Origin of the sequence: Streptomyces sp. NPDC051218, from assembly GCF_044455475.1 — a bacterium.
In the GTDB taxonomy this organism is placed as follows: Bacteria; Actinomycetota; Actinomycetes; order Streptomycetales; family Streptomycetaceae; genus Streptomyces.
This window is the reverse complement of record NZ_JBITEU010000001.1, coordinates 1-224,350: the sequence shown is the minus strand read 5'-3', so window position 1 is coordinate 224,350 and position 224,350 is coordinate 1. Positions and strand designations below refer to the sequence as shown.

The following is a 224,350-nucleotide window of genomic DNA, read 5'->3' as shown; positions in this document are numbered from 1 at the left end:
CCCGTCCTGCACCTGCCCGGATCACGGGCGCCCCTGCAAGCACGCGGCGGCCCTCACCTACCAGACGGCCCGACTGCTGGACGCCGACCCCTTCGTGCTCCTCCTCCTGAGAGGCGGAGACGAACAGGCGCTCCTGGACGAACTGGCCCAGCGCAACGCGCACCAGGCGGCGCGCGAACAATCCGCGACGGCCGAGCAGAACGCGACCGGCGGCATCTCCCTCCCCGGAACCCTGGCCCGGGACATCCTGGCGACGGACTACCGGCCCCCACTCCCGGCCCCGCTACCACCCCCGCCCCACCTGGGCGAACCCCCACTCCTCCCCTCGCTCCCCGGCGCCCCCAGCCCCACATCCCTGGAGTTCCTGGCCACGGACGCGGCATCGCGGGCCCACGCACATCTGACCACCGGCGCGGACCCGTTCCCCGCGGCCGACCCCTGGCACGACGCGGTACGCCTGGCTGCCTCCCACCCCGGCCTGACGGGCCGCCGCACGTTCAGCCGCCAATTCACCGAACTGGCAAGGGCGGTGAACCACACCCCAGCAGACCTCGCCCGAGCCGCGGCGGCCTGGCGCCAAGGCGGCGAGGACGGCCTGTCGGTCCTGGAATCCCCGTGGGACCCCCCGGCGGGTCCCTTCGACCGAGCAAGGGGCGCACTGATCGCGGCGGACCTCCCCCGCATGACGATCCGCAGAAACCAACTCACGGACGCAAAGGGCACATTGCAACTCCGCTTCGGCCAAGACGCCCGCTGGTACCCCTACCGGAGCGAGCCGGGCAGGGACGACTGGTGGCCGGAGGGAGAGGCGGACGCGGATCCGGTGGGAGCGCTGAGCGCGGCGATCGGCCCGTAAGAGGCATGCAAATGCGCCGGACGGGCGGCCGCCACCTCACGCGCGCAGGTGAGCCAGCAGGGCGTCGGGCGTGGGGTAGGGCCGTTCCGCGGGAAGCAAAGCCCCCGCCGATTCCAGGTCCTGGGCGCGTACCCGCTCGTGAAGGGCGCGGGCACGTTCGGTGACGTCCGTGATCGAGACCGTCCACTCGTCCGCGTAACGGCGCGCCGCGTCTCCCGCCAGGCCCAGCTGGAGGGAGCGGTGCGGCAGCGGATTGAGCTGAAGATCGCGCTCCGGGTCCCACTGGACCCGGGTCGGCGAACGCCTCAACTCCCGCTTCCAGGCGGCCTGGTCGGGGTGGACGTCGCGCGCGTAATGCGAAAGGCAAGCGTGACGAAGAGCCCACTCGAAGCCCTCGCGGGTGATCTCCACCGCGAGGACGGTCCCCTGGCCTTCCTTCGTGCCCCAGCCGCAGCGATACATCATCCACAGGAAGGACGGCTTGATCCATGTCATGCGGTCGCGTTTCCAGGCGGCGGGAAAGCGGCCGGTGCGGGCCGCGGGCTCACCGATCTCGGAGGCGTACGCCTGGTAGACGGTGACCGTCGATTCCGTGTGCAGGGCGCGGATCTGGTGGGTGGGCGGTGCGGCAATGGCGGTGGCGGAGTCGTCGGCGGTGGTGCGGTTCATGGGGCAAGCCTGCGGTCCTTGGGCCTCCGCCCGCCAGCGAATTGTCGGGCGGGGTGGGCCGGCCGTGCAGCTTCTACGACGCGATCGGTTACGAGGAGCAGACGGGCACGGAAGCGGGCATCGACGTCTCCTGGCACGAGCCCAGGAAGCGGCCGGTACCGTCCGCGTTGTAGCCGAACTCCGTGCCTCACCCTCGGCTCGGCAGACCGCGGATTTCGTCACCCAGTTCCGGCACGGAAATCTCATGGCCCCGGCTGAAGCTCTTGACCGTCGCGTGGCTTTCCCGCTTCTTCGGGACGCGCGAGGCGTAGCAAATCTCCATCTGCCTGCATTGCGGGCAGAACGTATAGGTGACGAAGGGGGAGAGTGGCACCGGCCCTTCCGGCGTGAGCACGTAGAAGGCCTCGCTGGCCACGGGCTCGTCCCACTCGTACGTCTGGCGTTCGAATTCTGGGTGATCGCCCGTGGCGTTCCGCGCCACGACCTGGAAGGTGCGCGCTCTCTGCCGGTAGTCGCACGACGCGATGCGGAGCCAGCGCAATTCCTCCAGGAACTCGGCTGTGGAGAGGGCGTGTTCGAGAAAATCTTTGCACTCTGCCACGCGCAGGGCGGACTCGGGCTGACTGAGTGGCTTGTCACCATGAGCGGTGCGATTGCGTTCGTTCTTCAGGGACTTGAGATCGTCGAGCATGCCGGCCACACCTGAGGAGAATTCCGCGGAGAGCAGTCGAGGATGCTCCGTAGTGACGTAGTGGACCCGGTCGAGGCCGACCGCCCAGGTACCGAACATGGCTCCGGACCTGAGGTAGGCCCTCCTCAGCTCGGACAGGACATCGAGCCCTGAGTCCGTCCCCGGCTTGTGCAGCAGCGCTGCCGCCGTGACGCAAACGGTGAGGGCAAGGCTTTCGGCGGCATCGAGCATCGCTTCGTACTGGTCTCGAGGGGTGTCCGCCTGCTGAAACGCGCGGACGGCACGGGCGACCGGGTGCGGCAAGGTCTGACGCGCGTGTGTCAGCACCCGTGACGCGTCCACAGGGTCCATGCCGGTCCTCCGGGGCGTTGATGCCGGTGCCGTTTCTGGTGTGGGTGTGGGTGTGGGTGTGGGTTTCGGTGCCGGTGCCGGTGCCGGTGCCGGTGCGGGGGTGGACGGGTGGGTCTCTGCGCGGACCTTGACGTCCACCAGCTGCGCGGGACGCGGCATTTCCTGAACCGGCGGTGGCGAGGCCGGCGGCAGAGACTCGAACGGGAACGAGGGGTCTGGATGTCCGTCAGCGAACCCATTGACGGGAGGACTGTTGTGCGTGCGCCATCTTCTGCGTCTGATCAAAAGACGAACCCACGCCGGTAACACGCCGAACAGCACAGTGAACGTGATGGTTGCGAGCAAGGTGTCCAGCCATGCGGGCATGCCTCGCGGATCATCGCTCGTCCCGATGGCGAATGCCGTCATCACCACCATGAAGGCGGTCGTCCAGGCCGCCCAGTCCCGGTAAAGCGGCGCGTCGTAAAGCCTGAACACCGTGTTGCGTCGCCTCACGGGTGGCATGGGGGGAGGTGATGGTGGTGGCATGCTTCCGGCGCCGCTGCTCATGTAAGCATGGTGCCCGGGGATATGACGGGCAACTAGGCTCTGGCGCGGACCAGTTGAGATCCTTTGACGGTCTGCCGTCATCCGTGTGGACAATCGGATGACGTTCGGTGCGCGCCATCCGGATATCCCCCTAGCCGGGCGTCCCCCCCGTCCAGTGTCCGCGAACCATCACATCGATGAAACGCGCCCGTTGCATTTTCTCCGGAATCAACTTTTACGGTTGATCGCAAGCCAAGGCCAACGTCGTCCGGTGGCGCCCCTCGATGCCCGCCCCCCGATGACGACAGGAGCCCGGTGATCCCGCGAGTAGCCTCCCCGCGCGTAGCCCTCCCGCGTGTGACTTCCCTTCCGCCCTGGCTCGGTCATGCCCTGCGTACGCAGCGTGGGCCCGTGCCGTGGCATGCCGTTCTGCGGGGTGCGTTGGCCGCGGGGCCGTTGCTGGGGGTGGGTGTGGTCTCCGGGCGGGTTTCCGTGGGGGTGGTCGCCGCGCTCGGGGCGATGCTGGCCGGGATCAACGACCGGCCCGGGAGTCGGCGCGCAGCCGTGCGGCGGCTGGGGGTGCCGGCGCTCGCGGGGGCCGGTGGGCTCGTCTTCGGGGCTTACGTCGGGGCACGGGGTGGCGGGTCGTACCTGCCGCTGCCGCTGCTGTTCGCCGTCCTCGGGCTTCTCGCCGGGGCCTTCAGCGCCGTCGGGCCCGTCGCATCGGCCAGTGGCACGCAGCTTCTTGTCGCCGCCGCCATCGGGGCGGGGATGCCGTTGCCCGAGTCCGGCCCGCAGCGTGCGCTGTTCTTTCTCGCCGGGGCCGCCTGGCTGATCGTGCTGCGGCTCACCCTGCCTTCGCCCGACGGTCGTAGGGGGCGTAGGAGTTGTGGGAGTCGTAAGGGGGGTGCTGGGGCTTACCGCCTTGACGGCGAACGCGCCGCCGTAGCCGGCGTCTACGAAGCCGTCGCCGCGCTCCTCGACGCCGTCGGAACTCCCCACTCCACCGCCCGCCGCGCCGCCCTCACCGCCGCGCTCGACCAGGCCCAGGACGCCCTCTCCGGGCCGCGCCTGCGCAGGCACGCCAGTTCGGCTGCCGAGCGGCGGCTGCACGCGCAGTATCTCGCCGCGCTGCCGCTCGGCGAGGCGGCGACCGCGCTCGCCTGGGCCGGTGAACCGCTCCCTGCGCGTACCGGAGTGGGGCCGAGGCGTCTCGCCGCCGCCGTCCGCGACGGCGCCCCCGGCGGACCGCTGCCCGCGCCCGCCCGCTCCGGCGCCGGGCTCCGCGCCCTCGACGACGCTCTGCTGCGCGCCGCCGAAGCCTTCGACAGCGGCAACGCCCGTCCTCCGCGCGGCCGCAGGCGTGGCCCCCTCGACGTGCTGCGCTCCGCTGCCGGTCCCGGCGGGCGTGAATACGGCCTGCGCGTCGCGCTCTGCTTCGGGGCGAGCGCCGCCGTCGCGCAGTCCCTGCACCACCCCCACTGGTACTGGCTGCCCGCCACGGCCGTCTTCCTGGTCAAGCCCGACCTCGGGCCGCTGGTCTCACGCGTCCTGTGCCGGGCCGCAGGCACCGTCATCGGCGCCGTCCTCTTCGCGGCACTCGCTGCCCTGCTGCCGCGGCCCGCCGGGCTCGTCGCCGTCGTCGCCGTGTGCGGTGCGCTGGTCCCCGTGGCCACCCGGCACTTCGCCGCCCAGACCGCCGTCGTCACCGTCCTCGTCCTCGCCCTCGTCATGGTGGGCGGGGAGCCGCAGGCCTCCTGGGGGCGGATCGGTGAGACCCTGCTCGCCTGCGGGATCGTCCTGCTCGTCGGGCATCTGCCTTGGCCGGTGCAGCGCGGCGGTCGCGTACAGGACCGGCTCTCGGCCGCCCGCGCGTCAGCGCACGCGTACCTGCGCCACGTCCTGAGCGGCGTCCCGAGCGGAGCTTCCGAGGACGGTGACCCAGAGGACGGTGACCATGCGAGCACCGGCCGCCGCTCCGGCCACCACACCGACCACCGCGCCGCCCGCTGGGCCCTGCGGCGCGAGGCGTACCGGACGCTGGCCGAGGCGCGCGCCGCGATCGACCTGGCGGCCGCCGAACTTCCCGCCCTTGCGAAGCACTCCGAAGGGTCGGAGCGGGTGGCGGCCACGCTCGAACGCCTCGTCGACACCACGACTGCCTGCGCGGTGCACGTCGACGACACGGGACGCCTGCCGCGGCGGCACGCGCAGCGCATCGACGAGCTGCTCGTGGAACTCACCGCGGTGGCGTGAGCACGCCGGGTCCAGGGCCCGGCGCGCGCACCTCAGAAGTCCACACGCAGCCGATCGTCGAGCCGCGCCACCGAATCCTGGTCGTACCTCTTCACGTAGTCCTCGCGGATGTCCTCGATGTCGTCGTCGAGCTTGTGTGCCTGCGACGTGCGGTACAGCAGGATCAGCTCGTACGAACGCTCACGCTCGACCCTGCCGTTCGAGTCCCGCCACTGGCCCCGGCCGTCCTGCACGGTGAGTCCGTCGGGGAACGACGGCGTGACCTCGACGTCGATGAACCTCATGAACTGCTTGTCCGTCACATCGGGTCCGCCGTCCGGGCGTTCGGTCCCGAAGAAGAGGCGGGTCTCGGTGTACGCCTTGCCGCGGGCCACCTGCGACGTGGTGGTCGCGCCGGGCTCGCGCGCGTCCGTGTCGAACGAGGCGTACGCGGCGGGCGCAGCGACCGCGAGGACCACGGCGACGGCCGCGGTCACGGCGAGGCGGGTGCGGGAGATGTGGGAGAGGGCGAGAGGCATGGGGGGTCCCTTTCTCTGCGTGGCTTGATCCACGACGTGATCCACAAGGAGGTGCATGACGTGGTCCAAACTTGATCCATATCGGGCACAGACGGTAGTCGACACGACACACCCCGTGCCCCCTCCCGTACGGCCGTACGGCTGGATATCTCTCCCCTCTCCTCTCCCCTCCCGTAAGTCGCCGTCTTCCCATACGACACACAACTCCCATACGTTTCCCCAGACTTGACCGAATTGGTGGAGGGGATGGCCGGCATGAAGGCACGTACTGGGACCATGAAGGCACGGACAGGGACAGGTCTCGCCATGGCGGTCGTGGCGGCGGGCGCACTGGCGTTCGGCGCCGCGGGGCCCGCGAGCGGGAACGTCGGTGCCGCCGCAGTCGCCGACGATCCGGCGCCGCAGTCGCCGTACGCGGCCACCACCGGCGTCGGCGTCCACAACGCCTACGAGAAGACGAAGTACCCGTACTTCGCCGACGCGCTCGATTCCGGCGCGGGGATGCTCGAACTCGACGTGTGGACCAACGTGTTCGGCAGTGGCTGGCGGGTCTCGCACAGCAACCCGGTCGGGAACGACAACAACTGCGAGAACGCCGCGACCCCGGCCGAACTGCGCACCAAGCCGCGCAACCAGACCCTCGCCGGATGCCTCACGGACATGAAGAGCTGGCACGACGTCCACCCCGGCCACCGCCCCATCCTGCTGAAGCTGGAGCTGAAGGACGGCTTCCAGGGGAGGAACGGCCGCGGGCCCGCCGACCTCGACGCCCTCCTCAAGAGCAAGCTCGGCGACGCCGTCTACCGCCCCGGCCAGCTCACCGGAGGGCATGCCACCCTCGACGACGCCGTACGGAGTGACGGCTGGCCCCGGCGGAGCGACCTCGCGGGCAAGTTCATCGTCGAGCTCATCCCCGGCACCGTCGAACAGGGCAACCCGGCCGACACCCTGTGGACCGACCGCGAGTACGCCACCCACCTGCGCGACCTCGCGGCGGCCGGGCGCCTCGATGAGGCCGCCGCCTTCCCCGCCGTGCTCGGTGCCGAGGCCGGTGACCCGCGCGGACGGTACACGGACGCGGCGATCCGGCCCTGGTTCGTGCTGTTCGACGGCGATGCCTCCGCCTACGCGGGCGGCACCATCGACACCAAGTGGTACGCCGACCGGCGCTATCTGGTCGTCATGTCAGACGCCCACAACGTCGCCCCGGCCATCGACTCCGTGAACCCCACCGAGGCCCAGGCCCGTGACCGCGTGGCCCTGCTGGCGCGGGGGCACGCCAGCATCGTGTCGTCGGACTGGTACCCGCTGCCGGGCGTCCTGTCGACGGTGGTCCCGCGCGGCTAGGCGGGTGCGAGGCGCGGCGGCCCCGGCCCTAGCGTTCGATCCGTATCCACACCGGCGCGTGGTCGGAGCCGCTCGCGTTCCTCCGTTCCGCCGGATCCCCGTCCCGCACCGACGGCAGCGCGGTGGCCGTCGAGCCCGGCACGCCCGTACCCGCCGCCGTGACCAGGTCCAAGAGGCCGCGGCTCACCAGGACGTGGTCGATCAGCTCACGGCGCCCCGCGTGGATACGGGAGAAACGCTGCTCGGCGGGGATGCGCGGGGCCACGTTCCACAGGCGTTGCGCGTCGCCCTTGTCCGGCTTGTCGAACCCGGGGGTGCCGATCTCGGAGCCGGGCGGGCCGAGCAGGATCTGGGTCGTCGCCGCGGACACCTCGTCGTTCAGGTCGCCGAGCACCACGACGTCGTGCTGACGGCCGTCGCCCTTCAGAAGACGCCCCGCCAGGGACCGCACCAGCGTGGCCTCGGCCGAGCGCCGGTACAGCGCGTACGCCCCGAAGCGGGCCCGCTCGCCCTCGTCCCGCGGCTGGAACCGGCCACCGCCGAACGACAGCAGCTTCGACTTCAGATGGCACACCACCGCGTCGAAGAAGAAGGCGCGCGTCGACACGGTCACCGCGAGCACTCCGCGGCCCGCCCGCGCCACCGGCTTGCCCGAGTCGCTGATCTGCACCGGGCCGAGCGGCCCGGGGAAACGGTCCTCGTCGGCCGTGACCGACACCGGCAGCTGACTGAGGAAGCCGACGCGGGTGCCGCGCTCGTCCGTGTGCTCCGAGAGCGTGGTGTGCCAGGTGCCCTCCAGCATCCCGGCCAGATCCGTGAGGGCCTCCGGGTCGCCGACCTCCTGCACCCCGAGCACGCTCGGGTTCAGTGCCCTGATCGTCGCCGCGAGCGAGGCCAGCTTGGCCTCGTACGCGGCCTTGTCCTTGGGCCCGTACGTGCCGCCGGGCCGGTAGAGGTTCTCCAGGTTCCACGTGCCGACGAGCATGGCGGGCTCCAACTTTTCTCGCGTGGTGGGTGGGTCGACGGGGCTGTCGTCAGCGTGCTCGCGAAACCGGCGACGCGACAGGGCACGGGATGCGCACTCCCCGTACCTTGAAGAGATGACGCCGCCTCCCGCGCACGGCCCCGCCGATCTCGTCATCACGGGCTGCACGGCCCTCGTCCACGACACCGAAGGCCAGGTCGGATTCCTCGACGACGCGGCCATCGTCGTGCGCGACGGCCGCATCGACGCCGTCACCACCACCCCCGAGACCGCCGGACTCCGGGCCGCCGAGCACATCGACGCACGCGGTCAGGCGGCCCTGCCCGGACTGATCAACTGCCATACGCACACGCCGATGGTGGCTCTGCGCGGCATCGCGGAGGATCTGCCGGCGCACGAGTGGTTCAACGACTGGATCTGGCCCATCGAGTCCAACCTCACCGAGCGCGTCGTCGGCCTGGGCGCCCGGCTCGCGTGCGCGGAGATGATCCGGGGCGGCGTGACGACCTTCGCCGACCACTACTTCGCGATGGACACCGTCGCCGATGTCGTCGCCGAGAGCGGCCTGCGCGCCAATCTGGGCGCGGCCTTCTTCTCCTCGCAGGGGCCCGACGGCCGCGCGGCGTCGCTGGAGTTCGCGCTGCGGCAGCGTGGCGCCGCCGACGGCCGCATCACCACATCGCTCGCCCCGCACGCCCCGTATACCGTCGATGACGCGGACCTCGCCGCGACCGCCGAACTCGCCCGCGAGCACGGCCTCATGGTCCACCTGCACGCCGCCGAGGACCGCGCCCAGACCGACAACAGCCTGGAGCGGCACGGCCTGACCCCCATCGAGATCCTGCACCGCACCGGCCTGCTCGACGTCGACGTCCTCATCGCGCACGGCACGGGCATTCTCGACCGTGACCTGCCCGTGCTGCGGCAGGCGGCGGGACGCGTCGCGGTGGCGTCCGCTCCGCGCGGCTACCTCAAGTTCGGCTGGGACACCACGCCCGTGCGCGCCCTGCGCGAGATCGGCGTCCCCGTCGGCCTCGCCACCGACGGAGCCGCGTCGAACAACACCCTGGACGTCTGGGAGTCCATGACACTCACCGCCCTCGTGCAGAAATCCACCGAGCGCGACCCCACCTGGCTGACCGCGCGCCAGGCGCTCGACCACGCCACCTTGCAGAGCGCGCGAGCCGTCGGCCTGGGCGAGGAAATCGGCAGCCTCGCGCCCGGCCGCCGCGCCGACATCATCCTCGTCGGCCTCGACGGTCCGCACACCCAGCCCGTCCACGACCTCGCGGCCACGCTCGTGCACAGCGCACGCGCGTCGGACGTCACCACGACGATCGTCGACGGACGAATCCTGATGCGCGACCGACGCCTTCTGACCCTGGATGTGCCGTCCACCGTCGCGGAGTTGGGCGCCGAGCTGCCCGCATTGATCGACCGCAGCCACGGGAAGCGGATCCAGGACTACGAGGGTTGAGAGCCGGGGGCGGAAGGCGGGCTCGGGGGAGCGGCTGCCCAGGGGCCATGACCTGGCGGCCACGCTCGTGCACAGCGCACTCGCGTCGGACGTGACCACGACGATTGTCGACGGTCGGACCCTGATGCGTGACCGGCGCCTTCTGACCCTGGATGTGCCGTCCGCCGTCGCGGAGTTGGGCGCCGAGCTGCCCGCTTTGATCGACCGCAGCCACGCACTCGCGTCGGACGTCACCACGACGATTGCCGGCGGTCGGACCCTGATGCGTGACCGGCGCCTCTAGCCACGGCAAGCGGATCCAGGACTACGGGGGCGGAACGCAGGGCCGGGGGAGTGGCTGCCTAGGGTGGGGCCATGTCGCATGCCCCGCAGCCGGACCCCGCCGACGGCCTCATCGACGACCCCTACGCCGTCTATGCGCGGCTGCGCGACACCGCGCCCGTGCACCGGGTGGCGGGACCTGACGGCAGCCCGGCCTGGCTGGTCACGCGGTACGACGACGTACGCGCCGCGCTCGCCGACCCGCGGCTCTCGCTCGACAAGAGCCGTGCGCTGCCCGGCAGTTACCGGGGCTTCGCGCTGCCGCCGGCCCTCGACGCGAACCTGCTCAACATGGACCCCCCGGACCACACCCGCATCCGGCGCCTGGTCGGCAAGGCCTTCACGTCGCGCCGGGTGGAGAGCCTGCGTGCGCCGATCCGACGTACCGCCGACGAACTCCTCGACGCCGTCGAGCCATTGGGCCGCGCCGATCTCGTCGCCGCGTACGCCGCCCCGCTCCCGATCACCGTCATCTGCGACCTTCTCGGGGTGCCGGCCGGACACCGTCCGGACTTCCGGGTCTGGACCGACGCGCTCGTCGCGCCCGACCCCGCGCGTCCGCAGGCCGCGAAGGAGGCCGTCGTCGCGATGCTCGGTTTCTTCACGCAACTCCTCGCGGAGAAGCGCAAGGAGCCCGCCGAAGACCTACTCTCGGACCTCATCGCCGTACGGGACGAGGGTGAGGGAGGCCGGGCTGGAGAGGACCGGCTGAGCGAGGACGAGTTGATGTCGCTCGCCTTCCTGATCCTCTTGGGCGGATACGAGAACACCGTCCAGCTCATCGGCAACGCGGTCCTCGCCCTCCTCCGCCACCCCGACCAGCTCGCGGCCCTGCGTGCGGATGCCTCTCAACTCCCTGCGGCTGTAGAGGAATTCATGCGCTACGACGGGCCCGTCCTGCTCGCCATCCGCCGCTTCCCCCTCGAAGACGTCACCATCGGCGGCGTCACCGTCCCGGCGGGCGAGACCGTGCTGCTCTCCCCGTCGGCCGCCGACCGCGACCCGCGCCGCTACCCCGACGCCGACCGCCTGGACATCACCCGCGACGCCTCGGGCCACCTCGCCCTCGGCCACGGCATCCACCACTGCGTCGGCGCACCCCTCGCCCGCCTGGAGACGGCCACCGCGCTCGCCGCCCTCCTCGAACGCTTCCCCCGCCTCGCGCTCGCGGTACCGCCCGGGGACTTGCGGTGGCGTCCCTCGATGCGGGCCCGCGGACTGCTCGCGCTCCCGGTGACGTTCTAGCCTCCCGAGCTTCTACGGCGTGCAAGGCTTCTCGGGCTCCCTTCAGGATTCCTCGAAGTTTCTTCGCCGCGACCGATGAGTTCCCGCGGCCCCGCAAGTCACCCCTCGGAGAAGTACGGATCCGAGGGGCGGGTCCGCAGGAGGGGCTGAGGGACCATGGGACTTCCGGACATCGTCACGCGCGAGGAGTGGCTCACCGCGCGCCAGGAACTGCTCGCCAAGGAGAAGGCGGAGACACGGGCGCGTGACGCGCTCAACGCCGAGCGGCGGCGGCTTCCGATGGTCGAGATCGGCAAGGAGTACCTCTTCGACGGCTGCGACGGCAAGGCGACGCTGTTCGACCTCTTCGACGGGAACGCCCAACTCATCATCTACCACTTCATGTTCGCCCCGGAGTGGGACGCGGGCTGCCGCAGCTGCTCGGCGTTCCTCGACCAGATCGGACACCTGGCCCATCTGCGGGCCCGCGGCACGAACTTCATCGCCGTATCCCGCGCGCCCTTCACCAAGATCCTGCCCTTCAAGGCGCGGATGGGCTGGACAGTGCCGTGGTACTCCTCCCACGGCAGCGACTTCAACCACGACTTCGACGCCACCGTCGGCGAGGGCGACGCGTCCTACGAACAGCCGGGCCTCAGCTGCTTCCTGCGGGACGGCGACCGCGTCTTCCACACGTACTCGACGTACGACCGCGGCACGGACTGGGTCGCCTCCTATTCGAGCCTCCTCGACCTCACCGCCCTCGGCCGGCAGGAGGACTGGGAGGAGCCGAAGGGCCGGGCGACGGGGCTCGGGGCCCCCGCGGGCAGCAGCCGGCTCAAGTATCACGACGAGTACGAGATGTGACGGGCCGACACAACCAGGTGTCAAGTCCGTCACGGTGCGAGTCCTTTCACCCCCTCGGCGCGTTCTACTCCACAAGGGTCCGCCAGGACTGCCGACGGGGGAGCAGAAGGACGATGATGAACAGCCGAGTGGTACTTGAACGTTTTCCGGCCGGTGGGCCGCGCGGCTCGTGGCCCGCGGAGGAGTTCGCGCGGGCCCGCCGCATGGAGGGACAACGGGCGGAGGTCGTCATGGACCTCGCCTCCGACGCCTTCCTCGTGATCGTGCGCCAGAGCGAGGCCCCCGAGGTGGCGGCCGCCGCCTGAGAGTCAGCGCCGGGGGCGTCCGTCGGGCGAGGGGATCTTCGCCGTGAACTGGTCGGCCTGCAGCGCGTACAGCTCCGCGTAGACCCCACCTGTCCGCAGGAGTTCGTCCGGCGTGCCCGACTCCACCAGGCGCCCGCCGTCCAGGACATGGACCAGGTCCGCGTGGCGCACCGACGCGAGCCGGTGGGTGATGAGGATGACGGTCTGGCCCGTCCCGGCAAGGGCTCTGATCTTCTCGAAGACCTCCAGCTCCGCGCGGGCGTCGAGCGCCGCCGTCGGCTCGTCCACGATGAGGATGCTGCCGCGCCGGTACGCGGCTCGCGCGATGCCGAGCCGCTGCCACTGGCCGCCCGACAACTCGTGCCCGCCGGTGAACGCACGGGCAAGGAGCGTGTCGAGCCCGCGCGGCAGATCGGCCACGACGTCCCCGGCGCCGGCCTCGCCGACCGAGGCGTCGAGCCGGTCGTCCGTGAGCGGCACGGACGACCGGCCGACCGCGATGTTCACGCGCGCCGTGAACGGCCAGCGCTTGAAGTCCTGCGCCACCATCGCGATCCGTTCCGCCAGTTGATGCCGGTCGGCGGTCGCCGCGTCGACGCTGTCCCACATGATGCGGCCGTTCTTCGGCGCGTACAGACCCGCGAGCAGCTTCACCAAGGTGGTCTTGCCGGAGCCGTTCTCGCCCACGAGGGCGACGATCTTCCCGGTGGGCAGGGTGAGGGAGACGTCGCTGAGCGCGTCCTTGCCCGAGGCCCCCGGGTAGCGGAAGGTGACGTTCTCGAACCGTATCTCCCTTGGCTCTGGCGGTAGTTCGGCGCCGCCGACCGGGATCGCACGCTGCGCCGCCTCCACGAAGAGCCGCTCCAGGTCGCCGACGAACAGGGCGTCCTCGTGCAGGGAGTTGATCTCCAGGACGAGTGTGTCGAGGTTGGACGCGCCGGTGCGGATCGCGATGACGGCGGTGCCCGCGACGGACAGTGCCATCGCCCCGGCGAGCAGCAGCCCGCCGAGCGTCGCGTACGTCGCCGCCGTGGCGACGCCCGTCCAGGCCGCCGCGATCAGGCCCGTACGTGCCGCAAGCCGCGCGAGGCGCGCCTGTTCCTCCTCGGCCGCCTCCGACATGGACCGGAAGTGCCGCAGCAGGAAGGGCCCCACGCCGTGCACCCGGATCTCCGGGGCCGCCCGCGCCTCCGTGAGCAGGCTGCCGATGAGGCGTCCCGCGCGGGCGTGCTGCACCCACGCGTGGAAGGAGACATAGCGGCGCCGGGCGATCGTCAGGGCGCTCCACGCGCTCGGCAGGGTCATCGTCACCAGGAGCGGAAGCAGCACCGGGTGCAGGACGGTCAGCACGCTCGCCGCCGCGATCAGCGAGATCATCGCGTTCACCACACGCGTGGCGGTGCCGATCATGCGGCGGGCGGACGCCGCACCGTACTGCGCCGTGTCGAGCAGCTTGTGGAAGGCGTCGTCCTCGATCGCCGACAGTTCCACCGACGCGGCGCGCTCCAAGTACTGCTCGGTGGCGACGCGTTCGACCTTCGGCTCAAGGCGTCCTGTCGCGTACGTCGAAGCGGCGCGCAACAGCGCGGCGACGAACAGCACGGACGCCATCGTCACCAGGGCGGGCATCGCGCCGCGCATCCGGTCGGCGATCGGGGCCTCCGTCATCAGGCGCCCGAGGACGCTGTTGACCGCGAGGAGGCTCACCGCCTGGGCGAGTCCGCGGCCGAGCTCGGCGCCGATGACGATGCGCGCCGCCTGCCGGTCGGCCTGCCAGGCGAGCCGGAGGCTGGCGGCCAGGAGCGCGGGAAGCCGCTTCAGCATGGAACGGAACCCCAGCTGGAGGAAGGCCTCCTCGTGCTGCGCCCAGCCGGTGTCGTAGCGCAGAGGGCCGCCGAAGAGCAGCGCCTCCGACTCCGAAGTGCCGCCCTGTTTACGCGAGTTGCTCTGCTCCCGTGAGCTGTTCTGTCTCCGGGAGTTGTCCTCTTTGCCGTTCGTCTGCTTCTCCCTCTGCCGTGTGCGTACGTCCTGCCCGGGGTTGCAACCCCGGGCAGGACGTTGCCGGTTCACCCGGGCGGCAGTGCCATACCCCATGCGGACGACTCCGCACCCGCGCAGGCATAGGAGTTCGGCGCACGACGGGGGCGTGTCACGGCAGAGAGGGGTCCACGCACATCACAGACATCGCCAGGGGCATGACAACAGCGACGCGGAGGGGGCGGTGCCCGCCGGAGGCTACGCCCGCACGGGACGGGACCACGCCGGGGTGGTCCCCGTCGCGCTGCACCACGCCAGATACAGCGGAATCGGCGGCGTATAGGGCACCTCGCCCCCGGAGGGGCTGTGGATCAGGGAGGGAGCGTGCCGGGCGCCCGGCACCACGGCCCCCGCGGCGTAATAAGCGGGGGAGGGCCACTCCAGCGCGACGTCGGAATCCGCCGGCACGATCCACCACCACCGTGCCGCTTCCGCGTCCTCGTACACACATCCGACACGAGGTAGCCGCGCCATCAGGCGCGGCCCGAAGCGCGCGGGCACCGAGACGGCGTCGCAGCCCAGCGGCTGCGTCATCCCGGCCGGGACGGCGAGCCGCGTCGGCGCCGGTGGAGAGGCGACGGCGGACCGCCTCCGTTCGAGGCGGACCAGCGTGTCCAGATCCAACAGCCGCCGCACCGTCACCGTGCTCACACGCCCCCTGCCCACGTCGTCCTCACGCCCGCACCCTTACTCACGTCAAGCCCGCAGTTCCGCCCATACGGTGAGGCCCGCACCGGGACCCTCGTCCCGCACACCCCACGCGTTGCTCACCGCCTCGACGAGAAGCAGTCCCCTCCCGTGCTCCTCGTCGGCGTCGGGCCCTTCCTGGGCGGGCCGCGGGACACCCGATCCGTATCCGTCGTCACGCACAGCTATGCGCAGTGACCCGGGTTTGGTGCAGAGCTCGCAGACGATCCGGTGACTCGCGGTGTGCACGATCGCGTTCGTGACCAGCTCGGACACCACGAGGGCCGCGGCGTCGCGGGCATCCTCGGCTATCTCCCAGCCCAGGAGCTGGGCGTTCGCGAGCCGTCTGGCCTGTGATGCGGAGCCCGGCCGTGGCACCAGCGCGAAGCTGACGCAGAGCTCGGAGCCGCTGTCGGCCCACGCGTCGGCGGACATGCCAACAGGGGCCTCGGCGGCAGCGGTGTGTAACGGCGCGGGCGGAGTCACGCCATCCACTATCGCCCCGCCGGGAACACCTTGGCAAGACCCACTCTGAAAAGTGCACAGTGGCGTGTTCCTTCGCGACGGCACATGGCACACTGCTCGCAACGGCTCCAGGTGCGGAGTGAATTGGCATGACATGGAGTACGTGGAGGTAGGACGTGAGCGAACCGCGGTCCGCGCCGACCGTCGGCCAGGTCGTCCTAGGCCGTCGCTTGCAGGACCTGCGTGAGCGCGCAGGCCTCAAGCGGGAGGAGGCCGCGCGGATTCTCCGCGTGGCCCCCGCCACGGTCCGCCGCATGGAGATGGCCGAGGTCGCACTCAAGATCCCGTATCTCCAGCTCCTCCTGAAGTCCTACGGCGTCGCGGACGAAGAGGCGGACGCCTTCGTGACGCTCGCCGAAGAGGCGAACAAGCCGGGCTGGTGGCAGCGGTTCCACGACATCCTGCCGGGCTGGTTCAGCATGTACGTCAGCCTGGAGGGGGCGGCCAGCCTCATCAGGTCCTACGAACCGCACTTCGTGCCCGGTCTGCTGCAGACCGAGGAGTACGCGCGAGGTGTGATGCGCTCGGGGGCGATCGGCCAGACCCGCCCCGAGGACATCGAGCGGTATGTGGCGCTGCGCATGGAGCGCCAGTCGCTGCTCACCCGCGAGGACGCGCCACGGGTCTGGATCGTGATGGACGAGACCGCCCTGCGCAGACCTGTGGGCGGTCCCGATGTGATGCGCGAGCAGATCGACAAGCTGCTCGAAGCCGTCGAACTCCCTCAGGTGACGCTGCAGATCGCGCCGTTCGCGGCGGGCCCGCACCCGGGCACGTACGGACCGTTCGTGCTCTTCCGCTTCGCCATGGCGGAGCTGCCGGACATGGTCTACAGCGAGTACCTCACCGGTGCCGTCTATCTGGACGCACGCACCGAGGTGGCGACTCACCTCGAGGTCATGGACCGCATGGCGGCGCAGGCCGCGACGGCACATCGCACGAAGGAGATCCTCCGGGACCTCCGCAAGGAGCTGTGAATGGATCGACACCGAGCCGGAACGCGCCCCGGGTCCAAACCCGGAGCCGGGTCCCGCCCCGAGTCCCGGGACGACTCCCGGATCTACAACGGCATGCCTGCCCGTGAGCTCGGCAGCGAGGGCTGGCACAAGCCGTGGAGCGGCGGCAACGGCGGCAACTGTCTGGAGGCCATGAAGCTGGCCGACGGCAGGGTGGCGGTCCGTCAGTCGGCGGATCCGGACGGCCCGGCGCTGATCTACACGCACGGCGAGATCAACGCGTTCATCCAGGGGGCGAAGGCGGGGGAGGCCGACTTCCTGCTGTCGTGAGCTGATCCGGTCCTTCGCGGCCGGGCCGGCGGTCTCAGGCTGTCATCGGCCGGTCGTACGGCCCGACCGGCGCATCGAGCTGGGTCGCGCCCGTCAGCCACCGGTCCACCGCGGCGGCGGTGGCACGGCCCTCGGCGATGGCCCAGACGACCAGGGACTGACCGCGGGCCGCGTCGCCGGTCGCGAAGACACCCGGCACGTTGGTCGCGAAGTCCGCGTCGCGGGCGAGGGTTCCACGCTCACCGACATCCAGGCCGAGCTGGTCGATCAGACCGCCCGCGGTCCGCTCGGGCCCGGTGAAGCCGAGCGCGAGCAGCACCAGGTCCGCCGGGAGCTCACGAGTGGTGCCGGGGCGGGGGCGGCGGTCCGCGTCGACCTCGGTCAGGTGCAGGGCGCGCACCCGGCCCGCCGCGTCGCCGGTGAAGCGGAGGGTGGACGCCGCGAACAGCCGCGCGTCCACGTCGGCCGCGGGGGCGGTGCGCAGCTCGCCCGCCTCCTCGTGCGCGGGGGAGAGGCGGTAGACCTTCGGGTACGTCGGCCAAGGCTCGGCCAGTTCGTCGCGTAGGTCGCCGGGACGCTCGTAGACGTCCAGCTGCGTGACGGACGCGGCCCCTTCACGTATCGCCGTGCCCAGGCAGTCCGCCCCGGTGTCCCCGCCGCCGACGATCACGACGTGCTTTCCCGCAGCGGTCAGCGGGGAGGCGTCGAGGTCCCCCTCGCACACGTGGTTGGAGAGCGGGAGATACTCCATGGCTTGGTGGACGCCGTTCAACTCCCTTCCGGGCACGTCGAGTTCACGCCACGCGGTGGCGCCGGTGGCGAGCACCACCGCGTCATGCCTGGTCCGCAGCTCGGCGGCGCCGATGTCCTGCCCGATCGCGACGGACGTACGGAAGACGGTGCCCTCGTCCCGCATCTGCGCGAGGCGCCGCTCCACGTGGTGCTTCTCCATCTTGAACGCCGGGATCCCGTACCGCAGGAGCCCGCCCGCGCGGTCGTCGCGCTCGTACACGACGACGGTGTGCCCGGCGCGCGTCAGCTGCTGCGCGGCGGCGAGCCCGGCCGGTCCCGAGCCGACGACGGCGACCGTCCTGCCGGAGTGCCGGTCCGGGGCGCGGGGCGTATTGAGTCCGTCGGTCCATGACCGGTCGGCGATGGCCGCCTCGATGTTCTTGATGGTCACCGCGGGCTGATTGATCGCGAGGACGCAGCCCGCCTCGCAGGGGGCGGGGCAGAGGCGGCCGGTGAACTCGGGGAAGTTGTTCGTGGCGTGCAGCCGGTCCGCCGCGGCGTGCCAGTCGGCGCGTGACACGAGGTCGTTCCACTCGGGGATCAGGTTGCCCAGCGGGCAGGCGTCGTGGCAGAAGGGGACGCCGCAGTCCATGCAGCGGTCGGCCTGCGGCTCGACGATGGGCAGCAGCGCGCCGGGGACGTACACCTCGTCCCAGTCCTCGACCCGTTCGCCGACGGGCCGGCGCGGCCATTCCTGGCGGGGGGTGGTGAGGAAGCCTTTGGGGTCGGCCATGGCCGTCTCCCTCGCGTGCCTCGTCGCATGCTCGTCGCGTGGTTTCGCGGGCTTTCGGCCACTGTACGACGGGTGGGCGGGCGCGGCATGCGCGCGGGGCGGGGTGGGCCTGGCCCGGCGGGAGGCTAGGTCAGGGCGAGGATGAAGGACGCGGACGCGGCCAGCGATGCGCCGACCCGGATGTGGTTCCACATGGTCCATTCACGGACGTACGTGCGCCAGCGGTCCGCGTTCTCCGGTGCCTGCGCGTCGAGCTTGGCGAGGGCGTCGTTGCGGGGGACGTTCGCGGCGATGGTGACCCCGAACGACCCGAACAGGTACAGCGCGCTGCCGAGCAGCAGCTCGACGGTGCCGTGGTCGGGCCAGAGCACGAAGGTGACGACGGCGACGACCGCGCTGAGGCCGGCGGCGCCCATGAACACGGTCATGAACCCGGCGGTGACGGCCTTGACGTTGATCGACTGCATGGCTGCGATGCCTTGCGCCGGGGGCAGCGCGGCCAGGCCCCGCATCACGAAGGTCGAGAACGCGACGAACGCTCCGGCGACCAGGCCACAGGCGAGCGCTCCCAGCACGACGAGCACGAAATACGGTCCCTCGATCATGGCAACTCCCGCGTTGTGTAAGGCAGCCGTCAGGTGAGCGAGCCGCAGTGATCCTCCATGGCGCGGCCCCTCACCACAAGTGAATTGCCCGAGCCGGGTGCGTGGCCATGCGTGGGGCGCGCGGGGGCATGCGCGGGCGTCTGGCCGGGGGCCTCGGGGCGCCTGCCGCGAGCCACGGGCCCGCCCCGATCGCCGCAGGCTTCCGGGCTTCGGGCCGCTTTCCCGCCCGCTTTGCGGCGGTTGTCTCCCGCTCTCCCGCCCGATTGCCCGGTGTCGAAGCGCGGACGAACGAGCGGGTGGCCTCCACCGGGGTGGGATCTTCCCGCCGCTCAGCGGCGGGCCGCTGCGACCCGCCGGCCCGTCGCGCAGCCCGCACCACCCCCACCCGCCGGTTTGCTCCCCGCCGCCCGCCTGTCCGCCTCCGTCCGCCCACCCGAATGTCCCGCCGGGTAATCGGTTGGGTAGGCGGGTCAGGGACGTGCGACGCAAGGCGAGCAAGCAGACCGCAGCCCACCACGCGCGGTCAGGGCGAGGCCCCAGAGCCCCGGGGATCAGACCGCCAGGTCATTTCGACGCTCAGGTCCCTGCCAGGCCCGAAGCACCGCCTCCACCGCCGGAGCGATCCGGCGGCGCGCCTCGCCCCGGGGGACGCCGCTCATGAGGAGGCGGTCGTACGGCGTCTCCGTGTGCCGGACGGCAGCCACCACCGCCACAGTCACCGCGACAGCGGACAGCGCCCGGCCCGCCGCGCTCCGCCCCACCCGCCCACTGCCCCGCACGGACGCGTGCTCGGCGATCGCCAGGGCCCGCTCATCAGGGCACCCCGGGAAGAGCCGCCGTACCTCTTCCGCGAAGGCGGCGGTGAAGCGCACGTCCTCCATGGCCCGCCGCGCGGCGTCCCGCTCCCGGCGGCGCGCCCGCGCCTCCGCGTCCGCGAGGCACTGCTCCTCGGCCCGTGCGAGCGCCGCCTCCTCGACGAGAACACCCTGCCGCTCGTACCGTCCCTGACGCCGGTTGAGGCGGACCACCACCGCCGAGAGACCGCTCCCCTCGCGGGCCCGACGCGTCAGCGCGGTGTCGCCGCGCGGCAGAAAGACGAGATGCCCCAGGTCGGCGCAGTCCAGGCAGCGCGGCTCGGAGTCCTCGACGACCAGAAGCGTGAGCGGGCCGCCGCGGCACTCCGCGCAGTGGCGGCGCTTGAGGGGCTGGATGGCGAGAAGTGTTTTCCGGGCGAGGGGAGTTGGTGCCATGAAGGATTCATTCCCCGGTGGGAGGGTGCGTACCGCAGCGAGGGCGGGGCGGGCGGCCCCGGTGGCACGGCGGGGGAGGGCCCGGCAACGCGGCGGGGCGAGCCCGGCATCATGGGACGGGTGCGACTCGAAGCGATCACCTGGGACCGGCTCACGGACACTCTCGCCGACCGGCTGCTCGACCTGAGGACGGCGGACGCGAGCCCCTGGCCACGCGTCGCCTTCGACGGCGCCCCGGCGGGCAGGCCCGGCGAGCTGGCCCGGAGTGTGGCCGAGGCGCTGCGGGTGCGCGGGCGCTCCGCGCTCGTCGTCGGCACGGAAGGCTTCCTGCGCCCCGCTTCCCTCCGCCTCGAATACGGGCGCGAGGACGTGGAGGCGTACTACAGCGGTTGGTTCGACACCGGCGCACTCTGGCGCGAGGTCTTCGGGCCGCTGGACCCGGGCGGCACGGGACGCGTACTGCCCGACCTGTGGGACGCGCACGCGGACCGCGCCACACGCAGCCCGTACGTCCAACTCCAGCCCGGAAACCTGCTGTTGCTGCACGGACCGCTGCTGCTCGGCCACTGGTTCCCCTTCGACCTGACGGTCCACACGAGCCTCTCACCGGGCGCCCTGCGACGACGTACGACGGAGAGCGAACGGTGGACCCTGCCCGCTTTCGAACGCTACGAGGCGGAGACGGACCCCGGTGCGGTGGCGGACGTGGTCGTACGCGCGGACGACCCACGACACCCGGCGTGGAGCGGCTGACGGCGTCGGCTTCTCGGTCCGAGGCCCTGTCCCGCCAGGGCCGACCGGCTTCGGAGTGCGAGCCTCCGGTGGCCCGGCGAGAATGAGGGGCGCCGGGACTAGCGGTGCCTCCGCGCCGCGCCGGCCGTCCGGCACCGGGAGGTACCTCATGACCACCGCCGGAGACATCATGCACCGCGGCGCCCAGTGGATCCCCGCACACGAGACCCTGGACCGCGCAGCCCAGCTGATGCGTCAGCTCGACGTGGGCGCGCTGCCCATCAGCGACGAGAACGAGCGGCTCTGCGGCATCCTCACCGACCGCGACATCGTCGTCGGCTGCGTGGCGATGGGGCACGACCCGGCCCGGGTGACCGCGGGCGACCTGGCCAAGGGCACGCCGCGCTGGATCGACTCGGGCGCCGGCGTCGACGAGGTCCTCCAGGAGATGAAGGGCAGCCAGATCCGCAGGCTGCCGGTCATCGAGAACAAGCGCCTCGTCGGCATGATCAGCGAGGCCGACCTCGCCACGCACCTCGACGACAACCAGCTCGCGAGCTGGGTCGAGAGCGTATACGCGAAGAGCTGACCCCGCGGCCCCCGCCCGTCGGGCCTGGACGCCCGCCCCCGCCCGTCGGGCCTGGACGCCCGCCCGCGCCCGTCGGGCCTAGAGCCAGCCGTTGCGCCGGAAGCCGCGGTAGAGCGCGAAACAGGTGGCGGCGATCAAGCCGACCACCATTCCATAGCCGTACTTCCAGTGCAGTTCGGGCATGTGGTCGAAGTTCATCCCGTACATGCCGCAGACCATCGTCGGCACGGCGATCACGGCGGCCCAGGCGGTGATCTTCCGCATGTCCTCGTTCTGCGCGACCGTCACCTGTGCGAGATGGGCCTGGAGGATGGAGTTCAAAAGCTCGTCGAAGGCGGCGATCTGCTCCGTGACCCGCTTGAGGTGGTCGTCGACGTCCCGGAAGTAGGCCTGTATCTCCGGGGCGATCACCCGCATCGGCTGGGTGGAGAGGGTCTGTAGAGGACGGCCCAGCGGCACCACGGCCCGCTTCAGTTCGAGGAGTTCACGCTTGAGCTGATAGATGCGGCCGGGATCGGCGCGCTCCCCCTCCTTGGAGAACACGTCCATCTCCACCTGGTCTATGTCGGCCTGCACCGCGTCCGTCACGTCGAGGTAGTCGTCCACGACGTGGTCGGCGAGCGCGTGCAGGACCGCCGCGGGTCCCTGCGCGAGCTGCTCGGGCGCCGATTCGAGCTCCTCGCGCAGCGGGCCGAGCGAGCCGTGGCGGCCGTGCCGCACGGTGATCACGAACTCCTTGCCGACGAAGACCATGATCTCGCCGGTGTCCACCACCTCGCTGGTCGCGGTGAGTTCGGCATGCTCCACGTAGCAAACGGTCTTGAACACGGCGAACAGCGTCTCGTCGTACCGCTCCACCTTCGGCCGCTGGTGAGCGTGGACCGCGTCCTCCACGGCGAGCGGGTGAAGGTCGAAGAGTTCGGCGATGCCCGCGAACTCCTCCTCCGTCGGCTCGTGCAACCCGAGCCAGACGAACCCGTCACCGCTCTTGCGGACGCGCTCGACCTCCTCGACGAGGTCGCGGCCGCCCTCCTGGCGCACGCCCTTCCGGTACGTCACGCACTTCACCACCGCCGAGCCCAGGGGGGAGCGGGCGGGGTGGCTCAGGTCGACACGCTTGTGGTTGCGCACGAACTGGGCGACCCGCGCGACTTTCCGCAGGCCGCCTACCTTGCGGAGGTTTCCTACCTTTCGCAGGTTGCCTGCCATCGACATGCCTGGCTCCTCGTTCTGGTTACGTGACGTGCCAGTGTGCCAGTACGTCCTGGCCACGTGGCTGGAGCCTGGGGGAACGGAAGACTCCGCTCCGGGTGATCGGAGCCGCCTCCCGGGAGCAAGCGGGACAATCGCGATAATCGACGCATGACGCTCATTGACGGCTATCTGACCGGCAACCGGAATCGGCAGGCCGAGGGGGCGGGTGCGGGTCTGCGCTCCGAGGCCTTCTGCACGCTCTTCGACCCCACGACCTTCCGGCACATCGAGCGGCTCGGCATCGGGCCGGGGTGGCGCTGCTGGGAGGTCGGCGCGGGCGGCACCTCCGTCGTCTCCTGGCTCGCGAAGCGCGTCGGTCCGACGGGGCGGGTCCTTGCGACCGACGCGGACATCTCCTGGCATACGTCGGCCGCTCGACCGCCGGTCGAGGTACGCATCCATGACGTGGGGGCGGAGGGGCCGCCCGGCGGGGGCTTTGACCTTGTCCACGCGCGGCTCGTCCTCGGGCGGGTGGCGGACCGGGAGCTGGCGCTGGGCTCCATGATCCGGGCTCTGCGGCCCGGGGGGCGCCTGCTGATCGAGGAGACGGACCCTGCGCTGCAGCCGCTGGCCTGTCCCGACGAGCACGGGCCCGCGCAGCAGCTGGCGAACCGTCTGCGGGCCGCGCTGCTCACCCAGCGCGGGGCCGACCTCGCGTACGGGCGCGGGCTGCCCCGGCTGCTGCGCGCGGCGGGCCTGCGGCAGGTGGAGGCCGACGCGTACTTTCCCCTGACCTCGCCCGCCTGCGTGGCCCTGGAGACGGCCACGGTCCAGCAGTTCCGCGGGGCTCTGACGTCCGCGGGCATGGTCACGGAGGCGGAGGTCGCCGAGCACCTGTCGAACATCGCCGCGGAGCCGATGGACCTCGCGACGCCCCCGTTGATCTCGTCCTGGGCCCGCAAGCAGTAGCCCTCCCGGGGTGGGAAACCGAACCCCTCAGGGGCGGGGAACGAACCCCTCCCCACCCACCCACCCGTCACCCCGCATCCACCCCTGCCCGAACAGACCTTTCCCGCCCACCCACCCGATTGCCCCGGGGCGCGAAATGGTCGGCACAAGCACCCAGACACTCCCGCAGTCGGCGGTGACACGGGAGGGGACGTGTCGGTATGTCTGCCCGGAGCACGGTTTGCAGGACTCGTTCGCCGAAGTGGCCGGGGGTTAGGACCGTGATGGCGAGGACGGACATACCGGCGCGGCCCCGTCCCCACGGGCGGCCCGCCCCGTAGCCCACGCGCTCCCGCAGTCGGCGGTGACACGGGAGGGGACGTGTCGGTATGTCTGCCCGGAGCACGGTTCGCGGGACTCGTTCGCCGAAGTGGCCGGGGGTTAGGACCGTGATGGCGAGGACGGACATACCGGCGCGGCCCCGCCCCCAGGGGCGGTCGGCCCCGTGGCCCGCGCGCTCCTGCAGTCGGCAACAAACATCCCCGCCCCCGCCCCCGCACCCGAGCCCGCCCCCTAAACGGGTGGCCTGCCCCCCACCAGTTCGACGGCCCTCGCCCCCGCCCTGCACCCCTCCGCCAAAGCCTCGCAGAGCCCCGCGCCGTACAGGCGCGACGCAAGGAACGCCCCCGTGAACGCGTCCCCCGCCCCCGTCGAGTCCCGCGCCGCGGCAGGCAGCGCGGGGACCTCGGCCCGCACCTCACCGTCCCGGGCGGCCAACGCCCCCGCAGCGCCCCGCTTGACCACCACCACCGGAAACTGACGGCTCAACTTCGCGGCAGCCTCCGCCAAGCCCCCCGCATCCGCTACCTCCGCCAGGCCCCCCGCCCCCGCCAGCAACCGCAACTCCCCCTCACTCGGCAGCAACACATCCACCCCATCCACCGCCGCCAGAAACCGCTCCACCCCCAGCTCCGCCAGGAACCCCGCCGACGCCGGATCCACACTCACCGGCACTCCACGCGCGCGTGCCGCCGCCAGTGCCGCCTCGGCCACCGCCCTGCTCGGCCTCGCGAAGAACAAGTAACCCGACAGGTGCAGCCACCCCACCCCATCCAGAAGCGCCGGCGACCAGTCCGCGACCGACAGCCGCAACGACGCCCCACTGTCCGTCAGGAATGTCCGCTCCGCCCCGCCTCCGTCACCCCCGTCGACCACGCAGATCACGGTCCCCGTAGGCGCCTCGGGGTCGACGACGAGCCGCGGCCGCACCCCCGCACGCGTGAGCGCCTCCTCGTGCCACGCCGCCGAGTCCGCACCGACCCGCCCCAGGAACCGCACATCGCGGCAGCCCCAAGAAGCAGCCCAGCACGCCACGTTGGCACCCGCGCCGCCAGGGACGGTGCGGATCGCGGCAGTCGTGTCCGTGCCGGGGACCAGGGGCGTCCCGTGTCGCGCGACTATGTCGGTGATGGCATCGCCCACGACCAACAGCGCCCCACCCCGCCCCGAAGTCACGACTTCACCCACGGAACCACCCCACCCCCGCCGGAGTCCGTGCACCCGCCCGGAACCGCCGTCGTTCGATGCCCCGCGCCGTTGCCGATAACGAAATCGCCCACGACAAGCACCACGCCACCCCACCCCACCCCACCCCGCCCCACCCCGAAGTCACCGCCGCACCCACGCGACCACCTGGCCCGCACCCGAGCACCCGAGCCCCCGCCCCACCCCCAAGTCACTTCTCCACCCAAGCCACCGCGACCCGCCCCGCCAGCCGTACGTTCCCCCGTACCGCCGCGAGGTTGGCGCTGAGTGACGCGCCGTCCGTGCGTCGTACCAACTGGTCCAGGAGGAACGGCGTGACCGCCTGGCCCGTGATGCCTTGTTCCGTGCACGCCTCCAACGACTCGGCCAGCACGCGCGCGTGGAGCGCGGGATCGAGTTGGGCCGTTTCCGGGACCGGGTTCGCCACGAGCAGCGCGGACTCCGGGCCGCCGACCGCGTCCTGCGCCCGCATCACCGCCGCGACCTCCGCGGGCGTCCGCAGCGTCCAGTCCACCGGATGCCCGGAGTCGGTGAGATAGAAGCCGGGGAAGCGGTCCGTCCCGTACCCCGCGACCGCCACGCCCAGCGTCTCCAGGCGCTGCAACGTCGCCGCCACGTCCAGGATCGACTTCACCCCCGCGCAGACCACCGTGATGCGCGTCCGGGCGAGCAGCCCCAGGTCGGCGGACTCGTCCTGGGTCACCGCCCACTCCCGGTGCACCCCGCCGAGCCCACCCGTGGCGAACACCCGTACGCCCGCCCGCGCGGCCAGCAGCGCCGTCGCGGACACCGTCGTCGCCCCGCTCGCGCCCGCCGCGACCGCGAGGGCCAGGTCGCGGTGGCCCAGCTTGCGGATGCCGTCCTCGTTCGCGACACGTTCCAACTGCCGCTTGTCCAGGCCGACATGGGGCCGCCCGTCCAGGACGGCGATCGTCGCGGGGACGGCGCCCTCCTCCCGTACGACCTCTTCGAGTTCACGCGCGACCTGGAGATTGCGCGGGCGCGGCAGCCCGTGCGCGATGATCGTGGACTCCAGGGCGACGACAGGCCGCTGGTTCACCACAGCCGCCTGCACCTCGTCGGACACCACCACGCCGGGCACCACCTCGTCGGGCGCCATCACACCGGGCACCACCACACCGGACGCCACCTCGTCGGACATCAGCACCACGGGCCTGCCTCCTGGCTGTCGGGTCTCCCCTCATCCCTGGCGGTCGGCGCGCCCCGTCAAACACTTGCGACGCCGGGGGCGGGACAGCAGCCTGTCGGCATGACGGACAACACGACACGGCTCGACCACGTCGTCCTGTGGGTGCGCGACCCCGCGGCGGCAGCCGGCTTCTACGAGAAGGTGCTCGGTCTCGAACCCCTGCGCGTCGCCGAGTTCACGGCGGGCACCATCTCCTTCCCCTCCGTACGGCTCAACGAAGAGACCATCTTCGACCTCGCCCCGCTCACCCTCGCCGAGCGCATGAACGTCGTGCCGGACGCGGACAAGAGCGCGGGCCACCCGGTCAACCACGTCTGCCTCGCCCTGCCGGAGACCGACTTCGAGGCGTTGCGCGCCCGCCTGGAGGAGCATGGGACGCCGGTGTCGGACATCGGACGCGACGCGTTCGGCGCCCGCGGCAAGGCTCGCCGCAGCTTCTACTTCCGCGACCCGGACGGGAACATCTTCGAAGCGCGCCATTACGGAGAGGAGCGGCGGGGCGCCGCAGTAGACGCTGCAGTACCGGAGAGCTGACCCCCGCCGGACGGCCGCGCCGCGCCCCGCTAAGGTGACCGGCCATGACCACGAATGATCAAGCCGTCGCCTCCTTTGCCGTGCACATTCCGGATGTCGACCTGGAGGTGGAGCCCCTGGACCTCGAGCAGATCGTCTCCGGCACCCCGGAGGTCACCGGCAAGGTCCTGTGGGAGTCCGCCGACGGCAAGCAGCTGCGCGGCATCTGGCAGATCACGCCCGGCGTGGTCACCGACACCGAGGCGAACGAGCTCTTCGTCGTCGTCAGTGGCCGCGCCACCATCAAGGTGGAGGGCGGCGACGTGATCGAGGTCGGCCCCGGCGACGCGGCCGTCCTGCGCGAAGGCGACCGTACGACATGGACCGTGCACGAGACGCTGCGCAAGGCGTACCACATCACGCTCGCCTGACCCCTTGTCGTCGGTCAGGTGGTCGCCGGTGGGGCCTTCTTGACCGCCCGGCGCAGCGCCAGTGCCGCCATCGGCAGCAGTACGCAGACGCCGATGAGGTTGAGCCAGCCGTAGCTCGCTTGCGCGACGATCAGGCCGGCCGCCGCGCCGCCGATGCCCGCCGCCGTGTTCATGGTCAGGTCCGAGAGGCCCTGTACGGCGGCGCGGGCGGGCTGCGGCACCGAGTCGGTGAGCAGCGCGGAGCCCGAGACAAGACCCGCGGACCAGCCGAGGCCGAGTACGAAGAGACCGGCGGCGGTCTGGCCGTGGCTGGGGCCCGCCGTGCCGGCAAGCAGCGCGGCGCAGCACAGCAGCCCGACCGCGAGGCCGATCACGGAGAGCCGCCCGAACCGGTCGGAGAGCCAGCCCATCACCGGCGACAGCGCGTACATGCCGGCGATGTGGCCGCTGATGACCAGGCCGACCAGCTGCAGACTCGCCCCGTGGTGCCCCAGGTCGACCGGGGTCATGACCATGATCGAGACCATCACCGTGTGCGACGCGGCCACCGTCACCAGCGCGAGCCGGGCCATCGGCGAAGCGGCCACCGCCGCGACACCGGCCCGCAGCGAGCGGCTCTGCGCGGAGTGGTTCTCCTGCGGGGCGAGCGCGCGGGCGGTCAGCAGCGGGTCGGGACGCAGCAGTACCGCCACCACGAGACCGGCGACCGCGAAGATCCCGGCGGCGAAGAGGAAGGGACCCGCCGACTCGGGTATGGAGGTGCCGGAGAAGGCGCGGCTCGTGGGCGCCGCGATGTTCGGTCCGAGGACCGAGCCGATCGTGGTGGCCCAGATGACGAGGGAGATGGCGCGGCCGCGCCGGTCGGGCTCCGCGAGGTCGGCCGCCGCGAAACGGGCCTGCAGATTGGCCGACGAGCCCGCCCCGAAGCCGGCCATGCCGAGCAGCAGCAGGGGGAAACTCTCGATGACGGCGGCGAGGACCACGAGTCCCGCTCCCAGGGCGCCGATCAGATACGCGAGGACGAGGCCGGGCCGCCGTCCGCGCGATGTCATCAGGGCGGCGAGCGGCAGCGAGAGCAGCGCCGTACCGGCCACGGACGCGGTGGGCGCGAGGCCGGACAGCGCCTCCGTGCCGCTGACCTCGGTCGCGAGCATGGGGGCGAGCGCGATGCCGATGGGTACCCCGAGCCCGCCCAGTATCTGACTGGAGACCAGCACCGCGGTGGTACGGCGGCGCAGCGCGGGCAGTGCTTCTGGCGTGGGTATGTCAGGAGCGTCGAGGGTCGAAGTCACTGACGCAGTGTGCCAGGGCGTCCGTGCGCGGGAAACAGGGATTGCACGGCCCGCCGGGGGAGGAGCGTCAGAACAGCGGCTCCGGCAGCACTCCCTCCAGGGCGAGGAGCCGGCGCTTGGTCTCCACGCCGCCGCCGAACCCGCCGATGCCGCCGTCCCTCTCGACGACCCGGTGGCAGGGCACCACGACCGGCAGTGGATTGGCGCCCATCGCCATGCCGACCGCCTGGGCCGCGCCGGGCTGGCCGACGCGGCGGGCCAGGTCTCCGTACCCCACGACGGCGCCGTACGGAACGGCGGTCAGTTCGTGCAGGACCTGGCGGTTGAACCCGGAGATCAGCGACCAGTCGAGCGGCAGCTCGAAGGCGTGCCGCTCGCCCGTGAAGTAGGCGGCGAGCTGGCGTATGGGCTCGGCGAGGAGCGGGGAGCCGGGTGCCTCGACCGGCTCGGTCCCCAGCCGGGAGCCGAGCCGCTCGAGCGCCTTGTCGCGCACCGCGTCCGTGGCGTGGAAGACGACGGTGACCAGCCCCTCGTCGGTCGCGGCGAGCAGCAGTGGGCCGATGTCGCTCGCGACGACGGCCCACACCACCTGCCGCGGGTCGTCGTGACCCGCCAGGTCCTGCTCGTGCTGCCCTGTGGCGTTCATGGGGACCACCGTACGACCGGGCACTGACAACGCCGCCGCGAGCACGTACCGAGGTGACCGGACCACCGCCGGCCAGGCCTCAGCCGGAGACTGCCTTGCGCACGACATCGGGGGTGTTCGTGATGATGCCGTCCACCTTGAAGCCCGCCACACGCTGCGCGGCCGCCGCGTCGTTCACGGTCCAGGTGAAGATCTCCAGGCGCTTGCGGTGTGGCCCCTTCTGCGCGTGGATCGCGGCGACGTACTCACGGGAGATGGAGCCGTGCGTCGAGTTGATCTGGTCGGAGAACTTCGCGTACGCGGGCAGATCGGCGACCGCGGGCGTGCCGAGGAAGCCGGTCTTGATGTCGGGCCGCAGCTTGTGGACCGTCTTGACGCTGTCCGCGCTGAAGCTCTGGATGACGAGCTTGCTCTTCACGTGGTGCTTGTCCAGCCAGCCCGTCCTGCGCAGGACGGCGAGGCCCTGCTTCTCGATGCCCGGGTACAGCTCGGGCTTCTTGAACTCGAAGACGAGACTCTGGTGGTTGCGCGAGACGCGGTTCATGTACTGCTTCAGCGTGGGCACCCGCTGACCCGCGTACTTCGGGCTGAACCAGCTGCCCGCGTCCAGCTTGGCGATCTCCGCCGCGGTGAAGTCCGCGACCTTCCACGGCGCGCGGTCGGGGAAGAGCTGCTCGACGTTCGTCGTCCGCTTCAGGGTGTCGTCGTGCATGATCACGAGCTCGCCGTCCTTGGTGCGCTGGACGTCGTTCTCGACCCAGCGGAACCCCATGTCAGCAGCCTTGTCGATGGCTGCGAAAGTGTTCTCGGGCGCATAGGCGGAAGCGCCTCGGTGCGCGACGACCAGTGGCCTGTCGTGCGAGAGGGACGTCTGCGTGGACGTCCGTGAGGACGTCGGCGCCGACTTCTGGTCGGCGGCGTGAGCGGTGGCGGAGGGGAGAGCTAGTGCGCCGGCTCCAAGAAGAGCGGCGGTGGTGGCAGCGGCAACGCGTGCGTACAACGGTGACTCCTCGCGATGTTTTGGGCACGGACCGGATGAGAGTGACAGTCCACGGCCAACGCGAGACAGGTGCAGGATGGCCACAGGTTGAACGGAGACAGCCGGGTTTCTTTCCCGGAAAATCGTTCGCAAGTTCCGGAGTGAGCTTTACTCTCTGCTTCAGCCCATGGCCTGTCAGGTGACGGTCGGCTGGGGCCACTTGGGGGCAATCCCGGGCATTTGGATACAACAGGCGGAGGGGCTACCGCTCATGCAGGGCACGGTCGACGGTTTCAGCTATGGATGGGTCACGCCGGTAGCGGCGTATCTCATGGCGTGTCTCGGCGGTGCGCTCGGCCTGCGCTGCACCACCAGGTCGCTCCTTGTCGCCCACTCCTGGCGGCCCGGCTGGCTCGCCCTGGGGTCGGCGGCGATCGGGTCCGGCATCTGGACCATGCACTTCATCGCGATGATGGGCTTCTCCGTCGAGGAAGCCCCGATCCACTACGACAAGGCGCTGACCTTCGCGAGTCTCGCCGTCGCCATCGTCATGGTCGGTGTCGGGATCTTCATCGTCGGTTACCGCGGCGCGACCGGGACGGCGCTGTTCACCGGAGGAACGATCACCGGTCTGGGCGTCGCCTCGATGCACTACCTGGGAATGGCCGGTATGCGTCTGCGCGGGACGCTGGAGTACAACACCCTCACCGTCTCCGCGTCCGTCGTGATCGCCGTCGTCGCCGCCACCGCGGCCCTATGGGCGGCCGCGCAGGTCAGAGGGTTCCTCTGGAGTCTGGGCGCGAGCCTCGTCATGGGCCTCGCCGTCAGCGGCATGCACTACACCGGGATGGCCGCCCTCAGGGTCCATCTGCACGGCTCGCCCGGTGCCCCGACCGGGGGAGACTCGGCCGCCGAGATCCTCGCGCCCATGATGATCGGCCCGCTCGCCTTCCTGCTGCTCGCGGGAGTGATCGTGATGTTCGACCCGCTGATGGTGATGGGCAAGGCCGACCTCCAGAGCGCCGCCCAGCGGCAGCACGCCCCCTACCCCGTGCCCCGCTCGGGTGACCGGCACGACCCGCGGGCGGCCCGCAGGCCCCCGCAGCGCCCCGGCCCCAGGACCCCGCAGAGCTGGTGATCCGACCCCGTTGTCAGTGGGGAGTCGTACGGTTGGTTCCATGCGGCCCGTATCCAAGATCGAACGCACGGTGGCACCTTTCGAGGTCGTCAGCAACTACCAGCCAAGCGGCGACCAGCCGGCGGCCATCGCCGACCTGGAGCGGCGCGTCACCGCAGGTGAGAAGGATGTCGTCCTGCTCGGCGCGACCGGCACCGGCAAGTCGGCCACCACCGCGTGGATGATCGAGAAGCTCCAGCGCCCCACCCTGGTGATGGCGCCGAACAAGACGCTGGCCGCCCAGCTGGCCAACGAGTTCCGAGAGCTCCTGCCGAACAACGCGGTGGAGTACTTCGTCTCGTACTACGACTACTACCAGCCCGAGGCGTACGTCCCTCAGTCGGACACGTACATCGAGAAGGACTCCTCGATCAACGAGGAAGTCGAGCGCCTGCGCCACTCCGCGACGAACTCGCTGCTCACCCGGCGTGACGTGATCGTGGTCGCCTCCGTCTCCTGCATCTACGGCCTCGGCACCCCGCAGGAGTACGTCGACCGGATGGTCTCGCTCAAGGTCGGCGACGAGATCGACCGCGACCAGCTCCTGCGCCGCTTCGTCGACATCCAGTACACGCGCAACGACATGGCCTTCGCCCGCGGCACCTTCCGGGTCCGCGGCGACACCATCGAGATCTTCCCGGTCTACGAAGAGCTGGCCGTGCGCATCGAGATGTTCGGCGACGAGATCGAGGCGCTCTCCACGCTGCACCCCCTCACCGGCGAGGTCATCAGCGACGACGACCACCTGTACGTCTTCCCGGCCTCGCACTACGTGGCGGGCCCGGAGCGCCTGGAGAAGGCCGTCACCGGCATCGAGAAGGAGCTCGCCGAGCGCCTCGCCGAGCTGGAGAAGCAGGGCAAGATGCTGGAGGCCCAGCGCCTTCGCATGCGCACGACGTACGACCTGGAGATGCTCCGCCAGATCGGCTCCTGCTCCGGCATCGAGAACTACTCGATGCACTTCGACGACCGAGAGCAGGGCTCGGCGCCGAACACCCTCATCGACTACTTCCCCGAGGACTTCCTCCTCGTCATCGACGAGTCGCACGTCACGGTCCCGCAGATCGGCGCGATGTACGAGGGGGACGCGTCCCGCAAGCGCACCCTGGTGGACCACGGCTTCCGGCTGCCGTCCGCGCTGGACAACCGCCCGCTGAAGTGGGAGGAGTTCCTCGGCCGCATCGGCCAGACCGTCTACCTCTCGGCCACCCCCGGGAAGTACGAGCTCTCGCGCGGTGACGGCTTCGTCGAGCAGATCATCCGCCCCACCGGCCTCATCGACCCGGAAGTCGTGGTCAAGCCCACCGAGGGGCAGATCGACGACCTGGTGCACGAGATCCGCACGCGCACCGAGAAGGACGAGCGCGTCCTGGTCACCACACTCACCAAGAAGATGGCCGAGGACCTCACCGACTACTTCCTCGAACTGGGCATCCAGGTCCGCTATCTGCACAGCGACGTCGACACCCTGCGCCGCGTCGAGCTCCTGCGCGAACTGCGCGCCGGTGAGTACGACGTCCTGGTCGGCATCAACCTCCTGCGTGAGGGGCTCGACCTGCCCGAGGTCTCCCTGGTGTCGATCCTCGACGCCGACAAGCAGGGCTTCCTGCGTTCCGGTACCTCACTGATCCAGACCATCGGCCGCGCGGCGCGAAACGTCTCCGGTCAGGTCCATATGTACGCGGACAAGGTCACCCCGGCGATGGAGCAGGCCATCGAGGAGACCAACCGCCGCCGCGAGAAGCAGATCGCGTACAACAAGGAGAAGGGGATCGACCCGCAGCCGCTGCGCAAGAAGATCAACGACATCGTGTCGGCGATCGCGCGCGAGGAGGTCGACACGGAGCAGCTCCTCGGCACGGACTACCGCAAGGCGAAGGAAGCCAAGGCGCCGGTGCCCGCGCTCGGCGGAAAGGCGGAGACGGCGCAGAAGGCGGGCAAGGCGGCCAAGGGCAAGGCGGCCGAGAAGGTGCCCACCGACCGCCCCGCGGCCGAACTGGCCGAGCAGATCGAGGAGATGACCGCGCGGATGCGCGCGGCCGCCGCGGATCTCCAGTTCGAGATCGCCGCACGGCTGCGTGACGAGGTGTCAGAGATGAAGAAGGAGCTCAGGCAGATGCGAGAGGCGGGGCAGGCGTAGGCGTACTGCCTGGTGTGTTGCAAGACCGACACAAAGTGCTGCCCGCACTGCGGCACTGTCAGTGCCTCTGCATAGGGTGCTGGGCAACCGCACAGACCGGCGGTTGCCAGGACAGTTGGAGAGGGGACAGCGCGTGACGGTCAACATGACCAAGGGTCAGGCCATCAGTCTGCAGAAGGACGACGGGGGCGCCCTGTCCGCGGTGCGCATGGGGCTCGGCTGGCAGGCGGCCCCGAGGCGGGGCCTGTTCGGCACGCGCACGCGTGAGGTCGACCTGGACGCGTCGGCGGTCCTGTTCGCCGACAAGCAGCCGGTGGACGTCGTGTTCTTCCGTCACCTCGTCAGCGACGACGGTTCCGTGCGGCACACCGGTGACAACTTGGTCGGCGGGGTCGGCCAGGGCGGGGACGACGAGGCGATCCTTGTCGACCTGCAGCGGATCCCGGTCCACATCGACCAGATCGTCTTCACGGTGAACTCCTTCACGGGCCAGACGTTCCAGGAAGTGCAGAACGCGTTCTGCCGGCTGGTCGACGAGACCAACGGCCAGGAACTCGCCCGATACACACTCGACGGCGGCGGTCAGTACACCGCGCAGATCATGGCGAAGGTCCACCGCGCGGGCGCGGGCTGGCAGATGACGGCCATCGGCAATCCCGCCAACGGCCGCACGTTCCAGGACCTGATGCCGTCGATCCTGCCGCACCTGTAAGCACGCGGCAGAAACAAGCGGCGCTACGCGCGGCACCCACAAGTGACGCGCGGCACCTATAAGTACAGAGGGCACGAGGGGGACGAAGGCGATGACGGCCGAGCTGGTCCGGGGGCAGAACCACCCGCTTCCCGAGACCCGTCTGGAGATCCGGGTCTCGGTCGGCAAGCCGATCGTGGCGGGGGTCACGCTCAGCGACGACCAGGGCAAGGTGCGCGGCACGGACTGGGTGGCCCACCCCGGGTCGCCCACCCTGCCGGGGCTCGAAGTGCCCCGGCAGGCAGCCGCCGACCACCGCCTCGCGGTGGACCTCGGCGCCGTCCCGGAAGCGGTCCACCGGGTCAACGTCCTCCTCGCGCTGCCCGTCGGCGCCGGGCGGCCGGTCAGCTTCGGCTCCCTCGCCGCCCCCTTCGTCGCCGTCACCGCTCTCGACGGCTCCGAGGTCGCCAGCTACACCATCACCGATCTGGACGCCGAGTCAGCCGTCGTCGCCCTGGAGCTCTACCGCAGGCAGGACGCCTGGAAGGTGCGCGCCGTCGGGCAGGGATACGCGGGCGGCCTCGCCGACATGCTCACCGACCAGGGCCTGCCGCAGGCCCACGAACTGGCGGGCTCGATCAACGAAGCCGTGGCCCAGGGCCTGGCCCGCTCGGTGGCCGCGCCCCCGCCCCGCCCCTCGGACGAGACCCGCGTGCGGATGACGGGGCAGCCGGCCGCCCCCGGCCCGGGAGCGCCGGGCCCGGACAGCGCCGCCGGACCCCAGCCGAGCCCCCAGCCCGCCCCGGCGCCGCGCCGGCCGGGCGACGGGGCCCCCGGCACGGGCGGCCCCGTCAACTACACCCACCCCGGCCGCCAGACCAGCGCACCGCCGCCGCCCCCGCCGTCCGCCGCCCCGGCCGAACCGGGCAAGGCCGCGCAGCCCGTGGCGGGCGACGCCACCGGCTGGTCCATGGAGGAGCGCCTCTACAACCAGGTGTGGGGCATGTTCGAGGACCTCGCCCGCACCACGGCCGCGTACCGCAGCGCCGTCGACTTCGCCGACTCGCGCATGGACCAGGAGCTCGACAAGGTCCTGTCCGACCCGCGCAGCCGCATCGGCAACACCGGTGACGTCGCGCGCGAGGCCGCCCGCGCCAAACACGGCCTCCTCGTCGACCGGGCCAGGGCCGCCCTCGACCGTGACCTGGGCCAGCTCGCCGCCGAGTCCCAGGTCGTCGAGCCCGCCCTGCCCCTGGCGTACGCGGGCTGGGACAGTCCGGTGTGGCACGCCTACCGCACCCCGATGGAGATCCCCATGGCGCTGCGCCTCGGCGACCTCCATCTGCCCGAGCGCCCCGACCTGCACATCCCGATGCTGGTCAGGCTGCCCCTGGAGCGCGGCCTGTGGATCGACAGCGGCCGTTCCTCGGGCACGGACTCCCTGGCCGACACGGACCAGCTGCGCCGCCTCGCCATGGACAGCGCGGTCGCGCACGCCGCACGGCTGCTCGCGGTCTACCCCGCGGGTGAGTTCACGGTGCACGTCATCGACGCGGCGGGCTCCGCGGCCGGCGCGCTCACCCCGCTGACGGCGGCCGGAGTGCTCGCCGAGCCGCCGGCCGCCGGCGCGGCAGGAGTCTCCGCCGTGCTCGCCCAGCTGACCCAGCGCGTGGACCTGGTGCAGATGGCGATCCGCGCGGGCGCCGCCGACGCGCTGCCGCCGGATCTGGACACCGCCGAGCAGCTCCTGATCGTCAACGACTTCCCGCACGGCTTCGACGACCGCGCCGTCACCCAGCTCCGCTACCTCGCGGACGAGGGCCCCGCGGTCGGCGTGCACCTGATGATGGTCGCCGACCGCGAGGACGCCGCCGAGTACGGCCCGCTGCTGGACCCGCTCTGGCGCGCGCTCCTGCGGCTGACCCCGGTGGCCGACGACCACCTCGCCGACCCCTGGGTCGGGCATGCGTGGACGTACGAACCGCCGATGGTGCCGCCCGGCAGCCGGGTCCTCGAGCAGGTCCTCGGCCGGGTGGCGCACGCCCGGCGCACCGGCGGTCGCTGACGCCTCGCCGGGCTCGCACAGCACTTGGGCCACTGCCGGTAAAGCGACTTTCGGACCGCGCTGACCTGGTCTTTTAGCTCTGGCTTGGATTCTCCTTTACCAACCCTTGGTGTTTCGCGTACTCTTCTTGTCAGCGGAGGGGAGTACTCCCGAACGCGACGTGCCCGTCAATACGGACCGCCATCGGTCCCGGGGCGTCGGCCCGTGGGGCGGTGAGCCGCCTCGGGTGGAAGAGACCTCCGGCAGCGACGACGCTGATCAGTAGCCGTACGACGCCGGAGGCGCAGTGGACGTTTCAATGACCCTTTGGGTGCTGACCATTCTTGGTCTGGTCGCCCTGATCGCGGTCGACTTCTTCATCGGCCGCAAGCCGCACGATGTATCGATCAAGGAAGCCGGAATCTGGACGGTCGTCTGGATCGTGCTGGCCGGGCTCTTCGGAGTGGGCCTGGTGATCTGGGGCGGCGGTCAGGCCGGCGGTGAGTTCTTCGCGGGCTTCATCACCGAGAAGTCACTCAGCGTCGACAACCTCTTCGTCTTCATCTTGATCATGGCGAAGTTCTCGGTGCCCAGCCATCTCCAGCAGCGGGTGCTGCTGTTCGGTGTGCTGATCGCGCTCGTACTGCGAGCGATCTTCATCGCGGCCGGCGCCGCGGTCATCGCCAACTTCTCGTGGGTCTTCTACATCTTCGGCGCCTTCCTGATCTACACCGCCTGGAAGCTCATCCAGGAGGCACGGGCCGGCGACGAGGAAGAGGACTGGGAGGAGAACCGCCTCCTGAAGGCCGCCGAGAAGAAGTTCGGCGTCGCCGACCGGTACCACGGCACCAAGCTGTTCATCCAGAAGAACGGCAAGAAGATCATGACGCCGCTCATGGTCGTCATGCTCGCCATCGGTACGACCGACCTGCTCTTCGCGATGGACTCGATCCCCGCGATCTTCGGCCTCACCCAGGACCCGTACATCGTCTTCACCGCGAACGCCTTCGCGCTGATGGGTCTGCGCCAGCTGTACTTCCTCATCGGCGGACTGCTCAAGAAGCTGGTCCACCTCAGCTACGGCCTCTCGGTGATCCTGGGCTTCATCGGCGTGAAGCTGGTCCTGCACGCCCTGCACGAGAACGGGGTGCACGTCCCCGAGATCTCCATCCCGGTCTCGCTCGGCGTCATCTGCGGTGTCCTGGTCATCACGACGATCACCAGCCTCATCGCCTCCAAGAAGCAGGCGCAGAAGGAGGCCGCGGAGACCGCGGCCGACGAGACCCCGAAGGACAGCATCGAGGCCTGACGGCATCGGACTCCAGCGGTCGTACTCAAGCGGTCGGACTCGGGAGTCACCAGCACGGCCAGTGGCCCGCGGCGATCCGCCGCGGGCCACTGGCCGTGCCGCGCCCGCCCAGTCGCGTGCCCGGTGCGGCCGGGGCAGCATCGAAGGCATGATCACTCGGCTCCGGGCACTCGTCACTCAGTGGACCGCGGCCGTGCCGGTCCTCGCCGCCGTCCTGCTCGCCCTCACCTGGGGACGCGATCTGCCGGGCGTGGGCGTGGCCGTGGTGACGCTCGTACTCGCCGGCGCCGTCCTCGCCGCCGTGCACCACGCGGAGGTGATCGCGCACCGCGTCGGCGAACCCTTCGGCTCGCTCGTCCTCGCGGTCGCCGTGACGATCATCGAGGTCGCGCTGATCGTCACACTCATGGCCGATGGCGGCGCCAAGAGCTCCACGCTGGCCCGCGACACCGTGTTCGCCGCCGTGATGATCACCTGCAACGGCATCATCGGCCTGTGTCTGCTGGTGGGCGCCCTGCGCCACCGCGTCGTCATCTTCCAGTCCGAGGGCACCGGCGCGGCCCTGGCGACCGTCGCCACGCTCGCCACCCTCAGCCTGGTCCTGCCGACCTTCACCACGACCAAGCAGGGCCCGGAGTTCTCCACGGCGCAGCTCATCTTCGCCGCTCTCGCCTCGCTCGTCCTGTACGGCCTGTTCGTGACCACGCAGACCGTGCGCCACCGGGAGTACTTCCTGCCGATCACGCGCAAGGGCGAGGTGATCGACTCCGAGGACGCGGGCGGGCCGTCGAGCCGCGCCGCCGTGATCAGCCTGGCCCTGCTCGCCCTCGCCCTGATCGGCGTGGTCGGCCTCGCCAAGGGGGTCTCGCCGACCATCGAGTCCGGAGTGGAGAGCGCCGGCATGCCGCACGCCGTGGTCGGCGTGATCATCGCGCTGCTCGTGCTGCTCCCGGAGACCATCGCCGCCGTGCGCGCCACCCGCCGCGACCGGGTGCAGACCAGCCTCAACCTCGCCCTCGGGTCCGCGATGGCCAGCATCGGTCTGACCATTCCGGCCGTCGCGGTCGCCTCCGTCTGGCTCTCCGGGCCGCTGGTGCTCGGACTGGGCCCGACCCACATGGTGCTGCTCGCGCTCACCGTCATCGTCGGCACGCTCACGGTGGTGCCGGGGCGCGCCACGCTGCTGCAGGGCGGGGTCCATCTGGTGCTGTTCGCGGCGTACTTGGAGCTCGCGGTCACGCCTTGACGGGGCGGCTTCACGCCTTGACGGGGGCGGCTTCACGCCGTGACGGGGGCGGGTTCCGGCACGGGCCGCGTCTCGGGCAGCAGGGCGAAGCAGCCGAGGCTCAGCAGGGCCACGGCCGTCAGATAGGCCGCGACGCCCCACGGAGTGCCCTCGCCGTGCGCCACCGCCGTCGCCACGATCGGGGTGAGCGCGCCGCCGAGCACCCCGCCGAGGTTGTAGCCCACCGCGGCGCCCGTGCAGCGCACCCGCGGCTCGTACAGCTCGGGCAGATACGCGGCGATCACGGCGAACATCGTGATGAACGCGATCATCGCCACCAGGAAGCCGAGGAACATCAGCAGCGGCTCGCCGGTCGCGAGCAGCGCGATCATCGGGAACATCCAGAGCGCGCAGAGCGCACACCCCAGCAGACACAGGGGCCGCCGTCCGTACCGGTCACCGAGCATCGCGGCCACGGGGGTCAGCGCACCCTTCACCACGACCGCCGCCATGATGCAGGCGAGCATGACGGTGCGGCTCACGTCGAGCCGTTCCACCGCGTAGGCGAGGGACCACGTCGTCACGGCGTAGAACACGGCGTACCCGACGGCGAGCGCGCCCGCCGTGAGCAGGACGAGCCGCCAGTGGTCGCGCACCACTTCGGCGAGCGGCACGCGCGCGTGCTCCCGCAGTTCCAGGAAGCTCGGGCTCTCCGCGAGGGACGTGCGCAGCGCGAGTCCGGCCGCCGCGAGCACACCCGCCGCCCAGAACGGCACGCGCCATCCCCAGGAGGCGAACTGCGCCTCGGTGAGGGTCACCGAGAGGACCAGCATGATCCCGTTGGCGAGCAGAAAGCCGAGCGGTGGCCCCATCTGCGGAAAGCTCGACCACAGGCCGCGCCGCTCGGCGGGTGCGTGCTCGGCGGTCAGGAGCACGGCCCCGCCCCACTCCCCGCCGAGCCCGAGCCCTTGGAGGAATCGCAGCACAAGGAGCAGCACCGGAGCGGCGACCCCGATCGACTCGTACGTGGGCACGCAGCCGACGGCGACCGTGGCGACGCCCGTCAGGAGCAGCGAGCCGACGAGGACGGGCCGCCGCCCGCGCCGGTCACCGATGTGCCCGAAGAGGACGGACCCGAGGGGCCGCGCCACGAAGCCCACTCCGAATGTCGCGAAGGCGGCGAGAGTTCCCGCGAGCGGCGAGAAAGTCGGGAAGAAGAGGGGCCCGAGCACGAGGGCGGCGGCCGTTCCGTAGATGAAGAAGTCGTAGAACTCGATGGCGGTCCCGGCGAGCGAGGCGGCCGCCAGCCGGGGCAGGGAGGGCGCCTTGGCGGGGGCCTCGGCGGGGGAGTGGATCTTACGCATGCCGCGTCAACTACCCACCGTGACGGCCGGTTACGGGGGCGTGCGGAGGTGCGGAGTGATCCCTCAGTACGCTGACGGCATGACGCGCACTCTTGCCAACGCACCGATCATGATCTTGAACGGCCCCAACCTGAACCTCCTCGGTCAGCGCCAGCCCGAGATCTACGGCTCCGACACCCTCGCCGACGTCGAGGCGCTGTGCGCCAAGGCGGCGGCCGCGCACGGCGGCACCGTGGACCTCCGGCAGAGCAACCACGAGGGTCAGTTGGTGGACTGGATCCACGAGGCGCGCGAGCACCACGCGGGCATCGTCATCAACCCGGCGGCCTACTCACACACCTCGGTCGCGATCCTGGACGCGCTCAACACCTGTGACGGCATGCCGGTGTTGGAGGTCCACATCTCCAACATCCATCAGCGCGAGGCGTTCCGGCACCACTCGTACGTATCCCAGCGCGCCGACGGCGTCATCGCGGGGTGCGGTGTGCAGGGGTACGCGTTCGCGGTGGAGCGTGTCGCCGCGCTGGTCGGCGCGGCCTGAACCTCGCCCGCCCGCGCAGGCCGGCGCGGGCGGCTCACCAGCCCCGCTGGCGCCACTCGGCCAGATGCGGCCGCTCGGCGCCCAGCGACGTGTCGCCCCCGTGGCCGGGGTAGACCCAGGTCTCGTCGGGGAGCGTGCCGAAGATCTTCGTCTCGACGTCGTGCAGCAGGCTCGCGAAGGCCTTCGGGTCCTTGTGCGTGTTGCCGATGCCGCCGGGGAAGAGGCAGTCGCCGGTGAAGACGTGCGGGTGGCCGTGCGGGTCGTCGTACACGAGGGCGATCGAGCCCGGCGTGTGGCCGACCAGGTGACGCACGGTGAGGGGGACGTGCCCGACGTTCACGGTGTCGCCGTCGACGAGCGGGATGTCCGTGGGTACGGGGATGCCGTCGACGTCCTCGCGGCCCGCGTACGTACGGGCGCCGGTCGCCTCGACGACCGCGGCGAGGGCCTGCCAGTGGTCGCCGTGCTGATGGGTGGTGACGACGGACGCGATGCCGTCGTCACCGATCAGCGTGAGCAGCGTGGGGGCGTCGTTCGCCGCGTCGATCAGAAGCTGTTCGTCCGTGGCCCGGCAGCGCAGCAGATAGGCGTTGTTGTCCATCGGGCCGACCGCGACCTTCGAGATCATCAGGTCCTGCAGCTCGTGCACGTCCGCCCCGCCGCCGACCTTCACTGCTCCGCTGTACGTCATGTTCCTCAGCCTATAGCGGGGGCAGGGAGGGCAGGAGGCCGCCTTCGGCCGTCAATCCGGAGCCGTCGCGACGTCCGGAGAGCCAGCCGAGGAGGTCGGCCTGGCGGCCGGTGACGGTGATGTCCACGGGGGTTTCGAAGCCGCTCTTGATCTGCTCCAGGGTGGCGCCCTCGATGGCTCCCGTGAAGAGTGTCCGGCCGTCGTCCTGCCTGATGGCCACGGCGGGCTGCCCCTTGGCGTGCCGGAACCGGTCGGCGAGGAAGTTGATCTCGCGCTGCGTGAACTCCTCCGAGAGGTCTTCGAGCTCGTACCCCACCCCCAGGTCCACATGGTGCAGCTCGACCTCGACCCACCGCCGGAACGGCACCCGGGACGCGGAGTCGGTCACGCCGTTGCGCAGTTCGACGGTGCGGGACCAGTCGGAGGGGATCGTGCCCGCGGCCTCGAAGCGCTCCGCGGACTCGCGCACGTCGTCGAGCTGCTCGGTCAGGGGCCGGGGCGCGTCGCGCTCGATGTCGTTGTCGCGTGCGTCACCACTGACGTACATGGGCCGTCCGGCGAGGACGTTGACGAGCGCGTCCGCGTTCCGGGCGATGTGAGCCAGGACATGACCGCGGGTCCAGCCCGGCAGCCGTGACGGCTCGGCGGTCGAATCGTTGTTCAGTTTCGCGGCTGCTGTGAGCAGCCGGTCGGTCGCGTCACGTACAGACGCCAGGTCGCGCACATGATCAATCATGCGCCCGACGATAGCCGCGCCACACGTTCGGGTGAAGGTCTCGGAGCGGCACCGCTAATCGAATGCACGTGCTATATGGTCGAGTGCGGCATCGGGCATTCTTGGTGGTCCGGGTTTGTTATCAACCAGGGCAACCGCCCCGGCGTTGTCAGTGGCTCGCCCTAGTCTGTGAATGACGGGGGTCCCGCCCCTGTCACTTCTCTCAAGAAAGGTGCGGACCGGCGTGGCCGACCGTCTCATCGTCCGTGGCGCGCGCGAGCACAATCTCAAGAACGTCTCGCTCGACCTCCCGCGCGACTCCCTCATCGTCTTCACCGGGCTCTCCGGGTCGGGCAAGTCCTCGCTCGCGTTCGACACGATCTTCGCCGAGGGCCAGCGGCGTTACGTGGAGTCCCTCTCCTCGTACGCCCGGCAGTTCCTCGGTCAGATGGACAAGCCGGACGTCGACTTCATCGAGGGCCTCTCGCCCGCGGTCTCCATCGACCAGAAGTCGACCTCGCGCAACCCGCGCTCCACGGTCGGCACGATCACCGAGGTCTACGACTACCTCCGCCTGCTCTTCGCGCGCATCGGCAAGCCGCACTGCCCCGAGTGCGGCCGCCCCATCTCCCGGCAGTCGCCGCAGGCCATCGTCGACAAGGTCCTCGAGCTGCCGGAGGGCAGCCGCTTCCAGGTCCTCTCGCCGCTGGTGCGCGAGCGCAAGGGTGAGTTCGTCGACCTCTTCGCCGACCTCCAGACCAAGGGCTACAGCCGCGCCCGGGTCGACGGCGAGACCATCCAGCTCTCCGAGCCGCCCACGCTGAAGAAGCAGGAGAAGCACACCATCGAGGTGGTCATCGACCGCCTCACGGTGAAGGACTCCGCCAAGCGCCGCCTGACCGACTCCGTGGAGACCGCGCTCGGCCTCGCCGGAGGCATGGTCGTACTCGACTTCGTCGACCTCCCCGAGGACGACCCGGAGCGCGAGCGCATGTACTCGGAGCACCTCTACTGCCCGTACGACGACCTGTCCTTCGAGGAGCTGGAGCCCCGCTCCTTCTCCTTCAACTCGCCCTTCGGCGCCTGCCCGGACTGCACCGGCATCGGCACGCGCATGGAGGTCGACCCCGAGCTGATCGTCCCGGACGAGGACAAGTCGCTCGACGAGGGCGCCATCCACCCCTGGTCGCACGGCCACACCAAGGAGTACTTCGGGCGGCTCGTCGGTGCCCTCGCCGACGCCCTCGGCTTCTCCACCGACATGCCCTGGGCCGGACTTCCGCAGCGCGCCAAGAAGGCCCTCCTGAACGGCCACAAGACGCAGATCGAGGTGCGCTACCGCAACCGGTACGGCCGCGAGCGGGTCTACACCACCGCCTTCGAAGGCGCCGTCCCCTTCGTGAAGCGCCGGCACAGCGAGGCCGAGAGCGACGCGAGCCGCGAGCGCTTCGAGGGCTACATGCGCGAGGTGCCCTGCCCCACCTGTGAGGGCACGCGCCTCAAGCCGATCGTCCTGGCCGTCTCGGTCATGGGGAAGTCCATCGCCGAGGTCTCGGCGATGTCCATCAGCGACTGCGCGGACTTCCTCGCCGAGCTGAAGCTGGGCGCCCGCGACAAAAAGATCGCCGAGCGTGTCCTGAAGGAGGTCAACGAACGGCTGCGGTTCCTGGTCGACGTCGGCCTGGACTATCTCTCCCTGAACCGCGCGGCGGGCACCCTCTCCGGCGGCGAGGCCCAGCGCATCCGCCTTGCCACGCAGATCGGCTCGGGCCTCGTCGGCGTCCTGTACGTACTGGACGAGCCATCCATCGGCCTGCACCAGCGCGACAACCACCGCCTGATCGAGACCCTCGTGCGCCTGCGCGACATGGGCAACACGCTCATCGTCGTCGAGCACGACGAGGACACCATCAAGGTCGCCGACTGGGTCGTCGACATCGGCCCCGGCGCGGGCGAGCACGGCGGCAAGGTCGTGCACAGCGGCTCCATGAAGGAGCTGCTGACCAACTCCAAGTCGATCACCGGCCAGTATCTGTCGGGCAAGCGGTCCATCCCGGTGCCGGACATCCGCCGCCCGGCGGACCCCACCCGTCAGCTGACGGTGCACGGCGCCCGGGAGAACAACCTCCAGGACATCGACGTCTCCTTCCCGCTCGGCGTCCTCACCGCCGTCACGGGTGTCTCGGGCTCCGGCAAGTCGACGCTCGTGAACGACATCCTCTACACGCACCTGGCCCGCGAGCTGAACGGCGCCCGGTCCGTCCCCGGACGGCACACGCGCGTGGAGGGCGACGACCTCGTCGACAAGGTCGTGCACGTCGACCAGTCGCCCATCGGCCGCACGCCGCGGTCGAACCCGGCGACGTACACCGGAGTCTTCGACCACGTCCGCAGGCTGTTCGCGGAGACGATGGAGGCGAAGGTCCGTGGCTATCTCCCCGGCCGCTTCTCCTTCAACGTCAAGGGCGGTCGCTGCGAGAACTGCTCCGGTGACGGCACGATCAAGATCGAGATGAACTTCCTCCCGGATGTGTACGTCCCCTGCGAGGTCTGCCACGGGGCGCGCTACAACCGCGAGACGCTGGACGTTCACTACAAGGGCAAGTCCATCGCCCAGGTCCTGGACATGCCGATCGAGGAAGCGCTCGACTTCTTCGAGGCGGTGCCTGCCATCTCCCGCCACCTGCGCACGCTCAACGACGTGGGCCTCGGGTACGTGAGGCTCGGCCAGTCCGCGCCGACGCTCTCCGGCGGTGAGGCCCAGCGTGTGAAGCTGGCCTCCGAGCTCCAGAAGCGCTCGACGGGCCGGACCGTCTACGTCCTGGACGAGCCGACCACCGGTCTGCACTTCGAGGACATCAGCAAGCTGATCTCGGTCCTGTCCGGCCTGGTCGACAAGGGCAACACGGTCATCGTCATCGAGCACAACCTCGATGTCATCAAGACCGCGGACTGGGTCGTCGACATGGGCCCCGAGGGCGGCAACGGCGGCGGTCTTGTCGTCGCCGAGGGCACGCCCGAGGAGGTCGCCGGAATCACGACGAGCCACACGGGCAAGTTCCTGCGGGACATCCTCGCGACGGACCGATTCACTGACGGGGCCTCGCAGGGGCGTAAGCGGGCGGTCTCCTCGGCGGCGAAGAAGTCGACGGCGGCCAAGGCCACGGCCAAGACGGCCACCGCGAAGAAGGCGGCTGCCAAGGCTCCGGTCAAGAAGGCCGCCGCGAAGACAGCCCCGGCCAAGAAGGCCCCGGCCAAGAAGGCCACCAGGGCTCGTAAGGCCTGATGCAGCCGGGCGGAACTGCGGGTCCGCTGTGGCTGAGCGCGCACTTCCCCGCGCCCCTTCGGGGCGACGGCAACGGGCCGCCGGACAAGTTCCCTTGTCCGGCGGCCCGTTCGCGTGTTCGTCTTGGCGGCATGCCCGTACGCAGCGAACGCCAAGGTCCCGTCACCACGATCGTGCTGTCACGGCCCGATGTGCGCAACGCCGTCGACGGGCCCACCGCCCACGCCCTCGCCGACGCGTTCCGCGCCTTCGACGCGGACCCCGACGCGCACGTCGCCGTGCTGTGGGGCGAGGGCGGCACCTTCTGTGCCGGAGCCGACCTCAAGGCCATCGGGACACCGGCAGGGAACGCGGTGACCGAGAAGGGCGACGGGCCCATGGGGCCGACCCGCATGCGCCTGACCAAGCCCGTCATCGCCGCGATCTCCGGACACGCGGTCGCCGGAGGCCTGGAGCTCGCGCTCTGGTGCGATCTGCGGGTCGCCGACGAGGACGCCGTCCTGGGAGTCTTCTGCCGCCGCTGGGGCGTCCCGCTCATCGATGGCGGGACGGTGCGGCTGCCCCGGCTCATCGGCGAGAGCCGGGCCATGGACCTGGTGCTCACCGGTCGCCCCGTCCCCGCGGCGGAGGCGCTCGCGATGGGCCTGGTCAACCGGACCGTACCGCCGGGCACCTCCCGCGCCGCGGCCGAGCGCCTCGCCGCGGAGATCGCGGCGTTCCCGCAGACCTGCCTGCGCAACGACCGGCTCTCCGTACGGGAGCAGAGCGGTCTGACCGAGGAGGACGCGATGGCGGGCGAACTCCGCCACGGCCTGCGGTCCCTCGCCGAGGCGGCGGACGGCGCGGCCAGGTTCGCCGCGGGGGAGGGACGGCACGGCGCGTTCACGGAATCCTGAGACCCGGGCCTACTCCTGGGGCGCGGTGGACTCGGCAGGCTCCAGGAACTGCATGTCCAGCTGGATCTTCACCACGTCGCCGAGCAGTCCGGCGCCGAAGTCGAGACCGTAGTCACTGCGCTTGATCTCCCCAATCGCCTCGAACCCCGCGTGGCGCCTGCTGTCGCCCGGGAACGCCTGGAGCCCGCCGAACTCGACGGCGAGGGTGATGGGCCGCGTGACGTCACCGATGGTCAGTTCGCCCTCCAGGGTCCACTCGTCCTCCTGGCCGAGCACCCGCGTCGAGCGGAACGTCATCGTGGGACGGCGCTCCACGTCGAGGAGGTCCGGCGCGCGGACGTGGGCGTCGCGGTCCTTGTTGCCGGTGTCGATGGACGCCAGGGCGATGGTCGCCGTCACCGATGAGGTCTCTGCGCTCTCGCCTACGAAAAGACCGGCCGTCACCTCCGTAAACCGTCCCCGCACCTTCGAGATCCCGAGGTGGCGGATGGTGAAGTTGACGGCGGAGTGGAACGGGTCGATCTCCCAGCTCCCGGCGGGGAGGGGAAGCGCGGTCGTCGCGGGGGCGGTGCTCGTGTCGGAAGTCATGCCGTCCACCATGCGAGGCCGACGGCACCCGAGGAAGGCCGAGCCGAGACTGGTAGTGACAGGGCCACGATCCGGTCCGGTGGCGGCTGGTACGTTCGGCCGGTGAGCGACAACGAGCTCGGCACCTTCCTGCGCAGCTGCCGTGAAGCGGTCACGCCCGCCGAAGTAGGACTGCCCACCGGCCCCCGGCGCCGCACGCCGGGCCTGCGCCGCTCCGAGGTCGCCACGCTCGCCGGCGTCAGCGTCGAGTACCTCGCCCGCCTCGAACAGGGCCGCGACCGCCACCCGTCCCCGCAGGTGATGGGCGCGCTCGCGGACGCCCTGCGGCTCTCCGTCGAGGAACGCTTCCACCTGCGCCGCCTGGAGAAGGAGACGAGCGGCGACCCCTGCTGCCCGACGGCCGACGCCGCGCCCTCCCGGTCGGTGCGCCCCACTGTGCGGGCGCTCATCGACCGCCTTGAACCCACACCGGCCGTCCTGTTGAACCGGCTCGGCGACATCCTCGCGTACACATCGGGCTACGAGCGGATCGTCGGGCCCATCGGCCTCCTCGACGACGAGCGGCCCAACCTCATCCGGTTCCTGTTCACCGACGAGCGGGCCCGCGCCGCCTACCCCGAGTGGGACCGGGTCGCCGACGAGCAGGTCGCCTCGCTCCGGACCGGGTCCCTGCTCAACGACTCCCATGCCGAGGGATTCGCCGACGAGTTGACGGTCATAGCCGGCGCGCCGTTCGCCGACCGGATGGCGGCGGTGCCGCGGCTGCCCAGCGCCACCGGGATCGAGCACATGACGCACCCGGAGGCCGGAGCGCTACGGCTGTCGTACGAGACGCTGACGCTGCCCGACGCCGACGGCCAGCGCCTGATCGTCCGCCTCCCGGCCGACGAAGCGTCGACGGCAGCACTCGACCGCCTCAACGGCCGCAAGCCGGGGGGTCTGCGTGCGGTGACGGGCTGAGAGCCTCACGTGATCAGCCCGAAGCGGCTCTGCTTTCCGCGTCACGGGCGGCTGTGCCCCGACCGGCACCGTGCCGGACCGCCGGTATCCCAGCAGGTGCGGGGCTCGCCGCCGCTCACCCCAGCTCCTTCGCGTACGGAGGCTCCGCGCCCGTGCGGGAGACGGTGACGGCTGCCGCGCGGGCCGCGAAGCGCAGGACGTCGCTCCAGCTGTCCGCGCCGAGGGAGGCCAGGGACTCCGCTGACAGCGCGTCCCGTGCACAAAGCGCGTGCAGCAGCGCCGCGTTGACCGTGTCGCCCGCGCCGATGGTGTCCACCACGTCGACCCGCTCGCCCGGCACCGACCACTCACCGCCGTCCCGCGTGAAGACGGTGAGGCCCTCGCCGCCGCGCGTGATCACCACCGCTCCGGGGCCGGACGCGAGCCACTCGCGCGGCGTGCCACCGAGCCAACTCGCGTCGTCCTCCGAGAGCTTGAGCAGTGAGATCGACGGCAGCCAGCTCCTGAACCGGGCCCGGTAGGCGTCGGCGTCCGGAATCAGGCCCGCCCGGATGTTGGGATCGAGCACCGTGCAGACACCCTGTGCCGCTGCCCGTCGCATCAGCTCCTCGTACGCGCTCGCGCCCGGTTCCAGGACGAGCGAGCACGTGCCGAACGACATGGCCCGTACGTCGTCGGGCAGCCGCTCCGGGGCCGTGAAGAGCCGGTCCGCCGTGCCCTCGACGTAGAAGGAGTAACCGGCGGAGCCGTCCGCGCCGATCGAGGCGACCGCGAGCGTCGTCGGCTCGGCGCCCCGCTGGACGTACGACACGTCGACATCCGCGGCGCGCAGTCCGGCGACCAGCGCGTCACCGAACGCGTCCGTCGAGACACGGGACCAGAAGGCCGCGGGAGAGCCGAGACGGCCGAGGGCCACCGCGGTGTTGTACGGACCGCCGCCGAGCCGAGGGGCGAGCGCGGGCAGCCCGGCGTCGGCGGGGCCCTGCGGTACGAGGTCGATCAGGGCCTCTCCTGCGACGACTATCACGGGCGGTTCCTCTCGGCTCTGCGGTCGCGGCTCTGCGGGCGGCTCCGCGGCCATGGCTGGTCGTGCTCCCGGCTCTGGCCACAGGCTAGGGCTTCCCGGTGGCCTGGGCCCGGTACGGGCGGCACTCGGGCACGGCCGCGCCCAACACGGGCGAGCGGCCTCCCGCCGGTATGGTCTGATCCGTCACTGAAGCGACTGACCTGTGGAGATTCCATGCCCGGCACGCCGCCCCCCGCCCGCCGTACCGTGCTGCGCGCCGCTGCCCTCGCCCCGGCCGCCGGGCTGGGGATCACGGCCTGCTCCTCCGGTGGCGGCGACGGTGGCGGCACCAACCGGTCTGCGCCGACCGCGCCCGTGGACCTCGGCACGTCCGACGACGTGAAGGTCGGCGCATCGAAGCTCTACACCGGCGAGAACGTCGTCGTGAGCCGCATCTCGGACGACGAGTACAAGGCGTTCAGCACAATCTGCACGCACGAGAAATGCCCCATCAACAAGCTGGAGGGGCACAAGCTCATCTGCCCCTGTCACGGCAGCCAGTTCGACGCCACGAACGGCAAGGTGCTGCACGCGCCCGCCACCAGGCCGCTGGAGGAGCTGCCGGTGAAGGTGGAGGACGGGAAGATCGTCGCGGGCTGAGGGGCTGAGGGGCTGAGCGCCGACGCGACCCTTCACTGCACATTCCCCTTCCGGACGCGTCACTCCCAGTCCCACGCGATCCCCAGGATTCCCGCCCGCACCTGAGGTTCCACGAGGTGCACCGTGCGATGGCTGCCGCTCAGCGTCAGCTCCTGGCGCCCGCCGCGCGGCGCGGCGGCCGAATGCTGGGTGAAGCGGTGGCAGCGTACGGGCAGGGCCTCTTCGTCGAAACGCACCTGGAGCGCGTACTGCCCGCCCGCGAAGCTGAAGCCGCGGAAGTACTCGGTGGCCGGCCCCGCCGTGCCGTCCTCGAAGCCGTAGCGGAACAGATGCGTGTCGCCGGCGCGCAGCCGCGCGTCGAAGAGCAGCTCGGCGACGAGCACCCCCGTCTCCCGATGCCACCGCACGCGTCCCGTGCGGCAGTTCTCCAGGGCATGCACGCCGATGCGTTCCGGTGCGCAGCCGGGGTCGCCGTGGTAGATCGCGAGGTAGCGGTCCACGGCGTCCCGGTGGGCGCGCACGGCGTGCTGCGAGTCGCGGCCGAGCAGCTCGCGACGGCCGCCGATGCGCACCCGCTCGTGGTGGCCGATGGTGTGCAGACCGCCGTCGAGCGGCGACCCGAGCTCGGTGATCAGCTCATGGACGACGTCGGACGCGTCGAGGAGCGAGCGGTAGGTGCGGGCGGCCGGGCGTTCGCAGTCCGGGTGGCCGGAGGGCTTGGCGAGCAGCCGGATCAGTGACTCCTCGGGGAGTTCGAGGATCTCCTCCAGGGCGCGCACGGCGCGGAGCGATTCGGTGCGCTGGGGGCGCCGCGCGCCCTGCTGCCAGTAACTCAGGCTCGTCACACCGACGTTGACGCCCTGGCGCGCGAGGTGATGCCGCACGCGTTGCAGGGGCAGGCGGCGTGCGGCGATCGCGGCCCGCAGCGCCACGTGAAAGGGACCGGTGCGCAGGGCGGCCTCCAGGTCCGCAGGCGCGCCGTCCGCGAGCTGTGTGCCGTGCCGCATCGCAAGGCCCTTCTGTGAACGTTCACATCGGCCGTCCGGGCGTACGCGCCGGTCGGGGCGGGCCACCAGGTGGGCGTACGAGGGGTGTTCACATCCGTACGCCGACATTCACGGCCCAAGTAATCCCGCATTGAACCTTGTTGACCTGCACCCGACAACACTCGATGCTCAATCGCAGCGTCCGGACGCGCTCCTCCACCACCCCACCCCCCTCGGGAGGAACGCGATGCGCCATGGAACCAGCAGGTACGGCGGACGCAGACGGTTGTCCGCGCTCGCTCTCGTGGCGGCGGCCCTGGTCGCCGCGCCGGCGGCCACCGCTACCGCCACGGCCGCTCCGGCCACTGCGACGGCCGCCTCCGACGGCCCGTCCGCTCTCGCCGCCAAGCGGCTGAACATCACGATGCAGGCGCAGGAGAAGACCAACTGGTGCTGGGCCGCGGGCGGGAACACGATCGCCGCGTTCTACGGCAAGAGGTACAGCCAGAACCAGTTCTGCAACGCCGCCTTCGGACGCGGCCAGAACACCGAGTGCCCCAACTCGCAGGCCACGCTCGGCGACGTGCAGAACGGTCTGGACTGGGCGGGCATCAACGCCGGTTCGTACGTGAACGGGTGGCTGCGCTATCCGACCGTGCAGGCCGAGATCAACGCGGGCCGCCCGGTCGAGACGCGCATCCAGTGGTCCAACGGCGGCGGCCACATGCACGTCCTCTACGGGTACGACGACGCGAGCAGCTGGGTCTACTGGGGCGACCCGTGGCCCTCCAGCGGTCGCTACAACTGGGCCTCGCACAGCTGGTACGTCAACAACAACACCTTCTCCTGGACCCACTCGCTGTACCGGATCGGGGCGTGAGCGCGATGAACCGTCACCTTTCCCGTCCTGTGCTGAGGGCCGTGCTCGCCGGCTCGGCGGCCACCCTGCTCCTCGGCCTCGCGGCGCCGTCCGCCGGCGCGGACTCCGGTCCTTCGGACGCCTCCCGGGAGGCTGCTCACGACGCCGCGAGCGCTCCCGAGACCCTCGACACGCTCTCCCGCTTCTTCGCGCGGGAAGGGGCGGTCACCAAGGCCGCGGCGGACCCGCGTGTGCAGGGCTCCGATGCCGTTCCCGTGCGCTACCTCTCCCCGGAGTTCGTCGCCGGGGAGAAGGGCGCGCCGGTCGCCCGCGTGGAGTTCCTCGCCAGCAAGGCGGTCTCGTCGGACGGGCAGGAGGCCTCCCTGTGGACCGTACGGCAGGGCGGGTCCTGGCAGGTGGTGAACATCGCCACCGGGGACGACGAGACGCACTACGCGCGCGTGGGCGCCGACAAGCTCCCCGGGGGCACCGTTTTCCACGAGCCGCAGATCAATGCCTGGTACGTGGCGGGGCGGGGGCGGGTGCTGCCGCTCGACGCGGACGCGGTGCGTGCCGTGGGCGCGGGCGGGGTTCCGGTCACCGCCTATCAGAAGCGCGTGCACGCTGCGTACGCCGACAAGCTGCCGGGGTCTTCGTACGCGAAGTCCGGCGAGGCGGGGGGCTTCGCCCCGAAGGAGCGGACCCCTGGGCCTCCGGCGGCTCCGGCTCCGGCTGCTCCGGCCGCGGCTTCGGCTGAGGGACCCGTCACGGTCGCCTCCTCCGTAGCCGGAGCGGGAGCCCTGGCCGCCCTCGGCCTCACCGGGGCGGCTGTCCTGCGCCGCCGCACCCGGCAGCACGGCTGACCCGCCCCCGGCCTCCGGCCGGGAGCTCCCCCACCCACCCGCCCCTCGGGGCGGGTGGGCTCAAGGGATGGGAAGTGGCCACCTCCGGGCATGCCGGCCACACCCCTCCGAGCCCTGACTGTCAGCCCCCGCCAGTAGGGTGTGGAGCATGGCAGACCCCTCCAGCTACCGCCCCAAGCCGGGACAGATCCCCGACTCGCCGGGGGTCTATCGGTTCCGCGACGAACACCGCCGGGTGATCTACGTAGGCAAGGCGAAGAGCCTGCGTCAGCGCCTGAACAGTTACTTCCAGGACCTCGCCAATCTGCATCCGCGTACGGCCACGATGGTGACGACCGCCGCGTCCGTCGAGTGGACGGTGGTCTCCACCGAGGTCGAGGCCTTGCAGCTGGAGTACTCCTGGATCAAGGAGTTCGACCCCCGGTTCAACGTCAAGTACCGCGACGACAAGAGCTATCCGTACCTCGCGGTGACGATGAACGAGGAGTTCCCGCGGGTTCAGGTGATGCGCGGCCACAAGAAGAAGGGCGTCCGTTACTTCGGGCCCTACGGCCACGCGTGGGCGATCCGCGACACCGTGGACCTCCTCCTTCGGGTCTTCCCCGTCCGCACCTGCTCGGCCGGGGTCTTCAAGAACGCCGAGCGCACCGGCCGCCCCTGCCTCCTCGGCTACATCGGCAAGTGCGCCGCGCCCTGCGTGGAGCGCGTCTCCCCGCAGGAGCACCGCGAACTGGCGGAGGACTTCTGCGAGTTCATGGCGGGCCGCACGGGCGCGTACATCCGCCGCGTCGAGCGGCAGATGGCGGACGCCGCCGAGGACATGGAGTACGAGAAGGCGGCCCGTCTTCGCGACGACGTCGGGGCCCTGAAGAAGGCCATGGAGAAGAGCGCCGTCGTCCTCGCCGACGCCACGGACGCCGACCTCATCGCGCTGGCCGAGGACGAGCTGGAGGCGGCCGTCCAGATCTTCCACGTCCGCGGTGGCCGCGTGCGCGGTCAGCGCGGCTGGGTCACCGACAAGGTCGAGGCGGTCACCAGCGGCGACCTCGTCGAGCACGCCCTCCAGCAGCTGTACGGGGAGGAGAGCGGCGACTCCGTACCGAAGGAAGTCCTCGTGCCCGCGCTGCCCGACCCCATAGAGCCCGTCCAGGAGTGGCTCACCGAGCGCCGCGGTTCGAACGTCTCGCTGCGCATCCCGCAGCGCGGCGACAAGAAGGCGCTCATGGAGACCGTGGCGCGCAATGCCCAGCAGTCGCTCGTGCTGCACAAGACCAAGCGCGCCTCCGACCTGACCACCCGCTCCCGCGCCCTGGAGGAGATCGCCGAGGCGCTCGAACTGGACAGCGCCCCCCTGCGCATCGAGTGCTACGACATCTCGCATCTGCAGGGTGACGACGTCGTGGCCTCGATGGTCGTCTTCGAGGACGGCCTCGCACGCAAGAGCGAGTACAGGCGCTTCCAGATCAAGGGCTTCGAGGGCCAGGACGACGTCCGCTCGATGCACGAGGTGCTCACGCGCCGCTTCAGGCGCTACCTCGCCGACAAGGAGAAGACGGGGGAGTGGGACCCGGACGAGTCCGGCGAGATCCCCGCCGGCAACGGCAACGGCAACGGCAACGGCGACGCGAACAGCCTCACTGAGGAGGACGGCCGCCCCAAGCGTTTCGCCTACCCGCCCCAGCTCGTCGTGGTCGACGGCGGCCGGCCGCAGGTCGCGGCGGCTCAGCGCGCCCTCGACGAGCTCGGCATCGACGACATCGCGGTGTGCGGCCTCGCCAAGCGCCTCGAAGAGGTCTGGGTGCCGGGCGACGACGACCCGGTGATCCTGCCGCGCACCAGCGAGGGCCTGTACCTTCTCCAGCGGGTACGCGACGAGGCGCACCGTTTCGCGATCACGTATCAGCGCGCCAAGCGGGCCAAGCGCTTCAAGGCCGGGCCCTTGGACGCCGTGCCGGGCCTCGGCGACGCCCGCAAGCAGGCGCTGATCAAGCACTTCGGTTCGGTGAAGCGGCTGCGATCCGCGACAATCGACCAGATCTGCGAGATTCCGGGCATAGGCCGCAAGACGGCCGAGGTGATCGTGGCGGCTCTCGCCGGAGCGGTTCCGGCCGGTCCCGCCGTGAACACGGCGACCGGAGAGATCATTGAGGACGAGGAGCCCGCGGACGCGGGAACCTCCGGCGACAACGAGGAGCCCGCAGGCGCGGGACCCTCCAGCGACGACGAGGAGCCCGTGACCGCGGGCACCTCAGAAGAACGACGGGGGCAGGAGACATGACCGAGCACGACGAAGGCGGCGAGCAAGTGAGTACGGGCAGCACCATCACGCCGGGTGAGGCCGCCGAGACGGCGATCCCCGAGCTGGTGATCATCTCCGGCATGTCGGGAGCCGGACGCAGCACCGCGGCGAAGTGTCTGGAGGACCTCGGCTGGTTCGTCGTCGACAACCTGCCGCCCGCGCTGATCCCCACCATGGTGGAGCTCGGCGCCCGCTCGCAGGGGAACGTCGCCCGCATCGCGGTCGTCGTCGACGTGCGAGGCCGCCGCTTCTTCGACAATCTGCGCCAGTCCCTCGCGGACCTGGAGGCCAAGCAGGTCACCCGGCGGATCGTCTTCCTGGAGTCCTCGGACGACGCCCTGGTGCGCCGCTTCGAGTCGGTCCGCCGCCCGCACCCGCTGCAGGGCGACGGCCGCATCGTCGACGGCATCGCGGCCGAGCGCGAGCTCCTGCGCGAGCTGCGCGGCGACGCCGACCTGGTGATCGACACCTCCAGCCTGAACGTGCACGAGCTGCGCGCCAAGATGGACGCCCAGTTCGCGGGCGACGAGGAGCCCGAGCTGCGGGCCACGGTCATGTCGTTCGGCTACAAGTACGGCCTGCCGGTCGACGCCGACCTCGTCGTGGACTGCCGCTTCCTGCCCAATCCGCACTGGGTGCCGGAGCTGCGGCCCTTCACGGGGCTCAACGAGGAGGTCTCCGGTTACGTCTTCAACCAGCCGGGCGCCAAGGAGTTCCTCGACCGGTACGCCGAGCTGCTCCAGCTGATCGCCGCGGGATACCGCCGCGAGGGCAAGCGTTACGTGACGATCGCGGTCGGCTGTACGGGCGGCAAGCACCGCTCCGTCGCCATGTCGGAGAAGCTCGCGGCGCGCCTCGTGTCCGAGGGCGTCGAGACCGTCCTCGTCCACCGGGACATGGGGCGAGAGTGAAGTCCTCCCTGCGGCTGAACCGTCTGGGCCGCAAGCGGGGCACTCAGCCCAAGGTCGTGGCGCTCGGCGGCGGGATGGGCCTGTCCGCCTCGCTCGCCGGTCTTCGCCGCATCACCGGTGACCTCACCGCCGTGGTCACCGTCGCCGACGACGGCGGCTCCAGCGGGCGGCTCCGCGACGAACTGGGCGTCCTGCCGCCGGGCGACCTGCGCAAGGCGCTCGCCGCGCTGTGCGGGGACGACGACTGGGGCCAGACCTGGGCCCGCGTCATCCAGCACCGCTTCCAGTCCAAGGGCGACCTGCACGAGCACGCGGTCGGCAATCTGCTGATCGTCGCCCTGTGGGAGCAGCTCGGCGACCACGTCCAGGCTCTCGACCTGGTCGGCAAGCTGCTCGGCGCGCACGGCCGGGTCCTTCCCATGTCGGCGGTGCCGCTGGAGCTCCAGGCCCTGGTCAAGGGGCACGACCCGCAGCGCCCGGACGAGGTGGACACGGTCCGCGGGCAGGCCACGGTGGCGCTCACCCCCGGCGAGGTGCAGTCCGTGCACGTGGTCCCGCACGACCCGCCGGCCGTCCCCGAAGCGGTCGCCGCCGTGCTCGACGCGGACTGGGTGGTGCTCGGCCCCGGCTCATGGTTCTCCTCGGTGATCCCCCATCTGCTGGTGCCCGAACTGCTCGACGCGCTCATCGAGACGAAGGCCCGCAGGGTGCTCTCGCTCAACCTCGCGCCCCAACCCGGTGAAACCGATGGGTTCTCTCCGCAGCGTCATTTGGAGGTTTTGGCCCGACACGCCCCTAAACTCGCCCTGGACGTGGTGCTGGCCGACGACGCCGCCGTGCCCGACCGTGAGTCACTCACCGATGCCGCCAAGCGGCTCGGCGCCACGGTCGAGCTGGCGCCGGTGGCCAGGCACGATGGCACTCCGAGGCACGATCCGGAGCTCCTGGCCACCGCGTACGACCGTATTTTTCGGATGCATGGAAGGATCGGCCCATGGCGATGACGGCAGCGGTGAAGGACGAGATCTCCCGGCTTCCCGTCACCCGGACCTGCTGCAGGAAAGCAGAGGTCTCGGCCATCCTGCGGTTCGCGGGCGGCCTTCACCTGGTGAGTGGCCGCATCGTGATCGAGGCGGAGCTGGACACGGCGATGGCCGCGCGACGGCTGAAGCGGGACATTCTTGAGATCTTCGGGCACAGCTCGGAGCTGATCGTGATGGCGCCCGGCGGGCTGCGGCGCGGCTCGCGTTACGTCGTACGGGTGGTCGCGGGCGGTGATCAGCTGGCCCGGCAGACGGGTCTGGTGGACGGCCGGGGACGCCCCATCAGAGGGCTGCCGCCACAGGTGGTCTCGGGGGCCACCTGTGACGCCGAGGCCGCGTGGCGCGGGGCGTTCCTCGCGCACGGCTCACTGACCGAGCCGGGGCGCTCGTCGTCCCTGGAGGTGACCTGCCCCGGTCCGGAGGCCGCGCTCGCCCTGGTCGGCGCCGCGCGCAGGCTCCAGATCGCGGCCAAGGCCCGTGAGGTGCGCGGCGTGGACCGCGTGGTCGTCAGGGACGGCGACGCGATCGGCGCCCTGCTGACCCGGCTCGGTGCCCACGAGTCGGTGCTCGCCTGGGAGGAGCGGCGGATGCGCCGCGAGGTGCGCGCCACCGCCAACCGCCTGGCCAACTTCGACGACGCCAACCTGCGCCGCTCGGCCCGCGCGGCCGTCGCCGCGGGCGCCCGTGTGCAGCGCGCCCTGGAGATCCTCGGCGACGAGGTCCCCGAGCACCTCGCGGCGGCCGGACGGCTGCGCATGGAGCACAAGCAGGCCTCCCTTGAGGAGCTCGGCGCGCTCGCCGACCCGGCGCTGACGAAGGACGCGGTCGCGGGCCGCATCCGCCGGCTGCTCGCCATGGCGGACAAGCGGGCGCAGGACATGGGGATTCCGGGTACGGAGTCCAATCTGAGCGAGGAGCTCGCCGACAACATGGCGGTCTGACCGCCGTCGTACGTCTTGTGAGCCGCCGGAGCCGTCGAGGCACCGGCGGCTTTTCACATCACTGTGGACGCCACCCGACGGCGCACGTCGGCCTCACGGCATATTGACATGATCATGAAGTGTCACGAGCCTGGCGTTCGCACACAAACGTGCCGGACAACCGCAAGGGGGGCTCATGAGACGAAGAGAGAGATCCAAGAGATCCAGAGCCGGTTTCAGATCCGTCGTCGCCGCGGGCGCGCTGCTCGTCGGCGGTCTCGTCGCCGTGCCGCACGCCCAGGCCGACAGCGGGGCGAAGGCCCCGGCCGCCGACGACCCGGCAGCCGTGAAGGTCTACGAGGCCCAGGTCACCGAGAAGCAGATCCCGGTCCTCGTCGCGGCGGGCCAGGACGCGCACGAGCTGGCGGGCCAGACCCGCGAGCGCGGCACCGCACGCGTCGAGGTCTACCTGACCGAGGCGCAGGCCAAGGGCGTCGAGCAGGAGGGCGTCGAGCTCACCGAGCAGAAGGTCTCCGCCGCCACGGCGCAGAAGCTCAAGGCCGCGGGGGACGGCGTGTACCGCCCGTACAGCGGCAAGGGCGGCCTCAAGGAGGAGATCGTCAAGACCGGTCAGGCCCACCCCGGCCTCACCAAGGTCGTCTCCATCGGCAAGACCCTCAAGGGCCAGGACATCCTCGCCCTGAAGCTCTCCAAGGGCGCGGCGAAGTCCAAGGACGGCTCCAAGCCCTCCACGCTCTACATGTCCAACCAGCACGCGCGCGAGTGGATCACCCCCGAGATGACCCGCCGCCTGATGCACCACTACCTCGACAGCTACGGCAAGGACCAGCGCATCACCAAGCTCGTGAACTCCACCGAGCTGTGGTTCGTGCTCTCCGCCAACCCCGACGGCTACGACTTCACGCACGCCGCCGACGGTGACCGCCAGTGGCGCAAGAACCTCCGCGACATCGACGGCGACGGCAAGGTCGCGGCAGGCGACGGCGTCGACCTCAACCGCAACTTCGCCTACAAGTGGGGCTACGACAACGAGGGTTCGTCCCCCGACCCGTCGTCCGAGACCTACCGCGGTACGGGCCCCATGTCCGAGCCCGAGACCAAGGCGCTCGACCGCTTCCAGAAGCGCATCGGCTTCACGTACGGGATCAACTACCACTCCGCGGCCGAACTGCTCCTCTACGGAGTGGGCTGGCAGGTCGCCACGCCGACCCCGGACGACGTCCTCTACAAGGCGCTGAACGGCACCCCGGAGAAGCCCGCGGTCCCCGGCTACCACCCGCAGGTCGCGTCGGAGCTCTACACCACCAACGGCGAGGCGGACGGCCACGCGGGCAACATCAACGGCATCTCGATGTTCACGCCGGAGATGTCCACCTGCCAGACGGCCTCCAACGTCGACCCGAACGACGCCTGGAAGCCCGAGGACTGCGCCTCCGTCTTCACCTTCCCGGACGACGAGAAGCTGATCCAGCAGGAGTTCGCCAAGAACGTCCCGTTCGCGCTCGCCGTGGCCGAGACGGCACTCCATCCGGACCAGCCGGTCTCCGTCACCGGCATCGACGCCCCGGACTTCACGCCGGACGCCTTCAAGGACTCGTACGCCCGTGGAGGGGACCAGGAAGTCGCCGTCACCGCCCGCAAGTCGGTGCGCGACAAGGAGCTCAACTACCGGATCAACGGCGGCCGTACGCACGACGAGAACCTCAAGGCCTGGAAGGGCGGCGAGACGTACGGCGGTGAGGACAACCTCCACTTCGACCAGTACCGCGCCGAGGTCGAGGACGCGCGCGCCGGCGACAAGGTCGAGGTGTGGTTCACCGGCCGCACCAAGAAGGGGCGCTCGGAAAGCCCGCACTTCACGTACACCGTCACCGAGCGGGCCAAGGCGAACACCCTCGTCGTCGCCGAGGAAGGCGCCTTGGCGACACAGGCCCAGAAGTACGTCGACGCCCTGAAGGCCAACGGCCGTTCCGCCGTGGTCTGGGACGTCACCAAGCAGGGCGCCCCGCACCCGCTCGGCGTCCTGTCGCACTTCTCCGCGGTCGTGCACTACACCGGCGACCCGGTGCCGACGGCAGCGACCCAACTCGCCCTGCGCGCCTACCTCAACGAGGGCGGCAAGCTCATCGAGTCCGGTGAGCGCACGGGTGGCAACGTGGACCTCGGTGACGCGCTCACCGACGACTTCGCGCAGTACTACCTCGGTGCGTACGAACGTCTGTCCGCGCCCGGCGCCACCAGCTTCACCGGCAGCGGCGCCCTCGACGGCGTGCGGACCCCGCTCGCCGCGGCCGACGCCAACCCCCTGGACAAGGCGGGCCGGTACACCGTCACGTCCGACAACCTGCCCGCCGACGAGTTCCCGCAGTTCAAGAGCGCGGCGGCAGGCAGCTATCCCGGGCTCGCCAATCCGTACGCACCCTTCGAGGGCCAGGGCATGGCGTCGGCGTCCCACGCCGACCAGGACTGGAAGCGGCTGACCCGGACGATCGACCTGACTGGGGTCACGGCCGCGGACCAGCCGCAGCTGCGGTTCGCGCTCAACTGGAACCTGGAGAGCGGCTACGACCACGGCGTGCTCGAAGCGCACACCACCGGGGCCGACGACTGGACGACGCTGCCGGACTCGAACGGCAACTCGTCCCAGGCGGTGCCCGCCGAATGCGGGGCCGGGTTCTTCATCAACGGCCACCCGTTCCTGCGGCACTACCTGACGCAGTCGGCGGACGGCTGCACGGCGTCCGGCACGAGTGGGGCCTGGAACAGCTTCACCGGGTCCTCCGGCGGCTGGAAGCCCGTCTCCTTCGACCTGAGCGCCTACGCGGGCAAGACGATCGAGGTGTCCCTCAGCTCCATCACCGACCCCTCCAGCGGGGGCCGTGGACTGTTTGCCGACAACGCTCAGCTCGTGATAGGGGGCAACGCCACACAGACCGAGGGATTCGAGGCCTCGCTGGGCACCTGGAGCGTCGCTCCGGCGCCCCCAGGGAGCCCCGGCATCACGGGTGACTGGACCCGTACGGGAGAGCTCTACAAGCCCTATGCGGCCGTCACAGCGCGTGACAGCGTGCTGCTCGGCTTCGGGTTCGAGCATGTACCCGGAAACGCCGAACGGGCCGCTCTTATGGGCGCATCCCTTGCACATCTGCGCCGCTGACGCTGCGTAATCAGGACCTTGGTCCCGGTGGCTCGTCCTCCCTACTCGGGGGTACGGGCCACCGTGCCGTCCGGACCCCCTGTCGATGTCACCCAAAGGCCATCAGAGAGGTAGGGTCGGAGGCGGTCGGGGACATCCCATACAACTCGCCGGCGTCTGAAACCGGCGTACCAACGAGGAGATCGGTTCGTGACGATCCGCGTAGGCATCAACGGCTTCGGCCGCATCGGGCGCAACTACTTCCGAGCGCTGCTTGAGCAGGGTGCGGACATCGAGATCGTGGCTGTCAACGACCTGGGTGACACCGCGACTACGGCGCACCTCCTGAAGTACGACACCATCCTGGGCCGTCTCAAGGCCGAGGTGTCGCACACCGAGGACACCATCACGGTCGACGGCCACACCATCAAGGTGCTGTCCGAGCGCAACCCCGCCGACATTCCGTGGGGCACGCTCGGCGTCGACATCGTGATCGAGTCGACCGGCATCTTCACCAAGAAGGCCGATGCCGCGAAGCACATCGCCGGTGGCGCGAAGAAGGTCCTCATCTCGGCTCCGGCCAAGGATGAGGACATCACCATCGTGATGGGCGTCAACCAGGACAAGTACGACGCGGACAACCACCACGTCATCTCGAACGCGTCCTGCACCACCAACTGTGTGGCGCCGATGGCGAAGGTTCTCGACGAGAACTTCGGCATCGTCAAGGGCCTGATGACGACGGTCCACGCGTACACCAACGACCAGCGCATCCTGGACTTCCCGCACTCGGACCTGCGTCGCGCCCGCGCCGCCGCCGAGAACATCATCCCGACCACGACCGGCGCCGCCAAGGCGACCGCTCTGGTCCTTCCGCAGCTCAAGGGCAAGCTCGACGGCATCGCGATGCGCGTCCCGGTCCCGACGGGCTCGGCCACCGACCTCGTCGTCGACCTCCAGCGCGAGGTCACCAAGGACGAGGTCAACGCCGCGTTCAAGAAGGCCGCCGACGACGGCGCCCTCAAGGGCATCCTCTTCTACACCGAGGACCCGATCGTCTCGTCGGACATCGTGAGCGACCCGGCCTCCTGCACCTTCGACTCCTCCCTGACCATGGTCCAGGAGGGCAAGACGGTGAAGATCCTCGGCTGGTACGACAACGAGTGGGGCTACTCCAACCGCCTCGTCGACCTCACGGTCTTCGTCGGCGGCCAGCTCTGATCACCAGAGCAGGCACCTCGATGTGAGCACAGGGTCCGGACCGCGTAAAGTCACGCGGTCCGGGCCTTGTTGCACGTCAGCCCTCTTACAGAGTCCTGGAGTCCAGCCATGAAGACGATCGACGAACTTCTCGCCGAAGGGGTCGAAGGCAAGCGGGTCTTCGTCCGCGCCGACCTCAATGTGCCGCTCGCCGACGGCACCATCACCGACGACGGCCGCATCCGCGCCGTCCTGCCGACCGTCACCAAGCTCGCCGAGGCCGGCGCCAAGGTGATCGTCGCCTCGCACCTCGGCCGCCCCAAGGGCGCGCCGGACCCGGCGTTCTCGCTGCTGCCCGCCGCCGAGCGCCTCGGTGAACTCCTCGGCAAGCCCGTGGCGTTCGCCCAGGACACCGTCGGCCCTGCCGCGCACGACGCGGTCGACGGCCTCGAGTCCGGCCAGGTCGCCGTGATCGAGAACCTGCGCTTCAACGCGGGCGAGACGTCCAAGGACGACACCGAGCGCGGCGAGTTCGCCGACAAGCTCGCCGCCCTCGCGGATGTCTACGTAGGCGACGGATTCGGCGCGGTGCACCGCAAGCACGCCTCCGTGTACGACCTTCCCGCGCGTCTGCCGCACTTCGCGGGCTACCTCATCGCCACCGAGGTCGGCGTCCTGAAGAAGCTCACCGAGGACGTCAAGCGCCCCTACGTGGTCGCGCTCGGCGGCGCCAAGGTCTCCGACAAGCTGGCCGTCATCGACCAGCTGCTCGGCAAGGCCGACCGTCTCCTGATCGGCGGCGGCATGGCCTACACCTTCCTGAAGGCGCAGGGCCACGAGGTCGGCATCTCCCTCCTCCAGGAGGACCAGGTCCCGACCGTCAAGGAGTACATCAAGCGCGCGCAGGACAGCGGCGTCGAGCTGGTCCTTCCCGTCGACGTGCTGGTCTCCACCGAATTCCCCGACCTGAAGACCAAGGCCCCGGCCAACCCCACCACGGTCGCCGCGGACGCCATCCCGGCCGACCAGGAGGGTCTGGACATCGGTCCCGAGACCCGTAAGCTCTACGCCTCGAAGCTCACCGACGCGGCCACCGTGTTCTGGAACGGCCCGATGGGCGTCTTCGAGCACCCGGACTACGCCGAGGGCACCAAGGCGGTCGCCCAGGCCCTCCTCGACTCCCCGGCCTTCACGGTCGTCGGCGGTGGCGACTCCGCCGCGGCCGTCCGCACGCTGGGCTTCGACGAGAACGCATTCGGCCACATTTCCACCGGCGGCGGCGCCTCCCTCGAATACCTCGAGGGCAAGACGCTCCCCGGCCTCGCCGCACTGGAGAACTGACACCTGATGACTACGCGCACCCCGCTGATGGCGGGCAACTGGAAGATGAACCTCAACCACCTCGAGGCCATCGCGCACGTCCAGAAGCTCGCCTTCGCCCTCGCCGACAAGGACTACGAGGCCGTCGAGGTCGCCGTCCTGCCTCCCTTCACCGACCTGCGTTCGGTGCAGACCCTGGTCGACGGTGACAAGCTCAAGATCAAGTACGGCGCCCAGGACATCTCGGCGCACGACTCCGGTGCCTACACCGGTGAGATCTCGGGCCCGATGCTCTCCAAGCTGAAGTGCACGTACGTGGCCGTCGGCCACTCCGAGCGCCGTCAGTACCACGACGAGAGCGACGAGATCTGCAACGCCAAGGTGAAGGCCGCCTACAAGCACGGCCTGACCCCGATCCTCTGCATCGGCGAGGGCCTCGACATCCGTGAGGCCGGCCAGCAGATCCAGTACACCCTCGCCCAGCTCGACGGCGGCCTGAAGGACCTCCCCGCCGAGCAGGCCGAGACCATCGTCATCGCGTACGAGCCGGTGTGGGCGATCGGCACCGGCAAGGTCGCGACCCCCGAGGACGCGCAGGAGGTCTGCGGCGCGATCCGCGGCCGCCTCGCCGAGCTGTACTCGCAGGAGCTCGCCGACAAGGTGCGCATCCAGTACGGCGGCTCCGTGAAGTCCGGCAACGTCGCCGCGATCATGGCGCAGCGCGACGTCGACGGCGCCCTGGTGGGCGGCGCGGCGCTGGACTCGGACGAGTTCGTCAAGATCGTCCGCTTCCGCGACCAGTGAGTATGCGGTAGCGCCGATACGTCGTACCCTTGCGGGGGCCGGGAGCCTTCTCATCAAGAGGCATCCGGCCCCCGTCGTCGATACAGAGCCGATTCAGATCCGAGGAAGTTGGTCCAGCCGTGGTTATGGGGTTCTCGATCGCCCTGATCGTCTTCAGTGGGCTGATGATGCTGCTTGTGCTGATGCACAAGGGCAAGGGCGGCGGTCTTTCCGACATGTTCGGCGGCGGCATGCAGTCGTCCGTCGGCGGCTCGTCGGTCGCCGAGCGCAACCTCGACCGCATCACTGTCGTGGTCGGTCTTCTCTGGTTCGCGTGCATTGTCGTGCTCGGCCTGTTGATGAAGGTGAACAACTGACCGCGAAAGCGGCTTGATTGCTACCTTGCGAAAGCTTCGCCTAAAGCCCCATGTACGGTGCGCGCCGCACGGCGCGGATTATCATGGGGCTTGCGTGTCGGGGTGCGGGTGTAACTCCCAACACTGGACGCGCGTTGGGCCTTACGTAGACTGAGGCGCCCGCAGCAGCACCATCACGCAGGGGAGTTACGACCGTGGCAAGTGGCAACGCGATCCGAGGAAGTCGGGTCGGGGCGGGGCCGATGGGCGAGGCCGAGCGCGGTGAGTCCGCGCCGCGACTGCGCATCTCCTTCTGGTGCTCCAACGGACACGAGACGGTGCCCAGCTTCGCCAGCGACGCGCAGGTCCCCGATACCTGGGACTGCCCCCGCTGCGGCTTCCCCGCAGGTCAGGACCGGGACAACCCGCCGGACCCACCCCGCACCGAGCCGTACAAAACGCACCTGGCGTATGTACGGGAGCGGCGAACCGACGCGGACGGCGAGGCGATTCTCGCGGAGGCGCTGGCAAAACTGCGGGGCGAGATCTAGAGCGTTGAGAAGGGCCGGACATCCGTCGATGTCCGGCCGCTGTGCTTTTCATGCGTCGTTTACTGGCACGTGTGCGGACAGACAGCTTCAGAGATCTCATATCGGGCCCTGATCAATTAGGTTGGAACGTGCAGCGGGGCAAGGTACGTACACAGGTACGAGAGAAGGCTGAAGTCCGAGATGAACGCAGAAAGCCGCGCCAGGCTCAACCAGACGCCCGAATGGGCGGCGATCGGCAAGCACCGTGAGCAGCTGGGGGAGGTGCAGCTGCGTGATCTTTTCGCCAAGGATCCGGCGCGCGGCACGGCGTACACGCTCCAGGTCGGTGACCTGCACGTCGACTATTCCAAGCACTTCGTCACGGACGAGACGCTGACGCTGCTGCGCGAGCTCGCCGCGGCCACCGACGTCTTCGGCCTGCGGGACGCCATGTTCCGCGGCGAGAAGATCAACACCACCGAGGACCGCGCCGTCCTGCACACGGCGCTGCGCGCCCCGCGGGACGCGGTGATCGAGGTCGACGGCGAGAACGTCGTGCCGGCCGTGCACGCCGTGCTCGACAAGATGGCCGCCTTCGCGGACAAGGTCCGCTCCGGCGAGTGGACCGGCCACACCGGCAAGCGCATCAAGAACATCGTGAACGTCGGCATCGGCGGCTCGGACCTCGGTCCCGCCATGGCGTACGAGGCGCTGCGCTCCTTCACCGACCGCGACCTCACCGTGCGCTTCGTGTCGAACGTCGACGGCGCCGACCTGCACGAGGCCGTGCGGGACCTGGACCCGGCCGAGACGCTGTTCGTCATCGCGTCGAAGACGTTCACCACGATCGAGACGATCACGAACGCGACCTCCGCGCGCGACTGGCTCCTGACCGGCCTGCGCGCCGACCAGAGCGCTGTCGCCAAGCACTTCGTGGCCCTGTCGACGAACGCCGAGAAGGTCTCCGACTTCGGCATCGACACGGCCAACATGTTCGAGTTCTGGGACTGGGTCGGCGGCCGTTACTCGTACGACTCGGCGATCGGTCTCTCGCTGATGATCGCGATCGGCCCGGACGCTTTCCGCGAGATGCTGGCCGGCTTCCACCTCGTCGACGAGCACTTCCGCACCGCGTCCGCCGAGTCCAACGTCCCTTTGCTGCTCGGCCTGTTGGGCATCTGGTACGGCAACTTCCACGACGCCCAGTCGCACGCGGTCCTGCCGTACTCGCACTACCTCTCCAAGTTCACCGCCTACCTCCAGCAGCTGGACATGGAGTCCAACGGCAAGTCGGTGGGCCGTGACGGCGAGCCGGTCGACTGGCAGACGGGCCCGGTCGTCTGGGGTACCCCGGGCACCAACGGCCAGCACGCGTACTACCAACTCATCCACCAGGGCACGAAGTTGATTCCGGCCGACTTCATCGGCTTCGCCGAGCCCGTCGCCGATCTGCTGCCCGGCCTGGTCGCCCAGCACGACCTCCTGATGGCCAACTTCTTCGCGCAGACACAGGCGTTGGCCTTCGGTAAGACGCCCGACGAGGTACGGGCCGAGGGCGTGTCGGAGGAGCTCGTCCCGCACAAGACGTTCAAGGGCAACCACCCGACGACGACGATCCTCGCCAAGGAGCTGACACCGTCGGTTCTCGGTCAGCTCATCGCGCTCTACGAGCACAAGGTGTTCGTGCAGGGCGCCGTGTGGAACATCGACTCGTTCGACCAGTGGGGTGTCGAGCTCGGCAAGGTGCTCGCCAAGCGCATCGAGCCCGCCCTGACGGAGGGCGCCGACGTGGCGGACCTCGACGGGTCCACGACAGCGCTGGTCGCCAAGTACCGCGACATGCGCGGGCGTTGAGCCACTGAAACAGTACGGCCCGGTCCACCAGGAAGGCGGACCGGGCCGTACTGCTGTGCGTGAACCTCAGGGAGAAGCCGGCGGATACAGATCGCGCGGCAGCTGCGAGGCCGCCGCGGCGTCGAGCAGCCACAGCGTCCGTGACCTGCCGTACGCGCCCGCCGCGGGCGCCTGTACCTCGCCCGCGCCCGACAGGGCGATCGCCGCGGCGTTCGCCTTGTCCTCGCCCGCCGCGAGCAGCCACACCTCACGGGCCGAGCGGATCGCCGGAAGCGTCATCGTGATGCGCACGGGCGGCGGCTTGGGCGCGCCGTGCACGCCGACCACCGTCCGCTCCGTCTCGCGGACCGCGGGCAACGCCGGGAAGAGCGAGGCGACATGGGTGTCCGGGCCGACGCCCAGCATCAGCACGTCGAACGTCGGCACCGGGCCGTGGTCCTCGGGCCCCGCGGCGGCGGTGAGCTCCGCGGCGTACACCCCGGCCGCCGCGTCCACCTCGTAGGCGCCGTCGGATGCGGGCATCGGATGCACCCGGGCCGGGTTGAGCGGCACCGAGTCGAGCAGCGCCTCCTTGGCCTGGGCGTAGTTGCGCTCCGGGTCGCCGTCCGGCAGGAAGCGCTCGTCGCCCCACCACAGGTCCAGCCGCGACCAGTCGATCGCGTCCTTCCCGGGGGACGAACCCAGCGCCGTGAGCAGGCCGTTGCCGTTGCGGCCGCCGGTGAGGACCACCGACGCGAAGCCTCGGGCGGCCTGCGCGTCGACGATCTTCGTGATGAGGCGGTCAGCCGCGGCCTGCGCCATCAGCTCCTTGTCCCGGTGCACCACCAGCTGCGGGGCCGCGTTCATTTCGCCGCCGCCTTCTTGGCCGGGGCCTTCTTCGCCGGGGTGGCCTTCTTCGCGGGGCCTGCCTTCTTCGCCGCCTCCGCGGGCTCCTCCACCGTGGGAACCGCGGTCTCCGTCTCGTACTCGCCCAGGCGGTCCACACCGAACTTCAGCGCGGACGCGTAGGTGTCGTCCGGGTCGAGACGCCGCAGCTCCTCGGCGATCAGCTCGGCCGTCTCGCGGCGCTTGAGCGCCACCGCGCGGTCGGGCTGCCCCTGCATGGAGAGCGTGGCGAGCGAGCCGTCGGCCCGCCCGAGCACGATGGGACCGCAGTCCGTGTCCATGCGGACGCCGGTCAGGCCGGGGCCCGAGGAGAGCGAGCGCTTCACGGGGACGGAGAGCCGGTCCGCGAGCCACATGGCGAGCAGCTCGCAGCTCGGGTTGAACTCCTCGCCCTCCACCTCGACCGACGTCACCTTGCAGGTGATCTGGTCGAGCGCCGCCGCGAGCATCGAGCGCCACGGGGTGATCCGGGTCCAGGACAGGTCCGTGTCGCCGGGGCTGTAGGCGTCGGCGCGCGCGGTCAGCTCGTGGATCGGCTGCTCGGCGGCGTACGTGTCCGTGACGCGGCGCTGGGCGAGCGCGCCCAGCGGGTCCTTGGCCGGGTTGAGCGGCGCGTTGACCGGCCACCACACGACCACGGGGGCGTCGGGGAGCAGCAGCGGCAGGACGACCGACTGGGCGTGGTTGATGACCTCGCCGTAGAGCCGCAGGATCACCGTCTCGCCGGTGCCCGCGTCCGCGCCGACCCGTACCTCGGCGTCGAGGCGCGAGGTCGTGCGGTCACGGGGCGAGCGCGCGGCGCGCTTGATGACGACCAGGGTGCGCGAGGGGTGCTCGCGGGACGCTTCGTTGGCGGCCTTCAGGGCGTCGTAGGCGTTCTCCTCGTCGGTGACGATGACGAGGGTGAGGACCATGCCGACGGCCGGGGTGCCGATGGCCCTGCGGCCCTTCACGAGCGCCTTGTTGATCTTGCTGGAAGTGGTGTCCGTCAGGTCGATCCTCATGGGCGACGCCAGCTCCGTCCGTCTCGTGCGAGCATTTCGTCCGCCTCGGACGGGCCCCAGGTCCCGGACGGGTACTGCGCGGGCTTGCCGTGCTTGTCCCAGTACTCCTCGATCGGGTCGAGGATGTTCCAGGACAGCTCGACCTCCTCCGTGCGCGGGAAGAGGTTGGCGTCGCCGAGCAGGACGTCCAGGATCAGGCGCTCGTACGCCTCCGGGCTGGACTCGGTGAAGGACTCGCCGTACGCGAAGTCCATCGACACGTCACGGATCTCCATCGAGGTGCCGGGCACCTTCGAGCCGAACCGCACCGTGATTCCCTCGTCGGGCTGGACGCGGATGACGATCGCGTTCTGGCCCAGCTCCTCCGTCGCCGTGTGGTCGAAGGGGGAGTGGGGCGCGCGCTGGAAGACGACCGCGATCTCGGTGACGCGGCGGCCCAGGCGCTTGCCCGTACGGAGGTAGAAGGGGACGCCCGCCCAGCGGCGGTTGTCCACCTCCAGCTTGATCGCCGCGTAGGTGTCGGTCTTCGACTTGGGGTCGATGCCGTCTTCCTGGAGGTAGCCGACGGCCTTCTCGCCGCCCTGCCACCCCGCGGCGTACTGCCCGCGGACCGTGCTCGCGCCGAGGTCCTTGGGCAGCTTCACGGCGCCGAGGACCTTCGCCTTCTCGGCGACCAGGGCGTCCGCGTCGAAGGAGGCGGGCTCCTCCATCGCGGTGAGCGCCATCAGCTGGAGCAGGTGGTTCTGGATGACGTCACGGGCGGCGCCGATGCCGTCGTAGTAACCGGCCCGGCCGCCGATGCCGATGTCCTCGGCCATGGTGATCTGGATGTGGTCCACGTACGACCGGTTCCAGATCGGCTCGAACATCTGGTTGGCGAAGCGGAGCGCCAGGATGTTCTGGACCGTCTCCTTGCCGAGGTAGTGGTCGATCCGGAACACCTGGTCCGGATCGAACACCTCGTGCACGATCGAGTTGAGCTCCCGGGCGGACGCCAGGTCGTGCCCGAAGGGCTTCTCGATGACGCCACGGCGCCAGGAGCCCTCGGGAGCGTCCGCGAGCCCGTGCTTCTTGAGCTGCTGGACGACCTGGGGGAAGAACTTCGGCGGCACGGAGAGGTAGAAGGCGAAGTTGCCGCCCGTGCCCTGCGCCTTGTCGAGGTCCTGGATGGTGGCCTTGAGCTGCTCGAAGGCGGCGTCGTCGTCGAAGTTGCCCTGGACGAAGCGCATGCCCTGGATGAGCTGCTGCCAGACCTCCTCGCGGAACGGCGTGCGCGAGTGCTCCTTGACCGCGTCGTGGACGACCTGGGCGAAGTCCTCGTCCTCCCAGTCGCGGCGCGCGAAGCCGATGAGCGAGAAGCCCGGCGGCAACAGGCCTCGGTTGGCGAGGTCATAGACAGCGGGCATCAGCTTTTTACGGGACAAATCGCCCGTGACGCCAAAGATGACCAGGCCCGACGGCCCCGCGATACGCGGGAGCCGTCGGTCTGCGGCGTCACGCAGCGGATTGCTGCTTGACAAGATGGTCAGCCCTCCGAAGGGGTGAGGCGCTTGAGCTCCGCCTCGGTGGACTTGAGCAGGTCGTTCCAGGACGCCTCGAACTTCTCGACGCCCTCGTCCTCGAGCAGCTGCACCACGTCGTCGTAGCTGATGCCGAGCTTCTCGACGGCCTCGATCTCGCCGCGCGCCGCGTCGTACGTACCGGCCACGGTGTTGCCCGTGATCTGGCCGTGGTCGGCGGTGGCCTCCAGGGTCGCCTCCGGCATCGTGTTCACCGTGTTCGGCGCGACCAGGTCGTCGACGTACAGGGTGTCCTTGTACGCCGGGTCCTTGACGCCGGTCGATGCCCACAGCGGACGCTGCTTGTTGGCCTGCGCCTTGTCGAGCGCGGCCCAGCGGTCGGAGGAGAAGACCTCCTCGTACGCCTCGTACGCGAGGCGGGCGTTGGCGAGCGCGGCCTTGCCCTTGGCGGACTTGGCCTCGTCGGTGCCGAGCGCGTCCAGGCGCTTGTCGATCTCGGTGTCCACACGGGACACGAAGAAGGACGCCACCGAGTGGATCTTGGAGAGGTCCAGGCCCGCGGCCTTCGCCTTCTCCAGGCCCGCCAGGTACGCGTCCATGACCTCGCGGTAGCGCTCGAGCGAGAAGATCAGCGTCACGTTCACGCTGATGCCCCTGCCGATGACCTCGGTGATCGCGGGCAGGCCCGCCTTCGTCGCCGGGATCTTGATGAGCGTGTTCGGGCGGTCCACCAGCCAGGCGAGCTGCTTGGCCTCGGCGACCGTCGACTTGGTGTTGTGCGCCAGGCGCGGGTCGACCTCGATCGACACACGGCCGTCCTGGCCGCCCGTCGCGTCGAAGACCGGGCGCAGGATGTCGGCGGCGTCACGGACGTCCGCCGTCGTGATCATGCGGATGGCCTCTTCGACGGTGACACCGCGCGAGGCGAGGTCGGAGAGCTGCTGGTCGTAGCCGTCGCCCTGCGAGATCGCCTTCTGGAAGATCGACGGGTTCGTGGTGACACCCACCACGTGGCTCTGGTCGATCAGTTCGGCGAGGTTGCCGGACGTGATCCGCTTGCGCGACAGGTCGTCCAGCCAGATCGCGACGCCTTCGTCGGAGAGGCGCTTGAGTGCGTCTGTCATGGGGTTACATCTCCTACTTGTCGTATGTCGGCGTCAGCGCTGAGCGGCGTCGATCGATTCCCGGGCGGCGGAGGCCACCGCGTCGGCGGTGAACCCGAACTCCCGGAACAGCACCTTGGCGTCCGCGGAAGCACCGAAGTGCTCCAGCGAGACGATGCGCCCGGCGTCACCCACGAAGCGGTGCCAGGTCAGGCCGATGCCCGCCTCGACCGCCACGCGCGCCTTGACGGACGGCGGGAGCACGCTGTCGCGGTACTCCTTGTCCTGCGCCTCGAACCACTCGACGCACGGCATCGAGACGACGCGCGTGGGAACGCCCGCGGCCTGGAGCTGCTCGCGCGCCTCGACGGCGAGCTGCACCTCGGAGCCGGTGCCGATGAGGACGACCTCGGGAGTGCCGCCGTCGGCCTCGAAGAGGACGTAGCCACCCTTGACGGCGCCTTCGGTGGCCTCGCGGTCGTACGTCGGCACGCCCTGGCGGGTCAGCGCGAGGCCGTGCGGGGCGCCCTTGCCGAACTCCTTGGTGTAGCGCTTGAGGATCTCGCGCCACACGACGGCGGTCTCGTTCGCGTCCGCCGGGCGGACGACGTTCAGGCCCGGGATGGCACGCAGCGAGGCCAGGTGCTCGACCGGCTGGTGCGTCGGGCCGTCCTCGCCGAGGCCGACGGAGTCGTGCGTCCACACGTACGTCACCGGCAGGTGCATCAGCGCGGACAGCCGGACGGCGTTGCGCATGTAGTCGGAGAACACCAGGAAGGTGCCGCCGAAGATGCGCGTATTGCCGTGCAGCGCGATGCCGTTCATCTCCGCGGCCATGGAGTGCTCGCGGATGCCGAAGTGGATCGTGCGGCCGTACGGGTCGGCACCCGGCAGCGGGTTGCCCACCGGCAGGAACGACGACGTCTTGTCGATCGTCGTGTTGTTCGAGCCCGCGAGGTCGGCGGAGCCGCCCCACAGCTCGGGGATGACCGGGCCGAGGGCCTGAAGGATCTTGCCGGACGCGGCACGCGTCGCGACAGCCTTGCCCGCCTCGAAGACCGGGAGCTTCTCCTCCCAGCCCTGCGGGAGCTCGCCCGCGGCGATGCGGTCGAAGTCGGCGGCGCGCTCGGAGTCGGCGGTGCGCCAGGCGGCGAAGCCCTTCTCCCACTCGGCCTTGGCGTCACGGCCGCGGTCGAGGGCGGCGCGGGTGTGCGTGAGGACCTCGTCCGAGACCTCGAAGGTCTGCTCCGGGTCGAAGCCGAGGACACGCTTGGTGGCCGCGACCTCTTCGTCGCCGAGCGCCGAGCCGTGCGCGGCTTCGGTGTTCTGCGCGTTCGGCGCGGGCCAGGCGATGATCGAGCGCATCGCGATGAAGGAGGGGCGCTCCGTCTCCGCCTTCGCGGCCAGGATCGCCTTGTAGAGGGCGGCGGGGTCGAGGTCGCCGTCCTCCTTGGGCTCCACGCGCTGGACGTGCCAGCCGTAGGCCTCGTACCGCTTCATCGTGTCTTCGGAGACCGCGGTCTCCGTGTCGCCCTCGATGGAGATGTGGTTGTCGTCCCACAGCAGTACGAGGTTGCCGAGCTTCTGGTGCCCGGCCAGCGACGACGCCTCGCCGGAGATGCCCTCCTGGAGGCAGCCGTCACCGGCGATCGCGAAGATGTGGTGGTCGAACGGCGACTCGCCGGCAGCGGTCTCCGGGTCGAACAGGCCTCGCTCGTAACGGGCGGCCATCGCCATGCCCACGGCGTTCGCGACGCCCTGGCCGAGCGGGCCCGTCGTCGTCTCCACACCCGTGGTGTGCCCGTACTCCGGGTGACCTGGGGTCTTGGAACCCCAGGTGCGGAACGCCTTCAGGTCATCGAGCTCCAGGCCGAAGCCGGCCAGGTAGAGCTGGATGTAGAGGGTCAGGGACGAGTGGCCCGCGGAAAGAACGAACCGGTCGCGCCCGGTCCACTCGGCGTCCGCGGGGTCGTGCCGCATCACCTTCTGGAAGAGGGTGTACGCGGCAGGCGCGAGGCTCATGGCCGTACCAGGATGGCCGTTGCCGACCTTCTGTACGGAGTCCATGGCCAGGACGCGGGCAGTATCAACAGCCCGCTGGTCCAGTTCGGTCCACTCGAGGTCTGTGGTGGTCGGCTTGGTGCTCACCCTGAGTCAGGGCTCCTCTCCACATGTCGAATGCCGGCGATGTAGATCCCACCGGCCGATGTCGAGCCTACCGCTGTAAAGACGTGCATTTTTTCGAGTCATTCCAGAGTGCCGGGGTGTGCCGGTATCCGCCTCCCGAAAGGGATCCACGGTGTTCACCATGTGATCTCCAGGCCGCTCATCTGGACTCTCGGAACGAGTACGGGACCGCTCATCTGAACGGGTGTCGGGCCGTGTTTCGGGCGGCCCAACACGCTGCTCAACACGACCCCACCCCCGCGAAGGGCGAGGTATGGGCAACGTCTACAGTGGCGTGGTACGCGCGAGCCTTTACCGGATCTTCATGTCTGAACGTCCGACGCGGCTCGCTGGGAAGTCTCTGTCAGGGGTGTGCGTGACGGCCGTTGAATCCCGTCCAGCGGGAGCAATTGGGACGAGCTCTAGCCCAAGCCACCGGCCGCTCGGGGCCCGTGTCATGGCGTTCGTGGCGCTGACCAAGCCGCGAATCATCGAACTCCTCCTGATCACCACCGTTCCGGTGATGTTCCTCGCCGAGCAGGGGGTGCCCGACCTCTGGCTGGTCTTCGTGACCTGCCTCGGCGGTTACCTCTCGGCGGGCGGCGCCAACGCGCTCAACATGTACATCGACCGCGACATCGACGCTCTGATGGACCGTACGTCCCAGCGGCCCCTGGTCACGGGGATGGTCAGCCCCCGCGAGTGCCTCGTGTTCGGCGTCGCGCTCGCGGTCGCCTCCACCCTGCTCTTCGGGCTCGTCGTCAACTGGCTGTCCGCGTGGCTCGCCCTCGGCGCCCTGCTCTTCTACGTGGTCGTCTACACGATGATCCTGAAGCGCCGGACCTCGCAGAACATCGTGTGGGGCGGCATCGCGGGCTGCATGCCGGTCCTCATCGGCTGGTCCTCGGTCACGAACTCCCTGTCATGGGCGCCGGTCATCCTCTTCCTCGTCATGTTCTTCTGGACGCCGCCGCACTACTGGCCGCTGTCCATGAAGGTCAAGGACGACTACGCGCGCGTCGGCGTGCCGATGCTGCCGGTCGTCGCGTCGAACAAGGTGGTCGCGCGTCAGATCGTCCTCTACAGCTGGGTGATGGTCGCCGTCTCGCTGCTGCTCCAGCCGCTGGGCTACACAGGCTGGTTCTACACGATCGTGGCCGGCGTGACCGGCGGCTGGTGGCTGTGGGAGGCGCACGGGCTGCAGAACCGCGCCAAGGCCGAGGTCACGGGCGGCAAGCTCAAGGAGATGCGGCTCTTCCACTGGTCGATCACCTACGTCTCGCTGCTCTTCGTGGCGGTCGCGGTGGACCCCTTCCTGCGCTGAGTTCTCCGGCTTCGCCGACGGGCGGGGTGCGTGGTGTTGAACGACACGTGCCCCGCCCGTCGCCAGTTGATCTACCCGTCGGTAGCATCCTGGCCATGGCAGACACGGCAGAGACGCAGCAGGTTGAGGACAGCAAGCAGGCCGCCCGCGCGGAGAAGAAGGCGGCAAAGCTGGCCAAGCAGATCGGTGCCTTCGCCCAGGCGCACGGCGGTGCCGAGGGGCAGATCGCGTACATCGGGCACGAGGGCACCCGCATCGTCCTGGTCGGCGAGGACGGCGGCTGGGGCGACCTGGTGGCGCCCACCTACGCCATCGCGCAGAGCGCCGTGGAGAAGGCCGGGATCACCGTCCACGAGGACTTCGACGGTGACTTCGCGGCCAAGGTGAAGACCGGCCCGTACGAGTGGTCGCGGATGGCGGGCATTCAGCTCGGCGGCAAGAGCAACGGCTGACGGCGTCGAGGCCGCGCGGGACAGAACGGCCGTAAGCAACACCTGACACCCGGGTCACCCGTTAGGACGGTAGGAGCACGTCCGTCTACTGGGAGCCCGGATGATCGAAACGCCGTCCCTGGTGGACCAGTACTGCCACGGTGTGTTGCGTACGGAGCTGGGCCTCGGCACCTTCGAGGCCCACCTCGGGCGTGGCGAGGGGCCTCCCGCGCCCGGCACCACCTTCTTCGACACCCAGACGGGCTTCGCCGTACGCCGCTGGTGCCCGCCGCTGCTGGGCCTGGAACCGCACTGTCCGCCCGCCCGCTATCTCGCCCGCCGCCGTGAGCTGGGCGTCCTGGAAGCGGGGCGGCGGCTGCTGCGGGGCAGCGGGATCACGACGTATCTCGTGGACACGGGGCTGCCCGGCGATCTGACGGGGCCCGGCGAGATGGCGTCCACCGGCGACGCCGACGCCCAGGAGATCGTCCGCCTCGAATTACTGGCCGAACAGGTGGCCGACACCTCCGGCACCGTCGACTCGTTCCTCGCCAATCTCGCGGAGTCCGTGCACGCGGCCGCCGCGAACGCCGTCGCCTTCACCTCCGTCGCGGGAGTGCGGCGCAGTCTCGCCCTCGCCCCAGAACCGCCGGGCCCCGGCGAGGTGCGGGGAGCGGCGGGGCGCTGGCTGGCCCGGCGGCAGGTGGGCGGGCGGCTCGAAGACCCCGTGCTGCTCAGACATCTGCTGTGGATCGCCGTCGCGTCGGGGCGTCCGCTGCAACTGCACGCGGGGGCGGGGGACCCGGAGTCGCACTTCGGCGGCTTCGCGCGGGCGACCGCGGGGCTCGGCACCGACCTCGTCCTGCTGCACGGCTATCCGTACCACCGCAATGCCGCGGACCTCGCGGGCGTCTTCCCGCATGTGTACGCCGATCTGGGGCCCGCCCTGGTGCGTACGGGGGCCCGCGCGGCCGCCGTGCTCGCGGAGATCCTGGAGCTGGCGCCCTTCGGCAAGCTGCTGTTCTCCAGCGGCGCGCACGGGCTTCCCGAGCTGCACGTCGTGGGCGCACGGCTGTTCGGGGAGGCGCTGGGGCGCGTGCTCGGCGGGTGGGTCGCGGAGGGGGCGTGGTCGCTGCCGGACGCGCAGCGCGTCGCGGGCCTCATCGCGGCGGGCAACGCCCGCCGCGTGTACGGCTTGTCGGACGGCTGAGGTCAGACGGCCGAGAGCTGCGAGTCGTCGGCCTGGGCCGGCAGACCGGCGGTGGTGTACGGACGCTCGCGCAGCGAGAGCAGGACGCGCATCACGCCGATCCAGACCACGCACGAGCCGAACATGTGCAGTCCGACCAGGACCTCGGGCAGGTCCGTGAAGTACTGGACGTACCCGATCGCGCCCTGGGCGAGCAGGATCAGGAACAGGTCGCGGGTGCGGTGCAGCGGGCCCTTGGGGGCGTCGACGGCCTTGAGGACGAACCACAGGGCGAACGTCAGCGTCACCACGATCCAGGCGAACACGGCGTGCAGCTTGCTGACGGTCTCCCAGTCGAAGCCCATCCGCGGCACCTTGCTGGAGTCACCGGCGTGCGGCCCGGAGCCCGTCACGATCGTGCCGACCGCGATGAGCAGCACGGACGCCGCGACCAGGAACCACACCAGCTGCACGACGGCCTTGCCGACCAGCGGGCGCACATCGCCGTCGCCCTCGCGGGTGCGCTGCCACATCGTGACGGCGACCGCGATCAGGGCGGTGGAGAGCAGGAAGTGCGCCGCGACCGTCCACGGGTTCAGGCCGACGAGGACCACGATGCCGCCCAGTACGGCGTTGCCCATGACGAGCCAGAACTGGACCCAGCCGAGCCGTGTCAGGCTGCGCCGCATCGGCTTCTGCGAGCGCGCCGCGATGATCGCCCAGCCGACGGCCGCGCACAGCACGTACGTCAGCATGCGGTTGCCGAACTCGATGGCTCCGTGGAAGCCCATCTCGTGGGTGGCCGTCAGGGAGTCTTCCGTGCACTTGGGCCAGGTCGGGCAGCCGAGGCCGGAACCGGTCAGCCGGACGGCGCCGCCGGTGACCACGATGCACACCGTCATCGCGAGCGAGATGAGGGCGGCGCGCTGGACGGTCCGCTGCTGCGGGGTCCAGCGTTCGGCGATGAAGGCGAGCGGATTGCGCACGGCGGAGACGGCGTCGGCTCGGGTCACGTTTGGCACGGGCCCATCGTAGGGGGCCGCTTGTGCACGGCTTCACGAGGGGGACGTATCCGGGCCTTCTGTGACGCCGGTTACGCCCTCTGCTACTCCCAGCGGAAGAACTTGCCGGCCGCGCCGAGGCCCAACACCGCCCAGACCGCGAGGATCCCGAGGTCCCCCCACGGCATCCCCGCGCCGTGCTGCAGTACGTCCCGCAGGCCGTCGGAGAGGGCGGAGATCGGCAGCAGCCCGAGCACCGACTGGGCTGCGTCGGGGAACTTGTCCAGCGGCACGATCACGCCGCCGCCCACCAGCAGGAGCAGGAAGACGAGGTTCGCGGCGGCGAGCGTCGCCTCGGCCTTCAGGGTGCCGGCCATCAGCAGGCCGAGGCCCGAGAAGGCCGCCGTGCCGAGGATCAGGAGGAGGAGTACGGCGAAGGGGTTGCCGTGCGGTGACCAGCCGAGGGCGAAGGCGATCACCGTGAGGAGCACGATCTGCAGGACCTCGGTGACCAGGACCGACAGGGTCTTCGCCGCCATCAGGGCCCAGCGGGGGAGCGGCGAGGCGCCGAGCCGCTTGAGCACGCCGTAGCGGCGCTCGAAGCCCGTGGCGATGGCCTGGCCGGTGAACGCCGTCGACATCACGGCGAGGGCGAGGATTCCGGGGGCGAGGAAGTCGACCGCCTTGCCGTCACCCGTGTCGACGATGTCGACCGCGCTGAACAGCACGAGGAGGAGGGTCGGGATCACCACCGTCAGAAGCAGCTGTTCGCCGTTGCGCAGGAGCATCTTCGTCTCCAGCGCTGCCTGCGTGGCGATCATGCGGGGGAGCGGGGCGGCGCCCGGCTTCGGCGTGTACGTTCCGGCGGCGCTCATCCGCGCAGCTCCTTGCCTGTGAGCTCCAAGAACACGTCTTCCAGGGTGTGGCGTTCGACGGCGATCTTCTCCGGCATGACGCCGTGCTGGGCGCACCAGGAGGTGACCGTGGCCAGGAGCTGGGGGTCGATCGTGCCGCTGACGCGGTAGGCGCCGGGGGTGAGTTCGGCCGCCGCCGAGTCCGGCGGCAGCGCCTTGAGCAGGGAGCCGACGTCGAGTCCGGGACGCCCGGAGAACCGCAGGGTGTTCTCGGCGCCGCCACGGCAGAGCGCCTCGGGGGTGCCCTCGACGATGACCTTGCCCGCGTCGATGATCGCGACCTCGTCGGCGAGCTGCTCGGCCTCGTCCATGTGGTGCGTGGTGAGGATGACGCTGACACCGTCGGCACGCAGATCGCGTACGAGATCCCAGGTGGCCCGGCGTGCCTGCGGGTCCAGGCCCGCGGTCGGCTCGTCCAGGAAGACCAGCTCGGGCCGTCCCACCACGGCCATCGCGAGCGCGAGGCGCTGCTGCTGGCCGCCGGAAAGGCGCCGGTAGGTGGTGCGGCCGCAGCTCTCCAAGCCCAGGCGCTCGATCAGCGCGCCCACGTCGAGCGGGTGCGCGTGCAGCTTCGCCATGTGGCGCAGCATCTCGTCGGCGCGGGCCCCGGAGTAGACACCGCCGGACTGGAGCATCACGCCGATGCGGGGGCGCAGCGCGCCGGCCTCGCGGACCGGGTCGAGGCCAAGGACGCGGACCGTGCCCGCGTCGGGCCTGCGATAGCCCTCGCAGGTCTCGATCGTGGTGGTCTTGCCTGCGCCGTTCGGCCCGAGGACCGCGGTGACGGTGCCCGCACGGACCCGGAGGTCGAGGCCGTCCACCGCGGTCTTCTTGCCGTACCGCTTGACCAGGCCGGTGACCTGGACGACGGACTCAATTCCCATGGCGGGAAGTCTAGAGAGGGCGGGCGGGGCCGCGGGCAGGGGGCTGTCAGCCCGCCCACTCGGCCCGTGAGCGGTGGGTCTCCAGCCAGCTCTGTGCGTACGCGACCGCGTCCGCCACCGGGAAGAGCCGGGCCGTCGCGGCGCCCACCGTGCCGCGCACCACGGGCCGGTCCCGTTCGAAGTCCGAGCCGAGCTCGTCGAAGCGCTCCTCGGAGATCGAGGCCTCCCGCACCGTCATCCAGCGGCGTCCCTCCGGGGTCATGACCGCGAAGGAGTTCTCGACCCGGGGCGCCGGGAGCCGGTACTCGGCGAGGTGGAACGCGGTGCAGGAGTCGAAGCCCGCGCCGAGCAGCAGGACCCGGGCGCCCGCTTCCTCCAGGCTCGCCAGCGGGCTGCGCTCACCGAGGCGGCAGTCGAGCGCGTGCCCCTCCAGGAGGGCCGTCGCGCGGGGGCCGACCGCGGCGAAGGAGGTCTGCGGGTGGGCGCTGCGCTGGGCGCCGGGCCAGGTCCGTACGGTCTCGGGGATCACGCCGACGCCTCGGGTGGGGGTGGTGCGTGGGTCGTAGGCGGGGATGGACGCGCGGATCTCGGGCCACCACGACTCCGGCACGGGCGGGTTTCCCCACTCGGCGGGGTCGGAGTTGTCGCTGGACTGCGTGGGGACCACCAGGGTCCCCTTTTGGCCCAGTACGTCCAGGAGCGCCTGGACGACGGCGACGGGGCCGCCGCTCACCCACCCGAGGGCGCTCAGTGAGGAGTGCACGAGGAGGGTCTCCCCGGCGTTCACGCCGAGCTCCCTGAGGTCGGTCGCGAGGGAAGCGCGCGTGCACAAAGGGCCGGTCGGAGGGGGTGTCGACATGGTCAGGGAGTCTCCTCGCCCCCGTCTTCGGGCGCCACCGATTTGATCGATCAGTGATCATTTCCGCAGGTCAGCTTAGGTATGCCTAAGTGATGCAGCGCACCGCACCTTGATCCGGACGCGGGTTGTCAGGCTCTGAGGAATTACGCAACAATGGCGTTGTGAAAAACGTTGGCGAGGCTCCGCAGGAGGAACTCGCGACCGGGGAGCGGTCTACACGCAACCGGGTCGCGCGCTCCATCCTGGACCACGGCCCCTCGACGGTGGCCGACCTCGCCGCGCGCCTCGGCCTGACCCAGGCCGCCGTGCGCAGGCACCTCGACACCCTCGCCCACGAGAACGTCGTGGAACCCCGTGAGCAGCGGATCTACGGAGCACGCACCCGCGGCCGCCCCGCCAAGGTCTTCGCGCTCACCGACTGCGGCCGGGACGCCTTCGACCAGTCGTACGACAAGCTCGCCGCCGACGCCCTGCGCTGGATCAGCGAGCGGCACGGCGAAGGAGCGGTCGTCGAATTCGCCCGCGAGCGGATGGCCGCCCAGGCCGTGGCGTACCGCAAGGCGATCGACGCGGCGCCCCCCGAGCAGCGCACGGAGGCTCTCGCCAAGGCGTTGACCGCCGACGGGTACGCTGCTACGGCCCGCACGGCCCCCGTAGGCGAGCAGCTGTGCCAGCACCACTGCCCGGTCGCCCACGTCGCCGAGCAGTACCCACAACTTTGCGAGGCGGAGACGGAGATCTTCTCCGACCTGCTCGGGACGCATGTCCAGCGGCTCGCCACCATCGCCCACGGCGACGGCGTCTGCACGACATTCATCCCCCGTAACGCCCCGCAGCCCCCACAGACCACCGACAACGCATCCGCAAGCACGGCCGGGAGGAACCCCGCATGACGCTCCCCACGGAGACTGCCCACCCCGAACTCGAGGGTCTGGGCACGTACGAATACGGCTGGGCCGACTCCGACGTGGCCGGGGCCTCCGCCAAGCGCGGCATCAACGAAGACGTCGTCAAGGACATCTCGGCCAAGAAGTCCGAGCCCGAGTGGATGACGAAGCTGCGCCTCAAGGGCCTGCGGCTCTTCGGCAAGAAGCCCATGCCCAACTGGGGCTCGGACCTGTCGGGCATCGACTTCGACAACATCAAGTACTTCGTGCGGTCCACGGAGAAGCAGGCACAGTCCTGGGAGGACCTGCCCGAGGACATCAAGAGCACGTACGACAAGCTCGGCATCCCCGAGGCGGAGAAGCAGCGCCTCGTCGCCGGTGTCGCCGCGCAGTACGAGTCCGAGGTCGTCTACCACCAGATCCGTGAGGACCTGGAGGAGCAGGGCGTCATCTTCATGGACACCGACACGGCGCTGAAGGAGCACCCGGAGCTCTTCAAGGAGTACTTCGGCACGGTCATCCCGGTCGGCGACAACAAGTTCGCGTCGCTGAACACCGCTGTGTGGTCCGGTGGCTCGTTCATCTACGTCCCCAAGGGCGTGCACGTCGAGATTCCGCTCCAGGCCTACTTCCGCATCAACACGGAGAACATGGGCCAGTTCGAGCGCACGCTGATCATCGTCGACGAGGACGCCTACGTTCACTACGTCGAGGGCTGCACGGCGCCGATCTACAAGTCGGACTCCCTGCACTCCGCCGTCGTCGAGATCATCGTGAAGAAGGGCGGCCGCTGCCGCTACACGACGATCCAGAACTGGTCGAACAACGTCTACAACCTGGTCACCAAGCGCGCCGTGGCCTACGAGGGCGCGACCATGGAGTGGATCGACGGCAACATCGGCTCCAAGGTGACGATGAAGTACCCCGCCGTCTACCTCATGGGCGAGCACGCCAAGGGCGAGACGCTGTCCATCGCCTTCGCGGGCGAGGGCCAGCACCAGGACGCCGGCTCCAAGATGGTCCACATGGCACCCAACACGTCCTCGAACATCGTCTCGAAGTCCGTGGCGCGTGGCGGTGGCCGCACCTCCTACCGCGGTCTCGTCGAGATCGGCGAGGGCGCCGCCGGATCGAAGTCGAACGTCCTGTGCGACGCGCTGCTCGTCGACACGATCTCCCGCTCGGACACGTACCCCTACGTGGACGTCCGCGAGGACGACGTGTCCATGGGCCACGAGGCGACCGTCTCCAAGGTCTCCGACGACCAGCTCTTCTACCTGATGAGCCGCGGTCTGACCGAGTTCGAGGCCATGGCGATGATCGTGCGCGGCTTCGTCGAGCCGATCGCCAAGGAGCTGCCCATGGAGTACGCCCTGGAGCTGAACCGGCTGATCGAGCTGCAGATGGAGGGTTCGGTCGGTTAATTCCGGCAACCGTCCCCGCAGTGACAGACTTCTTGACCCAGAGAGAGAGCACGACGACAGCCATGGCTGAGGCTCAGAACATCCCGGTGGGCTCAACCACCGCAGGATCGATCGCGGTGGCCGCCGAGTCCACCGTCGCGACCCGCATGAGCGCTCCCCCGTCCTTCGACGTGGCGGACTTCGCCGTCCCCCACGGCCGCGAGGAGGAGTGGCGGTTCACGCCGCTGGAGCGCCTTCGCGGGCTGCACGACGGCACCGCGGTCGCCACCGGCGGCATCCGCGTCGAGGTGACGGCCCCGGCGGGCGTGACCCAGGAGACCGTCGGCCGTGACGACGCGCGCGTGGGCAAGGCGGGCAAGCCCGTCGACCGCGTGGCCGCGCAGGCCTACTCCTCCTTCGAGAAGGCCTCGGTCGTCTCCGTCCCCAAGGAGACGGTCCTGACCGAGCCGATCCGCATCGCGGTGCACGGCGAGGGCGGTACGGCCTTCGCGCACCAGGTGATCGAGCTGGGCGCGTTCGCCGAGGCTCTCGTGGTCATCGACCACACCGGTGACGCCGTGCTCGCGGCCAACGTCGACTTCATCGTCGGCGACGGCGCCAAGCTGACCGTGGTCTCGGTCCAGGACTGGGACGAGAAGACCGTCCACGTCGCCCAGCACAACGCGCTGATCGGCCGTGACGCCTCCTTCAAGTCGGTCGTCGTGACCTTCGGCGGCGACGTCGTGCGCCTGCACCCCCGCGTCGAGTACGCGGGCCCCGGCGGCGAGGCCGAGCTCATCGGCCTGTACGTCACCGACGCCGGCCAGCACCAGGAGCACCGCCTCCTGGTCGACCACAACCAGCCGCACTGCAAGTCGAACGTCGTCTACAAGGGCGCGCTCCAGGGCGACGACGCCCACGCGGTGTGGATCGGCGACGTCCTCATCGAGGCCGCCGCCGAGGGCACGGACACGTACGAGATGAACCGCAACCTCGTTCTGACCGACGGCGCCCGCGTCGACTCCGTGCCGAACCTCGAGATCGAGACCGGCGAGATCGTCGGAGCGGGCCACGCGTCGGCGACCGGCCGCTTCGACGACGAGCAGCTCTTCTACCTGCAGTCGCGCGGAATCCCGGAGGGCGAGGCGCGCCGCCTGGTCGTCCGCGGATTCTTCGCCGAGCTGATCCAGCAGATCGGCCTGCCCGACGTCGAAGAGCGCCTCCTCGCCAAGATCGAAGAGGAGCTGGAGGCGTCGGCGGCATGACTTATGTACGCGCCTGTGGCCTGAGCGAGCTGTCGGAGGACACCCCGAAGCGGGTGGAACTCGACGGCACGCCGGTCTCGGTCGTCCACACCGAGGGCGAGGTGTTCGCGATCAACGACATCTGCTCGCACGCGAACGTCTCCCTCTCCGAGGGCGAGGTGGAGGACTGCCAGATCGAGTGCTGGCTGCACGGCTCCGCCTTCGACCTCCGTACCGGCAAGCCGTCCGGCCTTCCCGCGACGCGCCCCGTCCCCGTATACCCCGTAAAGATCGAAGGGGACGATGTGCTCGTCTCCCTCACCCAGGAGTCCTGAGGCACATGGCAACGCTTGAAATCCGCGACCTGCACGTCACCGTCGAGGTCGAGAACGGCACCAAGGAAATCCTCAAGGGCGTCGACCTGACCGTCAAGCAGGGCGAGACGCACGCCATCATGGGCCCGAACGGCTCCGGCAAGTCGACGCTCGCCTACTCCATCGCGGGTCACCCCAAGTACACGATCACCCAGGGCACCGTCACCCTCGACGGCGAGGACGTCCTGGAGATGTCCGTCGACGAGCGCGCCCGCGCCGGCATGTTCCTCGCCATGCAGTACCCGGTCGAGGTCCCCGGCGTCTCGGTCTCCAACTTCCTGCGTACGTCGGCGACGGCGATCCGCGGCGAGGCCCCCAAGCTGCGCACCTGGGTGAAGGAGGTCAAGGGCGCGATGGAGCAGCTCCAGATGGACCCGGCCTTCGCCGAGCGCAACGTGAACGAGGGCTTCTCCGGCGGTGAGAAGAAGCGCCACGAGATCCTCCAGATGGAGCTCCTCAAGCCGAAGATCGCGATCCTCGACGAGACCGACTCCGGCCTGGACGTCGACGCCCTGCGCCAGGTCTCGGACGGCGTCAACCGCGTCCGCGAGACCGGCGAGGTCGGCACCCTGCTGATCACGCACTACACGCGCATCCTGCGCTACATCAAGCCCGACTTCGTGCACGTCTTCGCGAACGGCCGCATCGCCGAGTCCGGCGGCGCCGAGCTCGCCGACAAGCTCGAGGCCGAGGGCTACGAGGCTTACACGAAGGGTGGCGTATCAGCGTGACGTCGGCCCACCAGGGGCTCTCCGGCCTCCTCGACACCGAGGCGATCCGCAAGGACTTCCCGATCCTGGATCGCACGATCCACGACGGCAAGAAGCTCGTCTACCTGGACAACGCGGCGACGTCCCAGACGCCGCGCCAGGTGCTCGACGTACTCAACGAGTACTACGAGAAGCACAACGCCAACGTCCACCGCGGCGTGCACGTCCTCGCGGAGGAGGCCACGGCGCTCTACGAGGGCGCCCGTGACAAGGTCGCGGCGTTCATCAACGCGCCGAGCCGCGACGAGGTGATCTTCACCAAGAACGCCTCGGAGTCGCTCAACCTCGTGGCCAACATGCTCGGTTGGGCCGACGAGCCCTACCGCGTGGACCACGAGACCGAGATCGTCATCACGGAGATGGAGCACCACTCCAACATCGTGCCGTGGCAGCTGCTCTCGCAGCGCACGGGCGCGAAGCTGAAGTGGTTCGGTCTCACCGACGACGGCCGGCTCGACCTGTCCAACATCGACGAGATCATCACGGAGAAGACGAAGATCGTCTCCTTCGTCCTGGTCTCGAACATCCTGGGCACGCAGAACCCCGTCGAGGCGATCGTCCGGCGTGCGCAGGAGGTCGGCGCGCTCGTCCTCATCGACGCGTCGCAGGCCGCCCCGCACATGCCGCTGGACGTGCAGGCGCTGCAGGCCGACTTCGTGGCCTTCACCGGCCACAAGATGTGCGGTCCGACCGGCATCGGCGTCCTGTGGGGACGGCAGGAGCTCCTGGAGGACCTCCCGCCCTTCCTCGGCGGCGGCGAGATGATCGAGACCGTGTCGATGAACTCGTCGACGTATGCTCCCGCGCCGCACAAGTTCGAGGCGGGCACGCCCCCGATCTCCCAGGCCGTCGGCCTGGGCGCGGCCGTGGACTACCTCTCCTCGATCGGCATGGACAAGATCGCCGCTCACGAGCACGCGATCACCGAGTACGCGGTCAAGCGCCTCCTGGAGGTCCCCGACCTCCGGATCATCGGCCCGACCACGGCCGAGGAGCGCGGCGCCGCGATCTCCTTCACGCTCGGCGACATCCATCCGCACGACGTGGGCCAGGTCCTTGACGAGGAAGGCATCGCGGTCCGTGTGGGTCACCACTGCGCCCGCCCGGTCTGCCTCCGTTACGGAATTCCTGCGACCACGCGAGCGTCGTTCTATCTGTACTCCACGCCCGGCGAGATCGACGCGCTCGTCGACGGCCTGGAGCACGTACGGAACTTCTTCGGCTGAGGGGCTGACCGGGAACGTGAAGCTGGATTCGATGTACCAGGAAGTCATCCTGGACCACTACAAGCACCCGCACGGGCGTGGTCTGCGCGATGGCGACGCCGAGGTGCACCACGTCAACCCGACGTGCGGCGACGAGATCACGCTGCGCGTGAAGTACGACGGGTCGACGATCGCCGACGTGTCGTACGAAGGGCAGGGCTGCTCCATCAGCCAGGCCAGCGCGTCCGTCCTGAACGACCTGCTGGTCGGCAAGGAGCTCGCCGAGGCGCAGAAGATCCAGGAAGTGTTCCTGGAGCTGATGCAGTCCAAGGGCAAGTTGGAGCCGGACGACGCGATGGAGGAGGTCCTGGAGGACGCCGTCGCGTTCGCCGGGGTCTCGAAGTACCCGGCGCGTGTGAAGTGTGCTCTGCTGAGCTGGATGGCGTGGAAGGACGCGACGGCGCAGGCACTTGGTACCGACGACGTCGCTGAGAGGAAGACCGCATGAGCGAGAACGAGACCCTGACCAAGCCGGCCTCCGAAGAAGAGGTCCGCGAGGCGCTGTACGACGTGGTCGACCCCGAGCTGGGCATCGACGTCGTCAACCTCGGCCTGATCTACGGCATCCACGTCGACGACGCGAACATCGCGACGATCGACATGACGCTCACCTCGGCGGCCTGCCCGCTGACGGACGTCATCGAGGACCAGGCCAAGTCCGCCACCGACGGCATCGTCAACGAACTCCGGATCAACTGGGTCTGGATGCCGCCGTGGGGCCCGGACAAGATCACGGACGACGGCCGCGAGCAGCTTCGCGCGCTCGGGTTCAACGTCTGAGCGATCTCCGGGACATGATCCCTGATGTGGCCCCCCGCGCTTCCCGCGCAGGGGGCCACGTCGCGTTTACGGAACCGGCTGCGGATCCGCCGATGCCGCCGCGAGCGTGTGCGCCAGGCCCTCCTTGCGCATGCGGCGGTCGATGTACATCAGGGCTGTCACCAGCGGGAGGAAGACGGTGGCTGCCAGCTGGGTGAGGAAGCTGCCGACGAGGCCGAGAACGGCGTACAAGCCGAACTGGGAGCGCAATTGCTCCAGGAGGTAGGCCGACGCGGAGTCGTCCGGGTCGACCGGCGGCGGGGTCGGCGCGGCGAACTGCAGGGGGAGCCGCAGGGCGAGGGAGACGCCCAGCACGATGAGGCCCGCGAGCAGCGAGAGGCCGAAGGTGCGCCACCAGGCGCCGCGCACCAGGCGCACGGAGCGCCGCAACGCCGTGAAGGGGCCCGCCGTTTCGAGGACCGCGGCCGCCGGGGCGAAGGCGAACAGGACGTACAGCCAGGCGGCGAGCGGCATCGTCAGCAGGAACGCCGGGAAGACCAGGCCGATGGGGATGATCGACTGGGTCATCATCAGGAAGAGGATGGAGAAGAGGACCAGCAGGAAAGCGGCTACCGGCAGCATCAGGATCAGCGAGAGCAACAAGGTCACGACAAGCACGGACGGCGTCCGTGACCACGCCCTGCGCCGGACCGCGCCGAACGTCGCCGGACGGCCGAGGACCGCCTCGTGCAGCGTGGCGGCGCACGAGGCCTGGATGAACGAGTTGACGACCTGCGTGGCGAGCATGAACACCAGCCACACCAGGCCGAACGCGACGAGGATCGGCCTGCCGTCGTCCCAGGAGAAGTCCGCGCCCGGCTCGTACACGGCGCTGACGTGCTCCCGCGTCGCGGTGTAGGCGAGCCCGAGACCTGCCACGACGATGACGGCGAGCAGGCCGTAGGCCACGGCGGCGGTGCCGAACAGCGGCTTGGCGTACTGCCGCATCGTCGCGAACGCTCCGCCGAGGATGTGGTTGGCCCCCAGCGGCGCGAGGGGTACGACGCCCGGCTTGGGCGGCGGCGGTGGCGGAGTCCAGCCGTAGCCGTTCCAGCCCCACCCGGGCGGCGCTCCGTACTGCCCCGGCGGTCCGCCGTATGGCGCCTGTGGTCCCCACCCCGACGTGTCCGACATCGCTCTTGCGCTCCATGGTCTCGTGCGGTTCTCACCGCGACGCCCCTGTGGCCCCCCACAGTGATCGCGTCACCATAGCCCGCCCCGGGCGCCGTCGTTATGTACGGCCGTACGCAACGATGTGTACACTCGTACGCATGGGATACGGACTGCTGGCCGGGGCGATCGTGGCGGAGGTGGCCGGGACGACGGCCATGAAGTACAGCGAGGGGTTCAGCAAGCTCTGGCCCTCGCTGATCACCGTCGTCGGATATGTCATCGCCTTCACGCTGCTCGCGCAGACGCTGAAGACGCTGTCCGTCGGCACCGCCTACGCGATCTGGGCGGGGATCGGGACCGCCGCGGTCGCGGCCATCGGGATGCTCTTCATGGGCGAGTCCGCCAGCCTCGTCAAGATCTCGGGGATCGCCCTCGTGATCGTGGGTGTCGTCGTGCTCAACCTCGGCGGTGCGCATTGATGGCCCGGCGTTACGACCCCGAGCGGCGGCAGCGGATCATCGACGCCGCGATCCGGGTGGTGGGGCAGAAGGGGATCGGCGGGCTCAGTCACCGGTCGGCCGCCGCGGAGGCCGACGTGCCGCTCGGCTCGACCACCTATCACTTCAAGACACTCGACGAGTTGCTCCTTGCTGCGCTGGAGAAGGCCAACGAGGGCTTCGCGAAGGTGATCGCGAGCCGGGGCGGCTTCCAGGACCCCCGGGTCGACCTCGCCGGTGAGATCGCCGAGGTGCTCGGGATGTGGCTCGGCCAGGAACGCATGGGGATCGAGCTGGAGTATGAGCTGTATCTGGCCGCGCTGCGCAGACCCGCGCTGCGGCCGGTGGCCGCCTGCTGGTGCGACGGGCTCGCCGTGGTGTTCGCCGAGCGCACCGACCCGGCCACCGCGCGGGCGCTGGTCGCGCTGATGGACGGGATCTGTCTGCAGGTGCTGCTCACGGACGGCTCGTACGACGAGGCGTACGCGCGCGAGATGTTCAACCGGCTGATACCGCAAGGCGGTTGACCGCCTAGGGGCTCTTGTCCGGCTCGCCGCGACATCGGCGGTGGGGTGCTACGCGTACCGCCGCCGTCATCGCGGCACCCCGGCGGCACCCCGCCGGGGTGCCGGATGCCTGCGGCGCCGGGCCGGGGGCCAGGCCGCGGCGCCGGGCCGGGCGCGGGTGGCCCGGAGGCTGAGACCGGTTCGCCCGCACGGCGCGGCGCCGGTTAGGTTTTCCCCATGACCGACACGAACGCTTCCCGCACCACCGGCGCCGTCGCCGCAGGCCTCGCCACCGTCACCGCCGACGGCACCGTTCTCGACACCTGGTTCCCCGCGCCCGAGCTCTCCGCCGAACCGGGCCCCGCAGGCACCGAGCGGCTCACCGCCGAGCGTGCCGTGCAGCTGCTCGGTGACGGCGCGGCCAAGGCCATCGGCCAGGACGCCCGCCGTGGCGTGGAGACCATCGCCGTCCGTACGGTCATCGCCTCCCTCGACGACAAGCCGCTGGACGCCCACGACGTCTACCTGCGCCTGCACCTGCTCTCGCACCGCCTGGTCAAGCCGCACGGCGTGAACCTCGACGGCCAGTTCGCCTTCCTGGCCAACGTCGCCTGGACCTCGCTCGGCCCGGTCGCCGTGGACGACGTCGAGAAGGTCAGGCTCAACGCCCGCGCCGAGGGCCTGCACCTCGCCGTGACCTCCGTCGACAAGTTCCCGCGCATGACCGACTACGTCGCGCCGAAGGGCGTCCGCATCGCCGACGCCGACCGCGTGCGGCTCGGCGCGCACCTCGCCGAGGGCACGACCGTCATGCACGAGGGCTTCGTGAACTTCAACGCGGGCACGCTCGGCACCTCCATGGTCGAGGGCCGCATCTCCGCCGGTGTCGTCGTCGGTGACGGCTCCGACATCGGTGGCGGCGCCTCCACGATGGGCACCCTCTCCGGCGGCGGCAACGTCCGCATCGTGATCGGCGAGCGCTGCCTGATCGGCGCCGAGGCGGGCGTAGGCATCGCGCTCGGCGACGAGTGCGTCGTCGAGGCCGGCCTCTACGTCACCGCGGGCACCCGCGTGACCATGCCCGACGGGCAGATCGTCAAGGCCCGCGAGCTCTCCGGCGCCTCGAACATCCTCTTCCGCCGCAACTCCGTCACCGGCGCAGTCGAGGCCCGCCCGAACAACGCGGTGTGGGGCGGCCTGAACGACGTGCTGCACAGCCACAACTGAGCGTCGCCGCAGCCTGACAGAGCGCCCTCCGGTCTCCCCGGAGGGCGCTCTTCGCGTGTGCCGTGCGTAAGCTGCCCTGTCACGTGTGCGCGGGCCGCGTGGGACGACGGGAGAGTGACATGCGCCGAGCGGGGATACGGGCCCTTGCCCTGGGTGGAGTGGCGGTACTGGGTCTGGTGGCCGGGTGCGGCCAGAGCGCCGGTCAGGGGCAGGACGCCGGTGCCGGGGCGGCGCAGACGGTGAGCCGCACCGCCGTCGGAACCGGCGACCACAGCTATCCGCTGGAGAAGAGCGACATCCCCTGGAGCGGCAGCCCGAGCCCGTTCAACGCACAGGTAAAGCTCGCCGACGGGCGCCGCGTGGCGATGCACTACATGAAGGGCAAGGGGCTCTTCGTGCAGGACTACAGCCCCAAGGCCAAGGGGTGGTCCAAGTCGGCCCTGGTGTACGGGACGAAGAGCGACGCCTGCCAGGGGATCACGCTCAAGGCCAAGGACGGCACCGTCGCTGCCTTCGGGGACTTCGGCGACTACTGCGCCGACGGCGAGCCGCCGACCGAGTCGGTCGCCGCGGTCGCCACGGGCCCGCTGACGAAGTGGGCCACGCACCTCACGAAGGACTTCGACGGCTGGGAGAAGATCGCCGTCGCGGACGGGGGCAAGAAGGCCACGTTCACCCGGGGTGCCGACCAGCTCATCTGGACGAAGGCAGGAGGCTTCCCGGCCGCGGGCTGAGGCCTCTGTCCGGCGCCTGCCGGAGCGCCTCGTACGCCGCGGTCAGCCCGTCGGTCGCCTCGCGGCCGGCGGGCCGCAGCGGTGCGCGGACCGGGCCGCCGGGCAGGCCGAGCGCCCCGAGCAGCGCCTTGGAGGTAACCGTGCCCGGGAGGCCGGAGCCCATCATCAACTCGATGAGTTCCATGGCCTGTTGCTGGAGTCGGCAGGCCTGAACGGTGTCGCCCGCGTCGAACGCGTCGATGATCGAACGGAGTTGCCGCGGAACGACATTCGCCACCGTGCTGATGTAGCCCGCGCCGCCCACCGCGTACAGCGCGAGGATGAACTCGTCGCAGCCTGTGTAGTACGCCAAGTCGGTCCGGGACAGGACCTTCTGGGTGCCCATCAGGTCGTACGCGCAGTCCTTCACGGCGACGATCCGCGGATGCTCCGCGAGCCGCAGCATCGTCTCCGGCTCGATGCGGGTTCCGGTGCGCCCCGGGATGTCGTAGAGCGCGAGCGGCAGCCCCGAGGCGTCGGCGACCTCGAGGAAGTGCGCCTCGACGGCGTCCTGCGGCGGCTTGCTGTAGTAGGGCGTGACCACCAACAGGGCGTCCGCGCCCGCCTTTTCGGCCGCGAGCGCCATCTCGACGGTGTGCCGGGTGGCGTAACTGCCGACGCCCGCGACGATCGAGGCCCGGTCGCCGACCGCCTCCGCGACGGCGCGCACGAGCGCGGCCTTCTCGCTGTCGGACGTGGTGGGGGACTCGCCGGTGGTGCCGGAGAGCACGAGCCCGTCGCAGCCGTCGGCCATGAGCCGGTCGGCGAGCAGCTGGGCGCCGTCGAGGTCGAGCAGGCCGTCGCCGGTGAAGGGCGTGACCATCGCGCAGAGGGCGCGGCCGAAGGGAGGAGGCGTTGATGAGGGTGAGGTCATAGAGGCAGTGTCGGCACGCCAACCCTGAAGCTCCACTTAATTCTGCTACGAGGTAAGGGGCAGGAACGCTACGAAGTGGCCGCGAGCGGACCGCCCCGTGACCGCCCCGCCCTAGTGCCAACTCGCCCCCGTATGAGCCACCATGGGCCGACGGTAGTCGACGGACGGCCGCGCGGCGGCCGGCCACAGGAGGCGTCATGAGGCTGGGCAAAGCACTCGCCACCGGGATCGCCGAGGAAGACCCGAAGGAGCGCCTGCGGCAGAAGGACCTCGGGCAGCAGACGGCGCCCGAACCCGAACCGGCGGTGACGGCCGACGAGCCCGCGGCCGAACTCCCCGCGGCCGAGGTCCCCGCGGTCCGATGAGGCTGCGGCTCCCCGCGGAACGCCCGAAGGAGCCGCCGACCGGATACAAGATCGCCCGCCTCGCACTGTCCCAGGACGGCGCGAGAGCGGGCTTCACCGGCATCTCCCTGGGTGCGGCCCTGCCCTACGGCGTGCTCGACGAGGCCCGCTGCGTCTACGGGCGACGGCACGCGGCCCCGCACCGCCGCTGCGACTGCGGCTTCCACTGCGTCCACGACCGCGCCACGGCCCAGGCCCTCCTGTGCACCGCCGAACACCGGGGGGCGGCGCTGCTGCAGGTCACGGTGCTCGGCGCGTACATCCGCTTCGAGCGGGGCTTCCGGTACGCGCGCCAACGGGTGCGCGCCGTGACGGTGCAGCCCTGCAGCTGCGGGGCGCGCGCCTCGGTCCTCGCGGACGCCGGGTGGGGCAGGCCGGGGTGGCGGGTCGTGGAGGGGGCGTGCGGTGCCTGCGCGGGCAGGCGCACATCACTGGAACTCCCGGCGTTCGCCCGCCTGGCCGGAGAGGGCCTCACGGTCACCGGGGCGGGCCCCGAGACGGTGCCGGGGTCGCCGTCCGAGGCCATGGGCGTACCCGAACTGGTCGCGGAGGCGGCGCTGCTGCAGGCCCGGCTCGATGTGTTCCAGGGGGAATTGGCGCGGCTGGCGGGGGACGGGCGGGAATAGGGACCCGGAAAGCTGTCTGGCATGATCGGCGCGGGGTGCGACAGGCCGACATGACGAAGGCATGAGGCTTGATGAACAAGAACGAAACCCGAGCCGGGACAGCGAACGACAGCCGGGCGGGGACGGCACAAGAGGCGCGCGTGGCCCTGGTGACGGGCTCGTCGTCGGGCATCGGCGCCGAGGTGGCCAGACGTCTCGCAGCGGCGGGGATCCGCGTGGTGCTCAACTCCGCCCGCTCGGTCGAGGCAGGCGAGAAACTGGCCGCCGAACTCCCCGACGCCCGTTACGTCCGGGCGAACGTCGCCGATGAGGACGACGCCAAGCGCCTGGTCCGGTCCGCGGTCGACGCCTACGGACGACTGGACATCCTGGTCAACTGCGCGGGAGCCACCCGCTTCATCCCGCACGACGACCTCGAGACCGCGAACCCCCAGGTCTGGCGCGATCTGTACGACATCAACGTCATCGGCGTCTGGCAGACGATCACGGCGGCCGTCCCCCACCTCAGGGCGAGCGGAACGGGCAGCGTCGTCACCATCTCCTCCCAGGCGGGCGTGCGCCCCGGCGGCAGCTCGATCCCGTACTCGGTCAGCAAGGCCGCCGTGAACCACATGACGAAACTGCTCGCCAAGACGCTCGGCCCGGACATACGGGTCAACGCGGTCGCGCCCGGCATGATCGACACCCCGTGGTTCGACGGAGTGGAGGGCATCGAGTCCGCGATGGAGGAGACCGCGGCGCGGCTCCCGCTGCGCCGCGTGGGCCGGCCGCAGGACATCGCGGACGCCGTCTTCGACCTGGTGAACGCCTCGTACATCACCGGCGAGATCCTTCTGGTGGACGGCGGCGGCCACCTCCTGTGACCGGCGGTCGTGACGGGGCGCGGCGTCCCGGGCTCGGGCCGGTCGCCGCTTCCCCTGAACGGGCTTGACCTCAAGTTGGCTTGAGGTCGCAGGATGTGCGTGCGTCGGGCCGAGCAGCGCCCGTCCACCCGCAGAAGGAGCAGGTCATGAAGGCACATGTCGACACCACCTCCCTCCCCGACCCGGCACGCGCGCACGGCGGGCTCGTGTTTCTCAGTACCTGGAGCACGGGTACGCCGGAGCGGCAGCGGGCGGCGGTCGAGGCGATCGCCGCGGCCTGGGGGAGTCGTCCGTGGCCGCACGAGGGGCTCCTGTCGTACACCGTGTACGCCGGCGCGGACGGGTCGACGCTGGCGCACCGCTCGCACTGGCGGGACGAGGCGGCGTACCAGGACTTCTTCGCCCACGGCAGGGACGAGCGGAACGCCGAGATCGACGAGGCCGTGCCGGGCATCGAACGGCTGGGGTTGCGCAAGACGCGGCTGCGGGACGGGGTGGCGCGGGCGGCCGGGGATGACCGGGTGGCAGGGGCGATCGTGATCACCGAGGGGGAGGACGCGGATCCGCAGACGGCGCCCGGCCTGATCTCCCGCCACTTCCACGTGACGACGGACGGTGAGCGGGTGATCAGCTACGCCGAGTGGGAGAGCGCGGAAGGGCTGCCGGCGGCGGGCACGTACCGCCTGGCTCGCGCTCTCGAGCCGCGTTGAGCCCCGACGCCCTCCGCTCTGGACCCGTCGCCCACCGCCCTGGACGGAAAGGGGCGCCGGTGGGATGTTGAAGCGAAGTGGGGCGTCAGGGGGGAGTCGTCATGACCGCGGGCAAGGAGTTCGAGATCGCGCGGGAGTTCGAGGTCGACGCCTCTCCCACCGAGGTCTGGGAGGCGTTCACCACCGGCACCGGCGGCTGGCTGTGGCCCATGGCGGAGTACGAACCCCGGGAGGGCGGCTCAGCCCCCTTCGGTGGCGTCGTCACCCGCTGGGAGCCCCCGCACCGCCTCACCGACCGCGTCGACGACCCCGAAGGCCTGCCGCAGGGCCAGATCCGCAACCAGCTCGACCGCGCCATCGAGCCCCGCGACGGCGGCCGCCGCTCCTGGGTCCGCTACGTGCACAGCGGCGTCCTCACCGCCGACTGGGACAACCAGTACGACGCGGCCACCAAGCACACCGACTTCTACCTGCACACTTTGCGCCAGTACCTGACGTACTTCCCGGGCCTTCCCGCCACCTTCACCGGCCTCGACGGGCCGGCCCCCGCCGCCGCACCGGACGCCCTCATCAGGCTCGGCCGCCGCCTCGGCCTTCCCGACGACGCGTCCGAGGGCGCCCGCGTACGGGTGGACGCCCCCGGCGAACGCCTCGACGCGATGGTCGACTTCCGCAGCAGGCACTTCATCGGCCTGCGCACGGACACCGCGCTCTACCGCTTCTTCGGCCGCAACCACTTCGGCGCCCCGGTCGCCGTCAGCATCCACGACTTCGCGCCGCAGGCGGACGCCAAGGGCACCGAAATGGCCTGGCGGGACTGGCTCCTCAGGCTCTACGGCTGACGCCTACGGCCGGAACCGCAGCACCTGCGGGTCATGGTCACTGTTCTGCTCCGCGAACTCCGCGTTGATGTGCACGCTGTCGTACGCGAAGCCCCTGCCCACCCCGGGGCTCGTCAGAATCTGGTCGAGCACCTGGGAGTTGCCCTGGTAGACGTACGAGTAACGCTCCGACCGCGGAAGGGACTTGACCGCGGACTTCAGCGCGCCGCCCGCCTCCAGCGCGGCCGTCGTCCGCGAGAACTCGAAGTCGTTCACGTCGCCCACGACGACCACGTCCGCGCTCTTCTGCACCTTCCGCACGTCCCGCACGAAGGCGTTCACCGCCTGCGCCTGCCGAAGCCGCTTGGCCTCCGACGACCGCACCGGCGGCTGGTGCCGTGACGTAAGCCCCTCGTCGCCACCCTTCGACCCGAAGTGGTTGGCGACCACGATCACACTGCGCCCCCGGAAGGTGAACTCCCCGGCCAGCGGCTTGCGGCTGTCCTCCCACGCGGTGTTCGCGGGGTCGACGCGCCCGGGGGAGAGCGTCAGCGCCGCGCGCCCGCCGGAGGACCGTACGACATCCGTGCCCGTGGTCGCGTCCCCCTGGCCCCGGTCCGTGAAGGAGACCCGGTCGGGGTTGAAGAGGAACACCTGACGGATGTTGCCACCCGGCTCCCCGCCGTCCTTGTTGTTCTCGGGGGCGATGGACCGCCACTCGTACCGGGGCCCGCCCGCGGCGACGATCGCGTCCGCGAACTTCTGCAGGGTCGCCTCCGCCGAGACGGTCCCGTCGTTCTTCGCGCCGTTGTCGTCCTGGATCTCCTCCAGGGCGAGGATGTCGGGCGAGGCGAGATGCGAGACGACGGCCCCGGCGAGCGCGTCGAACTTCGTCTGCGGATCACCGGGGTCGAGGTTCTCGACGTTGTACGTCGCGACAGCGAGCTCACCCTTGGCCTGGCGCCGTGTCTTCTCCCGTACGAGACCCTTGTCCGTGACCTTGCCCAGGGTACGCGCGACCAGCGTGTAGCCGCCGAACTGGTTGAAGTCCAGGGGGCCTTCGGCGCCACCGGAAAGGGCGTCGCCGACGTTCGCCTTCGGGAAGGGCTGCTCGGAGATCGGGGCGAGCTGCTGGATCTGCAGGCGCCCGGTGTTCTGGTCGTCGTAGGACGCGTAGACCGTGCCGCCGCGCCGGTTCGGGTTCTCGTGCGGCTTCACGGTGACCCACAGCTCCGAGTACGGGTCGGTGGCGCCGACCACGCGCGAGGTGCCGACGCGTACGTTCATGCCCTCCAGGGACTCGTACAGGTCGAGGGCGTACGAACGGGGCTTCAGGCGGAGCCCGTTGATGCTGCCGCCGTCCGCGGGGTCACCGGCGGGCGCGTACCTGGACGGCACCGACTTGGCGTTCACCGTGACGGGCGCGGGCAGCGCGTTGCCGGACGACTCGACCGTGACCGTCGGCTTGGTGAGCTGGGTCAGGGACTGGTTGCCGGACGCCTCGCCGCCGGGCACGTACTCGGTGACGGTCCCGGAGACGCGGACCGCGTCACCCGCCTTCACGGTCAGGGCCGCGGACCCGGTGTAGACGAAGACGCCCTCGCTGGTCGCGGCGTCGGAGTCGGCTTTCGGGTCCTGGATCCAGAAGCCCTTCGAGCCGTACGTACGGACGCCGGTCACGATGCCGGTCACGTCCGTGACCTGCTGTCCGGCGAGGGGCGAGAGGCGGGAGGTGCCCTGGATGTCGTGGACGCGCACCTCGGCGGCGGACGCGGACGACGAGCTCACGGCGAGCAGACCGGCCGCGAGGGCGGTCGCCACGACGGTGGAGACGGCGGCGGATCTCACGGCGGGCCGGGTGGCACGGGATATGTGCGGCATGGGCAAGGCACTCCGGGTGAGTGAGGGTGAGGGTGAGGGTGAGGGTGAGGGTGAGGTGAGAGTGCGGGGCGGGCGTACGAAGCACGTCGGACGGGAAGGCGCGCTCAGCGCTCTACGCGCGTCAATCTCTTGCGTGGCCAGGGGAGTTGTCAAGGTTCGGCGGGTGTTCTCGCCGTGTATGTCTTCTGACAGGGACATGAACCGGGCGGCATGCGTCCAAATCCGTCTAGGCTTCGACCCAGCAGAACCGTTGCTTTCCCCCGGAGGAGAACCAGCCGATGTCCGTAAGTCCCGCCACCCTGCCGCCGGTGCTGCTGCACTCCGAAGCGGAACTCGCGCGGGCCGCGCTCGCCACACCGCTGCTCTCCCGCGCCGCGCGGCTCGCCCGCTGGGCGGGCCCCGACACGCGGGTCGGGGCGGGCGGTGAGCTCATCGAGGAGCAGCTGCCGGCCGCCGTGGCGGAGCTGGGCCTCGAAGCGGACGACCCGGACGCCGCCGCGTACGCGAGCGAGGCCTGGCGCGTGGCCGTCGACACCGGCCTGGTGGACGTCACGGATGCGGACGAGTCGGCGGGAGCCGACGCGCCGGGCACGGTGACCCCGGGCGAGGACCTCGCCGCGCTCACCTCCGGCAGCCCGCAGGACATCCTGGCCGTCTGGCTGGGCGCCCTGGACACCGTGTACGCGGACGCGACCGTGCCCGACATGGACAACCTCCTCGACGTCCTGGAGGAGAAGGGTGAGGTCGACTTCGAGGAGCTCGGCTGGGACCCGCAGGCGGAGGCCGACTTCCTGGACGGCGTGCTCGGCAACCTGTACCTGCTCACCGCGGGCGAGGCGGGGGCCGGCGAGGGCCCGGTGCCGCTGCCCGCGCTCGCCGCGTCGATGATCGTGCCCGACGACATGGGGGAGCCCACGGACGACATCCTGGAGCAGGTGTCGGACGCGATGATGAAGCTCGACGACCAGTTCCGGCTCTTCGAGCCGCTCGGGCTCGTCGAGTACCAGCCGGTCGACGAGGCCCTCATGGTGGACATCGACGAGGCGGAGGCGCCGCTGCCGGACGACGACGAGGACGTCACGCGGTACGGCATGGTCAAGCTGACCCCGCTCGGTGTGTACGGCATCCGGGCGCGGATGCTGGAGGCCGGCGTGGACGCCCCCGCGGTCGGCGATCTCACGGACAAGGGCGCCGACGCGCTGCTCGAAGGGACGGCCGGCTTCCCGCAGGCCGCCGCGCAGGCCGAGATCGAGCAGTGGCTCGCCCGGCACGAACCGCTGGGCGCCGCACGGGAGTTGCTGGCCGCAGCGCGGGGCGGGGACGAGGGTGCGCCGCTGCGGCGCCTCCGCTGCCAGCAGGCGCTCTCGCTGGTCGGCGACGAGGCGGAGCCCGCGCTGCGTGAGGTGCTCGACGACGCGGAGCTCGGTGGGCTCGCCCGGGTGTGGCTTGCCGAGCACGGGGCGGCCGACGTGCCCGCGCCCTCCGAGGCGCTGGTCTTCTGGCTGACCATCGACACCATCGCCGCGCAGCTCGCCGCCGAGGGCAACTCCGATGAGCTGCAGGGTCTCGTGGAGGGCCTTTCCGAGCAGCACAGCGGGTTCTTCGCCGCGGCCTGGCGGGTCGAACACCCCGCCACCGCGGACGTCCTGGAAGCGATGGGGCGGCTGCACCCCGACAAGAAGGTGGCCAAGGAAGCCCGCAAGGCGGCGTTCAAGGCCCGTTCGCAGCAAGGGATGTGATGCCGAAGGCGGCCGGGCCGGAACATCCGGCCCGGCCGCCCGCGGTTCAGCTCAGCACTGATACAGCGTCGTGTGCTTGAACGACGACGTCGCGCCGTTGAAGCCGTACGTCCCCCGGTACGCCGGAGGGTTCTGGTACTCGCCGACGAGTGTGATCGTGTCGGCGCAGGAGCCCTGCCCGGTGCGCTTGGCGTCCAGGCGCATGGTGTCGCCCATGAAGCCGCCCGTGATCTCCCACGGGGCGCCGCAGATGCCGGAGGTGATCTGGCCGCCGGTCACCACGTGCGGGTAAGTGTTCGGGTTGAACTTCACCTCTATGGCGAAGGTGATCGCACCGTTGTGCAGCTCCAGCTCGCAGGTGGTGGCAACCGCCTCGGCGGACACATCCTGGGGCGCGGCGAACGCCTCGTCGCGCGTTTTGACCTCGGCGCCCTGCGGATTGTGGAAGCGGTGCTCCGCGCGGGCCTGCCCCTTCTGCTTGCGTGCCTGAGTGGTCATGGAAGCCCTCCTCTCGTGGTGCGACCGGTCAGGCCAGCTGTTCGGAGACCTCGACCCGCAGCAGCGCGCGGACGTTCTCCAGGTGGTTGAGCACGGTGACGGTCGAGGAACCGGCGAACAGCAGGCCGAGCGCGACGTTGTCGAGCGAGGTCACCAGGGACCCCGAGTCGCCGCCCGCCGAGATGTTCGTCGTCAGGATCTGGTCCTTGAAGCGGGCGGTGCCCGCGGTGCCGTAGTTGACGTCGATCGTCGCGTCGACGGCGATGATCCGGCCGAAGGAGATGTTGGTCGTGCGGCCGGTCTTCTTCACCAGGTCGCCGACCGCGACGTTCGCCTTGCGGCGCCAGGCGCGCGGGGCGCCGCTGAAATACGTCTCGCGGCTGGCGTCCTGGAAGTCGACGGTGCCGAGGGCCGCGTCGACGACGTTGTTGTGCCGTTCCAGCGGGATCTGCGGGGCGAACTGGATCGTGATGAAGCGCTCCAGGGTCGCGATGCGGTCGGCCGGGTCCTGGCCGCCGTCGAAGACGCCCGGCTGCACGATCGCGCTGCCCAGCTGGGCGCGGTTGGAGTCGGCGAGCACGTGGTTGTTGGAGAGGATGTAGAACTTCGCCGGTATGCCGAGGCCGGGGCCCGGCGGGTCGACGGAGGCGCCGGGCAGGAAGTCGTAGACCACGCTGCCGAGCGTGCCCGCCGTCACGCGGACGTTGCCGACCGAGGCGCCGGAGGGGCATGGGCGCATCCGGCGCTTGAGGAGCTGCGGCTCGAACGCGCCGAGTCCGGAGAGCTCTTCCAGCGTGGGCTGCGAGAGGCCCGCGAGCTGTTCGCTCACGCCGCCGTCGGGGCCGTACCGCACCGAGCGGTCGTCGGTGCGGCCCGCCTTGCGCTGCTGCCGCTGTGCGGCGACGTGGCCGACGGCGACCACGTCGGTGGGGGTGCCGTCGTCCATCTGGGCGGGGATGACGTCCCGCTCCGGGAGCATGGACTCCGGGACCTTCTGGGTGACGAACACGATGACCGCGGGTTCGCCGGTGGGCTCTCCGTCGGTCCACTTCACGCCGTGGCCGAAGCCGACGACGTTGGCCGGCGACGTCTGGGGGCCCAGGAAGTCCCCGGACGCTTGCCGGCGTGAGCTGTCGCTGAGCTGACCGCCGGTGGGTCCTCGCATCAATTCGGGCTGGCTCACCACGCCAGACCACCTCTTCCCCTTGGTTGAGGGGTGGAGTTCCGGGCAACTTGCGCGGGCCGTCCTACTGCGCCGCGGGCTCACCGATGGCGAGCACACGCACGGGGACGCCTTCGAGTACTTCCGGAACCACGTCTTCGTCCCGGAGCCGGTCACGGGGCACCTTGCGGGTCACGAACACGACGATCACGTCCGCCCCGGTCAGGTCGTCCTTCCCGATACCGACGCCGGTGACATTGGCCAGCTTCATCAGCCGGTCCTCATGGAGGTGGCGTGCCTGCGATGCGTCCACGCGGCTCGCCTCCCCCAACGGGTGATGCAGGTAGGGGATGTCTATTGCCGTGCGGATGGCGGGTCAAGGCATTCCGCACGAAATCTTGGCTTTACGGGTGATCCGCGCTCGATGACCTTCTTTACGAAGATTCTTCCAACCTCTCGGTCAGGTGCGCAGATGCGATGCCCCGTTGAGATCGAGCACCGAGCCCGACGCCCACTCCGCGACCGGCGAAGCGAGCCACAGCACCGCCGCGGCGATCTCGTCCGCCGTGCCCGCCCGCCCGAACGGACTCTGCGCGCGGATCGCCGCGCCCTCGTCCCCGCTCAGCCGGTGCGCGACCCTCTCCGTCTCGAAGAAGCCGGGCGCCACCGACGCCACCGCGATCCCGTACGGCGCGAGCGACACCGCGAGGGACTGGCCGAGCGCGTGCACGGCCGCCTTGGTCGCCCCGTACGCCGGGTGGTCGGGCTCTCCGCGGAACGCGCCGCGCGAGCCGATGTTCACGATGCGGCCGCCCGTGCCCTGGTCGATCATCCGGCGGGCCGCCAGGTGGCTGAGGTTTGCCGTCGCCAGGAGATTCACCGAAACGTGCTGGTGCCACAGGGCCGCCCAGTCCTCGTACGAGGTGTCGGCGAGGGGGTGCGGCAGGTTCACGGCGGCGTTGTTCACCAGGACGTCGAGGCCGCCGAGCGCCTCGGTGGCCCGCCGGGCGACGTCCGCCGCGCCCGCCGGTTCCGACAGATCCCCGCCCACCAGGACGTGGCCATCGCCCGCGAGCGAGGCGAGCGTCGCGCGTGCCTCCTCCTCGCGCGAGCCGTAGTGCACGGCGACCCGGTCGCCGTTCGCGGCGAAGGCCTGCGCGAGGGCTCTGCCCAGACCGCGGGAGGCTCCGCTGATCAGGACACGGCGGTTGGCGGCAGGCAGGTTCATGGAAGGTGGCCCCTTGACGTCGGACGGCGTTCAACCGCCGTTTATACGCGAGCGGGAACGTGACGCCGACAGCAGCCCGGCCGAGACTGGACCTACCCGGAAATACGCAGGAAGTGTCCGAAAACGCGCAGGCCGGCAGTCGCAGCACGTACACAGTTAGCCCGTAGCCCGCTTCGTACGCGCCTCAGGAGACATCATGTCGCTCACCCGCAGGGACTTCGCCAGACGCTCCGCGATCACCGGCGCGGGGGTCGCGCTGGCCGGCAGCGTCGGCGCGCTCGCCACCGCACCCGGCGCGCTCGCGGCCGAGGAGACGACGGAGGGCGGGGCCGACCCGCTCGGCGGCGGCGCCCCCGGCTACGGGCCCCTCGTCCCCGACCCGGACGGCCTGCTCGCGCTGCCCGCCGGATTCTCGTACCGCGTCCTCACCCACAGCGGCAGGACGAAGCTGGAGACCGGCGAGTTCACGCCGTCCAACCACGACGGCACGGCCACCTTCGAGGGCCCGCGCGGCGTCACGCTGCTCGTCAACAACCACGAGCTGAGCGGCCCTCGCTCCAAGTGGGACCACCCGGTCCCGCTGACCGACGGCCTGGTCTACGACCCGGCCGCGTCCGGCGGCTGCACCGTCGTCGAGGTCCGCCGCGACGGGCACGTGGCCGAGTGGGTCGGCATCGCGGGCACCGCCACCAACTGCGCCGGCGGCTCGACCCCCTGGGGCACCTGGCTGACCTGCGAGGAGACCGAGGACAAGGCCGGCCAGAACGGCATGACCAAGGACCACGGCTACGTCTTCGAGGTCGACCCCTACGACCGGCGCGCCAACCGGACACCCAAACCGATCAAGGCACTCGGCCGCTACGCCCACGAGGCCGTCGTCGTCGACCCCAAGCGCGGGCACCTCTACCTCACCGAGGACGCCGACGAGCCCAACGGCCTGCTCTACCGCTGGACCCCGCCGCAGGGCTTCGAGCACGGCCGCGGCAAGCTGCGTGCCCTCGCCGACGACGCGGGTGTCCTGAAGGCGCCCAAGTGCTACGACTCCGGCGGCCGCTTCGTGGACGACCTGTCCCGCGCCACCAAGATCGGCACCGTGTACGGCGTGGACTGGGTGGAGGTCCCGGACCGCGACGCCCGTACGGTGCCGGTGCGCGAGCAGTTCGACGACGGCGACATCACGCGTGCCCGCAAGCTCGAAGGCATGTGGTGGGGTGACGGCGGTGCCTACATCGTGGCCTCGTACGCCCGCGACGAGAGCCCGGTCCAGCACGACGGCCAGGTGTGGTTCTACCACCCGGCCCGCCGCACCCTCACCCTGAAGGTCCTCCTCGGCGTCAACCAGGACCCCTCCAAGGAAGGCGCCTTCGACAGCCCGGACAACATCACCGTCTCCCCGTACGGCGGCCTCGTCATCGCCGAGGACGGCAACGGCATCCAGCACCTCTTCGGGGCGACCGAGCGCGGGCGCACGTACCCGATCGCACGCAACGAACTGAACGCGGGCACCCCCGAGAAGCCCTCGTACAGCGAGTTCACCGGCGTCACGTTCTCGCCCGACGGCAGGACCCTCTACGCCAACATCCAGACCCCCGGCATCATGCTGGCGATCACGGGGCCGTGGCGCAGGCAGCGCGGCTAGAACCCGCGCAGGCGTCGATTCCCTTGCCCGCCCCGGGAGTTGACATCTAACATTTCAGTGCATGGGAGCCATGCAACCGGTGCGCCGCACCCTGCTCAGGGACCAGGCGTACGCATCGATCCGTGACGCCATCGTCGGCGGTGATCTTCCGCCGGGCAGTGTCGTGCGGGACGCCGAGCTCGCCGCCTCGCTCGGTCTTTCCCGCGCGCCTGTCCGCGAGGCGTTCGCGCGGCTCGTCGACGAAGGCCTCCTGGAGAGCAAACCGCAGAGCCACACCCGGGTGACGCCGCTGGACGCCGCCGACGTCAGGGACGCGGCGGCCGTCGTCCGCGCCATGCACGAACTCGTCGCCAGCGGCGCGGTGCCCCGCCTGGAGCGCGCGCACCTTGACGCGATGCGGGAGGCCAACCACCGGTTCGCGGCGGCCGTCGCGTCCGGCGACGTGGAGGGCGCCCTGCGCGCCGACGACGACCTGCACGGCGTCCTCGTCGAGGCCTGCGGCAACAGCGCTGCCGCGGCCACCATCGCCCGCTACACCCCCCTCATCCGCCGCCTGGAGAGGCAGCGCTTCGGCGAGGGCGTGACCTGCGGATCCGCCGAACTGCACGAGCGTCTCATCGACGCGTGCGCGGACGGAGACCCGGCCGCCGCGGCCGCCGCCACCACGGAGATCTGGAGCGCCCTGGAAGAGCTCGCCCACCCCTGAAGCCCCTGACGCCCCTGAAGTCCCTGAACCTTCCGGAGGCCCGCCATGTCCGCGCCCCTCGACTCCTACGCCCGCTACCCCCTCCTTTTCGGCCCCTCGCCCGTCCACTCCCTGGACCGCCTCACCCACCACCTCGGCGGCGCGACGCTCTGGGCCAAGCGGGAGGACTGCAACTCCGGCATCGCGTACGGCGGCAACAAGACCCGCAAGCTGGAGTACCTGGTCGCCGACGCCCTCGCCCAGGGCTGCGACACCCTCGTGTCGATCGGCGGTGTCCAGTCCAACCACACCCGCCAGGTCGCGGCCGTGGCCGCCCGCGCGGGCCTCAAGTGCGTGCTGATCCAGGAGAGTTGGGTCGACTGGCCCGACTCCGTCTACGACAAGGTCGGCAACATCCTCATCAGCAGGCTCGCGGGCGCTGACGTACGCCTCGTACGCGCCGGATTCGGCATCGGCATCAAGGAGAGCTGGGAGCAGGCGGTGCGCGAGGTCGAGGAGGCGGGCGGCACGCCGTACGCGATCCCGGCGGGCTGCTCCGAGCACCGGCTCGGCGGTCTGGGCTTCGCGGGCTGGGCGTACGAAGTGGCCGAGCAGGAACAGGAGCTGGGGGTCTTCTTCGACACCGTCGTGGTCTGCTCGGTGACCGGGTCCACACAGGCCGGCATGATCGCCGGATTCGCCGCGCTCACGGAGGAGGGCGCCCGCCCCCGCCGCGTCCTCGGCATCGACGCCTCCGCCAATCCCGGCCGCACCCGCGAGCAGATCGCCAGGATCACGCGCGGGACGGCGGAACTCATCGGCGTACAGGCGGCGGTCGATGACGCCGACATCGAGCTGGACGCGCGCTATCACGCGGGCACCTACGGACTCCCCGACGAGGCGACCCTCGACGCGATGCGGCTCGCCGCCCGCACGGAGGGCATGGTGACCGACCCCGTCTACGAGGGGAAGTCGATGGCCGGGATGATCGACCTGGTGGACCGGGGCGAGATCGCGCGCGACGCGACCGTCCTGTACGCCCACCTCGGCGGGCAGCCCGCCCTGAATGCCTACAGCGCTCTGTTCTGAGCGAGGCCGATCGAGGCCTCTGTGCACACATGTGCGCTCGGTGCAACGGGGTAACTACGTAACGCTACGGGGAAGGGGAATTTGTGTGTCGGTTTGATGCCGATGTGAGGACCGTGTGAGGTCGGAGCATGGTGCGCCGGGGTCCGGAGGGCGCATACTCAGAACATGACGAGGCCCCCCGGTACCCGACGCCACCTGCCGAACAGCCCCTTTAACGTTCCGCCGCCGCCCGCACCGCCCATCGAGCAGTTCGCCGTGGGCGACCGGGTCTCGCACGACCAGTACGGACTCGGACGGATCGTCGGAGTCGAAGGCGAGGAAGCGGTGGTCATCGACTTCGCAGGCCGCCAGGGAAGGTTCCTGAGCCCGTATCCCAAGCTGTCCAAGCTCTGATCCGCTGATCTGCGTACGACAAAGGGGCGGCCGCCAGGAGGAATCCTCCCGGCGGCCGCCCCTGCACATGCCCGCCGCGGCTAGAGCGCCTGCGCCGCGGGCTTCACCATTCCGCGCACGGTCCGCGACTTCACGAAGTCACCCATGGCGGTCATTTCCCACTCGCCCGTGAACTGCCTGATGAGCTTGGCCATCATCACGCCCGTCTGCGCCTCGGCGTTCGTGAGGTCGAAGCGGACCAGCTCCTCGCCCGACGCCGCGTCCAGCAGGCGGCAGTACGCCTTGGCGACCTGCGTGAACTTCTGGCCCGAGAACGAGTTCACCGTGAAGACGAGGCCGGTCACGTCCTGCGGCAGACGGCCCAGGTCCACGACGATCACCTCGTCGTCACCGCCGCCCTCACCCGTGAGGTTGTCGCCGGAGTGCTTGATCGCGCCGTTCACGATCGACAGCTTGCCGAAGTAGCAACTGTCCACGTGGTTGCGCTGCGGGCCGTACGCGATGACGGAGGCGTCCAGGTCGATGTCCTTGCCGCCGTACGCCGGCTCCCAGCCCAGGCCCATCTTGACCTGCGAGAGGAGCGGCTTGCCGCCCTTGACCAGGGATACGGTCTGGTTCTTCTGGAGGTTGACCCGGCCCTTGTCCAGGTTGATCTTCCCGGCACCGGGCGCGGGGGCCGCGGGCGCGGCGGGCGCGGCCGGCGCCGCGAGACGCGGGTCCGCGACCGGCGGGGGCGGGCCCTGGACCGGGGCGCCGGAGGGCGGCGCCATCGGGGCGGCGGGCGCGGCGGCGGCCGGAGCGGCCGGGGCCGCGGGCTCCTCGACCGAGACACCGAAGTCCGTCGCGATGCCGGCCAGGCCGTTCGAGTACCCCTGACCGACGGCGCGGGCCTTCCACGCGCCGTTGCGCAGATAGACCTCGACGATCACCAGGGCGGTCTCGCCGCCGAGCTGCGGGGGCGTGAACGTGGCGAGGACGGAGCCGTCGTCCGCGTTGCGGATGGTGGCGGTGGGCTCGATGCCCTGGAAGGACTGGCCCGCCGCGTCCGGGCTCGCGGTGACGACGATCTTCTCGATGCCCGCGGGCACGGCGCTGGTGTCCACCGTGATCTTGTCGGGGGTCGTGCCGCCACCCGACTGGTAGGTCACGCCGGGGCCCGCGGGCTGGTTGAAGAAGATGAAGTCGTCGTCGGAGCGCACCTTGCCGTCGGCGGTGAGCAGCAGGCCCGATACGTCGAGCCGCACCGGAGCGGCGACGTCCACCGCCACGCGGGTGGCGGAGAGAGGGATGTTCGAGCCGGGTGTCATAGCGGTCATGCACGGGGTAACGAACGTCCCGCCTTTGCCGTTCCCTTACCCGCGCAAGTTTCTGGCGGAGCCCCTCCGCGGCGGAGCCGCTAGAACGCCCCTACGGCACCACCACGATCTTCCGGCCGACGCCGGAGGCGAACCGGTCGAGCGCCGCAGGGTACGCATCCAGCGGCATCCGGTCGCTGATGAACACGTCCGGGTCAAGGACGCCGCCCGCGAACAGCTCCGCCGCCCGCTCATAGCTGTGCAGCACCGCCATCGACCCGGTGATGGTGATCTCCTGGTTGTAGATGCGGTACGGGTCGATGCTGACCCGCGTCGCGTAGTCGGCCACCCCGAACTGCAGGAACGTCCCCGCCTTGGCGACGCGCCCGAGGCCGTCCTGGATCGCGTTCGCGTTGCCCGTGGCGTCGACCACGATGTCCCAGCCCTGCGGCCGGTCGAGCTCGTCCGCGCCGGCGGCGGAGCCCGACACGCCCAACTGTCGCGCCGTCGCGAGCCGGTCCGCGTTGAGGTCCACCACGTCCACGCTCGCCGCCCCCGTCCGCTTGGCGAGCTCCAGCATCATCAGGCCCATCGTCCCGGAGCCGTAGATCAGGACGTGGGCGCCCAGCCGGGCACGGAGCACGTCGTAGCCGCGCACCGCGCAGGACAGCGGCTCGATGAGGGCCGCGTCCTGGGTGCGTACGTTCTCGGGGAGCCGCACGCAGTTGGCGACGGGCGCGACGGCGTACTGGGCGGCGCCGCCCGCGGTGGTGACACCGATCGCGGCCCAGCGCTCGCACAGGTTGTTGTGGCCGGTGCGGCAGTAGCGGCACTCGTAGCAGTAGAGCGAGGGGTCGACGGCGACCCGGTCGCCGACGGACAGTTCCGTCACCGCACTGCCCAGACCCACCACCTCCCCGGCGAACTCGTGCCCCGGCACCACCGGCAGCGTGGGCGCGAACTCGCCCTGCAGGATGTGCAGATCGGTCCCGCACAGACCGCACGCGGCGACCTCGACGACGACCTCGCGCGGCCCCGGAGTGGGGTCGGGCACCTCGCCGACGACAGCCTTGCCGACGGACTCGATGATGGCGGCCTTCACTTGACTGCTCCCAACGACAGGCCCTGGACCAGCTTGTCCTGGGCGGCGAACCCCGCGGCGAGTACCGGCAGGGAGATCACGAGGGACGCGGCGCACACCTTGGCCAGGAACAGGCCCTGGCTGGTGATGAAGCCGGTCAGGAACACGGGCGCGGTCTGGGCGACGACACCCGTGAGCACCCGCGCGAAGAGGAGTTCGTTCCAGCTGAAGATGAAGCAGATCAGGGAGGTCGCCGCGATGCCCGGCAGCGCGATGGGGGACACCACGCGCGTGAGGATGGTGGGCAGCCGCGCCCCGTCGATCTGCGCGGCCTCGATGATCGCGACCGGCACCTCGGAGAGGAAGGACTGCATCATCCACACCGCGATCGGCAGGTTCATCGACGTGTAGAGGATGACGAGCAGCCAGATGTTGTCGAGCATCTCGGCGTTCTTGGCGAAGAGGTAGATCGGAAGCAGGCCCGCCACGACCGGCAGCATCTTCGTGGAGAGGAAGAAGAACAGGACGTCCGTCCACTTCTTCACCGGCCTGATGGACAGCGCGTACGCGGCGGGCAGCGCGAGCAACAGCACGAGGAGGGTCGAGGCGACCGACGCCACGGTCGAGTTGATGAGCGAGGGCCAGGGGCTCGCGCCGCCGCCCGACCCGAAGAAGTCGCGGTAGCCGTCCAGGGTGAGCGAGGCGGCGAGCGAGGGCGGGTTGGTCGCGGCGTCCTCCTCCGAGTGGAAGGAGGTCAGCGTCATCCAGGCGATCGGCAGGAAGAACAGCAGGCCGATGAGCCACGCGACGAGGCCGAGGCCCGCCGAGCCCCGGATGCGAAAGCGGCTCCCGGGCCGGGTACGTATACGCGTCACGGCGGTACTCATGCGCGGGACGCCTCCTCACGGAACAGGGACGAGACGACCCGCAGCGCGAAGGTCGCGATGATGATGGAACCGATGACGACGAGGACACCGGCGGCGGACGCCAGTCCGTTCTCGTGGGCCTGGTAGAAGCTCTGGTAGACGGTGTACGGCAGGTTGGCGGTGCCGAGACCGCCCGAGGTGATCGTGAAGACGGCGTCGAAGTTCTGCACGATGTAGATCGAGCCGAGCAGTGCGCCAAGCTCCAGATAGCGGCGCAGATGCGGCAGCGTCAGATACCGGAACACCTGCCAGTTGCCGGCCCCGTCCATGCGGGCGGCTTCGATGAGTTCACTGTCGCGGCTCTGCAGGCCCGCGAGCAGGATCAGCATCATGAAGGGCGTCCACTGCCAGATCAGGGAGGCCTCGATGGCGATGAGCGGGGTGTTGGACACCCAGTCGGGCTGTGTCGCGCCGTCACCGCCCACCCAGTGCAGCAGGCCGTTGAAGAGGCCGTACTCGGGGTTGTAGAGCACGTGCTTCCACAGCAGCGCCGCGGCCACCGGCACCAGCAGGAACGGCGCGATGAGCAACGTACGCACCATGCCCCGGCCCCGGAACTTCCGGTCGAGGAGCAGGGCGAGCCCGAGGCCGATGACGAGGCTCGCGATCACGACGGTGGCCGTGAGCACGATGGTCGTCAGGACGGACTTGCGCAGGTCCGGGTCGGTGAGGACCTCGGAGTAGTTGTCGAAGCCGGCGAAGCTGCGGGCGTCGGGGTAGAGGGCGTTCCAGTCGAAGAAGGAGATCACCAGCGTGGCCACGAAGGGCAGTTGGGTGACGACGACCATGAAGATCAGGGCGGGCAGCAGCGGGGCCCTGGTGGCCCAGGCGCGCAGCCTTCCCGGTGCCTTGGGTGCGGGGGCGCGCGCGGTGGTGGGCGCGACGGTGGTGGTACTCGCGGTGGCGGTCATCGTCCCTCGTACTCCTCGGCGATCTTCTCGGCGAGCTTCTGTGACTTCTCGAGGGCCGATTCGACGGACTGGCGCCCGGCGATGGCCGCGCTGATCTCCTGGGAGACCTTCGTGCCGAGGTCGGTGAACTCGGGAATGCCGACGAACTGGATGCCGGGCGCGGGCCGGGGCTGTACGCCCGGGTCGCGCGGCCTCGCGCCCTCGATGGCGGCGTGGGTGACGTCCTGGAAGGCGGCGGCTTCCTCGCGGTACTCGGGATTGGCGTACGTCGAAGCGCGCTTGCCCGCGGGGACGTTGGACCAGCCGATCTTCTCGCCGACCAGTTCCTCGTACTCCTTGCTGGACGCCCAGGAGACGAACTTCCAGGCCTTGTCAGGGTTGCGTGACGCCTTCTGCAGGCCCCAGGCCCAGGTGTAGAGCCACCCGGAGCTCTTCGTCTTCTCGACGGGCGCCGGCACGTAGCCGATCTTGCCCTTGACCGGGGACTTGGCCGACTCCAGCGAACCGGCGGCGGCCGTGGCGTCGTACCACATGGCTGTCTTGCCCTGGGTGAGGTTGTTCAGGCACTCGGCATAGCCGGACTGGGCGGCGCCTGACTCGCCGTGCTCACGGACGAGGTCCACGTAGAAGCGCGTCGCCTTCTCGAACTCGGGGGAGTCGAGGCGGGCCTTCCACCCCTTGTCGAACCACGTCCCTCCGAAGGTGTTCACCACGGTCGTCAGCGGCGCGATCAGTTCACCCCAGCCCGGAAGTCCGCGCAGACAGATGCCCTTCATCCCGGACTCGGCACCGTCCACATCGGCCGCGAGCTTCGCCACCTGCTGCCAGGTGGGCTTCTTCGGCATGGTCAGGCCGGCCTTCTTGAACACGTCCTTGCGGTACATCAGGAAGGACGACTCTCCGTAGAAGGGCTGCCCGTAGAGCTTGCCGTCGTCCCCGGTGAGGGACTGGCGCATGGACGGCAGTACGTCCTTCTCGTCGTACGCCTTGTCCTTGCGGGTGTACGAGCCGAGTTCGTGCAGCCAGTCGTTCTTGGCGTAGATCGGGATCTCGTAGTTGCTGAGCGTGGCGACGTCGTACTGGCCGGCCTGGTTGGCGAAGTCCTGGCTGATCTTGTCGCGGACGTCGTTCTCGGGCAGGACCGTGAAGTTCACCTTGATGCCCGTCTCCTTGGTGAAGTGGGCGGCGGTGAGCTTCTGCAGTTCGACCATCTGCGGGTTGTTCACCATCAGTACGTTGATGGAGTCGCCGCCTGAACCGGTCCCGCCCGCCCCGGCCCAGCAGCCGGAGAGCAGCGGGGCAAGCAGCGTCCCTGCGGCTGCCGCGGCGAGTGCGCGCGGCCTCCGTCGGCTGTGGGTTCGCATGGGTGCTCCTGGACGTATGGGGGATGGGGGTGCTTTTGGGCGCGCGGGATCACGAGAGGTACCGGGGGTGGGTGAACGGACGGGGCGGGGGACTGGGCCGGGCTTGGGGCCGGGGGATGGGGTCAGACGCGGATGACCTGGGGGCCCTGGAGCGAGTAGCGGTGCGCCTCGGAGGCGGGCAGTTGTGTGCTCGTGACGATCGCCTCCAGCTCGCCGACGTGACCGAACCTGCAGAAGCTCGTCGCACCGAACTTGGTGTGCACACCCGCGAACACGGTGCGCCGTGACGCGCGGATGGCCTGCGTCTTCACCTCGCTGACCGCCGGGTCGGGCGTGGTCAGGCCGTACTCCCGGGAGATGCCGTTGGCCCCGATGAAGGCGAGGTCGATCACGAACCCGGCCAGCATGCGCGTCGTCCAGTGGTCGACCGTCGCGAGCGTGCCGGGGCGGACGCGGCCGCCGAGGAGGAGTACGGACATGTTGTCCGCCTCGGCGAGGGCGCCGGCGGTGGCCAGGGACGCGGTGACGATGGTCAGGGGGCGTCCCTCGGCGGCTTCGGGGAGGGCCTCGGCGATGAGCTGCGGGGTGAAGCCCTCGTCGACGAAGACCGTCTCGGCGTCGCCGAGGAGGTCGGCGGCGGCGGTGGCGATCCTTCGCTTCTCCGGGACGTGCATGGTGGTGCGGAAGGCGAGGGTCGTCTCGAAGCCGGCGCTCTCCACGGGGTAGGCGCCGCCGTGGGTGCGGCGGACCAGGCCGTGGTCCTCCAGGGCGCGGAGGTCGCGGCGGACGGTTTCCTTGGCGACTCCCAGTTCGGTGGCCAGTGCGGTGACGTCCACGGAGCCGGAGGTCCGTGCCGCCCTGACGATTTCCCGCTGGCGCTCTTCCGCGGTCATGGCCGCCGCTTCCTTCCCTCGCCCTGCCCGTTCGGGCCCTGTGGGGAAGTTCTACAGCGGGAGGCGGTGCGTGAACAGGCTCGGAGCGGGGGTGATGGTGCCCGGCTGTGCCCGTTTGGCGGGGCCTGGGCCTCTGCTTCGGGCTTGGTCCGTGCCCGTACTGGGGGTTGGGGGTGCCCGTTCGCTGCCCGCTCTGGCGCGGGGGCCTTGCGTGCCGCAATCACCGGCTTCGCCGAGTTCGTCCTCAAACGCCGGACGGGCTGAATCTTCAGCCGTCCGGCGTTTGAGGACGCCCCCGCGCAGCGGGTTTTCGGGAAGGGGCGGGGTTGGGGAAAGGAGCCGCTAGTACGGCCACACCGGCGGGTTCGTGCAGAAGTGGCCCCCCAGGTTCGCGTGGTCCGGGTTCGCGGGGTCCAGTTCACCCTGCTCCGCCACCAGCTTCTCCGCATACTGCTCGGAGTCGTCCTGCGGCGAGTACCCCAGCGCCCGCGCCGACGAAAGGTCCCACCACAGCCGCGTGTTGGCGGACGACCCGTACACCACCGCATGCCCCACCGCGGAAGCGGTCAGCGCCGCGTGGAAGAGGCGGGCCCCGTCCCCGGGGCTCATCCAGACCGACAGCATCCGCACACTCGTCGGCTCCAGGAAGCATGAACCGATCCGCACGGAGACCGTCTCCACCCCGTGCTTGTCCCAGTAGAACTGGGCGAGATCCTCGCCGAAGGACTTGGAGAGGCCGTAGAACGTGTCGGGACGGCGCGGAGTGTCCACCGCGATCAGCGGATCGTCGTCGCCGACGGGCCGCGGCGTGAACCCCACCGCGTGGTTCGACGAAGCGAAGACGATCCGGCCGACGCCCTCCTCGCGCGCCGCTTCGTAGAGGTTGTACGTCCCCTCGATGTTCGCTCGCAGGATCTTGTCGAAGGAGGACTCCAGGGAGATGCCCGCGAGGTGGATGACCGCGTCGACACCCCGCACGGCCTCCCGCAGCGCCTTCTTGTCCGCGAGGTCCGCCGTGATCGCGGCCGGCTCGCCCTCGATGGGCCGCACGTCGAGCAGCCGCAGTTCGTAGCCGTACGCCGGAAGCAGCCCCCGCATCAGGGTGCCGAGGCCGCCTGCGGCGCCGGTGAGCAGGACGGTGCGGGGAGCGGGCATGAGGGGGTCTCCTCGGATCAGCGGCTGCGTCAGCGCAAGCGTCGGCGGCTGCGTTCGCGTGTGCGTACAGCATTCATATCTGTGGACACGCTAGGGATCAACGGCTCGTCGCGTCAAGTGTCGTACGGAGGCCGGGAATCCGCTCGCCGATCGCCCATGGATCATCGATCTCTTGTCGACCTTGGGCCGACTCCGGCGCTTGACCGGGGCTCAGGGAGCGGCTTAGCGTGGGTCTGTTCAGAAATATGGACGTGGATCAGAAACGTGCACGCTAAGGGAGAGCCCGTGACGTCAGCACCCCTCGCCGCTCGACTCGTCATCCCCAGCGGGCCGTTGTTCTTCCCGGTCACCGCCTACGCACCGGACGGCTCCGTCGACCTCGACGTCTTCCGCGCACATGTGCGCGCGGGCGTCGACGCGGGCGCCGCGGCCGTGTTCGCGTGCTGCGGCACGGGCGAGTTCCACGCTCTGACACCCGAGGAGTTCCGGGCGTGCGTCGCAGCCGCCGTCGAGGAGACGGCGGGCCGGGTGCCGGTGGTCGCGGGCGCCGGGTACGGTACCGCGCTGGCCGTGCGGTACGCGCGACTCGCCGAGGAGGCGGGCGCCGACGGGCTGCTCGCGATGCCGCCCTACCTCGTCGTGGCCGGACAGGAGGGCCTGCTGCGGCACTACGCCGAACTGGCCGCGGCCACCTCCCTCGAAGTCATCGTCTATCAGCGCGACAACGCCGTGTTCACCCCGGAGACGGTCGTCGAGCTCGCGCGCACCGAGGGCATCATCGGCTTCAAGGACGGCCTCGGGGACATGGACCTGATGCAGCGCATCGTCAGCGCGGTGCGCGCCGAAGTCCCGGAGGAATTCCTCTACTTCAACGGCCTGCCCACCGCCGAGCTGACCGGGCTCGCCTACCGCGGTATCGGCGTGACGCTCTACTCGTCGGCCGTCTTCTGCTTCGCGCCCGACATCGCGCTCGCCTTCCACCGGGCCTTCAACGCCGGGACCGCCGAGGGTGACGCCACCGTGAACCGGCTCATCGACGGCTTCTACCGCCCCTTCGTGGAGCTGCGCGGCGAGGGCCGCGGCTATGCCGTATCCCTCGTCAAGGCGGGCGTACGGCTGGCCGGGCTCGACGTCGGCGGGGTGCGTACGCCGCTGCACGAACCCGCCGACGAACACATCAAGCGCCTCGCGGAGCTGACCGAGCGCGGGCGCGCCCTGCTGCGGGAGGAAGGCGCGTGAGGACCTCCGCCTTCCTCTACCCCTGGGACGTCGTCGGCGACCCCGCGGCCCCCGCGCGCGTCGCCGGCCTCGGCGTCCAGCAGGTCACCCTCGCCTCCGCCTACCACTCCACGCGCGCGCTGACCCCCCGCCACCCGCGCCACCGCATCGTCACCGCCGAGCACGCGGCGGTGCTGTACGCACCCGACGGCCGGTGGGAGGGGCGCCCGCTGCGTCCGTACGAGGCCGGAAGCTGGGCCCCTGGCGATGCCTACGGGGAGGCCGCCGAAGCGCTCGAAGCCGCCGGGCTCGACGTGCACACCTGGGTGGTCCTCGCCCACAACTCCCGTATGGGCGCCGAACATCCGGACACCTCCGTCGTCAACGCCTACGGAGACCGCTATCCCTGGGCGCCCTGCATCGCCCAGCCCGCCACGCGCGCGTACCTCGTCGATCTCGCCGCCGAGGCCGCCGCCCGCCCCGGCGCGAGCGGCACCGAGCTGGAGTCCCTCGGCTGGTACGGACTCGCGCATCTGCACGCCCACGACAAGATCGCCGGGGTGTCGCTCGGGGAGGCCGGGCAGTACCTGATGTCGCTCTGCTTCTGCGCGGACTGCGGTGAGGGGTACGCCCGGCAGGGCCTGGCTCCCGGCGAGTTGGAGGACCGTGTCCGCCGCGCCCTGGAGCCCGTGTGGCGGGGCGAGGAGCCCTCCGGCGGCTGGGAGGCGGTGGAGCGGCTCCTGGGCGCCGAGACGGCTGCCGCCACGCGCGCGTGGCGCGAGGAAACCGCCCGCACACTCCAGGAGGCGGCGATCGCGGCCGTGCGCGCCGCCGCTCCCGACGGCTTCCGGGTGCTGCTGCACGCCGACCCGGTGTCGTACCACTGCGGTGCCAACGCGGGAGTCGACCCGGAGCACATCCTTTCCGTGGCCGACGGTGTGGTCGTGCCCTGCACGGGAAGCGCGGACGCCCTGACGGCCTTCGCCCCGTACCGCACCGACCGCACGGACCGCACGGACCGCACCGACCGCACGGACCGCACCACGCTCGCCGCGAACCTGACCGTCGTGTCCGGCATGGGCGGCGCCCCCGGCACCCTCGCTGCCGACGCCGCGCACGCGGTCGCTCTGGGCGCGGACGAACTGCGGCTCTATCACGCCGGGTTGGCGTCGGACGCGGATCTCGCGCAGGTGAGGACGGCCCTTTCGAAGCTCAAGTAGCCCCTGTCGCCCGCCAAGTGAAGGCGGTTACCATCCGCGCAACCATTCGCTCCAGTACGAGGAGACAAGGTGCGCAACAAGGGGATATCGGCGCTGTTCTGTGCCGGGTTCATGGCAGGCGCGGCGGTACTCGGCGGGGCCGTGCCCGCCGCCGCGCAGACGGCTGGGAGCCAGGCCGCAGCGCCCGACATCCGGGAGCGGCTGGAGAAGATACCCGGCATGAAGGTCGTCTCCGTGGCCGACAGGGAGGGCTACCCCCTCTACACGCTCACGTACGTCCAGCCCGTCGACCACGGCAACCCCCGCGCCGGCACCTTCACCCAGCGCGCCACGCTCTGGCACAAGGCCACGGACAAGCCGACCGTGCTCTACACCGGCGGCTACACCCTGGCGTCCAACACCACGGCCCTCACCAAGCTGATCGACGCCAACCAAGTCAGCGTCGAGCACCGCTACTTCGAACAGTCACGGCCCTCGGGCCAGGCCGGCTCCGACTGGTCCAAGCTCACCGTCGAGCAGGAGGCCGCCGACGAGCACCGCCTCACTCGGGCGCTGCGCGGCATCGAGAAGGGCAAGTGGCTCGGCACGGGCGCGAGCAAGGGCGGAATGACGGCGACGTACCACGAGCGCTTCTACCCCGACGACCTCGACGCGGTCGTCGCCTTCGTGGCCCCGAACGACGCGAACAACAAGGACGACAGCGGCTACGAGCGCTTCTTCAGGACGGTCGGCACGGCCGAATGCCGCAAGGCCCTGAACGCCGTGCAGCGCGAGATGCTGGTGCGCCGTGAGGCACTGCTCCCCAAGTTCGAGGCGGACGCCAAGGCCAACGGCGAGACGTTCGAGGAGACGCTCGGCACCACCGACCGGGCCTACGAGTTCGCCGTGCTCGACCAGGTGTGGAACTTCTGGCAGAGCGGCACCGTCGACAACTGCCCGACCGTGCCCGACGCCGAGAAGGCGAGCGACGACGAGCTCTACGACTGGTCGAAGAAGCACGGCTTCAGCGTCTACCAGGACGAGTCGCTCGGCACGAACGGCACGGGCCCCTACTACCGGCAGGCCGCCACCCAACTCGGCTGGGCCGACCTGAAGTTCAAGCACCTCAAGGACGTCCGCCACCACCCGGACATCTACCAGCCCAACTCCGTGCTTCCCGAGGCGATGCGCGGCTCGTACAACAACAGGACGATCGCCGACGTGGACCGCTGGGTGAAGACCCGCGGCCAGCGGATGATGTTCATCTACGGCGAGAACGACCCGTGGAGCGCGGAGAAGTTCACCCCGAGCCACCGCGACTCCTACCGCTACGAGGCCCCCGGCTCCAACCACGGCGCCTCCATCGCCAAACTCCCGGCCGCCGACCAGACCGAGGCCATCGCGACGATCAAGCGCTGGGCCGACGTGAAGTAGCCGCCACCGGTGGGGCCTTGAGCAGGGGCACGGCGATCAGCAGCCGTGCCCCCGCGAGGACCGGCAGCAGCACGCGGTAGTCGACCGTCTCGATCAGGGCCGCGCCCAGGGCGATACCCAGTGCGGTCGGCGTGAACATCAAGGTGTTCGCGGTCGCCGCCGCGCGGCCCAGGAGGGCCTGCGGTGTCTCGCGCTGTACCGCCGTCATGCCCGCGATCAGCACGCAGGGCAGCCCGAGTCCGTTGGCCAGGCTGCCCGCCAGGGCCGTCCCGTCGTACGGCAGTGCGTGCAGGGCCGCGGCGATGGCGGTGAGCGCGATGCCCGCCCCGCCGAAGCGGCGTCCTCCGAAGCGCCGCAGCAGCGCCCCCGACGCCACGCCGACCGCGACCGAACCGGCTCCCTGCACGACGTACAGCACGCCCGTGTACGCGGGGGAGTGGCCGAGTCCCTCCACGACCGCGTAGACGGCGGCTCCGCTGATCCCTGAGGTCAGCATGGTCAGACCTCCCGCGCGGATGAGGGGGCGCAGCTGCTGGTTGCCCCACAAGTAGCGGGCGCCTTCCGCTGTTTGGAAACGCAGGCTCTGCGTGACACGTGCGGACGCGGGTGCGTCCTCCTGTACGCGCAGCAGCGTGAACATTCCGGCCGCCAGTACGAAGGTGGCGGCGTCCAGGAGCGCCACCCGGGCGCCTCCGTACGCGGCGAAGAGGCCCGCTCCGGCGAGCGGCGCGATCAGTTTCATGCCCTCGTTCGCCGACATCCGCAGGCCGTTGAAGTCCCCTGTCAGGTCCCTGCCGACCGCCGACGTCACCAGCGCCGCCTCCGCCGCGTCGGTGACGGCGCCGCATGCCCCGTACAGGAAGAGCACGGCGTAGAGGAGCCACAGGGTGGCCGCCGAGTCGACGAACAGGAGCGAGGTCAGCAGGGCGCCCAGGGCCAGGTTCACGCCGATGAGCAGGGGTTTGCGGCGGGTGCGGTCCGCGAACGTCCCCAGGAAGGGGCCGATCAGGGTCGGGACCCAGAGAGCGAAGGTGCACAGGGCCGCCAGGCCGTCCGAGCCGGTCAGTTCCTTCACCCAGACCCCGGCGACCAGCCACATCGCGGAGCTCCCGAAGCCGGAGACGACCACCGCGCCCAGGCAGAGGCTCGCGTCGCGGTTGCGCAGGACGCGCGTGATCGTGGATGTCGCGGAAGGTGCGGCAGGTGTCATGGCAGGTGATGGTGGTTCTAAGGTCTCCGGCCCGGCATAGGGCAGGTGCGGTAGACCGGCCCCTCGGATTCGGCACTGCGTTACGGCGATGAGTTCCGGCGGTGGGGCCGGTCTACAGGGCAGGACCGCGGCCCGCTGTGCGGGGCCGCCGAGCATCGGGAGCATTCATGACGGAGACGATCGACTTCGCGCCGCAGGCCCGGCTTCTGGCGGCCGTCGCGGAGGGCGTGAGCGACGAGCAGCTCGCGGCGCCCACGCCCTGTCCGGAGTACCGGGTGCGTCATCTCCTCGGTCATCTGGTCGGTCTGACCTGCGCGTTCCGGGACGCCGCGCGCAAGGACCTCGGGCCCCACCTCGACCAGGACCCGGGCAGCGCCGTGCCGAACCTCGACCCCGAGTGGCGTGCCGCCCTGCCGAAGCTGCTCGACGAGCTGACGGAGGCGTGGCGTGACCCGGCCGCGTACGAGGGCATGACCCGGGCGGGCGGCGTCGATCTGCCGGGAGCCGTCGCCGGGGCCGTGGCCATGGATGAACTCGTGGTGCACGGATGGGACTTGGCGCGGGCGACGGGTCAGGCGTACGCACCCGACGAGGCGAGCCTGCGCGTGGCGCAGGGGCTGCTCACGCCCCAGGAGGGCGACGACTCCGGGAACAGCCTCTTCGGGGCCGTGGTGCCGGTGCCGGACGACGCCCCGCTCCTCGACCGCGTGATCGGTCTCAGCGGCCGGAACCCGGGGTGGGCGCCGCCCGGGGCATAGCCCCCAGGCTTCCTCCCAGCTTCCTCCCGGCTTTCTCCGGATCAGGTATTGATCGGGTAAAGGGTCTCGCGGGGCAACGTGTGATGCGCGTAGACAGTGCGCGTAGACAAGCACTGACCTGCCCTGACTCTGATCCGGAGAGAACGCACCCATGCGCAAGTCCCTACGAACGGCGGGCATCGTCGCCGCCTGCGCCGTCGCCGGCGCCACGCTGTACGGCACCGGCACCGGCGCCGCCACCGCCGACAACGCACCGGCGCGGCACACTGCCGAGCCGCAGAACATCGGCGTGCTCGTCGGCGAGATCGACGACTACTACGGCGCGTACCAGGACGCCGACGGCGTCTGGCGCTCCTCGCCCAAGAGCCCGTACGCCAAGGATCTGGCGCGCATCCAGGCCAAGGCGAAGAAGGACATCAGGAAGGCGGCGGCCGCGCACGGCGGCGGTCACGGCGCGAAGACCGGCGGCCACGGCAAGAAGCCCGCGATCGTCCTCGACGTGGACGACACCGCACTGCTCAGCTTCGACTACGAGAAGACCACCAACTACACGTACGACAACGGCACATGGGACGCGTACGTGAAGGCGGCCGAGCGCCCCGCCGTCTTCGGCATGCCCGAACTCGTCGAGTACGCCAAGAGCAAGGGCGTCGAGGTCTTCTTCCTGACCGGCCTGAGCGAATCGCAGCGCACGGGCGCCGTCACCAACCTCGCCAAGGCCGGGTACGACACGCAGCTCGACACCAAGCACGTCTTCACCAAGAACAAGACGACCCCGCCCGCCTATCTGGACGACTGCGCCACGCCCGCCAAGTGGGAGTGCACCACCGTGCAGTTCAAGGAGGGCACCCGCAAGCACATCGAGTCGAACGGCTACGACATCGTCGGCAGCTTCGGTGACCAGGTCTCCGACCTCGCGGGCGGGTACGCGGACAAGACCTACAAGCTGCCGAACCCGACGTACTTCGTGGAGTAGGCCGTCGGGTCCGGCCGCAGCGCTAGCGCTTCAGCGCCGCCGACATCATCGACTTCGCGATCGGCGCCGCCAGGCCGTTGCCGCTGACCTCCGACCTCGCCGCGTCCGACGACTCGACGATGACGGCGACCGCGACCTCCTTGCCGTCGCCGCCCTTGGCGTACGACGTGAACCAGGCGTACGGCGTCTTGCTGTTGTTCTCGCCGTGCTGGGCCGTGCCCGTCTTGCCGCCCACGTCCGCGCCGCTGATCCGCGCGTTCGTGCCGGTGCCCTTCTCGACGACCGTCTCCATCGCGGACTGCAGCTGGCTCGCCGTGTCCTCGCTCATCACACGCTCGGAGTCCGCGTCGTCGAACGAGTCGAGCACATCGCCGTTCGAGTCGGTGATCTGGGACACCATGTGCGGCGAGACCAGTTCACCGCCGTTGGCGATCGCCCCCGTGACCATGGACATCTGCAACGGCGTCGCCGTCACGTCGAACTGGCCGATGCCGGTCAGCGCCGTCTGGGCCTTGTCCATGTCGGAGGGGTAGACACTCTCGGACGCGCGCACCGGCACGTCCAGCTTGTCCGTGTTGAAGCCCATCTTCTCGGCCATCGCCTTGACCTTGTCCTGGCCCAGGTCGACGGCCAGCTTCGCGAAGACGTTGTTGCACGAGTACTGGAGTGCCGTACGGATCGAGGCGTCCTCGCAGGGCGCGCTCGCGCTCTCGTTCTTCAGGACCGTCCTCGTGCCGGGCAGCGTGTACGGGTTCGGGCTGTCGGTCCCGGTGTCCGCCGAGCCGTAGAGCCCGTCCTCCAGGGCCGCCGCCGCGACGACCAGCTTGAACGTCGAACCCGGCGGAAGCGGCTGCCGCAGCGCGCGGTTGACCATCGGCTTCTCCTCGTCCTTCTGGAGCGCCTGCCACTCCTTGGAGTCCGTGGCACCGCTGATGTCCGAGGGGTCGTACGAGGGCGTCGAGACCAGACCGAGGATCTTGCCCGTCTTCGGGTCGACGGCGACGGCCGCGCCCTTCTTGTCGCCGAGCGACTTGTACGCGGCCTTCTGCACCGCGGGGTCGATCGTCGTGATCACGTCACCCGGGTCGGCGCGCTTGTTGGTGAGCGTGTCCAGCGGGTTCTTCAGCCGCGTGTCGGTGCCGTCGAGGACGTCCTTGTAGATGCCCTCCAGCTGCGTCGCCCCGTACACCTGCGAGCTGTAGCCCGTGACGGACGAGTACAGGTCGCCGTCCTTGTAGGTGCGCTTGTACTTGAGGTCGCCGCCCTTCGTCCGCGCGGAGCCGGTGACCGCGTCACCGCCCACGATGATGTCGCCCAGCGGGTTCGCGTACTGCTCGATCGCGTTGCGCCGGTTCTGCTTGTCGTCCGCGAGCGCCTTCGAGTCGTAGAACTGCACCCACGTCGCCCGCACCAGGAGGGCGAGCACGAGCAGCAGCGTGAAGACAGAGGCGTTCCTGATCGTCTTGTTCATCCCATAAAAGGACGAGCGGAGCGGACGTATTCGTTCCGTTCTGCCGGGTTTCTTAGAGATTCCTCATACTGCGGGCGGCGGGTTCAGCCGGCGTTCATGAAACCCGCCTCGTACGCCGCGATCACCGCCTGTGTGCGGTCCCGCGTCCCCGTCTTGGCCAGCACCGACGCCACGTGCGTCTTCACCGTCGCCGGGCCCACACTCATCCGGCCCGCGATCTCCGCGTTCGTCAGGCCCGCCGCCATCAGCCGCAGCACCTCGCTCTCGCGCCCCGTCAGCCTCGCCACCCAGGCCGGCGGCGCGGGCTTCGCGCGCGCGTGCTCGGCGGCCAGGGCGCGCACCGCCGCCGGGAAGAGCAGCGAGTCACTGCGCGCCACGAGCCGCACCGCCTGTACGAGTGAGTCCGCGTCGGCCCGCTTGAGCAGGAACCCGGAGGCCCCCGCGCGCAGCGCCTCGTACACGTAGGAATCGTTCTCGAAGGTCGTCACGACCACGATGCGCGGCGGGTCGGCCTGCGTCCGCAGGATCTGCTCGGTGGCCCGGATGCCGTCGATCTCCGGCATCCGTACGTCCATGAGCACCACGTCGGGCTTCGCCTCGCGCACGACGGACACCGCCTCCGCGCCGCTCGCCGCCTCGCCGACGACCTCAAGGTCGGGCTCGGCGGAGAGGATCACGCGCAGGGCGGTGCGGACCATCCGCTCGTCGTCGGCGAGCACGATGCGGATCGGGGTGGCTGCCGTCTCGGTCATGCGGGTCCCTTCAGGGGAAGTCGTACGTTCAGTCGCCAGCCGCCGTTCACCGGACCCGCATCGGCGGTGCCGCCCAGGAGCCGGGCGCGATCGGTGATGCCGCGCAGGCCGTGGCCACCGCCGGGGCGGGAGGCCGGGGCGCCGTGGGGCAGCGGGTTCTCGGCGATGATCTCCAGGTCGGTGCCGTCCAGGGCGATCCGCAGCGTCACCGGGGCGTCGGGGCCCGCGTGCCGCAGCGCGTTGCTCAGGCTCTCCTGAACGATGCGGTAGGCCTCGCGGGAGACCATCGGGGGCAGGGCGTCCGGTCCTTCGGGGCCGAGCTCGACCGTGGCCCGCACCCGCAGGCCGCCGGCCCGGGTGCGCTTGAGGAGCCCGCCGAGATCGGCGGAGAGGGTGGGGGCCGGAGCCGTCGGGCTCGCCTGACCGCCGCCGCCCTCCCTCAACACACCGAGCACCGCGTCGAGTTCACTCACCGTCCGCCGGGTCGTCTCCTCGATCGCGGCAAGCGCCTCACGGACGAACTCCGGGTCGCGGTCGAGGACCCTGCGGGCGGCGCTCGCCTGGAGCGTGACGGCGCTCAGGGCGTGGCCCACCGAGTCGTGCAGCTCCCTCGCGAGCCGGTTGCGTACGGCGAGGTCCGCCGCGCGCTGCTCGGCGGCCGCGAGCCGGTCGGCGGGCGAGGGCCCGAGGAGTACGGGTGCCCAGCGCGCGAGCAGCCCCCCGGCCGCCGCCGCGCACCCCGCGAGCGCGACGAGGGAGAGGATCCCGAAGACCGGGGCGAGCGCCAGCATCCAGCCTTCGCCGAAGACTTCGGGCATCCCGATCCGGCTGTCCCGCAGGGCCGCCGCGAACGGCAGCGCGATCAGCACCGCCGCGAACGGCGGCAGGGCGAGGGACATTCCGCTGATGACCCCGCCGAACCCGAGGTGCAGCGTGAACCACGCGACGGTGCGGCCGCGCGCCTGCCGGGACCGTGCGGGCCCGTCGGCGAGCGCGTCGCTCGGTACGTCGCACAAGGCGCGTACGGCGGCCACCGACATGGGGCGGGTGAGCGGGAAGAGCGCGGTGATCGCGGCCAGCGGCAACCCCACCGCGAACGCGCTGAGTTGGGAGGTGAGCGAGCCGAACACGTTGTCCTCGCCGAGCAGCGGACCGACGATCACGGAGCCCACGAAGACGTACGGCATGGCGAGCGCGCCGCCCAGGATCAGATGGATCCACCGGCGCCGCGTCCGCCGCCCGAACAGGGCCGGGAGGGCTGCCGCGAGCGTCCTCACGCCGGTTGCCGCGGGGCACGGACGGCCGCGCCCGCCCGCTCCTTGAAGAAGACCACCCCGAGGGTGGCCACCAGTGCCCCGACGATCATCTGGACAGAGTAGGTCAGGAGCATCGCGGCCGTCGGCTGCCGGGCGATGTCGTCCTCGCCGAGGACCGAGGCGAACAGCAGCCAGCCGCCCCAGCAGGCGACCGCGCCCGAGCCGAGCCAGGCCAGGGTGAGCGGCACCTTGACGGGCAGTGCCGGAGCCCGCCGGAAGGTGAGGAGCAGAGCGCCGACGACCGCGGAGCAGAGGTAGATCATGTCCATCGCTTCGAGGACGTAGAAGTCGGTCGTGCGCTCATCGACGCGCGCCTCGCTGAGACCGGCCGTGGAGCCGGTGACCCAGAGAAGGTGCATGACCAGGGGTGCGAGGGCGAGGAGGGCGGCGGCGATGGCGACCCACCGGGGCAGGCTCCGGCGGCCGGCCGCCCCGGGCAGATCCCGGACGAGGCCCTGCCATACATGGCCCCAGCGGTCTCGCGCGTAGAGGACGAACAGGGCGCCGAGGGCGAGGCCTTGCAGGATGAAGCCGCCGTAGACGACGCCGAAGACCCACTCGTGGAGGAAGGCGCCGCTGTCGCTGTCGCTGTCGCTGTCGCTGTCGCTGTCGCCGCCGCTGCCGCTGCCGCTCTGCGAGGGGCTGTTGACGCTGCCGCCGAGCGCCTTGACCAGCAGCTGGAGCGGGAACCCGGCCATGATCGGCGTAAGTAGACCGGTGGCCACCCACATGGGGAACGCGAGCAGCCAGGCGGGGGTGCGCAGGCCCCAGGGGCGGGTCAGGAGCAGCGCGAGCACGATGACGCTCGCGTCCATCAGCAGGGTGAGGCCGTTGGCGAAGATCATGGCGGTGCGGTGATCGAGGAGGCTGCTGCCCTCGGGGATGCCGATGTGGCTGCCCGCGATCCAGGCGACCTTCAGGGTGAGGTACGGGAGGGCGGCGAGGATGGCGGCGGTGCGCAGGGCCTGTCTCATGCGCCCAGCCTTCCGGCGGGGGGCCCCGGGCACCTCCTGCCCGGCGATGATCCGGGTCCGCCGTGCGGGGGAGGGGCCGGAATTGATCAGCTCGTCCGGAGCTTGAGGACGAACTCGGCGGCGCCGGTGATCGACGGTGCGCGAGGTTCCTACGCCAGGATCAACACCGCTTCGTCGATCTCCTCGCCCCGCGCATGCGCGAAGCCCCGCGCGGCCGCGGTCACCCGGAAGCCGCACTTCTCCAGGACCCGCAGGGAACCCGCGTTGTCCGCCGCCGCCCGCGCGTAGAGGGGCCGCTCCGGGACCTCCGCGAGGAGGGCCCGCAGGGCGGCCGTGGCCAGCCCCCGGCCCCAGTAATAGCGGTCGATCCAGTACGTGACCTCCCGCTCGCCCGGCTCCCCGTACACCGCCGTGCTGCCCACCACGTCGCCGTCCGCGAGGACCGTGCGGACGACGACGTCGCCCGACTCCCGAAGCCCCTTCCAGTGGGCCTCGAAGAGCGTCCAGTCGGACGTCTTCGGAGAGGTGAAAGCAGCCACGTGGTTCGACTCGGGGTCGTTCATCTGCCGGTAGAAGACCGGGAGATCACTGTCGTGCACCGCTCGCAGACTGACTTCCATGCTCATCGTGTTCCTGCTCGGGCTCTCCATGCTCAGAGCCTACGAGTCGCCAGTGTCAGCCGGTCCCGCGCGTCGAACAACGCGTCTTTCACCATCTGTTCGTGCGCCGGCGTCAGCCGTGCCACCGGCACGGAGCAGCTGATCGCGTCCCGCGCGGGCGTGCGGTACGGGATCGCGACGCCGAAGCAGCGCAGGCCGAGCGTGTTCTCCTCGCGGTCCACCGCGAAGCCCTGCTCGCGGACCGTGCGCAGCTCCTCGATCAGCTTCTCGCGGTCGGTGATCGTGTGCTCGGTCAGCGCGGGCAGCGTCTCCGGCAGCATCTTGCGGACCTGCTCGTCGGTGTGGGTGGCCAGGAGTGCCTTGCCCAGGGACGTCGAGTGCGCGGGCAGGCGGCGGCCCACCCGCGTGAAGGGCCGCAGGTAGTGCTGCGACTGGCGCGTGGCGAGGTACACGACGTTCGTGCCGTCGAGGCGCGCCAGGTGGATCGTCTCCGTGGTGTCGTCCGAGAGGCGGTCGAGCGTCGGACGCGCCGCCGCCACCACCTCGTCACCGTCGATGTACGAGGTGCCGACGAGGAGGGCCCGAACCCCGATCCCGTACCGCGTGCCCGTCGCGTCCGTCTCGACCCAGCCCAGCTCCACCAGCGTACGAAGGAGCATGTAGAGGCTGGACTTGGGATACCCGACGGCTTCCTGGACGGCGGCCAAAGAGTGCATTCCGGGGCGTCCCGCGAAATATTCGAGCAACTCCACCGTCCGCACAGCGGACTTGACCTGCGCCCCGCCAGTCTCGCCAGCCGACATCGCCCTTGACCCCTTAGTTCGACGAGAAATAGTCTCCAAGCCTCCGCTATTCATCATCGGAGACAGTGTTCAGCATATCGAACAGCCCAGGTGGGTGGCAGCACATCTGTGGCATCACCTCTGGAGGAGCCCGCGGTGGCAGCAGCACCAGTCTGGAGTGTCGACCCCCGAACCGGGAAGCAGCGCGAGCAGGTTGCGGTCGAAGCCACAGCCGAAGAGGTGGATCAGGCGGTACGTGCCGCGCTGACCGCCCAGGACGCCCTCGCCGATCGCGCCGTGCGCGCCGCCTTCCTGCGCTCCGCGGCCGAACTGCTCGACGGGGCGAAGGATCACCTGGTGGAGGCCGCGGACGCGGAGACCGCGCTCGGTCCCGTCCGGCTCACCGGTGAACTCGCCCGCACCTGCTACCAGTTGCGGGCCTTCGCGGACGTCGTCGACGAGGGCGGCTTCCTCGGCGTCGTCATCGACCACCCCGACAGCAGCGCCACGCCACCCATCCCGGACCTGCGGCGCTACAAGATCCCGCTGGGCGTCGTGGCCGTCTACTCCGCGTCCAACTTCCCCTTCGCCTTCTCCGTCCCCGGCGGCGACACCGCGAGCGCGCTCGCCGCGGGCTGCCCCGTGGTGGTCAAGGCGCACCCTGACCACCCGGCCACCTCCGAGCTGGTCGCGGCGACGCTGCGGCGGGCCGCGGCCCTGCACGGCATCCCCGAGGGCGTCGTCGGGCTCGTGCACGGCTTCGACGCGGGCGTCGAGCTCGTCAAGCACCCGCTCGTGTCCGGCGCGGGCTTCACCGGCTCGATCCGCGGTGGGCGCGCCCTCTTCGACGCGGCGGCGGCCCGCCCCGTGCCGATCCCCTTCCACGGAGAGCTCGGCTCCCTCAACCCGGTCGTGGTGACCGAGGCGGCGGCGGTCGAGCGCGCGGAGGAGATCGGAGCGGGCCTCGCGGGTTCGATGACGCTCGGCGTCGGCCAGTTCTGCGTCAAGCCGGGCCTGGTCTTCGCTCCGGCGGGCGCGGGCGGCGACCGGTTCATCAAATCCCTGACCGAGGCGGTCAGCGACACCGAGGCGGGGGTGCTCCTCGACCACCGGATGCGGGACAACTTCGTGGCGGGCGTGCGCGAGCGCGGTCAACTGTCGGACGTGGACGCGCCGGTGACGCCGGGCGCGGGCAGCGAGCACACGGTGAGCGCGGGCTTCCTGACGGTCCCCGCGGCGAAGCTCGCCACCGAGGGTGAGCACGACCTGCTCCTGGAGGAGTGCTTCGGGCCGGTGACGGTCGTCGCGCGCTACGAGGACGACGCGGAGATCACCGCCGCCCTCACCCGGCTCTCCGGCAACCTCACGGCCACGGTGCAGCTGTCCGCCGAGGAGGCCGCGGGCGAGGGGCGCGGGGCCGCGCTGCTCGCCGAACTGACGCCGCTGGCCGGGCGCGTGCTGGTCAACGGATGGCCGACCGGGGTCGCGGTGGCGCCCGCGCAGCACCACGGCGGGCCCTACCCCGCGACGACGTCCACCTCGACCTCCGTCGGCGGTACGGCGATCGAGCGCTGGCTGCGTCCCGTCGCCTACCAGAACACGCCCGCCGCGCTGCTGCCGCCCGAGCTGCGGGACGACAATCCGCTGGGGCTCCCGCGGCGCTACGAAGGGCGCCTGGAACACTGACGCCCATGGACGTCAACATCCCCGAACTGCCCTTCTCCCTGCGCACGTACGGCCCCGACGGCAACTGGTCGTACGAGGACGGGGTGCTCACCGGCTGGGCGGGCGCTCGCCAGGACCGCTTCGTGCCGCCGACGGGCGAGGCCCTCGACCCGGCCTCGGACGCGCCGCGTCTCCTCGGCGCGCCCGAGGGCGACTTCCAGCTGATCGCGCGGGTGACGGTCGGTTTCGCGGCGGCGTTCGACGCGGGTGTCCTGTACCTGCACGTGGGCGACCGGGAGTGGGCCAAGCTGTGCCTGGAGCGGTCGCCGGACGAGGCGACGGTCTGCACGGTCGTCACCCGCGGCCGCTCCGACGACGCGAACGCCTTCGTGGTGGACGGCAGCAGCGTCTGGCTCCGGATCAGCCGCACCGGTTCGGCGTTCGCGTTCCACGCCTCCCTGGACGGGAAGCGCTGGACGTTCGTCCGGATCTTCTCCCTGGGGGAGGAGAAGGCGGCGGGTGCGGCTCTGGTGGGGTTCATGGCGCAGTCGCCTGTGGGGGAGGGGTGTGTGGTGACGTATGAGGGGATCGAGTTCCGCCCGAACTGGCCCCGGGGCCTCAGGGACGGGTCCTAGCACCCGGCGGGGTGCGCGCCGTTCCCGGGGCTCCGCCCCGGACCCCGCTCCTCAAACGCCGGAGGGGCTATCTTTCCCGCCCACCCGATTGCCCCGCGGTTGGAATTTTGTTCTCAGCCCGTCCGGCGTTTGAGGACGAACTCGGCGGAGCCGGTGATGACGGCAACCAGGTTGGGGAGAATTCAGCGTTCCCGCCGCAGACCCAGCGTCGCCACCCCCGAAGCCGCCAGCAATCCCGCCGCGATCAGCAGGCTCACCCGCATACCGGAGACGAAGTCCCCGGCCACCAGGCCCCCGAAGGCCGCGATTCCCAGGCCGCCCGACACCTGCCGGGCCGCGTTGAGGACCCCCGCGGCAAGACCGGCCCGGTCAGCGGGCACCGCCTCCATCATCGCCGCCGTGAGCGGCGGGATCGTCAGGGCGCAGCCAAGGGCCAGCGGCACCATCAGGAACGCCAGGGCGAGCGCGGGTGTCGAGGCGTCGGCGAGGAGCAGCAGCAACAGCCCCGCGACGGCCACCGACTGCCCCACCAGCATCGGCACCCGCGGCCCGACCCGCGCCGCCAGCTTGCCCGCCGCGACGTTCGTGACCGCGATGAGCCCGGTCATCGGCAGGAACATCAGCCCGGCCCACAGCGCCGAACGCCCCTGCACCTCCTGGAAGAAGAGGCTGAAGACGAAGACGAGACCGTAGAAGGCGACGCTGCACGCGGCCCCGGCCGCGACGGTGATCGCGACCGTCCGGTCGCGGAAGAGACCGAGCGGCACCACCGGGTGCGCCTGCCGCGCCTCCGTCCGCAGGAACACCGCACCGGCCGCCACCGCGGCGACCAGGGCGAACAGACCCGTCGTACCGCCCTCGATCACCGCGAACGTCAGGGCCGTCAGCGTCAGGACCGCGAGCAACTGGCCCGGCACGTCCAGCGGCGCGGGCCGCCGCTCCGAGCGCGGCGAACGCAGCAGCAAGGCCAGCGCCACCGTGCCCAGCGGGACGTTGATGAAGAAGATGCCGCTCCAGTCCCACGCGGTGGTCAGCGCGCCGCCGGCGACGGGGCCGAGCGCCACCGCCACCGATCCGCCCGCCGCCCACAGGGCCACCGCCCGCGCTCGCCTGGCCGCGTCGGAGTACGCCTGGCGCACCAGGGAGAGCGAGGCGGGCAGGACCACCGCGGCCGCCACTCCCTGCACCACCCGGGCGCCGATCAGCACGGGCAACGAAGGCGCGAACCCGCAGGCCACCGAAGCGGCCGTGAACACCGTGATGCCGATCGCGTACGCCCGGGTCGCGCCGATCCGGTCGGAGAGCGCGCCGGTGGAGAGCATCAGGGCGGCGAAGGCGAGGGTGTAGGCGTCCACGACCCACTGGAGGCCGGACATGCCGCCGCCCAGGGAATCGCCGATCGCGGGCAGCGCCACGTTCACCACGGAGGCGTCGAGCGTGATCAGGGCGAAGCCGAGCATGGCGGCCGTGAGTGTGAGGCCGGGGGAGACGCGGCTCCTGCCGGGCGTGGGGCAGGGGGCCGGCGCGGGAGCCGGGGGTGTCAACTGCGCCGCGGCGCGGGAGCCTTCGGTGAGGTCGTTCGTTGCCATGCCCATGAGTCTGCGGACGGCGGCATGACTACAGTAGTGGCCTGAATGCCATACCTCCGGAGGTTCTGGCCATGCCCCGCCCGAAGTCCGAGCGCCCGCCCCACCGTCCCCACCGCGTCGCCGTCATCGCGCCCTCGCCCGTGTCGATGTTCAACCTCGCGATCCCCGAGATGCTCTTCGAGAAGGTCGAGGTGGCCGGTGGGCCCGGCTACGAGGTGGTCGTCTGCACCCCGCAGCCCGGCACCATCGCCACCACCGGCGGACTCAGCCTCCAGGTGGAGCACGGGCTCGACGCCGTGCGCGACGCCGACACCCTCCTCGTCGCGGGCACCGGACACCGCTACGCACCCGACCCGCGGACCGTCGCCGCCGTCCGGGAGGCCGCCGCAGCGGGCCGGCGCACCGCCTCCATCTGCAGCGGCGCCTTCGTGCTCGCCGAGGCGGGACTGCTCGACGGGCGCAGCGCCACCACGTACTGGCAGCTCGCCGAGGAACTGCGCAGCCGCTACCCCGCGCTCGACCTCAAGGGCGACGTCCTCTACGTGGAGGACGGGCAGGTCATGACGTCCTCCGGGTACGCCGCCGGGATCGATCTGTGCCTGCACATGATCCGCACCGATTACGGGGCGGCCGTGGCCAACCACGTGGCCAGGGCCGCCCTCGTCGCCCCCGTACGGCCCGGTGGCCAGACCCAGTTCACCCAGACCCCGCTCCCGCCCGAGCGCGGCAACGCCTGCGCCGACACCCGGGGCTGGGCCATGCGCCACCTCGACGAACCGCTCACGCTCACCGACCTCGCCCGGCAGGCGGGCGTCAGCGTGCGCACCCTCACCCGGCGCTTCCACGCGGAGAGCGGGGTGAGCCCGCTGCAGTGGCTGCTCCACCAACGCATCGAGCGGGCCAAGGAGCTCCTGGAGACGACCTCGCTCTCCATGGACCGGGTGGCGCGGGCCTGCGGGCTCGGCACCGCCGACTCGCTCCGGGGCCACCTGGTGCGCCGCACCGGCCTCACGCCGAGCGCCTACCGCGCCCAGTTCAGCCGCATCGGAACTCAAAGCTCCCGGAAGACGTCTATCGCAGCGTGATCCACTCAGCACTCCCCACGACGATGCGGACCGCCATGCCGACCGTCATACGCAGCGCCCTCACCGCCGACGCCCCGGCCCTCGCGGCCCTGCACACCCGGGCCCGCGCCACGTACTACCCCGAGGGGCTGCCGGACGGGGCCGTCGACGGGGCGGCGATGTGGCGGGCGGGCATCGAGCGCCGTGGCGGGCATGTGCTGTGCGCGGTGCGCGAGGGCCGGATCGTGGGCCTCGCGTCGTTCCGTACGCCGGAGGGCGAGGCCGCGGACTCCGTGACGCTCTTCCAGTTCCACGTCGACCCGGACCACTGGCGCGCGGGGGTCGGCGCGGCTCTGCACGCCGCGTGCGTGGAGGAGTGGCGGGCGGACGGCATCCGGGAGGCATCCCTGGACGTCCACCGCGAGAACCGGCGGGCCCAGGCCTTCTACGTACGTCATGGCTGGCGGCCCGAGGAGGCGGGCGAGAGCGCGAGCACGCACCTGCGGATGCGGCTGACCGTGCCCGCCGGGGAATGAGCGGGGCGGGTCGTACGTTCTTCGACTGACCGGAGGGACCCTCCGTACTACCGTTCGACCTGAAGAGAGCTAGTCACATGCGCGTCGAGATCTGGAGCGACATCGCCTGCCCCTGGTGCTACGTGGGCAAGGCCCGCTTCGAGAAGGCACTCGCCGCCTTCCCGCACCGCGACGACGTCGAGGTGGTGCACCGCTCCTTCGAGCTCGACCCCTCGCGCGCCAAGGGCGACAGCGGGCTCGTGATCCCGATGCTCGCCAAGAAGTACGGCATGAGCGAGGAGCAGGCCCAGGAGGCCGAGCGGAACCTCGGCGTGAACGCCTCGTCCGAAGGCCTCGACTACCTCACCGAGGGCCGCGACCACGGCAGCACCTTCGACATGCACCGCCTGCTGCACTTCGCCAACGAGCAGGGCAGGCAGGACGAGCTGATCGGGCTCCTGTACCGGGCCAACTTCGCCGAGGAGCGCTCCGTCTTCGACGACGACGAGCGGCTCGTGGAGCTCGCGGTCGCGGCCGGCCTCGACGCGGACGCGGCCCGCGCGGTGCTCGCCGACCCGTCCCGCTACGCCGACGACGTACGCACCGACGAGCGCGAGGCCGCCGAGCTCGGCGCGAACGGCGTGCCGTTCTTCGTCCTCGACCGCAAGTACGGGGTCTCCGGCGCCCAGCCCGCCGACGTCTTCGCCCGGGCTCTGGAGCAGGCGTGGGGCAGCCGCTCGCCGCTCACCACGCTCGCGGACGGGGACGCCTGCGGCCCTGACGGCTGCGCGGTGCCGCAGGCCTGAACCCGACGATCTCCCCATCGGTGATGGACGTGGGTGCGAAGGGGCGCGAGAGTTGACCCCATGGGGATCAATACCGGCGCCGCTTTCGCGCCCACGTCGACGTATCTGAACACGGCGAGCTGCGGCCTGCTGCCGGCGACGGCCGTCGAGGCGATCCAGGGTCTCGCGGCGGAGAACGGCGTGGGCAGGCGCGGCGGCTCGGGCGACTTCGGGATCGTGCAGGCCGCCCGCGAGTCCTTCGCGCGGCTCGTCGGCGTGCCGCACGCACGCGTGGCCAACGGCGGCTCGGTCGCGGTGCACGCCGGACTGATCGCCGCGGCGCAGCGGCCCGGTTCCGAAGTCCTGTTCCCCGAGGGGGATTTCAGCTCGATCATCAACCCCTTCGTGGTCCGCGGCGACCTCGAGATCCGCTACGCGCCGCTGGAAGACCTCGCCGAGGCGATCCGTCCCACCACGGCCCTCGTCGTGTACTCCGGCGTGCAGTCGGCCGACGGCCGCATCGCCGACGACGCGGCGGTGCGCGAGGCCGCCGCCGCCCACGGCGCCCGCACCCTCAACGACGCGACGCAGGCGGCGGGTTGGCTGCCCTTCGACGCGAGCCTGTACGACTACACCGTCACCGGCGCCTTCAAGTGGCTGCTCTGCCCGCGCGGTACGTCGTTCCTGACGGTGAGCGAGGAAGCGCAGGAGTCCCTCGTGCCGTTGCACGGCGGCTGGCTCGCGGCGGCCGAAGGCTGGAACGCGACGTACGGGCCGCTCACGGAACTGGCCCCCGACGCGCGCCGTTTCGACGAGCCCCCCGCCTTCCTCGCGTACCACGGTGCGGCGGCGGCCCTGGCGTACCTCGAAGAGACCGGCATCGAGGCGGTGCACGCCCACGACACGGCGCTGGCGGCCCGCTACCGCGCCGGACTCGCGGACCTCGGCCACGAGCCGGTGCCCGGCGCCTCACCCATCGTCTCGGTCCCCGGACTCGCGGACAGGGAGCCCGAGTTGAGCCGGGCCGGCATCATCACGGCCGCGCGGGCGGGACACCTGCGGGCCTCGTTCCACCTGTACAACACGGAGGCCGACGTGGACCGCATCCTCGACGTGCTCTCCGGCTGACCTAGCCCCGCCCCTCCAAGGGGCAGTCGGCCGTCTCCGTGCACAAGTTCGCTTCCACCCGGCCCAGGAGCCGTGCCAGCTCCGCCCGCTCGGCCGCGTCGAGGCCCGCCAGCGTCTGCTCCTCCAGTTCGCCCCACGCCCGCTCCACCTCCGCGAGGAGCCCGCAGCTCGTGTCCGTGGCCTCGACCAGTGCCGCGCGGCGGTCGGCCGGGTCGGGGCGGCGGCGTACGTGGCCCGCCTGTTCGAGGCGTTGCAGCATCTTGGTGACGGTCGAGGGGTCCAGGTCGACCGCCTTGATGAGCTCCGACTGCCGCACCGGCCCCGCGTCCCAGAGGTACATCATCACGAACTCCTGGCCGGGGTAGAGCCCTAGCCTCTTCAGCACCTTGCCCGCCGCGATCCGGTGCAGCCGGGCGACCCTGCTCACGGTGTGGCTCACGGGGCCCCGCCGCGCCGCGGTGGGGAGCTCGGTACAGGCGGGGTCGGCGGGGTCGGCGGGTTCGGCCGAGGCGTTCATGGGGGCTCCTGAGGGGGCGGAGATGTCCTCCTCCGAGGGGAGAGGAGCTGTCCTTCTCCAGATTAGCTTGGTCGGCCAAGGAATAGGTTACAGTGACGTCCGGTTCCATTACTTGGCCGACCAATCACCTTTCCTGGGGGCATCAAGATGACCACCGCGTTCGACTCCATCGACCTGGCGGGCACCCGGCTCGCCAACCGCATCGCCATGGCACCGATGACCCGGAGCCGGGCCGGCGAGGGCGCCACCGCCACGGACCTCACCGCCGAGTACTACGCCCAGCGCGCCTCGGCGGGCCTGATCATCACGGAGGGCATCCAGCCCTCCGTCGTCGGCCAGGGCTACCCGGACACCCCGGGCCTGCACTCCGCAGAGCAGATCGAGTCCTGGCGCAAGGTCACGGCCGCCGTGCACGCCGCGGGCGGCACGATCTTCGCGCAGCTCATGCACGCGGGCCGCATCGGACACCCCGTACTGCTCCCCGAAGGCCTGGTGAACGTGGCCCCGTCGGCCGTCGCGGCCGAGGGGCAGGTGTACACGGCCGAGGGGCCCAAGGACTACGTCACGCCGCGCGAGCTGACCGGCGAAGAGGTCCGCGCCACCATCGCCGACTTCGCGGCGGCGGCCCGGAACGCGATCGACGCGGGCTTCGACGGAGTCGAACTGCACGGCGCGAACGGGTACTTGATCCACCAGTTCCTGGCACCGGGCTCCAACCGCCGCACCGACGAATGGGGCGGCACCCCGGAGAACCGCATCCGCTTCGCGGTCGAGACCGCGAGGGCGGTAGCCGCCGAGATCGGCGCGGCCCGTACCGGCATCCGGCTTTCCCCCGGCAACCCCTTCAACGACATCTCCGAGCCGGAGGCCGAGCTGGAGGCGACGTACACCTCCCTGGTGAAGGAGCTGAGCGCCCTTGACCTGGCGTACCTGCACGTCATGGAGGTGGGGCCGATCCGCGAGCTGGTGACCGTCCTGCGCGACGGCTTCAACGGACCCTTCATCCTGAACCCGTCCACCGAGGGGCCCACGGGCCACGACGCGCTCGCCCTGGTGGAGGACGGCACCGCGGACGTCGTCGCGTTCGGCGCGCTGTTCCTCGCCAACCCCGACCTGCCGGCCCGCCTCAAGGCCGAAGGCCCGTACAACACGCCCGATCCGACGACGTTCTACGGCGGCACGGAGAAGGGCTACACGGACTACCCGGCGCTGTAGGCGCGCGAGCAGCGCGGACAAGTGTGGCCCGGCACCCCCAGGTGCCGGGCCAACTCTCGTACGGGGCTGCCTGCTTCAGAGGCTGCTCACTTCACCGGAGTGAAGTCTCTGGCCCCGATGAATTCCGGTCGCCGGACCGGTGCCGCGAACGGCTCCACCGCCGTGTTCTCCACACTGTTGAACACGATGAAGACGTTGCTGCGCGGGAACGGCGTGATGTTGTCCCCCGAACCGTGCATGGCATTGCAGTCGAACCAGGTCGCGGAGCCCGCCTCACCGGTGAAGAGCCGGATGCCGTAGTCCGAGGCGAGGCTGGTCAGCGTCTCGTTCGAGGGAATGCCCGCGTCCTGCATCTGCAGGGACCGCTTGTAGTTGTCCTTCGGCGTCGCGCCTTCACAGCCGAGGAACGTCTTGTGCGACCCCGGCATGATCATGAGGCCGCCGTTGGTGTCGTGATTCTTGGTGAGCGCGATGGAGACGGAGACGGTCCGCATGTTCGCGAGTCCGTCCTCGGCGTGCCAGGTCTCGAAGTCCGAGTGCCAGTAGAACCCGGAGGCTCCGAAACCGGGCTTCACGTTGATCCGGGACTGGTGGACGTACACGTCGGAACCCAGGATCTGCCGGGCCCGACCCACCACTCGGGGGTCGGCCGCGAGCTTCTTGAACAGCTCGCTGATCTTGTGCACCTCGAAGATGGTGCGGATCTCCTGGGAACGCGGCTCCACGATGGAGCGCTCGTCCGCCCGCATCGTGGGGTCACCGATCAACCGCTCAAGCTCGGCGTGGTAGACGCTCACCTCGTCCGGGGTGATGAGCTGGTCGATCGCCAGGAAACCGTCCCGTTCGAACCCCGCCAGTTCATCGGCCGCGATCGGCCCCGGCGTACCCGGCTCGGACCACACGACGGGGTCCTTGCGCTCGATGAGGACCTCCTCGGTGCCTCGGGTCGGGTACAGATCGGCGGTGCGTTCGGGTGCGGTGGTCATGGTGTTGCCTGCCTCTCCTCTCGTACGGCCCTTTCCGGGATGTACACCCCCGCCGCCCAGAGGAAAGGGCGGCGAGGGAGATTCTTGGGGCGTGCTCCGGCTAGGCCGGGTCCGGCTCCGTGAGCAGCGGGTACACGCCGTTCTCGTCGTGGTCCTCACGACCCGTGACGGGCGGGTTGAAGACACAGATGCAGTGGAAGTCCTCCTTGATCCGCATCGTGTGCTTCTCGTGCCCGTCGAGCAGGTACATCGTGCCCGGCGTGATCGTGTACTTCTCGCCGGTCGTGTCGTCGGTCAGCTCGGCCTCGCCCTTGGTGCACACGACGGCCTCGATGTGGTTGGCGTACCACATCGACGTCTCCGTACCCGCGTACAGGATGGTCTCGTGGACCGAGAAGCCCACCCGCTCCTTGGCGAGGACGATGCGCTTGCTCTCCCAGGTGCCGGACGCGGACTTCACGTGCCGGTCGGTGCCTTCAATGTCCTTGAACGAACGGACGATCACGGTGAGTTGGTTCCTTTTCTCTTACGGGGGTGAGGAGGCGGGCGGCCGGGCCGCCGCCGATACGGCGGCCCGGCGCACCGCTCAGGCGGTCTCGCGCACCGCGCGGGCGAGCGTGCGAAGTCCTTCGTCCAGCTCGTCGGCGGTGATCGTCAGCGCCGGAAGGAGCTTGACGACCTCGCTCTCGGGTCCTGAGGTCTCGATCAGCAGACCGAGCTCGAAGGCACGCTTGGCGATGGCGCCCGCGCGCGCCTTGTCGATGAACTCCATGCCCCAGACGAGACCGCGGCCGCGGTACTCCTTGATGGCGCCGGGGTTCTCGTCGACGATGGCGGCGAAGGCCTCCTCGACCTGCTCGCCGCGGGCGCGGGTCTGCTTCTCCATGGCCGGGCCGTCGGACCAGTAGGTCTCCAGGGCGGCGGCGGCCGTGACGAAGGCCGGGTTGTTGCCGCGGAAGGTGCCGTTGTGCTCGCCCGGCTCCCAGATGTCGAGCTCGGGCTTGAACAGCGTCAGGGCCATCGGCATGCCGTAGCCGCTGATGGACTTGGACACCGTCACGATGTCCGGCGTGATGCCCGCCTCCTCGAAGGAGAAGAACGCGCCGGTGCGGCCGCAGCCCATCTGGATGTCGTCGACGATGAGCAGCATGTCCCAGCGCTCGCACACGTCGGCGAGCTTGCGGAGCCACTCGGCGCGGGCGACGTTGATGCCGCCCTCGCCCTGCACCGTCTCGACGATCACGGCGGCGGGCTGGTTGAGGCCGGAGCCCTGGTCCTCCAGCAACCGCTCGAACCAGACGAAGTCGGGGGTCGTGCCCTCGAGGTAGCGGTCGAAGGGCATCGGCGTGCCGTGCACCAGCGGGATGCCGGCGCCGGCGCGCTTGAAGGCATTGCCGGTCACCGCGAGCGAACCGAGCGACATGCCGTGGAAGGCGTTCGTGAACGACACGATCGACTCGCGGCCCTTGACCTTGCGGGCCAGCTTCAGCGCGGACTCGACGGCGTTGGTGCCCGTCGGGCCCGGGAACATGACCTTGTACGGCAGGTCACGCGGGCGCAGGATGATGTTCTGGAAGGACTCCAGGAACGCGCGCTTGGCGGTCGTCGACATGTCGAGACCGTGGACGACGCTGTCGCGCTCCAGGTAGTCGATCAGGGCGCGTTTGAGGACCGGGTTGTTGTGGCCGTAGTTGAGCGAGCCGGCCCCGGCGAAGAAGTCGAGGTACGAGTGGCCGTCCTCGTCGAACATGCGGCTGCCCTGCGCACGGTCGAAGACAGTGGGCCAACCGCGGCAGTAGCTGCGCACCTCCGACTCCAGGGTCTCGAAGACGCTCAGGTCGGGCTGGGTGATGGTCACAGCAGATCTCCTGGGAGATGGAAAGACGTGGGAGGTGGGGGTGATGGATGGTGCGTGAGGCGCGTGAAGTCTGTGGGGGAAGGGCGGGAACTCAGCCGAGTGGTTCGACCGGTTCGGTCCGCGCGACGTTCCCGGTCCGTGCCTTGTGCCCGCTCTGTGCGTCGTGCACGCTCTGTGCGATCGGCTCGATCAGGAACAGGACCTCGGGCAGGTGCCCCTCGTCGGGGAAGAGCCCCGCGTCGAAGAGCACCGTGCGCTCGACGGACGCTCCGTGGCGCTGTGCGAACGAGGTGAACAACCGCTGGGAGGCGGCGTTGTCCGGCGTGATGGTCGTCTCGACCGAGACCAGCTCCCGGTCGGCGGCGACCTTGGCGGTCAGCCCTTCGAGCAGCGCACCGGCAAGGCCGCGGCCTCGGTGCGCCTGGTCGACGGCCACCTGCCAGACCACCAGGGTGCGAGGCCGCTCGGGCCGGATGTAGCCGGTGATGAACCCGGCGGGCTCACCGTTCGAGTCCCTGGCCACCATCGAGGTCGCCGCGAAGTCGCGACACCACAGCAGGTAGCTGTACGAGGAGTTGAGGTCCAACACCTTCGAGTCGCGGGCGATGCGCCAGATGGCGGCACCGTCGGCGACGTCGGGGGTGTCGAGGCGCAACCCCTCGGGCATTTCCAGGGAATTCGCGTGCAGGTCGGTCGGTAGATCGGCTTGTGCAGCGGTCATGCGGATTGAATTTACCGAGCAATTTCTTTAATTGCATCGCCGGGAGGGGTTACGTCAGAGCGCCACATGTGTTATCAGGCGGGGGTGCGCGCCCGCAGGAAACCCCGGAGATTTGGCCTGATTTGATGGGGTCATACGGCACATACCGGGCGCGATGTGGAGTACGTCACAGAACCGTAACTCCCTCGAAGCATGTCCGAATTGTGAGACTTGGCGCTGACGAAACCTTAGTGTTTAGGTCTCCGGAAAGCGGGCAGAAGAATACGGGAAGCTGTGCTCATAAAGTGGATAAAGAAGCGGTGAGAATTGGTCCGTGAATTTACGTAGAGCATTTACGGTCCCGTCACTCCGTCGATGCCCTCCCTGAGGAGATCGGCGTGCCCGTTGTGCCGCGCGTACTCCTCGATGAGGTGGACCAGGATCCAGCGAAGGCTGACCTCGGAGATGCCGGAGACGGCCGCTTCCTGCTCGCTCAGCCGTCCGAGGTCCTCCAGCGAACGTCCCGCGCAGAGCTCCCGGCTCACCGCCACCTCACGCCGCCACACGGCCAGGGCCTGCTCGCACGTCCGCCCCGGGTCCAGGGCGAAGCCCCCTGCCGGTCCCTCGTACACCGGCGGCACGACCCGCCCGGCGAGCACCCGCTGGAACCAGTTCCGCTCCACCTCGGCCAGATGCTGCACGAGACCGAGCAGCGTCAGGGACGAGGACGGGACGGAAGCGACACGGGTCTGTGCGTCATCGAGCCCGGAGCACTTGACCGCGAGGGTCCCGCGATGGAAATCGAGCCAGTCGGCCAGCATCGCGGGCTCGTCGGCGGTGGGGTCGGGAACTGGGCGGCCGTCCGGGAGCGTGGGCATGGCCGTCACGCTGCCATGCGGGGCGATCCGGGCGGCCGCTGTTCGCTGTGAGCGATGGGGGCGCGGTGGGCGTCGGGCGGTGGAGACGGGCCCGTACGGTCCGACACCGCGTACCGCGTACCGCGCCTACTTCCAGGCTGCCGTCACCGCGCGCCGTGCCGCTTCGAGGTCGACCGTGCGGCCGGCTTCGCCCATCGCGGCGCCCAGAGCGGCGAGCGAGGCGTGGACGACGCCACGGGTCGCGTCCGGGCCGTAGTGGTTCACCCGGATCATCTCCTTGGCGAGGGCGCCGCCACCGGCGACCAGCGGAAGCACCGGGTCCGCCGCGAGGGCCCTGGCGACGAGCTCCGAGGCGTCCACCCCGTCCGGGGTACGCAGCGTCGTGGCGACCGGAGCGGCGTCCCGCGCCTCATGGACGTACGGCGTGAGCCCCCCGCCCAGCGCGATCGCGCCCGCGCGCGTGGCCGCGGCGGCGGTGGCGTGCCGCGCCATCAGGGCGTCGAGGCCCTCCGCCTCGATGCGCTCCGCGCACGCTTCGAGCGCGAGCATCTCCAGCTGGGCGGGGGCGTGCAGCAACGCCTTGCGGCCGCCGTCGATCCAGCGCTCCTTCCAGTCCAGGAGGGAGAGGTAGGAGCGGCGCGGCGCCTGCGGGTTGGCGGCGAGGCGTGCCCAGGCCCGCTCGCTCACGGAGACGGCGGAGACGCCTGCCGGGCCGCCCATCGCCTTCTGCGCGCCGATCACGCACAGGTCCACGCCCCATGCGTCCGGCAGCAGCGGCTCGGCGGCCACCGAGGCGACGGCGTCGAGCATGAAGAGGGCGCCGTGCTCACGTACGACCTCACCGATCTCGGCGACAGGGTTGGTGTTGCCCGTCGCGGCCTCGGCGTGGACGAGTGAGACGAAGTCGATCTCGGGGTGCTCGGTGAGCGCCTGGCGCACCTGCTCGGCGGTGACGGCCGTGTGGAAGGGCACGGCGAGGTCGACGACGGTCGCCCCGCAGTCCCGCAGCCAGTTCCCGAAGGTCTGCCCGTAGGGACCGGTGATGACGTTCAGGGCGGTCGTGCCGGGCTGCGCCGCACCCCGGATACAGCCCTCCAGGGGAAGCAGCGCCTCGCCCTGCATGATCACGACGTCCTGCGAGGTGGAGAGCAGACCGGCGACGCGCTCCTCGATGGAGGCGAAGTGCTGGGCGCTCAAGGGGGCCAGGTCAAGGAATGGATGCGTCGTCACGTGTGTCGTCACCGTGCTGCTCACTTCGCTGCTCACTTCGCTCACGAGTTCGTTCGGGCTGCCGGACCGAGCGTACCGACAGGCTCCTAAGCTGCTGTACATGAGCGATCACACGGTGCTGCACGTGAAGGGGCGGGTGCTCGTCGGCCCGGAGGAGGTCCGGGACGAACTGTGGGTGGTCGGCGGCAGAGTGACGTACGACCGCCCGTCGCGGGCGGCCGACGTCACGACGATCGAGGGCTGGACGCTCCCCGGCCTGGTCGACGCGCACTGCCACGTGGGCCTTGACGCGCACGGGCCGGTGGAGCCGGAGGTGGCGGAGAAGCAGGCGCTGACCGACCGCGAGATCGGCGCGCTCCTCATCCGCGACGCGGGCTCTCCGTCCGACACCCGCTGGATCGACGACCGCGAGGACCTCCCGAAGATCATCCGCGCAGGCCGCCACATCGCGCGCACGCGCCGCTACATCCGCAACTACGCGCACGAGATCGAGCCCGCCGACCTCGTCGCGTACGTCGGCCAGGAGGCGCGGCGCGGCGACGGCTGGGTCAAGCTGGTCGGCGACTGGATCGACCGCGAGGCAGGAGACCTGACGGCGTGCTGGCCGCGCCCCGAGGTGGAGGCGGCGATCGCCGAGGCACACCGCCTGGGCGCGCGGGTGACGGCGCACTGCTTCGCGGAGGACTCCCTGCGGGACCTGGTGGAGGCGGGCATCGACTGCATCGAGCACGCCACGGGACTGACCGAGGAGACCATCCCGCTCTTCGCCGAGCGGGGCGTCGCGATCGTCCCGACGCTGGTGAACATCGCGACGTTCCCCCAGCTCGCGGACGGCGGGGAGTCGAAATTCCCCAAGTGGAGCCGGCACATGCGCCGGTTGTACGACCGCCGCTACGACACGGTGCGAGCGGCGTATGACGCCGGGGTACCGGTGTTCGCGGGCACGGACGCGGGCGGCTCCCTGGCCCACGGCCTGGTCGCGGCAGAGGTGGCCGAACTGAGGCTCGCCGGAATCCCGGCGGTGGACGCACTGTCGGCGACGACCTGGGGCGCGAGGTCCTGGCTTGGCCGCCCGGGCCTGACGGAGGGAGCGCCGGCGGACCTGGTGGTGTACGGAGCCGATCCGCGGGAGGACGTCGGGGTGCTGGCGGCGCCGCGAAGGGTTGTGCTGAACGGGAGGGTGGTGGGGTAGGGCGCTCCTCTCGGCCCAACCCCGCCCCTACCCGATCATTCCGGCTTCGCCGAGGTTGTCCGGGGCGGAGCCCCAGTTTCGGGAAGGGGCGCGGTGGGGGAGAAGAAGGCCCCATCCACCAGCACCGGCACCCCCTCCGAAGCCTCCAGCTCCACCGCCACCGACACATCCTCCGCGAAGCCGTAAGCCCGCAGCTCCCGCCCCGACGCGCAGTCGGCGACAGCCGAGGCGACGTCCGGGCACGACGTGTACGCGGCGGCCGCCACCGAGGCCTCCGGCGAGAGCTTCGCCCCGCGGATCGCGGAGACGATCGCCCCCGCCCCCAGCAGATCCTCCAGGGCGGGCCGCAGGCTCCCGTCGGCCCAGCGCTCGCCCGCGGCGATCACGGCCACCGGCCGGTCAGGCGTGCCGTAACCCTGCTCGGCGAGCCAACTCCCCACCGCCGCCGCGTTCCTGAGGCACCCGGCGACGACGACCGCGCCGGACGCACCCGCCGCCGCGGCGATCGCCGAACCATTGGGCGAGGGCAGCACGAGCCGGGGCGTGAAGGGTGCCCGGCGCAGTGCGGCGGGGGAGAGGGACCACGGTGACGTGGGGCTCATCGCGCGCCGCCCCACCGCCAGTTCGGCGCCCCGCTCGGCGGCGAACGCGACGGCACTCTCGTCCCGCCACGCGTAGGGGAACACCGTCGTCCCCGCGTCCATGGCGACCGACACCGCTGTCGTGAACGACAGCACATCGACGACGACCAGGCACGCCACGTCGCCACCCGCCGTGAGCCGCCGGGCCCCCTCGGGCCCCCACTCGAACCGCACCCCGTACGTGTCCTGCGTGGCCCATTCCTCGTCGCTCGTGCGCTGCGTCTGACTCATGTGACTCACGTGGCTCATGTGCACCATATTGACGGAGCGTTACGCGCACCGGTCTTGGTTCGTTGGGCATCATTCGGCCATGGCGTCGGCGTCAACCGGCGTGTTCGAGACAGGGAGTTGCTCGGGTGGCTGGGGGGAACGTCCGTGCCGGGGGATTCGAAAGTAGGGGCGGAAACCTCCCTTTGGAGTGAACTCACGCTTCGTCGCTGGCTATTCACTCTCAGTGCGTAAAGATTCCCCCTGTCGATGTTGCCGGTGTCGTGCTCATGCGATGTCCCCATCCAGCGAAGTGCGACGCTGCCGGCGGCTCCGTAACTCTTGTGGGGGTTCCACCACCTTGAACAGCAATGCCTTCCGCCTGCCCGCACGCCGTCTCGGCGTGATCGCCACCGCCACGGTTCTCGTCGCGGGCCCCGCGGCGCTCGCCACCGCGGGAACCGCGTCGGCGACGGGCGGCGACAAAGGCCGCGCGAGCGCCGTCGTGCTGCGTACCGGGCTCGATGTGTCCCTGCTCAACAAGACCCTGAACGTCCCGCTCAAGGTCTCGCTCAACGAGGTCCAGGCGCCGGCCAGTGCCGGGAAGACCGCGCTCACCGCCGAGTTGAACGGGGTCAACGGCGGGCAGCCGTTCAGCGTGCTGCGGGCGGACGTCGCCACGGCGAAGGCGACCGTCGAGGAGGGCAAGGCGGAGGGGTACAGCAACATCGCGCGGGCCAAGGTGCATGTGCCGGGCCTGCCGCTGCTGTCCCTGATCGAGGTCGAGCAGGTCACGTCCAAGGCGGTCTGCGCCGCGGGCAAGCGGCCCGTCGCCGAGGCGAATCTGCTGGGCGGCGTCACCGTGCTGGGCAAGAAGGTCACGCTGTCGGCGGGTGGTACGACTCAGGTGGCGGTGCCGGGGGTCGGTGAGGTGCGGCTCGACCTGTCGAGGACGCATACGACGTCGCGTACGGCGGCGGCGTCGGCGCTTGAGCTGAAGGTGTCAGTGAACCCGCTGAAGCTGAATGTCGCGGAGGTGGAGGGGACGGTGACGCTTGCGGGTGCGTCGTGCGAGGCGCCTGCGGCGGCCGCGAAGCCCGAGCCTTCGGCTCCGCCGGTGGAGCCGCAGGGGGGTGCGGAGGAGAAGCCGGTGGCGGCGAAGCCGGCCAGGCCCGCCGAGGCGAACCTCGCCGAGACCGGGGGGAACTCGGCCACTCCGTATCTGGTGGGGGGTGGGGCTTTGCTGCTCGCCGGGGGTGGGGCGGCGGTGGCGATGACTCGCCGGGGGCGTAGGGGCTGAGGGGGCCCTGGACCCCCGAAAAGATGGCCTCAAACGCCGGCCGGGCTGTATCTGTCAGCCGTCCGGCGTTTGAGGACGCCCCGGCGCAGCCGGTTTTCGGGAAGGGGCGGGGTCGGGGAATCACCCCCCAATTACCTCCCGCACCGCCCCCACCAATCGATCGGTGGTCCCCCGGTCCCGGACAGCGACCCGCAACCACTCCACCCCCAACCCCGGAAACGTATCCCCCCGCCGCAAAGCAAACCCCCGCTCCCGCAGCCGCTCCCGGAGGGCCATGGCGCCGGGGGCCCTGAGCAGGATGAAAGGGCCCTCCGCCGGCTCGACGGCCCGCAACCCGAAGGGGGCGAACTCCCGCAGGCCGCGCAGGAGATAGGCCCGGTCATCAGCCACCCGTACCGCCGCCGCCGACGCCTCGGCCAAGGCCGTCGGCCCTACACACGCCTCCGCCGCCGCGAGGGCAGGTGAGGAAACCGGCCACAGAGGTTGCGCCCGCGACAAGCGGGCGATCGTCCCCGGATCGGCGAGGACGTAACCGATCCTCAGCCCCGCCAGGCCCCACGTCTTGGTGAGGCTTCGCAGGACGACCAGGCCGGGCACGTCCGTGCGGCCCGCCAGCGCCTCCCGTTCCCCCGGCACCGCGTCCATGAACGCCTCGTCCACCACCAACACCCGCCCAGGGCGCGCCAGTTCGGTGATCGACGAAGCAGGGTGGAGCACCGACGTCGGGTTCGTGGGGTTGCCGATCACCACCAGGTCGGCCTCCTCGGGGACCTCCACCCCCGCGAGACGGAAACCGTCCTCCTCCCGCAGCAGCACCCGCCCCACCACATGCCCCGCATCCCGCAGAGCCGCCTCCGGCTCGGTGAACTGCGGGTGCACCACCACCGGCTGACGCGCCTTCAGGGCGCGCGCGATCAGCACGAACGCCTCCGCCGCGCCCGACGTGAGCAGCACCCGGTCCGGCGTCACGCCGTGCCGCTCCGCCACCGCGGCCCGCGCCGCACTGCCGTCCGGATAGGCGGCGAGGCCGTCCAGTGATGCGGCGATGTGCCGCTTCAGCCAGGCGGGCGGGGTGTCCGCGCGGACGTTGACCGCGAGGTCGGTGAGGCCGCCGGCGCCCCGGACCTCGGCATCACCGTGATGCCGCAGATCCGGGTCACCGTCGTACGCATCCCAAGTCCCAGCGGCCTCAGTGCGAGTGCGCATGCGAACCGTGGTGGTGGCCGTGCCCATGACCGTGGCCGTGCCCGTGCCCGTGGTCCCCGTCGTCGTCCGGGTGGAAGTGCGGCTGCTGCGGAAGCCCCACCTTGTCCTCGAAGCCGGGCAGCGCGATGCGGTAGACGCAGGAGTCGCAGTTCATCCGCAGATCACCCTTGACCGCCTCCCGGTAGCGCTCCATGACGAGGTCGAGCAGCTCCTCCTCGGGGCCGATCACGTTCGCCGAGAGGACCTCGGTGCCGGGGTGCGCCGCCGCCCAGCCGTCCGTCTGCTGGCGGACCCGGTCCGGCAGGATGCCGGTGAACAGGAAGTAGGGCAGGACCACGATCCGCTTGGCGCCCAGGCGTACGCAGCGGTCGAGACCGGAGGGCACGTCCGGCGCCGCCAGCGACACGAACGCCGTTTCCACGCCCGCGTAACCGCGCCCCTCCCACAGCAGCCGCGCCGCCTTGTGCACCTCGGCGTTGGCGTCCGGGTCGGTCGAACCGCGGCCCACGAGCAGCACCGTGACGTCCGCGCGGTCGTCGGGCGTGCGGGCCGAGCCGCCGAGCGCCTCGTCCAGGCGGCGGTCGAGGACCTTCAGGAGCGAGGGGTGCGGGCCGAGCGGGCGGCCGTAGGTGTACGAGATGCCGGGGTGGCGCTCCTTCTCGCGGGTGAGCGCCGCGGGAATGTCCCCCTTGGCGTGCCCGGCCGACACCAGCATCAGCGGCACCGCCGCGAAACGTTTGACGCCCCGGTCCACGAGATCGGTGACCGCGTCACCCAGCGGCGGCGGCGAAAGCTCGATGAAGCCGCCGGCGACCGGGAGTTCGGGGTTGCGCCGGGCGAGCTCCTGCACGAAGTCACGGAAGGCGGCCGCCCCGGCGTCGTCACGGGTGCCGTGTCCGGCGATGAGCAGTGCGGGCGGGGTGGTCACTGGGACTCCTTGATTGCTTCGGTTGTTTCGTTCGTACGGTGCGGCGGCAGGCCCGGAGCGGGGTGGTACAGGAGCGCGTTGAGCGCCGCCGCCGCCACCGCCGAGCCGCCCTTCTCCGACACGTTGCTGACGGCGGGAAGCCCGCTCTCGCGCAGGGCCGCCTTGGACTCCGCCGCCCCCACGAAACCGACCGGCAGGCCGATCACCAGGGCGGGCGCGGCGTCCAGGACGAGCAATTCCTCCAGGGCGGTCGGCGCGCAGCCGATCACCCAGAGCGCGCCGGGGCCCACCTGCTCGTAAGCGAGACGTATCGCGTGGGCCGAACGCGTCAACCCCGCATGGGACTTGGCGTCCTTGAGGCGGCAGACCGTCTCGCGCTTGGTGATGCCCGCGGCGACCATCTCCACGTCGGCGACGACGGGCGCGCCCGCGTGCAGCGCGGCGTGGGCGGCCACCAGGGCGTCCTCGTCGGTGACGAGGTCCGTCGCGTACTCCAGGTCGGCGGCGGAGTGGATGACGCGCTCCACGACCGCGCGGGTCAGCGGCGCGAAGTGCGAGGTGTCGAGGCGGGCCCGCAGCCGTCGGAACGACTCCTGCTCGATGGGGTGCACGACACGGGTCACTTGGCCACCTCCGACGCGTCGGCGTGCTGCCAGCGGTAGCCGCGCGGGGTCACCATGCGGCCCGCGATCTCGCGGGTCGCGGTGTTGCCGACGGTCACCACCGTCATCATGTCGACGACCGCCGGGTCGAGTTCGCCGATCGTGCTCAGGCGCGCCGACTCGTCCGGGCGAGAGGCGTTGCGCACGACACCCACCGGGGTCGTGGGTTCCCGGTGCTCGGCGAGGATCGACAGGGCCTTCGGAAGCTGCCAGTCGCGGCCCCGGCTGCGCGGGTTGTAGAAGGTGACGATGATGTCCGCCTCGGCCGCCGCGCGCACCCGGCGCTCGATGACCTCCCACGGTGTGTGCAGGTCGGACAGGCTGATGGACACGTGGTCGTGGCCGAGCGGCGCGCCGAGGATCGCCGCCGCGGCGAGCGCGGCCGTCACGCCGGGCACGCCGATGACGTCGATGTCGTCGCTCGCCTCCGCGAGCGCGGGCGACGCCATCGCGTACACGCCCGCGTCGCCGGACCCGATCAGCGCGACCGCCTGGCCCTTCTGGGCCTCGGCGACCGCCGTACGGGCCCGCTCCTCCTCGGCGCCCAGACCCGACTCGATGAGCTTCGTACCGGGCCTGAGCAGGTCACGGATCTGGTCGACGTACTGGTCGAGGCCGACCAGGACCGCTGCCCTGCGCAGCTCGTCGCGGGCGCGCGGCGTCAGCAGATCACGCGCGCCGGGGCCGAGCCCGACCACGGCCAGTCGCCCACGGGGCGCGCGGCGCACGACCGCGCAGGTCGCCATGGGCGCACGGCCATCGGGCGCCGATTTCCGTTTCGGTACGAGGAGTTCACCGCCGGCGCGCAGTGCGGCGGCCTCCGCCACCGAGGGCGTACCGACAGCGGCGAGCGGCGCGTCGGAGGGGTTCGGGACGTCGACAGCGGCCAGTTCGTCGGCCGCGTACGTCACGACCGGCACCCCGAGCCGCGCCGCCGCCTCGACGATGCCGGGCTCGTCGGCCTTCGCGTCGACAGTCGCGAGCGCGGCGACGGATGCAGGGGAGAGCCCCGCGTCCCGGAGGGTGTCCTGGATGAGCCCGAGGACTTCCTCGGTGGGCGCCCCCTTGCTCGCACCCACACCCACGGTGAGCGAACCGGGCCGCAACACGACCTCACCCGGGCCGAGTTCGAGCAGCCGGTCCGTCACCCGGACCGCCGGCCGCCCGTGGCCAGGCGTCACGTTGGGCGGCAGTGCGGGCAGCGGGTACGCCAACTCGGCGTGCAGGGCGACCGGTTCGCCGTCCAGGATCGCGCGGGTGACCCCGGCGACATCTCCCTCCACCGGAAGGCCGAGCGTGTCGAGCCCCGGCACGTCCACGGAGTCGGTCGCCGTCGTCACGACGGGCGTGGCCGCCAGGAGGTCCCCCAGCTCCTGGGCCAGGGCGTTGGCGCCCCCCTCGTGCCCGCCGAGGAGGGCGACCGCGAACCGCCCGGCCTCGTCGACGCACACGACCCCGGGGTCGACGTCCTTGCCCCGCAGGAGCGGCGCGGCGAGGCGCACCACCGCGCCGGTGGCCAGGAAGCACACCACCTGCTCGCACTCCGCGAAGGCCCGCTCCAGGGCCTCCCGCACGGGACCCTCGTACACCCGCGTCCGCGAGGGCCACGCCGCGGCGACGCGGTCGCGTGCCGCGCCGCCCGCCGCCGTGGCGGAGATCAGGCCGATCACTCAACTACTCCTTCAGGCAAGGAAGATGAGGGGCGGGTGCCCCCCACCAATGTGGGGCGGGTGCCCCACACCAGGAAGACCGGATTGGCCGCCGCGAGCCGCGAGACCTCACCGGGCAGCGGCGCGAGCCGCGACGACTGCAGCAGGACGCCGTCGCAGTCGTACCCGGCGTCGCTGAGCGCGGCCCGCACCGCGGGCACCCGGTCGATCGCCGCCATGGCGACCACGACGGTCCGCCGCGCACGCCGCGCGCAGGCGCTCACTATGGCGGGCAGCTCTCGGCCGCCGCCCCCGATGAACACGGCGTCCGGGTCCGAGAGATCGGACAGGACGGTGGGCGCGGCCCCGTGCACGGCGCGTACGTCGACACCGTGCGCGGCGGCGTTGGCCCGCACGCGCTCGACGCCGTCGGCGGTCTTCTCCACGGCGACGACGGCCGCGCCGAACCGTGCGCACTCCACGGCGACCGACCCCGACCCCGCGCCGATGTCCCACACGAGGTCGCCGATGCGCGGCCCGAGCCGGGCCAGGGCAAGGGCGCGCACCTCGAACTTGGTGATCATGGAGTCGCGGTGGGTGAACTCGTCCTCGTCCAGGGCCCATCGGTCGGGGGAGGGGCGTGGCCCGGCGATGGTGCGCACGGGCGTCAGGGCCCGGTCCTCGTCCAGGCAGAGGACGACGCTCACCGCGGCGCCCCAGTCGCGGCTCGCCGCCTCGGCCGGGGTGACCCGCTCGACGCGCTCGTGCTCCGGGTCGCCCAGGGCGGAGGCGACGACGAGGGTACGGGTGTCGGTGCGGCGCATCAGCTCGGCGCCGAGTTCGGCTGGGCCGCTGCCGGGGCCGGTCAGGACGGCCACCTTGGGGTGCGTGCGGCAGGTGTTCACGGCGGTGCGCAGCTCCCGGCCGTGCGCGCTCACCACCACCGCGTCGTCCCACGGGAGCCCGACCCGCGCGAAGGCGGTGGCGACGGACGATACGCCGGGCCGGACGTCGAGCTCGGACGGCCCGAACCGCACCGCGAGCGCCCGCACGATCCCGAAGAACCCGGGGTCCCCGGAGGCGAGCACGACGACACCGCCGCTGTCCGTCCCGCCGTCCGCCTTCGCCAGCTGCTCCTCGATGGCGTCGAGCGCGGGGGCGAGCGGCCCCATCACCACACGGGCCGTCCCCGGCGGCAGCTGGGCGGCGTCGATGTGGCGCCGGGCCCCCACCACGAGCGCCGCGGCGCGCGCCGCTTCCAGGGCCGCGGCGTCGAGCGGCGCCCCCGTCCCCGTACCGATGACAGTGATCATGAGGTGGCCTTCTCGGCCCGTAGCGCGGCCCGCGCCTGCGGGTCCGCCTTGCGGTAGCCGTGGAAGTGGCCCGGGTGGTACAGGTGCGAGCGGGTGCCGTGCGCGGCGAGGGCCGGGCCGACCAGGAAGAGGGTGTGCTTCCAGAGCTTGTGCTCCTTGACCGTCTCTTCGAGGGTCTCGATGGTGCAGTGCAGGACGAGTTCCTCGGGCCACGTCACCTGGTACGCGATGACGACGGGCGTGGTCGTCGGGTAGCCGCCCTCCAGGAGCTCCCGCACCAGCTGGCCGCTGCGCGCCGTCGAGAGGAACAGCGCCATCGTCGTGCCGTGCCGCGCGAACTCCCGTACCTCCTCGCCGGGCGGCATCGGCGTCTTGCCGCCGCCGAGCCGGGTGAGGATCACGGACTGCGCGACCTCGGGGATGGTCAGCTCGCGCTGCGCGATCGCCGCGACCGCCGAGAACGACGAGACGCCGGGCACGATCTCGGTCGCCACGCCGATGTCGGCGCACCGGTCGACCTGCTCCTGCGTGCCGCCCCACAGGGCGGGATCGCCGGAGTGGATCCGGGCGACCTTCAGGCCCTCGCCGGCGGCCCGCTCGTACACGGCGACCACCTCTTCGAGGGACATCGTCGCCGAGTCGAGGATCTCTGCGCCCTCACGCGCGTGTTCGAGAACTTCCGGCTGTACGAGGCTCGCCGCCCAGATGACGACATCGGCGTCCGCGATCGCGCGTGCGGCGCGGAAGGTGAGCAGGTCGGCGGCGCCGGGCCCTGCCCCGACAAAGGTCACCTTGCCGGTGGTGGCTTCGGCGTCGGCCATGGGTGGGTTCCTCTCGTACGAAACAGAAAAACAGTGGGTGTCGCCCCGCGCCGGATGTGCGGGGCAGGGGGTCAATCGGCTAGCAAGGGCGCATGGCGGTGTTCGTGGCGCTCGGCGCCTTTGTGATGACCCTGGTGGGCGGCTGGACGGCCCAGCGGGTCACCGACCGGCGCCACCTCGTGCTGGGGCTCGCGGGCGGTCTGATGCTCGGCGTGGTCGGACTCGACCTGCTGCCGGAGGCGCTGGAGGCCGCGGGCACCCCGGTCTTCGGCGTCCCGGCGGCGCTGCTCCTGTTCGTCGGGGGCTTCCTCGCCGCGCACCTCGTGGAGCATCTCCTCGCGGGCCGGCACGCCGGGCACGGGGCGGACGAGCACGACAAGGGCAGGGTGCCGCAGGTGGGCCTGACGGCGGCCGGCGCGATGGTCGGGCACAGCGCCATGGACGGCATCGCGATCGGCGCCGCCTTCCAGGTGGGCGGCGGCATGGGAACGGCGGTGGCCCTCGCGGTCATCGCCCATGACTTCGCGGACGGCTTCAACACGTACACGCTCACCAGCCTGTACGGGAACGCCCGGCGCAAGGCCATCGCGATGCTGTTCGCGGACGCGGTGGCCCCGGTGGTGGGCGCCGCGTCGACGCTCCTGTTCACCATTCCGGAGCAACTGCTCGGCGGGTATCTCGGGTTCTTCGGGGGAGCGCTGCTCTACCTGGCCGCCGCGGAGATCCTGCCGGAGGCGCACCACGAGCACCCGGCCCGCTCGACGCTGCTGTGCACGGTGGCGGGAGCGGCGTTCATCTGGCTGGTGGTGGGCATCGCGGAGTGAGGCCGCGACAGGCGCCGAGGCGTGCGCGGAGGTCACAGTTTCCCGCCCCGGCCGCCCTCGCGCCGCGCGGGAGCGATGAGCGTGGACAGATAGGGCAGCGGGGCCTCGCCGATACCGGCGGCGCCCTGGATGGACTCCTCGGGCAGTCCGAGCGCGGAACCCCACACGGCGTCCTCGGTGCGCCCGGTCTCGCGCAGCGCGGCGGCCACCTCGTGGGCGAGCCGCCCGAACTTGTACGCGACGACCGTGCCGGGCCCGGCGAGCGCATCCTTGAGCACGGCGGCACCCGCGGTCACCGGCACCAGCGTCAGCGGCTCGGTCCCCTCGGTGAGGACGGCGCCGCTGCGCGCGGCGAGGTCCTGCATGGCGGTGATGCCGGGCACGGTCTCCACCTCGACGCCCGGCACGAGCTCCGCGATGGTCTGCGCGAGGTAGGTGAACGTCGAGTACACGTTGGGGTCGCCGATCGTCGCGAACGCCACCGAGCCGTGCTCGCGAAGCAGCGTGGCGACCCGCTCACCGGCGGCGTCCCAGGCGGCCTCGCGGCGCTGCCGGTCACTGCGCTCGTTGAGCGCGAACACGACACGTACGACCTTGTCCTCGGGGACGTAGTGCAGCACGGTCGCCTCGGCCCGGCCGCGCTCCCCGCCGTCCGTCCCGTCCGGCGCCGCCATGACGGGCACGACGACGACAGCGGCGGCGCGCAGGGCGTTCACGCCCTTGACCGTGACGAGTTCGGGATCTCCGGGGCCGACCCCGACACCGACCAGCTTGCTGCTCATGCTGTTGCCCATCCTCTGCACCTCTCTACGAACCGACGGGCGATACCGGGTTCGGCGGCCCAATGCGTGTGCAGGTAACTCGCGTGCACACCCTGTTGTACGAAGCCTTCGACGCGCCGTTCAGGGGCGTGCAGGCCCCAGGCGGGAGCCGCCCCGGCGCCCGGCTCGACGACGGTGCGGTGGAACTCGTGCCCGCGCATCCGGGTGCCGACCTCCGCGAGCGGGCTGTCGGACACGGCCACGGCCTCGCGGTAGCCGAGCGTGAGCCGCTCGGACATCCGCGCGTGCGCGTCCAGCACGCCACACATCGGCTTGCCGTCCAACTCCCGGGTCAGGTACAGCAGTCCGGCACACTCGGCGGCGACGGGCGCCCCGCTGAGCGCCAACTCGGCAACGGCTTTCCGAAGCGGCTCGTTGGCGGAGAGCTCGGGGGCGTACACCTCGGGGAACCCACCCCCGATGACCAACCCGGCGGTGCCGAGCGGCAGTTCTTCATCGCGCAACGGATCAAAGGTAACGACATCGGCCCCGGCGGCGGCAAGCAGCTCGGCATGCTCCGCATAGGAGAAGGAAAACGCAGCACCACCGGCGACGGCGACTACGGGATTCTTCATCCCGCCCGGTGGTATATCCAGCCCCTCCGGCGTTTGAGGAGCGGGGGTCTGGGGGCGGAGCCCACAGTTTCGGGAAGGGGCGGGATTGGGGAAAGAAGCGCCGCAGGCACCGACAGCAACCGGATCCCACGCGTCACCGGCCAACGCGGGCGCACTGCGGGCCAGCGCAAGAATGGCCTCCAGGTCGCACCCCTCGCGGACCTGGGAGGCCAACGCCGCAACAGACGCCACAGCCTCAGCCCGCCGCTCGGCGACCGGCACGAGCCCCAGGTGCCGTGAGGGAGCCTGGACCTGCGGCGCACGCCCCAACGCCCCCAGCACAGGCACCCCGGACTCATCAAGAGCCTCCCGCAGCAACGCCTCATGCCGCGCCGACCCCACCTTGTTCAGGATCACGCCCCCGATCCGCACCTCCGGATCCCACGAGGCGAACCCATGCACAAGGGCGGCCACGGACCGCGACTGCGACGACGCATCCACGACAAGCACCACCGGCGCCCGCAGCAGCTTCGACACCTGCGCGGTGGAAGCGAGTTCACCCTGCCCGGAGGCGCCGTCGTACAGGCCCATGACGCCCTCGACCACCGCGAGATCGCACCCCCGCGCCCCGTGGGCGAACAGGGGCGCGACCAACTCCGGCCCGCACATATACGCGTCCAGGTTGCGGCCCGGCCGCCCCGTGGCCAGCGCGTGATACCCGGGGTCGATGTAGTCGGGCCCCACCTTGTGCGGGGACACGGCGAGGCCGGCCGCGGCGAACGCGGCCATCAACCCCGTGGCGACGGTCGTCTTCCCGCTTCCGGAGGACGGCGCCGCGACGACGAGCCGAGCTACCACTCGATGCCCCTCTGGCCCTTCTGCCCGGCGTCCATCGGGTGCTTGACCTTGGACATGTCGGTGACGAGATCGGCGAACTCGACCAGATCGGCGGGCGCGTTGCGACCGGTGATGATCACATGCTGGTTCCCCGGCCGCGCCCGGAGCGTCTCGATGACCTCGTTCGTGTCGATCCATCCCCAGTGCATGGGGTAGGCGAACTCGTCGAGGACGTACAGCTGGTACGTCTGCGCGGCGAGGTCACGCTTGACCTGCTCCCAGCCCTCGCGCGCCTTCTCCTCGTTGCTCTGCTCGCCGTCGGCGGGCGCGCGCTGGATCCACGACCAGCCCTCGCCCATCTTGTGCCAGTCGACGGACCCGCCCTCGCCGGATGCCCCGAGCACCTTCAGGGCGTTCTCCTCGCCGACCTTCCACTTCGCCGACTTCACGAACTGGAAGACCCCGATGGGCCACCCCTGATTCCAGGCCCGCAGTGCGAGACCGAAAGCGGCGGTGGACTTCCCCTTGCCGATCCCCGTGTGCACGACGACCAGCGGACGGTTGCGCCGCTGACGCGTGGTGAGCCCGTCGTCCGGCACCACGCTCGGCTGCCCCTGAGGCATCAGGCCACGCTCCTCGTTCGAGTTCCCTGTACGTCCTTGACGAGCCCGGCGATGGACTCCGCCCGCAGTTCGTCGAGTGTCACGGCCGTCCCGCCGAGCTCACCCGCGAGCTGCCCCGCGAGCCCGAGCCGCACCGGCCCCGACTCGCAGTCGACGACCACCGAAGCGATCCCCGCGGCCCCGAAGAGCCGCGCCGCGCGCCCCGCCTGGGCCACCGGCTCCACGCCACCCGTGGCCCGCCCGTCCGTCACGACCACCACCAGCGGACGCCGCGCCGGATCGCGCAGCCGCTCCACCCGCAGCACCTCGTGCGCCTTGAGCAGCCCGGCCGCGACAGGCGTACGCCCGCCCGTCGGCAGCGACTCCAGGCGCGCGGCGGCAGCATCCACGGAGGACGTGGGCGGCAACGCCACCTCGGCATCGGCCCCCCGGAAGGTGACGAGCCCGACCTTGTCCCGCCGCTGATAGGCGTCGAGCAGCAGCGAGAGCACCGCGCCCTTCACGGCACTCATCCGCTGCCGCGCCGCCATGGACCCGGAGGCGTCCACGACGAAGAGCACGAGGTTGCCCTCACGCCCCTCCCGCGTCGCCTGCCGCAGATCGTCACGCCGTACGACGAGCCCGCGCCCCGAGCGGCCACGCGCCCGCTGATGCGGGGCCGCGGCCTGCACGGTGGCCGCCAAGTGCAGCTTGGTGAGCGCCCCTTGGGGCCGCCGGGCCCCGGTGGTCCGCCCGTGCTCGGTCCGCGCCCGTGAGCGCCGCCCCGCGGCACCCTCACCGAGGCCGGGCACGCTCAGCATCTTGGTGCGGAACGGCTCCGCGGCCCGCACGGGCTGCTGCTCACCGCCACCGGCGGCCGGAGCCTGCGCGGGCGACGCCTCGTCCTCCTGGCCCGCCTCGTCCTCTTGGCCCGCCTCGCCCTGCGACTCGGGCGAGCCCGGGGTGTCGGGGGTGTCGGGCCCGCTCTCCGGGGGCTTGCCACCGCCGTCGGGGCCGTCGGGGTCCGGGTCGTCGTCGCCCTGGTCGCCGTCGGAGGCCTGCTCCAGCGTGTCGTCGAGCTTGTCCTCGTCGAGCCCGGGGGCATCGAAGGGGTTGCGCCGACGCCGGTGCGGGAGCGCGAGGAGCGCGGCCTGCCGGACGTCCTCGGCGAGCACGTCCTCGCGCCCCGCCCACGCGGCGAGCGCCGTCGCCGTACGCGCCATCACGATGTCGGCCCGCATCCCGTCGACCTCGAAGGCCGCGCAGGTGGCCGCGATCTGCCGCAACGCACCGTCACCCAGCCGCACTTGGGGAAGCAGTGCGCGGGCGGCGACGATCCGGGCCCGCACCGCGGACTCCTCGTCGGCCCACCGTGCGGCGAACCCTTCCGCGTCGTCGTCGTACGCGAGCCGCCGCCGTACGACCTCGACGCGCTGGTCGGTCTCGCGCGACGCGGCGACCTCGACGGTGAGCCCGAAGCGGTCGAGCAACTGCGGGCGCAGTTCGCCCTCTTCGGGGTTCATGGTGCCCACGAGCAGGAACCGCGCCGCATGCCGGACCGACACGCCCTCACGCTCGACGTACGAGGCGCCCATGGCGGCGGCGTCCAGCAGCAGGTCCACCAAGTGGTCGTGCAGCAGGTTCACTTCGTCGACGTAGAGGATGCCGCGATGGGCGTCGGCGAGCAGTCCCGGCTCGAAGGCCTTGACGCCCTCAGCGAGCGCCCGCTCGATGTCGAGCGCCCCGACCAGGCGGTCCTCGGAGGCGCCGACGGGCAGCTCGACCATGCGCGCGTCCCGCACCGACGCCCCGGCGACGTCGTGCGGACCGTCCGGGCAGGCGGGGTCGGGAGCGGCCGGGTCACAGGAGAACCGGCAGCCTGCGACGACGGGTACCTGCGGAAGCAGCGCCGAAAGGGCGCGCACGGCGGTGGACTTGGCGGTGCCCTTCTCGCCGCGGACGAGCACGCCGCCGACGGCGGGCGACACGGCGTTGAGCAGCAGGGCGAGCCTCAGGTCGTCCTGACCGACGAGAGCGGTGAACGGATAGGGGGTGGTCACAAGGCCTCCATTGCGTGATCCAGGGCAGGGCAGGGGACGGGAACGGCGGGCCTCACCCGTCCCCCTCCAGCTCGCCCTCGAGCTCCAGGTAGGTGGCCCGCAGCCGCTCCAGCGTCCGCGCGTCGGGCTCGGCCCAAAGGCCACGCTCCGCCGCTTCGAGCAGCCGCTCCGAAATGCCGCGCAGCGCCCAGGGGTTGGACTTCTGCATGAACTCCCGGTTCTCGGGGTCGAAGACGTACTCGGCGGAGAGCTTCTCGTACATCCAGTCGTCGACCACGCCCGCGGTCGCGTCGTACCCGAAGAGGTAGTCCACGGTGGCGGCCATCTCGAAGGCCCCCTTGTAGCCGTGGCGCCGCATGGCCGCCATCCAGCGGGGGTTGACCACGCGGGCCCGGAACACGCGGTGGGTCTCCTCGCCGAGCGTGCGCGTCTTCACCTGGTCGGGGGTGGCGGAGTCGCCCACGTACGCCTCGGGGGACTCGCCCGTCAGATGGCGCACCATGGCGACCATGCCGCCGTGGTACTGGAAGTAGTCGTCGGCGTCGACCAGGTCGTGTTCCCGGGTGTCCACGTTCTTGGCCGCGACGTTGATCCGCCGGAACGCGGTCTCCATGTCCCCGCGCGCGGCCTTTCCGTCGAGCCCGCGCCCGTACGCGTATCCGCCCCACACCGCGTACACCTCGGCGAGGTCGGCGTCGCTGCGCCAGTTGCGCGCGTCGATCAGCGGGAGGAGACCCGCGCCGTAGGCCCCGGGCTTGGAGCCGAAGATCCGGGATGTGGCCCGGCGCCGGTCGCCGTGCTCGGCGGTGTCCTCGTCGGAGTGCGCCCGTACGTAGTTGGACTCCGGAGCCTCGTCCAGCTCGGCCACGGCCCGCACCGCGTCGTCGATCAGGCCGATGACGTGCGGGAACGCGTCACGGAAGAATCCGGAGATCCGCACCGTCACATCGATGCGCGGCCGTCCGAGCTCCTCCACCGGCACGATCTCGAACCCGGTGACGCGCCGCGACGCGTCGTCCCAGACGGGGCGGCAGCCGAGCAGCGCCAGGATCTCGGCGATGTCGTCGCCCTGCGTGCGCATCGCCGACGTACCCCACACGGTCAGGCCGACCGACTTCGGATAGTCACCGGTGTCCGCCAGATAGCGCGCGATGAGCGAGTCGGCCAGCGACTGGCCGACCTCCCAGGACAGCCGCGAGGGGATCGCCTTGGGGTCGACGGAGTAGAAGTTGCGGCCGGTCGGCAGCACGTTGACGAGTCCGCGCGTGGGCGACCCGGAAGGCCCGGCGGGGACGTAACCGCCGTCGAGCGCCCGCAGGATGTGCCCGATCTCGTCCGTGGTCCTGGCGAGACGGGGCACGACCTCCTCGCACGCGAAGCCCAACACGGCCACGGCGGGCGGCAGTTCGACGCCTACGACATCCCGTACGAGCCCTCGCACGGCGGAGAGCTCCCAGCCGCGCTCCTCCATGCCCTCGGCGAGCCGGCGGCACAGCTGCTCCAGGAGGTCGAGCGCGTCGGCGCCGCTTCGCGCGGGCCCGTCGACCAGCGACGTCAGGCCGTCCGCGACCTTCACCGCGGCGCCCGGCTCGGCGAGCAGCTCCTTCTCGCTGAGCCCGAAGTGCTCGGCGAGGCAGGCCCGCAGACCGGGCAGGGCGTTCGCCTGACCGCCCCACACCTGAGAGGCCCGCAGGACGGCGAGCACCAGATTGACGCGCGCCTCGCCCTCGGGGCCACCGCCGAGGATGTGCAGTCCGTCGCGGATCTGCACGTCCTTGATCTCGCAGAGATAGCCGTCGATGTGCATGACGAACTCGTCGAACTCGACGTCGTCGGGCTGCTCGTCGACGTGCAGGTCGTGGTGGAGCTCGGCGGCCTTCACCAGCGTCCAGATCTGCGCGCGGACGGCGGGGGCCTTCGTCGGGTCCAGGTCGCTGACCAGCGCGTACTCGTCGAGGAGCTGTTCCAGCTTGGCCAGGTCCCCGTACGTGTCCGCGCGTGCCATCGGCGGCACCAGATGGTCCACCACCGTGGCGTGCCCGCGCCGCTTGGCCTGGGTGCCCTCGCCGGGGTCGTTCACGATGAACGGGTAGATCAGCGGCAGCTCGCCGAGCACCGCGTCCGGGGCGCAACCACCGCTCAGGCCAAGGCCCTTGCCCGGCAGCCACTCCATCGTGCCGTGCTTGCCCATGTGGACGACCGCGTCGGCGCCGAAGGACATCTCCAGCCAGCGGTAGGCCGCCATGTAGTGGTGCGAGGGCGGCATGTCGGGGTCGTGGTAGATCGCGATGGGGTTCTCGCCGAAGCCGCGCGGCGGCTGGATCATCACGACGACGTTCCCGAACTGGAGGGAGGCGAGCACGATGTCGTCGCCGTCCACGTACAGATTGCCGGGCGGCTCGCCCCACGCCTCCAGCATGCCGTCGCGCAACTCGGGGTCCAGCTTGTCGAACCACGCCCGGTAGTCGGCGAGCGGCACGCGCGCGGGGGCGGCGGCCAGCTGCTCCTCGGTGAGCCACTCGACGTCGTGACCACCGGCGTTGATGAGCCGGTGGATGAGCTCGTCGCCGTTGTCCGGGTGGCCCTCGACGACGTATCCGGCATCCCGCAGTGAGTCGAGCACCCGCACCGCCGACGCGGGGGTGTCGAGGCCGACCGCGTTACCGACGCGCGAGTGCTTGGTGGGATAGGCCGTGAAGACGAGGGCGAGCTTCTTCTCGGCGTTCGGCTTGTGCTTCAACTGGGCGTGACGCAGGGCGATTCCGGCGACCCGGGCGGCACGCTCGGGGTCGGCCACGTACACCGGTACGTCGTCGGGGCCCTGCTCCTTGAAGGAGAACGGGACGGTGATGACACGGCCGTCGAACTCGGGGATCGCCACCTGCATGGCGGCGTCCATGGGGGAGAGCGCGGCGTCCGACGCGTCCCACGTGGCGCGCGAGGAGGTCAGGCAAAGCCCTTGCAGGACGGGGATGTTGAGGTCGGCGAGAGCGCCGATGTCCCAGGCCTCCTCGTCGCCGCCCGCGCTCGCGCCCGAGGCGTGCGTGCCGCCCGCCGCGAGGACGGTGGCGACGAGCGCGTCCGCCTTCCCGAGGATCTCGTACAGTCCTGAGTCGGCACCGCGCAGCGAACCGCAGTAGACGGGAAGGGCGTTGGCGCCCCGCGCCTCGATCGCGTCGCACAGCGTGTCGACGAAGCCGGTGTTCCCGGAGAGCTGGTGCGCGCGGTAGAAGAGCACGCCGACCGACGGCCGGCCCTTGACGTACGCGCGCGAACCGTGCACCCCGTACTCGGGCATCTTCCGCGGCTCGGCGCTCTGCCGCTCGTGGGCGTCACCGGAGCGCGCGTGTCCCGCCGCCAGCACGTCCTCCTTGAGGAAGCGCGCCAGCTCGCGCAGATTCTCCGTGCCGCCCTCGACGAGATACCGCAGGGCCTCCGCCACGGACCCCGCGTGCACGGTCGACTCCGCCATCAACTCCGCGTCCGGCACGGCCTCGCCGCCTAGCAGCACCGTCGGGATCCCGGCGGCCTTCAGCCCCGCAAGCCCGTCCTCCCACGCCCGCTTGCCGCCGAGCAGGCGTACGACGGCGATGTCCGCGCCCTCGACCAGCGCGGGCAGCTCGGTCTGCGCGTCGACCCGGGTGGGGTTGCCGATGCGGTAGGGGGCGCCGGAGGCACGGGCGGCAAGGAGATCCGTGTCGGCGGTGGACAGAAGCAGGACGGTCATGAGGGTGCCCCCGGTGCGATGAAGGGGAGACCGGCGGGTGCGCCGGTCTCGATCAGGCTGAGCAGCGCGTCCGTGTCCGCGTGTTCTTCGATCAGGTCGCCGAGCAGATCGAGCTGCTCCTCGCGCAGTGCGCCGAAGCTGGTGTCGGGCGCGGGCACGAAGCGGCGCCCGGCGGCGTGGGCGACCTCGGTGAGGAAGCGGCGCCGGAACGCGTCCGACTCCAGGGAGCCGTGCCAGTGCGTGCCCCACACCTCGCCGACACGGCACCCTTCCAAGAACGGCTCGCCGCCCAGGACTTGAGCGACGCCGTGATGGATCTCGTACCCCTCGACGGGTTCGCCGAGCGCCTCGCCGACCGGTCTGGCGAGGGTCTTCTCGCGCGCGAACCGCACGCGTACGGGCAGCAGGCCGAGCCCGTCCACGGCTCCCGCCCGCGACTCGACGTCGTCCTCGATGTGCTCGCCGAGCACCTGGAAGCCGCCGCAGATCCCGAGCACGGGACGCCCCTCGGCGGCGCGACGCGCGATGGCGGCGGCGAGGCCGCGCTCGCGCAGCCACTCCAGGGCACGGACCGTGCCGCGCGTCCCCGGCACGATCACGAGATCGGCGTCGACCAGCTCTTCCGCCCGGTCCACGAACCGCACGACGACGCCGGGTTCGGCGGCCAGCGCGTCCACGTCCGTGAAGTTCGACATCAGCGGTACGGCACAGACGGCGACCCGCAGCACGTCCTCACCGACCGGGGGAGCGACCACGGACTCCCGCACGGCACCCCGCAGGGAGACCCGGAGCCCGTCCTCCTCGTCGATGCCGAGGCCGTGCTGGAACGGCAGCACACCGAACGTGCGCCGCCCGGTCAGCTCATGAAGCATGTCGAGCCCCGGTTCGAGCAGCGAGACATCGCCCCGGAACTTGTTGACGAGATACCCGGCGACCAGCTCCTGGTCCTCGGCGCTCAGCAGCGCCGTCGTCCCGAAGAAGGAGGCGAAGACGCCCCCGCGGTCGATGTCTCCCACCACGACCACGGGGAAGCGGGCGGCCCGCGCGATCCCCATGTTCACGATGTCCGTACGCCGCAGATTGATCTCCGCGGGGCTGCCCGCACCTTCGCAGATCACGGCGTCATAGCTGCCCCGAAGTTCCTCGAGGCATCCCACGACGGTCGACAACAACGCTTCCTGCCGCCCACCGTGGTAGCCGCGCGCGCTCATCTCGCCGACCGGCTTGCCCATCAGGACGACCTGGCTGCTGCGGTCGCTGCCCGGCTTGAGAAGGACCGGATTCATCAGCGCGGTCGGCTCGACCCGGGCGGCCTGCGCCTGCATGGCCTGGGCCCGCCCGATCTCGGCGCCTTCGCGCGTGACAAAGGAGTTGAGGGACATGTTCTGCGCCTTGAAGGGCGCGACGGAGACCCCCTTGCGCGCCAGCCACCGGCAGATACCGGCGGTGACGACGCTCTTGCCCGCGTCGGACGTGGTTCCTGCGACGAGCAGCCCACCACTCATGAGGCCCTGCCTTTCCGTAGCGTGCTCACGGCCGCCGCGACGCCGAGGGCGAGCAGCCCGACCCGCCGCGACAGCTTCACGGCCCGCTCGATGTCGGTGACTTCGACGCCCCGCCCGTCCCCGTTCAGGACAGGCCGGTGCTCTACCCGCCCCGCGTACGAGAGAGTCCCCCCGAGCCGTACGCCCAACGCCCCGGCGAAGGCGGCCTCGACGGGCCCCGCGTTGGGGCTCGGATGCTTGGCGGCATCGTCACGCCAGGCCCGCACCGCGCCGCGCGGCGCGTCCCCGGCGGCAGCCGCGAGCACCGCGGTGAGCCGGGCGCCCGGCCACCCCAGTACGTCGTCGAGGCGGGCGGAGGCCCACCCGTAGCGCCGGTACTTCACGGACTTGTGCCCGACCATGGCGTCGAGCGTGTTGACGGCCCGGAAGCCGACCAGGCCGGGGACCCCGCCAAGGGCCCCCCACACCAAGGCCCCGACCACGGCGTCGGACGTGTTCTCGGCGACGGACTCGACCACGGCCCGCGCGATGCCGTCGGCGTCGAGCGCCTGCGGATCGCGGCCGCACAGATGCGGCAGCCGCTCCCGCGCCACCTCGATGTCCCCGGCGGCGAGCGCCCCGCCGATGGCCCGCGCCTCACGCCCCAGCGAGGTGCCGCCGACCACGGCCCAAGTGGTCGCGGCGGTCAGCGCGACGGACGCGGCGCGCGCGTCACGTACAAGAGAAGAGGCCAGGACGGCGGCGCCGGTCGCGCCTCCGGCGCACACCACGGTGTGCAGGGCGCCCCACCCGCGGTGGTCACGCCAGAGCAGTCGCTCGACAGCGCTCGCGGCCCGCCCGAACGCGGCGACCGGATGCCCGCGGCGGGGATCGCCGAGGAACAGATCACCGAGGAGGCCGGCGGCGGCGCCGTACGCGAAGTCGCGATCGGCACGCATGGCTTCAGCCGGTCGTCGTGCCGAGAGGAGAGCTCACGCTCGGGAACTGGTCCGGCAACGGGCGGCCGCGCATGGCGAATGTCCTCACTCAGGGTGTCCGCGCCCTGGTTCGACGTGATCGGCGGCGAGAGTTCCTGGCTTCCGAGGAGTCAGCTCCTCGATGACAGTGGCGGGACCGCGCCGGATTCGCACCGGCTTCCTCTCCTGCTGCCGTATTGGCTCCGGCAGTCCACCACGGCCCGCGAAGGCCCGTCAACTCGCCGTTGACCTGCGACGGGAGAGTGTGCGGAGGCCCACATACGAAGGTGGGGTGCGGGACGCAGAAGCGTCCCGCACCCCACCTTGAAGCCCGGTCGTCAGGCGACGATCAGATAGATCCCGTACGCCACGGCCGCCGCGCAGAGCGCGAAGCACACATACGCGCCCGTGCGTGCCGCGGCGGCGGTGCCGCCCGCCGTGGACGCACCCGCGGAGGCTCCCGCGGTGGCGGCGCCGGACGTGGCCGCCTCGCGCTTGGAGAGGCCGACGATGCCGAGGGTGAACAGGCCCACCAGGGCCACCGTCACCGCGAGGCTGACTCCGAAGACGGAGCCGAGAGCTGCCCAGTCGATGTCCATGCTGACTCTTCCTTACACCGTGGCGGGCCGGGCGGGGTCCGCCACGGTGCTGGTCGGGGCCGCGATGGTGGCCTTGACGAAGTCGATGTCCGCGCTGGCCACGGCCGACCCGGTGGGGGGCGGTGTGACGGCGGCCATCGCGTTGGTCACGACGCCCACGGGCTCGGCGGCGGAGGAGCCGCCGATCTCGTCGTCGGCGACGTTCGTGTGGTCGACGGCGTTGCGCCGGGACAGCACCCAGATGACGGCGGAGCCGCCGATGAGGAGCGCGGCGGTGGCCGCGATGCCCCAAGGGCCCTGCTTGGTGAGGAACTCGGCCCCCGCGCCGACCAGACCGGCGGCCGGCAGGGTCAGACCCCAGGCGACGAACATGCGGGTCGCCGTGGACCAGCGGACCACGCCGCCCTTGCGGCCGAGGCCCGCGCCCATGACGGCGCCGGAGCAGGACTGCGTGGTGGAGAGCGAGAAACCGATGTGCGAGGAGGCCAGGATGACTGTCGCGGCGCTGGTCTGGGCGGCGAAGCCCTGCTGCGGCTGGAGGTCGGTGAGGCCCTTGCCCATGGTGCGGATGATGCGCCAGCCGCCGAGGTAGGTGCCGAGCGCGATGGCGACACCGGCCGAGACGATGACCCACATCGGGGGGTTGGCGCCCGGGTTCAGGACGCCGCCGGTGACCAGGGCGAGCGTGATGATGCCCATGGTCTTCTGCGCGTCGTTCGTGCCGTGGGCCAGCGAGACGAGGCCCGCGGAGGCGATCTGTCCGGCGCGGTAACCCTTGGCCGTGGCCTTGGTGTCGGTGTTGCGGCCGATCCGGTACGTCAGGCGCGTGGCCACCAGCGCGGCGAGACCCGCCACGAGAGGCGCGGCCAGGGCCGGGATCAGGATCTTGGTGACGACGGTGCCGCCGTTGATCGACGACCAGCCCATCGACATGACCGCGGCGCCGATGAGGCCACCGAAGAGTGCGTGGGAGGAACTGGAGGGCAGGCCCACCAGCCAGGTCAGCAGATTCCAGAGGATCGCGCCGACCAGGGCCGCGAAGATCACCTCTGTCTTCAGTCCGTCCTCGTTGACGATGCCGCCAGAGATCGTCTTGGCGACTTCGACGGAGAGGAAAGCGCCGACGAGATTCAGCACGGCGGACATGGCCACCGCCGTCTTGGGCTTGAGAGCGCCAGTCGAGATGGTGGTAGCCATCGCGTTGGCTGTGTCGTGGAAACCGTTCGTGAAGTCGAACACGAGAGCGGTAACGATCACGATCCCGAGGAGAAGCGTGATGTGTTCCATTTACCCAGGCTTCTGTTGGACGTCAGTGGCAATTGGAACGTAGGCAACCTTGGTGAACGGAAAGTGAACTGGGCCGGGCCGTGCGGTGACTCAATTCGGGGCGCCTTCGCTCCGGTTCCGCTTGTGCCGTGCCGGTGATCGACCGGAGCGGCGGCGGGAGGCCGGGCGGGAGGCCCGGAATCCCGGCTTCCCAGGGTGCCTCACCATCCCCGTGCACACCCCTCGGGGCGGCTCGGCGAGCCGCCGAAGAGATTCTGATCACCCGAGCCGCCCGGCCGACCGCGCCGGTGGATCGCGAGCCGCCTGGCAGGATCACGGCATGACGGAGCAGCGGGACGAAGGCCGGCGGGGCGCGATGGAGCGGGCGTGGGACGAACTGGTGGCGGCGGCCCGCAGAACGGTGGCGGACGGCCTGGTGGTCGGCACGTCGGGCAATGTCTCGGTGCGCCTCGGCGGCACGATCCTGGTCACCCCCAGCGGGGTCCCCTACGACCGGCTGGGACCGCGGGACGCGGTCGGCGTCGACACGGACGGCAACCGGCTCTTCGGTGAGCTCACCCCGACCAGCGAACTGCCCATGCACCTCGCGGTCTACCGCACCACGGACGCCGCGGCCGTGGTCCACACCCACGCGGTGCACGCCACCGCCGTCTCCACCCTGGTCCCGGAGCTCCCGCCCATCCACTACATGGCCGCCGCGCTCGGCGGCCCCGTCCGGGTGGCCCGATACGCGCCGTACGGCTCGGACGAGTTGGCGCAGAACATGCTCCGGGCCCTCAGGGAACGCACCGGCTGCCTGCTGCAGAACCACGGCACCATCACGTACGGGGACACCCTGGACCAGGCGTACGACCGCACGGCGCAGCTGGAGTGGATGTCCCGCCTGTGGCTGACGGCCAGCTCCGTCCCTGGCCACGCCCCGACCCTCCTGTCGACGGGACAGCTGAGGGAGGCGGAGGACAGGCTGCGGGGTTACGGCCAACAGTGACGCGTCCCGTGGGGCCGCGGGCGAGGCGGCATCACGGCGTGTCTGCGTGGGGCCGAAGGTGAAGTCGCGTCACCCCGCGGGCCCCGCCCACTGGCCCCAGCCAGGCCAGGGCCCGACACTGGGCAGGTGCGCCCAGCCAACGCGACGGCAACGGCCGTCACCGCCGTCACGACCGCCCTCCTGGGCGGCGCAGCCGCCGTCGCCGCGGGCCGGTTCGCCAGCAACGCGGCCCTGAAAGCACCGGCCGGCCGCCCGCTGCCGACCGAGCCGCGCCTCACCGTCCACTCCACGGCCGCCGGGCAGATCACCCTGACCCGCGCCCTGGCGAGCCTGCGTCCCGGTACGTACGGGCTCAGCGGCCACGGCAGCCATGCCGTGATCGGGCCCGTCCTGGACGCCGCCCCGCACGCGGCCGACACCGTCGTACGCCGCCTGGAGCGCGTCACGCACGGCGCCATGGAACCCGGCGCGAAGGTCTGGCTCACCCCGCAGGTCCACATCGGCGACCCGCACTCGGCCCTGGACATCGACCACGCGGATGTCGACATCCCCGGCGAACTCGGCGGTCTGCCCGCCTGGTTCGTGCCGGGTGCCCGCGACACCTGGGTGATCACCGTGCACGGCCTCGGCACCACCCGCGAGCACCCCATGGTCGTCATGGACTTCCTGCACCACCAGCAGTTCCCGGTACTCGACCTCGCCTACCGCGGCGACCTCGGAGCGCCCCGCTCCCCGGACGGCCTCGGCCACCTCGGCGAGACCGAGTGGCGCGACCTGGACGCGGCCATCCGCTACGCCGTGCGATACGGCGCCCAGAAGGTGATCCTGCACGGCTGGTCCACCGGCGCCGCCATGGCCCTGCACGCCGCCGCGTACTCGGCGCTCCGCGACCGGATCAGCGGGCTCGTCCTGGACTCCCCGGTGCTCAACTGGGAGACCACCCTGCGCGCGCTCGCCGCGGCCCGCCGCACACCGGGGCCCCTCCTGCCGCTCGCGGTGCGCGCCGCCCAGGGGCGCACGGGCCTGCGCGGCGACCGCATCCTGGAGGCCGCCGACCCCGAGGTGCTCAAGGTCCCCACGCTCCTCTTCCACGGCCCCGACGACGTCATCGCCCCCTGGGCGCTCTCCCGTCAACTGGCCGAACGCCGCCCGGAGCTGGTCACACTCCACACCGTTCCGGATGCGCCCCACGGCGCCATGTGGAACGCCGACCCCGCGGGCTACGAAGAAGCGCTGCGGCGCTTCCTCACGCCCCTCATGTAGCGCGCGAGAGCCCCCTGAGGCGGCGCTCCGAAGCCTTGCGCAGACATTCCGTTTGGGTTTTCGGACCGTCAACAGGAAGACTGCTCCCGTGACGTCCCGTATCCCGCGCGACTCAAGGCTCCGACTCGTCCGCGCTCAGTCCCCCGGGGCCGAGAGGCGAGCGGGGGTGGAGCGCGGCGCAGCGCGGCCCCTGACCGCCCCCGGCGCAGTGACGCAAGCACGTGCGCGCCGCCCCGCGCCCCGGCCACCCGAGGGCACACCCGCCCCGGGAGAGCTGGCCCGGATGGCGCGGAGGAGCCTCGCCGACGCCGTACGGATCGCGCGCTGGGCCGACGCCTCCCTGCACCCCGGACGCACCCGACCGGGAACCGCCAAGGGCTCGACGGGAGCCGCGGCCGCCAAAGGCGGCGACGGCACCCTCTCCGCCGCCACCGCGGAACGGGCCGCCGCGGAACTGGCGCTGACCCCGGATCAGGTCCGCGCCGACTGGGACACCGCACGGCTCGCCGGCCTCATCGAGGTGCACGGCGACAGCGCGCGCCCCGGCTGGCGGCTGCGCGCCTGGGACCGTGACGACGCCGCCGTACTGCGTGGCTGGGTCGCCCTCTTCGACGCCTGGTCGCTCGCGCACCCCGCGTCGCGCGAACTGCCGCCCGCCACGGTGGCCGAGACCGTCGAGGCCATGCCGCAGCTCCTCACCCTGCTGCAGCTCTCCGCGGGCCCCGTCCCCGTGCCGCAGCTCCTCGACCTCCTGGACCAGCGCGTCACGGAACTGCGCACGGAACGCTGCGAGATCCCCTACGGCCCGCAGCCCGAGCCGGTCGACCTGGCCGACACCCCGTCCCTCGCCACCCTCCTGGACTGGGCGCTGCGCGGCCTCGCCGCCGTCGGAGCGCTGACGTACGCCGAGGGACAGGCCACCCTGACGCCGCTCGGCAGCTGGGCGGTCTGGGTCAAGCTGGAGCAGATCTGCGTGGCCGCGCAGAGCCCGGCGGGCAACATCGAGCAGTCGGCGGAGGACATGCTGCGCGGCTGCGCCCGCCTGCGCCCGAACGCGGCCCGCTCCGAGTACCGCGCCTGGCTCGCGGCCCGCCCCGTGGGCAGCGCCGTCGCCGAGCTCCTGGAGGCCGCCCGCGGCGAGGACGCCCTGCTGCGCGGCCTCGCCTTCGAGGCCCTGCGGGTGGTCGGCGCCCCGGCCGAGGCGGAGGTGCGGGCCGTCGTGGAGGAGACCCCCCTGCGGCCCTACGCCCTCATCTGGCTGGCCGAGCACGAAGGCGCCGACCCCGAGGACGTCCACCTCGTCCTGACGCGGGAGGAGTCGACGTGGCTGTGGGTCGACACGGCGGCGGCCGTCGCCGACCACGGGGAGATCAACCTCCTCGTACGCCACCTGGAGTCAGCGGTGCAGCCCACCGTGCCCGCGCTCCTGGACGAGGTCCGCCGGGTCGGCCACCCCCGCACGGTCCAGGTCCTGGTGGCCCTCGCGGCGGCCCACCCCGACCCGGCGCTGGCCAAGGCCGTGCGCCGGGCGGCCTTCCAGGTGCACACCGGAGGGGTGTAGAGCCTCACCGGAAGGTGTTGCACTGCGCCATGTCGCCGGTGCGGTAGCCCTGGTAGAACCACTGCTGGCGCTGCTCGGCCGAGCCGTGCGTCCAGGACTCGGGGGTGACCCGGCCCTGGAACTTCTCCTGGATGCGGTCGTCGCCCACGGCGGCCGCCGCGTCCAGGCCCTCGCGGATGTCCGCCTCGTCGAGGCTGGTGATCAGCGGCTTGCCCGTCCTGTCGTCGGCGGTGCGGGTCGCGTGCCGCGCCCAGACACCCGCGTAGCAGTCGGCCTGCAGCTCCACCTTCACGGCGTTGCTGTTGCGTCCCGTGCGCCCGTCCTGGGAGCGCTGCAGCGTCCCCATCAGGTTCTGCACGTGGTGCCCGTACTCGTGCGCCACGACGTACGCCTGCGCGAAGGGGCCGCCGCTCGAGCCGAACTTGGTCCGCAGCTCGTCGAAGAAGCCGAGGTCCAGATAGACCTTCCGGTCGCCGGGGCAGTAGAAGGGGCCGACCGCCGACGACGCGGCGCCGCAGGCCGTGCCCACCCGGCTGGTGTACAGGACGGTCGGCGCGGCGGAGTAGGTCCCCTCCCGGCGCTGGAACTCCGGGCGCCAGTAGTCCTGGACGCTGTTGACCACGGCCACCATGCGGCAGTCGTCCTTGGTGTTCGCGTCCTGCCCGGTACGGCAGCTCTGCTGGACCTGCGCGAGGGACGTGGAGGTGGCTGCGGGCTCCTCGTTGCCCGACGAGAGGCCGAGCTGGTCGGGGCCGACCCCGAAGAACAGCCCGAGAAGCAGCGCGATCAGGCCCGCGATGCCGCCGCCGACCGCCTTGCCGCCGGGGATCCGGCTGCCCCGCACGTCCTGTACCTCGGACGTGTCCAGATTGGCGTCGTCGTCGAACTGCATGGGCGCACCACCCTCTGCCTCGCGTCCGGGGCGGCGTCGCGCCGCCCTGTGCCGAGATGCCGGCGCCTTCATCCTGATATGCCCCACTCGGTGTGGCGCCGGACGGGGGTCCGAACGGGGGACCCTCGCCGATCGGTGCGTCGTGTCGCGGCCGTCGCCCGGGGCCGTGCGGCGGGGCCGCCGCTACGCTCTGCGCCTGTTGCGTGGGCAGAGGTACCGGCCGAGGTGCCCGCATGAGGGGGGCGTCGTGTCCGTTGTGCCGTTCGGGGTGACCGGATCCGGGCGCGTGAGCCCCGCGGAACCGGTGCCCGCCCGCCGCGGATCCCGGCTCGCCCTGCCGGCGGCCCTCGGCCTGCTCGCCCTGCCGCTCATCACCGCGGCCCACCACTCGCTGCCCGCTCCCTACGGGGACCACGTCACCGTGCACGCGCGCGTGGCCGACGGCACGGCGACCCCCGAGCTCCGCACCACGGGCCGCGCGGTCGCGGCGTACGACCCGGCGAGCGGGCGCGCGCACTGGACGTACCGCCGCGAAGGGGCCCGGCCGCTCGCGCTGCTCCCCGTCCCCGGGCACGCCGTCGCGCTCTGGAGCGACGGCCTGGTCACCGACACCGCACCGCGCGCCGACGGCAGCGCCGTGCGCTGGCACCGCGGCATCCCCGACAGTGCGTCCTGGCTCGGCTCCGCGGGCTCCCGGGGAGCCGCCGGAGTCCTCCAGCCGCTCGACGCCCGCGGCCGGATGATCGCCGTCGTCACCCCGCAGCGCATCGCCGCCTACCGCAGCGCCGACGGCGACCTGCGCTGGGTGCTGCCGGCCCACCCCGGCTGCGCCTTCGAGCCCGCACGCTCCGTGCGGCGCGAGGACGCCCTGATGGTCGCCCAGCCCTGCGGTGACGCCGCGACGCCGTGGACGTCCCAGCTGATCGCGGTGGACGACCTCGGCCGCATCGTGCCCCGCCGCTCACCCCTGGGCAACGAGCTGCCGGGCGGCGCCCCCGACGACGTACGAACCCGGGCAGGAAAAGCGGTTGCACCGCCCCGTTAGAATTGGCCGCATGGCCATTCTCCTCGTGCATTAGACGGCGTGATCGCCTTCAGCCTTTCCGCCGTCCGAACCCACCCCTGCCCAGGAGTCTGTCCGTGATCACCGCTTCCGGCATCGAGCTGCGCGCCGGCGCCCGCATCCTCATCGAGAACGCCACCTTCCGCATCGCCAAGGGCGACCGCATCGGTCTGGTGGGCCGCAATGGAGCGGGCAAGACCACGCTCACCAAGTGCCTCGCCGGTGAGGGCATCCCGGCCGGCGGCACCATCAGCCGCTCCGGAGAGGTCGGATACCTCCCGCAGGACCCCCGCACCGGCGACCTGGACGTGCTCGCACGCGACCGCATCCTCTCCGCCCGCGGACTCGACACCCTCATCCGCAAGATGCGCGAGAACGAACAGCGCATCGCCAGCGGCTCGGGCGCGACGCGCGACAAGGCGATGCGGCAGTACGAGCGCCAGGAGACGGAGTTCCTCACCAAGGGCGGTTACGCCGCCGAGGCCGAGGCCTCCACCATCGCCGCCGCGCTGAGCCTCCCCGACCGCGTGCTCGGCCAGCCCCTGCACACGCTCTCCGGTGGCCAGCGCCGCCGCGTCGAGCTGGCCCGCATCCTCTTCTCGGACGCCGACACCCTGCTTCTCGACGAGCCGACGAACCACCTCGACGCCGACTCCATCGTCTGGCTCAGGGACTACCTCAAGTCCTACCGCGGCGGCTTCATCGTGATCTCCCACGACGTCGAACTGGTCGAGACAGTCGTCAACAAGGTCTTCTATCTGGACGCCAACCGATCCCAGATCGACGTCTACAACATGGGCTGGAAGCTCTACCAGCAGCAGCGCGAGTCCGACGAGAAGCGCCGCAAGCGCGAGCGCCAGAACGCCGAGAAGAAGGCAAGCCAGCTCCACTCGCAGGCCGACAAGATGCGCGCCAAGGCCACCAAGACCGTCGCCGCGCAGAACATGGCCAAGCGTGCCGACAAGCTCCTCGCGGGCCTCGACGAGGTACGCCAGAGCGACAAGGTCGCCAAGCTGCGCTTCCCGGAGCCCTCGCCCTGCGGCAAGACCCCGCTGATGGCCGAGGGGCTCTCCAAGTCGTACGGCTCCCTGGAGATCTTCACGGACGTCGACCTCGCCATCGACAAGGGCTCGCGCGTGGTCATCCTCGGCCTCAACGGCGCGGGCAAGACCACCCTTCTGCGGCTCCTCGGCGGCGCCGAGAAGCCCGACACCGGGCAGGTCATCGAGGGCCACGGCCTCAAGCTCGGCTACTACGCCCAGGAACACGAGACGCTGGACCCGGAGCGCACGGTCCTGGAGAACATGCGCTCGGCCGCCCCCGACCTCGACCTCGTGGCGGTGCGCAAGACGCTCGGTTCCTTCCTCTTCTCCGGCGACGACGTCGACAAGCCGGCGGGCGTCCTGTCCGGTGGCGAGAAGACCCGTCTGGCGCTCGCGACCCTGGTGGTCTCCTCCGCCAACGTGCTGCTCCTCGACGAGCCCACGAACAACCTCGACCCGGCGAGCCGCGAGGAGATCCTCGGCGCGCTGCGCACGTACAAGGGCGCGGTCGTCCTCGTCACGCACGACGAGGGCGCGGTGGACGCGCTCCAGCCGGAGCGGATCATCCTGCTGCCCGACGGCATCGAGGACCTGTGGGGCCAGGACTACGCGGATCTGGTCGCGCTCGCCTGATCGCCCGGTGGGCCCCGCGAGGAGTCCACACAGGTTGATCGAATAACTGATCCACAGCGTATGGATCATTCGGCCGAGCCGTGATCCTTCATCTGTGTGAGGTGTCCTCGTACCGAAGTGCGGGGTACACGGATTTCGGGGGCGGCGCGGGCGACAGGCCTTGTTCTCGCCCGATACCGCGCTGACCTGGCACTTCACCCCGCAACCCATTCGGCCGCATGGAATTCCCTGCGCGGAATCGTTAATTCCACTCGTGGTGTCGCCTTCTCCTGAGGGAAACCTCGTCGTACGGACCTTGCCGAATGGGTGGCCAGGAAGGCCGGGAGGGGTGATCATGAGAAGTCCAGAGCGCACTTCCTATGAGGAGGCACGGGTGGCCGAGACTCTGAAGAAGGGCAGCCGGGTAACCGGCGCCGCGCGTGACAAGCTCGCGGCAGACCTGAAGAAGAAGTACGACGGCGGTGCGAGCATCCGGGCGCTGGCTGAGGAGACGGGCCGTTCGTACGGCTTTGTGCACCGGATGCTCAGCGAGTCCGGCGTCACGCTGCGGGGACGCGGCGGGGCGACGCGAGGCAAGAAGGCCGCAGCCGGCTGACGGCTGCGGGCGGTTCACCGGCTCCGACGGTGGCCACCCGGTCGATCGCTTGACCGACCGGGTGGTTACTGTGCAGTCACTTACGGGCGCGCACGCGCGTCCGCACCGACCGCACACCACCATCGGAGGCCCCCATGGTTTCGCCCGGCAGTGAACTCGGCGGATCCGCACCGGTACTCGACAAGGACGGCGTACGCCTGACTGTCGACGAGGCTGTCGCCACGGTGACGTTGGCCAACCCGGCCAAGCGCAACGCCCAATCTCCCGCGCTGTGGAGGGCGTTGGCCGAGGCAGGCCGGATGGTGCCGGGCAGTGTCCGTGTCGTCGTGCTCCGCGGTGAGGGCAAGTCCTTCTCCGCGGGCCTCGACCGCCAGGCGTTCACGCCCGAGGGCTTCGACGGTGAGCCGTCCTTCATCGACTTGGCGCGCGGCGACGACGACGTCCTCGACGCGACGATCGCCGAATACCAGGAGGCGTTCACCTGGTGGCGGCGCGGCGACATCGTGTCGATCGCCGCCGTCCAGGGGCATGCCATCGGTGCGGGCTTCCAGCTCGCGCTCGCCTGTGACCTGCGGATCGCCGCGGACGACGTGCAGTTCGCCATGCGCGAGACCAGCCTGGGCCTGGTGCCCGACCTCACCGGCACGCACCCCCTCGTGGGGCTTGTCGGCTACGCCCGCGCGCTTGAGATCTGCGCCACCGGGCGGTTCGTCCACGCACCCGAGGCGGAGCGCGTGGGCCTGGCCAACCTCGTCGTGCCCGCCGACCAGCTCGACGCGTCCGTGAGCGACCTCGCGGCCGCGCTGCTCACCGCGCCGCGCGACGCCGTCATCGAGACCAAGGCCCTGCTCCAGGGCGTCGCCGGTCGTACGTACGAAGAGCAGCGCACCGCCGAGCGCGCCGCGCAGGGGCGCCGGCTGCGGGACCTGGCGGGGCTCGGAGACTGACGCCGTCACTCCACCCCGGTGACCAGGACGGCCACCGAAGGGTGGTCCCGCAGGGCGTCGCCGACCGCCGCACGGACCGCGAGTGCCACGTCCAGGGCGCGGTGCTCACGGTCCGTCACCAGCTCCACGCGCGCGTGGCGACGCGGCAGGGAGGCGTCCGCCGCCCGATCGCGCACGGCCTCGTCGAGGTGGACGGCGCGGCCGTAGCCGCCGAGGGCGCCGGTCAGCCGCCGGACGCCCGGCACGCCCAGGGCCGCGCTCGCCACACGGGCCTCGTCCCCGTCGCCGGGCGCCGTCTGCGCGGCGTCCGGCGACGTCGCTCCGTCCACCGGTACGTCCGTGGGGGCCTGCCCCGCGTCCAGAAGCGTCGTCACGCTGAGGTCCACCTCATCGACCACCAGACCCAGCAGCTCCCCGGCCGCCGCGAACAGGGCGGCCCGGAGCCTCGCCGCCGCCGCGGGCAACGGCTCGGTCGGTTCGGCCGCGAAGTCCGCGGTGATCCGCAGCGGCCCCGGCGGCAGCGCGCTCGGCGGCGCGGGCACCGAAGAGACGTACTCCCGCGAAGGGTCGGCGAGCGCCACCCGCAGACCGCCGAGGCGTACGCCGCTCACCCGCTGCGCCGCATGGCGCAGTACCCCGTCCGCGCACGCCTCGGTCAGCCAGGAGCCGTCACCCGGTCCGCCGAGGGGGAGAACGCGCCCCAGGCCGAGCTGCCGCCGTACCGCATCGGTCCATCCGTCACCGGTCATTGCCCCAGCCTGCCGCATCCCTGGCGCGCGAGGACGTAACCGCACTTAGTGTGGACGAAGGAGTAGATCCCCGTTCGAAAGGGACACACGGCGATGAGTGACATCGGACAGCGGAACCGGCCCGGGGAGAGCCTTGAGAAGGGGGCCTCGGACGAGGCGGCGGGGAAGAGCGGCACGACCAGGAAGGGCGGCGGTGACCCCGCTTCCCGTGGGCGTACCACCATCGCGGACGGCGTGGTGGAGAAGATCGCGGGGCTCGCGGCCCGCGATGTGGACGGCGTGCACGCGATGGGCGGCGGCCTCTCCAGGACCTTCGGGGCCGTACGCGACCGGGTGCCCGGCGGTTCGGGCTCCAAGTCCGTGTCGCGCGGTGTGAAGGCCGAGGTCGGTGAGGTGCAGACGGCACTCGACCTGGAGATCGTCGTCGAGTACGGCGTCCCGATCGCCGACGTCGCGCGCGATGTACGGGAGAACGTCATCGGGGCGGTCGAGCGCATGACCGGGCTCGAGGTCGTCGAGGTCAACATCGCCGTGAGCGATGTGAAGCTCCCGGACGACGACGAGGACGACGATGAGCCGCAAGGCCGCCTTCAGTGACATCCGTGTCTTGCTAAGGAGCGCACGATGAGCATGGCCGTGGTCGGCATGATTGCCGGAATGGCCCTCGGCTTCGCCGGATACTTCGGCGGGTTCGGGGCGTTTGTGCTGGTGGCGGCCCTGGGCGCCATAGGGTTTGTCGCCGGCCGGTTCCTCGAGGGGGACCTGGAGCCCGGCGACTTCTTCCGTACCCGTGGCGACGACCGGCGGCGGTGAGCCGTGGCGGCACAGGTCGCGCCCGGGGAGCGCGGCGCGACCCTGATCGCCGACCGGGTCGTCGCGAAGATCGCCGCACGGGCGGCACGTGAGGCGCTGACGGAGCTGCCCGCGGACTGCTCGCCGCCGCACGCGACCGTCCACGTTCGCCATGACGTGGCCCGCGTCCGGGTCAGCGTCGAGCTGGACTACCCCTCGGACATCGGCGGGCAGTGCGGCGCCGTGCGTCGCCAAGTCGCCCAGCGGGTAGAGGCGTTGGCGGGGATGGAAGTTCCCGAGGTCGCGGTCCAGGTCGAGCGGCTGCACTCGGCACACGTGCGCGCCGCGGCGCGGGGGAGGACGCGATGAGCGAGGCTCAGGGGTCGCACAGGGCGGGCGCCGCGGGCGCCGGTGGCGGCACACAGCCGCTGCCCGTCGTCGAACGCGCCGAGAGCGAACTCGACCAGTCGGCCTCCGCGGCGTCCTACGACCCGCGGCCCACGCTGGCCGACGAGACCAAGGCGGCCCGCTTCTGGTCACCGCGCCGCGTGCCCGCCGCCATCCTCGCGCTGCTGGTCCTCGGCGCCGCGGGGCTCTTGCTGTACGACATCGCCGCGGTGCGGGCCGGCCACTCCGCCATGGGATGGCGGCGCGGCCTCGCCCGTGAACTCGGCGAACGGCCCCTGGACGACACGGCCGTCCTCGTCGGCGCCGGGGTGGCCGCGGCCCTCGGCCTCTGGCTGATCGTGCTCGCCGCGACGCCCGGACTGCGGGCGGTGCTCGCCATGCGGCGCGAGGACGCGGACGTACGGGCGGGGCTGCACAGGAGCGCCGCCGCGATGGTGCTGCGGGACCGGGCGATGGACGTGTCCGGCGTGCAGTCGGTGCGGGTCCGCATGAAGCGCTCCAAGGTGGACGTGCACGCGGTCTCGCACTTCCGTGAACTCGACGACGTACGAAACGACTTGGACGCCACGCTGGCCGACGGCATCAGGGACCTGGGCCTCGCCCGCGGCCCCGCGCTCTCCGTCCGGGTGGCACGGCCAGGCAGGAAGGGCTGAGCGCGCGATGCTGAAGACGGTCAACCGTGTGGTGCTCGGCCTGATCGGCCTGGTGCTCGTCGTCGGGGGAGGCTCGGTCCTCGCGGTCGGGCTCGGGGCGCCGCCGCCGTCGTGGTGGGTCCACGACGGCAAGCGTGACGTCCTGCTGAGTGACGCGGACCGGTCGCGGTGGCGCGACGAGGGCTGGTTCTGGCCCACGGTGATCGCCGTGCTCGCGGTGCTCCTGCTGCTCGCCCTGTGGTGGCTGGTGACGCAGCTGCGGCGGCGGAGGCTGGCCGAGGTGCTCGTGGAGACCGGCGACGGGGAGGGCGCGCTGCTGCGGGGGCGCGCCCTGGAGAGCGTCCTGGTGGGAGAGGCGGAGTCCCTGGAGGGCGTGCAGCGGGCCGGCGTCATGCTGACGGGGCGCCGCAACGCTCCCGAGGCCCGGGTGTCCCTGCACCTGGAGCCCGACGCGACGCCCGGTGAGGCGCTGCACCAGCTCTCCGCGGAGGCGCTTGCGCACGCGAGGGACTCGGCGGGCCTCGCCCGGCTGCCCGCGGTGGTGCAGCTGCGGGCGGTCAAGCATCGGGCGGAGCGCGTCAGTTGATGGGGCCGGTGGCTAGAACCCGTGCCGTGCCCCGCCGTCCACCGGCAGCATGACGCCCGTCAGGTACGAGGCGGCGGGCGAGAGGAAGAACGCCGCCGTACGCCCGAACTCCTCGGGGGTTCCGTAACGCCGCAGCGGGATCCGGGACTCGTGGCCGGCCCGCGTCGCCTCCGGGTCCGCGGAGAGCCCGTCGAGCTGCCGCACCCGGTCGGTGTCGATACGGGACGGGAGCAGCCCCACGACACGGATGCCCCGGGGGCCGAGCTCGTCGGAGAGCGACTTGGCGAAGCCCGCGAGTCCGGGCCGCAGTCCGTTGGAGATGGTGAGCCCCGGAATCGGCTCGTGCACGGAGGCGGAGAGCACGAAGCCGATGACGCCACCGTCGCCGAGCTCCGCCGCCGCGGAACGGGCGAGCCGCACCGCCCCGAGGAACACCGACTCGAAGGCCGACTCCCACTGCTCGTCCGTGTTGTCGGCGGCGAAACCGGGCGCCGGGCCACCGACGCTGATCAGCACGCCGTCGAAGCGCCCGAAGTGCTCGCGCGCGGCGGCGATCAACCGACCGGCGACCGCCGGATCGGCGTTGTCGGCGGCAAACCCGCGGGCGTTGTCGCCCAGCTCGGTCGCCGCCTCGGCGACCGTCTTCTCGTCCCGGCCGGTGATCAGTACCTTCGCGCCGTCCGCGACCAGCGCACGCGCTGCGGCGTTGCCCAGGCCACGGGTGGCACCGGTGATGACGTAGACGCGGTCCTTCAGTCCAAGATCCATGGCTCTATCCTGCCGCGTCGAGGCCACGGAACGCGAGGCTTGCTATACGGCGGCCGGCGTCGACTCCGTGGCGGGCGCCGTCTCCGCGGCAGCCGCGCGGCGGTCCCGCACCTCCCTGCGCACCAGGATCACCCAGCCGATGGGCACGCCGGTGCAGAACAGCCACCACTGGACGGCGTACGCCATGTGCGGGCCGATGTCGCCGTGCTCGGGCTCGCCGATCAGCTGGGGGGAGTCGCCGGCGGGCTCCGGGGCGGTCAGCTCGACGTAACCGCCGAGCACTTCCTTGCCGAGGCTGTGCGCCTGCTGGCCGCTGCTGATCAGCATGATCTGACGGTCGGGCAGCCCCTGGACGTCCTTGATGCCGCTCTGCGCGGACGTCTCGTCGGCCATCAGACGGCCGGTGACGGTGATCTCGCCCTTGGGCGCTGCCGGGACCTTCGGGAACGCGGTCTGCGGTCCGTTCGCCGGGATCCAGCCCCGGTTGACGAGCAGGACCTTGCCGTCGTCGAGGACGAACGGGGTCAGTACGTGGAAGCCGATCTCCTCGTCGGAGTTCGTGCGGCGCCGCACGACGACCTCGTCCTTCGTGTCGAACGTCCCCTTCGCGCTCACCCGGCGGTAGCGCTCGGAGTCCTTGACGGAGTGGCCGGGCGAGGTCAGTGACTCGGCGGGCACCGGCTCGGCGTCCAGCGCCTTGGAGATCTCCGCGTTCTGCGCGACGCGGTGCTCGTGGCGGTGCAACTGCCAGAAGCCCAGCTCGATCATCGTGGGGATGAGAACGAGGGCGATGAGGGTGAGGATCACCCACTGCCGGGACAACAGGAAGCGGTACACCCCACGACGGTACAACTCGGTCGTGGGGTGCACGGGGGTGGGGTACTCCGGAACGGGGCCGGGGAGGGCCGCCGGGACCCTGGGGGAGGGCTCGTGTCACACCCTGTCGACGATGCCCACCTGCCCCTCCGCCCGCGAGCAGTGCGCACCGCAGTACCACCGTCCGTCGGCCTCCACGCCCTGGCCGATGATCCGGCACCGGCAGTGCTCACAGATGGGCGCCATCCGGTGAATGGCGCAGGAGAAGCAGTCGAAGACGTGCACTGCCCCTTGGGCATGCACCTCGAAGGACATGCCGTAGTCGTTTCCGCAGACCTCGCAACGTGCCATGCGCCACAGGGTGGGACGCCGGGCGCCCGCATGCGAGCAAGCAGGCGGGCGCCGGTCCGACAATCACCCGTCTGCCGCTCGCCGGCGGCTCAGCCCTCCGCCGCCGGAGCGACATCCTGGAGGAGCTGGCCGAACGCGGCCTCGTCGATGACGGGCGTACCGAAGGCTCGCGCCTTCACGGTCTTGGAGGTCCCCGAGTCCGGGTCGTTCGTGACGAGCAGGCTGGTCAGCCGCGACACGCTCGTGGCGATGTGCAGCCCGGCCTCGACCGCGCGGTCCTCGAGGAGGTCGCGCTCGATGGAGGTGTCACCGGAGAACGCGACACGCATGCCCTGTTGGAGCGGTTTGCCCGGTTCATACCGACCCGGGTTGGGGAACGGGCAGGCGGGCCGCTTGCGCGAGGGACGCCAACTCGCGGGGCCGTACGAGGAGTACGAGGGATACGAGGAGGCCGCCGAGCCCGGTCCGGCCGGCTGGCGGACGATGCGGGGCGCGCCGTCGGACCACTCGGTGAGCGGACGGCACTCCAGGAGCGGCAGCCGCACCCCGCCGCCGGCCGCGGCCTTGAGGCTGGGGCGGAAGGCCTCGGCGAGCACGCGCGCGTCGTCGAGCGCGTTGTGCGCGTTGCGCTGCTCGACCCCGAAGTGCGCGGCGAGCGACTCCAGCTTGTGGTTGGGCAGCGGGAGCCGCAGCTCCTTGGAGAGGGCGATGGTGCACAGGCGCTGGCGCACGGGGGCGGTGAGTTCCGCGCGTGCGTACTCCCTGGCGATCATCGACCAGTCGAAGACGGCGTTGTGCGCGACCAGGACGCGGTCGGCCAGGCGCGCGGCGAACTCCTCGGCGATGTCCTTGAAGAGGGGCGCGCCGGCGAGCAGCTCACTGGTGAGGCCGTGGATCCAGACGGGGCCGGGGTCGCGCTGGGGGTTGACCAGCGTGTACCAGTGGTCCTCCACCTCGCCCTGGGCGTCCACGCGGTAGACGGCAGCCGACACTATGCGGTCGTCGCGGGCGAGGCCTGTGGTCTCGACGTCGACGACCGCGTACCCCGTTGGGTACGCGGCCGGCCAAGAGGCTGCGGACGCTGCGGTCGTCTGGTCTTCGAGCATGGTCCATGAGGATACGGGCCACGACTGACAGTCAGGTCCCTGGGCTGTTCTCCCGGCCGAGGAGTCCGGACACCAGTGCCTTCACCGACAGGGTGAACAACGCCTCGGGGTCGACGGGTCGGGCGAGCGCGCGGGCCAGCGCCGGGTCCTGTTCGGCCGTCTGCGCGCCCCACAGTTCTTCCTCGCCGGGGCGCTGCACGGGGGCCCGTTCGCGGTTGCGCTCGACCAGGACGTGGCCGACGACGTGGACCTGGACGGCGCGTACGGCGTCGGCGGCGCGGGCGCCGCGCAGGCCCGCCGCGTGCACTTCGTGGACCAGGACCTGCTGGGCGGGCAGGAACATCCGCTCGGTGAGGCCGCGTTCGTGCACCATCGCGACGAGGTGCGGATGGTCGCGCAGTTGCCGGCGCAGGGCGCGCGCGACGGAGACGATGCGCCCGTCGGGGGTGCGGCCGGTGGGCCGGATCGCGCCGAGGTCGGCGAGGGTGCGCTCCACGAGGGCGTCAAGGAGCGACTCGCGGTTGCCGACATGCCAGTAGATCGAGGTGACGGCGGCGCCGAGTTCGGCGGCGAGCCTGCGCATCGTCAGGGCCTGCGGGCCGTGCCGCTTGACGAGCGCCGCGGCGGCGGCGAGGACCTGTTCCCGGTCGAGATGGCCCCGTTCCCGGTCCGGATGCGTACGCGTCTCTTCACTCTTCACGCCTCCTGTTGTAACTGTGTTACAGAACCGCCCGCAAGACCTCTGTAGTCCTGACGAAGGGTGGTACGACATGGCACGCGTACGTTATGGAGCGCGTACGGAGGCGGAGATCGCCGCGGCGCGCAGTGCGAGTTCGAAGCTGCCCGACATCTGGTCCACGGGTGTGGTGGCCCTCTGGGAGAGCGATCCGGACGCCGTGGCGGCCGTCCTGCCGCCCCCGTTGAAGCCCACGGACCGGCCGCTGGTGCGGGCCAACATCAGCAAGGTGGACCTGCCGGGGTATCCGCTCGGCGCGGGTTCGGTGGCCGTCGCCGCCGAGCACGACGGGGTGAAGGGCTGGTATCCGCTCGTCATGCCGATGACCCACGAACGGGCCCTGATCGGCGGGCGTGAGGTCTTCGGTGAGCCGAAGAAGCTGGGCGAGGTCGAGGTGGAGCGCGACGGCCTGGTCATCCGCGCCTCGCTGGCCCGGCACGGCATCGCCTTCGTGGAGGTGCGGGGCGCGGTCAGCGGCGCCCTGCCGCTTCCGGAGCCGGTCCAGAAGACGGACTTCTACTTCAAGTTCCTTCCCGCGGTGGACGGTTCGGGCTTCGACGCCGACCCGGTGCTCGTGCACTGCGTACGCAACGAGAAGGTCCGCAAGCTGGAGGGCATCACCGGGGACGTCGTGCTGCGCGAGTCGATGTACGACCCGGTCGCGGACCTCCCCGTACGACGGGTCGTCGAGATCACCATCGGCGAGAAGACCACCGACCAGAAGGGCCGGGTGGCCGAGCGGGTCAGCGCGCAGGCGCTGCTGCCCTACATCCATCAGCGCTACGACGACCCGCAGCAGATCCTCGACGGCCCGCCCGAGGGGAGCGTCTGAGATGGAGCTGAGCGAAGGACAGGTCGCCGTCGTGACGGGCGCCGCGAGCGGCATCGGCCTCGCCATGGCGAGGCGGTTCGCGGCGGACGGCCTGAAGGTGGTCCTCGCGGATGTCGAGGAGGGCGCCCTGGAGAAGGCGGCGGCCGGGCTGCGCGAGGACGGGGCGAGCGTGCACGCGCGCGTGGTCGACGTCGGCTCCCGCGAAGAGGTCTTCGCGCTCGCCGAAGCGGCGTACGAGAAGTTCGGCGCCGTCCATGTGCTGTGCAACAACGCGGGGGTCGGCTCGGGCGCCGAGGGCCGCATGTGGGAGCACGAGCCGAACGACTGGAAGTGGGCCTTCGAGGTCAACGTGTGGGGCGTCTTCCACGGCATCCAGGCCTTCGTGCCCCGGATGATCGCGGGCGGCGAGCCCGGCCATGTCGTCAACACCTCGTCCGGTGACGGCGGCATCGCACCGCTGCCGACGGCGTCCGTGTACGCGGTCACCAAGGCGGCCGTCGTGACGATGACCGAGTCGTTGTACGCCCATCTGAAGGCGGAGCACGCGCGCGTGGGCGCTTCCGTGCTCTTCCCGGGGCCGCACATGCTGCGCACGGGGCTGTGGGAGTCGCACCGCAACCGGCCCGACCGGTACGCCAAGTCCCGCCCCCGCAGGACCCCTTACCGCTCTCTCGGCCAGTGGGAGTCCGCCATGAAGGACGCGGGCAAGGAGGTCGCGTTCACGCCCGTCGAGCAGGTGGCGGACTTCGTGGCGGAGGGGATCGCGGCCGACCGCTTCTGGCTGCTCCCGGAGAGCGAGCACAGCGACCGGCAGATCAAGGCGAGGTCGCGGTCGATGCTCGACCGCGCGAACCCGGCGTATCTGGAGAGCTTCATTCTGGACTGAAGGGCACGTGATGACCGACCAGGACCCCTACCTGATCATCTCCTCCGACTGCCACGCCGGGCTTCCCACCGAGGAGTACCGGCCCTACCTCGACAGCCGCTTCCACCGGGACTTCGATCAGTTCCTGGGGGAGCGCGACGCCCGCCGCGCGGAGGCGACGCGGCTCGGCATCCGCAACGACGCGTTCGCCGCCAAGTGGTTCCAGGACAACGAGGAGGGCCTGCGCGGCGGCTGGGAGACCGCGCAGCGCCTCAAGGAGCTCGACGGCGACGGGGTGGCCGCCGAGGTCGTCTTCCCCGACGCGGACGCCGTGGACAGCCAGACGGCCGCGCCCTTCGGGGTGGGCCTCGGCCTCTCCGGGGACCAGGACCCGGACCTCGGCATGGCGGGCGCGCAGGCACACAACCGCTGGCTCGCCGACTTCGTCTCCGAGCACCCCGAACGGCACTGCGGCGTCGCCCTGTTGCCCATCACCGGAGAGGTCGACCGGGTCGTCGCCGAGGTCCACCGGGCCAAGGAGTCCGGGCTCGGCGCGCTGATGATCCCTTCCATGTGGGTCGACAAGGCGCCCTACCACGACCGGCGTTACGACCCCGTGTGGGCGGCGGCGGCCGAGTGCGCGATGCCCGTGGTGACCCACTCCGGGGCGGCGCCCCGCCACGAGTACGGCGACCACCTGGGGATCTACGTCTCCGAAGTGACCTGGTGGCCCGCGCGGCCGCTGTGGTTCATGCTCTGGTCGGGCGTCTTCGAACGGCACCCGGGGTTGAAGTTCGGCGTCGCGGAGTCGGGTTGCTGGTGGCTGCCGAACCTCCTGTGGTTCATGGACCGCCTCTACCTGGGCGCGCACGGCGGCAAGAAGCTCTCCCCGTTCGCGGAGCTGGGGCGGCCCCCGCACGAGTACCTGGACCGGCAGATCTTCATCTGCGCGACCAACACCAAGCGCCGCGAGCTCGCCCAGCGTTACGAGATCGGCGTCGACAACATCCTCTGGGGCAGCGACTTCCCGCACCCCGAAGGGACCTGGCCCGACACGCGCGCGTGGCTGAGGAAAACCTTCCATGACATCCCGGTGAGCGAGACCCGCCGGATGCTCGGTCTCGCGGCCGCCGAAGTCTTCGGCTTCGACACCGAGAAGCTGGCGCCGCTGGCCCGCAGGATCGGCCCGACGCCCGCCGAGCTCGGCCAGCAGCCCGACCAGTCGGCCGTCGAGGCCTCCTGGGCGCGCTCACGCGAGGTGGGGCGCCACTGGCTGACCGACCACGACTTCCCGGTGATGGGGGCGGACACATGAGCCGGCAGCACATGACCCAAGAGCGCTACACCGTCATCTCGGCCGACTGCCACGCGGGCGCCGATCTCCTCGACTACCGGCCCTACCTGGAGTCACGGCACCACGACGCGTTCGACGCGTGGGCGGCCACCTACGTCAACCCGTACGAGGACCTGCTCGCCGACACCGCGGACCGCAACTGGAACTCGGATCGCCGCCTCCGGGAGCTGGAGCAGGACGGCATCGTCGCCGAGGTCGTCTTCCCGAACACCATCCCGCCGTTCTTCCCGAGCGCTTCCCTGATGGCGCCGGCGCCCACCCGTGAGGAGTTCGAGCAGCGCTGGGCGGGCCTGCGGGCCCACAACCGCTGGCTCGCCGACTTCTGCGCCGCGGCTCCGGGGCGCAGGGCGGGCGCCTTCCAGATCCTCCTCAACGACGTGGACGCGGCCGTCAAGGAGATCCACTGGGCGGCCGACGCGGGCCTGAACGGCGGTCTGCTGCTGCCCGGCACACCGCCGGGCAGCGGGCTCGCGGAGCTCTACTCCGCGACGTACGACCCGATCTGGGCGGCCTGCGCCGAGCGCGGTATGCCGGTCAACCACCATGCCGGGTCGGCCTCACCGCCGCTCGGCGAGGAACCGGCGGCGCGGGCCGTCTTCATGGTGGAGACGACGTGGTTCTCGCACCGGGCGCTGTGGCACCTGGTGTTCGGCGGTGCCTTCCGCCGCCACCCGGAGCTGCGGCTCGTGCTCACCGAGCAGGGCTCGGGGTGGATCCCGGGCGTGCTCGACATGCTGGACTACTACCACGGGCGGCTGGTCGCCGCCGCCTCGAAGACGGACACCGCCGAGTCGAAGTTCGGCGCGGGCCTGGCCGATTCGATGGGCAAGGGCCCCTCCGAGGTCTGGCGCGACAACTGCTTCGTCGGCGCGAGCTTCATGCGGCCGCACGAGGCGCAGATGAGGGACAGGATCGGCCTCGACAAGATCATGTGGGGCAGCGACTACCCGCACGACGAAGGCACGCACCCGCACTCGCGCGAAGGCCTCCGCATCGCCTACGCGGGCCTCCCGAAGGACGAGATAGCCGCGATGGTCGGCGGCAACGCGGCCCGCGTCTACGGCTTCGACCTGGAGCGGCTCGGGGAGATCGCCGCGCGCGTGGGACCGACGGTGCAGGAACTGGACGAACCCCTCAAGGAGACACCGGCCGGCGCGACGAGCCCGGTGTTCGCCCCGGGAGGGTCCGTACGCGTCTGGTGACGACGCGCCCCTGCCGAACCCGCTCACCCGGGGAGACCTCCCCGGGTGAGCGATCAGGTGCGGGGTGGTCGGTGTCTGAGCGTCCGCTTTTGGCGGGGATCGCCAACATCCGCTGTCGTACCCCTGGTAATACTTGTCGGTAACTACGTCTAGCGGCGGCCGTCCAGAGGCCTCTACGGTGCACGCATGCCGCCGAACCTGCCCGATGTCGTGCTGTGGTCCATACCTGCCTTCGTGCTGCTCACGGTCGTGGAGATCGTGAGCCACCGGATCCATCCGGACGAGGACGAAGCCGGGTACGAGACGAAGGATGCCGCCACCTCCGTCACCATGGGGCTCGGCAGCCTCGTCTTCGACCTTCTGTGGAAGATCCCCATAGTCGCGATCTACTCGGCGGTGTACGCGCTGACGCCGCTGCAGATCCCCGTCCTGTGGTGGACGATCCCGCTGATGCTGCTCGCGCAGGACTTCTTCTACTACTGGTCGCACCGCGGACACCACGTCATCCGCATCCTGTGGGCCTGCCACGTCGTGCACCACTCCAGCCGCAAGTTCAACCTCACGACGGCGTTGCGCCAGCCCTGGACGAGCCTGACCGTCTGGCCGTTCTACGTCCCGCTGATCGCCCTGGGCGTGCATCCGGCGGCGCTCGCGTTCTGCTCGTCGGCGAACCTCGTCTACCAGTTCTGGATCCACACCGAACGCATCGGTAAGCTCCCGCGGCCCTTCGAGTACGTCTTCAACACGCCCTCCCACCACCGCGTGCACCACGCCTCGCAGGGCGGCTACCTGGACCGCAACTTCGGCGGCATCCTGATCATCTGGGACCGTATGTTCGGCTCGTGGGTCGCGGAGACGGACCGACCCGTCTACGGCCTCACGAAGAACATCGCCACGTACAACCCGCTGCGGGTGGCCACGCACGAGTACGCGGCGATAGCCAAGGACCTCAAGAAGGCGACGAGTTGGCGCGAGCGGGGCGGAAGACTGTTCCGGGGGCCTGGCTGGCAGCCGCAGGCGCCGGTGACACCCCAGGCAGCGCAGGCAGCGCAGGCAGGGCAGGCGACGCCGGAGCCCGTCACGGAGAGCGCGGCGTGACGGTCGCGGGCAGGCGTCTCCTGGGCGCCTTCGCCCTGGCGGCGGCCGGCGACCTGGCGGCCCTGCTGGCGGGCTCGGACGCCGCCCACACCGTCTTCAAGCCCCTCCTCATGCCGCTCCTTGCGGCGTACGTGATCACGGCCGGAGGCCCGCGCCTACTGACCGCCGCGCTCCTCTTCGGCTGGGGAGGTGACGTCCTGCTGCTGGCGGACGCCGATGCCGCGTTCCTCGCCGGGATGGGCTCCTTCGCGGCGGGCCACATCTGCTACCTCGCCCTCTTCAAGCGTCACGGCACGCCACGCGCGCGTGGCGCCTGGCTGGTGGCCGCGTACGCCACCGCCCTCGCCACGGTCGCCCTCATGTGGCCGGACCTTCCCGCGGACATGCGCGGCCCGGTGGCGGGCTACAGCCTCCTGCTCACCGCGATGGCCTTCGGTGCCACGAGGTTGGGCCTCACCGCGGCTGTGGGCGGCGCGCTGTTCCTCCTGTCGGACACCCTCATCGCGACCGGCGTCGCGGAGTGGCCGCAGGCCCCGCGTCCCGACTTCTGGATCATGCTCACCTACATCACCGCTCAGTTCCTGCTGGTCAGCGGCGTACTGTCGGCTCGGCTCACCAGCGAATCGGCAGCGGCAACGCGGTCAGCAGAGCCGACACCGCCACCACGGCCCCTAGCGCGATGACCTCCCAGCGCGCGGGGGAGTACGCCGAAGCCGGGCCGGCGGGCCTACGCAGCCGCAGGCGCGCGAGCAGCGCGAGGACGGCCACGGCCACCACGAGGAGCACCTTGGCGAGCAGCGTGCGCCCGTAGGCCGTCTCCGTGAGCTGGGCGGCGACCGTGCCCGGCGGCATCCGGCGCAGGGTGCTGCACACCCCCGTCACGGTGATCGCGGCGAGCAGGACGGCAGCCACGCGCGCGTAGAGCCCCAGGAGCGCCGCTCCCGCCTCCGGGGCGAACGTCCGCCACAGCCGTAGCATCCGAAGCACCTGCAGCAGGCCGCCTGCCCACAGCACCCCGCACGTCAGATGCACCAGGGTCAGACCGGTGCCGATGAGCGGGGTGTCCTCCACCGGAGCGTGGGCCCGCAGCGCCTCCGCGACGATCACCGCGGCCAGCGGAAACGCGGCGGTGGAGGGGCGGCGCGAGCGCGCGCAGAGCAGCGCCACGATGAAGGCGTTGACCTCCAGGAGCGCCAGCCTGCCGTCCCGCGACGCGGAGAGCCCGCCGAGATCCATGTCGGAGAGCTCCCGGGGCACCAGATTACCGGTGGCCACCACCGAGGCGAGGCCGAGCGAGGCGACGACACCCGCCACCGCCGCGTACGTGGACCAGCTCCGCGGCTCACGTTCCAGCGGCGCTCCCGGCACCCTGCGGGCCAGACGGATCGCGTACACCTCGCCCAACTGCACGCAGAGCGCGGCGAACAGAGCCGTCCGCAGGAAGGTGATCCCGGCCGTGCCGGGCGCCTCGGCCTCCCCGGTGCCGCTCAGTGCCGCCGAGGGGCCGAGCAGGGGCACGAGCGCGGCGACGGTCACCAGGATGAGCACGGCGACGGCACGGGCCGTGGAGGGGCGGCGGCGCGGGGCGCGATGCGAGGCGCTGGGTGCGGCGGCGACCGCCTCCGCCGAGGCCTCGCCTCCGGGGTCGGCGGACGGTTGTATGGAGCTCACCACATGATCTTCACCAGGTGCGCCGTTAAGGGGCAAGTCCTGGCAAACAACTGGCGGAACCGCATTCCGCCCGACAGGCGACCTACTCCGCCGTGCCCGTGCCCGCCTCACCCTGCGTGGCCGCCGACCACCACAGCCTGATCGACACCTGCGGCTCCGACGGCCGCAGCTCCCACCCCTGGGCCGTCGCGGTCTCGACCACGTAATGGCCGCCCACACCGTGGTAGACGCGCCACGGGATCTCACACTCGACGGGCCACAGCGGCTTGTTCGGCTTCCGGGGGGCGGACGCCCGTGCCGTCCAGCGGCCGACGACCTCGTCGACCCGCGCGCGGTGGTACGCCGTGTCGCCCTCGTGGCGCAGCTCCGGCCAGGTCACGCACCAGCCCGGCAGCCGCAGGCGCTCCAGCATGCGGTCCGACAGAGCGGTGAGCTTCCTGCCGCCCGAGTCGCTGACCGCCTCGACGATCTCCGCGAGGAACAGGAGCACGATGAACGCGGCTATCTTCACCGCCGCGAGGACACACCACACCGGTATGTACGCGATCATGCCGACGAAGCCGAGCACCAGTTGCCATCGGGGCCTGACGGGCGCCGCCACCCAGTGCTCCGTGCCGGCCTGAACGAAGCGGGCGTCCTTGTACTCATACATAAAACGAGATCCTCTCGCGAAGGGCCGGGCGGTCCGTGACCGCCCGGCCCGACACCCTCCGCGGGAGGGCTACTTCCGCACGGCGTCCAAGGCGTCGATCAGGCCCACGCCGTAGAAGCCGTTCTTGTTCTTGCCGCCCGCGCACACCGCGTCGACCTTGCCGTCGCCGTCGATGTCGTACGGATCGGTGCACTTCATGGCGTCGGCCTCGCCGTGGAGCAACGCCTTCACCTTCGACGAAGACGCGTACGGGTGGGCCGACTTGATGAGCGCAGCCACGCCCGCGGCGTGCGGAGACGCCATCGACGTACCCGCCTTGTAGCCGAACTTGCCCCCGGGCAGCGTCGACAGGATGCGGCCGTCCGTGGCCGGCGCGTCCGGTGTCTGGAACTTCGTCGAGTCACCGCCGGGCGCCGCGATGTCGATGACGCCCTTGCCGTAGTTCGAGTACGAGGACTTGATGCCCTTCGCGCCCGTGGCCGAGACGGTCACCACACCCGGAAGCTGCGACGGAAGGTCGAGGCAGTCCGCGGTCTTGATGACCCGCTCCGTGGGCGTCGTGTCGTCCGGGCTCGAGTCGTCGACGATCTCCTCCTGCGCCAGGTCCGTCTCGGCGTTGCCGGCCGCCGCGACGTTCACCGCGCCCTTGCGCTCCGCGTACCGCGTGGCCCGCCCGACGGCGTCGACCAGGGCCTTCTGGTCGGCGTCCGTCTTGCAGTTGAACAGCCACGGGTCGGTGTAGTAGCTGGAGTTGGTGACGTCGACACCGTGATCGGCCGCCCACATGAAGCCGCAGACCACGGCCTCCGTGTAGTACATGCCGGTCGCCGGCTCGGCCACCTTCAGGCTCGCCACCTTCACGCCCGGAGCGACACCGGTGACGCCGGTGCCGTTCTTCGCGGCGGCGATGGTGCCCGCCACGTGCATGCCGTGGTCGCTCTCCCCGCTCACCGGACGCCACGCGCTGTCCTTCTGCACGGGCACGCCGCCCAGACAGCTCGCGGACGCCTTCGCGTCGAAGTTCGGCGCGATGTCCGGGTGCGTGTCGTCCACACCGGAGTCCAGGACGCCGACGGTGACCCTGGAACTGCCCAGCGACTCCTTGTGGGCCTTGTCCGCCTTGATGGCGGGCAGATCCCACTGGAGCGGCTCCAGCTCGTCCTGGCCCGCACCCGCCCGCCCGGCCGCCTGCTTCGCCTCGGCGGCGGTCAGGGGCCGGTCGGCCTCAAGGGCGTCGTCGGACTGCGCGGACAGCGGAGCCGTACGGGTGGCCCCCGCCGACGCGACGCCCTTCACCTTGCGGATCTTCTTGGCGAAGTCCGCGTCCGACGCGTGGACGACGATCACGCCGATCCTGTCGTACGCGATGACGACCTTGCCGCCCGCCTTGGAGATGGCCCTCTTCACGTACGCCGACGTCTTGGCGGACGGTGAACCGCCGTGCCCGGAGCGGACGTTGACGACGTAGCTCATCGACGTGCCGTCGGTGAGCGAGGAGCCGACGGTGGACACGACGGACGACACCGGGCCGCCCGGCTGAGACGCGGCATCGGGCTGGGCCGAGGCCGTGCCCGGCAGGAAGGCGACGGCCGAGGCCACCGCCATGCCGAGCGGGAGTGCGAGCACGCGCCGGGAGCGCGTGAAAGGTGCGGTCATGCTGCGAATGCCCCTCACTTCTTCACGGCGTCGAGCGCGTCGACGATCCCGCTGCCGTAGAAGCCGTTCTTGTTCTTGGAGCCCTCGCAGACCGCGTCGACCTTGCCGTCACCGTCCGGGTCGTACGGCTCCGTCGGGCAGCCCGGGTTGTCGGCCTGCTTCTTGAGCAGCCGCTGGAGCTCCGCGGGGCTCGCCTTGGGGTGCGTCGACTTCAGGAGCGCGGCCACGCCCGACGCGTGCGGCGACGCCATCGAGGTGCCCTGCAGCCAGCCGTACTGGTTGCCCGGCATCGTGGAGAGGATGCGGCCGTTCTTCGACGGGGTGTCGGCCGGGATCTGACGTGCGTCGCCGCCCGGAGCCGCGACGTCGATGACGCCCTTGCCGTACGTCGAGTAGTACGACTTGAGGTTCTGCACGCCGGTCGCGCTGACCGTGACCACACCCGGCAGCTGCGTCGGGATGTCGAAGCACTCGGAGGGGTCGATGGTGCGCGGCACCGGCGTCGAGTCGTCCGGGCTCGAGTCGTCCAGGATCTCGTCGGAGGCGAGGTCGTGGTTGGAGTTGCCCGCCGACGCGAGGTTCAGGGTGCCCTTCTTCTGGGCGTACAGCTGCGCGCGGTTGACCGCGTCGACGATGGCCCGCTGGTCCGGGTCGTCCATGCAGTTGTAGAGCCACGGGTCCACGTAGTAGCTGTTGTTCGTGATCTCGATGCCCTTGTCGGCGGCGAACACGAAGGCGCAGACGACGCTCTCCGGGAAGAACAGCTCGCTGACCGGGTCGGCCACCTTGATGCCCGCGACCTTCACGCCGGGGGCTACACCCGCGACACCCACATTGTTGCGGGCGGCGGCTATCTCGCCCGCCACGTGCGTGCCGTGGTAGTGGTCCGGCTTCTCCGGGCGCCAGGCGCCGGGCGAGGTGTCCGCCTTGCCGCCGACACAGCTCGCCGACTGCGAGGCCGAGAAGGTGGGCGCGAGGTCCGGGTGGGTGTCGTCGACTCCGGTGTCGATGACGCCGACGGTGACCTTCTTGCTGCCCGGGTTGATCTTCGCCGCCTTGTCGGCGCCTATCGCACGCAGATCCCACTGGTCCGCTTCGAGCGGTTCGGCGCCCGCATCCGCCTTCGCCTTCAGCGACTTGGCCTCGGCCTTCGACAGGAGGGTCGGCGCACCCTCCTCCGTGGTGCCCGCGGCCGTCAGGGGCGAGGTGCGGGTCGCGCCCGCGGACTGGACCCCCTTGACCTTGCGCAGCTGCTTGCCGAAGTCGGGGTTGGCCGAGTGCACGACGATGACGCCGATCTTCGGGTACGTGACGACGATGGAGCCGTCCGCCCTGGCGATCGCCTTCTTGACGTAGGCGATCGTCTTGGAGTCCGTGCGGGTGTTGACGACGTACGCGAGCTTCGGGGCCTCGGCCTTCGCCGACGCGGTGGCGGGTGCGTCGGGGGCCGCGGTCGCGATGCCCGGAGCGAAGCCGACCGACGCCGCGAGCGCGATGCCGAGGGGCACGGTGAGCGCGATGCGACGTCTGGAACGCAGATGAGCCATGGGATCTCCACATCATCCGGATACGTGAACTGCCCGAACACATCAAGTGATCGGGCAGGTACATGACGGGGCGTGCAGAGTGAAGCTATCCCCCGAACTCCCAGGCCAGCAATGGATTCCGGAAGAAATCGGCGCGTAACCCCGCGCCGGGCGTGCCGTCGTGACGTTGAACAGGTAACGGAAGCAACATCGACCCCTGTCGGATCACGTCCCATGGCCTTAGCATCGCCATCCGTGGCTCACGTGATCCGCGTCACTGCCGGACCAGAGAGAGCCCATGGATCAGCTGTCCGTCCCCACCGCACCCGCACCACGAGGAGAAGACTCCGTGGCCCCCGATGCATCCCCACCGTCCAAGGACGGAGAAACCCCCGCTCCGCACGCGCCGTCCACGGAAGAGTTCCTCCAGGAGCAAGCGAGCCCCGAGTTCGGTGAACTCCGCAAGGCGCACCGCTCCTTCGCCTTCCCGCTGACCATCGCCTTCATCGCCTGGTACCTCGTGTACGTCCTGCTCTCCAACTACGCGGGCGACTTCATGGGCACCAAGCTCTTCGGCAACATCAACGTCGCCCTTGTCCTTGGCCTCGGGCAGTTCCTGACCACGTTCCTCATCGCCTGGTGGTACTCCCGCCACGCGGCCACCAAGCTCGACCCCAAGGCCGACGCGATCAAGTCCCGTATGGAGGGCGGCGCATGAGCCCCGCGCTGAACACCACTGTCCTGGCCGCGGCCTCCGACGCCTCCGAGCACCGGGCGCTGATCATCAGCCTCTTCGCGGCCTTCGTCGTCGCGACCCTCTTCATCACCGTCTGGGCGGGGCGCCAGACCAAGAGCGCCGCCGACTTCTACGCGGGCGGCCGCCAGTTCACCGGCTTCCAGAACGGCCTGGCGATCTCCGGCGACTACATGTCCGCCGCGTCCTTCCTCGGCATCGCGGGCGCCATCGCGCTCTTCGGGTACGACGGCTTCCTGTACTCCATCGGCTTCCTCGTCGCCTGGCTGGTGGCGCTGCTCCTGGTCGCCGAGCCGCTGCGCAACTCCGGCCGCTACACGATGGGCGACGTGCTGGCCTTCCGCATGCGCCAGCGTCCGGTGCGCACCGCCGCGGGCACCTCCACGATCGTCGTCTCGATCTTCTACCTGCTGGCGCAGATGGCGGGCGCGGGCGTCCTGGTCTCGCTGCTGCTCGGCATCACCAGCGACGCGGGCAAGATCCTGATCGTCGCACTCGTCGGCGTTCTGATGATCGTCTACGTCACCATCGGCGGCATGAAGGGCACCACCTGGGTGCAGATGGTCAAGGCCGTGCTGCTCATCGCGGGCACCATCCTGATCACCTTCCTGATCCTGCTGAAGTTCAATTTCAACGTCTCCGACCTGCTCGGCACCGCCGCCTCCAACAGCGGCAAGGGCTCGGCCTTCCTGGAGCCCGGTCTCAAGTACGGCGTGAGCGGCACCTCGAAGCTGGACTTCCTCTCGCTCGGCATCGCCCTGGTGCTCGGCACCGCGGGACTGCCGCACATCCTGATCCGCTTCTACACGGTGCCCACGGCCAAGGCCGCGCGTAAGTCCGTGAACTGGGCCATCGGCATCATCGGCTCCTTCTACCTGATGACGATCGTCCTCGGCTTCGGCGCCGCCGCCCTGCTCAAGCCCGGCGACATCATCGCCTCGAACAAGGCGGGCAACACCGCGGCGCCGCTCGCCGCCCTGGAGATCGGCGGCGGTGGCGACTCCACCGGTGGCGCGCTCCTGCTCGCGGTGATCTCCGCGGTCGCCTTCGCCACGATCCTCGCGGTCGTCGCCGGTCTGACCCTCGCCTCGTCCTCGTCGTTCGCGCACGACATCTACGCCAACGTCATCAAGAAGGGCAAGGCCACCGAGAAGGAGGAGATGAAGGCCGCTCGCTGGTCGACCGTCTTCATCGGCATCGTCTCCATCGCCCTCGGCGCCCTGGCCCGTGACCTCAACGTGGCGGGCCTGGTCGCCCTCGCCTTCGCCGTCGCGGCCTCCGCGAACCTGCCGACGATCCTCTACAGCCTCTTCTGGAAGCGGTTCACCACGCAGGGCGCGCTCTGGTCCATCTACGGCGGACTGGTGGCCGCGGTCGGCCTCGTGCTGTTCTCGCCGGTCGTCTCGGGCAAGCCCACCTCGATGTTCCCCGACGCCAACTTCGACTTCTTCCCCCTGGAGAACCCGGGCCTGATCTCCATCCCGCTGGGCTTCCTGCTCGGCTGGCTCGGCACGATGCTGTCGAAGGAGGAGGCGGACAAGGGCAAGTACGCGGAGCTGGAGGTACGGTCCCTGACGGGAACCGGAGCGCACTGATCCCCCCGGAACGTGCAGGTCAGCGGCCGCGTCGTAGATCGTTGGTAGATCTCTACGACGCGGCCGTGCCGCTCCTCGTGGGATCGGGCCCCCGTCGATGTCGGTCACGTCACGTAGGCTCGTTGTATAGGAACCGGACTGGCTGAACAGGATCAGGGAGGGGGCCCACGTGCTCATCGACACCTACGGCCGAGTGGCCACCGATCTGCGGGTTTCGCTGACCGACAAGTGCAATCTGCGGTGCACGTACTGCATGCCCGAAGAAGGCCTGCAGTGGCTGTCCAAGTCCGAGCTCCTCAGTGACGACGAGATCGTGCGCCTCATCCGGATCGCCGTGACGCAGCTCGGCATCACCGAGGTCCGCTTCACCGGCGGCGAGCCGCTCCTGCGCCCCGGCCTCGTCGGCATCGTCGAGCGCTGCGCCCAGCTGGAGCCGCGCCCCAGGATGTCCCTGACGACGAACGGCATCGGCCTCAAGCGCACCGCCGCCGCCCTCAAGGCCGCGGGCCTGGACCGGGTGAACGTCTCCCTGGACACCCTGCGCCCGGACGTCTTCAAGACCCTCACCCGCCGCGACCGTCACAAGGACGTCCTCGAAGGCCTGGAGGCTGCCCGCGACGCGGGCCTGACCCCGGTCAAGGTCAACACGGTCCTGATGCCGGGCCTGAACGACGACGAGGCCCCCGACCTCCTCGCCTGGGCCGTCGAGAACGACTACGAACTGCGGTTCATCGAGCAGATGCCCCTGGACGCCCAGCACGGCTGGAAGCGCGACGGCATGATCACCGCCGGTGACATCCTGCAGTCGCTGCGTACGCGCTTCGAGCTCACCGAGGAGGGCTCCGGCGAGCGCGGCTCCGCGCCGGCCGAGCGCTGGCTCGTGGACGGCGGCCCGCATCGCGTCGGCGTCATCGCCTCCGTCACCCGCCCGTTCTGCTCGGCCTGCGACCGCACCCGGCTCACGGCCGACGGCCAGGTCCGCACCTGCCTGTTCGCCACGGAGGAGACCGACCTGAGGGCGGCTCTGCGGGCCAATGGGGAGGACAGCGCCGACGACGCAGACGGCTCGGACGAGGCGATCGCGCGCATATGGAAGCTCGCGATGTGGGGCAAGAAGGCGGGCTCGGGCCTCGACGACCCGACGTTCCTGCAGCCCGACCGCCCGATGTCGGCGATCGGCGGCTAGCTCGCGCTAGCTCTCCCGTGTCTCCCACTCGGCGAGCGGCACGACATCCTTCAACATGCCGCGTACGCCCAGGAATTGGGAGAGGTGCTCGCGGTGTTCCGCACAGGCGAGCCACGTCTTGCGGCGCTCCGGAGTGTGGATCTTCGGGTTGTTCCACGCGAGCACCCACACCGCGGCGGCGCGGCAGCCCTTGGCGGAACAGATCGGTGTTTCGTCGCTCACGAGTAACGTCCAAGTGCGTTCAAAACAAGGCGACGCCGAGCAGCCACGGGGGGAGCTGCCCGGCGTCGGTCTGTCGCTCCGACGGGGGATGCGGAGCGCGTACGAAGTATGTCATGGGGGACCCGGTGCCTGGCACCGGAACTACATGATTGATCTGAGCTTTTCTTGAGCTTGGCGCAACGTCGACGGTCAGTTCCGGTGGCCGTACGGAGCGTCGGGCTCGCCCGTCGCGGGGCCCGCGCCGGCTTCCGGGACGGATTCCGCGGACTCGGCGCGCAGGGGCGGTTGCGCGAGCATCGGCCGGGACGGCGCCGGTACGAAGGTCGACGGCAGTGAAGGGGCGTTCTCCCGGCCCGCGTTGGCGATCACCACGGAGATGTACGGCAGGAGGATGCCGAGCACCAGGGCGACGAAGGCCACGTGCCGCTCGACGTTCCACAGCACCGCCGCGGCAATGACCGAAAGAGTACGGATCGACATCGAGATCACGTACCGCCGCTGCCGGCCGCGCACGTCGTCCGCGAGTCCCTGCCGGGCCCCTGTGATCCGGAAGACCTGGGCGCCGCTCTGCTTCCGCATCACATTCCACCGCCTGCTCACAAGAAGCCGGGCGCTCCCCGGCCCGGACCCGCTCCACGTTACGCCTGGGCTGCGCAGCCTTCGAGACCGGGGCGGGCCTCTTCTCGGTGTCCTGTCTGCGTCATGCCACGTATGGGGGTGCCCGACATGCGCCGTATGGAGGATCGGTCGAGACTTGCCGTAATGCTCATGTTGAGCCGAATGAGGAGGCAGCTATGAGCTGGTTGTGGGCCATCGTCGTGGGATTCGTGCTGGGACTGATCGCCAAGGCGATCCTGCCCGGTAAGCAGCACAGTCCGCTCTGGCTGACCACGATCTTCGGCATCATCGGCGCGATCATCGGCAACTCGCTTGCCTCCGCGTTCGGCATCGAGGACACCAAGGGCATCGACTGGGGGCGGCACGCCCTGCAGCTCGTGGCGGCCCTCGTCGTCGTCGGCGTCGGAGACATGGCGTACAAGATGATCAAGGGCAACAGGCAACGCGCCTGACCTGCCCCCGCCACGCGGCATGCGAAAGGGGCCGGTCCATCGGGCCGGCCCCTTCACGCGTGCTTATGGGTTCGCGGATCAGCCCGCGGTGACCTCGGTGGCGGCGGTGACCTCGACGCCCGCCAGGTTCTTCTTGCCGCGGCGGAGCACGAGCCAGCGCCCGTGCAGGAGCTCGTCGCGGGACGGGACGGCGTCCTCGGATGCGACCTTCGTGTTGTTCACGTAGGCCCCGCCCTCCTTGACCGTGCGCCGGGCCGCGGACTTGCTCGCCACCAGGCCGACCTCCGCGAGGAGGTCCACCACCGGGCCGAGCTCCGTGACCTGGACGCGCGGCAGCTCGGAGAGGGCCGCGCTCAGCGTCGCCTCGTCGAGGTCGCCGAGCTCACCCTGGCCGAACAGCGCCTTGGACGCGGCGATGACCGCGGCGCACTGGTCGGCGCCGTGCACCAGCGTCGTCAGCTCCTCGGCGAGCGCGCGCTGGGCTGCACGGGCCTGCGGGCGCTCCTCGGTGAGCTTCTCGATCTCCTCGAGCTCCTCGCGGGACTTGAAGCTGAGGATGCGCATGTACGTCGAGACGTCCCGGTCGTCCACGTTCAGCCAGAACTGGTAGAACGCGTACGGCGTCGTCATCTGCGGGTCGAGCCAGACGGCGCCACTCTCGGACTTGCCGAACTTGGTGCCGTCCGCCTTGACCATCAGCGGCGTGCCGACGGCGTGCACCGTGGCGTCCGGCTCCAGGCGGTGGATCAGGTCGATGCCCGCGGTGAGGTTGCCCCACTGGTCGCTGCCGCCGGTCTGCAGCGTGCAGCCGTAGCGCCGGTAGAGCTCCAGGAAGTCCATGCCCTGCAGGAGCTGGTAGCTGAACTCCGTGTACGAGATGCCCTCCTGGGACTCCAGGCGGCGGGCCACGGAGTCCTTGGTCAGCATCTTGTTGACACGGAAGTGCTTGCCGATGTCCCGCAGGAACTCGATCGCGGACATCCCCGCGGTCCAGTCCAGGTTGTTCACCATCACCGCGGCGTTCTCGCCCTCGAAGGACAGGAACGGCTCGATCTGCGAGCGCAGGCGGGCCACCCAGTTCGCGACCGTCTCCGGGTCGTTCAGGGTGCGCTCGGCGGTCGGCCGCGGGTCACCGATCTGGCCCGTGGCACCGCCGACGAGCGCCAGCGGGCGGTGGCCCGCCTGCTGGAGCCTGCGGACGGTGAGGACCTGCACCAGATGCCCGACGTGCAGGCTGGCCGCGGTCGGGTCGAATCCGCAATAGAACGTGACGGGGCCGTCCGCGAGCGCCTTGCGCAGTGCATCTTCGTCCGTGGACAGGGCGAAAAGACCCCGCCACTTCAGCTCGTCGACGATGTCCGTCACGGTCTTGTGTCTCCTTGAAAGGTTTCTGGCCGGTCGAAGGGCTTGAGGCTTCTGGCCGGTACCGGCTGGCACCGGCCAGTCTATGGGCGTCACACGCCTTGGCTGACCGAGCTCATGTTGAAGTCGGGGATGCGCAGGGCGGGCATCGCGGCCCTGGTGAACCAGTCGCCCCACTCCCTGGGCAGCGTCTTCTCCGTACGCCCGGCCTCCGAGGCCCGCGAGAGCAGGTCCACCGGCGACTCGTTGAAGCGGAAGTTGTTCACCTCGCCCACGACCTCGCCGTTCTCGACGCGATAGACGCCGTCCCGGGTGAGCCCGGTGAGCAGCAGGGTCGCGGGGTCGACCTCGCGGATGTACCAGAGGCAGGTCAGGAGCAGCCCGCGCTCCGTGCCCGCGACCATCTCCTCCAGGGAGCGGTCCGTGCCGCCGTCCAGGATGAGGTTGTCGATGGCGGGGGCCACCGGCAGGCCGGTCAGGGACGCGCTGTGCCGGGTGCTGGTCAGATGCGCGAGCTCGCCCGCGCGCATCCAGTCGGTGGCGGCCAGCGGCAGCCCGTTGTCGAAGACGGACGAGTCGCCGCCCGACGCGTGCGCGAGCACGAACGGCGCGGACTGAAGGCCCGGCTCGTTCGGGTCGCTGCGCAGCGTCAGGGGCAGCTCGGCAAGCCGGTCGCCGACGCGGGTGCCGCCGCCGGGCCTGGAGAACACCGTGCGGCCCTCGGCGGCGTCCCTGGCCGACGCCGACCACAGCTGGTAGATCAGCAGGTCGGCCACGGCGGTCGGCGGGAGCAGCGTCTCGTACCGCCCGGCGGGCAGGTCGATGCGCCGCTGGGCCCACCCCAGGCGCTTGGCGAGCTCAGCGTCGAGCGCCGCCGGGTCCACATCCTTGAAGTCCCGGGTCGCGCGGCCCGCCCACGCGGACTTCGTGCGGTCGGGGGACTTGGCGTTGAGTTCCAGGGTGCCGCTCGGCTGATCGTGCCGCAGGCGCAGCCCCGTCGACGTACCGAGGTAGCTCGTCGTGTGTTCGTGGTTCGCGAAGCCGTACAGCTCGCGTCCGCCCGCTCCGGCCGCGGCGAACGCCTCGCCGAGCGCCGGGGCGAAGTCGTCGAAGACGGCGGAGGACGTCTCCAGGGGCGCGTCCCTGAAGTCCGCGGACTCCTTGCCCCCGGCCACCAGCGGCTGCGCGTCCTCGGCGGGACCCGCCCCGCGCGCGGCGTGCTCGGCGGCGCGGACCAGGGGTTCGAGGTCGGCGGCGGTCACCGCCGAGCGCGAGACGACGCCGGACGCGGTCCCTTCCTTGCCGTCGACGGTCGCGACGACGGTGAGGGTGCGGCCACGGGTGACGCCGTTCGTGGTCAGGGCGTTGCCCGCCCAGCGCAGGTTCGCGGTCGACTGCTCGTCGGCGATGACGACGCAGCCGTCGGCGGTGGACAGTTCGAGGGCGCGCTCGACGATCTCGTAAGGCTTGCTGGTACGGCTCATCGCCCGGCCTCCTGCGTGGTGTTGAGACTGTGCTTTCCCGGGGGACGACCCCCGGACCCCCAGCCGGTCTTGTGGTCGCCGCTCATCGACCCGCCTCCTGCGTGGTGTTGAGGATGTTCACGCCCCGGAACAGGGCCGACGGGCAGCCGTGCGAGACCGCCGCGACCTGACCCGGCTGGGCCTTGCCACAGTTGAAGGCGCCGCCGAGCACATAGGTCTGCGGGCCGCCGACCGCCGTCATCGATCCCCAGAAGTCGGTGGTCGTCGCCTGGTACGCGACATCGCGCAGCTGGCCGGTGATGCGGCCGTTCTCGATGCGGTAGAAGCGCTGCCCGGTGAACTGGAAGTTGTACCTCTGCATATCGATCGACCATGAACGGTCGCCCACGACGTAGATGCCCCGGTCCACGCCTCCGATCAGGTCCTCCGTCGAGAGCCCGCCGGGATCCGGCTTGAGCGACACGTTCGCCATGCGCTGCACCGGCACATGGCCGGGGGAGTCCGCGTACGCGCAGCCGTTGGACCGCTCGAAGCCGGTGAGTTTCGCGATGCGCCGGTCCAGTTGGTAGCCGACCAGGGTGCCGTCCTTCACCAGGTCCCAGGACTGCGCGGCCACGCCCTCGTCGTCGTACCCGATGGTCGCGAGTCCGTGCTCGGCCGTCCTGTCGCCCGTCACATTCATGATCGACGAGCCGTACGCGAGCTTGCCCAGCTGGTCGAAGGTGGCGAACGACGTCCCCGCGTACGCCGCTTCGTAGCCGAGCGCGCGGTCCAGCTCGGTGGCGTGGCCGATGGACTCGTGGATGGTCAGCCAGAGGTTGGAGGGATCGACCACGAGGTCGTACGAGCCGGCCTCCACGCTCGGCGCCCGCATCTTCTCGGCGAGGTGCTCCGGGATGCGCGCGAGCTCCGCGTCCCAGTCCCAGCCGGTCCCCGTGAGGTACTCCCAGCCGCGCCCGACCGGCGGCGCGATGGTCCGCATCGAGTCGAACTCGCCGCTCGTCCCGTCGACCGCCACCGCGGTGAGCTGCGGGTGCAGCCTGACCCGCTGCTGCGTCGTCACCGTCCCCGCCGTGTCCGCGTAGAACTTGTTCTCGTGCACGGTGAGCAGCGAGGCGTCGACGTGCGAGACGCCGTCGGCGGCGAGGAGCCGCGCACTCCACTCGGCGAGCAGCCCGCTCTTCTCCTCGTCCGGCACGGAGAAGGGGTCGATCTCGTACGACGACACCCAGGTCTGCTCGGCGTGCACCGGTTCCCGCGCGAGTTCGACCCGCTCGTCCGAACCGGCCGCCTTGATGACTTTGGCCGAGAGCTTCGCCATCGCCACGGCCTGAGACGCCACCTTCGCCGCCGCGTCCATCGTCAGATCGACGCCCGAGGCGAACCCCCAGGTCCCGCCGTGCACGACCCGGACCGCGTAGCCGAGGTCCGTGGTGTCCGACGTGCCGGACGGCCTGGCGTCCCGCAACCGCCAGGAGGCGCTGCGCACGCGCTCGAAGCGGAAGTCCGCGTGGTCTGCGCCCAGAGCACGCGCGCGGGCCAGCGCGGCGTCGGCGAGAGCCCTCAGCGGCAGCGCCGTGAAGGCTTCATCGATGGAATGAGGCACGGATGTCTCCCTGCTGTCGGCACCGGTCGCTCAGATCATGTCGCGCGTGAGGGCCCGGCGGCCAGAGATTTCTGTAGGGACCCGACAGCGAGTCCGGTACGCCACTGTCGGTCGTCGATTCTCCGTATGGAGCACCGTACCGATAGGTTTTCGAGGTACCAGACCGCTATCGAAAGGGTGATCCGTTGAGCCGCTCGGTTCTCGTCACCGGAGGAAACCGGGGCATCGGCCTCGCCATCGCCCGCGTCTTCGCCGACGCCGGCGACAAGGTCGCGATCACCTACCGCTCGGGTGAACCGCCCCAGGTCCTCACGGAGCTCGGAGTCCTCGCCGTCAAGTGCGACATCACCGACCCCGAGCAGGTGGAGCAGGCCTACAAGGAGATCGAGGAGAAGCACGGTCCCGTCGAGATCCTGGTGGCCAACGCCGGGATCACCAAGGACCAGCTCCTCATGCGGATGTCCGAGGAGGACTTCACGTCCGTCCTCGACACCAACCTCACCGGCACCTTCCGTGTCGTGAAGCGCGCCAACCGCGGCATGCTGCGCGCCAAGAAGGGCCGCGTCGTACTGATCTCCTCCGTCGTCGGCCTGATGGGCGGCCCGGGGCAGGCGAACTACGCCGCCTCCAAGGCGGGCCTGGTCGGCTTCGCGCGCTCGCTCGCCCGTGAACTCGGGTCGCGCAACCTCACTTTCAACGTCGTGGCGCCCGGTTTCGTCGACACCGACATGACCAAGGTGCTCACCGACGAGCAGCGGTCGAACATCGTGGCGCAGGTGCCGCTCGGCCGTTACGCGCAGCCCGAGGAGATCGCCGCCGCGGTGAAGTTCCTCGCCTCGGACGACGCCTCGTACATCACTGGAGCCGTCATCCCCGTTGACGGCGGATTGGGCATGGGTCACTGATCACCATGAGCGGAATTCTCGAAGGCAAGAAGATCCTGATCACGGGCGTGCTGATGGAGTCCTCCATCGCGTTCCACGCGGCCAAGGTCGCGCAGGAGCAGGGCGCCGAGGTCATCCTCACCGCCTTCCCGCGCCCCACGCTCACCGAGCGCATCGCCAAGAAGCTGCCCAAGCCCGCCAAGGTCATCGAGCTCGACGTGACCAACCAGGAGCACCTCGACCGGCTCGCGGGCCTGGTCAAGGACGAGCTCGGCGGCCTCGACGGCGTCGTGCACTCCATCGGCTTCGCCCCGCAGGGCGCCTTCAACTTCCTCGAGGCGACCTTCGAGGACGTCGCGACGGCCATGCACGTCTCGGCGTTCTCCCTGAAGTCGCTCACCATGGCCTGCCGCCCCCTGATGCCGAACGGCGGCTCCGTCGTGGGGCTGACCTTCGACGCGCAGTTCGCCTGGCCGAAGTACGACTGGATGGGCCCGGCGAAGGCCGCCCTTGAGGCCACCTCGCGCTACCTCGCCCGTGACCTGGGCAAGGAGAACATCCGCTGCAACATGATCTCCGCGGGCCCGATCGGCTCCATGGCGGCCAAGTCCATCCCGGGCTTCGCCGACCTCGCGGACGTCTGGAACACCCGTTCCCCGCTGGACTGGGACATGGCCGACCCGGAGCCCGCGGGCCGCGGCATCGTCGCGCTGCTCTCGGACTTCTTCCCGAAGACGACCGGCGAGATCATCCACGTCGACGGCGGCGTGCACATGATGGGTGCCTGACCAGGCATTTTCGTACGTATGTGACGCCCCGTCCCCGCGCCGCGCGGGAGGCGGGGCGTCACCCGTTCGGCCCACCGGCCAGGCGCGGTCGCGGCATGACCGCGCACCCTGAAGTGTGCGCCCGTCACCTCCTGCGGTGCTCGCCGCTCTCACCCTGCTGATCGCCCTGCCGTACGGCGCCGCGTCGCATGCCGTCGGAGAGGCGGAGCCTCCACGCGCGCGCGTGGAGGCCCAAGAGGCGGCGAAACCGCGGCCCTTCGGCTCGGAGTGCCGCACCCGTGTCGAGGGCTCGGACGCGGTCGCCTACTGCCACAACCCGTACCCCGAGACCGACCGGGTCCGGCTGCACCTGGAGTGCGAGCAGTGGTGGGACATCGACAGCGACGGAGTCTCCGTGGCGGCCGGGCCCGCCCAGACCGTACGGCTCACCGGACGGTGCTGGAAGGAGATCCGGGCCGTCTGGGTCAGCCACGAGAAGTGAGGACCAGGGGCGCGGGAGTCAGGGTCGGGCCGGGTCCTCGAAGAGTTCCCTGCGGCACATGAAGGGGTAGCCCGCGGCCTCCTTGGCAGCCGCCTCCGCGTCGTTCTCGCGGATCGCGTCGACGAGCCGGGCATGGTCCATGTGGCTCTCGGGGGTCAGCTCATCGCCGATGTCCTCGCGCAGCCAGTCCACCATCACCTCGCCGAGGTCGGCGTACATCGCCGTCATCGCGTCGTTGTGCGACGCGGCCACGACGGCCAGGTGGAAGGTCGCGTCGGCCGCCACGAAGGCTTCGGCGTCGCCCGATGCCCAGGCCTCCTCGCGGCGCTGAAGGAGGGCGTCGAGCTGCTTGAGGTCGCGCTCCGTGCGGCGCTGCGCGGCCAGCTTCGCCGCGCTCGACTCCAGCGTGCTGCGCAGCTCCGCGATGTGCCGCGGATCCGTCTCGGCGAACCTGCGCTGCATGACGCCGGCCAGTTCGCTGGTCGCGACCACGTAGGTGCCCGATCCCTGCCGGATGTCGAGCAGGCCGTTGTGCGCGAGGGCGCGGACCGCCTCCCGGACGGTGTTGCGCGCCACGCCCAGCTGCTCGACCAGCTCGGGCTCGGTGGGGATGCGGGAACCGACCGGCCACTCGCCCGTGGAGATCTGGTTGCGCAGCTCGGCGATGACCTGTTCGGAGAGCGCCGATCGGTGAGGGGTGGTCAGCGGCATGACGTTCCTTCGTGCGCGGGATGACGGGCGGGGCCGTGCGGGACGAGGTTACGGGTGATGTGACGCGATCGGATCGGCGAACGGATTGGACAGCCAATCATCCCATGATTCTATGATGGCCCCATGGCTAGTGAGGAAACCACGACGATGACACCGACACCGACGACACCGATACGCACCGGCGCGGCCAACGGGGCAGCTGAGAAACAGCCCCCCACGCGCGCGTGGGCGACGCGTCTCGTCATCGTCGGCATCGTCCTGGCCGCCCTCAACCTCCGTCCGGCCATCACCAGCCTCGGCTCCCTCCTCGAAGAGGTACGTGACGGGCTCGGCATGAGCGGCACGCTCGCCGGACTGCTCACCTCCGTCCCGCCGCTCTGTTTCGCGGTCTTCGGTGTGATGGCGCCGCGGCTCGCCCGCCGGTTCGGTCCCAGCGCGGTGGTCTGCGCGGGCATGGTCGCCATCGCCACGGGCCTGGCGATCCGCCCCTTCCTCGGCGGCACCGTCGGCTTCCTCGCCGCGAGCGCGCTCGCCCTCATGGGCATCGCGGTCAGCAACGTCCTGATGCCCGTGATCGTCAAGCGCTGGTTCCCCGACCGGGTGGGCTCGATGACCGGGTTGTACTCGATGGCGCTGGCCCTCGGCACATCGCTGGCCGCGGCCATCACCGTGCCCATGACCGATGCGCTGGGCGGCAGTTGGCAGAACGGACTCGTGGTGTGGGCGGCGCTCGCCGTTGTCGCCGTGGTGCCGTGGGTGCCGCTCGTTCGGGACCGCAGCGCCGCGTCGGCCGCCCCGGAGCACGTCAGCTCCGAGGTGCGCCAGGAGGACGCGGGACTGCGCATCACGCGCAGCCGTACGGCGTGGGCGCTGGCCTGCTTCTTCGGGCTCCAGGCCACCGCCGCGTACATCACGATGGGCTGGATGCCGCAGATCTTCCGTGACGCCGGGGTTCCGGCGGGGGAGGCCGGCGTGCTGCTCGCCGTCACCATGGCGATGGGCGTGCCGCTGGCCTTCGTGATCCCGCGGGTCGCCACCCGGCTGCCGAACCAGGGCCCCGTGGTGGTCGTGCTGGGCGCCTGCGGCCTCGCCGGATACGCGGGTCTTTACCTCGCCCCCGAGAGCGGCGCCTGGGCCTGGGCCCTGCTGCTCGGCGTCTCCAACTGCGCCTTCCCGCTGGCCCTCACCATGGTCGGCATGCGGGCCAAGAGCAGCGTGGGCGTCGCCAAGCTCTCGGCCTTCGCCCAGAGCACGGGCTATCTGATCTCGATCCCGGGTCCGCTCCTGGTGGGCGTGCTCTACCAGCACAGCGGTGGCTGGGGGCTGCCGATCGCGCTCATGGCGGGCCTGATGGTGCCGCAGATCGTGGTGGGCATCCTGGCGGGCCGCAACCGCACGGTCGAGGACGAGGTCGCGGCGGCTGCCTGAGCCAGGAGGGGGCTGCCGGGCCCCGTGGCGGCTCGACGGGCTACCTGACCCCGGCGGCGGCTCGACGGGCAACCTGACCCCGGCGGCCACGCGTCGGACAAAGGGTGCGAGACTCTCTCCATGCCAGTGCTCGATCCGAACCCCCAGAACGGCCAGAAGAAGCTGCTCATCGTGCTTGGCTCGATGCTGGCCATCACCGTGATCATCGGGATCATCGCCTCCATCGCCTCGCCGTGAACTGACCCCGGCGGGGCCGATGGTGGGGCTAGCACCACCATCCCCTAGGGGGTCAGTGTCAGGGTCAAGTGGGTGGATCACCGGATGTGCTGAGGGTCGCGGGATCCGTACCTTCGAGATGTGGCCGCGAAGACGCGGCACGGAGGACTCGAAGACCCCGGAGGCGGCATGCCGGCCCACTCGCACACTCGACGCGACCTGGGAGCCACCAAGGACTCCGCGAGCGTCGAGATCCAGCTTCCGTGGTGGGCGATCGCCCTCCCCGCCATCGCCTTCGCCGCCCTCCTCCTGCTGATACTGAACCCCGCCGACGCACACGCGGCGAGCGGCGAGCCGGTGGTCACGCACCTGCTCGAGCGCATACAGGAGACCGTGTTCCGTACGGCCCCGTGACCTGCCCGGGGGCGACGCCGTCACCCATCGCGGGGGAGCCCGCCAACTCCCTGCGCCCACCGGCAGGTTTCATGCGAAGCTGGGACGCATGAGCGTCGCAGAACCCCGCAGGATTGTCCTTTTCCGGCATGCGAAGGCCGACTGGCCCCAGGTGTCCGACCATGAGCGGCCCCTCGCGGAGCGCGGCCGCAAGGATGCCCCCGTCGCCGGGCGCAAGCTGGCCGACAGCGGCATCTCTTTCGATCTGGCCCTCTGCTCGACCGCCGCCAGAACCCGCGAGACATGGAAGCTCGCCGTCCATGAGCTTCCGCAGAGGCCCAAGACCGTCTACGAGGATCGGCTGTACGAAGCCTCTCCGGGCGAACTGATCGCCGTGCTCAACGAAACCCCGGACGACGTACAGAACGTCGTACTGATCGGCCACAACCCCGGAGTGCAGGGGCTCGCCGACGTCCTCGCGGGCGACGCGGAAGGCGACGTTCGTACGCGCATGAACCGCCGCGGTTTCCCGACCGCCGCCTTCGCCGTGCTGACGTACTCCGGCTCATGGAAGGCCCTGGAGCCCGGAGTCGGCACGCTCGCCGACTACTGGGCGCCTTCTGACTGACCCCTGACGCACTTACACCGATGGCCCCCGTACCGCAGCGGTACGGGGGCCATCGGTGTGACGGCGACTTCGCGGCTCCCGGCCCGCGGTCTCAGTCGGTGTGGGTGTGCGCTGCCTCGACCTCTTCGCGGGTGACGCCGAGGAGGTAGAGGACGGTGTCGAGGAAGGGGACGTTCACCGCGGTGTGCGCGGCCTCCCGGACGACGGGCTTGGCGTTGAAGGCGACCCCGAGACCGGCCGCGTTCAGCATGTCGAGGTCGTTGGCGCCGTCGCCGATCGCGACGGTCTGCTCCAGCGGAACCCCGGCCTCGTCGGCGAAGCGGCGAAGCAGCCGGGCCTTGCCCGCGCGGTCCACGATCTCACCGGTCACCTTGCCCGTGAGCTTGCCGTCGACGATCTCCAGCGTGTTGGCCTGGGCGAAGTCGAGGCCGAGACGTTCCTTCAGGTCATCGGTCACCTGGGTGAACCCGCCCGAGACGACGCCCACTTGGTAGCCGAGGCGCTTGAGCGTACGGATGAGGGTGCGGGCGCCAGGGGTGAGGCGGACCTCGGAGCGGACCTTGTCGACGACCGAGGCGTCGAGCCCGGCGAGGAGTTTCACGCGGGCGTGCAGCGACTGCTCGAAGTCCAGTTCGCCGCGCATCGCGGCGGCGGTCACCTCGGCGACCTCGTCCTCGCAGCCGGCGTGCGCCGCGAAGAGCTCGATCACCTCGTCCTGGATGAGGGTCGAGTCGACGTCCATCACGACGAGCCGCTGGGCGCGGCGGTGCAGTCCCGCGGCGACGACGGCGACGTCCACGCCGAGCTTGGCCGCCTCCAGGGCCAGGGCGGTGCGCAGCGACTCGGTCTCCGTGCCGGAAACGTCGAACTCGACCGCGGTCACGGGGTACTTGGCGAGGCGGAAGATACGGTCGATGTTGCCGCCGATCGCGGTGATGTTGGCGGCGATCGCGGCGGTCGACTCGGCGGTCAGGGGGTGGCCGAGCACGGTGACGTGCGAACGGCCTTGGCCACGGGGGCGGTTGTCGCCGAGGCCCGAGATGATCTCGGCCTGCATCTTCAGGGAGTCGGCCCAGCTGTGCACGGTGGACCGCAGGTCGCCCTCCAGGCCTGCCGGGGGCGCGGTCACGAGGGCGCACAGCACTATGCGGCCACGTGTGACGACCTGCTCGATGTCCACGACATCGACGGAGTAGGCGGCGAGGGTGTCGAAGAGGCCTGCGGTGAGTCCTGGACGGTCCTTGCCGAAGATCTTGACGAGGAGCGTGGGGGTGTCTGCGGGGTGCGGGGGCTGCGAAGCGCTCATGGTGTCCCCACGGTATCCGTCGCCCCACGGGGCGCATACCGCCGGTCCGCTCCCCGGACACCCCCACCCGGGACCAGCCGCTTTCACCCCGGGCCCACATCCCCCCGGCCCACCCCGTTCGCCCTGCAGCCTCGACCGTGTCCCGCCCCCCCTCGTCTGTCGATCACAGTCTCGGCCGCGGGGTAATCGGGTGGGTGGGCGGGAAAGCATCCGCCGCGAAGCGGCGGGACAGAGCGCCCCCGCCGGAAGCGGATCTACCGCCCCCCGCCGCCCCGCGGCCCCCGCGGCCCCCGCTCCGGAGGCGGAGGCGGCGGTGGCGGAGGTAGGGGAGGCCAGTCTCCGTTGCCCGATGAGCGCGGGCGCGGCTTCGGCTTGGGGCGCGGGGGAGGCGTGACCGGGCCCACCACCGTCGGCGCCCCGGAGACATCGCGGGGCGGACGCAGGTAGGGGTTCGTGTCAGGGTTCGAGGGCCGGAAGGGCGCGCTCGGGCTGTACGGCCCCGCAGCACCGGGTGCCCCCGAAGCCCCCGCGGTACCGGGCACCCCCGCGGTACCGGACGCCCCCGTACCCCCCGCGGTACCAGGCACCCCCGAAGCCCCGGCAGTACCGGACGCCCCCGTACCCCCCGCCGAACCCGCAGCGCCCACAGCAACCCCCGCAAGGGCCACCGCAGCAACCCTCCCCCCCGCCGCCCCACTGGCCACAGCAAGCGCCGCCCCCACCGCCCCGGCCCCCGCACCCCACGCCGCCCCCAGGATCAAGGCCATCCCCAGTTGGCCGTGCAGCTCTATCCCCGCGCCGAACGCGTCGAAGCCGAGTACCGAGAGCGAGGCGTCCGCGGAGACTCCTGTCAGCCATACCAGCAGCGGCAGCGCCAGTGCCGTCATCGCGCCGAGCCGCACCGCGCACTGCCCCGCGAACCGCAGGGCTCCCGTTTCACCACGTAAGTTTTCACCACGTAAGTAGGGAGTGCGGACAGCCGTGAGCACCCCTGCGAAAAGGATCATCAGTGCCGCCGCGACCCCGAGGAGCCAGACCCTGCTGTCGAGTTCCGCGAGCCGCCCCAGCGTCACGGCCTCGCTCCCCGCGGTGCCCGAACCCGCGAGCAGGTCGTCCACCGGATCCGGCAGGAGCTTCGCCAGCTCGCCCGTCGCCTCGCCGTCCCACGGCACGAAGAGCCCGACCGGCACCCCGAGCCACACCCCGTTCGGCGCCCCGAGCAACGCCGCGCCCGCGATCCGCCGGGGATGGGCGTCGCCGATCATCGCGTACAGCGCCGCGGCAAGACCGGCGAGCACCGCCATGAGCAACACCGTGACCAGCGCCGAGGCGGCAGGACGCAGCACGCGGTGCACGGCGTCCCACCCGCGCGGCAACGGCGTACGACGTGAGGCGAGCAGAGCGATCAGCAGGACGCCGGTCACCCACACCGCGCCCCCGAGCAGCGTCGGCCCCGTGTCCACCGTGAAGCCGACCGCGGCCTTCGCCTGGGCGAGATCGCCGAGCCGGTCGGGCAACAGGCCGCCGATGTCACCGAGCCCGTCGGGGAGTTTGTCCGTGATGTCGTCCGGGAGCCGGTCGATCCCCTCCTCGATGCCCTGGTCGACCCCCAGCTGGTCGCCGTCGATCGTGATGATGTCGTGACCTGCCCATGCCAACCCGCCGAGCATCACAAGAAAGAGGACGATCACCGCACTCACGCGCGCCGCGAGTTCGGCGGCCGTGATCACAACTCCCGCTCCGCGCAAGGAGCGTAGGAAGAAATACGCAAGCAGCACCGCGCCCGCGAGGCCGACACCCAGTGGCGCGACATCGATCGCCGTGGTCGCCTCGGCACCTTCGAGCCCGAACGCCGACACATCACCGGACGGGGTGACCGAGCCACCCGCGCCGAGCGCCACCACGGCAGCCGTCATCGGCCCCAGCGACCCCACCGCGTTCGCGCCGAGAAGGTGCAGGCCGAGCGCCGCCACACCGGCCATCCCGACAAGTGCCCAGCTCACAGCGGCGATCGCGGAGAGCAGCACATCGCCCCACCGCGCACCCCGGCCTTCGACCCGTTTCCCGCCGGTCTCCATCAGGACCCCCCGACTCACGCCGCGTCGCCCGATTCACACGAGATGTGCGCAATGCGCATGATCCGTATGGACTCATGGGCGGTTACTACTCTCCGGGGTGGTTTCTGCCCCGTCAACGGGGCGGCCACGGAGGCCCGTACGCAGTCTTCACAAGGCCCGACTTTCGGTCAGAGGCCTCCGCCTGAAATAGTTCCTCCCGATGTTCGACATCCCTAGACTCCCCATGACGGGGGCTAGCTCGGGGGACAACTCAGTGGGGCTGGAGTGCCGGAACTCGTACTGGAATTGAATGGAAGGACCTGGACGCTCGATCCGTCCAGGTCGTACACCCTCGGACGTGATCCGCAGGGGGATCTCGCGCTTGACGACGCCAGAGTGTCCTGGCGGCACGCCACGATCAGCTGGAGCGGCCGCAGTTGGGTCATCGAGGACCACGGCAGCACCAACGGCACGTTTGTGCAGGGCCAGCGGATCCACCAGATGGAAATCGGCCCCGGCTCGGCGGTGAATCTCGGCAACGCGACCGACGGTCCGCGGCTGAATGTGTCCGGTAGCGCCTCAGGCGCAGCCGCCGCCGTATCCACACCGCAGCAGGCCGCTCAGCAGGCCCCGGCCCACCAGGCCCCGGCCCACCAGGCGCCGCAACACCAGGCACCGCAGCACCACGGGCAGCAGCAGGGCGCACCCGGCTGGGCCGCCCAGACACCCCAGCAGCAGGCACCCCAGCAGCAGGCGCCGCAACACCACGCGCCGCAGCAGATGCCCCAGCAGCAGGGCTGGCCGCAGCCCCAGCAGCAGCCTCAGAAGCAGGCGCATCACCAGCAGCATCAGCAGCCCCAGCAGCCGCAGGTCCCGCAGCAGCAGGGTCCCGGCGCGGGTTCCGGCGGTGTCGCGGGGGCCCCGCCGGTCTACGGTGACCGCAGCCCGACGACGTTCCACCAGCTCTCGCTCGGCCGCAAGATGCGCATCGGCCGCGCCCTGGAGAACGAGCTGGTCGTCTCCGACCTCCAGGTCTCGCGGCACCACGCCGAGTTCACGGCCACTCCGGACGGCCGCTTCGAGATCCACGACCTCGGCTCGCACAACGGCACGTACATCAACGGCCAGCCGGTCGCGAAGTCGGGCACGGCCCTCATCGGCCCGAACGACATCGTCAGCGTCGGCCACTCGACGTTCCGGCTCGTCGGCGACCGGCTCGAGGAGTTCGTCGACACCGGTGAGATCTCCTTCTCCGCCCGCCACCTCACGGTGACGGTCGACGGCGGCAAGGACATCCTCAAGGACGTCTCCTTCGGCGTCCCGGAGAAGTCGCTCATCGCGGTCATCGGCCCCTCGGGGTCCGGAAAGTCCACCCTTCTGAAGGCGCTCACCGGCTACCGGCCCGCCAACAAGGGTGACGTCCTCTACGACAACCGGAACCTGTACAAGCAGTTCGCCGAGCTGCGCCAGCGCATCGGTCTGGTCCCGCAGGACGACATCCTGCACAAGGAACTGACCGTCAAGAAGGCCCTCAAGTACGCCGCCAAGCTGCGCTTCCCCTCGGACACCAGCGAGCAGGAGCGCGAGCAGCGCATCGGCGAGGTCCTGCGCGAGCTCAAGCTGGACATCCACAAGGAGAAGAAGGTCACCTCCCTCTCCGGTGGCCAGCGCAAGCGCGTGTCGGTGGCCCTCGAACTGCTCACCAAGCCGTCGCTGATCTTCCTGGACGAGCCGACCTCCGGCCTCGACCCGGGCATGGACCGCGACGTCATGCAGCTCCTGCGCGGCCTCGCCGACGACGGCCGTACGGTCCTGGTCGTCACGCACTCGGTCGCCGAGCTGGCGATCTGCGACAAGCTCCTGGTGATGGCGCCGGGCGGTTCGGTCGCGTACTTCGGTCCGCCGGAGGAAGCGCTCAACTTCTTCGGCTACCAGACGTGGGCGGACGTCTTCTCGGCGTTCGAGAACTACCGCGACTACGACTGGGCGGGCCGCTGGAAGGGCTCGCAGCACTACCAGATGTACGCCGCCGACATCGACGCCGTGGCCGCGCAGTCCGTCCACATGCCGCCGCCGCAGGCGATCAAGCCGCCCAAGCCGCAGGGCTGGGGCTCACAGCTGTGGACGCTGATCCGCCGCTACACCTCGGTGATCGCGTCGGACAAGGGCTTCATGGGTCTGATGGTGATCCTGCCCGCGGTCCTCGGCATCGTCAGCGTCGTCATCCCCGCCGACTTCGGCCTCGCGCCTCCCAAGCCGCCGTCGAAGTTCAACGGCGACGCCGGCACGATCATGCTGATCCTCGCGGTCGGCATGTGCTTCTCGGGCGCGGCCAACTCCGTACGAGAACTGATCAAGGAACGGGTCATCTACGAACGGGAGCGGGCCACCGGCCTCTCCCGCTCGGCGTACCTGATGTCCAAGGTCATCGTCCTCGGCGTGATCACGGCCCTGCAGGGCGTCATCATCTGCGGTATCGGCTTCGCGACCCGCGACATGCCGGAAGAGGGCCTGATCATGCCCCCGGCCGTCGAGATCTGCCTGGTCATCATCGCCCTGGGCTTCACCTCGATGATGTTCGGCCTGGTCATCTCCTCGCTGGTGAAGACCTCCGAGAAGACCATGCCGCTCCTGGTGATGTTCGCGATCGTCCAGGTCGTCTTCACCGGCGTGCTCTTCCAGGTCTACGGCTCGCCGGGCCTGGAGCAGTTCGCCTGGCTGATGCCCTCGCGCTGGGCCATCGCCGGCGCGGGCGCCACGCTGGACCTCGCGCACCTCATGCCGCCGTGGGACCCGAAGAAGCCGGGCGACCTCGACCCGCTGTGGGAGCACTCGGCAGGGCAGTGGGGCATGAACATCACGATCCTGCTCCTGATCGGCATCGCCTGCGGCTTCGCGGTGGCGCGGCTGCTGCGCCGCCACGAGCCCGAGGTCATGCGCAAGTAGCGGGCCTTCGGACACGACGAGAAGGGCGGCACCCCGCGTGGGGTGCCGCCCTTCGGCGTCTGACGAGCCTCGGTGAAGAGGTCCGTTGATCAGGAGATCAGGCTCAGTAGGCGCCGTTCACGTTGTCCATCGAGCCGTACCGGTCGGCCGCGTAGTTGGCCGCGGCCGTGATGTTGGCGACCGGGTCGTAGATGTTCGTGGACGTGCCCTGGACGTGGTACGCGTCGAACGTGGGCTGGATGACCTGGAGCAGGCCGACGGACGGGGTGCCGTTGATGGCGTTGATGTCCCAGCCGTTCTTGGCGTTCGGGTCGCCCGCCGACTCACGGATGATGTTGCGGTGCAGGCCCTCGTAGGAGCCGGGGATGCCCTTGGACTTCATGATGTCCAGGGACTGGCGGATCCAGCCGTCGAGGTTGTTGGCGTAGACCGGCTTGCGCGCGGCGGCACGGCTCGCGGCTTCCTTGGCCTTGCGCTCGTCCTCGGCCTTCTTCTTGGCCGCGGCCTGCTCGGCGGCCCGCTTCTTCGCTGCGGCGTCCGCCTGGGCCTTCGCCTTCGCGGCGGCGGCGTCCTTGGCCTGCTTGTCGACGGCGGTGTGCTGCTTGATGACACCGGCCTCGACGGCCTGCTGGGCGTCGGCGTTCTGCTTGAAGGCCACCGGGGCGGCCTCGACGTTCTGGGTCTCGGTTCCGGCGTCGGCGCTGCCCGGCACGAGGGAGAACGCGAGGGCGGCGGCGCCGAGCGTGGCGACACCGGCGATCGTGAACTTCTGGGTCTTGGTCGGCGCGGGGCGACTATGACCAGGGGTGCTGAGCTTGGACATGCTGATGGACCTCTTCGAATCGCGGAGGTCGCTCTGGCCGGCGGGGGACATGTGCATATCCGGCACAAACGCCGCGGTGCGAGACCGCGGCGCCGAACGACGGGTGCAATTCTTAGCGGCCGCAAAATTCTGTGGCAAAGCAGTGACGTACGAAGCTGGATAGTGGATCAGGGGGTGCTTTGTACGTTATGACGGCAACGCGCTCCCGCCGATAACGGACTTTCTCGACCACTAGGGACCTTCGTACGTGACGTGCGCCCTATGCGCGGGCTCACATCGAACACGTAACAGCCTTACCAACAGTTGCCACAGCAATTCTCTGTGTGAGCAAACTCCTCCGGAAGTAGGAGATGCACGTCGCCGAACTCGTGCCAGAGGTAGAGACGGCGTACCGCCTCCGTATAACCGCGGCCCACCGCGGCCCGGCCCGCTATCGCCTCCAGCATCAGCAGATGCGAGGCCTGCGGCTCGTGCAGCCCCGTGAGCAGCCCGTCCACCACGCCCACGCCCCGCTCGGGCGTCACCACGAGCTCCGTACGGCCCGCGGCCGCCCGGACCACCCCACCGGGCCCCGCGGCCGACTCGACGGCACGCACAGCCGTCGTACCGACCCCGATCACCCGCCCGCCGCCCGCCTTGGCCGCGTTGATGAGCCGCGCCGATGTCCCGGGCACCTCGAAGAGCTCGGGGTACGGCGGCTCGTGCGCCTCGGGCGACGCCACCCCCGTATGCAGGGTGACCGGAGCGAACTGCACACCCCGGCTCACCAGGCGTGCCACCAGACCCGCGGTGAACGGCCGGGCCGCACTCGGCATCTCCGCGCTGCCGACGCCGTCGGCCGAAGGCAGCGCGAACACGGTCTGGTGCGCGGCCAGCGGCTGGTCCCTCTCCGTGTAGGAGTAACGGATGGGGCGCCCGTGCCGCCGCAGCAGCGAAGGCACGTCGGCCGACACCCGGGCCCACCACAACCGCCCGCTCCCCGGGACCAGCTGCTCCTCGACGACGAGGCGTACGTCCCCGGGGAGCCGCACGGCCAGATCCGCGGGCCCACCGGCCCGCGGACGCGTGGTGCCCCTGCCGTCCGGCTCCCGCAACTCCACGGCCCACCGGCCGTCGTCGCCCCGCGTCGAGAAATGCACCACCACGCGCGCGTGCCCGGCGACAGCGTCGACCGCGGCGGGCAGCGTCTGTGAGGTGTTCACGATCAGCACGTCCCCGGCCCGCAGCAGCGCGGGCAACTCGGCGAACGCGTGATGTGATACCTCCGTCCCGCGCGAGACGAGCAGCCGCACCGCGTCCCTGCCCAGACCCTCGCCCCGCTGCTCGGCGGGGACACGAGCCGCCAGCTCATCGGGCACCCGCACGGCCAGCGTCATCGCGCGTCCAAAGAGGAGGGAGCGTCCAGCAAAGAAGCGGCGGAGTACCGTCCGCTCGCCGGCCGCTCGTCGAGCAACCGCAGGAAAGCGGGCACCACCGTCTCCGGTTCCGGCCGCCCCGAGGCGTCATCGAACGGGACGGCCGCCTGGTAGAGGTCGGTCCGCATGTCACCGGGATCGACCGCCCACACCCTGATCCCCGGCTCCTCCACCGCGAGGACCGCCGACAGCTGATCCAGGGCGGCCTTGGAAGCCCCGTAACCGCCCCACGTCTCGTACGCCTCGACGGCCGCGTCGGAGCTGACGTCGACCACCGCCCCCGCCTCCGAGGCCCGCAGCAAGGGCAGCGCCTCGCGGATCAGCCCCAGCGCGGCCACCACATTGGTCTCCAGCGCCTGCCGCAGCCCGTCGAGCGTGAGCTCCTCAAGGCGTACGAGAGGCTCCGCGCCCAGCGCGCTCGCGTTGTTCACCAGCAGATCGAGACCGCCCAGCTTCCGCGCCGCGGCCACCAGATCCGCCCGGTGCCCGGCCTCCGTGACATCCCCGGCGATGGCCTCCACGCGTGCGCCGCGCCCCGCCAGGTCCCGTGCGGACTCATCGAGCGCCGCGGCGGTTCTCGCGTCGAGCACCAGATCCCACCCCCGCTCGGCGAGCGCCGCCCCCAGCGCGCGCCCCAGCCCCTTCGAAGCCCCCGTGATGATCGCTACCGGCATGACATCCGTCCCCTCGGGTCCCTTGCGGCCGCTTCTCCAGCGGATGACCCCACGGTAGGAACGGGCCCGCGGCCTGCGCCTCGTGCGCCGGCCGCAACATCCCAGGGCCCTTGGGCCTACGCCGACAGCCCTAGGCGACGGCCACCACAGGTCCGATACGCACTGTCACACCCCGCCGGTACGGTGAGGCCATGAGTCAAGGTCCCCGGTCCGGCCTGAACGCGGTGAGCTCCGCGCTTCTCGCCATGAGCAGGCAGCTGGAGGTGCGCGACGTCCTCAAGACGATCGTCGCCTCGGCCCGTGAGCTGCTCGACGCGGAGTATGCGGCGCTCGGCGTCCCGGACGACCACGGCGGGTTCGCCCAGTTCGTCGTCGACGGCGTCAGCGACGAGCAGTGGCGCGCCATCGGCCCGCTGCCCCGTCAGCACGGCATCCTCGCCTCCATGCTGCACAGGGCCGAGCCGGAGCGCCTCGCCGACGTGCGCAAGGACCCGCGCTTCGAGGGCTGGCCGTCCGCGCACCCAGACATGTCCGACTTCCTTGGCCTCCCGATCCGGTACGGGGACGAGACACTCGGCGCCCTCTTCCTCGCCAACAAGAACTGCCCCAAGCCGGAAGGCGGTTGCGGATTCACCGCCGACGACGAAGAGCTCCTGACGATCCTCGCCCAGCACGCCGCGATCGCCCTCACGAACGCCCGGCTCTACGAGCGCAGCCGCGAGCTCACCATCGCCGAGGAGCGCTCGCGCCTCGCCCATGAACTGCACGACGCCGTCAGCCAGAAGCTGTTCTCGCTGCGCCTGACGGCCCAGGCCGCGGCCGCCCTGGTGGACCGTGATCCCGCCCGTGCCAAGGGCGAACTCCAGCAGGTGACCGTGCTCGCGGCCGAGGCTGCGGACGAACTGCGCGCCGCCGTCGTGGAGTTGCGCCCCGCGGCCCTGGACGAGGACGGCCTGGTGGCCACCTTGCGCACGCACACGCAGGTACTCGACCGCGCGCACACCGCCGAAGTCACCTTCGAGAGCCACGCGGTCCGCGCCCTGCCCGCGTCCCAGGAGGAAGCGATGCTGCGCGTCGCCCAGGAGGCGCTGCACAATGCCTTGCGCCACTCCGGCGCGGAGCGCGTCCGCGTCACCCTGGTGCGGCGCGGAACCGGCGCGGTGCTGCGCGTGACGGACGACGGCAGCGGCTTCGACCCGCGCGTGATCCGGCGCGCGGGGCGGCACTTGGGCCTGGTCTCCATGCGGGACAGGGCCGGCGGGGTCGGCGGACGGCTGACCGTGGAATCGGAGCCCGGCAAGGGCACGACGATCGAGATGGAGGTTCCCGGTGGCTGACGCCGTGTCCCATCCGAAGCCCGGCCCGAAGACGGGGATCCGGGTGCTGCTGGTCGACGACCACCAAGTGGTCCGCCGCGGTCTGCGTACGTTCCTTGAGGTACAGGACGACATCGAGGTCGTCGGCGAGGCGTCGGACGGCGCCGAAGGGGTCGAGCAGGCCGAGAAGTTGAAGCCGGACGTCGTCCTCATGGACGTCAAGATGCCGGGCATGGACGGGGTCGAGGCGCTGCGCAAGCTCCGCGAACTGGCCAACCCCGCGCGCGTGCTCATCGTCACCAGCTTCACCGAGCAGCGCACGGTCGTCCCGGCCCTGCGCGCGGGCGCCGCCGGGTATGTCTACAAGGACATCGACCCGGACGCCCTCGCCGGTGCCATCCGCTCCGTGCACGCGGGCCATGTGCTGCTCCAGCCCGAGGTGGCGGGGGCGCTGCTGTCCCAGGAGGAGGCCAACACCGGGCAGGGGAGGGGCGGTTCGCTCACCGAGCGGGAGCGCGAGGTCCTGGGGCTCATCGCCGACGGCCGCTCGAACCGCGAGATCGCGCGTGCCCTCGTGCTCTCCGAGAAGACCGTCAAGACCCACGTGTCGAACATCCTGATGAAGCTGGACCTCGCCGACCGCACCCAGGCCGCCCTGTGGGCCGTACGACATGGTGTGACCGGCTGATCTACGTTCCGGCGCACTGCGTCAACCGCCAATGCGGACCGTCGCGTTCCGGACTGAGATTCATACCGTCGTGTAGATGTCCCTCGTATGGCGCAACCTGCGCGCCGCCCGGCCGTTCTCCAGTGCGTGCTGCGGCGGCTGGCCGCAGCGATCGCTAGGAGGGTCCAGAAGTGAAGAACCTGAAGAAGGCCGCTGCTGTCACGATGGTGACGGGTGGCCTCGTCGTCGCCGGTGCCGGTCTCGCCTCCGCCACGGGCGGCGCGCACGCCGACGGCAAGGCCGTGAAGTCCCCGGGCGTCGGCTCGGGCAACCTCGTCCAGGCGCCGGTGCACATCCCCGTGAACGCCGTGGGCAACACCGTCTCCGTCATCGGTGCCCTCAACCCGGCCTTCGGCAACCTCGGCGTCAACCACTGACGCACCCCGAAGCCGCGGCCCCGGGGCACCGCCCCGGGGCCGCGGCTTGTGCCCCAAAGGGGCGCGGGGAACTGCGCGCCCAGCCACAGAGCGCCTGCGGCCAAAGACGAAGCCCCGACCGCTCAAACGCCCCAGGGCTACCGCTCCCGCTCCTCCACGTACGCGTTGTAGGCGGCCACCTGCGCCCGCCGTGCCGTCCGTTCGACCGGACGCAGCGCCTCGCCGCGCGCCGCCATCTCCGAGGCGCTCACAGCCCCGCCATGGCCGTTCTCGTACGCCACCGAGATGAGCAGGCCGACCCGCTGGGCCAGCTCCAACACCCGTACGGCACGCGGCGGATAGCCAGGGGCCAGAGCCTCGCGCCCCCGCTCCGCCCGCGCCCGGTAGGCGTCCACCGCGGCCTCAGCGACCGGCCCCGAGCCCGCCACGTCGAGCCGCGAGAGCACCTCCGTCGCATCCCGCAGCGCCTCGGCGAGCTCGCGCTCCGCCTCGCCCAGCGAGGGAACGTCGGCGGGCGGCGCCTCCCGTACGGGCAGGCAGTGCCAGAGGACCTCAACATGCACATCACCGGCGGGCCCCGCCTCCGACACCTCCGGCACGAAGCCGTACGGCGCCCCGAAGGCGACGACCGCCTCCTGGGCGTCCAGGGCCCGTGCGTTGAAGTCGGGCGGGCCGCTGAGGCCGAGCGGATGCCCCGGCGCGGGCAGCGCGACCCGGAGCCCGGTCACCCCGAGCGTGCGCAGTCGTCCGATCGCGAGCGTGAGACCGACGGGCCCCGACTCGCCGGGCAGGCCTTCGACCCGGTGCACGGCGTCGTCGCCGACCATCGCGAGCACCGCGTCATCCGGCGAGACAAGTCCGGCAAGAAGGGCATTTCCCCATGCAGCCAAGCGTCCTGAGCGTGGTTCCGAGAGCATGCGTACAGCCTAAGGACCGGGCTAAGGGCTGGAGCGCCCGACCGGTGGCGTAGGTTTTCTCCCAGGGGATTGCGTCCACAGACGCGAGCGACAGCCGAGACTGACATTGGGAGACAACGCGCTCATGAGCGATGTACTGGAGCTGGAGGACGTATCCGTGGTCCGCGAGGGCCGGGCTCTGGTGGACCAGGTCTCCTGGTCGGTCAAGGAGGGTGAGCGCTGGGTCATCCTCGGACCGAACGGGGCGGGAAAGACCACCCTCCTGAACGTCGCGTCCAGCTACCTCTACCCGAGCACCGGTACCGCCACCATCCTCGGCGAGACCCTGGGCAAGCCCGGCACGGACGTCTTCGAACTCCGACCGCGCATCGGCGTCGCCGGCATCGCGATGGCCGAGAAGCTGCCCAAGGGCCAGACCGTGCTCCAGACGGTGCTCACGGCCGCGTACGGCATGACCGCCGGATGGCACGAGAACTACGAGGACGTGGACGAGCAGCGCGCCCGCGCCTTCCTCGACCGCCTCGGGATGACCGACTACCTGGAGCGCAAGTTCGGCACCCTCTCCGAGGGAGAGCGCAAGCGCACCCTGATCGCGCGCGCCCTGATGACCGACCCCGAGCTGCTCCTCCTCGACGAGCCCGCCGCGGGCCTCGACCTCGGCGGCCGCGAAGACCTCGTACGCCGCCTCGGCCGCCTCGCCCGCGACCCGATCGCCCCTTCGATGATCATGGTCACGCACCACGTCGAGGAGATCGCCCCCGGCTTCACCCACGTCCTCATGATCCGCCAGGGCAAGATCATGGCCGCGGGCCCGCTGGAGCTCGAACTGACCTCCCGCAACCTCTCCCTCTGCTTCGGACTGCCCCTGGTGGTCGAGGAGCGCGGCGAACGCTGGAGCGCACAGGGCCTCCCGCTCGGCTGACACCGGCGTGAACTCCCGCGCCCACTCCGGCCGATAGATCACGTGCCCTGTGCGGAAAGGTCCCGCGGTCCTACCATGACCATGTGGACATCGACGCATGGGTGTGGTGGCTGATCGGAGCCGTCGCGCTCGGAATCCCGCTCGTACTGACCGCGATGCCGGAGTTCGGCATGCTCTCCGTGGGCGCCGTCGCGGGCGCCGTGACCGCGGGCCTCGGCGGCGGCACCGTGCTTCAAGTCGTCGTCTTCGCCGCGGTGTCGGTCGCGCTCATCGCGGTCGTACGCCCGGTGGCGGCGAGACACCGGGCCCAACGGCCCGAACTGGCCACGGGCGTGGACGCGTTGAGGGGCAAGACGGCCGTCGTCCTGGAACGCGTCGACGCCTCCGGCGGCCGGATCAAACTCGCCGGCGAGATCTGGTCGGCCCGCGCGCTCGACACCGCGCAGAGCTACGAGGCGGGACGCGAGGTGGACGTGGTCGAGATCGACGGAGCGACAGCCATCGTCATGTGACGGACAGCCACCGTCATGTGGCGGCCATCGTCGGGCGAATCCGCCACGGGTTGTGCGACGGTCTGTCAGACTCGACCAGCAAGATCTTCGCCGACCCGCTTCCGGGCTCTGCGGATCTTCCGGGAACACCGAGGCAAGAGGGGTACGGGGAACAACGATGCAGCCAATCATCATCGTCCTGGTCATTCTGGTGGTGCTGGTCTTCATCGCCCTGATCAAGACGATCCAGGTCATCCCTCAGGCCAGCGCGGCGATCGTCGAGCGCTTCGGCCGCTACACCCGCACGCTGAACGCCGGACTGAACATCGTCGTGCCGTTCATCGACTCGATCCGCAACCGCATCGACCTCCGTGAACAGGTCGTCCCGTTCCCGCCGCAGCCGGTGATCACCCAGGACAACCTCGTGGTGAACATCGACACCGTCATCTACTACCAGGTGACCGACGCCCGCGCCGCGACGTACGAGGTCGCCAGCTACATCCAGGCGATCGAGCAGCTCACCGTCACCACCCTGCGCAACATCATCGGTGGCATGGACCTCGAGCGGACCCTGACGTCCCGCGAGGAGATCAACGCGGCGCTGCGCGGCGTCCTCGACGAGGCCACCGGCAAGTGGGGCATCCGCGTCAACCGCGTCGAGCTCAAGGCGATCGAGCCGCCGACCTCCATCCAGGACTCGATGGAGAAGCAGATGCGCGCCGACCGCGACAAGCGCGCCGCGATCCTCCAGGCCGAAGGTGTACGGCAGTCGGAGATCCTGCGCGCCGAAGGTGAGAAGCAGTCCGCGATCCTGCGCGCCGAGGGTGAGGCCAAGGCAGCGGCCCTGCGCGCCGAGGGCGAGGCCCAGGCGATCCGCACGGTCTTCGAGTCCATCCACGCCGGCGACCCGGACCAGAAGCTCCTCTCGTACCAGTACCTCCAGATGCTCCCGAAGATCGCCGAGGGCGACGCGAACAAGCTCTGGATCGTCCCCAGCGAGATCGGCGACGCCCTCAAGGGCCTCGGCGGCGCACTCGGCAACTTCGGCCCGCTGGGCGGCGGTTCGGGCGGCTCGGGTGCCTCCGTCCCCGCCCCCGCCCCCGCCACCGAGCGCCGCGAACAGCCGCGCATCGACTGAGGCGCCCGACAGGGGCGCGGAGAACTGCGCGCTCAGCCAAGAACAACCCGCACCGGCCACGTGCGCGGTGCCGAGCGGCTAGGCGGCAGGCGCCGCCAGCCACTCCGGCAGGGTGGCCCTCTCGTCCCGGCCGAGCGACAAGAGCATCGCGTCCGCGGGAGTCGGCTCGAAGGGTTGCCGCAACAGCGGCATCCCCGCCTCCTCCGGCGTACGGTCGGCCTTGCGGTGATTGTCCATCGCGCACGAGGCGACCGTGTTCAGCCAGGTGTCCCTGCCGCCCTGCGCCCGCGGCACCACGTGGTCCACGGTCGTCGCCCGCCTCCCGCAGTACGCGCACCTGTGCTGGTCCCGCACGAGCACACCCCGCCTCGACCACGGAGCCCGTCTTCGGAACGGCACCCGTACATACCTGCAGAGCCTGATCACCCGAGGTACCGGTATCTCGACCGCGGCCGCGCGCACACGGAGTCCGGGGTGGGCCTGCTCGACGACTGCCTTGTCGCTGAGGACCAGCACGACGGCACGGTTCAGCGTCACCGTCGACAGCGGCTCGAAGCTCGCGTTCAGCACCAGCGTGTCCCGCATTTCGCCCACCTCCCGTATGCACACCGACCCACCCCCTGGCGGGCTTGGATCAACTCTGGCCGGGCACGCCGAGATGGACAACGCAATAAAAATGCCCGCCCCTGATCACTTCCATGACCAGGGGCGGGCAAACGTTCAGTGAACGCTCAGCTATCCGCTGGAGCCGCGTACTCGGCGAGCACCTGTGCGCGCCCGAGCGTGTGGAACCGGAGATTGAATCCGACGACGGCGGGGGAGGCGTCGGAGTCCGGCCCGAGCTTCTCCTGATCCACCGCGTACACGGTGAACACGTAACGGTGCGCCGGGTCACCGGGCGGCGGCGCCGCGCCCCCGAATTCCTTCGTCCCGAAGTCGTTCCGCACCTGTACCGCGCCCTCGGGGAGTCCCTCGAACTTGCCGCTGCCCGCACCGGTGAGCAGTTCCGTCACCGACACCGGGATGTCGAAGACGGACCAGTGCCAGAACCCGCTGCCCGTGGGGGCGTCCGGGTCGAAGCACGTCACGGCGAAGCTCTTGGTCTCCGGAGGGAAGCCTTCCCACCGCAGGTGCGGCGAGGTGTTCCCGGCCGCTTGGACCTGAGCGTCCTGAAGGACCGCACCCGGCTCGAAGTCCTCGCTCACGACCGTGAACGACGGCACGGGCGGATGGAAGTCATGGGGAAGCGGCGGCCTCTTGAGCTCGGTCACGTCGGCACCTCCTGATCGGTTCCTGCTCGGCGGTAGCTCTACAGCTCTGCTCTCCCGAGCCTAGAACCAGTTGCGCTTGCTGCCGACCGCGGACAGCCACTCGTTGAGGTACGCCGCCCAGTCCGTGCCCTGGAAGTCGTTCAGACCGACCTTGAAGGAGCGGAACGAGTCGCTGCCCTCACTGAACATGCCCGGCTTCTTGTCCATCTCCAGGATGACGTCCATCTCGCGGTCGTCGGCCACGAAGCTCAGCTCGACCTGGTTGAGTCCGCGGTACTGCTGCGGCGGGAAGAACTCGATCTCCTGGTAGAAGGGCAGCTTCTGCCGCGTGCCACGGATGTGCCCGCGCTCCATGTCCGCACTCTTGAAGCGGAAACCCAGCTGGATGAAGGCGTCCAGGATGGCCTGCTGCGCCGGCAGCGGGTGCACGTTGATCGGGTCCAGGTCGCTGGAGTCCACGGCCCGCGCGATCTCCAGCTCGGTGGTCACCCCGATGTTCATCCCGCGCAGCTGCTGCCCGTCGATGGAGGTGACCGGCGTCTCCCAGGGAATCTCGAGCCCGAACGGCACCGCGTGCACCTGGTTCGCCTGGAGCGTGAAGGCCCCACCGAGCCGCAGCTTGGTGAACTCGATGTCCTGCTTCGTCTCCTGGTCCTGGCCCTCGACCTCGACCCGTGCCTGCAGACCGACCGAGAGACCCTCGATCTCCTGGTCCACGGACCCGCCCTGGATCCGCACCTCACCCTGGACGACACCACCCGGTACGACGTTGACCTCGGTCAGCACCGTCTCCACCGACGCACCGCCGGAACCCAGGCTCGCAAGCAGCTTCTTGAACCCCATGACTCTCCTCCCCCAGGCCGCGCCTGTGGTTCGACTCGACTTGATCCTTGATCCATACAAACGCGCTGAACCCACGTCCGGTTCCGCGTCCTCACCCTGGCAATCCGCCCGGCAGGTGACCACCCGTCCGTACAGAACTGTCTCCAGTACGCTCGGACGCCATGATCGAGGCCCCTGACCGTACGCCCCTCACCCACGACTTCTTCGAGCGCCCTGTCCTCGACGTGGCCCCTGATCTGCTGGGCCGCGTCCTCGTGCGCAGCTCACCCGACGGTCCGATCGAACTCCGCCTGACAGAGGTGGAGGCGTACGCGGGCGATGCCGACCCGGGGTCACACGCCTATCGCGGCCCCACCGCCCGCAACAGCGTGATGTTCGGTCCGCCCGGATACGCATACGTCTACTTCACCTACGGCATGTGGCACTGCCTCAACGTGGTGTGCGGTCCGGAAGGCAAGGCGAGCGGGGTCCTGCTCCGGGCCGGGGAGATCACGACCGGCGCCGAGATCGCCCGCAAGCGTCGACTCTCGGCCCGCAACGACAGGGAACTGGCCAAAGGCCCGGCCCGCCTGGCCACGGCTCTTGACGTGGACCGCGACCTGAACGGCACCGACCTCTGCGCGGGCGGGGACGCCCCGCTCACTCTCCTCACGGGCACCCCCGTCGGCTCCGACCAGGTCGGCAGCGGCCCCCGCACGGGAGTCGGCGGCGACGGAGCGGCCCACCCCTGGCGCTTCTGGACCCTCAACGACCCGACGGTGAGCCCTTATCGGGCCCATACGCCCCGACGCCGCCGAACTTGACGCGGCCCTGGGCGGACCGTAATGTGGCCCGAGCCGCTTGACCCGGTGACGGCAATCTGCCGACAGCTGGAAGCGGCCAACCACTACCTACGACTTCCCCTCAGCGGGGGCGAATTTGGCGTGCTCGCATGTCTGAATTCGAACTCGCGGAACTCGATTATGAGTTGCCGAGGGAATCCGCTAACGTAGTGAACACGCCGAAAGGCAAAGGCCCTCCAACGGCCACTGGAAATGAAATCCGAACCGGGAACGGAACGGAAAACGGATCTGGTAGAGTTGGAAACACGAAATACCGAAGGGAAGCGCCCGGAGGAAAGCCCGAGAGGGTGAGTACAAAGGAAGCGTCCGTTCCTTGAGAACTCAACAGCGTGCCAAAAGTCAACGCC

217 protein-coding genes, 1 pseudogene and 1 riboswitch (1 of these 219 cut by a window edge) are annotated in these 224,350 nt (G+C 70.8%); of the genes and pseudogenes, 116 read left to right on the top strand and 102 right to left on the bottom strand.

Annotated features, from left to right (window positions below):
- Positions 1-856 carry the 3' portion of an SWIM zinc finger family protein gene (locus ACIBCK_RS01090; RefSeq protein WP_399385997.1) on the top strand. The gene continues 245 nt to the left of window position 1, outside the view, so 856 of the gene's 1,101 nt are visible here — the last part of the coding sequence; its start codon lies beyond the left edge, outside the window; it ends in the stop codon at positions 854-856.
- Positions 857-892: 36 nt separating this feature from the next.
- Here ACIBCK_RS01090 and ACIBCK_RS01085 read toward each other — a convergent pair whose 3' ends face one another.
- Both ACIBCK_RS01085 and ACIBCK_RS01080 read right to left on the bottom strand, forming a co-directional pair.
- Positions 893-1,525, bottom strand: a complete 633-nt coding sequence (locus tag ACIBCK_RS01085) for a DUF4291 domain-containing protein (RefSeq protein WP_399385996.1) — start codon at positions 1,523-1,525, stop codon at positions 893-895.
- A 187-nt stretch (positions 1,526-1,712) separates the two neighbouring features.
- On the bottom strand, positions 1,713-3,062 hold the full coding sequence (locus ACIBCK_RS01080; protein WP_399385995.1) for a hypothetical protein: 1,350 nt from the start codon (positions 3,060-3,062) through the stop codon (positions 1,713-1,715).
- Positions 3,063-3,410: 348 nt separating this feature from the next.
- On the opposite strand from ACIBCK_RS01080, the gene ACIBCK_RS01075 reads away from it, so the two are divergent.
- A complete protein-coding gene (locus ACIBCK_RS01075) occupies positions 3,411-5,351 on the top strand; it encodes an FUSC family protein (RefSeq protein WP_399385994.1) in 1,941 nt (646 codons plus the stop codon).
- Between the two features lie 32 nt (positions 5,352-5,383).
- Here the strand turns inward: ACIBCK_RS01075 and ACIBCK_RS01070 are convergent, their stop codons facing one another.
- Positions 5,384-5,869 carry a DUF3574 domain-containing protein gene (locus ACIBCK_RS01070; protein WP_399385993.1) on the bottom strand — a complete coding sequence of 162 codons (486 nt, stop codon included), beginning with the start codon at positions 5,867-5,869 and terminating at the stop codon, positions 5,384-5,386.
- 306 nt (positions 5,870-6,175) lie between these two features.
- On the opposite strand from ACIBCK_RS01070, the gene ACIBCK_RS01065 reads away from it, so the two are divergent.
- The gene (locus ACIBCK_RS01065; protein WP_399387169.1) at positions 6,176-7,216 is read left to right on the top strand and encodes a phosphatidylinositol-specific phospholipase C domain-containing protein; all 1,041 of its coding nucleotides are present in this window, start codon (positions 6,176-6,178) and stop codon (positions 7,214-7,216) included.
- A 28-nt stretch (positions 7,217-7,244) separates the two neighbouring features.
- Here ACIBCK_RS01065 and ACIBCK_RS01060 read toward each other — a convergent pair whose 3' ends face one another.
- Positions 7,245-8,201: an endonuclease/exonuclease/phosphatase family protein gene (locus ACIBCK_RS01060; protein WP_399385992.1), complete on the bottom strand. Its 957-nt coding sequence runs from the start codon at positions 8,199-8,201 to the stop codon at positions 7,245-7,247.
- 115 nt (positions 8,202-8,316) lie between these two features.
- On the opposite strand from ACIBCK_RS01060, the gene ACIBCK_RS01055 reads away from it, so the two are divergent.
- From ACIBCK_RS01055 to ACIBCK_RS01035, 5 genes and pseudogenes are all read left to right on the top strand, one after another.
- Complete coding sequence (locus ACIBCK_RS01055; protein ID WP_399385991.1) at positions 8,317-9,678, top strand: amidohydrolase; 1,362 nt, start codon at positions 8,317-8,319, stop codon at positions 9,676-9,678.
- 46 nt (positions 9,679-9,724) lie between these two features.
- Positions 9,725-9,961, top strand: a pseudogene (locus ACIBCK_RS01050) (hypothetical protein); the annotation flags it as partial.
- 71 nt (positions 9,962-10,032) lie between these two features.
- On the top strand, positions 10,033-11,244 hold the full coding sequence (locus tag ACIBCK_RS01045) for a cytochrome P450 (RefSeq protein WP_399385990.1): 1,212 nt from the start codon (positions 10,033-10,035) through the stop codon (positions 11,242-11,244).
- Positions 11,245-11,400: 156 nt separating this feature from the next.
- Complete coding sequence (locus ACIBCK_RS01040) at positions 11,401-12,090, top strand: DUF899 domain-containing protein (protein ID WP_399385989.1); 690 nt, start codon at positions 11,401-11,403, stop codon at positions 12,088-12,090.
- A 116-nt stretch (positions 12,091-12,206) separates the two neighbouring features.
- Positions 12,207-12,395 carry a hypothetical protein gene (locus ACIBCK_RS01035; RefSeq protein ID WP_399387167.1) on the top strand — a complete coding sequence of 63 codons (189 nt, stop codon included), beginning with the start codon at positions 12,207-12,209 and terminating at the stop codon, positions 12,393-12,395.
- A gap of 3 nt (positions 12,396-12,398) precedes the next feature.
- Here ACIBCK_RS01035 and ACIBCK_RS01030 read toward each other — a convergent pair whose 3' ends face one another.
- The 3 genes from ACIBCK_RS01030 to ACIBCK_RS01020 all read right to left on the bottom strand — a co-directional run bounded on the left by ACIBCK_RS01030 (position 12,399) and on the right by ACIBCK_RS01020 (position 15,554).
- Positions 12,399-14,489: an ABC transporter ATP-binding protein gene (locus tag ACIBCK_RS01030; RefSeq protein WP_399385988.1), complete on the bottom strand. Its 2,091-nt coding sequence runs from the start codon at positions 14,487-14,489 to the stop codon at positions 12,399-12,401.
- 141 nt (positions 14,490-14,630) lie between these two features.
- On the bottom strand, positions 14,631-15,083 hold the full coding sequence (locus ACIBCK_RS01025) for a hypothetical protein (protein WP_399385987.1): 453 nt from the start codon (positions 15,081-15,083) through the stop codon (positions 14,631-14,633).
- A gap of 45 nt (positions 15,084-15,128) precedes the next feature.
- Entirely contained in the window at positions 15,129-15,554 is a 426-nt protein-coding gene (locus ACIBCK_RS01020) for an ATP-binding protein (RefSeq protein ID WP_399385986.1), read from the bottom strand.
- 206 nt (positions 15,555-15,760) lie between these two features.
- Here ACIBCK_RS01020 and ACIBCK_RS01015 point away from each other — a divergent pair, with 206 nt between their 5' ends.
- Complete coding sequence (locus tag ACIBCK_RS01015) at positions 15,761-16,621, top strand: helix-turn-helix domain-containing protein (RefSeq protein WP_399385985.1); 861 nt, start codon at positions 15,761-15,763, stop codon at positions 16,619-16,621.
- A 93-nt stretch (positions 16,622-16,714) separates the two neighbouring features.
- Positions 16,715-16,930, top strand: coding sequence for a DUF397 domain-containing protein (locus tag ACIBCK_RS01010; RefSeq protein ID WP_249593092.1), 216 nt, complete (start codon positions 16,715-16,717; stop codon positions 16,928-16,930).
- 34 nt (positions 16,931-16,964) lie between these two features.
- Here ACIBCK_RS01010 and ACIBCK_RS01005 read toward each other — a convergent pair whose 3' ends face one another.
- From ACIBCK_RS01005 to ACIBCK_RS00995, 3 genes are all read right to left on the bottom strand, one after another.
- Positions 16,965-18,455, bottom strand: a complete 1,491-nt coding sequence (locus ACIBCK_RS01005; RefSeq protein ID WP_399385984.1) for a glutamate synthase subunit beta — start codon at positions 18,453-18,455, stop codon at positions 16,965-16,967.
- Between the two features lie 125 nt (positions 18,456-18,580).
- Positions 18,581-19,060, bottom strand: a complete 480-nt coding sequence (locus tag ACIBCK_RS01000; RefSeq protein WP_399385983.1) for a DUF1772 domain-containing protein — start codon at positions 19,058-19,060, stop codon at positions 18,581-18,583.
- Positions 19,061-19,611: 551 nt separating this feature from the next.
- Entirely contained in the window at positions 19,612-20,310 is a 699-nt protein-coding gene (locus tag ACIBCK_RS00995) for a DUF2293 domain-containing protein (protein ID WP_399385982.1), read from the bottom strand.
- 120 nt (positions 20,311-20,430) lie between these two features.
- Between ACIBCK_RS00995 and ACIBCK_RS00990 the strand changes: the two genes are divergently transcribed.
- Together ACIBCK_RS00990 and ACIBCK_RS00985 are read left to right on the top strand one after the other, a co-directional pair.
- A complete protein-coding gene (locus ACIBCK_RS00990; RefSeq protein WP_399385981.1) occupies positions 20,431-21,063 on the top strand; it encodes a uridine kinase in 633 nt (210 codons plus the stop codon).
- A gap of 148 nt (positions 21,064-21,211) precedes the next feature.
- Positions 21,212-21,631, top strand: a complete 420-nt coding sequence (locus tag ACIBCK_RS00985; protein WP_367040738.1) for a CBS domain-containing protein — start codon at positions 21,212-21,214, stop codon at positions 21,629-21,631.
- A 78-nt stretch (positions 21,632-21,709) separates the two neighbouring features.
- On the opposite strand, the gene corA is transcribed toward ACIBCK_RS00985, so the two are convergent.
- Positions 21,710-22,846 (bottom strand): magnesium/cobalt transporter CorA, encoded by a 1,137-nt coding sequence (gene corA / locus ACIBCK_RS00980; protein ID WP_399385980.1) that lies wholly within the window; start codon positions 22,844-22,846, stop codon positions 21,710-21,712.
- 147 nt (positions 22,847-22,993) lie between these two features.
- Here corA and ACIBCK_RS00975 point away from each other — a divergent pair, with 147 nt between their 5' ends.
- Positions 22,994-23,794 (top strand): methyltransferase domain-containing protein, encoded by an 801-nt coding sequence (locus ACIBCK_RS00975; RefSeq protein WP_399385979.1) that lies wholly within the window; start codon positions 22,994-22,996, stop codon positions 23,792-23,794.
- A gap of 552 nt (positions 23,795-24,346) precedes the next feature.
- On the opposite strand, the gene ACIBCK_RS00970 is transcribed toward ACIBCK_RS00975, so the two are convergent.
- Positions 24,347-25,300 carry a carbohydrate kinase family protein gene (locus ACIBCK_RS00970; protein ID WP_399385978.1) on the bottom strand — a complete coding sequence of 318 codons (954 nt, stop codon included), beginning with the start codon at positions 25,298-25,300 and terminating at the stop codon, positions 24,347-24,349.
- 208 nt (positions 25,301-25,508) lie between these two features.
- Positions 25,509-26,438 (bottom strand): pseudouridine-5'-phosphate glycosidase, encoded by a 930-nt coding sequence (locus ACIBCK_RS00965; RefSeq protein ID WP_399387165.1) that lies wholly within the window; start codon positions 26,436-26,438, stop codon positions 25,509-25,511.
- Positions 26,439-26,588: 150 nt separating this feature from the next.
- On the opposite strand from ACIBCK_RS00965, the gene ACIBCK_RS00960 reads away from it, so the two are divergent.
- Positions 26,589-27,062 carry a VOC family protein gene (locus ACIBCK_RS00960; RefSeq protein WP_399385977.1) on the top strand — a complete coding sequence of 158 codons (474 nt, stop codon included), beginning with the start codon at positions 26,589-26,591 and terminating at the stop codon, positions 27,060-27,062.
- A 44-nt stretch (positions 27,063-27,106) separates the two neighbouring features.
- Positions 27,107-27,472 (top strand): cupin domain-containing protein, encoded by a 366-nt coding sequence (locus ACIBCK_RS00955; RefSeq protein ID WP_399385976.1) that lies wholly within the window; start codon positions 27,107-27,109, stop codon positions 27,470-27,472.
- Positions 27,473-27,486: 14 nt separating this feature from the next.
- On the opposite strand, the gene ACIBCK_RS00950 is transcribed toward ACIBCK_RS00955, so the two are convergent.
- From ACIBCK_RS00950 to ACIBCK_RS00940, 3 genes are all read right to left on the bottom strand, one after another.
- Positions 27,487-28,764: an MFS transporter gene (locus tag ACIBCK_RS00950; protein ID WP_399385975.1), complete on the bottom strand. Its 1,278-nt coding sequence runs from the start codon at positions 28,762-28,764 to the stop codon at positions 27,487-27,489.
- Positions 28,765-28,831: 67 nt separating this feature from the next.
- A complete protein-coding gene (locus ACIBCK_RS00945; RefSeq protein WP_399385974.1) occupies positions 28,832-29,410 on the bottom strand; it encodes a methylated-DNA--[protein]-cysteine S-methyltransferase in 579 nt (192 codons plus the stop codon).
- A 79-nt stretch (positions 29,411-29,489) separates the two neighbouring features.
- Positions 29,490-30,410 carry a glycerophosphodiester phosphodiesterase gene (locus ACIBCK_RS00940; RefSeq protein WP_399385973.1) on the bottom strand — a complete coding sequence of 307 codons (921 nt, stop codon included), beginning with the start codon at positions 30,408-30,410 and terminating at the stop codon, positions 29,490-29,492.
- Positions 30,411-30,660: 250 nt separating this feature from the next.
- Here ACIBCK_RS00940 and ACIBCK_RS00935 point away from each other — a divergent pair, with 250 nt between their 5' ends.
- The 6 genes from ACIBCK_RS00935 (at position 30,661) to ACIBCK_RS00910 (ending at position 38,996) form a co-directional block, all read left to right on the top strand.
- Positions 30,661-31,527: an MHYT domain-containing protein gene (locus ACIBCK_RS00935; RefSeq protein ID WP_399385972.1), complete on the top strand. Its 867-nt coding sequence runs from the start codon at positions 30,661-30,663 to the stop codon at positions 31,525-31,527.
- A gap of 40 nt (positions 31,528-31,567) precedes the next feature.
- The gene (uvrB, locus tag ACIBCK_RS00930; RefSeq protein ID WP_399385971.1) at positions 31,568-33,706 is read left to right on the top strand and encodes an excinuclease ABC subunit UvrB; all 2,139 of its coding nucleotides are present in this window, start codon (positions 31,568-31,570) and stop codon (positions 33,704-33,706) included.
- 133 nt (positions 33,707-33,839) lie between these two features.
- Complete coding sequence (locus ACIBCK_RS00925; protein ID WP_223774000.1) at positions 33,840-34,418, top strand: TerD family protein; 579 nt, start codon at positions 33,840-33,842, stop codon at positions 34,416-34,418.
- 91 nt (positions 34,419-34,509) lie between these two features.
- Positions 34,510-36,462 (top strand): TerD family protein, encoded by a 1,953-nt coding sequence (locus tag ACIBCK_RS00920; RefSeq protein ID WP_399385970.1) that lies wholly within the window; start codon positions 34,510-34,512, stop codon positions 36,460-36,462.
- Positions 36,463-36,760: 298 nt separating this feature from the next.
- A complete protein-coding gene (locus ACIBCK_RS00915; protein ID WP_399385969.1) occupies positions 36,761-37,750 on the top strand; it encodes a TerC family protein in 990 nt (329 codons plus the stop codon).
- 148 nt (positions 37,751-37,898) lie between these two features.
- On the top strand, positions 37,899-38,996 hold the full coding sequence (locus tag ACIBCK_RS00910) for a calcium:proton antiporter (protein WP_399385968.1): 1,098 nt from the start codon (positions 37,899-37,901) through the stop codon (positions 38,994-38,996).
- Between the two features lie 32 nt (positions 38,997-39,028).
- On the opposite strand, the gene ACIBCK_RS00905 is transcribed toward ACIBCK_RS00910, so the two are convergent.
- Positions 39,029-40,339, bottom strand: coding sequence for an MFS transporter (locus ACIBCK_RS00905; RefSeq protein ID WP_399385967.1), 1,311 nt, complete (start codon positions 40,337-40,339; stop codon positions 39,029-39,031).
- Positions 40,340-40,418: 79 nt separating this feature from the next.
- Here ACIBCK_RS00905 and aroQ point away from each other — a divergent pair, with 79 nt between their 5' ends.
- Positions 40,419-40,880 (top strand): type II 3-dehydroquinate dehydratase, encoded by a 462-nt coding sequence (aroQ, locus tag ACIBCK_RS00900; RefSeq protein ID WP_363314384.1) that lies wholly within the window; start codon positions 40,419-40,421, stop codon positions 40,878-40,880.
- A 34-nt stretch (positions 40,881-40,914) separates the two neighbouring features.
- Here the strand turns inward: aroQ and ACIBCK_RS00895 are convergent, their stop codons facing one another.
- Both ACIBCK_RS00895 and ACIBCK_RS00890 read right to left on the bottom strand, forming a co-directional pair.
- The gene (locus ACIBCK_RS00895; protein WP_399385966.1) at positions 40,915-41,571 is read right to left on the bottom strand and encodes an MBL fold metallo-hydrolase; all 657 of its coding nucleotides are present in this window, start codon (positions 41,569-41,571) and stop codon (positions 40,915-40,917) included.
- 10 nt (positions 41,572-41,581) lie between these two features.
- Positions 41,582-42,307 carry a maleylpyruvate isomerase family mycothiol-dependent enzyme gene (locus ACIBCK_RS00890; RefSeq protein WP_399385965.1) on the bottom strand — a complete coding sequence of 242 codons (726 nt, stop codon included), beginning with the start codon at positions 42,305-42,307 and terminating at the stop codon, positions 41,582-41,584.
- Between the two features lie 223 nt (positions 42,308-42,530).
- On the opposite strand from ACIBCK_RS00890, the gene uvrA reads away from it, so the two are divergent.
- A complete protein-coding gene (gene uvrA, locus ACIBCK_RS00885; RefSeq protein ID WP_399385964.1) occupies positions 42,531-45,572 on the top strand; it encodes an excinuclease ABC subunit UvrA in 3,042 nt (1,013 codons plus the stop codon).
- Positions 45,573-45,703: 131 nt separating this feature from the next.
- Positions 45,704-46,468, top strand: a complete 765-nt coding sequence (locus ACIBCK_RS00880; RefSeq protein WP_399385963.1) for a crotonase/enoyl-CoA hydratase family protein — start codon at positions 45,704-45,706, stop codon at positions 46,466-46,468.
- Positions 46,469-46,477: 9 nt separating this feature from the next.
- Here ACIBCK_RS00880 and ACIBCK_RS00875 read toward each other — a convergent pair whose 3' ends face one another.
- Positions 46,478-47,056 (bottom strand): YceI family protein, encoded by a 579-nt coding sequence (locus ACIBCK_RS00875; RefSeq protein WP_399385962.1) that lies wholly within the window; start codon positions 47,054-47,056, stop codon positions 46,478-46,480.
- A gap of 102 nt (positions 47,057-47,158) precedes the next feature.
- Here ACIBCK_RS00875 and ACIBCK_RS00870 point away from each other — a divergent pair, with 102 nt between their 5' ends.
- On the top strand, positions 47,159-48,016 hold the full coding sequence (locus ACIBCK_RS00870; RefSeq protein WP_399385961.1) for a helix-turn-helix domain-containing protein: 858 nt from the start codon (positions 47,159-47,161) through the stop codon (positions 48,014-48,016).
- Positions 48,017-48,131: 115 nt separating this feature from the next.
- Here the strand turns inward: ACIBCK_RS00870 and ACIBCK_RS00865 are convergent, their stop codons facing one another.
- Entirely contained in the window at positions 48,132-49,043 is a 912-nt protein-coding gene (locus ACIBCK_RS00865) for a carbohydrate kinase (RefSeq protein WP_399385960.1), read from the bottom strand.
- Between the two features lie 213 nt (positions 49,044-49,256).
- On the opposite strand from ACIBCK_RS00865, the gene ACIBCK_RS00860 reads away from it, so the two are divergent.
- A complete protein-coding gene (locus ACIBCK_RS00860; protein ID WP_399385959.1) occupies positions 49,257-49,682 on the top strand; it encodes a Rieske (2Fe-2S) protein in 426 nt (141 codons plus the stop codon).
- A 59-nt stretch (positions 49,683-49,741) separates the two neighbouring features.
- Here ACIBCK_RS00860 and ACIBCK_RS00855 read toward each other — a convergent pair whose 3' ends face one another.
- Positions 49,742-50,689, bottom strand: a complete 948-nt coding sequence (locus ACIBCK_RS00855; RefSeq protein WP_399387163.1) for a hypothetical protein — start codon at positions 50,687-50,689, stop codon at positions 49,742-49,744.
- 226 nt (positions 50,690-50,915) lie between these two features.
- On the opposite strand from ACIBCK_RS00855, the gene ACIBCK_RS00850 reads away from it, so the two are divergent.
- From ACIBCK_RS00850 to pgi, 13 genes are all read left to right on the top strand, one after another.
- Positions 50,916-51,548, top strand: coding sequence for a papain-like cysteine protease family protein (locus ACIBCK_RS00850; protein ID WP_399385958.1), 633 nt, complete (start codon positions 50,916-50,918; stop codon positions 51,546-51,548).
- A 5-nt stretch (positions 51,549-51,553) separates the two neighbouring features.
- A complete protein-coding gene (locus ACIBCK_RS00845; protein WP_399385957.1) occupies positions 51,554-52,390 on the top strand; it encodes a hypothetical protein in 837 nt (278 codons plus the stop codon).
- Between the two features lie 148 nt (positions 52,391-52,538).
- Positions 52,539-54,668 (top strand): excinuclease ABC subunit UvrC, encoded by a 2,130-nt coding sequence (uvrC, locus tag ACIBCK_RS00840; RefSeq protein ID WP_399385956.1) that lies wholly within the window; start codon positions 52,539-52,541, stop codon positions 54,666-54,668.
- Complete coding sequence (gene rapZ, locus ACIBCK_RS00835) at positions 54,665-55,600, top strand: RNase adapter RapZ (protein WP_399385955.1); 936 nt, start codon at positions 54,665-54,667, stop codon at positions 55,598-55,600. Before uvrC ends, rapZ begins: the two co-directional genes overlap by 4 nt.
- Positions 55,597-56,604: a uridine diphosphate-N-acetylglucosamine-binding protein YvcK gene (gene yvcK / locus ACIBCK_RS00830; protein ID WP_367040683.1), complete on the top strand. Its 1,008-nt coding sequence runs from the start codon at positions 55,597-55,599 to the stop codon at positions 56,602-56,604. The genes rapZ and yvcK overlap by 4 nt, the downstream gene beginning before the upstream one ends.
- Positions 56,595-57,584, top strand: coding sequence for a DNA-binding protein WhiA (whiA, locus tag ACIBCK_RS00825; protein WP_399385954.1), 990 nt, complete (start codon positions 56,595-56,597; stop codon positions 57,582-57,584). The genes yvcK and whiA overlap by 10 nt, the downstream gene beginning before the upstream one ends.
- 175 nt (positions 57,585-57,759) lie before the next feature.
- The gene (locus ACIBCK_RS00820; protein ID WP_399385953.1) at positions 57,760-60,741 is read left to right on the top strand and encodes a M14 family zinc carboxypeptidase; all 2,982 of its coding nucleotides are present in this window, start codon (positions 57,760-57,762) and stop codon (positions 60,739-60,741) included.
- Positions 60,742-60,930: 189 nt separating this feature from the next.
- Entirely contained in the window at positions 60,931-61,941 is a 1,011-nt protein-coding gene (gap, locus tag ACIBCK_RS00815; RefSeq protein ID WP_399385952.1) for a type I glyceraldehyde-3-phosphate dehydrogenase, read from the top strand.
- 108 nt (positions 61,942-62,049) lie between these two features.
- Positions 62,050-63,261 carry a phosphoglycerate kinase gene (locus tag ACIBCK_RS00810; RefSeq protein WP_399385951.1) on the top strand — a complete coding sequence of 404 codons (1,212 nt, stop codon included), beginning with the start codon at positions 62,050-62,052 and terminating at the stop codon, positions 63,259-63,261.
- Between the two features lie 6 nt (positions 63,262-63,267).
- Positions 63,268-64,044, top strand: a complete 777-nt coding sequence (tpiA, locus tag ACIBCK_RS00805; RefSeq protein WP_399385950.1) for a triose-phosphate isomerase — start codon at positions 63,268-63,270, stop codon at positions 64,042-64,044.
- 125 nt (positions 64,045-64,169) lie between these two features.
- Positions 64,170-64,400, top strand: a complete 231-nt coding sequence (gene secG / locus ACIBCK_RS00800; RefSeq protein WP_067430519.1) for a preprotein translocase subunit SecG — start codon at positions 64,170-64,172, stop codon at positions 64,398-64,400.
- 194 nt (positions 64,401-64,594) lie between these two features.
- Complete coding sequence (locus ACIBCK_RS00795; RefSeq protein WP_363208051.1) at positions 64,595-64,930, top strand: RNA polymerase-binding protein RbpA; 336 nt, start codon at positions 64,595-64,597, stop codon at positions 64,928-64,930.
- 180 nt (positions 64,931-65,110) lie between these two features.
- Complete coding sequence (gene pgi / locus ACIBCK_RS00790) at positions 65,111-66,763, top strand: glucose-6-phosphate isomerase (RefSeq protein WP_399385949.1); 1,653 nt, start codon at positions 65,111-65,113, stop codon at positions 66,761-66,763.
- 66 nt (positions 66,764-66,829) lie between these two features.
- Here the strand turns inward: pgi and pgl are convergent, their stop codons facing one another.
- From pgl to tkt, 5 genes are read right to left on the bottom strand one after another with little or no spacing between them, the layout of a single operon-like run.
- A complete protein-coding gene (pgl, locus tag ACIBCK_RS00785; RefSeq protein WP_399385948.1) occupies positions 66,830-67,609 on the bottom strand; it encodes a 6-phosphogluconolactonase in 780 nt (259 codons plus the stop codon).
- Positions 67,606-68,652 (bottom strand): glucose-6-phosphate dehydrogenase assembly protein OpcA, encoded by a 1,047-nt coding sequence (gene opcA, locus ACIBCK_RS00780; protein ID WP_399385947.1) that lies wholly within the window; start codon positions 68,650-68,652, stop codon positions 67,606-67,608. Before opcA ends, pgl begins: the two co-directional genes overlap by 4 nt.
- On the bottom strand, positions 68,649-70,172 hold the full coding sequence (gene zwf / locus ACIBCK_RS00775; protein ID WP_399385946.1) for a glucose-6-phosphate dehydrogenase: 1,524 nt from the start codon (positions 70,170-70,172) through the stop codon (positions 68,649-68,651). The genes opcA and zwf overlap by 4 nt, the downstream gene beginning before the upstream one ends.
- A gap of 5 nt (positions 70,173-70,177) precedes the next feature.
- Complete coding sequence (gene tal, locus ACIBCK_RS00770) at positions 70,178-71,296, bottom strand: transaldolase (protein WP_367040668.1); 1,119 nt, start codon at positions 71,294-71,296, stop codon at positions 70,178-70,180.
- A 33-nt stretch (positions 71,297-71,329) separates the two neighbouring features.
- A complete protein-coding gene (gene tkt / locus ACIBCK_RS00765) occupies positions 71,330-73,423 on the bottom strand; it encodes a transketolase (RefSeq protein ID WP_399385945.1) in 2,094 nt (697 codons plus the stop codon).
- Between the two features lie 388 nt (positions 73,424-73,811).
- Here tkt and ACIBCK_RS00760 point away from each other — a divergent pair, with 388 nt between their 5' ends.
- From ACIBCK_RS00760 to ACIBCK_RS00750, 3 genes are all read left to right on the top strand, one after another.
- Complete coding sequence (locus ACIBCK_RS00760) at positions 73,812-74,765, top strand: heme o synthase (RefSeq protein WP_367048910.1); 954 nt, start codon at positions 73,812-73,814, stop codon at positions 74,763-74,765.
- Between the two features lie 95 nt (positions 74,766-74,860).
- Complete coding sequence (locus ACIBCK_RS00755) at positions 74,861-75,217, top strand: hypothetical protein (RefSeq protein ID WP_399385944.1); 357 nt, start codon at positions 74,861-74,863, stop codon at positions 75,215-75,217.
- A gap of 100 nt (positions 75,218-75,317) precedes the next feature.
- Positions 75,318-76,406, top strand: a complete 1,089-nt coding sequence (locus tag ACIBCK_RS00750) for an amidohydrolase family protein (protein WP_399385943.1) — start codon at positions 75,318-75,320, stop codon at positions 76,404-76,406.
- 2 nt (positions 76,407-76,408) lie between these two features.
- Here the strand turns inward: ACIBCK_RS00750 and ACIBCK_RS00745 are convergent, their stop codons facing one another.
- The 4 genes from ACIBCK_RS00745 to ACIBCK_RS00730 form a co-directional block, all read right to left on the bottom strand.
- Positions 76,409-77,398: a heme A synthase gene (locus ACIBCK_RS00745; protein ID WP_399387161.1), complete on the bottom strand. Its 990-nt coding sequence runs from the start codon at positions 77,396-77,398 to the stop codon at positions 76,409-76,411.
- A gap of 92 nt (positions 77,399-77,490) precedes the next feature.
- Complete coding sequence (locus ACIBCK_RS00740) at positions 77,491-78,261, bottom strand: ABC transporter permease (protein ID WP_399385942.1); 771 nt, start codon at positions 78,259-78,261, stop codon at positions 77,491-77,493.
- Positions 78,258-79,184 carry an ABC transporter ATP-binding protein gene (locus tag ACIBCK_RS00735; protein ID WP_399385941.1) on the bottom strand — a complete coding sequence of 309 codons (927 nt, stop codon included), beginning with the start codon at positions 79,182-79,184 and terminating at the stop codon, positions 78,258-78,260. The genes ACIBCK_RS00740 and ACIBCK_RS00735 overlap by 4 nt, the downstream gene beginning before the upstream one ends.
- A gap of 46 nt (positions 79,185-79,230) precedes the next feature.
- A complete protein-coding gene (locus ACIBCK_RS00730; protein ID WP_399385940.1) occupies positions 79,231-80,043 on the bottom strand; it encodes an aminoglycoside N(3)-acetyltransferase in 813 nt (270 codons plus the stop codon).
- Between the two features lie 161 nt (positions 80,044-80,204).
- Here ACIBCK_RS00730 and ACIBCK_RS00725 point away from each other — a divergent pair, with 161 nt between their 5' ends.
- The 8 genes from ACIBCK_RS00725 to ACIBCK_RS00690 all read left to right on the top strand — a co-directional run bounded on the left by ACIBCK_RS00725 (position 80,205) and on the right by ACIBCK_RS00690 (position 86,766).
- Positions 80,205-80,936 carry a metalloregulator ArsR/SmtB family transcription factor gene (locus tag ACIBCK_RS00725; RefSeq protein ID WP_367040657.1) on the top strand — a complete coding sequence of 244 codons (732 nt, stop codon included), beginning with the start codon at positions 80,205-80,207 and terminating at the stop codon, positions 80,934-80,936.
- The gene (gene sufB, locus ACIBCK_RS00720; RefSeq protein ID WP_399385939.1) at positions 80,933-82,354 is read left to right on the top strand and encodes a Fe-S cluster assembly protein SufB; all 1,422 of its coding nucleotides are present in this window, start codon (positions 80,933-80,935) and stop codon (positions 82,352-82,354) included. The genes ACIBCK_RS00725 and sufB overlap by 4 nt, the downstream gene beginning before the upstream one ends.
- A gap of 62 nt (positions 82,355-82,416) precedes the next feature.
- A complete protein-coding gene (sufD, locus tag ACIBCK_RS00715; protein WP_399385938.1) occupies positions 82,417-83,598 on the top strand; it encodes a Fe-S cluster assembly protein SufD in 1,182 nt (393 codons plus the stop codon).
- Complete coding sequence (locus tag ACIBCK_RS00710) at positions 83,595-83,912, top strand: bifunctional 3-phenylpropionate/cinnamic acid dioxygenase ferredoxin subunit (RefSeq protein WP_399385937.1); 318 nt, start codon at positions 83,595-83,597, stop codon at positions 83,910-83,912. The genes sufD and ACIBCK_RS00710 overlap by 4 nt, the downstream gene beginning before the upstream one ends.
- A gap of 5 nt (positions 83,913-83,917) precedes the next feature.
- The gene (gene sufC / locus ACIBCK_RS00705) at positions 83,918-84,682 is read left to right on the top strand and encodes a Fe-S cluster assembly ATPase SufC (protein ID WP_399385936.1); all 765 of its coding nucleotides are present in this window, start codon (positions 83,918-83,920) and stop codon (positions 84,680-84,682) included.
- Positions 84,679-85,947: a cysteine desulfurase gene (locus tag ACIBCK_RS00700; protein ID WP_399385935.1), complete on the top strand. Its 1,269-nt coding sequence runs from the start codon at positions 84,679-84,681 to the stop codon at positions 85,945-85,947. The genes sufC and ACIBCK_RS00700 overlap by 4 nt, the downstream gene beginning before the upstream one ends.
- 16 nt (positions 85,948-85,963) lie before the next feature.
- The gene (sufU, locus tag ACIBCK_RS00695; RefSeq protein ID WP_223773964.1) at positions 85,964-86,434 is read left to right on the top strand and encodes a Fe-S cluster assembly sulfur transfer protein SufU; all 471 of its coding nucleotides are present in this window, start codon (positions 85,964-85,966) and stop codon (positions 86,432-86,434) included.
- Positions 86,431-86,766 (top strand): metal-sulfur cluster assembly factor, encoded by a 336-nt coding sequence (locus tag ACIBCK_RS00690; RefSeq protein ID WP_160504340.1) that lies wholly within the window; start codon positions 86,431-86,433, stop codon positions 86,764-86,766. Before sufU ends, ACIBCK_RS00690 begins: the two co-directional genes overlap by 4 nt.
- A 66-nt stretch (positions 86,767-86,832) precedes the next feature.
- Here the strand turns inward: ACIBCK_RS00690 and ACIBCK_RS00685 are convergent, their stop codons facing one another.
- Positions 86,833-87,939, bottom strand: coding sequence for a hypothetical protein (locus tag ACIBCK_RS00685; protein WP_399385934.1), 1,107 nt, complete (start codon positions 87,937-87,939; stop codon positions 86,833-86,835).
- Positions 87,940-88,076: 137 nt separating this feature from the next.
- Between ACIBCK_RS00685 and ACIBCK_RS00680 the strand changes: the two genes are divergently transcribed.
- The 4 genes from ACIBCK_RS00680 (at position 88,077) to ACIBCK_RS00665 (ending at position 90,882) form a co-directional block, all read left to right on the top strand.
- Positions 88,077-88,397, top strand: coding sequence for a DMT family transporter (locus tag ACIBCK_RS00680; RefSeq protein ID WP_399385933.1), 321 nt, complete (start codon positions 88,077-88,079; stop codon positions 88,395-88,397).
- Positions 88,397-88,942 carry a TetR/AcrR family transcriptional regulator gene (locus ACIBCK_RS00675; protein WP_399385932.1) on the top strand — a complete coding sequence of 182 codons (546 nt, stop codon included), beginning with the start codon at positions 88,397-88,399 and terminating at the stop codon, positions 88,940-88,942. Before ACIBCK_RS00680 ends, ACIBCK_RS00675 begins: the two co-directional genes overlap by 1 nt.
- 216 nt (positions 88,943-89,158) lie before the next feature.
- Positions 89,159-90,148 carry a 2,3,4,5-tetrahydropyridine-2,6-dicarboxylate N-succinyltransferase gene (gene dapD / locus ACIBCK_RS00670; protein ID WP_399385931.1) on the top strand — a complete coding sequence of 330 codons (990 nt, stop codon included), beginning with the start codon at positions 89,159-89,161 and terminating at the stop codon, positions 90,146-90,148.
- A gap of 119 nt (positions 90,149-90,267) precedes the next feature.
- Positions 90,268-90,882, top strand: coding sequence for a hypothetical protein (locus ACIBCK_RS00665; RefSeq protein WP_399385930.1), 615 nt, complete (start codon positions 90,268-90,270; stop codon positions 90,880-90,882).
- On the opposite strand, the gene dapA is transcribed toward ACIBCK_RS00665, so the two are convergent.
- Positions 90,842-91,795, bottom strand: a complete 954-nt coding sequence (gene dapA / locus ACIBCK_RS00660) for a 4-hydroxy-tetrahydrodipicolinate synthase (RefSeq protein ID WP_399385929.1) — start codon at positions 91,793-91,795, stop codon at positions 90,842-90,844. The two genes, ACIBCK_RS00665 and dapA, sit on opposite strands and share 41 nt — an antisense overlap.
- Positions 91,796-91,992: 197 nt before the next feature.
- Here dapA and ACIBCK_RS00655 point away from each other — a divergent pair, with 197 nt between their 5' ends.
- From ACIBCK_RS00655 to ACIBCK_RS00635, 5 genes are all read left to right on the top strand, one after another.
- Positions 91,993-92,160 (top strand): hypothetical protein, encoded by a 168-nt coding sequence (locus ACIBCK_RS00655; RefSeq protein ID WP_399385928.1) that lies wholly within the window; start codon positions 91,993-91,995, stop codon positions 92,158-92,160.
- Positions 92,157-92,825 (top strand): hypothetical protein, encoded by a 669-nt coding sequence (locus ACIBCK_RS00650; protein ID WP_399385927.1) that lies wholly within the window; start codon positions 92,157-92,159, stop codon positions 92,823-92,825. The genes ACIBCK_RS00655 and ACIBCK_RS00650 overlap by 4 nt, the downstream gene beginning before the upstream one ends.
- A gap of 71 nt (positions 92,826-92,896) precedes the next feature.
- Positions 92,897-93,688 carry a glucose 1-dehydrogenase gene (locus ACIBCK_RS00645; RefSeq protein WP_367040636.1) on the top strand — a complete coding sequence of 264 codons (792 nt, stop codon included), beginning with the start codon at positions 92,897-92,899 and terminating at the stop codon, positions 93,686-93,688.
- A 146-nt stretch (positions 93,689-93,834) separates the two neighbouring features.
- Positions 93,835-94,398 carry an antibiotic biosynthesis monooxygenase gene (locus tag ACIBCK_RS00640; RefSeq protein WP_399385926.1) on the top strand — a complete coding sequence of 188 codons (564 nt, stop codon included), beginning with the start codon at positions 93,835-93,837 and terminating at the stop codon, positions 94,396-94,398.
- Between the two features lie 101 nt (positions 94,399-94,499).
- A complete protein-coding gene (locus ACIBCK_RS00635; protein ID WP_399385925.1) occupies positions 94,500-95,240 on the top strand; it encodes an SRPBCC domain-containing protein in 741 nt (246 codons plus the stop codon).
- A gap of 3 nt (positions 95,241-95,243) precedes the next feature.
- Here the strand turns inward: ACIBCK_RS00635 and ACIBCK_RS00630 are convergent, their stop codons facing one another.
- Complete coding sequence (locus ACIBCK_RS00630; protein WP_399385924.1) at positions 95,244-97,100, bottom strand: endonuclease/exonuclease/phosphatase family protein; 1,857 nt, start codon at positions 97,098-97,100, stop codon at positions 95,244-95,246.
- A 278-nt stretch (positions 97,101-97,378) separates the two neighbouring features.
- On the opposite strand from ACIBCK_RS00630, the gene ACIBCK_RS00625 reads away from it, so the two are divergent.
- On the top strand, positions 97,379-98,839 hold the full coding sequence (locus tag ACIBCK_RS00625; RefSeq protein ID WP_399385923.1) for a hypothetical protein: 1,461 nt from the start codon (positions 97,379-97,381) through the stop codon (positions 98,837-98,839).
- A gap of 51 nt (positions 98,840-98,890) precedes the next feature.
- On the opposite strand, the gene ACIBCK_RS00620 is transcribed toward ACIBCK_RS00625, so the two are convergent.
- The 4 genes from ACIBCK_RS00620 to ACIBCK_RS00605 all read right to left on the bottom strand — a co-directional run bounded on the left by ACIBCK_RS00620 (position 98,891) and on the right by ACIBCK_RS00605 (position 101,727).
- Complete coding sequence (locus tag ACIBCK_RS00620) at positions 98,891-99,337, bottom strand: hypothetical protein (RefSeq protein WP_399385922.1); 447 nt, start codon at positions 99,335-99,337, stop codon at positions 98,891-98,893.
- 28 nt (positions 99,338-99,365) lie between these two features.
- Positions 99,366-100,520 carry a hypothetical protein gene (locus ACIBCK_RS00615; protein WP_399385921.1) on the bottom strand — a complete coding sequence of 385 codons (1,155 nt, stop codon included), beginning with the start codon at positions 100,518-100,520 and terminating at the stop codon, positions 99,366-99,368.
- 64 nt (positions 100,521-100,584) lie between these two features.
- The gene (locus ACIBCK_RS00610; RefSeq protein ID WP_399385920.1) at positions 100,585-100,812 is read right to left on the bottom strand and encodes a hypothetical protein; all 228 of its coding nucleotides are present in this window, start codon (positions 100,810-100,812) and stop codon (positions 100,585-100,587) included.
- A 147-nt stretch (positions 100,813-100,959) separates the two neighbouring features.
- A complete protein-coding gene (locus ACIBCK_RS00605; RefSeq protein WP_399385919.1) occupies positions 100,960-101,727 on the bottom strand; it encodes an SDR family NAD(P)-dependent oxidoreductase in 768 nt (255 codons plus the stop codon).
- Positions 101,728-101,923: 196 nt separating this feature from the next.
- Here ACIBCK_RS00605 and ACIBCK_RS00600 point away from each other — a divergent pair, with 196 nt between their 5' ends.
- The 4 genes from ACIBCK_RS00600 (at position 101,924) to ACIBCK_RS00585 (ending at position 105,533) form a co-directional block, all read left to right on the top strand.
- Positions 101,924-103,366: an alkaline phosphatase PhoX gene (locus ACIBCK_RS00600; protein ID WP_399385918.1), complete on the top strand. Its 1,443-nt coding sequence runs from the start codon at positions 101,924-101,926 to the stop codon at positions 103,364-103,366.
- 61 nt (positions 103,367-103,427) lie between these two features.
- On the top strand, positions 103,428-104,072 hold the full coding sequence (locus ACIBCK_RS00595) for a GntR family transcriptional regulator (protein ID WP_399385917.1): 645 nt from the start codon (positions 103,428-103,430) through the stop codon (positions 104,070-104,072).
- Between the two features lie 45 nt (positions 104,073-104,117).
- Entirely contained in the window at positions 104,118-105,140 is a 1,023-nt protein-coding gene (locus tag ACIBCK_RS00590; RefSeq protein WP_399385916.1) for a 1-aminocyclopropane-1-carboxylate deaminase, read from the top strand.
- A gap of 165 nt (positions 105,141-105,305) precedes the next feature.
- Positions 105,306-105,533, top strand: coding sequence for a CarD family transcriptional regulator (locus tag ACIBCK_RS00585; RefSeq protein ID WP_249590658.1), 228 nt, complete (start codon positions 105,306-105,308; stop codon positions 105,531-105,533).
- Between the two features lie 80 nt (positions 105,534-105,613).
- On the opposite strand, the gene ACIBCK_RS00580 is transcribed toward ACIBCK_RS00585, so the two are convergent.
- The 7 genes from ACIBCK_RS00580 to ACIBCK_RS00550 all read right to left on the bottom strand — a co-directional run bounded on the left by ACIBCK_RS00580 (position 105,614) and on the right by ACIBCK_RS00550 (position 113,158).
- Positions 105,614-106,840, bottom strand: a complete 1,227-nt coding sequence (locus ACIBCK_RS00580) for a TerD family protein (RefSeq protein ID WP_399387159.1) — start codon at positions 106,838-106,840, stop codon at positions 105,614-105,616.
- 100 nt (positions 106,841-106,940) lie between these two features.
- Positions 106,941-107,930, bottom strand: a complete 990-nt coding sequence (locus ACIBCK_RS00575) for a zinc-dependent alcohol dehydrogenase family protein (RefSeq protein ID WP_399385915.1) — start codon at positions 107,928-107,930, stop codon at positions 106,941-106,943.
- Entirely contained in the window at positions 107,927-108,796 is an 870-nt protein-coding gene (locus ACIBCK_RS00570; protein ID WP_399385914.1) for a carbohydrate ABC transporter permease, read from the bottom strand. Before ACIBCK_RS00570 ends, ACIBCK_RS00575 begins: the two co-directional genes overlap by 4 nt.
- Entirely contained in the window at positions 108,793-109,746 is a 954-nt protein-coding gene (locus tag ACIBCK_RS00565) for a carbohydrate ABC transporter permease (protein ID WP_399385913.1), read from the bottom strand. Before ACIBCK_RS00565 ends, ACIBCK_RS00570 begins: the two co-directional genes overlap by 4 nt.
- Entirely contained in the window at positions 109,743-111,110 is a 1,368-nt protein-coding gene (locus ACIBCK_RS00560) for an ABC transporter substrate-binding protein (RefSeq protein ID WP_399385912.1), read from the bottom strand. Before ACIBCK_RS00560 ends, ACIBCK_RS00565 begins: the two co-directional genes overlap by 4 nt.
- A gap of 122 nt (positions 111,111-111,232) precedes the next feature.
- The gene (locus ACIBCK_RS00555; RefSeq protein ID WP_399385911.1) at positions 111,233-112,003 is read right to left on the bottom strand and encodes a DeoR/GlpR family DNA-binding transcription regulator; all 771 of its coding nucleotides are present in this window, start codon (positions 112,001-112,003) and stop codon (positions 111,233-111,235) included.
- 342 nt (positions 112,004-112,345) lie between these two features.
- Positions 112,346-113,158, bottom strand: coding sequence for an NAD-dependent epimerase/dehydratase family protein (locus ACIBCK_RS00550; RefSeq protein ID WP_399385910.1), 813 nt, complete (start codon positions 113,156-113,158; stop codon positions 112,346-112,348).
- 285 nt (positions 113,159-113,443) lie between these two features.
- Between ACIBCK_RS00550 and ACIBCK_RS00545 the strand changes: the two genes are divergently transcribed.
- The 3 genes from ACIBCK_RS00545 (at position 113,444) to ACIBCK_RS00535 (ending at position 117,009) form a co-directional block, all read left to right on the top strand.
- A complete protein-coding gene (locus tag ACIBCK_RS00545) occupies positions 113,444-114,397 on the top strand; it encodes a 5-dehydro-4-deoxyglucarate dehydratase (RefSeq protein ID WP_399385909.1) in 954 nt (317 codons plus the stop codon).
- Positions 114,394-115,596 carry a hypothetical protein gene (locus ACIBCK_RS00540; RefSeq protein WP_399385908.1) on the top strand — a complete coding sequence of 401 codons (1,203 nt, stop codon included), beginning with the start codon at positions 114,394-114,396 and terminating at the stop codon, positions 115,594-115,596. Before ACIBCK_RS00545 ends, ACIBCK_RS00540 begins: the two co-directional genes overlap by 4 nt.
- A gap of 69 nt (positions 115,597-115,665) precedes the next feature.
- A complete protein-coding gene (locus tag ACIBCK_RS00535; protein WP_399385907.1) occupies positions 115,666-117,009 on the top strand; it encodes a S28 family serine protease in 1,344 nt (447 codons plus the stop codon).
- On the opposite strand, the gene ACIBCK_RS00530 is transcribed toward ACIBCK_RS00535, so the two are convergent.
- Complete coding sequence (locus ACIBCK_RS00530) at positions 116,984-118,219, bottom strand: MFS transporter (RefSeq protein WP_399385906.1); 1,236 nt, start codon at positions 118,217-118,219, stop codon at positions 116,984-116,986. The genes ACIBCK_RS00535 and ACIBCK_RS00530 overlap by 26 nt on opposite strands.
- Positions 118,220-118,386: 167 nt before the next feature.
- Here ACIBCK_RS00530 and ACIBCK_RS00525 point away from each other — a divergent pair, with 167 nt between their 5' ends.
- Positions 118,387-118,977, top strand: a complete 591-nt coding sequence (locus ACIBCK_RS00525; protein ID WP_399385905.1) for a TIGR03086 family metal-binding protein — start codon at positions 118,387-118,389, stop codon at positions 118,975-118,977.
- A 151-nt stretch (positions 118,978-119,128) separates the two neighbouring features.
- A complete protein-coding gene (locus ACIBCK_RS00520) occupies positions 119,129-119,953 on the top strand; it encodes an HAD family acid phosphatase (protein ID WP_399385904.1) in 825 nt (274 codons plus the stop codon).
- A gap of 22 nt (positions 119,954-119,975) precedes the next feature.
- Here the strand turns inward: ACIBCK_RS00520 and ACIBCK_RS00515 are convergent, their stop codons facing one another.
- The 6 genes from ACIBCK_RS00515 to ACIBCK_RS00490 all read right to left on the bottom strand — a co-directional run bounded on the left by ACIBCK_RS00515 (position 119,976) and on the right by ACIBCK_RS00490 (position 125,889).
- Positions 119,976-121,424 (bottom strand): peptidoglycan D,D-transpeptidase FtsI family protein, encoded by a 1,449-nt coding sequence (locus ACIBCK_RS00515; protein ID WP_399385903.1) that lies wholly within the window; start codon positions 121,422-121,424, stop codon positions 119,976-119,978.
- Between the two features lie 83 nt (positions 121,425-121,507).
- Positions 121,508-122,176, bottom strand: a complete 669-nt coding sequence (locus ACIBCK_RS00510) for a response regulator (RefSeq protein WP_399385902.1) — start codon at positions 122,174-122,176, stop codon at positions 121,508-121,510.
- Positions 122,173-123,453: a sensor histidine kinase gene (locus ACIBCK_RS00505; protein ID WP_399385901.1), complete on the bottom strand. Its 1,281-nt coding sequence runs from the start codon at positions 123,451-123,453 to the stop codon at positions 122,173-122,175. The genes ACIBCK_RS00510 and ACIBCK_RS00505 overlap by 4 nt, the downstream gene beginning before the upstream one ends.
- Positions 123,450-124,466 carry a hypothetical protein gene (locus ACIBCK_RS00500; RefSeq protein ID WP_399385900.1) on the bottom strand — a complete coding sequence of 339 codons (1,017 nt, stop codon included), beginning with the start codon at positions 124,464-124,466 and terminating at the stop codon, positions 123,450-123,452. The genes ACIBCK_RS00505 and ACIBCK_RS00500 overlap by 4 nt, the downstream gene beginning before the upstream one ends.
- Positions 124,467-124,615: 149 nt before the next feature.
- Positions 124,616-125,086, bottom strand: coding sequence for a GNAT family N-acetyltransferase (locus tag ACIBCK_RS00495; RefSeq protein ID WP_399387157.1), 471 nt, complete (start codon positions 125,084-125,086; stop codon positions 124,616-124,618).
- 32 nt (positions 125,087-125,118) lie between these two features.
- Positions 125,119-125,889 (bottom strand): IclR family transcriptional regulator, encoded by a 771-nt coding sequence (locus ACIBCK_RS00490; protein WP_160504308.1) that lies wholly within the window; start codon positions 125,887-125,889, stop codon positions 125,119-125,121.
- 135 nt (positions 125,890-126,024) lie between these two features.
- Here ACIBCK_RS00490 and ACIBCK_RS00485 point away from each other — a divergent pair, with 135 nt between their 5' ends.
- Together ACIBCK_RS00485 and ACIBCK_RS00480 are read left to right on the top strand one after the other, a co-directional pair.
- Complete coding sequence (locus ACIBCK_RS00485; RefSeq protein ID WP_399385899.1) at positions 126,025-127,554, top strand: aldehyde dehydrogenase (NADP(+)); 1,530 nt, start codon at positions 126,025-126,027, stop codon at positions 127,552-127,554.
- A 5-nt stretch (positions 127,555-127,559) separates the two neighbouring features.
- The gene (locus ACIBCK_RS00480) at positions 127,560-128,168 is read left to right on the top strand and encodes a DUF1349 domain-containing protein (protein ID WP_399385898.1); all 609 of its coding nucleotides are present in this window, start codon (positions 127,560-127,562) and stop codon (positions 128,166-128,168) included.
- A gap of 182 nt (positions 128,169-128,350) precedes the next feature.
- Here the strand turns inward: ACIBCK_RS00480 and ACIBCK_RS00475 are convergent, their stop codons facing one another.
- Positions 128,351-129,757, bottom strand: coding sequence for an MFS transporter (locus ACIBCK_RS00475; protein WP_399385897.1), 1,407 nt, complete (start codon positions 129,755-129,757; stop codon positions 128,351-128,353).
- Between the two features lie 71 nt (positions 129,758-129,828).
- Here ACIBCK_RS00475 and ACIBCK_RS00470 point away from each other — a divergent pair, with 71 nt between their 5' ends.
- From ACIBCK_RS00470 to ACIBCK_RS00455, 4 genes are all read left to right on the top strand, one after another.
- The gene (locus ACIBCK_RS00470; protein ID WP_399385896.1) at positions 129,829-130,842 is read left to right on the top strand and encodes a GlxA family transcriptional regulator; all 1,014 of its coding nucleotides are present in this window, start codon (positions 129,829-129,831) and stop codon (positions 130,840-130,842) included.
- Between the two features lie 35 nt (positions 130,843-130,877).
- Positions 130,878-131,357 (top strand): GNAT family N-acetyltransferase, encoded by a 480-nt coding sequence (locus tag ACIBCK_RS00465; protein ID WP_399385895.1) that lies wholly within the window; start codon positions 130,878-130,880, stop codon positions 131,355-131,357.
- Positions 131,358-131,434: 77 nt separating this feature from the next.
- A complete protein-coding gene (locus ACIBCK_RS00460) occupies positions 131,435-132,142 on the top strand; it encodes a DsbA family oxidoreductase (RefSeq protein ID WP_399385894.1) in 708 nt (235 codons plus the stop codon).
- A gap of 60 nt (positions 132,143-132,202) precedes the next feature.
- Complete coding sequence (locus ACIBCK_RS00455; RefSeq protein ID WP_399385893.1) at positions 132,203-133,249, top strand: aminotransferase class V-fold PLP-dependent enzyme; 1,047 nt, start codon at positions 132,203-132,205, stop codon at positions 133,247-133,249.
- 1 nt (position 133,250) lies between these two features.
- Here ACIBCK_RS00455 and ACIBCK_RS00450 read toward each other — a convergent pair whose 3' ends face one another.
- Positions 133,251-133,766 (bottom strand): MarR family winged helix-turn-helix transcriptional regulator, encoded by a 516-nt coding sequence (locus ACIBCK_RS00450; protein ID WP_399385892.1) that lies wholly within the window; start codon positions 133,764-133,766, stop codon positions 133,251-133,253.
- A gap of 147 nt (positions 133,767-133,913) precedes the next feature.
- On the opposite strand from ACIBCK_RS00450, the gene ACIBCK_RS00445 reads away from it, so the two are divergent.
- The gene (locus ACIBCK_RS00445) at positions 133,914-134,981 is read left to right on the top strand and encodes an alkene reductase (RefSeq protein WP_399385891.1); all 1,068 of its coding nucleotides are present in this window, start codon (positions 133,914-133,916) and stop codon (positions 134,979-134,981) included.
- Between the two features lie 86 nt (positions 134,982-135,067).
- On the opposite strand, the gene thpD is transcribed toward ACIBCK_RS00445, so the two are convergent.
- The 6 genes from thpD to ACIBCK_RS00415 form a co-directional block, all read right to left on the bottom strand.
- Positions 135,068-135,967: an ectoine hydroxylase gene (gene thpD / locus ACIBCK_RS00440; protein ID WP_367040583.1), complete on the bottom strand. Its 900-nt coding sequence runs from the start codon at positions 135,965-135,967 to the stop codon at positions 135,068-135,070.
- Positions 135,968-136,067: 100 nt separating this feature from the next.
- Complete coding sequence (locus ACIBCK_RS00435) at positions 136,068-136,472, bottom strand: ectoine synthase (protein WP_363312986.1); 405 nt, start codon at positions 136,470-136,472, stop codon at positions 136,068-136,070.
- 81 nt (positions 136,473-136,553) lie between these two features.
- Positions 136,554-137,825: a diaminobutyrate--2-oxoglutarate transaminase gene (gene ectB, locus ACIBCK_RS00430; protein ID WP_367040581.1), complete on the bottom strand. Its 1,272-nt coding sequence runs from the start codon at positions 137,823-137,825 to the stop codon at positions 136,554-136,556.
- Positions 137,826-137,916: 91 nt separating this feature from the next.
- Positions 137,917-138,546, bottom strand: a complete 630-nt coding sequence (ectA, locus tag ACIBCK_RS00425; protein WP_367040579.1) for a diaminobutyrate acetyltransferase — start codon at positions 138,544-138,546, stop codon at positions 137,917-137,919.
- Between the two features lie 332 nt (positions 138,547-138,878).
- Positions 138,879-139,403, bottom strand: a complete 525-nt coding sequence (locus ACIBCK_RS00420; RefSeq protein WP_399385890.1) for a DinB family protein — start codon at positions 139,401-139,403, stop codon at positions 138,879-138,881.
- 126 nt (positions 139,404-139,529) lie between these two features.
- Entirely contained in the window at positions 139,530-140,633 is a 1,104-nt protein-coding gene (locus tag ACIBCK_RS00415) for a pyridoxal-phosphate-dependent aminotransferase family protein (protein WP_399385889.1), read from the bottom strand.
- Positions 140,634-140,733: 100 nt separating this feature from the next.
- Between ACIBCK_RS00415 and ACIBCK_RS00410 the strand changes: the two genes are divergently transcribed.
- A complete protein-coding gene (locus ACIBCK_RS00410) occupies positions 140,734-141,825 on the top strand; it encodes an amidohydrolase family protein (protein ID WP_399385888.1) in 1,092 nt (363 codons plus the stop codon).
- 35 nt (positions 141,826-141,860) lie between these two features.
- On the opposite strand, the gene ACIBCK_RS00405 is transcribed toward ACIBCK_RS00410, so the two are convergent.
- The gene (locus tag ACIBCK_RS00405; protein ID WP_399385887.1) at positions 141,861-142,697 is read right to left on the bottom strand and encodes a 2-phosphosulfolactate phosphatase; all 837 of its coding nucleotides are present in this window, start codon (positions 142,695-142,697) and stop codon (positions 141,861-141,863) included.
- Positions 142,698-143,034: 337 nt separating this feature from the next.
- On the opposite strand from ACIBCK_RS00405, the gene ACIBCK_RS00400 reads away from it, so the two are divergent.
- Positions 143,035-143,973, top strand: a complete 939-nt coding sequence (locus ACIBCK_RS00400; protein ID WP_399385886.1) for an SCO1860 family LAETG-anchored protein — start codon at positions 143,035-143,037, stop codon at positions 143,971-143,973.
- A gap of 120 nt (positions 143,974-144,093) precedes the next feature.
- On the opposite strand, the gene cobC is transcribed toward ACIBCK_RS00400, so the two are convergent.
- Genes cobC through cobM form a run of 6 tightly spaced genes read right to left on the bottom strand, consistent with a single transcriptional unit; the run spans position 144,094 to position 150,552 of the window.
- Complete coding sequence (gene cobC / locus ACIBCK_RS00395; protein ID WP_399385885.1) at positions 144,094-145,179, bottom strand: Rv2231c family pyridoxal phosphate-dependent protein CobC; 1,086 nt, start codon at positions 145,177-145,179, stop codon at positions 144,094-144,096.
- Entirely contained in the window at positions 145,163-146,107 is a 945-nt protein-coding gene (locus ACIBCK_RS00390; protein WP_399385884.1) for a sirohydrochlorin chelatase, read from the bottom strand. Before ACIBCK_RS00390 ends, cobC begins: the two co-directional genes overlap by 17 nt.
- Positions 146,104-146,730, bottom strand: a complete 627-nt coding sequence (locus tag ACIBCK_RS00385) for a precorrin-8X methylmutase (protein WP_399385883.1) — start codon at positions 146,728-146,730, stop codon at positions 146,104-146,106. The genes ACIBCK_RS00390 and ACIBCK_RS00385 overlap by 4 nt, the downstream gene beginning before the upstream one ends.
- Entirely contained in the window at positions 146,727-148,439 is a 1,713-nt protein-coding gene (gene cobJ / locus ACIBCK_RS00380) for a precorrin-3B C(17)-methyltransferase (protein ID WP_399385882.1), read from the bottom strand. The genes ACIBCK_RS00385 and cobJ overlap by 4 nt, the downstream gene beginning before the upstream one ends.
- On the bottom strand, positions 148,436-149,731 hold the full coding sequence (gene cbiE / locus ACIBCK_RS00375; RefSeq protein ID WP_399385881.1) for a precorrin-6y C5,15-methyltransferase (decarboxylating) subunit CbiE: 1,296 nt from the start codon (positions 149,729-149,731) through the stop codon (positions 148,436-148,438). The genes cobJ and cbiE overlap by 4 nt, the downstream gene beginning before the upstream one ends.
- The gene (cobM, locus tag ACIBCK_RS00370; RefSeq protein WP_399385880.1) at positions 149,728-150,552 is read right to left on the bottom strand and encodes a precorrin-4 C(11)-methyltransferase; all 825 of its coding nucleotides are present in this window, start codon (positions 150,550-150,552) and stop codon (positions 149,728-149,730) included. Before cobM ends, cbiE begins: the two co-directional genes overlap by 4 nt.
- Before the next feature lie 92 nt (positions 150,553-150,644).
- On the opposite strand from cobM, the gene ACIBCK_RS00365 reads away from it, so the two are divergent.
- Entirely contained in the window at positions 150,645-151,376 is a 732-nt protein-coding gene (locus ACIBCK_RS00365) for a ZIP family metal transporter (protein ID WP_399385879.1), read from the top strand.
- A gap of 32 nt (positions 151,377-151,408) precedes the next feature.
- Here ACIBCK_RS00365 and cobI read toward each other — a convergent pair whose 3' ends face one another.
- The 9 genes from cobI to ACIBCK_RS00320 all read right to left on the bottom strand — a co-directional run bounded on the left by cobI (position 151,409) and on the right by ACIBCK_RS00320 (position 164,324).
- Positions 151,409-152,158 carry a precorrin-2 C(20)-methyltransferase gene (cobI, locus tag ACIBCK_RS00360; RefSeq protein WP_399385878.1) on the bottom strand — a complete coding sequence of 250 codons (750 nt, stop codon included), beginning with the start codon at positions 152,156-152,158 and terminating at the stop codon, positions 151,409-151,411.
- Positions 152,155-153,609 carry a cobyrinate a,c-diamide synthase gene (locus ACIBCK_RS00355; RefSeq protein ID WP_399385877.1) on the bottom strand — a complete coding sequence of 485 codons (1,455 nt, stop codon included), beginning with the start codon at positions 153,607-153,609 and terminating at the stop codon, positions 152,155-152,157. Before ACIBCK_RS00355 ends, cobI begins: the two co-directional genes overlap by 4 nt.
- Complete coding sequence (gene cobO / locus ACIBCK_RS00350) at positions 153,603-154,211, bottom strand: cob(I)yrinic acid a,c-diamide adenosyltransferase (protein ID WP_399385876.1); 609 nt, start codon at positions 154,209-154,211, stop codon at positions 153,603-153,605. Before cobO ends, ACIBCK_RS00355 begins: the two co-directional genes overlap by 7 nt.
- Positions 154,211-156,250, bottom strand: coding sequence for a putative cobaltochelatase (locus tag ACIBCK_RS00345; protein WP_399385875.1), 2,040 nt, complete (start codon positions 156,248-156,250; stop codon positions 154,211-154,213). The genes cobO and ACIBCK_RS00345 overlap by 1 nt, the downstream gene beginning before the upstream one ends.
- A gap of 52 nt (positions 156,251-156,302) precedes the next feature.
- Positions 156,303-159,977, bottom strand: coding sequence for a cobaltochelatase subunit CobN (gene cobN, locus ACIBCK_RS00340; RefSeq protein ID WP_399385874.1), 3,675 nt, complete (start codon positions 159,975-159,977; stop codon positions 156,303-156,305).
- Entirely contained in the window at positions 159,974-161,482 is a 1,509-nt protein-coding gene (locus tag ACIBCK_RS00335) for a cobyric acid synthase (RefSeq protein ID WP_399385873.1), read from the bottom strand. The genes cobN and ACIBCK_RS00335 overlap by 4 nt, the downstream gene beginning before the upstream one ends.
- Positions 161,479-162,420: a cobalamin biosynthesis protein gene (locus tag ACIBCK_RS00330; RefSeq protein WP_399385872.1), complete on the bottom strand. Its 942-nt coding sequence runs from the start codon at positions 162,418-162,420 to the stop codon at positions 161,479-161,481. The genes ACIBCK_RS00335 and ACIBCK_RS00330 overlap by 4 nt, the downstream gene beginning before the upstream one ends.
- A 107-nt stretch (positions 162,421-162,527) precedes the next feature.
- A riboswitch (cobalamin riboswitch) is annotated at positions 162,528-162,670 on the bottom strand.
- 106 nt (positions 162,671-162,776) lie between these two features.
- Positions 162,777-163,037 (bottom strand): hypothetical protein, encoded by a 261-nt coding sequence (locus ACIBCK_RS00325; RefSeq protein WP_399385871.1) that lies wholly within the window; start codon positions 163,035-163,037, stop codon positions 162,777-162,779.
- 12 nt (positions 163,038-163,049) lie between these two features.
- On the bottom strand, positions 163,050-164,324 hold the full coding sequence (locus tag ACIBCK_RS00320) for an anion permease (RefSeq protein WP_399385870.1): 1,275 nt from the start codon (positions 164,322-164,324) through the stop codon (positions 163,050-163,052).
- Between the two features lie 319 nt (positions 164,325-164,643).
- On the opposite strand from ACIBCK_RS00320, the gene ACIBCK_RS00315 reads away from it, so the two are divergent.
- The 3 genes from ACIBCK_RS00315 (at position 164,644) to ACIBCK_RS00305 (ending at position 168,136) form a co-directional block, all read left to right on the top strand.
- Positions 164,644-165,312 (top strand): class II aldolase/adducin family protein, encoded by a 669-nt coding sequence (locus ACIBCK_RS00315; protein ID WP_399385869.1) that lies wholly within the window; start codon positions 164,644-164,646, stop codon positions 165,310-165,312.
- A gap of 126 nt (positions 165,313-165,438) precedes the next feature.
- Positions 165,439-166,575, top strand: coding sequence for an alpha/beta hydrolase (locus ACIBCK_RS00310; RefSeq protein WP_399385868.1), 1,137 nt, complete (start codon positions 165,439-165,441; stop codon positions 166,573-166,575).
- An 88-nt stretch (positions 166,576-166,663) separates the two neighbouring features.
- Positions 166,664-168,136, top strand: a complete 1,473-nt coding sequence (locus tag ACIBCK_RS00305; protein ID WP_399385867.1) for a hypothetical protein — start codon at positions 166,664-166,666, stop codon at positions 168,134-168,136.
- Between the two features lie 4 nt (positions 168,137-168,140).
- Here the strand turns inward: ACIBCK_RS00305 and ACIBCK_RS00300 are convergent, their stop codons facing one another.
- A complete protein-coding gene (locus tag ACIBCK_RS00300; RefSeq protein WP_367040537.1) occupies positions 168,141-169,028 on the bottom strand; it encodes a neutral zinc metallopeptidase in 888 nt (295 codons plus the stop codon).
- 247 nt (positions 169,029-169,275) lie between these two features.
- Here ACIBCK_RS00300 and ACIBCK_RS00295 point away from each other — a divergent pair, with 247 nt between their 5' ends.
- From ACIBCK_RS00295 to ACIBCK_RS00280, 4 genes are all read left to right on the top strand, one after another.
- The gene (locus ACIBCK_RS00295) at positions 169,276-170,073 is read left to right on the top strand and encodes a hypothetical protein (RefSeq protein ID WP_399385866.1); all 798 of its coding nucleotides are present in this window, start codon (positions 169,276-169,278) and stop codon (positions 170,071-170,073) included.
- Between the two features lie 95 nt (positions 170,074-170,168).
- Entirely contained in the window at positions 170,169-171,767 is a 1,599-nt protein-coding gene (locus ACIBCK_RS00290) for an ABC-F family ATP-binding cassette domain-containing protein (RefSeq protein ID WP_399385865.1), read from the top strand.
- 373 nt (positions 171,768-172,140) lie between these two features.
- Positions 172,141-172,362, top strand: coding sequence for a helix-turn-helix domain-containing protein (locus ACIBCK_RS00285; RefSeq protein ID WP_055550175.1), 222 nt, complete (start codon positions 172,141-172,143; stop codon positions 172,360-172,362).
- Positions 172,363-172,496: 134 nt separating this feature from the next.
- Complete coding sequence (locus ACIBCK_RS00280; protein WP_399385864.1) at positions 172,497-173,309, top strand: enoyl-CoA hydratase/isomerase family protein; 813 nt, start codon at positions 172,497-172,499, stop codon at positions 173,307-173,309.
- 5 nt (positions 173,310-173,314) lie between these two features.
- Here the strand turns inward: ACIBCK_RS00280 and ACIBCK_RS00275 are convergent, their stop codons facing one another.
- Complete coding sequence (locus ACIBCK_RS00275) at positions 173,315-174,058, bottom strand: nucleopolyhedrovirus P10 family protein (protein ID WP_399385863.1); 744 nt, start codon at positions 174,056-174,058, stop codon at positions 173,315-173,317.
- A 93-nt stretch (positions 174,059-174,151) separates the two neighbouring features.
- Between ACIBCK_RS00275 and ACIBCK_RS00270 the strand changes: the two genes are divergently transcribed.
- From ACIBCK_RS00270 to amaP, 5 genes are read left to right on the top strand one after another with little or no spacing between them, the layout of a single operon-like run.
- Positions 174,152-174,655 (top strand): Asp23/Gls24 family envelope stress response protein, encoded by a 504-nt coding sequence (locus tag ACIBCK_RS00270; RefSeq protein ID WP_399385862.1) that lies wholly within the window; start codon positions 174,152-174,154, stop codon positions 174,653-174,655.
- Positions 174,656-174,682: 27 nt separating this feature from the next.
- Positions 174,683-174,871, top strand: coding sequence for a hypothetical protein (locus ACIBCK_RS00265; RefSeq protein WP_399385861.1), 189 nt, complete (start codon positions 174,683-174,685; stop codon positions 174,869-174,871).
- Positions 174,872-174,874: 3 nt separating this feature from the next.
- Positions 174,875-175,219: a hypothetical protein gene (locus ACIBCK_RS00260; protein WP_367040529.1), complete on the top strand. Its 345-nt coding sequence runs from the start codon at positions 174,875-174,877 to the stop codon at positions 175,217-175,219.
- Positions 175,216-175,911 (top strand): DUF6286 domain-containing protein, encoded by a 696-nt coding sequence (locus tag ACIBCK_RS00255; protein ID WP_399385860.1) that lies wholly within the window; start codon positions 175,216-175,218, stop codon positions 175,909-175,911. The genes ACIBCK_RS00260 and ACIBCK_RS00255 overlap by 4 nt, the downstream gene beginning before the upstream one ends.
- 7 nt (positions 175,912-175,918) lie before the next feature.
- Positions 175,919-176,497 carry an alkaline shock response membrane anchor protein AmaP gene (amaP, locus tag ACIBCK_RS00250; protein WP_399385859.1) on the top strand — a complete coding sequence of 193 codons (579 nt, stop codon included), beginning with the start codon at positions 175,919-175,921 and terminating at the stop codon, positions 176,495-176,497.
- A gap of 12 nt (positions 176,498-176,509) precedes the next feature.
- On the opposite strand, the gene ACIBCK_RS00245 is transcribed toward amaP, so the two are convergent.
- From ACIBCK_RS00245 to ACIBCK_RS00225, 5 genes are all read right to left on the bottom strand, one after another.
- Positions 176,510-177,265: an SDR family oxidoreductase gene (locus ACIBCK_RS00245; RefSeq protein ID WP_399385858.1), complete on the bottom strand. Its 756-nt coding sequence runs from the start codon at positions 177,263-177,265 to the stop codon at positions 176,510-176,512.
- A gap of 42 nt (positions 177,266-177,307) precedes the next feature.
- Complete coding sequence (locus ACIBCK_RS00240; protein ID WP_399387155.1) at positions 177,308-178,102, bottom strand: SURF1 family protein; 795 nt, start codon at positions 178,100-178,102, stop codon at positions 177,308-177,310.
- A 96-nt stretch (positions 178,103-178,198) separates the two neighbouring features.
- On the bottom strand, positions 178,199-178,432 hold the full coding sequence (locus ACIBCK_RS00235; RefSeq protein WP_363313022.1) for a hypothetical protein: 234 nt from the start codon (positions 178,430-178,432) through the stop codon (positions 178,199-178,201).
- Positions 178,433-178,521: 89 nt separating this feature from the next.
- Positions 178,522-179,538, bottom strand: coding sequence for a DEDDh family exonuclease (locus tag ACIBCK_RS00230; protein ID WP_399385857.1), 1,017 nt, complete (start codon positions 179,536-179,538; stop codon positions 178,522-178,524).
- A 31-nt stretch (positions 179,539-179,569) separates the two neighbouring features.
- Positions 179,570-180,238, bottom strand: coding sequence for a TetR/AcrR family transcriptional regulator (locus ACIBCK_RS00225; RefSeq protein ID WP_399385856.1), 669 nt, complete (start codon positions 180,236-180,238; stop codon positions 179,570-179,572).
- Between the two features lie 70 nt (positions 180,239-180,308).
- Here ACIBCK_RS00225 and ACIBCK_RS00220 point away from each other — a divergent pair, with 70 nt between their 5' ends.
- The 6 genes from ACIBCK_RS00220 (at position 180,309) to ACIBCK_RS00195 (ending at position 186,308) form a co-directional block, all read left to right on the top strand.
- Positions 180,309-181,106, top strand: coding sequence for an acetoacetate decarboxylase family protein (locus ACIBCK_RS00220; protein WP_399385855.1), 798 nt, complete (start codon positions 180,309-180,311; stop codon positions 181,104-181,106).
- Position 181,107: 1 nt separating this feature from the next.
- A complete protein-coding gene (locus ACIBCK_RS00215; protein ID WP_399385854.1) occupies positions 181,108-181,992 on the top strand; it encodes an SDR family NAD(P)-dependent oxidoreductase in 885 nt (294 codons plus the stop codon).
- A 10-nt stretch (positions 181,993-182,002) separates the two neighbouring features.
- Positions 182,003-183,286 (top strand): amidohydrolase family protein, encoded by a 1,284-nt coding sequence (locus ACIBCK_RS00210; RefSeq protein WP_399385853.1) that lies wholly within the window; start codon positions 182,003-182,005, stop codon positions 183,284-183,286.
- Positions 183,287-183,297: 11 nt separating this feature from the next.
- Complete coding sequence (locus ACIBCK_RS00205; protein WP_399387154.1) at positions 183,298-184,527, top strand: amidohydrolase family protein; 1,230 nt, start codon at positions 183,298-183,300, stop codon at positions 184,525-184,527.
- A 186-nt stretch (positions 184,528-184,713) separates the two neighbouring features.
- Entirely contained in the window at positions 184,714-185,625 is a 912-nt protein-coding gene (locus ACIBCK_RS00200) for a sterol desaturase family protein (RefSeq protein ID WP_399385852.1), read from the top strand.
- Positions 185,622-186,308: a lysoplasmalogenase gene (locus ACIBCK_RS00195; RefSeq protein ID WP_399385851.1), complete on the top strand. Its 687-nt coding sequence runs from the start codon at positions 185,622-185,624 to the stop codon at positions 186,306-186,308. Before ACIBCK_RS00200 ends, ACIBCK_RS00195 begins: the two co-directional genes overlap by 4 nt.
- Here ACIBCK_RS00195 and ACIBCK_RS00190 read toward each other — a convergent pair.
- From ACIBCK_RS00190 to ACIBCK_RS00175, 4 genes are all read right to left on the bottom strand, one after another.
- A complete protein-coding gene (locus ACIBCK_RS00190; protein WP_399385850.1) occupies positions 186,238-187,296 on the bottom strand; it encodes a CopD family protein in 1,059 nt (352 codons plus the stop codon). The genes ACIBCK_RS00195 and ACIBCK_RS00190 overlap by 71 nt on opposite strands.
- Positions 187,297-187,378: 82 nt before the next feature.
- Positions 187,379-187,948, bottom strand: a complete 570-nt coding sequence (locus ACIBCK_RS00185; RefSeq protein WP_399385849.1) for a hypothetical protein — start codon at positions 187,946-187,948, stop codon at positions 187,379-187,381.
- Between the two features lie 69 nt (positions 187,949-188,017).
- Positions 188,018-189,604: a S8 family peptidase gene (locus tag ACIBCK_RS00180; RefSeq protein ID WP_399385848.1), complete on the bottom strand. Its 1,587-nt coding sequence runs from the start codon at positions 189,602-189,604 to the stop codon at positions 188,018-188,020.
- A 14-nt stretch (positions 189,605-189,618) separates the two neighbouring features.
- Positions 189,619-191,151, bottom strand: a complete 1,533-nt coding sequence (locus ACIBCK_RS00175) for a S8 family peptidase (protein WP_399385847.1) — start codon at positions 191,149-191,151, stop codon at positions 189,619-189,621.
- A 328-nt stretch (positions 191,152-191,479) separates the two neighbouring features.
- Here ACIBCK_RS00175 and ACIBCK_RS00170 point away from each other — a divergent pair, with 328 nt between their 5' ends.
- From ACIBCK_RS00170 to moaA, 3 genes are all read left to right on the top strand, one after another.
- Positions 191,480-191,848: a DUF485 domain-containing protein gene (locus ACIBCK_RS00170; protein WP_399385846.1), complete on the top strand. Its 369-nt coding sequence runs from the start codon at positions 191,480-191,482 to the stop codon at positions 191,846-191,848.
- Entirely contained in the window at positions 191,845-193,479 is a 1,635-nt protein-coding gene (locus ACIBCK_RS00165) for a cation acetate symporter (protein ID WP_399385845.1), read from the top strand. The genes ACIBCK_RS00170 and ACIBCK_RS00165 overlap by 4 nt, the downstream gene beginning before the upstream one ends.
- A 169-nt stretch (positions 193,480-193,648) precedes the next feature.
- A complete protein-coding gene (gene moaA, locus ACIBCK_RS00160; RefSeq protein ID WP_399385844.1) occupies positions 193,649-194,665 on the top strand; it encodes a GTP 3',8-cyclase MoaA in 1,017 nt (338 codons plus the stop codon).
- Between the two features lie 6 nt (positions 194,666-194,671).
- On the opposite strand, the gene ACIBCK_RS00155 is transcribed toward moaA, so the two are convergent.
- Together ACIBCK_RS00155 and ACIBCK_RS00150 are read right to left on the bottom strand one after the other, a co-directional pair.
- Positions 194,672-194,887: a hypothetical protein gene (locus tag ACIBCK_RS00155; RefSeq protein WP_399385843.1), complete on the bottom strand. Its 216-nt coding sequence runs from the start codon at positions 194,885-194,887 to the stop codon at positions 194,672-194,674.
- 189 nt (positions 194,888-195,076) lie between these two features.
- A complete protein-coding gene (locus ACIBCK_RS00150; protein WP_399385842.1) occupies positions 195,077-195,466 on the bottom strand; it encodes a DUF3099 domain-containing protein in 390 nt (129 codons plus the stop codon).
- Positions 195,467-195,681: 215 nt separating this feature from the next.
- Between ACIBCK_RS00150 and ACIBCK_RS00145 the strand changes: the two genes are divergently transcribed.
- Positions 195,682-195,957 carry a GlsB/YeaQ/YmgE family stress response membrane protein gene (locus tag ACIBCK_RS00145; protein ID WP_365827039.1) on the top strand — a complete coding sequence of 92 codons (276 nt, stop codon included), beginning with the start codon at positions 195,682-195,684 and terminating at the stop codon, positions 195,955-195,957.
- Positions 195,958-196,035: 78 nt separating this feature from the next.
- Here the strand turns inward: ACIBCK_RS00145 and tyrS are convergent, their stop codons facing one another.
- The 3 genes from tyrS to ACIBCK_RS00130 form a co-directional block, all read right to left on the bottom strand.
- A complete protein-coding gene (gene tyrS, locus ACIBCK_RS00140; protein ID WP_399385841.1) occupies positions 196,036-197,322 on the bottom strand; it encodes a tyrosine--tRNA ligase in 1,287 nt (428 codons plus the stop codon).
- 89 nt (positions 197,323-197,411) lie between these two features.
- Entirely contained in the window at positions 197,412-198,803 is a 1,392-nt protein-coding gene (locus ACIBCK_RS00135) for a metallopeptidase TldD-related protein (protein ID WP_399385840.1), read from the bottom strand.
- An 82-nt stretch (positions 198,804-198,885) separates the two neighbouring features.
- On the bottom strand, positions 198,886-200,409 hold the full coding sequence (locus tag ACIBCK_RS00130) for a TldD/PmbA family protein (RefSeq protein ID WP_399385839.1): 1,524 nt from the start codon (positions 200,407-200,409) through the stop codon (positions 198,886-198,888).
- Positions 200,410-200,594: 185 nt separating this feature from the next.
- Between ACIBCK_RS00130 and fabG the strand changes: the two genes are divergently transcribed.
- From fabG to ACIBCK_RS00115, 3 genes are all read left to right on the top strand, one after another.
- Positions 200,595-201,314 (top strand): 3-oxoacyl-[acyl-carrier-protein] reductase, encoded by a 720-nt coding sequence (fabG, locus tag ACIBCK_RS00125; protein ID WP_399385838.1) that lies wholly within the window; start codon positions 200,595-200,597, stop codon positions 201,312-201,314.
- A gap of 5 nt (positions 201,315-201,319) precedes the next feature.
- The gene (fabI, locus tag ACIBCK_RS00120) at positions 201,320-202,081 is read left to right on the top strand and encodes an enoyl-ACP reductase FabI (protein WP_399385837.1); all 762 of its coding nucleotides are present in this window, start codon (positions 201,320-201,322) and stop codon (positions 202,079-202,081) included.
- A 136-nt stretch (positions 202,082-202,217) separates the two neighbouring features.
- Positions 202,218-202,562, top strand: coding sequence for a hypothetical protein (locus ACIBCK_RS00115; RefSeq protein ID WP_399385836.1), 345 nt, complete (start codon positions 202,218-202,220; stop codon positions 202,560-202,562).
- 18 nt (positions 202,563-202,580) lie between these two features.
- Here ACIBCK_RS00115 and ACIBCK_RS00110 read toward each other — a convergent pair whose 3' ends face one another.
- A complete protein-coding gene (locus tag ACIBCK_RS00110) occupies positions 202,581-203,273 on the bottom strand; it encodes a FadR/GntR family transcriptional regulator (protein ID WP_399385835.1) in 693 nt (230 codons plus the stop codon).
- A 123-nt stretch (positions 203,274-203,396) separates the two neighbouring features.
- Here ACIBCK_RS00110 and ACIBCK_RS00105 point away from each other — a divergent pair, with 123 nt between their 5' ends.
- The 4 genes from ACIBCK_RS00105 (at position 203,397) to ACIBCK_RS00090 (ending at position 205,938) form a co-directional block, all read left to right on the top strand.
- Positions 203,397-204,701: a CynX/NimT family MFS transporter gene (locus tag ACIBCK_RS00105; RefSeq protein WP_399385834.1), complete on the top strand. Its 1,305-nt coding sequence runs from the start codon at positions 203,397-203,399 to the stop codon at positions 204,699-204,701.
- A gap of 120 nt (positions 204,702-204,821) precedes the next feature.
- Complete coding sequence (locus ACIBCK_RS00100; RefSeq protein ID WP_150166275.1) at positions 204,822-204,938, top strand: SGM_5486 family transporter-associated protein; 117 nt, start codon at positions 204,822-204,824, stop codon at positions 204,936-204,938.
- Between the two features lie 168 nt (positions 204,939-205,106).
- A complete protein-coding gene (locus tag ACIBCK_RS00095; protein WP_399387152.1) occupies positions 205,107-205,331 on the top strand; it encodes a hypothetical protein in 225 nt (74 codons plus the stop codon).
- A gap of 88 nt (positions 205,332-205,419) precedes the next feature.
- Positions 205,420-205,938 (top strand): SixA phosphatase family protein, encoded by a 519-nt coding sequence (locus ACIBCK_RS00090; protein ID WP_399385833.1) that lies wholly within the window; start codon positions 205,420-205,422, stop codon positions 205,936-205,938.
- Between the two features lie 91 nt (positions 205,939-206,029).
- On the opposite strand, the gene serB is transcribed toward ACIBCK_RS00090, so the two are convergent.
- The gene (gene serB / locus ACIBCK_RS00085) at positions 206,030-207,244 is read right to left on the bottom strand and encodes a phosphoserine phosphatase SerB (protein ID WP_399385832.1); all 1,215 of its coding nucleotides are present in this window, start codon (positions 207,242-207,244) and stop codon (positions 206,030-206,032) included.
- Between the two features lie 254 nt (positions 207,245-207,498).
- Positions 207,499-209,322 carry a streptophobe family protein gene (locus ACIBCK_RS00080; protein ID WP_399385831.1) on the bottom strand — a complete coding sequence of 608 codons (1,824 nt, stop codon included), beginning with the start codon at positions 209,320-209,322 and terminating at the stop codon, positions 207,499-207,501.
- 264 nt (positions 209,323-209,586) lie between these two features.
- Here ACIBCK_RS00080 and ACIBCK_RS00075 point away from each other — a divergent pair, with 264 nt between their 5' ends.
- Positions 209,587-212,247: an FHA domain-containing protein gene (locus ACIBCK_RS00075; RefSeq protein WP_399385830.1), complete on the top strand. Its 2,661-nt coding sequence runs from the start codon at positions 209,587-209,589 to the stop codon at positions 212,245-212,247.
- Positions 212,248-212,350: 103 nt separating this feature from the next.
- Here the strand turns inward: ACIBCK_RS00075 and ACIBCK_RS00070 are convergent, their stop codons facing one another.
- The 3 genes from ACIBCK_RS00070 to ACIBCK_RS00060 form a co-directional block, all read right to left on the bottom strand.
- The gene (locus tag ACIBCK_RS00070; RefSeq protein WP_399385829.1) at positions 212,351-213,070 is read right to left on the bottom strand and encodes a transglycosylase SLT domain-containing protein; all 720 of its coding nucleotides are present in this window, start codon (positions 213,068-213,070) and stop codon (positions 212,351-212,353) included.
- A gap of 293 nt (positions 213,071-213,363) precedes the next feature.
- The gene (locus ACIBCK_RS00065) at positions 213,364-214,446 is read right to left on the bottom strand and encodes an S-adenosylmethionine:tRNA ribosyltransferase-isomerase (RefSeq protein WP_399385828.1); all 1,083 of its coding nucleotides are present in this window, start codon (positions 214,444-214,446) and stop codon (positions 213,364-213,366) included.
- Positions 214,443-215,159, bottom strand: coding sequence for an SDR family NAD(P)-dependent oxidoreductase (locus ACIBCK_RS00060; RefSeq protein WP_399385827.1), 717 nt, complete (start codon positions 215,157-215,159; stop codon positions 214,443-214,445). Before ACIBCK_RS00060 ends, ACIBCK_RS00065 begins: the two co-directional genes overlap by 4 nt.
- 191 nt (positions 215,160-215,350) lie before the next feature.
- Here ACIBCK_RS00060 and ACIBCK_RS00055 point away from each other — a divergent pair, with 191 nt between their 5' ends.
- The 3 genes from ACIBCK_RS00055 to chpE all read left to right on the top strand — a co-directional run bounded on the left by ACIBCK_RS00055 (position 215,351) and on the right by chpE (position 217,579).
- Positions 215,351-216,496, top strand: a complete 1,146-nt coding sequence (locus ACIBCK_RS00055; RefSeq protein WP_399385826.1) for a GAF domain-containing sensor histidine kinase — start codon at positions 215,351-215,353, stop codon at positions 216,494-216,496.
- Positions 216,489-217,163, top strand: a complete 675-nt coding sequence (locus ACIBCK_RS00050; protein ID WP_399385825.1) for a response regulator — start codon at positions 216,489-216,491, stop codon at positions 217,161-217,163. The genes ACIBCK_RS00055 and ACIBCK_RS00050 overlap by 8 nt, the downstream gene beginning before the upstream one ends.
- Before the next feature lie 170 nt (positions 217,164-217,333).
- A complete protein-coding gene (gene chpE / locus ACIBCK_RS00045) occupies positions 217,334-217,579 on the top strand; it encodes a chaplin ChpE (protein ID WP_399385824.1) in 246 nt (81 codons plus the stop codon).
- 137 nt (positions 217,580-217,716) lie between these two features.
- Here the strand turns inward: chpE and ACIBCK_RS00040 are convergent, their stop codons facing one another.
- On the bottom strand, positions 217,717-218,496 hold the full coding sequence (locus ACIBCK_RS00040; protein ID WP_399385823.1) for a hypothetical protein: 780 nt from the start codon (positions 218,494-218,496) through the stop codon (positions 217,717-217,719).
- Positions 218,497-218,620: 124 nt separating this feature from the next.
- Here ACIBCK_RS00040 and ACIBCK_RS00035 point away from each other — a divergent pair, with 124 nt between their 5' ends.
- From ACIBCK_RS00035 to ACIBCK_RS00025, 3 genes are all read left to right on the top strand, one after another.
- Positions 218,621-219,418 (top strand): ABC transporter ATP-binding protein, encoded by a 798-nt coding sequence (locus ACIBCK_RS00035; RefSeq protein WP_399385822.1) that lies wholly within the window; start codon positions 218,621-218,623, stop codon positions 219,416-219,418.
- A gap of 83 nt (positions 219,419-219,501) precedes the next feature.
- Complete coding sequence (locus ACIBCK_RS00030; RefSeq protein WP_399385821.1) at positions 219,502-219,930, top strand: NfeD family protein; 429 nt, start codon at positions 219,502-219,504, stop codon at positions 219,928-219,930.
- A gap of 157 nt (positions 219,931-220,087) precedes the next feature.
- A complete protein-coding gene (locus tag ACIBCK_RS00025) occupies positions 220,088-221,047 on the top strand; it encodes an SPFH domain-containing protein (protein ID WP_399385820.1) in 960 nt (319 codons plus the stop codon).
- Between the two features lie 78 nt (positions 221,048-221,125).
- On the opposite strand, the gene ACIBCK_RS00020 is transcribed toward ACIBCK_RS00025, so the two are convergent.
- The 3 genes from ACIBCK_RS00020 to ACIBCK_RS00010 all read right to left on the bottom strand — a co-directional run bounded on the left by ACIBCK_RS00020 (position 221,126) and on the right by ACIBCK_RS00010 (position 223,161).
- Positions 221,126-221,632: an HNH endonuclease gene (locus tag ACIBCK_RS00020; RefSeq protein ID WP_399385819.1), complete on the bottom strand. Its 507-nt coding sequence runs from the start codon at positions 221,630-221,632 to the stop codon at positions 221,126-221,128.
- 146 nt (positions 221,633-221,778) lie between these two features.
- Entirely contained in the window at positions 221,779-222,318 is a 540-nt protein-coding gene (locus ACIBCK_RS00015) for a YbhB/YbcL family Raf kinase inhibitor-like protein (RefSeq protein ID WP_399385818.1), read from the bottom strand.
- Positions 222,319-222,378: 60 nt separating this feature from the next.
- Positions 222,379-223,161, bottom strand: a complete 783-nt coding sequence (locus tag ACIBCK_RS00010; protein WP_399385817.1) for a sporulation protein — start codon at positions 223,159-223,161, stop codon at positions 222,379-222,381.
- A 161-nt stretch (positions 223,162-223,322) separates the two neighbouring features.
- Here ACIBCK_RS00010 and ACIBCK_RS00005 point away from each other — a divergent pair, with 161 nt between their 5' ends.
- The gene (locus ACIBCK_RS00005) at positions 223,323-223,964 is read left to right on the top strand and encodes a DNA-3-methyladenine glycosylase (RefSeq protein WP_399385816.1); all 642 of its coding nucleotides are present in this window, start codon (positions 223,323-223,325) and stop codon (positions 223,962-223,964) included.
- The last annotated feature ends 386 nt before the right edge of the window (positions 223,965-224,350 follow it).

Coding starts and splice junctions, on each gene's coding strand:
- ACIBCK_RS01085 (WP_399385996.1), bottom strand. CDS start 1,525: ATGAACCGCACCACCGCCGACGACTCCGCCACCGCCATTGCCGCACCG.
- ACIBCK_RS01070 (WP_399385993.1), bottom strand. CDS start 5,869: ATGCCTCTCGCCCTCTCCCACATCTCCCGCACCCGCCTCGCCGTGACC.
- ACIBCK_RS01065 (WP_399387169.1), top strand. CDS start 6,176: ATGGCGGTCGTGGCGGCGGGCGCACTGGCGTTCGGCGCCGCGGGGCCC.
- ACIBCK_RS01060 (WP_399385992.1), bottom strand. CDS start 8,201: ATGCTCGTCGGCACGTGGAACCTGGAGAACCTCTACCGGCCCGGCGGC.
- ACIBCK_RS01055 (WP_399385991.1), top strand. CDS start 8,317: ATGACGCCGCCTCCCGCGCACGGCCCCGCCGATCTCGTCATCACGGGC.
- ACIBCK_RS01045 (WP_399385990.1), top strand. CDS start 10,033: ATGTCGCATGCCCCGCAGCCGGACCCCGCCGACGGCCTCATCGACGAC.
- ACIBCK_RS01040 (WP_399385989.1), top strand. CDS start 11,401: ATGGGACTTCCGGACATCGTCACGCGCGAGGAGTGGCTCACCGCGCGC.
- ACIBCK_RS01035 (WP_399387167.1), top strand. CDS start 12,207: ATGAACAGCCGAGTGGTACTTGAACGTTTTCCGGCCGGTGGGCCGCGC.
- ACIBCK_RS01030 (WP_399385988.1), bottom strand. CDS start 14,489: ATGGGGTATGGCACTGCCGCCCGGGTGAACCGGCAACGTCCTGCCCGG.
- ACIBCK_RS01020 (WP_399385986.1), bottom strand. CDS start 15,554: ATGTCCGCCGACGCGTGGGCCGACAGCGGCTCCGAGCTCTGCGTCAGC.
- ACIBCK_RS01010 (WP_249593092.1), top strand. CDS start 16,715: ATGCCTGCCCGTGAGCTCGGCAGCGAGGGCTGGCACAAGCCGTGGAGC.
- ACIBCK_RS01005 (WP_399385984.1), bottom strand. CDS start 18,455: ATGGCCGACCCCAAAGGCTTCCTCACCACCCCCCGCCAGGAATGGCCG.
- ACIBCK_RS01000 (WP_399385983.1), bottom strand. CDS start 19,060: ATGATCGAGGGACCGTATTTCGTGCTCGTCGTGCTGGGAGCGCTCGCC.
- ACIBCK_RS00995 (WP_399385982.1), bottom strand. CDS start 20,310: ATGGCACCAACTCCCCTCGCCCGGAAAACACTTCTCGCCATCCAGCCC.
- ACIBCK_RS00985 (WP_367040738.1), top strand. CDS start 21,212: ATGACCACCGCCGGAGACATCATGCACCGCGGCGCCCAGTGGATCCCC.
- corA (WP_399385980.1), bottom strand. CDS start 22,846: ATGTCGATGGCAGGCAACCTGCGAAAGGTAGGAAACCTCCGCAAGGTA.
- ACIBCK_RS00975 (WP_399385979.1), top strand. CDS start 22,994: ATGACGCTCATTGACGGCTATCTGACCGGCAACCGGAATCGGCAGGCC.
- ACIBCK_RS00965 (WP_399387165.1), bottom strand. CDS start 26,438: ATGGCGCCCGACGAGGTGGTGCCCGGCGTGGTGGTGTCCGACGAGGTG.
- ACIBCK_RS00960 (WP_399385977.1), top strand. CDS start 26,589: ATGACGGACAACACGACACGGCTCGACCACGTCGTCCTGTGGGTGCGC.
- ACIBCK_RS00955 (WP_399385976.1), top strand. CDS start 27,107: ATGACCACGAATGATCAAGCCGTCGCCTCCTTTGCCGTGCACATTCCG.
- ACIBCK_RS00945 (WP_399385974.1), bottom strand. CDS start 29,410: ATGAACGCCACAGGGCAGCACGAGCAGGACCTGGCGGGTCACGACGAC.
- ACIBCK_RS00935 (WP_399385972.1), top strand. CDS start 30,661: ATGCAGGGCACGGTCGACGGTTTCAGCTATGGATGGGTCACGCCGGTA.
- uvrB (WP_399385971.1), top strand. CDS start 31,568: ATGCGGCCCGTATCCAAGATCGAACGCACGGTGGCACCTTTCGAGGTC.
- ACIBCK_RS00920 (WP_399385970.1), top strand. CDS start 34,510: ATGACGGCCGAGCTGGTCCGGGGGCAGAACCACCCGCTTCCCGAGACC.
- ACIBCK_RS00915 (WP_399385969.1), top strand. CDS start 36,761: ATGACCCTTTGGGTGCTGACCATTCTTGGTCTGGTCGCCCTGATCGCG.
- ACIBCK_RS00910 (WP_399385968.1), top strand. CDS start 37,899: ATGATCACTCGGCTCCGGGCACTCGTCACTCAGTGGACCGCGGCCGTG.
- ACIBCK_RS00905 (WP_399385967.1), bottom strand. CDS start 40,339: ATGCGTAAGATCCACTCCCCCGCCGAGGCCCCCGCCAAGGCGCCCTCC.
- aroQ (WP_363314384.1), top strand. CDS start 40,419: ATGACGCGCACTCTTGCCAACGCACCGATCATGATCTTGAACGGCCCC.
- ACIBCK_RS00895 (WP_399385966.1), bottom strand. CDS start 41,571: ATGACGTACAGCGGAGCAGTGAAGGTCGGCGGCGGGGCGGACGTGCAC.
- ACIBCK_RS00890 (WP_399385965.1), bottom strand. CDS start 42,307: ATGATTGATCATGTGCGCGACCTGGCGTCTGTACGTGACGCGACCGAC.
- ACIBCK_RS00880 (WP_399385963.1), top strand. CDS start 45,704: ATGCCCGTACGCAGCGAACGCCAAGGTCCCGTCACCACGATCGTGCTG.
- ACIBCK_RS00875 (WP_399385962.1), bottom strand. CDS start 47,056: ATGACTTCCGACACGAGCACCGCCCCCGCGACGACCGCGCTTCCCCTC.
- ACIBCK_RS00860 (WP_399385959.1), top strand. CDS start 49,257: ATGCCCGGCACGCCGCCCCCCGCCCGCCGTACCGTGCTGCGCGCCGCT.
- ACIBCK_RS00855 (WP_399387163.1), bottom strand. CDS start 50,689: ATGCGGCACGGCACACAGCTCGCGGACGGCGCGCCTGCGGACCTGGAG.
- ACIBCK_RS00850 (WP_399385958.1), top strand. CDS start 50,916: ATGCGCCATGGAACCAGCAGGTACGGCGGACGCAGACGGTTGTCCGCG.
- ACIBCK_RS00845 (WP_399385957.1), top strand. CDS start 51,554: ATGAACCGTCACCTTTCCCGTCCTGTGCTGAGGGCCGTGCTCGCCGGC.
- uvrC (WP_399385956.1), top strand. CDS start 52,539: ATGGCAGACCCCTCCAGCTACCGCCCCAAGCCGGGACAGATCCCCGAC.
- rapZ (WP_399385955.1), top strand. CDS start 54,665: ATGACCGAGCACGACGAAGGCGGCGAGCAAGTGAGTACGGGCAGCACC.
- whiA (WP_399385954.1), top strand. CDS start 56,595: ATGGCGATGACGGCAGCGGTGAAGGACGAGATCTCCCGGCTTCCCGTC.
- ACIBCK_RS00820 (WP_399385953.1), top strand. CDS start 57,760: ATGAGACGAAGAGAGAGATCCAAGAGATCCAGAGCCGGTTTCAGATCC.
- ACIBCK_RS00810 (WP_399385951.1), top strand. CDS start 62,050: ATGAAGACGATCGACGAACTTCTCGCCGAAGGGGTCGAAGGCAAGCGG.
- tpiA (WP_399385950.1), top strand. CDS start 63,268: ATGACTACGCGCACCCCGCTGATGGCGGGCAACTGGAAGATGAACCTC.
- secG (WP_067430519.1), top strand. CDS start 64,170: ATGGGGTTCTCGATCGCCCTGATCGTCTTCAGTGGGCTGATGATGCTG.
- pgi (WP_399385949.1), top strand. CDS start 65,111: ATGAACGCAGAAAGCCGCGCCAGGCTCAACCAGACGCCCGAATGGGCG.
- pgl (WP_399385948.1), bottom strand. CDS start 67,609: ATGAACGCGGCCCCGCAGCTGGTGGTGCACCGGGACAAGGAGCTGATG.
- opcA (WP_399385947.1), bottom strand. CDS start 68,652: ATGAGGATCGACCTGACGGACACCACTTCCAGCAAGATCAACAAGGCG.
- tal (WP_367040668.1), bottom strand. CDS start 71,296: ATGACAGACGCACTCAAGCGCCTCTCCGACGAAGGCGTCGCGATCTGG.
- ACIBCK_RS00755 (WP_399385944.1), top strand. CDS start 74,861: ATGGCAGACACGGCAGAGACGCAGCAGGTTGAGGACAGCAAGCAGGCC.
- ACIBCK_RS00750 (WP_399385943.1), top strand. CDS start 75,318: ATGATCGAAACGCCGTCCCTGGTGGACCAGTACTGCCACGGTGTGTTG.
- ACIBCK_RS00740 (WP_399385942.1), bottom strand. CDS start 78,261: ATGAGCGCCGCCGGAACGTACACGCCGAAGCCGGGCGCCGCCCCGCTC.
- ACIBCK_RS00735 (WP_399385941.1), bottom strand. CDS start 79,184: ATGGGAATTGAGTCCGTCGTCCAGGTCACCGGCCTGGTCAAGCGGTAC.
- ACIBCK_RS00730 (WP_399385940.1), bottom strand. CDS start 80,043: ATGTCGACACCCCCTCCGACCGGCCCTTTGTGCACGCGCGCTTCCCTC.
- sufB (WP_399385939.1), top strand. CDS start 80,933: ATGACGCTCCCCACGGAGACTGCCCACCCCGAACTCGAGGGTCTGGGC.
- sufD (WP_399385938.1), top strand. CDS start 82,417: ATGGCTGAGGCTCAGAACATCCCGGTGGGCTCAACCACCGCAGGATCG.
- ACIBCK_RS00710 (WP_399385937.1), top strand. CDS start 83,595: ATGACTTATGTACGCGCCTGTGGCCTGAGCGAGCTGTCGGAGGACACC.
- sufC (WP_399385936.1), top strand. CDS start 83,918: ATGGCAACGCTTGAAATCCGCGACCTGCACGTCACCGTCGAGGTCGAG.
- ACIBCK_RS00690 (WP_160504340.1), top strand. CDS start 86,431: ATGAGCGAGAACGAGACCCTGACCAAGCCGGCCTCCGAAGAAGAGGTC.
- ACIBCK_RS00685 (WP_399385934.1), bottom strand. CDS start 87,939: ATGTCGGACACGTCGGGGTGGGGACCACAGGCGCCATACGGCGGACCG.
- ACIBCK_RS00680 (WP_399385933.1), top strand. CDS start 88,077: ATGGGATACGGACTGCTGGCCGGGGCGATCGTGGCGGAGGTGGCCGGG.
- ACIBCK_RS00675 (WP_399385932.1), top strand. CDS start 88,397: ATGGCCCGGCGTTACGACCCCGAGCGGCGGCAGCGGATCATCGACGCC.
- dapD (WP_399385931.1), top strand. CDS start 89,159: ATGACCGACACGAACGCTTCCCGCACCACCGGCGCCGTCGCCGCAGGC.
- ACIBCK_RS00665 (WP_399385930.1), top strand. CDS start 90,268: ATGCGCCGAGCGGGGATACGGGCCCTTGCCCTGGGTGGAGTGGCGGTA.
- dapA (WP_399385929.1), bottom strand. CDS start 91,795: ATGACCTCACCCTCATCAACGCCTCCTCCCTTCGGCCGCGCCCTCTGC.
- ACIBCK_RS00655 (WP_399385928.1), top strand. CDS start 91,993: ATGAGGCTGGGCAAAGCACTCGCCACCGGGATCGCCGAGGAAGACCCG.
- ACIBCK_RS00650 (WP_399385927.1), top strand. CDS start 92,157: ATGAGGCTGCGGCTCCCCGCGGAACGCCCGAAGGAGCCGCCGACCGGA.
- ACIBCK_RS00645 (WP_367040636.1), top strand. CDS start 92,897: ATGAACAAGAACGAAACCCGAGCCGGGACAGCGAACGACAGCCGGGCG.
- ACIBCK_RS00640 (WP_399385926.1), top strand. CDS start 93,835: ATGAAGGCACATGTCGACACCACCTCCCTCCCCGACCCGGCACGCGCG.
- ACIBCK_RS00635 (WP_399385925.1), top strand. CDS start 94,500: ATGACCGCGGGCAAGGAGTTCGAGATCGCGCGGGAGTTCGAGGTCGAC.
- ACIBCK_RS00630 (WP_399385924.1), bottom strand. CDS start 97,100: ATGCCGCACATATCCCGTGCCACCCGGCCCGCCGTGAGATCCGCCGCC.
- ACIBCK_RS00625 (WP_399385923.1), top strand. CDS start 97,379: ATGTCCGTAAGTCCCGCCACCCTGCCGCCGGTGCTGCTGCACTCCGAA.
- ACIBCK_RS00620 (WP_399385922.1), bottom strand. CDS start 99,337: ATGACCACTCAGGCACGCAAGCAGAAGGGGCAGGCCCGCGCGGAGCAC.
- ACIBCK_RS00605 (WP_399385919.1), bottom strand. CDS start 101,727: ATGAACCTGCCTGCCGCCAACCGCCGTGTCCTGATCAGCGGAGCCTCC.
- ACIBCK_RS00600 (WP_399385918.1), top strand. CDS start 101,924: ATGTCGCTCACCCGCAGGGACTTCGCCAGACGCTCCGCGATCACCGGC.
- ACIBCK_RS00595 (WP_399385917.1), top strand. CDS start 103,428: ATGGGAGCCATGCAACCGGTGCGCCGCACCCTGCTCAGGGACCAGGCG.
- ACIBCK_RS00590 (WP_399385916.1), top strand. CDS start 104,118: ATGTCCGCGCCCCTCGACTCCTACGCCCGCTACCCCCTCCTTTTCGGC.
- ACIBCK_RS00585 (WP_249590658.1), top strand. CDS start 105,306: ATGACGAGGCCCCCCGGTACCCGACGCCACCTGCCGAACAGCCCCTTT.
- ACIBCK_RS00580 (WP_399387159.1), bottom strand. CDS start 106,840: ATGACACCCGGCTCGAACATCCCTCTCTCCGCCACCCGCGTGGCGGTG.
- ACIBCK_RS00570 (WP_399385914.1), bottom strand. CDS start 108,796: ATGAGTACCGCCGTGACGCGTATACGTACCCGGCCCGGGAGCCGCTTT.
- ACIBCK_RS00565 (WP_399385913.1), bottom strand. CDS start 109,746: ATGACCGCCACCGCGAGTACCACCACCGTCGCGCCCACCACCGCGCGC.
- ACIBCK_RS00560 (WP_399385912.1), bottom strand. CDS start 111,110: ATGCGAACCCACAGCCGACGGAGGCCGCGCGCACTCGCCGCGGCAGCC.
- ACIBCK_RS00555 (WP_399385911.1), bottom strand. CDS start 112,003: ATGACCGCGGAAGAGCGCCAGCGGGAAATCGTCAGGGCGGCACGGACC.
- ACIBCK_RS00550 (WP_399385910.1), bottom strand. CDS start 113,158: ATGCCCGCTCCCCGCACCGTCCTGCTCACCGGCGCCGCAGGCGGCCTC.
- ACIBCK_RS00530 (WP_399385906.1), bottom strand. CDS start 118,219: ATGACACCTGCCGCACCTTCCGCGACATCCACGATCACGCGCGTCCTG.
- ACIBCK_RS00525 (WP_399385905.1), top strand. CDS start 118,387: ATGACGGAGACGATCGACTTCGCGCCGCAGGCCCGGCTTCTGGCGGCC.
- ACIBCK_RS00520 (WP_399385904.1), top strand. CDS start 119,129: ATGCGCAAGTCCCTACGAACGGCGGGCATCGTCGCCGCCTGCGCCGTC.
- ACIBCK_RS00515 (WP_399385903.1), bottom strand. CDS start 121,424: ATGAACAAGACGATCAGGAACGCCTCTGTCTTCACGCTGCTGCTCGTG.
- ACIBCK_RS00510 (WP_399385902.1), bottom strand. CDS start 122,176: ATGACCGAGACGGCAGCCACCCCGATCCGCATCGTGCTCGCCGACGAC.
- ACIBCK_RS00500 (WP_399385900.1), bottom strand. CDS start 124,466: ATGAGACAGGCCCTGCGCACCGCCGCCATCCTCGCCGCCCTCCCGTAC.
- ACIBCK_RS00495 (WP_399387157.1), bottom strand. CDS start 125,086: ATGGAAGTCAGTCTGCGAGCGGTGCACGACAGTGATCTCCCGGTCTTC.
- ACIBCK_RS00490 (WP_160504308.1), bottom strand. CDS start 125,889: ATGTCGGCTGGCGAGACTGGCGGGGCGCAGGTCAAGTCCGCTGTGCGG.
- ACIBCK_RS00480 (WP_399385898.1), top strand. CDS start 127,560: ATGGACGTCAACATCCCCGAACTGCCCTTCTCCCTGCGCACGTACGGC.
- ACIBCK_RS00475 (WP_399385897.1), bottom strand. CDS start 129,757: ATGGCAACGAACGACCTCACCGAAGGCTCCCGCGCCGCGGCGCAGTTG.
- ACIBCK_RS00470 (WP_399385896.1), top strand. CDS start 129,829: ATGCCCCGCCCGAAGTCCGAGCGCCCGCCCCACCGTCCCCACCGCGTC.
- ACIBCK_RS00465 (WP_399385895.1), top strand. CDS start 130,878: ATGCCGACCGTCATACGCAGCGCCCTCACCGCCGACGCCCCGGCCCTC.
- ACIBCK_RS00460 (WP_399385894.1), top strand. CDS start 131,435: ATGCGCGTCGAGATCTGGAGCGACATCGCCTGCCCCTGGTGCTACGTG.
- ACIBCK_RS00455 (WP_399385893.1), top strand. CDS start 132,203: ATGGGGATCAATACCGGCGCCGCTTTCGCGCCCACGTCGACGTATCTG.
- ACIBCK_RS00450 (WP_399385892.1), bottom strand. CDS start 133,766: ATGAACGCCTCGGCCGAACCCGCCGACCCCGCCGACCCCGCCTGTACC.
- ACIBCK_RS00445 (WP_399385891.1), top strand. CDS start 133,914: ATGACCACCGCGTTCGACTCCATCGACCTGGCGGGCACCCGGCTCGCC.
- thpD (WP_367040583.1), bottom strand. CDS start 135,967: ATGACCACCGCACCCGAACGCACCGCCGATCTGTACCCGACCCGAGGC.
- ectA (WP_367040579.1), bottom strand. CDS start 138,546: ATGACCGCTGCACAAGCCGATCTACCGACCGACCTGCACGCGAATTCC.
- ACIBCK_RS00420 (WP_399385890.1), bottom strand. CDS start 139,403: ATGCCCACGCTCCCGGACGGCCGCCCAGTTCCCGACCCCACCGCCGAC.
- ACIBCK_RS00410 (WP_399385888.1), top strand. CDS start 140,734: ATGAGCGATCACACGGTGCTGCACGTGAAGGGGCGGGTGCTCGTCGGC.
- ACIBCK_RS00405 (WP_399385887.1), bottom strand. CDS start 142,697: ATGAGTCAGACGCAGCGCACGAGCGACGAGGAATGGGCCACGCAGGAC.
- cobC (WP_399385885.1), bottom strand. CDS start 145,179: ATGCGCACTCGCACTGAGGCCGCTGGGACTTGGGATGCGTACGACGGT.
- cbiE (WP_399385881.1), bottom strand. CDS start 149,731: ATGATCACTGTCATCGGTACGGGGACGGGGGCGCCGCTCGACGCCGCG.
- cobM (WP_399385880.1), bottom strand. CDS start 150,552: ATGGCCGACGCCGAAGCCACCACCGGCAAGGTGACCTTTGTCGGGGCA.
- ACIBCK_RS00365 (WP_399385879.1), top strand. CDS start 150,645: ATGGCGGTGTTCGTGGCGCTCGGCGCCTTTGTGATGACCCTGGTGGGC.
- cobI (WP_399385878.1), bottom strand. CDS start 152,158: ATGAGCAGCAAGCTGGTCGGTGTCGGGGTCGGCCCCGGAGATCCCGAA.
- cobO (WP_399385876.1), bottom strand. CDS start 154,211: ATGCCTCAGGGGCAGCCGAGCGTGGTGCCGGACGACGGGCTCACCACG.
- cobN (WP_399385874.1), bottom strand. CDS start 159,977: ATGACCGTCCTGCTTCTGTCCACCGCCGACACGGATCTCCTTGCCGCC.
- ACIBCK_RS00335 (WP_399385873.1), bottom strand. CDS start 161,482: ATGAGTGGTGGGCTGCTCGTCGCAGGAACCACGTCCGACGCGGGCAAG.
- ACIBCK_RS00330 (WP_399385872.1), bottom strand. CDS start 162,420: ATGCGTGCCGATCGCGACTTCGCGTACGGCGCCGCCGCCGGCCTCCTC.
- ACIBCK_RS00325 (WP_399385871.1), bottom strand. CDS start 163,037: ATGGACATCGACTGGGCAGCTCTCGGCTCCGTCTTCGGAGTCAGCCTC.
- ACIBCK_RS00320 (WP_399385870.1), bottom strand. CDS start 164,324: ATGGAACACATCACGCTTCTCCTCGGGATCGTGATCGTTACCGCTCTC.
- ACIBCK_RS00315 (WP_399385869.1), top strand. CDS start 164,644: ATGACGGAGCAGCGGGACGAAGGCCGGCGGGGCGCGATGGAGCGGGCG.
- ACIBCK_RS00300 (WP_367040537.1), bottom strand. CDS start 169,028: ATGCAGTTCGACGACGACGCCAATCTGGACACGTCCGAGGTACAGGAC.
- ACIBCK_RS00280 (WP_399385864.1), top strand. CDS start 172,497: ATGGTTTCGCCCGGCAGTGAACTCGGCGGATCCGCACCGGTACTCGAC.
- ACIBCK_RS00275 (WP_399385863.1), bottom strand. CDS start 174,058: ATGACCGGTGACGGATGGACCGATGCGGTACGGCGGCAGCTCGGCCTG.
- ACIBCK_RS00270 (WP_399385862.1), top strand. CDS start 174,152: ATGAGTGACATCGGACAGCGGAACCGGCCCGGGGAGAGCCTTGAGAAG.
- ACIBCK_RS00265 (WP_399385861.1), top strand. CDS start 174,683: ATGAGCATGGCCGTGGTCGGCATGATTGCCGGAATGGCCCTCGGCTTC.
- ACIBCK_RS00255 (WP_399385860.1), top strand. CDS start 175,216: ATGAGCGAGGCTCAGGGGTCGCACAGGGCGGGCGCCGCGGGCGCCGGT.
- amaP (WP_399385859.1), top strand. CDS start 175,919: ATGCTGAAGACGGTCAACCGTGTGGTGCTCGGCCTGATCGGCCTGGTG.
- ACIBCK_RS00245 (WP_399385858.1), bottom strand. CDS start 177,265: ATGGATCTTGGACTGAAGGACCGCGTCTACGTCATCACCGGTGCCACC.
- ACIBCK_RS00235 (WP_363313022.1), bottom strand. CDS start 178,432: ATGGCACGTTGCGAGGTCTGCGGAAACGACTACGGCATGTCCTTCGAG.
- ACIBCK_RS00230 (WP_399385857.1), bottom strand. CDS start 179,538: ATGCTCGAAGACCAGACGACCGCAGCGTCCGCAGCCTCTTGGCCGGCC.
- ACIBCK_RS00220 (WP_399385855.1), top strand. CDS start 180,309: ATGGCACGCGTACGTTATGGAGCGCGTACGGAGGCGGAGATCGCCGCG.
- ACIBCK_RS00215 (WP_399385854.1), top strand. CDS start 181,108: ATGGAGCTGAGCGAAGGACAGGTCGCCGTCGTGACGGGCGCCGCGAGC.
- ACIBCK_RS00210 (WP_399385853.1), top strand. CDS start 182,003: ATGACCGACCAGGACCCCTACCTGATCATCTCCTCCGACTGCCACGCC.
- ACIBCK_RS00205 (WP_399387154.1), top strand. CDS start 183,298: ATGACCCAAGAGCGCTACACCGTCATCTCGGCCGACTGCCACGCGGGC.
- ACIBCK_RS00200 (WP_399385852.1), top strand. CDS start 184,714: ATGCCGCCGAACCTGCCCGATGTCGTGCTGTGGTCCATACCTGCCTTC.
- ACIBCK_RS00185 (WP_399385849.1), bottom strand. CDS start 187,948: ATGTATGAGTACAAGGACGCCCGCTTCGTTCAGGCCGGCACGGAGCAC.
- ACIBCK_RS00180 (WP_399385848.1), bottom strand. CDS start 189,604: ATGACCGCACCTTTCACGCGCTCCCGGCGCGTGCTCGCACTCCCGCTC.
- ACIBCK_RS00175 (WP_399385847.1), bottom strand. CDS start 191,151: ATGGCTCATCTGCGTTCCAGACGTCGCATCGCGCTCACCGTGCCCCTC.
- ACIBCK_RS00165 (WP_399385845.1), top strand. CDS start 191,845: ATGAGCCCCGCGCTGAACACCACTGTCCTGGCCGCGGCCTCCGACGCC.
- ACIBCK_RS00150 (WP_399385842.1), bottom strand. CDS start 195,466: ATGCGGAAGCAGAGCGGCGCCCAGGTCTTCCGGATCACAGGGGCCCGG.
- ACIBCK_RS00145 (WP_365827039.1), top strand. CDS start 195,682: ATGAGCTGGTTGTGGGCCATCGTCGTGGGATTCGTGCTGGGACTGATC.
- ACIBCK_RS00135 (WP_399385840.1), bottom strand. CDS start 198,803: ATGAGCCGTACCAGCAAGCCTTACGAGATCGTCGAGCGCGCCCTCGAA.
- fabI (WP_399385837.1), top strand. CDS start 201,320: ATGAGCGGAATTCTCGAAGGCAAGAAGATCCTGATCACGGGCGTGCTG.
- ACIBCK_RS00110 (WP_399385835.1), bottom strand. CDS start 203,273: ATGCCGCTGACCACCCCTCACCGATCGGCGCTCTCCGAACAGGTCATC.
- ACIBCK_RS00105 (WP_399385834.1), top strand. CDS start 203,397: ATGGCTAGTGAGGAAACCACGACGATGACACCGACACCGACGACACCG.
- ACIBCK_RS00100 (WP_150166275.1), top strand. CDS start 204,822: ATGCCAGTGCTCGATCCGAACCCCCAGAACGGCCAGAAGAAGCTGCTC.
- ACIBCK_RS00095 (WP_399387152.1), top strand. CDS start 205,107: ATGCCGGCCCACTCGCACACTCGACGCGACCTGGGAGCCACCAAGGAC.
- ACIBCK_RS00090 (WP_399385833.1), top strand. CDS start 205,420: ATGAGCGTCGCAGAACCCCGCAGGATTGTCCTTTTCCGGCATGCGAAG.
- serB (WP_399385832.1), bottom strand. CDS start 207,244: ATGAGCGCTTCGCAGCCCCCGCACCCCGCAGACACCCCCACGCTCCTC.
- ACIBCK_RS00080 (WP_399385831.1), bottom strand. CDS start 209,322: ATGGAGACCGGCGGGAAACGGGTCGAAGGCCGGGGTGCGCGGTGGGGC.
- ACIBCK_RS00070 (WP_399385829.1), bottom strand. CDS start 213,070: ATGTCCAAGCTCAGCACCCCTGGTCATAGTCGCCCCGCGCCGACCAAG.
- ACIBCK_RS00065 (WP_399385828.1), bottom strand. CDS start 214,446: ATGACGCTGGCCGTGCGGGTGCCCGATGAGCTGGCGGCTCGTGTCCCC.
- ACIBCK_RS00060 (WP_399385827.1), bottom strand. CDS start 215,159: ATGCCGGTAGCGATCATCACGGGGGCTTCGAAGGGGCTGGGGCGCGCG.
- ACIBCK_RS00055 (WP_399385826.1), top strand. CDS start 215,351: ATGAGTCAAGGTCCCCGGTCCGGCCTGAACGCGGTGAGCTCCGCGCTT.
- ACIBCK_RS00040 (WP_399385823.1), bottom strand. CDS start 218,496: ATGCTCTCGGAACCACGCTCAGGACGCTTGGCTGCATGGGGAAATGCC.
- ACIBCK_RS00035 (WP_399385822.1), top strand. CDS start 218,621: ATGAGCGATGTACTGGAGCTGGAGGACGTATCCGTGGTCCGCGAGGGC.
- ACIBCK_RS00025 (WP_399385820.1), top strand. CDS start 220,088: ATGCAGCCAATCATCATCGTCCTGGTCATTCTGGTGGTGCTGGTCTTC.
- ACIBCK_RS00020 (WP_399385819.1), bottom strand. CDS start 221,632: ATGCGGGACACGCTGGTGCTGAACGCGAGCTTCGAGCCGCTGTCGACG.
- ACIBCK_RS00010 (WP_399385817.1), bottom strand. CDS start 223,161: ATGGGGTTCAAGAAGCTGCTTGCGAGCCTGGGTTCCGGCGGTGCGTCG.
- ACIBCK_RS00005 (WP_399385816.1), top strand. CDS start 223,323: ATGATCGAGGCCCCTGACCGTACGCCCCTCACCCACGACTTCTTCGAG.